Origin of the sequence: Rahnella sp. JUb53, assembly GCF_004346065.1 — a bacterium.
Lineage (GTDB): Bacteria > Pseudomonadota > Gammaproteobacteria > Enterobacterales > Enterobacteriaceae > Rahnella > Rahnella variigena.
Window position 1 is genome coordinate 1 of the sequence record NZ_SLYT01000011.1, and the last position, 161627, is coordinate 161627.

Below are 161627 nucleotides of genomic sequence, written 5' to 3' on the forward strand. Positions count from 1 at the left end.
ACTTTAACGATACCGCGCTCTACACGACCGGTAACAACTGTACCACGACCGGAGATGGAGAATACGTCTTCGATTGGCAGCAGGAATGGCTTATCAATAGCACGCTCTGGCAATGGAATGTAGCTGTCCAGTGCTTCTGCCAGTTCGATGATTTTCGCTTCCCAAGTTGCATCGCCTTCCAGTGCTTTCAGCGCTGAACCTTTGATGACCGGGATGTCGTCGCCTGGGAATTCGTAAGCAGACAGAAGTTCACGAACTTCCATTTCTACCAGTTCCAGCAGCTCTTCATCATCAACCATGTCGCATTTGTTCATGAACACGATCATGTATGGAACGCCAACCTGGCGACCCAGCAGGATGTGCTCACGAGTCTGAGGCATAGGGCCGTCAGTTGCAGCAACAACCAGGATAGCGCCGTCCATCTGAGCAGCACCGGTGATCATGTTTTTCACGTAGTCGGCGTGCCCTGGGCAGTCAACGTGCGCGTAGTGACGAGTCGGGGTGTCATATTCAACGTGGGAAGTGTTGATGGTGATACCACGAGCTTTTTCTTCTGGTGCGTTATCGATCTGGTCGAATGCGCGTGCAGAACCGCCGTAGGTTTTAGCCAGAACGGTGGTGATTGCTGCAGTCAGGGTAGTTTTACCGTGGTCGACGTGGCCGATAGTACCAACGTTAACGTGCGGTTTGTTACGTTCAAATTTTTCTTTAGACACGGCTATATTCCTTACTCTTGTGCTCTCCCTTCATAGAGAGAGCACGGGATCATTGTGTTTAAAACTGTGGCTTATTTGCCACGAGCTTCAATAACGGCCAGGGCCACGTTATTTGGCGCATCATCATACTTCAGGAATTCCATGGAGTAAGATGCACGGCCTTTGGTCAGTGAACGCAGCTGAGTCGCATAACCAAACATTTCGGAAAGCGGAACTTCAGCATGAATCACAACGCCAGTAGCGTTAGATTCTTGGCCTTTCAGCATACCACGACGACGGCTAAGGTCACCGATGACGTCACCAGTGTTCTCTTCCGGAGTCTCTACTTCAACCTTCATGATCGGCTCAAGCAGAACTGGTTTCGCTTTCTTAAAGCCATCTTTGAAGGCGATAGAAGCGGCCAGTTTAAACGCCAGCTCGGAGGAGTCGACGTCATGGTAAGAACCGAAGTGCAGACGCACGCCCAGATCTACTACCGGGTAACCGGCCAGTGGACCAGACTTCAGCTGTTCCTGGATGCCTTTGTCAATCGCGCCGATGAATTCACCAGGAATTACACCGCCTTTGATTTCGTTGACAAACTCATATCCTTTCGGATTTGTGCCAGGTTCTAATGGGTACATGTCGATCACAACGTGACCATACTGACCGCGACCACCAGACTGCTTAGCGTGTTTACCTTCAACATCGGTAACTTTAGCGCGGATAGCTTCACGGTATGCAACCTGCGGCTTACCGACGTTAGCTTCAACGTTAAATTCACGACGCATACGGTCAACCAGGATATCCAGGTGAAGCTCACCCATACCTGCGATGATTGTCTGACCAGACTCTTCATCAGTCCAAACGCGGAATGATGGGTCTTCTTTCGCCAGACGGCCCAGAGCCAGACCCATTTTTTCCTGGTCAGCTTTGGTTTTTGGTTCTACCGCAACGGAGATTACCGGCTCAGGGAATTCCATGCGTTCCAGGATAATCACGTTATCTGGATCACACAGGGTATCACCTGTAGTCACGTCTTTCAGACCGATCGCTGCAGCGATATCGCCTGCACGAACTTCTTTAATTTCTTCACGCTTGTTAGCGTGCATCTGAACGATACGACCCAGACGTTCACGCTGAGATTTCACTGGGTTAAATACAGTGTCACCTGAATTGACGAGACCGGAATAAACACGGAAGAACGTCAAGTTACCCACGAATGGGTCAGTAGCGATTTTGAACGCCAGAGCAGAGAACGGCTCTGAATCGTCAGAATGGCGAACTGCCGGAGTGTCTTTACCGTCATCCAACAGACCGTTGATAGCTTCAACGTCAGTTGGTGCTGGCAGATACTCAACAACAGCATCCAGCATTGCCTGTACGCCTTTGTTTTTAAACGCAGAACCACAGGTAACCAGGATGATTTCGTTGTTCAGAACGCGCTTACGCAGAGAAGTTTTGATCTCTTCTTCAGTCAGCTCTTCGCCACCAAAGAATTTCTCCATCAGCTCATCAGAGCCTTCAGCAGCGGCCTCAACCAGTTTCTGACGCCATTCTTCAGCCAGTTCTTGCATGTTTGCAGGGATTTCTTCGTATTCGAAGGTAACGCCCTGATCAGCTTCGTTCCAGTTGATAGCTTTCATCTTCACCAGGTCAACAACACCGGTGAATTTCTCTTCCGCGCCGATTGCCAGTTGCAGTGGCACCGGAGTTGCGCCCAGACGTTTTTCAATCTGATCAACAACTTTCAGGAAGTTAGCACCCATACGGTCCATTTTGTTAACGAACGCGATACGAGGAACTTTATATTTGTTTGCCTGACGCCATACGGTCTCAGACTGTGGCTGAACACCACCAACAGCACAGTAAACCATTACCGCGCCATCAAGAACACGCATGGAACGTTCAACTTCGATGGTGAAGTCAACGTGCCCTGGGGTGTCGATGATGTTGATGTGGTGTGGTTCGAACTGCTTAGCCATACCTGACCAGAAACAGGTGGTCGCAGCGGACGTGATGGTAATACCACGTTCCTGCTCCTGCTCCATCCAGTCCATGGTGGCTGCGCCATCATGCACTTCACCGATTTTGTGGTTTACACCGGTGTAGAACAGAACACGTTCGGTAGTGGTTGTCTTACCGGCGTCGATGTGAGCACTGATACCAATGTTACGGTAGCGCTCAATGGGTGTTTTACGAGCCATTTGATTCCTCTATAACTAGGACGTTCAAGTTCAGTTAACCCAAGCGGGTTGGCTTCTTGAAGCGCCCGCTTGGTTAGCATAACTACTGCGAAGTGATTACCAGCGGTAGTGCGCGAACGCCTTGTTGGCTTCAGCCATACGGTGAACGTCTTCACGTTTCTTAACTGCAGTACCTTTGTTCTCTGCAGCATCAGAAAGTTCGTTCGCCAGGCGGAGAGCCATGGATTTATCACCGCGTTTACGAGCAGCTTCAACGATCCAACGCATTGCCAGAGCATTACGACGAACCGGACGGACTTCAACTGGAACCTGATAAGTAGAACCACCTACGCGGCGGGACTTAACTTCGACAGTCGGACGAACGTTGTCCAGAGCGACTTCGAAAGCTTCCAGGTGGCCTTTACCGCTACGTTGAGCCAGGGTCTCAAGAGCAGTGTAGACGATTGCTTCTGCAGTAGATTTTTTACCATCTACCATCAGAATGTTGACGAATTTTGCCAGCAGTTCGGATCCGAACTTAGGATCTGGCAGGATTTTACGTTGACCAATGACGCGACGACGTGGCATGGAAATACTCCGTTGTTAATTCAGGATTGTCCAAAACTCTAAGAGTTTATTTTGACAGTAAAGTGAAAATGTTTGGCCTTACTTAACGGAGAACCATTAAGACTTCGGCTTTTTAACGCCGTATTTTGAACGAGATTGCTTACGATCCTTAACGCCTGAACAGTCCAGTGCGCCACGGACGGTGTGATAACGCACACCTGGCAAGTCTTTTACACGACCGCCACGGATCAGGATCACGGAGTGTTCCTGCAGGTTATGACCTTCACCGCCGATGTAGGAGGTAACTTCAAAACCGTTAGTCAAACGCACACGGCATACTTTACGCAGTGCGGAGTTTGGTTTTTTAGGGGTGGTAGTATATACACGAGTACATACGCCACGTTTCTGCGGGCAAGCTTCCAGCGCTGGAACGTTGCTTTTAGCAACCTTCGTAGAGCGTGGTTTGCGTACCAGCTGATTAATTGTTGCCATTAAAAAGCTCCTGGATTTTGGTTCATAAACTACTTTGTAAACGCGTGATAAATCGCCCCATAAAAAGCATTAGCTAATATGGGGACGCAGAATTTTAGGGCTGACCTAAGAGGGTGTCAAGAAATATACAGCAGATCAGTGAATCACCATGCTGTTTGCTGGGTGTGTTTCTCAGTCAGCGCGACGAATCCAGTATAGTCGATCAATGTAATTTTGTGTGAAATTTGACCAACCAATCCTCTGGCCGCCAGATCCTCGCTGAGGACATAAATCGACTGAACATGCTGGCTGAGCAGATTACATGCCTCACTGCCATCAAGCGCAGCCAGTACGCCATCCTGCATCAGCAAAAGTGCATCTTCCTGAGCGACCAGCTTAACAATCAATGAGAAATCACATTGTTGCGGGGAACGGGCAAGAGTAAAAAGCATGGAATTTCCTGATTTAAAACGTCATCACCACATCAAAACTGGCCAGTCGTCCGCGAATTTCACTCGCAGACAACGGCTCGACATCCAGCACCCATTCATGTCCCGCAGATAAACCACGTGACTTCAGCGAGTCTTCACAGACAAAGCACTGATCGACGTCGTAAAGTGATAACACACCGAATGTGGCAATATAATTACGGGCGAGAATTTTTTCGGGTTGTTGTGCCGGCATGAGCTGAAAAACACCGTCAGCCATAAAAAACACGCCGATATCCTCGGTCAGAGCTGACGTAGCCAGCAGCGCATCAAGGCCTTCTCTTCCCGCTGACGTGCCGTGCGGTCCCTGAGTGAACACGAACGCTATCTTTTTCATTGCCTGTCCCTGCTATAACCCATCAGAACTGCACCATGCGATCACAAGTCAGCGACGCTTCAGCGAGGCTGCCCAACCCTGTCAGGGCAAAGCCGGCTTGTAAATTCGTCTGGCCGTGTCCCTGATTGTGGGCTTCTGTTTCATCGATGACACCGCGACGTAAAGCCGCAGCCACGCAAACATTGAGAGCAACCTGATGGTCTGCCGCCATACGTTGCCAGGATCTGACCAGATCAAATTCATCCGACGCAGGTGCCGAAAGCATATTACCGTTGAGAACGCCCTCACGATAAAAAAACACGCTATCCAGTTGATGGCCACTACCAATCAATGCCAGTGCGAACTGATACGCCGCACTGGCTTGTTGTGTTCCGTAAGCAGGACCGGTTACCAGGAGGCAATAACGCAGTTTCAACGCTCGTTCCCCACCAGATCCCCGCTTTTAAACTGGCGGATATACAGGTAAACGGTATGCTTTGAAATATTCAGGCGGTCAGCCACCTGATTGATGGCATCTTTGATATCAAAAATACCCTTTTCATAAAGATTCAGCACAACCTGTCGGTTCTTCGCGTTATTAGAAACACTGCGGTCAGCGTTCACTTCTTCGATGGTGAATTCCAGCGTTTGCGCTACCAGGTCATCCACAGATGAGGCGAAGTTTACGGAAGAGGCCACTTCCTGAGTTTCAGGTGGCATAAAGGTCTGAATAATTTGCGAGAAAGGTACGTCGAGATTCATGTTGATGCACAGCAGACCAATGACGCGTTGCTCACGGTTGCGAATAGCGATGGTGACTGACTTCATCAGCACACCACTTTTCGCACGGGTGAAGTAGGCTTTGGACACATTGCTGTCCGCACCGGTCATGTCATGCAACATGCGCAGGGCTAAATCGGTAATCGGTGAGCCGATCTTACGGCCGGTATGCTCACCATTTGCAATACGGACCGCTGAACATTTCAGGTCTTCCAGTGAATGCAGAACAATTTCGCAATGCTCACCGATCAGCATCGCAAGCCCGTCCACCACGGCCTCGTATGAAGACAAAATCTCATGATCGACCTGGCTGAACGGACGTTGGTCCAGCAAATCCAGTTCACCGGTTTCGCCAGTTATAAGCGAATTAGACATTGAAGCTACCACCCTCTCTATCGCGCCTTCCAACGGGAGTCAGGACGCATTATTCATCATTCCACGGTCGTTACTGTATCAAAGACACAGAAAAAACGGCCTTGCGATTATATGGATCTGTGACGTTATGCCGGGGAAACAAAAGCGTCAAGTTATCATCATAGAGTAACCTCAATAAAATGAAGGGCGGCCTGTAAGAAAAGTTTCAGGCGAAAAAAAACCGCCGCATTTAGCGACGGTTTTCTGCAACAGCTCAACAGCAACTTAGTTTGCTTTTGGTGCCGCTTCAGCTTCAGCAGGTTTTTCAGCTGCTTTCGGGTCAGCCTTAGGTGCCGCTTTCACATCCAGCAGTTCAACATCGAACACCAGAGTAGAGTTAGCCGGGATCCCCGGGACGCCAGTTTTGCCGTAAGCCAGTGCCGGTGGAATGACCAGCTTGATTTTGCCGCCTTTCTTAATGTGTTTCAGGCCTTCGGTCCAGCCCGGGATAACACCATCAAGACGGAAAGACAGCGGCTCGCCACGGGTATAAGAGTTATCAAACTCAGTACCGTCGGTCAGAGTCCCTTTGTAGTTCACTACAACGGTGTCGCTGTCTTTTGGCGCTGCGCCAGCACCTGGTTTTTCAACCTGATACAGCAGGCCTGATTCAGTCTTCTTCACGCCTTTTTCTTTGGCGAAATCAGCACGGAATTTGTCGCCTTTGTCAGCGTTAGCTTTAGCGTCCTGCTCCATCTTAGCCTGCGCAGATGCTTTCACACGGCCTTCGAAGGTTTGCAGAGTCTTCTCGATTTCCTGATCAGACAGTTTGCTTTTGTTAGCAAACGCATCCTGAACACCGGCGATCAGCTGGTCTTTATCCAGTTTGATGCCCAGTTTTTCTTGTTCTTTCAGGGAGTTGTCCATGTAGCGACCCAGTGATGCGCCGAGAGCATAAGCGGCCTGCTCGTCATCACTTTTGAACTTGGTCGTGTCTGTTGCTGCCGGAGCAGCTGCAGCAGGGGCAGCGGCTGGCGCAGGTGCAGCAGCGGCCGGTGCTGTGGCTTCAGCAGCCATAACCTGGGTGGCATTCAGGGCGATCGCCATGGTAGTTGCCAGCAGAGTTACTTTAAACAGTGATTTCATCCATTTCTCCAGGACCAGAAGCATATGACCTCTGGTAATAATTACGAAAGTTCGGCGGTTACTATAACTGTCCGTCTCACGACAAAACAATCTCTATACACGCCATTAGCGTCATATTCAGACCTTTTTTACATCAATTAGTTTCGTCTGCTCATGAAGAGTCAAAGATAAAGCGCCGCAGAGGTCAGGTAATTAAGCAGGTTTACGGGTAGAATCGCCGGTCTACAATAGAGTATGGGGTTCCGGTCAGTGCTCAACCTGATCAACTTGAGCCGCACAATGAGGTAATGATTATGGACTCAAACACCGTTGAACAACGTCTGGAGATGCTGGAAAACAAGCTGGCTTTTCAGGAAATCACGATTGAAGAACTGAATTTGATCGTCACTCAGCATCAGCTGGAAATGAGCAGATTGCACGATCACCTGCGCCTGCTGACAGACAAACTCCGCGCCAGCCAGCCATCAATGATTGCCGATCAGTCGGAAGAAACGCCTCCGCCGCATTATTGATACTGTTTCTGACGCAACAAAAAGGCGCCTTTCCGGCGCCTTTCGTTTTTATCGCTTTGCTTGCAAAGTGATCAGTGGCAACCGCAGCCGCCGTTACCGCCACAGCCGCCTTTTTTACCGTGATCATGACCGTGGTCGTGATCATGGTCGTGGCCGTGACCACCGCAGCAGCCTTCACCGTGTTCATGGTCGTGACCATGATCGTGGCCGTGTTCGCCGTGAACGTGGCCGTGAGCCAGTTCTTCTTCAGTTGCATCACGGATTGCCACCACTTCGACGTGGAAGTTCAGATCCTGACCTGCCAGCATGTGGTTGCCGTCGACAACAACGTGGTCGCCGTCAACTTCAGTGATTTCTACAGGAACCGGACCCTGATCTGTGTCAGCCAGGAAACGCATACCGACTTCCAGCTCATCAACACCCATGAACACGTCTTTAGGCACGCGCTGAACCAGATTTTCGTCGTAGTTGCCGTAAGCGTCGTTCGCGCCAACATGCACATCAAAAACGTCACCAATGGCATGACCATCCAGCGCAGTTTCCAGACCGGAGATCAGGGAACCATGGCCATGCAGGTAATCCAACGGCGCGCTCACCGGAGATTCATCAACCAACACACCGTCTTCTGTACGTACCTGATATGCCACGCTGATGACCAGGTCTTTTGCTACTTTCATGATAACTCCTACCGTTGGAAACTCAATTTGTTGTCTGCGGGCGTTTCATAACACACGCAACTTCGCTTAAGGCTAATTCAGTGACGGCCACTTTTCGATGAGATCATCCTGAAAAGTGCGACCGGATAAATTTGGCGAAGAGTGTAGCGGAAATCCGCGTCTCTGTACTACCAGCATAAAAAAACACGAGCAAGAACGCTACTTCGGATCGAAAATACCAATCACCTGCTCTTCCGGCCGTAGCGTCTTGCTGACCTGTGCATCCGTCTGACGCTGATGGTGCCCGCATTTCATACACTCGACCACTTCGACCTGATCTTCCTGCCATAAAGCCAGCGTATCCATCGCCTTACATTTCGGACATACCGCACCAGCGATAAACCGTTTACGGGTTGTAGCCATGTTACTTCTCCTGAAATCTGCGACATTGCGTCCGGTCATTTTTCATTCAGACGGCAACATTATTTTTTCGCCAGCCGGACTATTCGTCATCGTCCCAGCCATCAAGCTGACGACGTTCGTTGTGCATTTCGCTCTGGAAGATATCCTCCAGTTCGCGCCGCGCTTCTTTCACACGGGAAATCTGCGCCACATCGCCGCGGTTTTGCGGCACCAGTTCACGTAGCATCCGCATATCAAGACGACGGAAATGTTGTTGGGCGCGGTACGCACTGTGCGGATGCATGCCCAGCGTGACCAGCGCCTTTTTGCCTAATTCCAGCGCACTGGAAAACGTCTCGCGGGAAAAATTCGCCACACCGGCCTGCAACAGTTCATGCGCTTCAACACGGCCACGGGCGCGCGCCAGAATATTCAGATGAGGAAAATGCTGCTGACACAAATGCACGATGGTCATGGTGTCCGCAGGCTCATCACACGTAATCACAATCGATTTGGCCTTTTCAGCACCAGAAGCCCTGAGCAGTTCCAGTTCGGTCGCATCGCCGTAATACACTTTATAACCGTAAGTCCGCATCAGCCCGACGGCGCTGATATCACGCTCAAGCACTGTGATACGCATTTTATTGGCCATCAGCAAACGTCCGATCACCTGTCCGAAACGTCCGAACCCGACAATAATCACCTGCGGTTCGTCATCCTGCACAAAATGCTTTTCATCACTTTCTTCGCCGTCGTTGTAACGTCGTACCAGGATGCGGTCGACCCACTGCATCAGCAACGGCGTGGTCATCATTGATATCGTCACCACGACCAGCAACAGCGAAAGCTGCGACGAGGAAATCACTTTCTGCGCGCCAGCCGCCGAAAACAGCACGAAAGCAAATTCGCCGCCCTGACTGAGCACGGCAGAAAACTGCAAGCGTACCGATGTGCGCAGACCAAATATGCGGGAAAGCCCGTACAGCACCGCGCCTTTGACCGTCACCAGAATCATCACGCCTGCCAGCACCAGCAAAATATGCGTATACAGCACGCCCAGATTCAGCGCCATGCCGACAGAAATAAAGAACAGCCCGAGCAGTAAACCCTTAAATGGCTCGATAGCGATTTCCAGTTCGTGCTGATATTCGCTTTCAGCCAGTAAAATCCCGGCGATAAACGTTCCGAGCGCCATCGAAAAGCCCAGCGTATCCATAAACAGCGCCGAACCAAGCACCACCAGCAGCGCGGCGGCGGTAAACACTTCACGCACGCCGGAAGCCACAATCAGCCGGAAAATCGGCCGCAGCAGATAGCGTCCGCCAATCAGCATGCCGCCAAAGGCCAGCACTTTCAGGCCGATCATCTCCCAGTTATTGCTGCCTTCCGAACCGCCCGCCAGAATCGGGATCAGCGCCAGCGCCGGGATCACCGCGATATCCTGGAACAGCAGCACGGCGAAACCCAGCTGACCGCCTTCGTTACGCGTCATGCCTTTGTCGCGCATCAGTTGTAATGCCATCGCCGTGGATGACATCGCCAGCCCGATACCGCCAATCACCGCGGCTTGCCAGGAAAACTTCGTCAGATACAACAAACCGCCGAGCACCAGTGCAGTCAGGATCACCTGCCCGGCGCCGACACCAAAGATTTGCCGCCGCAGCGCCCACAGTTTTCCGGGGTTCAATTCCAGCCCGATGATAAACATCAGGAAAACCACGCCCAGTTCGGAGAAGTGCAGAATTTCATCCACGTCGCGGATAAAGCCTAAGCCCCACGGACCGATGGCAATACCGGCCAGCAAATAACCCAGCACTGCGCCAATGCCTAAACGCTGTGCCACCGGCACCGCCACTACGGCAGCGAACAAAAACAGCAGGATCGCCATGGGAATATTGGAAACGTCCATCAGGCAATTCCCCCCTGCGGTAACGGCGATTTCAGCCATTCGCCGTAAGCTTCGGCATGGCTTTGCAGCACATCCGGTTTCTGACGGCGCGCCCAGTAAATGATAATGGGCGTCATCCAGTGCATATGGCACATAGCAGACGTCAGCTCAAACGGACGCATAATGTCGGACATCGGATAACGGTTATAACCGCCCGCCCGGTACGCACCTTCCGGTTCACCCGTGGTGACCACCGAACGCCAGTACTTGCCGTTAAGCGCATTACCGCCTGCCCCGCTGGCAAAACCACGCGCCAGCACGCGATCCATCCACTCTTTCAACAACGCCGGACAACTGTAGGTATAAAGAGGATGCTGAAAAACAATCACCTTATGATCGCGCAGCAATTGCTGCTCACGATGAATATCGATAAAAAAATCAGGATAGTGGGCGTACAAATCATGCACGGTGACATGTTCAAGCTGTTGAGCTTGTTGCAGTAAAACGCGGTTGGCGACCGAATCGGGCGATTCCGGATGGGCATACAGCAGCAAAACCTTTGGTGGCTGCGACATCAATACCTCCAAAGCGTCGTCAGGGTGCGGTTTTTCCGTTACCATGCTTCGCAAAGACAAAATGGGACGCGATACGTCTTGTTTAGATCATTATCATGACAATTTAACATACTCTCAACACGGCGCTTTATGATTGTTTTCTCCTCCTTACAAATCCGACGCGGCACCAATGTGCTGCTGGACAACGCGTCTGCGACCATCAATCCCGGCCAGAAAGTCGGGCTGGTGGGCAAAAATGGCTGCGGTAAATCCACCCTGATTTCCCTGTTAAAAGGTGAAATGAGCGCCGATGCTGGCAACCTGACGTTTCCGTCTAACTGGGCGCTGGCCTGGGTGAATCAGGAAACGCCTGCGCTGGACGAACCGGCGATAGAGTATGTTATCGACGGCGACCGCGAATTCCGCCAGCTGGAAGCACAATTACAACAAGCCAACGAGCGGGATGACGGCCATGCCATCGCCACGCTGCACGGTAAGCTCGACGCCATTAACGCCTGGACTATTCCTGCGCGCGCGGCCAGCCTGCTCAGCGGGTTGGGCTTTACCCAGAATCAGTTACAGCAGCCGGTGAAATCCTTCTCCGGTGGCTGGCGTATGCGCCTGAACCTGGCGCAGGCGCTGATTTGCCGTTCTGATTTACTGCTGCTCGACGAACCGACCAACCACCTGGATTTGGACGCGGTCATCTGGCTGGAAAAATGGCTGAAAGGCTACACCGGCACGCTGGTGCTGATTTCCCATGACCGGGATTTCCTCGATCCGATCGTCGATAAAATTATGCACATCGAACAGCAGTCGCTGAACGAATACACCGGTAACTACTCGTCCTTCGAGCGCCAGCGTGCGACCAAACTGTCGCAACAGCAGGCATTGTTTGAAAGTCAGCAGGAAAAAGTGGCGCATCTGCAAAGCTACATCGACCGGTTCCGTGCACAGGCGACTAAGGCCAAGCAGGCGCAAAGCCGTATCAAAATGCTGGAGCGTATGGAGCTGATTGCGCCGGCACACGTCGACAATCCTTTTCATTTTAGCTTCCGTTCGCCGGAAAGTTTGCCCGATCCGCTGCTGCGCATGGAAAAAGTCAGCGCCGGTTATGGTGACACCACCATTCTGGAGTCGATCAAACTGAATCTGGTGCCGGGATCGCGTATCGGCTTACTGGGCCGTAACGGTGCCGGTAAATCGACGCTGATCAAACTGCTCGCAGGCACCATGCCACCGCTTCAGGGCGATATCGGCCTGGCGAAAGGCGTTAAGCTTGGTTACTTCGCCCAGCATCAGCTGGAGTTTTTGCGTGCTGAAGATTCACCGTTGCAACATCTGGTGCGTCTGGCGAACAAAGAAACCGAACAGCAACTGCGCGATTATCTCGGCGGATTTGGTTTCCACGGCGATAAAGTGACAGATCCGACCGGGCGTTTCTCCGGCGGTGAAAAAGCGCGTCTGGTGCTGGCCCTGATTGTCTGGCAACGCCCTAACCTGCTGCTTCTCGATGAACCGACCAACCACCTGGATCTCGATATGCGTCAGGCGCTGACCGAAGCGCTGATCGACTTCGAAGGCGCGATGGTTGTCGTCTCGCATGACCGTCACTTACTGCGTTCTACCACCGACGATTTGTATCTGGTTCACGGCGGCAAAGTGGAACAGTTCGACGGCGATCTGGAAGATTACCAGCAATGGCTGGTGGACATTCAGCGTCAGGAAAGCCAGCAGGATGCACCGGCCAAAGACGGCGGCGTAAACAGTGCGCAGTCGCGTAAAGACCAGAAACGTCGCGAAGCCGATTTCCGTAATCAGACCCAGCCGCTGCGTAAGCAAATCACCAAACTCGAAACCCAGATGGAAAAACTGAGTACCGAGCTGGCGGCTATCGAAGAGCGTCTGGCTGATTCCGCGATTTACGACAACAACCGTAAAGCCGAACTGACGGAATGTCTGCAACAGCAGACCAAAGTCAAAGGCGCGCTGGAAGAAACCGAAATGACCTGGCTCGATGCACAGGAACAACTGGAAGACATGTCGAAGGCGTTTGATCTCGACTAGAAGATCCTCCCTGAAATCGCCATCGTCCGTAACAGGCATGGCGGTTTATCTCTCCCCGCTGGGTTCACTGGCAGTCATGCGTGTTGCGCGTTAAAATCCTTTCATCTTTTCGATTGTGCAATCGATAACCGCCCAAAGTTAAAAGGATTATGACGTGACGGACATCTCTTCTTCGCAACCTTTGCCCGAACCTGTTTTATCATCCCAGCTCGCCACCGACCTGACCTCCGACGCCGGTGAATCTACCCCCGCTATCAGTGCAGAAGAACAACAAAAAATTGAAGAGATTGCGGCGCAGATCGACATTACTGATCCGGTGCTCTCGATTGCCTATGGTGCAAAAACCCTGAATGCCATGTCGCGCTTTAACGAATCGCTGATGCAGGAAGTGCGCGCCAAAGACACGGGCGAAGTGGGTGCCCAACTGACCGACCTGCTGAGCAAGGTAAAAGGCATTGACCTGACAGTGTTCGACCAGAAAAAAAGCCTGCTGGCCTCTGTCCCGCTACTCGGCAAACTGTTTAACAAGGTCGAGCGGACGTTACTGGAATACCAGACGCTGGCCGGACAGGTGGATACGCTTTCCGAAAAATTGCAGAACACCATCACCGAACTGCTGCGCAATATCGCCACGCTGGAACAGCTTTTTATCCGCAACCGTGATTACTTCAAAGACATCAGCCTGCACATTCTGGCGGGCAAAAAGAAGATCGCGCAAATTCAGTCCGACGTGATCCCGGCGGCACAGGCGCGGGTGCAGGCTTCCGGCGATGCGATGGAAGCCCAGAATGTGCGGGATCTGGTCGAAGGTGTTCAGCGTTTCGAACGCCGCCTGAGCGACCTGATGCTGACGCGCACGCTGTCCATCCAGACCGCACCGCAAATTCGTCTGATGCAAAGCAACAGCCAGTCGCTGGCTGAGAAGATTCAGAGCAGCATTCTGACCACCATTCCGGTGTGGAAAAGCCAGATCGTGCTGGCGCTGTCGCTCAATTCCCAGCGTCAGGCGGCCAGACTGCAAAAAGATGTCGCCGACACCACCAATGCCATGCTGCGCCGCAATGCTGAGTTGTTGCAGACCGGTAGCATCGAAACCGCCACCGAAGTGGAACGTTCGATTGTGGACGTGGAAACATTACGGGATGTTCAAGGCCGTTTGCTGAGCACACTGGAAGACACCATGCAGATCGCCAGCAATGCCCGCACCCGCCGCGCGGAAGTGGAAAAAGAACTGGGCGCAATGGAGCAGGAACTGCGCAGCAAACTGGCATCGATTGCAGCGGAAAATAGCTCACAGAATAAAGTGACCGCGCAGTCATGAGGGCAATCAATCACAACACGGACATACTCAGCACCACCTATCATCAGTCACGGGGCGCGCAGATATTCCTCCATTTTCTGCTGTTGATAGCTGCCATTGCCTATGGAAAAGCGACCGCCAGCGGGTATCTCAACGTGGCGGACAGCGTTGTCAGGAAAGATCTGAGCGGCGCCTCTTCCGTTCTGGTGTGGATGTCCTTCATCCTGTTATTTCATACGTTTCTCTATGACCGCCTGAGCCTGTACTACAGCGTGATCATTGGCGCGATCTGGGCCTTCACGGGCGATGCCCTGGCGATCCCTTTCTGGATGGCCACTGCGGCACTGCTGCTCAGCTTAATCACGCAGTACCGTTTCCCTCTGACCGGGATGCTGCTGCCCTGGCTCATCGGCCTGATTTCCTATGCCGAATTTTACAGCTTCGCGCCTTATGCTGTTTTCTATGTGGCCTTTGTCATCGTGATGATCGGTTCCGTGATCCATCTGCGCAAAATCGAAAAACGCGGCGCCGTGCCTTCCCCTGCGCCGGTGGACAACATTCAGCCCGTGCCGTTACGCCGCCGGGAACCGGTAAAAACGGAAAGCACACCGGTGGACACGCCGCGCGAAGACGCCTGGACGGAGGATAAACCGGTCAGAAAATCCACATCCTATATTCCCGACAGGCCGTTTGACCAGGACATTACGCAGCTGGAAAACAAATCTGAGCTGAGCGACTTCCCGCAGGAAATCCGCAGCGAGATCGCCGAAATCGTCTCGTCAGCGCGCCGTATACAAAAATGTATGCAGGAAGATCCGAAAGATGTCACACCGGCCACCCGCTTCTTCCAGCGGTATTTACCTGCCGTGAATACCTTCATCGACAAAGATCTGAATTTACGCCGCCAGCAGGCCGGGGATGCACCAACCAGTGCCCGGACGCTGCAAACCCTGAAAGACATCCGCAGCATGTTTGATCAGCAGCACCAGCGGCTGCTGGAAAACGATCAGCTTGAGCTGGATACCGAAATGGGTGTGCTGGATAATCTGATGAAAACCGACGGCTTCAAATAATCTGCCGCTGAAAGTCAAAAGCCCGCCCGGAATAAACCCGGCGGGCTTTTTTGTCAGTGCCGGATCGACTTAGTGCCAGATCAGCAACACACAGGCGGCGGTCAGAATCCCCATCGCGATATTGAAGGTGTACCACGCACGCTTGCTGCGCAGCAGACGGCCAATGACGGTACCGAACCCGAGCCAGATAATCCCGGAAACCAGATTCACCAGAAACATGCCGAGGCTGATACCGGCAATCGAATGGTTGTAAGCCGCACCCGCCAGACTGAAACTCGCTACTGCGCCCAGCCCCATCAGCCACGCTTTCGGGTTGAGGAATTGCAGCAACCAGCCCTGATACATGCGGATGGGTTTCGGTGGCGGTGCGCCAGTTTCCAGTGTTTCATAGGCCGACGTCGCAATTTTCCACGCCAGCCACAGCAGATACAGGCTACCGGCAATTTTGAGGAAAAGGTGTAACGCGGGATAAACCGTGATCAGGCCGCCAACGCCGAAGGCCACCAGCAGCAAAATACTCTGCATGCCGAGCATAATGCCGATCATCAGCCAGATTGAGCGGAAGAAACCAAAGTTAGCGCCAGATGTTGTTAACAACATATTGTTCGGGCCTGGGGTGATTGCAGCGACCCATAAAAATCCGAGCATCGAAAAAAATAAACCAAGTTCCATTTAATTTGGGTACTCCGACCCGAAAGATGTGCGATAGCATTGAAGCTAACAGCGTGATATTGATCGCACAAGAGCCTCTTAAGAGAAATTTATTCATCTTATGGTTGAATCCTTTCGTCCCCTGCGCGGGGCCAGTAATCCTCACATCCAGACGTTGTTACCACGGCTGGTGCGCCGCCATGCAAAACTCAAACCTCACTGGCAAAGACTCGATACGCCGGACGGAGATTTTCTCGATTTAGCCTGGAGCGAAGACCCGGAACAGGCGCGTCATAAACCGCGCATGATCTTGTTTCACGGACTTGAAGGCAGTTTCTACAGCCCTTACGCCCATGGCTTATTGCAGGCGTGGAAAGACAAAGGCTGGCTCGGCGTCGTGATGCATTTTCGCGGATGCAGCGGCGAACCGAATAAACTTCAGCGGATTTATCATTCCGGTGAAACCGAAGATGCGCGTTTTTTCATTCGCTGGCTCAATGAAACCTATGGCGAAGTGCCGACCGGCGCGGTGGGCGTATCCCTCGGCGGAAATATGCTGGCCTGTTATCTCGGGCAGGAAGGCGAAAACTGTACGCTTAAAGCGGCGGTTGTGGTGTCTGCGCCACTGATGCTTGAGCCGTGCGCTTACCGGCTGGAGCGCGGTTCATCGCGCATTTATCAGCGATACCTTCTCGATCAGCTCAAAGGCAATGCTTCGCGCAAACTGGCGAAATATCCGGGCACGTTGCCGGTGACGCTGGCGCAGCTGAAATCCATGCGCCGCATTCGTGAATTTGACGATGCCATCACTTCAAAGGCGCACGGGTTTACCGACGCGCTGGATTATTACCGCCGTTGCAGCGGTCTGCCGTTGCTGTCCCAGGTCAGAACGCCGCTGCTGATTATCCATGCCAAAGACGACCCGTTTATGACGCCGGAAGTGATCCCGAAAGCAGAGGATTTGCCGGCTTGCGTGGAATATCAGTTAACTGAACATGGCGGGCATGTCGGCTTTGTTTCCGGCAGCTTACGTCATCCGCAAATGTGGCTGGAACAGCGCATTCCGGCCTGGATCGCCCCGTTTTTAGAAACAAAGACAGAAACAAAGACAGAAACAAAGACAAAGGAACCAACAAAGTGATTATTCCCTGGCAGGAACTGGACGCCGAACTGCTCACCAGCGTGGTGGAATCCTTCGTATTGCGCGAAGGCACCGATTACGGCGAGCAGGAGCGTTCTCTGGAACAGAAAGTCGACGACGTAAAACGTCAGCTGAAAAGTGGCGAGATCGTACTGGTCTGGTCAGAACTGCATGAAACGCTGAACATTATGCCGCGCGGTCAGTTCCGCGCCGGACAGGAAGAAAACCCGCAGGACTGGTAAACACGATCATAAAATGGATTTGGACAGCCTGTCCCTCAGCGAATAATTATGGTAACAATGGGATTAATTATGCGCTTTGTTTCCGCCTGCCCTGAATGATCAGAAGGGCAATATGGCGTGACGTTTAAGGAGTAAGCCCGACTATGTCAGCAAAACATCCTGTTATAGCAGTTACCGGCTCCAGCGGAGCAGGCACCACCACCACCAGCCTGGCATTTCGTAAAATATTTCAGCAGCTTGGCCTGCGTGCCGCTGAGCTGGAAGGCGACAGCTTTCACCATTTCACCCGCCCTGAAATGGATGCGGCAATCCGCAAAGCCCGTGACCTCGGGCGTCACATCAGCTATTTCGGACCGGAAGCCAACGACTTTGGTCTGCTGGAAAAAAGTTTTATCGAATACGGTAAAACCGGTACCGGTCGTTCGCGCAAGTATCTGCATACTTATGACGAAGCGGTTCCCTACAATCAGGTGCCGGGCACCTTTACGCCGTGGCAGGCGCTGCCGGAACCGACTGACATTTTGTTCTACGAAGGGCTGCACGGCGGCGTTGTCGCAGACAAAATTGACGTTGCCGCGCAGGTCGATTTACTGGTCGGCGTGGTGCCCATCGTTAACCTTGAATGGATCCAGAAACTGGTGCGCGATACCGGCGAGCGCGGACATTCCCGCGAAGCGGTGATGGATTCCGTGGTGCGTTCGATGGATGACTACATCAGTTACATCACGCCGCAGTTCTCGCGCACGCACATCAATTTCCAGCGCGTACCGACTATCGATACCTCCAACCCGTTTGCCGCTAAAGCCATTCCTTCACTGGATGAAAGCTTTGTGGTGATCCACTTCCAGGGGCTGGATGACATTGATTTCCCGTATCTGCTGGCGATGTTGCAGGGTTCGTTTATCTCGCACATCAAAACGCTGGTGGTGCCGGGCGGAAAAATGGGGCTGGCGATGGAGCTGATTATGGCGCCGCTGGTGCAGCGCCTGATGGAAGGGAAAAAGATCGAGTAACGGACTCAGGCGTCGTTCATCAGCAACTGACGGATAAACCCGACATGCAGCGCGACGCCAGTCTGTAACGCCTCTTCATCGAGACGAAAACGCGGATTATGTACGCCGTAAGTCGCGCCAATTTTTTCATTCCCGCTGCCAATAAACAGAAAACACCCCGGCACTTTTTGCTGGTAGGAAGAGAAATCCTCTCCGCCAAACAGCGGCTGAGTAACTTCGCGCAGCGCCTGCGGTCCCAGCGTTTTTTCAATCACCTGACGCGCTATCGCACAGGCCTCAGGATGGTTGTCACCGTTCACATAGCCGCGTGTCCAGCGCAGTTCGTATGTTGCGCCATGCGCCGCCGTGATCCCCGAAATGATCTGCTCCATCACCTGCGGCACCTGTTCGCGCACGTTGCTGTGATGCGTCCGCAGCGTTCCGGCGAGCTTCACCCGCTCCGGGATCACGTTATAACTTTCGCCCGTCTGGAAGGTTGCGATAGTCAGCACCGGCACCTGAAGCGGATCAATACGGCGCGCCACAACGTTTTGCAGTGCGGTGACAACTTCCGCGCCGATCACCACCGGATCAATACACAAATGCGGCATAGAACCGTGGCCGCCTTTGCCGGTAATGGTGATGTCGAAGTTATCTGTGGACGCGCAGAACACGCCCTCTTTCAGCCCCACTTCACCGGTCGGAGAATTAGGCATCACGTGCAGGCCGAAGATTTTCTCCACGCCATTCAGCACGCCTAAATCCACCAGTTCCTGCGCCCCGCCCGGTGGCACTTCTTCAGCATGCTGGAAGATAAACCGCACAGAACCATGCAACTCAGACTGACATTGAGTCAGCACTTTTGCCGCACCCAGCAACATTGCGGTGTGAGCATCATGACCACAGGCGTGCATCACGCCGGGGACCGTTGAGCAGAAAGGTTCATCGTTCTCTTCCTGAATCGGCAGGGCATCGATATCCGCCCGCAGCGCATATACCGGCCCCGGATGCGCCCCTTTCAGATCGGCAATCACGCTGTTGGGCGTCAGATGTGTCAGGGTCAGACCGCCGAAACTTTCCAGTTGCTGAGTAATGTACGCCGCCGTTTTATGCTCCTGAAAAGAGAGTTCAGGATGGGCATGAATATGTCTGCGCCAGCGCAGGACGTCCGCTTTGACTTCAGCCAGCATTGCTTCGAAATTAAAAGTCATCACTCTTCTCCTCAGTTAAGCCACATCGCGCATTGGCGCACGAGGTTTTATTGCCAGCGGCAGGATAGCCAGACCGGCCACCACCATCGCCAGCGCCAGAAATACAAACGTAGAAAGGTAACCGTGGCTGGCGGTGATGAGATATCCCATCGCAATCGGCGCCACAAATCCGCCGAGAGTCCCGCCGGTATTAATGATCCCCATCGCCGCGCCCATGACGTCAGAAGGCAGGCGTTTCATCGGCAGCGTAAAGACGGTCACAAAGGACGCCATCAGGAAAACGTAGCCGAGGAACAGGAACAACCCGGCCGTAACCGCCGATGCCGACGTAAACACCAGCCAGATACACAACGCACTGAGCAGTGCGCAGCAGAAAATCACTTTCGGCTCTTTGCCCTGCATATAACGTCCGACCAGCCAGCCGGTTGCCAGTGAAGAAATCCAGATACCCAGCCCGCCGGTGGCGACCACCATGCCGGATACGTCGAGTGACATACCGCGCTGCTGGACCAGATATTTCGGCAACCACGCCATCAGGCCGTAAGACGGAATGTTGATGCAGAAAATTGAGACAAACAGCAGCAGGACAATCGGGTTTTTCAGCAACTCCCGATAACCGGTTTTCGCGCCGGTACGGGCTTGCGCTTCCGGCGGATTGGGCACAAAAATCACAATCGCTACGGCGATGGCAAAAGCCAGCAATCCGAGAATGGAGAACGATCCGCGCCAGCCAAGATGATCCAGGCTGTAAACCGCAATCAGCGGTCCGGCAGTCATCGCCAGTCCGGCGGAAGACAGCAAAATCGACTGCGCAAAGGTTCGCTTCTCAACTGCGAAATTGGACACCACGGCTTTGGCGCAGGACGCAGGATAGCCGGAATGGCCGACGCCGGAGAGAAACCGGAACGTGACCAGCAATCCCAGGCTGAGGCCCAGCGTTCCGAAACACAGCGCGAAGCCGCCCAGCAAGAACAGCGACATGCCGAGCACTTTTTTGTAGCCGAACCGGTCATTCAGCCAGCCCGCGGGGATCTGAAACAGCGAATAGGCCAGGAAGAAAATGCCGGTGATATACCCCAGCTGTTCAGGTTGCAGATTAAATTCGCGCTCGATGGGCAGCAGCGCAAAGCCCATCACTGTTTTATCGATATACACCACGGCATAACCGACAAATAGCAGGAAGATCATCAGGGAACGACTTTTCATAGCGGATATCCCTTTTTGTTATCACCACGTCAGATTTTCTCACTGCCGGATGAATCGTAAAATGCGACATGCATCACGTAATCAACTGAATAACAACATATTATTTTTCGCGATCCTGACGCTATCAGCTTTACAGCGTGACCATAAGATGCAATTTTTGGGCGGGTGATGCTTTTTACTGATAGGGATCGTGATGCGCTATTTGCCGAAATTGCAGCAACTGAAGGTTTTCCAGCAGGTTATCCGCAGCGGCAGTATTCGCGGCGCGGCGCGGGCGTTGAATCAGTCACAACCGGCGGTCAGCAGAACATTGCGTGAACTGGAACAAACGCTCGATACGCAGCTGATCGTGCGTGGCAATCAGGGGATGACGCTGACCGAAACGGGGCGGGCATTTGCACAGCGTATGCAATTTATCCTCGAAGAGCTTGAGCGCGCCGCCGATGAAATTCGCCAGATCGAACAATATTCGCAGGGCTCCGTCGCCATTGGATTTTCATCGCTGCTGGCGCTGACGGTTTTTCCCGGATTGGCAGGAGAATTTAAGACGCAGTTTCCGCAGTCCAAACTGCTGATCAAAGAAGGGCAACTTTCCACGTTATTACCTGCACTGCGCGAAGGGAAACTGGATTTCGCGGTCGGTACCGCCGGGCCGGGATTTCCGCTGGAAGATCTGGTACGTGAGCCACTGTTCAGCGCACCTTTCTGCGTTATCGCCCGGCGTGGACATCCGCTGGCAGGCTCCACAACTCTGGAGGAATTACAGGATGCGCGCTGGCTGTTGCCCGAAACGGATATGGGGTATTACCAGCAAATCAGGGTATCGATGGGAGGATTTCATCAGCCGGCAGCGGAAATGCCGGTGCATACAGATTCGGTGGTGTGCGGGCTAAATATGGTGTTGCAGTCTGATTATCTGACCATTGTGGCGCGCGCGATGAAAGCGCCGTTCGGATTGCAGGACAGGCTGAGTGTGCTCAATATCGATACCCTGCCGCAGGCAGAATACTGTGTGCTTTACTCGCAAAAATCGCCGCTGACGTTTGCCGCGCGGCGATTTTTGGATTTATTGCGCAGCCAGTGCCACGCCTATGACTGGTCGTAACTTATTCGACGCTGATCACTTCAAAGCTGTGCGTGATGGTCGCCGCTTTGCCGAGCATCAGGGACACAGAGCAGTACTTTTCCGCAGACAGGCTAACGGCACGTTCGACAATCTTATCGGTGAGATCTTTACCGGTGACGATAAAATGCAGATTGATGTGCGTGAACAGGCGCGGCGCTTCTTCGCGGCGTTGTGAGGTCAGCTTGACTTCACAATCACGCACGTCATTACGGCCTTTTTGCAAAATAGACACCACATCAATCGCGCTGCAACCGCCTGCGGACATCAGCAGCATTTCCATCGGGCTGGGTGCTTTATCGCCCGCATTACCATCCATAGAAATCTGGTGGCCTGACGCTGACTCGCCTAAAAACGTCAGCCCTTCTACCCATTTTACGCGTGCGTGCATGAACTATTCTCCCGGTGAATAAACTCGTCGAATTCCGCTCCCAGAGTACCCTTTCACCTAAAATCTGGCAACGTAACCCGATCGCCATCATGCTGAAGCGAGACAACAGAAGACAGCATTGCAAACCTGTGCTACAAACAAAGCCGAAACATACTTTCCAGTGAATTGCGGTGACGGTTTTCGCGGTTTAAGAACAGAACCCACGGTGATAACGGCAATAATCAGGCTGTTTCACCCCGACACCCGCTTGCAGCATTTCTGGGGAGTTATATGCTGAAAGGGCGCTTTTTTTATGAAGTGCCGTACAGGGAACTCTGAGCCCTGTGATTTTGGGCAGCGATAACAACAGAGGATAATAGCAAATGGTTCTCGGCAAGCCACAAACAGACCCGACTCTTGAATGGTTCCTGTCTCACTGTCATATACATAAGTATCCTTCTAAAAGTACGCTGATTCACCAGGGTGAAAAAGCCGAAACGCTTTACTACATCGTGAAAGGGTCAGTTGCTGTCCTTATCAAGGATGAAGAAGGCAAAGAAATGATACTGTCCTACCTTAACCAAGGTGACTTCATCGGCGAGCTGGGACTCTTCGAAGAAGGTCAGGAACGTAGTGCGTGGGTTCGTGCAAAAACTGCCTGTGAAGTGGCTGAAATTTCTTATAAAAAATTCCGCCAGCTGATTCAGGTTAACCCGGATATTCTGATGCGTCTTTCCGCGCAGATGGCAAACCGTCTGCAAGTGACGTCAGAGAAAGTCGGCAACCTGGCCTTCCTCGACGTAACAGGGCGTATCGCTCAAACTCTCCTTAATCTGGCTAAACAGCCTGATGCGATGACCCATCCGGACGGGATGCAAATCAAGATCACCCGTCAGGAAATCGGCCAAATCGTCGGTTGTTCACGTGAAACAGTCGGACGTATTCTCAAAATGCTTGAAGATCAAAGTCTGATCTCGGCACACGGTAAAACGATTGTCGTTTACGGCACACGTTAATCCCTTAAAAATCGGCGCGGCAGAACACTGTCGCGCCTTTTTTATGGGCTAAGCTTTATCCATGACGCTATGGCGAAGACTGTTTTACCATCCGGAAGTTAACTACGCGCTGCGCCAGACGCTGGTGTTGTGCCTGCCCGTTGGTATCTGCTGGTTGTTCGGCAATCTGCAAATGGGGCTGCTGTTCTCTCTTTGTCCTGCCTGCTGCAACGTCGCGGGCCTCGATACTCCGCATAAACGCTTTTTCAAACGCCTGATAATTGGCGGAACACTGTTTGCCGTGAGCAGTATTCTGCTGCAAGTCATGCTGGAAAACTGGCACATTCCCCTGCCGCTCATCATGCTGTCGCTGGCCTTGCTGTTAGGCGTGACCGGTGAAATCAGCCCGCTGCATGCACGTCTGTTGCCCGGTGCACTGGTCGCGACCATCTTCACGCTGAGCATGGTTGGCTTGCGTCCGATGTGGCAGGCACCGGTGCTTTTCGCCGCCGGCACGGCCTGGTACGGATTGTTTAACTGGGCGTGGTTTCGTATTTCGGAAGAACAGCCGATGCGCGAAACGCTCAGTCAGCTCTATCTGCAACTCGCGGATTACTTCGAAGCTAAATACAGCCTGCTGACGCAACACACCGATCCTGAAACCGCGTTACCCCCGTTGCTGACGCGACAGCAGCAGGTCATCGACCTGATTGCCCTGCTCTATCAGCAACTGCACATGCTGCCGCAACACGGCCATCATCATCACCATAAAAGACTGTTTCAACGTTTTCAGGTCGCGCTTGATTTGCAGGAGCACATCACGGTGAGCCTGCATCAGCCGGAAGAAGTGCAGAAGCTGGTGGAAGAAAGCCACGCCGAAGCGGTTATCCGCCGTAATGCGCAGGTGATTTCCGCCCGCCTGCGGGTCATCGCCGACGACATTCTTTATCACCGTTTATCCGCGCGGTTTACGATGGCCAACGAGCTGGCCGCGCTGGAGAAAATCGCCGCGCGCAATCCTGAGAACCCGGTCGGCCAGTTTTGCTACTACCACTTCAGCCGCATTGCGCGCCTGCTGCGGACACAGCGCCCGTTGTACAAACGTGACCTGATGAACACTCAGCCGCGTTTACCCTTCTGGCCTGCGCTGAAAAGCTATCTTTCCTTCAAATCTGTCGCCCTGCGCAATGCCGCCCGTCTGGGGATCATTCTGGCGATTGGCAGCAGCCTGGGCCTGTTCTTTAATCTGCCCAAGCCTTACTGGATTTTGCTGACCATCATGCTGGTCAGCCAGAACGGTTATAACGCCACACGCGTGCGTATCCAGCACCGTGCGCTGGGCACGCTGGCCGGATTGCTGATTGCCGCCGGATTGCTGAAGCTGGAATTACCCGAAGGCATCACGCTGATGTGTATGCTGATCGTCACGCTGGTGTCGTATACGGTGCTGCGTAAAAACTACGGGCTGGCGATGGTCGGCATGACCGTGACGGCGGTATATACCCTGCAACTGCTGGCGATGAACGGCGTGCATTTTCTGGTACCGCGACTGGTGGATACGCTGATCGGCTGCGCGCTGGCGTTCGGCGGGACCATCTGGCTGTGGCCGCAATGGCAGAGCGGATTACTGCGTCAGAACGCGCACCAGGCGCTGGAAACCTATCAGGATGCTATCCGCTTACTGCTTGAAGAAAACCCGGATACCTCGAAGCTTGCCTACACCCGTATGCAGGTCAATCAGGCGCACAACAAGCTTTTCACGTCACTGAATCAGGCCATGCAGGAGCCCGGCTTTAACTCGCATTATCTGGCGGATATGCGCTTGTGGGTGACGCACAGCCAGTTCATTGTCGAGCACATCAACGCGATGACCATCCTCGCCCGCGAGCATTACATGCTGCCGGAGAAACTGGCGACGGAGTATTTACAGACCTGTGAAATTGCGTTGCAGAGTTGTCAGCAGCGACTGCTTTATGACGGACCGGGCAATGAGAACACGCTGATCAATGCACCGGAACTGCATCCTGATATGCCACTGACCGAGATGGAACGCCATCTGCGGCGTGTGATTTCACATCTCAGCGTGATGCATACTATTTCGTCACTGGCGTGGAAGCAGAGGCCACATCATGGGATCTGGCTGACGCGGAAGGCGTGAACGTGAAGGGGATTGCCCCTTTTAAATCCCCTTTTTACTGGCTTACAGCCAGACTGCTTTTTAAAGCTAATCGGAGAATATTTCGGTTTCTCAAGTACGGGGATCACTTAACGCGCTGCGCCGAAACCGCCCAAAGGAGGAAAGTGCTTTTCCTCCTTTGGATTCCTCCTCGCTTTTTCAACACGCGCTCCGCTTGCTGGCTATGTTTCAGCAACTGCGGTGACAGGCTGGAAATCTTACCGCTGCGCGGTTCCCTCTCTCGGTCCTGAAGCCCTGGGTCTTCAGGCCGCTCCGTTCGGCAAGATTTCTGATTCGCCCGCGAGATCTTAAATTCAACAGCAGACTGTTTTTATCTTTTAGATAAGTTGACTGGCGTGCTCAAAAATGGCACCGAATGAACGGTTCGAGACCAGAGGCTCGAAGCCTGAAATTCGGGAATCGCGTAGCGATGACATTTTGCGCCACTCACTAATACACCAGAACATGTCCGTCATGCCTGCGGCAGCGCGCAGTAAAAAAGCGAGGGGAGTGCAGAGGGGAAAAGCCTTTCCCCTCTGCTCGGTTTCGGCGCACAAGGCCTTGTGATAACCGTTATTGAAAAACCGAAATTTACTCAGTCGGTTTTAACCAGCGGGGGGGGAAGCATTCAGCCTGCAACCTTTGCTACGGCTTTCTCAAATCTTTCCATCCCTTCGCTGATATCAGCGAAATCAATCACCAGTGAGGGCGCAAACCGCATGACGTTCGGTCCGGCGACCAGCATCATCAGGCCGAATTCGGCGGCGGCGGCATGGAATTCGCCTGCACGATTTTTAAACTCGTCGGAAAGCTCAGCGCCGATCAACAAACCCTGACCGCGGAACTCGCTGAAGATGTGATATTTCTGATTAATGGCCTCCAGCGCGCTGATAAATTTCTCGCGACGCTCGTTGATACCGGCCAGCACGTCTGGCGTATTGATGATATCCAGTGCGGCTTCAGCGACGGCGCAGGCCAGCGGGTTACCGCCGTAAGTGGTGCCGTGTTTGCCCGGTTCCATCACCGAGGCCACTTCTTCGGTTGCCAGCATGGCGGAAACCGGGAAGCCGCCGCCCAGCGCTTTGGCGGTGGTCAGGATATCCGGCGTCACGCCGTAATGCATATAGCTGAACAACTTACCGCTGCGCCCCATGCCGCTTTGTACTTCGTCCAGCACCAGCAGCGCATTATGTTTATCGCAAAGCTCGCGCAGCCCTTGCAGGAACTCTTTAGTAGCCGGTGTGACTCCGCCTTCACCCTGAACGGGTTCGACAACGATCGCACAGGTGTGATCGTCGATGACCGCTTTTACCGCGTCCAGATCGTTAAACGGCACGTGGACAATGTCGGCCGGTTTCGGGCCGAAGCCGTCGGAATATTTTGGCTGACCGCCGACAGAAACGGTAAACAATGTGCGGCCATGGAAAGCGTTATGGAAAGCAATGATCTTACTTTTGTACGGGCTGTGGCGATGGGAAGCGTAATAACGCGCCAGTTTAAAAGCAGCTTCATTGGCTTCAGCGCCGGAGTTGGCAAAAAATACGCGGTCTGCAAAGGTCGCGTCGATCAGCTTCTGAGCCAGGCGCAGTGCAGGTTCGTTGGTAAACACGTTGCTGACATGCCACAGGGTTTCGCCCTGTTCGTGTAACGCTTTTACCAGTGCCGGATGGCAATGCCCGAGCGCCGTCACCGCGATACCACCGGCGAAATCAACGTATTCGGTGCCCTGCTGATCCCAGACACGACTGCCTTTACCTTTAACAGGAATAAATTTCGCTGGTGAATAAACCGGCAAAATCACTTTGTCGAACGTACCCCGATCTACCGCTGATTTTTCTGCCATAACCCTTCGCCCTTACTGATATTGATGTGAAAATATAATCATAAAATATGCATAAAAAATCAGATACAGGCAAACAGAAATCGCACCTGATGGGTAAGTAATTTTTGCAGCGATGTTAACGAGGAATTAAACGGTTAGATTTTAAGGAAATTATCCAGAAGCTGATGCCCCTGCTCGCTCAGAATGCTTTCCGGATGGAACTGCACCCCGTGAAGCGGCAAGGTTTTGTGCATGATGCCCATGATTTCGTCGCGCTCGCCGTCGCGGTCTGTCCAGGCGGTGACGTCAAAACAGTCCGGCAGCGTTTCGGGCGCAACCACCAGCGAATGGTAGCGGGTGACAGTCAGCGGATTATTCAGTCCGGTAAATACGCTCTGACCGGTATGTCGCACCGGCGATGTTTTACCGTGGATAGCCTGACGCGCCCGCACGATTTTCGCGCCGAACGCCTGCGCCATAGCCTGATGCCCGAGGCATACGCCAAGGATCGGCAAACGGGTAGAGAAATGCGTGATGGCTTGCAGGGAAATACCCGCCTGATCCGGTGTGCAGGGGCCGGGAGAAATCACCAGATGCGACGGAGCAAGTTGCTCTATATCGGTCAGCGTCAGCTGATCGTTACGCAGCACTTTCACCTCAGCGCCCAGCTCGCAAAAATATTGATAAAGGTTGTAGGTGAAGGAGTCGTAGTTGTCGATCAGCAGCAGCATAGCGTTCCCGGTAAAAGTCGAAAATTTACCGGGCAATTCTACGCATTTTTCAGCACAGGCTTCAGTATTTTGTCGCTCTGATCTTGCGCATCAATGTTCGTCATCGATTTCACTGATCACTTCATTGAAGATGGCGACCAGATCGGTTTCATCACCAAACACCGCCGTTTTATTGGCGGACAGCCAGCGTTCACGGCTGATGCTGGACCAGTCGATGTCATACCCGGCGTGGATAACCAGCTGCTCGACAAAAATTCTCAGCACCCGCCCGTTGCCCTCGCGAAAAGGATGCAACAAATTCAGGCCGGTATAATAGTGAGCCAGCCGCTCGGCAAGCTTATCAAGCGGTAAACCGACCAGAAACTCCTCTTCCTCAAGCTCCTGCATCAGGGCGTTGCCTTCATTTTCGATATAGCCGAAATGGCAGAACTGGGTATCGTCCTTGTAGATGTCAATCTCACGAAACTCCCCTGCCCATGGATAAATATCCTGAAACAGCGACAGGTGAATGGCGCACAGATGTGGCAAGCCCATAACCGCCGGGCCGAGTGGCATCGCCGCCGCCCGTAACGCCGTAAAGGCCAGTTCAGCCTGTTGCAGCCGGTGAGCTTCACGGATATCGAGAGAGTTTTTCAGGACATTGATGCCGGGATAATAATAAGGATCCGCACCGTCCACGAGTTTATCGTTCATAGTGCCCCCTCAGTTCGGCCAGACGTTGTGCAATTTTCTCGTTATCCAGAGACACGACTTCCACCTCCAGGCCATCCAGCGCGCTGCTGGCCTGAAAATTCTGCCGCTGACGTTCGCGAAAGAGTTTTTCCTGCTGTCTGAGTGTCAGTTTCTTCGCCATATTTCCTCCCTGGTTACCGCCATTCGGGCGCATACCTTGTGGGATTAAGTATAGACAGAGAAAAAAGGGCGCCAGCGTTAGCGCCCTAAACTCGGATTATTCAACAGCGATCGGCGTCTCGTTCACGTCCGTTTTATGCGTGTCCTGCAGCGTTTTCACCCGTTCCTCAAGCTGCTTCACTGCCTGCGCATCGGGCAGAAGTGAATATTTCAGCTCAAACACCGTGCTCTGGCCAGGCTGCAACTGTTTTACGCGCCCTTGTTTACGCTCGATGGTCACCGGATACGCATAGTTGGTGCCCGGTTCGATGCCTGTCACGTAACCTTGTTTCAGGGTGTCGGTGTTTTTCCACAGCGTCAGTAACGGCAACTGATGGGTATCAAATTCAATGGATGCCCCTTTGTTCCCCGCTTTGTTCACCACACCGGCAATGGTTTTGCCCTGCGCATCTGCCAGCGGCACCATATTAAAGACCATCTCATCAAATCCTTTGGTCGGTCCGGCGTAAGTCTGCCAGTCAGCTAACCCTTTTTTGGCGTAATCATTGAACGGTGAAATTGATTTCAGAGGCGCGATGAAACGGGCGCCCGCTTCGAGGATCGGCTGACCGAAGTTACTGTGATAAATAATCTGGTAGTCGTGCGGATAATCCGACAGGTTTGTCAGGGTGTCGTGGATAGTCCAGGAATGGCTGCCGGGCACGTAACGCAGCTCGGTCCAGGTTTCCAGCCTGGCTTTCTTAAAGGTGTCTTCTTTCAGCAAGCCTCGCACGGTGATTTCATACGGGGCTTTGTCGGCAATCTCAACCTCCACTTTCGAGGCTGGCGTATTGCCCGCCCGTCCGTGCAACGTATAAATCATGCCGTCAGCGGTCACCGGATGTCCGGTCCATTCAAAGCCGCAGCGCACCATCATTTCATTGAAACCTTCCAGCCAGCCCACACCGTTACGGCTTTCAAGGTTGATATACGCCGGATTGACAACTTCCTGCACCGGTGAATCCCAGCCTAAGCGGATGTTATCGCCGGTGACGTGCAGCAAATCCATCCCCCGCGTCGGGCTGAGCGCAATTGTCAGCCCCTTGCTGGTAATGGTGATGACTTTTGCCCCTTCCTGTTTACCCCCGTGCAACACTTTCTGTTCGATGCTGAAATCCGGACCTGCGATATTCAGCTTTTTACTGTCTGTCTTCCAGTTTCCCAGTTCAGTACCGGCTTCAGCATCCGTCAGCACAATGGTTTGTGCGGCAGCTTGCCACGAAAAAAGCCCCATGACGATCCCGGTAACGAGTAATTTTTTCACAATAACTCCTTTTTGCTGAATTGATTTAGCCCAAAAGCAATTCAGCCTACAAACCCGGGCAGGCTAAAAACGTGACAGCCTTCAAGTTGAGCGGTTTTAATACTGAACCGCAGGCAGTAACGTGCCGGACTCCGCAAAAAGCCATGCGTTAAGGAAAAAATTGCAGATGAAAATGAGAACTCAGACAGGACTAAACGCACAAAAGCTGATCCGTTTCAGCTTTTGTACGTAAGCAGAACAGTGATTACTTTTTCCTTCCGCCAATAATCGAGCCGAGAACGCCACGCAGGATCTGACGCCCTAAATCGCGCGCCATGCTTTTGGCTGCGACCTGTACCACGCCGTCGCGTTTACCCCCGCGCGGACCGGTACTGCCAAACAGGATTTCATTCAGGCCGCCCAGCAGCCCGCCGCCGGAAGACGTTGGTTCTGCCGGTTTCTGCGTGCCCGTTTGTTGCGGCGCAGCGACGGTGCCAAAGCCTTGCGCAGTGATTTTCTCGTAAGCGGATTCGCGGTCAATGCTGTCTTCATAGCGGCCATACAGCGGAGACTGATTAATCGCTTTGTTGCGCTCATCGTCGCCAAACATGCCCATTTTGGATTCCGGGGCGATCACCATCGCACGCTGCACCACCTCCGGACGTCCCTTTTCATCGAGGAATGACACCAGCGCTTCGCCAACGCCCAGCTCGGTAATGGCCGTTTCAGCATCGAAAGCTGGATTCGCCCGCAGAGTTTGCGCTGCCGCTTTCACTGCTTTTTGATCACGCGGCGTGAAAGCGCGCAGGGCGTGCTGCACGCGGTTGCCCAGCTGCCCGAGCACGCTGTCGGGAATATCCAGCGGATTCTGCGTGACAAAATAAATCCCCACGCCTTTGGAGCGGATCAGGCGCACCACCTGCTCGATTTTAGTCAGCAAAGCCTGCGGCGCATCGATAAACAATAAATGCGCTTCATCGAAGAAGAACACCAGTTTCGGCTGTTCCGGGTCACCGACTTCCGGCAGCTGCTCAAACAGTTCTGCCAGCAGCCACAACAGGAAAACAGAATAGAGCTTCGGCTGGTTGATGAGCTTATCAGCGGCCAGTAAATTAATAATGCCGTGGCCGTTTTTATCGGTTTTCATCAGGTCGTTGATATCCAGCATCGGCTCACCGAAGAACTGGTTGGCACCCTGACCTTCCAGCGTCAGCAGACCGCGCTGGATGGCACCAATGGAGGCAGAGGAAATATTGCCGTACTGCGTCTGGAATTGTTTCGCGTTATCACCGGTAAACTGCACCATGGCACGCAAATCTTTCATGTCGAGCAACAACAGGCCATTGTCGTCGGCAATCTTAAACACCAGTTGTAATACGCCGCTTTGCACCTCATTGAGATCAAGTAACCGCGCCAGCAGCAACGGCCCCAGATCAGAAATCGTCGCACGGATAGGGTGGCCTTTTTCTCCGAAAATATCCCACGGAATAATGCTGCACGCTTGCGGTTGCCAGTCCGTCACACCGATATTATTTAGCCGCGCGGTGAGTTTTTCCGACAGCACGCCTTCTGCGCCAATACCGGATAAATCCCCTTTCACATCCGCCAGGAATACCGGAATGCCGATGCGGGAAAACTGCTCGGCCATTCTCTGCAACGTGACCGTTTTGCCGGTACCGGTCGCGCCGGTAATCAGTCCGTGGCGGTTGGCCAGCGCGGGGAGGATCACCAGATCCTGCACCGGTTTACCTTCATTCATGGCTTTTGCAATCAGACGGGCTTCACTCATTTCATTTTCCTTGAAAGTGGACGCAGGGCGTTCCTTAAAACCTATTAGTCAGCGGGATGGGCGTCAAGAAAGGGGCGTCAAATGGGCAAGAAAAAGCCCCCGGCTGGCGGAGGCTTGATCTTGTACTACAGAAAGGAACGGAAAGGCTGAGAAATTAAGGCAGCACTTTCGCAGACAAAATCACAATCGGCGTGGTCGGCACGTTCTGGTAAGGCCCGACGTTGTCCGTTTTCACCTGTGACATTTTATCTACCACGTCCATGCCTTTGATGACTTTACCGAATACGGCATAGCCGAAATCACGCTGACCGTGATCCAGGAAGGCGTTATCCGCTACGTTGATGAAGAACTGGCTGGTTGCGCTGTCTTTGTCAGCAGTACGCGCCATCGCGACAGTACCACGCAGGTTACGCAGACCGTTGTCGGCTTCGTTCTTGATCGGCTCTTTCGTCGCTTTCTGCTGCATATCAGCAGTAAAACCGCCGCCCTGAACCATAAAGCCCGGGATCACGCGGTGGAAAATGGTGTTGTTGTAATATCCGCTCTGGGCGTAATCAACGAAATTCTTCACAGAAACCGGTGCTTTAGCACTGTCGAGTTCCAGTTCGATATTCCCTGCTGAAGTGGTCAGCATGACGTGGGTTTGACCAGCAGCAAAAGCCGGCGTTATTGCAGTCAGGGAGAGCAGCGCAGTTAAGGCCACCAAAGTACGTTTAAACATGACAATTCCTTTCTTGAAAGTACAAACAACAGATCCCACTGATTCTAAAGAGCCTTTACGCTCAGCGCCAGACCTTTACGGTTATTTACGCTTCATAGCAACTTTTTCAGATATTTCAAATTGTTACTATCGATTTCTCAGCGGTTAGCTGTTGAAATTAACGGGATAATCTTTATCAAGATGGATCGTCGTTTTCGCAGGCTGAGTTTCGGCTATCACTGAGCCCTGCCGGATGGAATAGCGCACAGGGACTTGTCTGCGTAACGCATCAAATCCGCTTTCTGCTGGCAGGATCACCAGACTGGCGGCGTTGCCACTTTCCAGGCCATAACCGTCCAGATTCATGGTGCGCGCACTGTAAGTCGTAATCAGCTTCAGCCCGTCATCAATTTGCTGATAACCCATCAGCTGGCAAACATGCAGCCCCATATGCAGCACCTGCAACATACTGGCAGTGCCCAGCGGATACCACGGGTCAAACACATCGTCATGACCAAAACAGACGTTTATACCGGCATCCAGCATCTCTTTGACGCGCGTAATGCCGCGGCGTTTCGGATAGGTATCAAACCGTCCCTGCAGATGAATATTCACCAGCGGATTGGCGACAAAGTTAATCCCCGACATCTTCAGCAGGCGGAATAAGCGCGAGGTGTAAGCGCCGTTGTAGGAATGCATCGCCGTCGTGTGGCTGGCGGTGACGCGTGCGCCCATGTTTTCCCGCAGCGCGAGTGCCGCGACGGTTTCGACAAAACGCGATTGTTCATCGTCAATTTCATCGCAATGCACATCGATAAGCGCATGATATTTTTTCGCCAGCGCGAAAGTTTTGTGCAGAGATTCCACGCCGTATTCGCGGGTGAATTCAAAATGCGGGATAGCGCCGACCACGTCCGCACCCAGCTTCAGCGCCTCTTCCAGCAAAGCTTCGCCGTTCGGGTAAGACATAATGCCTTCCTGCGGGAACGCCACAATTTGCAGCGTCACCCACGGCGCAACTTCGGCTTTCACTTCGAGCATGGCTTTCAGCGCGGTGAGCGTCGGGTCGGAAACATCAACATGTGTACGCACATGCTGAATGCCGTTGGCGATTTGCCATTTCAGCGTCTGCCATGCGCGCTGTTTGACGTCCTCATGCGACAACAACGCCTTGCGTTCCGCCCAGCGTTCAATGCCTTCAAATAATGTACCGGACTGATTCCACGCTGGCTGACCGGCGGTCTGCGTAGTATCGAGATGAATATGCGGCTCGATAAAAGGAGGTATTGCCAGCCCGCCTTCCGCGTCCAGGATATGTTCGCCGTAATCGGCATTATCCAGCTGCGAAGTGATATGGCGAATGACACCGTCATCGATATCTATCTGCCACAACCCTTCGCGGTCCGGCAGGCGTACATTTTTAATAGTACGCAAAGGAGTTTTGGTCACGCGTTACCTCATCGTTTTAGAAAGACTTCATCATCAGTGATGTTATAGCCAATCTTAGAACAATAGCCTGAAAGTGTTTATAAATCGAAAGGTTACATAAAAACCCAATGAAATCAGTCAAATACCCCCTAAGGAGTATATTGGTAGCGGCTTGATTTGCATCAATACCCCCTGTTACGCGCGCGTTATGTTTAGCCTCAGAAAATCAAAATTGAGGCAATTATGAGCAAAGTCAGACTCGCGATTATTGGCAACGGCATGGTCGGCCATCGCTTTATCGAAGACTTACTGGATAAAGCAGAACCGGGTCAGTTCGACATCACGGTACTATGTGAAGAGCCGCGCGTGGCCTATGACCGCGTCCATCTTTCCTCCTATTTTTCACATCATACCGCCGAAGAACTGTCACTGGTTCGTGAAGGGTTTTACGAAAAGCACAACGTGAATGTGCTGATTGGCGAACGCGCCATTACGCTCAACCGCCAGGAAAAAGTTATTCATTCCAGCAGCGGCCGGACGGTGTATTACGACAAACTGATTATCGCGACCGGTTCCTATCCGTGGGTTCCGCCGATCACCGGCTCTGACGGTCAGGATTGCTTTGTTTACCGCACCATTGAAGATTTACACGCGATTGAATCCTGCGCCCGTCGCAGCAAACGCGGTGCTGTGGTCGGCGGTGGTTTGCTTGGCCTCGAAGCCGCCGGCGCGCTGAAAAACCTCGGCGTTGAAACGCATGTAGTTGAATTTGCACCCGGTCTGATGGCCGAACAGCTCGATGTCATGGGCGGCAGCCAGCTGCGCCAGAAAATCGAAAGCATGGGTGTGCAGGTTCATACCGCCAAAAATACCAAACAGATTGTTCAGGGCGGTACGTCTGCCCGTAAGACGATGGAATTCGCCGACGGCACTTTCCTCGAAGTCGATTTCATCGTGTTCTCTACCGGTATCCGCCCGCAGGATAAACTGGCGCGCCAGTGTGATTTAGACATCGCTCCGCGCGGCGGCATCGTGATTAACGATCAGTGCCAGACCAGCGATCCGGACGTGTACGCTATCGGCGAATGTGCGTCGTGGAATCAGCGTACCTTCGGTCTGGTGGCGCCGGGCTATAAAATGGCGCAGGTCACCGCCGACCATTTACTCGGTCGCGATAACGCCTTCACCGGCGCAGACATGAGCGCCAAACTGAAACTGTTAGGCGTAGATGTGGCCGGTATCGGCGATGCGCACGCACGCACACCGGGCGCACGCAGCTACGTTTACCTCGATGAAAGCAAGGCGCTCTATAAACGTCTGGTGGTCAGCGAAGACAATAAAACACTGCTCGGCGCGGTGCTGGTGGGCGATACCAGCGATTACGGCAATCTGCTGCAACTGGTGCTGAATAGCATTCCGTTGCCGGAAAACCCGGACGCGCTGATCTTACCTGCTCACGCAGGCAGCGGCGGCGGCGCGGTTATTGGTACCGATGCCTTGCCGGAAAGCGCGCAAATTTGCTCCTGCTTTGACGTCACTAAAGGCGACATCATCAAAGCCGTTCAGGGCGGTTGTCATACCGTGGCGGCACTGAAATCAGCAACCAAAGCCGGTACCGGCTGCGGCGGCTGTATTCCGCTGGTGACGCAGGTGCTGAATGCTGAACTGAGCAAGCAGGGCATCGAAGTTAACCATCATCTGTGCGAGCACTTCGCCTATTCACGTCAGGAGCTATACCACCTGATCCGCGTGGAAGGCATCCGTTCGTTCGATGATTTGCTGAATAAATACGGCAAAGGCTACGGCTGCGAAGTCTGTAAACCGACCGTCGGCTCGCTGCTGGCATCGTGCTGGAACGATTACGTGCTCAAGCCACAGCACACGCCGTTGCAGGACACCAATGATGTGTTCCTCGCCAACATGCAAAAAGACGGCACCTATTCCGTGATCCCACGCTCGCCGGGCGGTGAAATCACGCCGCAAGGGTTGCAGGCGATTGGCGAAATCGCAGCTGAATATAATCTTTACACCAAGATCACCGGCTCGCAGCGCATCGGCATGTTCGGCGCGCAGAAAGATGATTTACCGGCCATCTGGCAGAAACTGATTAATGCAGGATTCGAAACGGGTCAGGCCTACGCCAAAGCGTTGCGTATGGCGAAAACCTGCGTCGGCAGCACCTGGTGCCGTTACGGCGTGGGCGACAGCCTCGGTTTCGGCATCAGCCTGGAAAACCGCTACAAAGGCATCCGTACGCCGCACAAAATGAAGTTCGGCGTGTCCGGCTGTACCCGCGAATGTTCTGAAGCGCAGGGTAAGGATGTCGGGATTATCGCGACGGAAAACGGCTGGAACCTGTACGTCTGCGGTAACGGCGGCATGAAACCTCGTCATGGCGATTTACTGGCCGCCGATCTGGATAACGATACCCTGTTGCGTTACCTCGACCGCTTCATGATGTTCTACATCCGCACCGCCGATAAGTTGCAACGTACGTCAGTCTGGATGGATAACCTCGAAGGCGGCATCGACTACCTGCGTAAAGTCATCATCGATAACAAACTGGGGCTTAACGATCAGCTGGAAGCCGAACTGTCGCGCCTGCGGGGATCCGCGGTTTGCGAGTGGCAGGAAACACTGAATGACCCGGCGGCGCAAACCCGCTTTACCCACTTTATCAACAGCAGCCAGCGCGACCCGAATGTGCAGTTCGTCGGTGAACGTCAGCAGCATCGTCCGGCGCGTCCGAACGAGCGTATTCCGGTGACACAAATCGCTGACGGGGAGGAAGTATTATGAGCCAGTGGTTAACGCTTTGTTCTGTCGATCAGATCCTGCCAGGTTGCGGCGTTTGCGCACTGGTGGACGATCAGCAAATCGCGCTGTTCCGTCCGTATGCCGACGAGCAGATTTTTGCGCTGTCGAATATCGACCCGTTCGCGCAGGCCAGCGTGCTGTCACGCGGGATTATCGCCGAACATCAGGGCGAACTCTGGGTCGCCAGTCCGCTGAAAAAACAACATTTTCGCCTGACAGATGGCCTTTGTATGGAAGATGAAGCGTATTCAATTTCCGCCTACGACGTGCGTATCCGCGACGGCAATGTTGAACTGAATACCGCCAGTCTTCAGGCGCAAACCAGCTAAACTCCGCGCTTTCCACGCCGCCTCCGGGCGGCGTTGTTCATATTTAAAAGAATGTCGTTAAAAGAACGCCGTATCAAAACGCGCCATCTCAGAGAAGATTATCTATGGATTACCTGCCCCTTTTTTGTCAGTTAAAAAACAGAGCCTGTTTGCTGGTCGGTGCCGGTGACGTGGCTGAACGTAAAGCGCGCCTGCTGCTGGATGCCGGTGCAAAACTGACGGTTAACGCCCTCACCTTCACGTCGCAGTTTCAGATCTGGGCTGAGGAAGGCAAAGTCCGGCTGCTGAAAGGCGAATTTTCCCCGTTGCTGGTCGATGAAAAATGGCTGGTGATCGCCGCCACCGATTCAGACTTAGTGAATCAGGAAGTCAGCGAGGCCGCTGAACATCGCCGCGTATTCTGTAATGTGGTCGATGCCCCTGAAAGCGCCAGCGTAATCATGCCGTCGATCATCGACCGTTCACCGCTGATGATCGCGGTGTCTTCCGGCGGCAATGCCCCGGTGCTGGCGCGTTTGCTGCGTGAACGCCTGGAATCCATTTTGCCGCAACATCTGGGCAAACTGGCACAGGTGGCGGGCGGATTGCGGGCTCGCGTGAAAGCACACTTTACCAATGCCTCTGAGCGCCGCCGCTGGTGGGAAAAGCTGTTCAATCATCATCGTCTGGCGCAGTCGCTGGCGAATAATGACGAGGCACAAAGCGGGCAATATCTCGAAGAACTGTTCAGCGAACCGGTCGATAAACACGGCGAAGTCATTCTGGTCGGTGCCGGGCCGGGCGATGCCGGATTGCTGACACTTAAAGGTTTGCAGCAGATGCAACTGGCCGATGTGGTGGTTTACGACCGGCTGGTTTCCGACGGCGTGATGAATCTGATACGTCGTGACGCCGAGCGAATTTTTGTCGGCAAACGCGCAGGGCATCATTGTGTGCCGCAGGAACGTATCAACGAAATCCTGCTGGAACAGGCGCAAATGGGCAAACGCGTTGTCCGGCTAAAAGGCGGCGATCCCTTTATCTTTGGCCGTGGCGGCGAAGAACTGGAAGCACTGAAAGCCGCGGGTATCGCATTTTCCGTGGTACCGGGTATCACGGCGGCATCCGGGTGCTCTGCCTATAGCGGCATTCCGCTGACCCATCGCGATCACGCGCAAAGCGTGCGGCTCATCACCGGTCATGCAAAGCAGGATGGCGTTTTAGACTGGGCCTGTCTGGCTCAGGGTCAGCAAACGCTGGTGTTTTATATGGGGCTGACCCAGGCCTCTGAGATCCAGCGCCGTCTGCTGGAAAACGGGTTGCCAGCAGAAACGCCTGTGGCACTGGTCGAAAACGGCACCAGTCAGACGCAGCGCGTGGTCACCGGCACTCTCACTGAGCTCGGTAATCTGGCGACACAGGTACAGAGCCCGAGTTTGATTATTGTAGGTACCGTAGTGAGTTTGCGTCAGAAACTGAACTGGTTTGCCAGCGAAAACCGTTTGTAACGCCCTTCTGCTCAAGAAATCTCCATTTATTTTATTAATCAATTCAGAGAAGTGAAGTCAGATTCACTTCTCGCCCTCCACTTATAAGATAAATCTTATAACAGAATATAATTCCTGTTATCTCACCATTCGCGATCACAATTCAAAATAATCACCCCACTCAAATGGAATATTCAGAATCTTCACCTTAAACTTTAATTACGCCAACTGTGGCGTAATCTCCCGTGGAGGGTCAAATCATGCGCCATACCATTCATGTTGGTCATGTTAACAAGGTTGCCCTGGCAATCTTAGTCGCCCTGTCACTGGCTGCCTGTAGCGGCAGTGGCGGCGGCGGTTCTTCTCATACGGCAAAAACATCCACGACCGGATCGGCAACAACCGGCGATGGAACGACTTCAGGCAGTGACGGAACCACTACCGCAGGAACCGGCACCAGTACAGGGACAGGAACCACCACTACAGGTGATGGCACCACTACTGCGGGGAATGGAAGCGGAACGGGTACCGGAACAGGCACAGGAACGGGTACTGGCACCGGAACAGGGACCGGAACAACGCCATCAACAACCCTCGCGACGGGCACCATCCTGAGCAGTGCGGGCGGTGCGGTGAGCGGTGTAGGGACGCAAGTCAGCAGCATCGCAACTCAGACGCCAGTCAGTAATATTCCTGTCGCCGGTACCGGCGTCGTGACCATCATCGACAGCACCGGTAAAGCCGTAACTGCCGTCGGCAGCGGCGTGCAAAACGGTGTCGGACAACTCGGCACCAATCCGAATGCAATAGGCACCACTGTCGCCGGTGTACCTGTTGCCGTGGCTGATTTAGGCACCGGCGTTTCCGGACTGGGTACTTCTCTGGCAGCAAACACCACCGGAACACCTGCCAGTGGCGTGACATCAGCCGCAGGCGGGCTGGTAGATAATGTCGGGAAAGTGGTCACCACCACGGGCAACGGATTAGCCGCGAATGTGCAGACCGGCTCACTTTCCAATGTAACCACTGCCGCCACCGGCATCGTCACCCCCGTTGTCGCCAAGGTTCAGGGCACTACCCAGACCGTGGGCGGCGCCACCGGACTGGGCGCACCGGTTAACGGCTTGCTGAATCAGGTCGGCACCACCGTGAGTGGCGCAGGTACACAACTTTCCACCAGCACGCCAGCACTGGCCGGTCTGGGGACAACGGTGACGGATACCGGACAGGCCGTTTCTAAAACCGGCACGATCCTGGTTCCGGCGAGCAGCACCACCACGACAACGGCCAGTAATTCCGGCAGCATCTCAGCCGGAGCAGGAGCATCGGCTTCACAATCAGGAGGATTACTTGCTGGCGTGGGCACCACCGTCGGCGGCCTCACAGGAGGACTGGGTCTGAAAGTCAAAACAACCCCATAAGTCTGTCGTTGTAAATCTTTAGCTGTAAATCTGTCGTTGTTATCTTCAGCTGTAAAAAAGCCCGCTCTCTGGTTTTCTGCGCAGAGCGGGCTTGATTCACCGGGTTCCAACATTTGCCTGTGCGTTCAAAGGAATATTTATGAGAATAAAATCCTGCATGGTGGCTTTATTGGGTTCTGCCATTGGTTACAGTTCGGCAGATATGTTTCCCACTTTGATCGACCCGAATAACCCGGCCAAACTGGCTGAGCCCATTTCCCAGCCTCCGGCCAAAACGCAAAAAATCGCCTTACCTTCACACTCCTTACCGGCAAAAGATTCCGCCCCCAAGCTGACACCTCAGACACTGATTGAGATAAAACACATTCAGTTTATCGGCGGCACTCGATATCCGCTGGATTCTCTGGTTGCGCCCTTCGCGTCCTTTGTGGGCAAAAAGGTGCCGCTGTCGGCATTACTGTCCGCCACTGATTCCATCACGCAACGCTATCACCGCGACGGTTTTATTCTCTCTTACGCCTATATTCCGGCCGATAACTTTAAAAACGGCACCCTCAACGTCGGGCTGGTTGAAGGATATATTTCCGGAACCCAAATCCACAGCGACAATCAGCAGGTTGGCCGCTGGCTGAGCAAATTATCGCAGCACATCATGGCGGAGAAACCGCTGACGCAGGACACCTTCGAGCGCTACACGATTCTGATGCAACGCACACCGGACACTAAAGTCAGCGCGACGGCCAATAATCCGAACAACATTTACGGTGCTACCACGCTGAATGTAGATGCGGTGCGGCAGCGAAACTGGAATATCGCCACCGCCGTGGATACCCGCAAAGGTGACAGTTCTGCGGTGGTGAACGCCACGCTGAGCGGCCTGAGCACCTACGGCGAACAACTGGGTATTGCGACACTCATCCCGCTGGAAAGTGATACCCGCAAAACCTATGCCGGTCTGAACTATCAGCAATATCTCGGTGATGATGGATTGCTGATGCAGCTTAAAGGCAGCTATTACCAGCAGAAAGACAAGGATTACAACACCATCCTGTTCCTGCCTAACGGCATCACTGTGGATTCACAGGATAAGCAAACGCAATACAACGGTGGCGTGGTATTCAGTTACCCGTTACAACTGACGCGGAAAAAACAGTGGACAGTCAGCGGCGGTCTGGATTATCTCGACAAGAAATATGAGTACGATTTACTGGCAAGACTTGGCAATCAAAAACTGCAATTACCGCAGGTAAGCCAGCGGATACGCTATCCGACAGCCGAGCTTTCCCTGACCGGATATCGTGAATACGATCAGGCTTACTGGAACACGACGTTTAACGTTCGTCAGGGAATTGACGGACTCGGCGCAACCAATTCGACACCCAACGCCGATCTGACCTTTACCCGCTGGAAATTTAACGGTGACTCGGCGTATCTGTTTGATAAAAAATGGCGGCTCAGCGCGTCGGTTGAAGGTGACTGGTCGGACAATGATTTGCCGGAGCCTGAGCGGGTGAATTTTGGTGCCCTGCATTACGGGCGTGGCTATCCGGACAGCGATGCGCAGGGGGATTATGGCGTCGGCGGACAGGTGGAAATGCGCTATATCCATAGCCTGGAACAGGGAGTGTGGCTGAAAACCATTCAGCCTTACGCCGTGGTGGATGCGGCGCATACGGGTTTCAATCAGCAGGGGTTACCGAAGCAAAATCTGTCGTCTTACGCCATCGGTGTGATGTTTGGCGATAACCGTCATTACACATTATCCGTGGAAGCCGCCCGCCCGATTGGCGACACGCCGCTCGACAGCACATCCCGCGACTGGCGTTATAACGCGACATTTACCTATAACTTCAGTTCCGGTTCATGATGCGCTGAAAATAAAAAACCACGTCCGGGGACGTGGTTTTTTGCTTTGATGCCAGACCAGAATTATTCGTAGCTGACAAAACCAATAGCTTCATAGGCTTTCTTCAGCGTCACACTGGCACGGGCGCGGGCCTTTTCAGCGCCCTCTTTCATCACCTGTTGCAGATAAGCTTCGTCGCCGCGGAAACGGTTAAAACGCTCCTGCACCTCGGTCAGCATGCCTGAAACAGCTTCGGCCACTGCGCCTTTCAGATGACCATACATCTGGCCTTCAAATTCCGCTTCCAGCTCAGGGATCGCTTTGCCGGTGACACCGGAAAGAATATCCAGCAGGTTAGAAACGCCCGGCTTGTTCTTAATGTCGTAACGGATGACTGGCGGCTCTTCAGAGTCGGTCATCGCGCTTTTGATTTTCTTGGTCACCGCTTTCGGATCTTCCAGCAGGCCGATAACGTTTTTACGGTTGTCATCAGACTTGGACATCTTCTTGGTCGGTTCCTGCAGGGACATCACGCGGGCACCAGACTTCGGAATAAATGGCTCAGGTACAGTAAACACATCGCCATACAGCGCGTTGAAACGGGCGGCGATATCGCGGCTCAGTTCCAGATGTTGTTTCTGGTCTTCACCCACCGGCACCTGATTGGTCTGGTACAGCAGAATATCGGCGGCCATCAGCACCGGATAGTCGAACAGACCGGCAGTAATACTTTCGCTGTTAGAAGTCTCGTAACGCGCAGACTTGTCTTTAAACTGCGTCATACGGCCCAGCTCACCGAAATAGGTGTAGCAGTTCAGCGCCCAGCTCAGCTGACTGTGTTCAGGAACGTGAGACTGCACGAAGATGGTACTTTTCTTCGGATCAATGCCGACCGCCAGATACAGCGCCAGCGTGTCGAGTGTCGCTTTGCGCAGTTTTTCCGGGTCCTGACGCACGGTGATCGCGTGCAAATCGACGATGCAGTAAATGCATTCGTAATCGTCCTGCATTTTGACCCATTGACGCAGCGCACCCATGTAGTTGCCAATGGTCAATTCGCCGGAGGGCTGTGCGCCACTAAATACGATGGGTTTACTCATTTTATGCTTCCTGATCTTTTAAAGATGACAGCCCTAATATGGGCAAAAGGTCGGCAAAATTATCCAGCACACGATCGGGTTTGGTCAGCGCGATAGTTTCACCGTAGTTATAGCCATAAGTCATGCCGACACACGGGCAGCCTGCGGCCTGTGCAGCATGGATATCATTGCGGGAATCGCCCACGAATACCATTTCACTGGCGCGCAATCCGAGCAAGGCTAACGTCATGTAGACGGGTGCCGGATGCGGTTTTTTCGCCACGACATCGTCACCGCCAATCACCACGGTGAAATAGCTGTCGATACCCAGAGATTGCAGTAATGGCGCGATGAAAGGCGTCGGTTTGTTAGTCACCAGCCCCATCGGAATTCCGGCTGCGGCCAGAGCGGCCAGCGTCTCTTTGACTTGGGGGTACAAACGGCTGCCGCCCGCGGCAGTATCGGCATAATAGTGATCGAATTTATCGCGCACTTTCTGCAGAAACTGCGGTGATAAATCGCCTTCGGCCCAGCGCACGGCGCGCTCAACCATGATATCGGCACCGTTACCAATCCAGGTGCTCAGGCGTTCAACGCCTGCGGCAGGCAAATTAAAATCTTGCAGCGCCCTGTCCAGCGCGTCAGAAAGACCGGGTGCGCTGTCAACCAGCGTGCCGTCGAGATCAAAACCTAAACCGAGGGCTTTCAGTGGCTCAGTCATGGGTGGCCTTAGCCAGCTCGCTGCGCATGTGGTCGATAACGGTTCGGTAATCCGGCTGATTAAAGATGGCTGAACCGGCCACGAACATATCCGCACCCGCCGCAGCGATTTCACCGATATTTTCGGCTTTCACACCGCCGTCAACTTCCAGACGAATGTCATAACCGCTGGCATCGATGATTTTACGTACCTGACGCAGTTTATCGAGCGTGCCCGGAATAAACGACTGACCGCCAAAGCCCGGGTTCACCGACATCAGCAGGATCACATCGAGTTTATCCATCACGTACTCGAGATAACTCAGCGAAGTCGCAGGGTTAAATACCAGACCCGCTTTACAGCCATGGCTTTTAATCAGTTGCAGCGAACGGTCAACGTGTTCTGATGCTTCCGGATGGAAGGTGATGTAAGTCGCACCGGCCTCGGCAAAATCCGGAATAATACGATCTACCGGCTTAACCATCAGATGAACATCGATCGGCGCCGTAATGCCGTAGTTGCGCAGCGCTTTCAAAACCGCCGGCCCCATCGTCAGATTAGGTACGTAGTGGTTATCCATGACATCAAAATGGACAACATCTCCGCCAGCTTCCAGTGCTTTGGCAGTGTCTTCACCCAGACGGGCAAAGTCAGCCGACAGAATGGACGGTGCAATCAAAAACTGTTTCATCCGCTTCTCCAAACGATAGGGTTATCCGTCACTCACCGCTGAACGGCAATCACCGGTAGAGCGCTAAAAGTTCATTCACCAGGCTGCGTTTTGCAACTTTACTGCTGATGGTACGCCGTGCCGAAACACGGTGCAGAACCGCCTGTGCGTACCATTCCAGCGTTTGTGGTGTTTCGTGGTTGGAAATCAGCACCGGCACATCATTCTCATGGGAAAGCTGATACGCCAGCCGCGCCAGATTGCGCTGATCATCCATACTAAAACTGTTGGTGTGGTAAGCCGTAAAATTTGCAGTCGCAGAAAGCGGGGCATACGGAGGATCGCAATACACCACCGAGCCAACCTGTGCTTTCAGCAAAGTGTCCTGATAATGCTCACACACAAATACTGCATTTTTTGCTTTTTCAGCAAACCAGTAGAGTTCTTCTTCCGGGAAATACGGCTTTTTATAACGGCCGAAAGGCACGTTAAATGCCCCACTGAGATTGTAACGGCACAGACCGTTGTAACAATGGCGGTTGAGATAGAGGAAAAGCACTGAACGACGATAAGGGTCGCTGCTGGCATTAAACTCAGCCCTCAGGACGTAAAAACGCTCTGACTCATTAAACTCTGGCGTGAAAAGCACACGGGCATCACGCACAAATTCATCAGTGCGTGTCTTCACAATGTTGTAGAGGTTGATCAGGTCGTTGTTGATGTCCGCCAGAATATAAGCGTCATACTCGGTATTTAAAAATACCGAGCCCGCGCCAACAAAAGGCTCAATCAGACAATCTCCCGCCGGAAGATGACGTTTGATGTCATCAATCAGCGGGTATTTGCCGCCAGCCCACTTCAAAAACGCGCGGTTCTTCTTCATGCCGTCAGTTAGCTACTTATACAATTCACAGCCGCGGATTGTATCCTGTTTTTAGACAGCAAATCGCGTTGAGATCAGTTTCATTTTTTCAGGTCTTGCTGTACCTGATGTACAGGTTTGACCCACGGTTTTTTCGCCTGAACTTCCGCAGGCAAGCTGGAAATGGCACGTTTGGCTTCTGCAGAAGAAGCATAGTTACCACTGACCAGCACAAACCACGGCTTCCCGTCGCGGGCTGTCTGATATACCAGATAATTTTTCAGACCTTGCTGTTTAGCAAAGGCGTTCAGTGAGTTCGATTGAGAAGCACCGCTTAATTGCAGGGTAAAGTGCGTACCCGGCGCTGACTTGATGGCCGCTGAACTGCCTGACGACGCGACAGAAGATGACGCTGACGGAGCCGCTGTTGCCGATGATTTGGAAGCCTGCGGTTTCGCTGCATGTGCAGTCTGGCTGGTCGCAGCAGGTTTGTGCTCTGCCGGTTTCGCCGTGTGTGAAGTCTGTGGATTACGAACAACCGGAGCCGGGCGGATATGCGAGGCGGATGGTTGAGCACCGGCCGCTGCCTGAGTGCGGGCAGAACCGTTCACGGTCGCCGGGGCGGTTGGCAAAGAGGTCAGTGACTGTGCAGCAGGATTCATTCCACCCTGCGCGGCATTATCCACCTGATTTTGCTGAGAAGATAACGCATCACTCATATCGCCAGGCAAATCGACCCGCTCTTTCGCCTGACCATTATCCGGAACGGGCTGGGCTTCCGTTGGTGTGGAGGAAACCGGCGGTAAGCCGATACTCTTCGGTTGCTGGCCATCAGCAGGTTGCTGACCGTTAACGGCTTGCGCCGTATTGGCCTGAGCCTGGGCAGAAGGCTGAGCAGGCGCTGCTGCATCGTTACCGGCAAGACTAATGTCTTTCGGTCCGTTGTTCTGCTGGGCTGGCTGATTGGATGTTGGCGACTTCATGGCGGAGCCGATGCCGACAATCAGCAATACCAGCACCACAATACCGATGCCGATCATCACGTACTGACGGGAAACAGCAACTTTGGGAATGGAAGGAGACGGTTTGCGGGCGCGCGGCGGGCGGCGATCGCTGGTGTCTGGTTTGAGATCGTCTTCCGGTGTTAAATCATCCATCTAAAACCTCCAACCCGGCTAAAAGCCTAAACTGGCTTTACGCGGAGCAACTATCCTGACTAAAAAATAAAGCTTTGCTGGCATGGGTGAAATCGGTCGTTATCTGGCCAAAATTATGGCCACATTCTTAACGGCAATCTTCAATCGAAGCCAGCACCATTTCATGTGATACGCCGGAGCGTACTTCAGACTGACCAATGGCTTTTGGTAAAACCAGACGCAACTCGCCAGCCAGCACTTTCTTATCACGCATCATGTGCGGCAGATAAGACGGGGCGTCCATCACTTCGGGACCGGTTACCGGTAAACCCGCACGAGTCAGTAACGCTTTCACCCGGGCAATATCACCCAGACTGAATTGCCCAAGACGATGAGCCGTATAACAGGCCATCACCATCCCGGCCGCCACAGCCTCGCCGTGCAACCAGTTGCCATAACCCATTTCTGCTTCAATAGCATGGCCGTAAGTATGGCCCAGATTCAGCAAGGCGCGCAGTCCGTTTTCACGTTCATCGGCTGCCACCACCTCGGCTTTCAGCTCGCAGCAACGACGGATGCAGTAAGCCAGCGCGTTCATATCCAGCGCCAGCAGAGCGTCCATGTTGTCTTCAAGCCAGGTAAAGAAGTCGGCATCCAAAATAATGCCGTATTTGATGACTTCCGCGAGACCCGATGACATTTCACGGGCAGGCAGAGTTCTCAGACAGTCGAGATCAACCACCACCGACGCAGGCTGATAAAACGCGCCGATCATGTTTTTTCCGAGGGGATGGTTTACCGCTGTTTTGCCGCCAACAGAGGAATCGACCTGAGATAGCAGCGTGGTTGGCACCTGAACAAAGCGTACACCACGTTGATAACTGGCTGCGGCGAAGCCGGTTAAATCACCGACAACGCCGCCGCCAAGGGCGACAAGCGTGGTATCACGTCCGTGCGGCTTTTCAAGCAGCGCGGAAAACACGTCATTTAGAACAGCCAGGGATTTGTATTGTTCACCATCAGGCAAAATCACCTGATCAACACGAACGCCTGCCTGCTCCAGCACTGAACGGATTGCGTCCAGATAGAGAGGGGCGAGGGTTTCATTGGTCACTATCATGACCTGATCGCCTGCCTTTACCGGCATAAAAGAAGCCGGATCGTGGAACAATCCGGCAGCAATCGTAATGGGGTAGCTACGCTCCCCTAACGTTACGGTAATCCTCTCCATGTCGTGCTCTGTGACCTTCTTTAACTGACACCCTCAGGCAATGATGGAAACCAATAATCAGTTACTTTCCAGCATGTTAATAATCTGGTTAGCAACGACTTTGGCACTTTGATCATCGGTACGAATAGTGACGTCGGCAATCTCTTCATACAAAGGATTGCGCTCTCTCGCCAGTGCTTCAAGCACTTCACGTGGCGGAGCACTCACTTGTAATAATGGACGTTTTTTGTCGCGTTGTGTACGCGCCAGTTGTTTTTCGATGGTAGTTTCAAGATAGACGACAACGCCACGCGCTGACAAACGGTTACGGGTTTCACGTGATTTCACGGAACCGCCACCTGTCGCCAGAACAATGCCTTGTTTTTCGGTCAGTTCGTTGATCACTTTTTCTTCGCGGTCGCGGAATCCGTCTTCGCCTTCTAAATCAAATACCCAGCCCACATCAGCTCCGGTACGTCGCTCAATTTCGTGATCGGAGTCGAAAAACTCCATATTGAGTTGCTGAGCTAACTGTCGACCAATAGTGCTTTTGCCGGCACCCATAGGCCCAACCAGAAAGATATTGCGTTTCTCTGCCATGTTTTTCGGTATTACTAAGACAATTCGTTGATGATAACCCGCCCCGCCAATCAAATTAGCGGCGGGACCTAAACTGAAACCTCATGAGCGATATAGTGCGAGATCAGAAAAAAATTATCTCAACACTCTTGGTAGTTTGGCAACCGAATAAATCACTTTGCACGCCGCAGGAGGGAAACCGTACGTTTTTATCGGCGTGTCTGTCGTAATAAAAAGATCACGGTGCTCAATTCGGTAACCCTTGTAAGCTAAATCGACGGCAGCGTCAAACGCAGAAGCCTCTTGCGACACAAAAAGTTGCATGTGCTCAACGTTATTGTGCAATTTACGTTAAGTCAGAATACCCGTTTATCGCGTGTGGATTAGGGTCGGAGTGATAAAAATCACCAACTCACGCCGCTGTTCACTTGTGTACTGATGTTTAAACAAGGAACCGACCACCGGCATGTCGCCCAGCAACGGCACTTTTGTATCTGTTTTTTGATTTTTACGCTGAAATATCCCGCCAAGCACAATGGTTTCCCCATCCTTCACCGTCACCTGAGTTTTAATTTCCTGCTTGTCGATAGCCAGTGCCTCGCCTTCTGACTGTTTTATACTTCTTCCCGGCATGTTCTGGCTTATCTGTAAGGCCATCTGAATGCGCCCGTCGCGTAAGATCTTCGGCGTCACTTCCATCCCGAGCACGGCTTCTTTAAATTCAATGGATGTGCTGCCACTGGCGCCGCTCGAAACCTGATAAGGAATTTCGGTCCCCTGCTTGATACTGGCGGTTTGCATATGCGCCGTCATCAGTCGCGGGCTGGCAATAATATCCACCTTATCTTCCTGCTCAAGGGCGGTCAGTTCCAGTTCCAGGATCCGCCCGCTGATGTGCGCCAGATTGAAGCCCGCCGTAAATATCGGATTCTCAACCGGCATTCCCATACTGAAATTGTTCATACGCACGGCTTTCGTGATCGGCTCATCACCGGTAAAACCCCATTGCACGCCTAACTCCCGCAAGCTCTCACTGTTCATCGTCACGATATGTGCCGCCAGTTGTACCTGCTGTAGCGGGAAATCCATTTCTTTTATCCACGGCGCAACAACGTCCAGCGCCTCCTGCGTATCCCGTAATAAAAGCGTATTGGTTCGGGTATCGGCCGACGCATTGCCTTTCACCGAAAGCAAAGACCCTTTTTGGGTATTCAGACTCTGCGCAGTATCTTTGGCATCCGCATACCGCAGCGGCACGGTCATGCTGATTATCGGGCTGTTCAGCGCCCGTTGCCCGGCGGCATCTTCCTGCTGCTGTCGCTGAATCAGCGGATCAACCACCGGAGACACGAGTAAAACATTGCCCTGCAACTCGCTGGTGAGGTGACTCATTTTCAGGATGATGTCGAGCGCCTGCTGCCACGGCACCTCTTTAAGCTTCACGCTGATTTCGCCGTCCACACCCGGTGCAGTGACCAGATTGAGTTGCCGCGAATCCGCCAGTGCCTGCAAGACCAGGCCGACAGGCGATGACGGAAACTCCAGAGAAATAAGCGCCGGGGCAGCTTTCACCGGACTGAGGCACAGGCAAAGCAGAATAAGAGCCAGTTTATGATTGATGTATTTCATTATTTTCCTTTCCATGGAGAATCGTTTTTCTTACTTAAACGCAGAGTTCTTACCCAAGCGCAGAGTCTGGCGCAGCAAACCGCACCGTGGCTCGCTGAGACTGAGCTCCGCCTGCGAGGCGTTCAGTGTTTCAACCGTCCATGCGGGCGTTCCCACCTGATTACCGGCCTCGACTTTTGTCCAGCGGCCATCTGGCGATAACAGCCAGCCCGATTTCCGGCCATCCGCCTGTGAAATGCCGCTCAGGATCCAACCCGACATCGCAGAATCGTCCGGACATGTTGAGGAAGCCAGACGTGAAAAAGGGTCGCGCGCGGCCACAGCACCGGGTGAGTTGAAAGCCAAACCGCCGGTACCGGTCGTTTGCGTTAGCAGAATCGATGCTTTTAAACCGGAGGCAGTCATCCTGATATCCGGCTCACTGAACGCGGGATGTTCCGGACGTTGCAGCAAGGCATGAAGAAAATGTGTCAGGCCGGAAAAAGTCAGCTGCAAATCCAGCGTCCCCTGTTCTTCTGTTTTCGGCTGCTGGGCTGGCGACCAGCGAAGCAACTCTGCTCCGGCGTCTTTCAGCGGCTGAGCAAATTGTTGCGCTAGCGGCAAACTCTCTTGCACAAGAACTGCGTTATTTTGGATTTCCTGCTTCAGGGTGTTCAGCGGAGGTAAACGCAACAAATCCCTCTGAGACTGAAAAACGGTGCGCTGTGCGACCGCAATATCCCGTGTCAGTGCATCCTGTTGCTGCCACAATCCACGAAATGCGAAGACGTAAAGCAACAGCATCAGAACCAGCACGCCAGCGGTCAGAGTCAGGCCTCTCTGCCAGGCCCGTTTTTCCATCAGCGGCTCGAGGCGTTCTGAAAAAAGCCTCATCATGGCGCTTTCCCTTGTTCAGGCGCGGGACTGGCGGAACGGAATTGTGTCTTTATCACGAAGCTCAGTATCCGGTCAGGTTGTTGCTGAACATCAGAAAGGCTGACGTTGCCAAACAACCCGCTGGCCGCCAGCACGTCCCGGAAAGACAAAATATCGTGATAAAAGTGGCCCTCTCCCTTCAGCGTCAGAGCTTGCTGATGCTCCGTCATTTCAGTCAGGCTCACGTCTTGCGGGATCTGCGCAGCCACTAATTCCAGTAACTGAAGATAATCCTGACTTCGCTTCAGTTGCTGAAGAGCAGCCAGACGCTGCGCATTCAGCGTTTTTACCCGTTCCGTTGCCGCGTTCACCTCCAGCAGCTGGCGCGATAACACCTGAACAGAGGTATTCAGCGCAGATAAATGCAGTTGCCGCAGTGCCCGCTCCTGAACGAGAAAGGTGGTCAGTGTCAGAAAAGTCATCGTGATAATCGCCGGAAAACTGATAAACATTTTCAGCCAGTAACGGCTCCGGCGCTGCAGGCGAAGTTTCCGCCAGGGCAATAAATTCACCTGCAGCATCAGTGATCGCCCTGCCGCAATGCCAGCCCAACTGCGGGTGCGAAATCCCCCGGATTGACGGGCAACGGCGCGGATAACTGCGCAATAGCACTGAGGGGCGACCAGCATTGCATTGCCGGAAGTGGAGACGCTCCGCTGAAAAAGCATTCGCTGTGGCACAACGCCGCCGCGCGGTATTGCTGGCGGATGCGTTCTGACAGCGGCAGATCTTCAGGTGCGTCATCAGACAAACCAAACTGAAATGGCAAACTGTGGGGCGAGGCCCAGAGGAATCCGTCATCAAGCCGATGAACCAGCAATGCGTCACCCGGAAGGCCGGCAGCAAAAGCCGCCACCTGAAGTGCGCAGGGGGTCAGTTCGATGGCATCCGGATAAAGCTGCGCCTGAGACAGACATTCCATCCATTGCTGAATTTCCTGTTGTCTGGCTGCGGTGACCACCACCTGATTGTCGCCGTGCGGATCAGCGCGGTAATCCATCACCAGATGTTCCATGCCCAGCGGAAACTGTTTCGCTGCATGCGCAAAGATAAACGCACTGCGGGCCGGATCGCGCAAACGGGGATCCGGCGCCGCCATGCGTTGTTGCATAATCCGTTGTGCCGGAAGGGTAATTCGCAGAGAAAATGTCGTCGGGAGGGTTTTTCGCCAGCACGATAAAATGGCGATCAGCGGCGCGGTCTCATGTAATATCCCCTCCCGCAATGTGAAGGAAGGCAGCGGATGCTGCCACCAGTGACGTAATTGCCAGCCATTCCGCCGCCGCTGAACGGCGATCGCACGGGCAAAACCGGCTTGAATATCCAGACCTACCTGCCATGCTTGTAGTCTCATTTTCGCCCAATCTCCATATTGTCAGGTAAATAAAAGAACGTATCCATGTTGCTGGCTTGCCTTTATACTACCGCGCGGTTGTTTATAAACTGCCCAATTGACACTTAATGGGAAATCTCAGGTGAAGTTCGTAAAGTATTTATTGATTCTTGCAGTGTGTTGCATTTTGCTGGGAGCCGCCTCGATCTTCGGATTGTATAAATATATCGAGCCTCAGTTACCCGATGTCGCCACGCTCAAAGACGTGCGCCTGCAAACACCCATGCAGGTTTTCAGTGCTGATGGCGATTTGATCGCCCAATACGGCGAAAAACGTCGTATCCCGCTGAAACTCGACCAAATCCCACCGGAAATGGTGCATGCGTTTATCGCGACCGAAGACAGTCGTTTCTATGAACACCACGGCGTGGATCCTATCGGTATTTTCCGTGCGGCTTCCGTTGCGCTGGTGTCCGGCCATGCCTCACAGGGCGCGAGTACCATTACTCAGCAGCTGGCACGTAACTTCTTCTTAAGTCCTGAACGCACGCTGACCCGTAAAATTAAGGAAGCGTTTTTGGCCATCCGCATTGAGCAGATGATGTCCAAAGATGAAATCCTCGAGCTGTATCTCAACAAGATTTATCTCGGTTACCGTGCCTATGGCGTGGGTGCCGCTGCCCAGGTTTATTTCGGTAAAGATGTCAGCCAGCTGACACTGAGTGAAATGGCAGTGATCGCCGGTCTGCCTAAAGCACCGTCAACCTTTAACCCGTTGTATTCCCATGACCGTTCTCTGGCACGTCGTAACACCGTACTGGCCCGTATGCTGGATGAGAAATACATCACGCAGGCGCAGTACGATCAGGCTCGCGCTGAGCCGCTGGTGGCGAATTATCATGCCCCGCACATTGAGTTCTCTGCGCCGTACCTGACAGAAATGGTGCGTCAGGAAATGGTGAAACGTTATGGCGATAACGCTTATAACGATGGCTACATGGTTTACACCACCATTACCAGGAAAACGCAGCTTGCCGCGCAGGAAGCCTTGCGTACCAACGTTCTCAACTACGATATGCGTCACGGCTATCGCGGTCCGTCTAATGAATTGTGGAAAGTCGGCGAACCGGCGTGGGATCAGGACAAAATTGTTCAGTCACTGAAAACGCTGCCAGTGTATGGCCCGCTGTTCCCTGCGGTTATTACCGCAACAGATGATGCACAGGCGACGGCGACCATGTCGAACCGCGCGGTAATCAGTCTGCCGTTCAGCGGCATGCGCTGGGCGCGCCCTTACCGTAATGATAATGCTCAGGGGCCGACGCCGAAAAAAGTGTCTGACGTGGTTCGCCCTGGCCAGCAAATTTGGGTTCGTAAAGTGGGCGATGTCTGGTGGCTGGCGCAGGTTCCGGACGTCAACTCAGCTATCGTTTCGCTTAATCCAAACGACGGCGCGATTGAAGCACTGGTCGGCGGCTTTGACTTTAACCAGAGTAAATTCAACCGTGCCAATCAGGCGGTGCGTCAGCTCGGTTCAAACATCAAACCGTTCCTGTATACCGCAGCAATGGACAAAGGCCTGACGCTGGCGACCATTCTGAATGACATGCCGATTACCCGCTGGGATGCCGGTGCCGGTACAGACTGGCGTCCGAAGAATTCACCGCCAACGTATTACGGTCCGATCCGCTTACGCCGGGGTCTGGGTGAGTCTAAAAACGTGGTGATGGTGCGTGCGATGCGTGCGATGGGTGTGGATTACGCAGCAGAATACCTGCAACGTTTCGGCTTCCCGGCTTCTAACATTGTGCATTCCGAATCGCTGGCGCTGGGCTCGGCTTCTTTCACCCCGTTACAAGTTGTGCGCGGTTACGCCACCCTGACCAACGGCGGCTATCTGGTTGACCCGTATTTCATCACCAAAATCGTGGATGAATCCGGTCAGGTTCAGTTTGAAGCGAAACCCAAAATTGCCTGCCGCACCTGTAATATTCCGGTGATTTATGGCGATACGCAGAAATCAGCGGTGCTGTCCGATGACAACGTAGAAAACGTGGCGACATCGACCACCGGCAATAATACCAGCGTACCGACTCCGCAACTTGAGCAGGTCCCGCCTAACTCACCGCAGGTTGACGCCGCGCAGCAATACGCGCCGCACGTGATCAGCACACCGCTTTCATTCCTGATAAGCGATGCACTGAACTCCAATATTTTCGGTGAACCCGGCTGGATGGGAACCGGCTGGCGTGCAGGGCGTGACCTTAAGCGCCACGACATTGGCGGTAAAACCGGTACAACCAACAGCTCGAAAGATGCGTGGTTCTCAGGTTATGGCCCGAATGTTGTCACCTCGGTCTGGATTGGTTTTGACGATCACCGTCGTGATCTGGGTCGTTCAACGGCTTCAGGCGTGATCCCTGATCAGATTTCCGGTGCAGAAGGCGGCGCGAAGAGTGCTCAGCCAGCCTGGGATGATTACATGAAAGCCGTGCTGGACGGCGTGCCGGAACAGCCACAAACACCACCACCAGGCGTGGTGACGGTCACTATCGATAAGAGTTCCGGTAAGTTGTCTGATGGCGGCGGTAACAGTCGTCCGGAATACTTCATCGACGGGACTCAGCCGACAGAACATGCCGTGCATGAAGTCGGGACCACCATCATGGATAACGGTCAGGAACATGAACTGTTCTGATGCGTAAGCTGTAAAGCAAAAAGCCGGTCTGCATCAAGCATGACCGGCTTTTTTAATGGGATTTTATCGGGGAATTCAGCGGGCGTTGCGCGTCAGAAAATCATGCGCAAGGAACAGAGCGCTGACGTTACGGGCTTCGCAAAAATCAGGGTGTTGCAGCAATTCCATCATCCGTGAAACCGGCCAGCGGGTTTGCGGCAACGGTTCCGGCTCATCGCCTTCCAGACTTTTCAGGTAAAGATCTTTGGCAATGACGATATTCATGCGGCTGGAAAAATACGAAGGTGCCATAGTCAGTTTGGCCAGCACATCAAAATGCCGGGCACCAAAGCCGACTTCTTCCATGAGTTCGCGGTTAGCCGCTTCCAGAATACTCTCGCCGGGATCAATCAGCCCTTTAGGAAAACCCAGTTCATAGCTTTCAATGCCGACAGCATATTCGTGGATTAACACCAGCTCATTATCAATGACAGGAATAATCATCACCGCTTCGCGATCTGAGGGCCGCATACGTTCGTAAACACGCTCTGCGCCATTGCTGAACGTCAGATCAACGGATTCAATGGTGAACAGACGCGAACGGGCTACGGTTTCCACCTTAGTGATTTTCGGTTTTTGCAGGTGTTGTGTCATTTCATCCCCAACTTATTATTCACCTGACCAGAGGTGTTCTAATGGGTTCGTTTTTCTGTTTAAAGACCGCTATCAATGAGCATTGTGCGTTATTGAGAGCCAGAATCGCAATCTTTACTGCAAACCGGTTCAGAACGCACTCATTTTTTGCACAGAAAGCCCCTAAAAAATCAGCAAAAAAAGCGTACAAAGCATCCGAACACTCACGCTGGTCACATTTTTGCTGTAACAAAAACATTGAGACATCAAAATAGGATTATACCGATACCAGACAGTTCTTAAATGCAGGTATCCTCTAGCGTGGTATTTTTGTGCATAATATTCACCCAAAGAATAATAAAATTCCTACCTAAAAGGCACACGCGCGCAGAATGTGCATTCCATTTATGTATAATACTTTCACAGAGTTGACGTAAGTCACCCACGTCTGAACGGGGATCGGATGAGCACAGTAGTCGTGACATTGGTGTTGTTGTGTATCGCAATCATTGCCACAGCGTCTTATTTTTGGCTTGTATTGCGCCGCCGCCAACGCGACGAATCTGTCGTGCGTTTTTCCGCACCAAGCCAGCGCAAACTTTCACAAAAAGAACGCGATGCCGTAGAACGCTATCTTCGCCAGTATGAAGGCCTCGGGCAGACGCCGATCACCCACCGTAATAATCTGATTATCCTGCAAGATAAACTGACGCTGACCACTAAAAGCGAAAATGTTTACAGCCTTAAGCGTGCAATCACCCGTTATGGCGTGGCGAGTGAAGATCCCAACAAATGGCGTTATTTCCTGGATGCGACTGAAATTCACCTGCCGCCTTTCTGGGAGCAGTACATCGCTCAGGAAAACGAAGTCGAGCTGATCAAAACGCAGACCCTGCCGCTGGTGATTTCACTCAACGGCCACACTCTGGCGGATCATGTCTACGAAGGTCCGGTGCCGGTTTCAGCGGTAATCCCTTCTCAGCCGCAGAACGCATCAATCCGCCATGAAGAAAGTGAACATATTGAACTGGTGAAAGTGCGCAGCGAAACCCGCGAGGAACGCGCCCTGACCCGTTCGAACGGCGTCAAAGAAGCGCTGGCCGTTTCGGGCATTCTCCTGCTGCTGTTCATCACGTTGCAAAGCCCGGTGATCTTTCTCCCCTGGATCCTGATGGTTGCCGCAGCGCTGGCGGGCTGGGTTATCTGGCGGGTGGTGTCTGAACGCTTTGGTAAAAACCGTAAAGAAATCCACTGCCTGCGGGGTTTACCTAAACGCTGGGGATTGTTTGGTGAGTCCAAGCAAGGTGATATCAGCAATATTTCTCTCGGTGCTATCGACCTGATATATCCGCCACACTGGCAACCTTATATTGGCCGCGACCTGGGTCAGCCGACGGATGTCGAAGTGTATATGAACAGTCAGGTTGTCCGTCAGGGCAGCATTTTGTCATTGCATGATGAGGTCAAAAAATTCCCGCTCCAGCTTTGGGGAAAAAATCTTGTACTGGCTACCAGCGCATTTCTTCTGCTGCTGGCATTACTGGTTTATGTCCCTCTTGGCCTGCCACTGAAGCTCAGCATTGCCTGGCTACAGGGCGCGCAAAGTACGCAGGTTAACAGCGTTCAGGATCTGGAAAAAACTACGCTGCGCGTTGGCGATACCCTGAAAGTTCAGGGGACAGGCATGTGTTATGTGCCACCGTCAGCTACCCGTACCGCCTCCGGTTACATGCCTTTCGATTGTTCTGCCATCTACTGGAATAATGCGACGCCGCTGCCTGTCCCGCAGTCAGAAATCATTGAAGCCGCGACGGCGTTGCAGACGACGGTTAATAATCAGATGCATCCCGGCGAAAGCCCCGAGCAAAATATCAACCCGCAACTGGCTACCGCGATTGAGAAATCCGGCATGATCCTGCTGGATGACTTTGCAGATATCGTACTGAAAACAGAAGCGTTATGCGGAAACAGCAATGATTGCGTGCGGCTGAAAAACGCGCTGGTGAATCTGGGGAACTCAAGTAACTGGAATTCACTGGTTAAACGGGCGAAAGCGGGCTCATTGCAGGGTATCAACGTGCTGTTGCGACCGATCAGTGCGCAGTCGCTGAGCGAGCTGGTGAATAACGCTACGTCGTCGTTCTTCATGCAGGAAACCCGTCGTGCGGCTGACAGCCTCAACAGCCCGCCACCAGGTGGTTTCTTAATCAGCAATGATGAAGGCCGTGATTTGATTGAAATGCCAGCTCCGCCGGTCGGGTTGTACGCCAATCCGCCACAGGATCAGTGGAAGCAACTGCAACATTTATCTACCCTGCTGCTTCACACCCCGTTCAGTGCGCAGGGAGTGATCACCAGTATCAGCGTAGATGCCAACGGTACCCGTCATATTTCATTGCACAGCGAGCCGGACATCTCGACGCTGTGGCGTTATCTCGGTACCAGCGTGTTGCTGTTCCTGTTGTTCGGAATTCTGCTGGTGAACAGCGTGTTGTTTATCCGCCGCTTTATAAAAGATAAGCGCCGCATCGACGATATCCAGCAACATTACAATTCGTGTTTTCACCCCACGCTGACGCCCGTGATGGCACATAACCCTGGCTGAAAACCGCAGGGTGGCTCTGCGCCGCCCTGTGAGATTGTGCTACCCTGAAGCCCTTCCCTGCTTTCATTTTTTCTCTCCTGCGGCGCACGGCCCCACTTCAGCCGCCAGGACATGGAGTTTTCATGCCCCCTGATTTTAACTGGAATTCCATTGATACCGTTTTACTCGACATGGACGGCACATTGCTGGATCTGGCGTTCGACAGTCAGTTCTGGTTGCAGGATGTACCGTTAGCACTGAGCCAGCAGCGGTCTATTTCGCTTGAAAATGCCCGGCAGATTATTCATGAGGAATATCTGGCGGTGCAGCACACCATGAACTGGTATTGCTTTGATTACTGGAGCGAGCGGCTGGACATGGATATCTATCAGATGACCACGAATATCGGCAAAAATGCGCGATTGCGTGACGATACGCTGCCTTTTCTGACGCATCTCCGTGAAAGCGGTCGTCAGACTATTTTGCTGACCAACGCACATCCACACAGCCTGTCCGTTAAAATTGAGCATACCGGTTTAGATCAGCACCTTGATTTATTACTTTCCACCCACACATTTGGATATCCGAAGGAAGATCAGCGGTTGTGGTCTGCAGTCCAAAAGCAAACAGGCTTTGATCCTGAACGGACTTTATTTGTCGATGACGGTGAACCGATCCTGAATGCGGCAAAAACCTTCGGTATCCGCTATTGTCTGGGTATAGAAAATCCGGATTCGACCATGGCAGATAAGTCATTTCAGGACCATCCCTCCATTAATGACTTCCGTAGCCTGTTGCCTTCGATTCACCCCGTAACAGGCCCGGCTAAATAATTCCGGTAGCGTCAGGGGAGAAAGATGAAAGGTAAAAAGGACGACGACGATAACGCAGTACGTCTCGATAAATGGCTGTGGGCAGCTCGTTTTTATAAGACCCGCGCGCTGGCACGAGAGATGATTGATGGCGGCAAAGTGCATTACAACGGCCAGCGGGGGAAACCCAGCAAGCTAATGGAACTGAATGCCGAAATAACGCTGCGTCAGGGTAATGACACCAAAACGATCACCGTTCTGGGGCTGACCACTCAGCGCCGCAGCGCGGAAGAAGCACAGAAACTGTATCAGGAAACCGACGCAAGCATTGCCAGCCGGGAGAAAATCTCCGAGGCCCGCAAAATGAATGCAATGCCGCATCCGGACAGACGCCCGGATAAAAAGGAACGGCGGACCCTGATCAAATTCAAATATGGCGATTCAGAATAAATCGCCACAAAGAGAGAAAATTATGTCTAATCACGACCAACTGCATCGCTACCTGTTCAATCATCACGCCGTTCGCGGCGAACTGGTCTCGCTCAAAGAAACCTTCCGGGAGATTGTTGCCGGCCACGACTATCCGGCAGAAGTGCGTAATCTGCTGGGCGAAATGTTAGTGGCGACCAGCCTGCTGACCGCGACCCTGAAATTCGACGGCGATATTACCGTGCAGTTGCAGGGCGATGGCCCGCTGAAACTGGCCGTGATTAACGGGAATAACAAACAGGAACTGCGCGGTATTGCGCGTCTGCAAGGTGACATTACCGAAGGCAGTTCTCTGAAAGAGATGATTGGTAACGGCTACATGGTGATCACCATTTCTCCGACCGTCGGCGAACGCTATCAGGGCGTGGTCGGTCTGGAAGGTGAAAACCTGGCGGAATGCCTGGAAAACTACTTCATGCAATCCGAGCAATTGCCAACCCGCATCTTCATCCGTACCGGTGAAGTTGAAGGCCAGCCTGCTGCAGGCGGCATGTTGTTGCAGGTTCTGCCCGCTGAAGATACCGATCCTGAAGAATTCAGTCATCTGGCGCAGCTGACCACCACCATCAAAGCGGAAGAGCTGCTGAACCTTCCGGCTAACGAAGTGCTTTACCGCCTGTATCATCAGGAAGAAGTCACGCTCTACGAACCGCAGGAAGTCTGTTTCCGTTGTACCTGCTCGCGTGAGCGCTGTGCAGGCGCGCTGCTGACGCTGCCAGATGAAGATATTCTCGAAATGCTGGAAGCGGATGGCAAAATCGAAATGCACTGCGATTATTGCGGCGCAGACTACGAGTTTGACGCGATGGACATGGCGACGCTAAAAGCGGGAGGAGATGTTCACTCCGGAGATGATCAGGTTCACTGATCGTTAACAGTTTAAAATTGAGGGACTTTTCGCCGAAGAGTCCCTTTTTTGTTTCTTTTACATAACCTTTTTGCATACCTTTCGAGTTTTTCATCACAATTCTGGAAAAACATTTACACCTCCCGTTATTCTTTGAGACTTGTCGCGGTTAAAACGCGATAAATACCTACAATAACAACTGATTTATCCCTACCGAGGGATTCAAAGTTCAGTGAGGAGCAGGGAAATGCCTACGACTATCGGGATCACCGCCGAAAAACTCGCCCTTTATGGGATCCATCAGAATAGCGAAATCGTCTATAACCCTGATTACGAAACCCTTTTTAATGAAGAGACGGCGCCGGGTCTCGAAGGCTTTGAGCGCGGGCAAGTGACAGAACTGGGTGCAGTCAATGTCGATACCGGTATCTTCACCGGTCGTTCGCCGAAAGATAAATACATCGTCCGCGATGACACCACCCGCGATACGCTGTGGTGGTCTGATCAGGGCAAAGGCAAAAATGATAACAAGCCGATGTCACAGGAAACCTGGACGTCACTGAAGGCTCTGGTGAGCAAACAGTTGTCCGGCAAACGTCTGTTTATCATTGATGCTTTCTGCGGCGCAAACGCCGATTCCCGTCTGAAAGTCCGCTTTATTACCGAAGTCGCCTGGCAGGCGCATTTCGTCAAAAACATGTTTATCCGCCCGACCGAAAGCGAGCTGGAAAATTTCGAACCGGATTTCATCGTCATAAACGGCGCGAAATGTACCAATCCTGACTGGCAGAAACAGGGGCTGAATTCAGAAAACTTCATTGCCTTCAACCTGACCGAGCGTATCCAGCTGATCGGCGGTTCGTGGTATGGCGGCGAAATGAAGAAAGGCATGTTCGCCGTCATGAATTATCTGCTGCCATTACAGGGCATTGCTTCCATGCACTGTTCGGCTAACGTCGGCGAAAAAGGCGATGTTGCGGTGTTCTTCGGGCTTTCCGGCACGGGTAAAACGACGTTGTCGACGGATCCGAAGCGCAAACTTATCGGCGACGATGAACATGGCTGGGACGATGATGGTGTCTTCAATTTTGAAGGCGGTTGCTATGCCAAAACCATCAAACTTAGCAAAGAAGCCGAACCGGAAATCTTCAAAGCCATCAAACGCGACGCGTTACTGGAAAACGTGATGGTCAGTGAAGATGGCAAAATCGATTTTGATGACGGCAGCAAAACCGAGAACACCCGCGTTTCATACCCGATTTACCACATTGAAAATATCGTCAAGCCGGTTTCCAAAGCCGGACACGCCAGCAAAGTGATTTTCCTGACTGCTGATGCGTTTGGTGTCCTGCCACCGGTTTCGCGCCTGACGGCATCGCAGACGCAATATCATTTCCTGTCCGGTTTTACGGCCAAACTGGCGGGCACTGAGCGTGGCGTCAATGAACCAACGCCGACATTCTCCGCCTGCTTCGGTGCCGCATTCCTGATGCTGCACCCGACGAAATACGCAGAAGTATTAGTGAAACGTATGGAAGCGGCGGGCGCACAGGCTTATCTGGTGAATACTGGCTGGAACGGCACCGGCAAACGCATCTCGCTGAAGAACACCCGCGCAATCATCAATGCTATTTTAGATGGCACCATTGATGATGCCGAAACGTTCACTCTGCCGATGTTTGACCTGGCCGTTCCGACTGCGTTACCGGGCGTCGACACCCATATTTTGGATCCACGCAATACCTACGCCAGCCGTGAGCAGTGGCAGGAAAAAGCAGAGCATCTCGCGCAATTGTTTATCGATAACTTTGATAAATATACCGACAACACGGCAGGTGCCGCGTTGGTCAGCGCCGGACCGAAGCGGTAATTTGGCAATAATCTCTCATCAGGCGCGGGCTTCCGCGCCTTTTTTATTGCAACCGGCCCGGCAGCATTTCAGAATGACAGCATTGCTGTCAGAGGAACCTCATATGGCGACGATTACCGTTCGCAATCTCGATGACGATGTGAAGGAACTGCTGCGTATCGCGGCGGCCAAAAAAGGCCACTCGATGGAAGAAGAAGCACGTCTCATCCTGAAACAGGTGCTCACTCCCGCCCAGCCTGACTTTGGCCTCGGTAGCCAGCTCCGCCAGCGTTTTTCATCCGTGATCGCTGAGCCACTGGAACTGCCACCCAAATGATCATTCTTAATACCTCCGTCATTTTTGAGATGATCAATCCCAGGCCACAAAAGATCGTTCTGCAATGGCTGGACGCGCAGGATGCCACACAGCTGTACCTGACCAGCCTGAGCGTAGCGGCATTTTTCACCTGGGCAGATAATCTGCCGGAGAACCAGCCGAAAGCCGCGCTTTCCGAAGCCTTGCTGGAAATGTTGAATCAGGATTTTGCCGGTCGATTACTGTCGTTTGATGCGGCAAGCGCGCTGCATTACCCGCGGATCATGACCTTGTCAGAAGCTGCCAATGTAGTGATGTCCGAGCAGGACAGACTACTGGCGGCTATTTGCCTGAATCATCAGGCGACTCTGGCGACCGATCATGGCGAAGCGTTTGCGCATACAGGTGTCGTATTGGTTAATCCGTGGGATACGGGGAACACGCCGAGATGGCGGGAAGAAGCGGCAGAGTATTATGTGATGAGCAGGAAGAGCTGAATTATGGATTGCCTTCCAAACTGGCCTTAGGTCAAGACCGTGGGCTGCCGCCCACACCGGCCTTAGGTCTAAACCATGAGCTGCCTTCCAAACTGGCCTTAGGTCAAGACCGTGAGCTGCCGCCCACACCGGCCTTAGGTCAAAACCGTGAGCTGCCGCCCACACCGGCCTTAAGGGTGGCTTATCGCCACCACCCTTAAGAATCCCCGGCTCTTTTACTGCGCGCTTCGCTCGCTGGCTATGTTTCATCAGCCGCAGCGACAGGCTGGAAATCTTGCCGCATTGCGGTGCCTTCACTCGGTCCTGAAGCCTCTGGTCTTCAGGCCGCTTCGTTCAGCAAGATTTCTGAATCGCCCGCAGCATTTTAAAAAGATAAAAAAGTGAGGTTGTAAAGTATAAACCTGAGGCCGGTTCCAAAATACCACCGGAGGAGAGGCGCAAAACCGTGCGTCTTTTTGCGCGGGTTGTAGCCCGAACGGAGGGCACCGCGCAGCGGCGGAATTTTGCGGCTATCGCATCGCTACCTGAAACATAGCCAGCGAGCGAAGCGGGGAGTAAAAAGCGGGGAGAGATCCAAGAGAGGGAAAGCACTTCCCTCTCTTGGGCGGTTTCGGCGCAACGCGATAAGTGTTCACCGCAATTGAGAAACCGAAATTGCCGCCTGTCCAACTAAAACGGGATTATTAATTCCCCCCTTAATCAAACTGGTTTCTGCTGAACCGCCACCGCTTTCAGCATCTCCACCGGTAACGGCAGATACGCCCGGATCCGTAATCCCCCGCGGTCACTCTTGCCGATATCCAGCGTCCCTGAATGGGCATCAACGATACGCTGAATGATCGCCAGACCGAGGCCGGTTCCGCTGGTGGTTCGGGCGCTTTCACCGCGCACAAATGGCTGGAAGAGATGTTTGAGCTGGTCCGGCGCAATGCCCGGGCCATCATCTTCAACCTGGAACCATGCACGCTGAAGTTCACGACCGCTGCTGACTTTAATCCAGCCATCGCCGTAACGGGCGGCGTTGACCACCATATTCACAACAGCACGCTTGATGGAAAGCGGATGCGCATTCACCAGTAATTCGCCGTCGGCCAGATCTGAATCTATTTCGCGCTCGTAGCCGCTTTCTGTCGCAATCACTTCGCCCAAAATACCGTTAAGATCGGTGATCTCTGTCGGCATTTCCTGGCCAGTGCGGAGATAGTCGATGAACTGCTCGATAATGGCGTTGCACTCTTCGATGTCTTTGTTGATCGACTCGGCAAGATAACCGTCACCGTCGCTCATCATTTCAGTCGCCAGACGAATGCGTGTCAGCGGAGTGCGTAAATCGTGACTCACACCTGCCATCAGTAAGGTACGGTCATCGGCCAGCAGTTTGACACCGGCTGCCATCTGGTTAAATGCACGCGTCACTGACCGCACTTCCGACGCACCGTATTCACGTAATGGCGGCGGAATAATGCCTTTCCCGACCTGTAATGCCGCGTGCTCCAGTTCGACCAGGGGTCGGTTCTGAATACGGATAAACAGCCACGCGCCACCAATCGCCAGCAACATAATCGCTAACGTATAACGGAACAGCGGAGAGAAATCGCCCTGATGGATTTCAGTAAGCGGAACGCGTACCCAGATATCAGGCGACAACCAGGTTTTCAGCCACACAACCGGGGTATTTTTATTCACCTCGACGCGGACATCGGTAGGCCCACCAAGCTGCTGCGCCATCTGCTGACTGAGGAATTCGTAATGCTGCGCCCAGCGCAGACCACTCTCCTCGGCTGCAGAGTTGGTATAAAGAGAAATGCCCAGTTCGCGGTAAATTTCGCGACGAAACGCCGGTGGAACAGCCAGCAACGTGCCATCTTCCAGCTGCAGCCGGTCGGTCATCAGCATACGCACTTCGTATGCCAGAACCTTATTAAACTGCTGCAGGCTGGGAAGAATGGCGAAGTTAAGCACCACCAGATAGGTCGTCACCAGGCTGACGAACAGCAAGGTGACGATTAATAACAGTGTTCGGGCAAACGAGCTACGCGGTGAAAAGCGTATTCGCTTCATGCCTTACTGCCGTCCGGCACAAATACGTAGCCCAGACCCCATACGGTCTGAATGTAACGCGGATGCGCCGGATCTTCTTCTACCATGCGACGCAGACGGGAAATCTGCACATCGATAGAACGTTCCATCGCACTGTATTCACGACCACGTGCAAGATTCATCAGCTTGTCACGGGACAGCGGCTCACGTGGATGACTCACCAGTGCTTTCAGCACGGCGAACTCACCGCTGGTCAGCGGCATAGGCTCGTCTTCACGGAACATTTCGCGGGTACCAAGGTTCAGTTTGAACTTGCCAAATGAAATGACCGCTTCCTCCTGAGAAGGCGCACCCGGCAATTCGTTAGCCTGACGACGCAACACAGCGCGGATACGGGCCAGCAGTTCACGCGGGTTAAACGGTTTTGGAATATAGTCGTCGGCACCAATTTCCAGACCTACGATACGGTCAACTTCTTCGCCTTTAGCGGTGACCATGATGATCGGCATCGGGTTACTTTGACTGCGCAGACGACGGCAGATAGACAAGCCATCTTCGCCCGGCAGCATCAGATCGAGAACCATCAGATGGAATGACTCACGAGTCAGCAGGCGATCCATTTGTTCGGCATTGGCAACGCTACGCACCTGGAAGCCCTGTTCAGTCAGATAACGTTCCAAAAGTGCGCGAAGGCGCATGTCATCATCGACCACCAGAATCTTGTGATTTTCTTGCATTTAAATCTCCCAAAGGCGTGAATGCCTGAAGCTTGTATTGTCAGAAAAGTCAGCTAAAACAGACAGCGTTTAATGGTATATATTCTAGCCGAAATTGTAACAATGATTATGGATTTCCTAATTTATCAACAATATCAGAGGAATCTTCTGCAAGCGAAGGTTGGTTTGTTACGGTTTGTCCCGCTCTGCAAAATCTGTTCGTCCTTTTTTTGGTCATTATATGAACACTCCTGCTGCAAGTATCAAAAAAATGATCATCTCAATATGCGAGCGGGAAGAAATTTCTGGTGATTATACTTATTCGTTTACTTAATAATAAAACGATAAGAATAATATTTTCTTTGGAAAATAGAACATTTACACGCCAAAGAATAATTTGAATGAATTATATAAATGATAATGATCATTGGTAGTGATGTGTCAAACTAAAAACTCAGTATCATTCAAACAGGATGGCTACCATCTACTATTCAAGGTATAAAACACTTGGTAGAATCCGGCATCTAAAGGTGATGAATTCAATTTATTGAATCAGATATAATTATCTTTAGCTTAACCTCCAATTTTTATTTCTGAATGGACGCAAAAAATGAAAACCAAGTTCAAGCTCTTAGCGGGCGGGATATTTTTGGCTATGGCAGCAAATAGCTATGCGATCGATGGTGCTATTAATTTCACAGGTGCAATTGTTGAAGAAGCCTGTGAGATTAATGGTGGTGAAGAACTCAATATACCGTTAGGGACTTATTCAGCAGCACAATTCCAGGAAATTGGTGACCTCTCGCCAAAAATCCCTTTCACCCTGCCACTTGATAACTGCCCTGTCGTTTCAGAGACCAACCTTACCCCTCACTTCCGGATATGGCTGGAGTCAGATACCGTTGCTGACACCACTGATCTGATTGCGCTTGGCAATGATTATGGTGACGCAATGGCGGATGGCGTAGGCATCAGAATTGAAGATGCGGCAACAAATAACATCATGAAAATTAACGCGCTGCCTGACATCATCTACCCAATTCCGGGTAAGGTCATGAATGTGAATCTTCTCGCATACTATGAATCGTTCAAGTTGCCTGGCGATATCACTGCCGGTGCGGCCGACGCCCGTGTGAAAGTTACTCTCGATTACAGATAAGCACCTTTAATCTTGCCCTGCAAAAGGTCAACTTTGCAGGGCATTTTATTAAGGGCTCATTCAATTACCGCATGAATATATTGCTACTGTAAGGATTCAAATTCGCATGGGTAGAAAAAATCCATATATATTATTTTTAATTATAATTTCATTATTCACGTCACAAATAACCTATGCTGGCGGAATTGTTGTGGGGCGCACCCGCGTTATTTATGACGCAGATAAAAGGGAAGCTACGCTTTCCGTTAAGAATAATGCTGAAAGCAACCCTTTCCTCATACAGTCCTGGGTTGATGCGGGGGGAGAAAAAACACGCGGTCCTTTTATCATCACTCCACCGCTATTTCGCCTGAATGCTCAACAGGAAAGTAACCTGCGTATTTCCTATACCGGCAGCGTCCTCCCGACAGACAGAGAGTCCGTTTTCTATATCAATGTTAAAGCGATTCCTTCAACGCCTAAAAATACAAAAAACGAACTTAAACTGGTCGTCAATACGCGGATAAAGCTCTTTTACCGGCCAACAAAACTGCCCGGAAAATCGTTTGAAGCACCGAAGGCGCTCACTTTCGCCAGAAACAACGGTCATCTCGTTATTAAAAATCCGAGCCCCTATCACGTGGTTTTCAGCTCACTCAGCATTGGCTCTACTTTCTTAAAAGATGTGGCAATGATTGCGCCTTTGAGCCAGATGGACGTTGTACTTCCACCGGGCACCTCAGGAAGCAGTGTGAAATGGGATGCGATTAATGACTATGGCGGAACAACAGCACGCTATGAACAGCCTTTATAACCAGACAAATAAAGCCACACCATAACTCACAGCCATTGCCAAATTATGGCACTCAGAAGTACGAGAAAACTATGCTCACGGATGAAAAATTTTTACACACGAGCTTGACTGAGGACGTTAAAAAGAACTCAGCGCCGCTCGTGCTTAAACTGGGTAGCCTGCTGGCCAGTACGGCTATTGGATTACTCGCCGCTCAGGCAGCGCATGCAGAAGATGTCTATTTCGACCCTCTGTTTATCGAGCGTAAAGCCGGTGACGTTGGGGATGTCGACCTTTCTTTGTTCCAGAGTAATGATCAGGCGCAGCTGCCTGGTAACTATGACACAGCGCTGTATGTGAATAAAAAATTAAAATTACGGCATTCAATCAGCTACTTATCCCGATCAGATGGCACACTTGAACCGCAGATAACGCCCGATATCTTGCGGGCACTGGGCGTCAATGTTGATGCTTTTCCGGCATTAAAAAGTCTTCAGCCAGATGCGCCACTGGGTTCGCTTGCACAATATATCCCTGCCGCAGACGTCAAATTTGATTTCTACCTCATGCAGCTTAATTTCAGCATTCCGCAAGCAGCGATCCTTCAGAAAGCAGAAGACTATATTGACCCGGCAAAATGGGATGACGGCGCCCCTTCTCTTTTCTCCAATTATTCCTATTCAGGCGGCCAGCGGAGTTATCGAAATGGCAACGATGACTCCAGCCAGTACCTGAATCTGCAAAATGGCTTAAACGTTGGCCCCTGGCGCGTTCGCAATTACACCACTTACAGCGACAGTGGAGATGAGAAAAAATGGGACACGATCTCGACCTACGTGGAAAGGGACATAAAATCCATCAAGTCAAAGTTACTGCTTGGTGAAAACTCAACCTCCGGGGAAATCCTCAGCAGTGTTCCGTTCTCCGGTGTTCAGCTTTTTTCTGACGATAATATGCTACCTAACAGCCAGCGCGGTTTCGCCCCTACCATACGAGGGGTTGCAAACTCCAATGCTGAAGTCACTATCCGGCAAAATGATCACATTATTTATCAGTCCTTTGTCCCTCCGGGCGCCTTTGAGATTAACGATCTTTATCCCTCATCCTACAGCGGAAATCTTGAGATAACGGTGAAAGAAGCTGACGGAACTGAACGCCGGTTTAATCAGCCTTTTTCGGCTATTCCGGTTATGCAACGCCCTGGTCGGTTGAAATACAGCGCAACAGCAGGTGTTTACCGCGCGACAGATAACAATGAGAAAGAGCCAACCTTTGCTCAGGGTACGGCTATCTATGGGCTTTCAAACACCATTACGTCCTACGGAGGCTCAGTGATATCTGAAGATTACCTCTCAGGACTCATCGGTGTGGGTTATAACCTCCAGTGGCTGGGCGGCATTTCAGCTGATGTTACCCATGCCCGTTCCACACTGGATAATAATCAGACCACCTCAGGCCAGTCGTACCGCGTTCAGTATTCGAAAAACATTGAAATGACCGACACGGATTTCAGTCTGGCGAGCTATCGGTACTCAAGTGCCGGGTATTACGATTTTGATGAATCCACACAATATCTTGATGGCGACAATGCTCTGGAACTTGACTACCACAAACGCAGTAAAATCCAGTTCAATATCAATCAGACATTGTGGGAAGGGGCGAGCCTGTATCTGTCAGGATATGAACAGGACTACTGGAACAATGGCGGCAAGGAGAAGAACCTCTCCGTCGGCTTAAACAACAGTCTCTTCGGTGTCAGCTATAACCTGAGCTATTCCTACAGCCAGCTGCAAGGTGAAGATAACGATCAACAGATATCCCTGAACCTCCGTATTCCGCTAAGCCGTTGGTTGCCACAAAGTTGGGGTACATACAATGTCTCCCATGAGAAAGGCGAAGGAACGCGCCATCAGGTTGGGTTAAGCGGAACCGCACTTGACGATCGCCGTCTCAGCTATTCAGTTCAGCAAAGTTATACCGATCAGAACAATGAGAGCGGGAGCAACCTTTACTCAACCTACCGCTCCTCCTTTGGCAATCTCAACGCAGGTTACAACTACAGCAGAGATTCTCAGCAACTCAGTTACGGCATTGCAGGCGGTATCGTGGCGCATTCCCGGGGAGCCACGCTGTCTCAACCGCTCGGTGATTCCTTTGCATTGATAGATACCAATGGCGCCAGCGGAGCACGTCTGCAAAATCTGCCGGGTGTCAGAACTGACTGGCGTGGTTTTGCTGTCGTCCCGTACCTGACTGCGTATAACGAAAACCGTATCGCAATGGACACCACCACCCTGCCTGACGACGTAGATATCGAAAATACCTCAGCCATTGTGATCCCAAATTCCGGCGCTATGGTAACGGCACATTTTGATGCCCGTGTGGGAGCCCGAGTTCTGGTGACACTGGTTCGACCAAATGGTGCCACAGTGCCTTTTGGTGCCATGGCGGCAACTGAAAAACAAAGCAATATCGTGGATGAAGGCGGTGTCGTTTACCTGTCGGGTATCCCGTTAGAAAAACAGGTTTTACTTCATGTGAAATGGGGGAATGAAGCCTCTCAGCAATGTCAGGCTCAATTCAACATCTCTGCCTCAATCTCTCAGGTGAATTCGCTGACGGCTCCGTGTATTTAAGGATAATTCATGCACACAACAAAACAGGTTTTGCGCAACCTGACATCGTTCATAAAGCTTACCCTGCTGGGGATGGCCATCAATAGTTTTTCATCCCTTGCACAAGCGGGATCAGCGATATGCTCGCCGGAGGATGGCGCAGGCGCGAATTATGACAATTTTCTTCAGGAAGATATTCCCGCGTCGGATAACGAGAGAGGGAAAAAGTATGAAAAAAGCATGAATGGTGGGATGCAAAATTACACCATCAGTTGCAATTGTACCGACAGTGATGCCAACAGCAGCGGCGGGGTTTTACTGATGTACACCGTAAAAACCGCCTTGCCTAAGGGAACTGAGCCGGGATATTACAAAATTAACGATCACATTGATGTCAAGGCAATGCTCGATCTGCCTCCGGCAACAGGTATCGCTGTACCGACAACAAAAACACTCGGTGATGCCACACATCACACCGATGCAAATAATAATGGCGTTTGTGCTCAGCAAAGTACCCGTGCAAGCCTGAATGTTGGCTCTCAAGGCTCATTAACTTTTTATATCAGCACACCTTTTATCGGTGAACTGGATATTCCAAGAACAGAGATTGCCCAGATATATTTGTCCTCAGGCACGGCCATAGTGACCGCCCCTCCGCTTGGCCCGCCTGTTGCCCGCGTCTATATCAGCGGAAAACTGACCGTACCGCAAAGCTGTGAAATCAATAAGGGTGAAACGATCACGGTCAATTTCGGTGCTATTGCCGCCAGTAAATTTATCACCCTAAATCAGCCACCTAAGGGCCATATTCCCACAATATTTAACATTACGTATGACTGCACAGCAAATGGATTGCCTCAGATACCAACCGGCACACAGCTTGCCATGCTGTTGAAAGGTGACGATCTGGCTGATCAATATACGCTAATAGCGAGACGCCGACCTTCTGACAATCTACCCGATATTGGAATTCGCGTTGAAAATGCCGCCGGTACAGCGATACCTTTTGAATCAGGAAACTTACCCATGAATCAAAATGGTATAGGGAATATCTCAATGACGGCTTACCCGATTAATCTGATTGGGGGCAGTCTGGATACCGGTGAATTCAGTGGCATGGCGACCTTGAAAATAGATATCCGATAAGCCCGCCACGTTGTTCAGTTCACAATCTCAATACTGATTAACCGGCTGTCCGCGCGGCCATGATCATCTACCGCGCGGATACGGTATTGCCCGTTATTGATAGGCTGCCAGTCAATGGCGGTTTTACTGGCAGAGCTTCCCAGGTAGATATCATCGACAAACCAGTACACCGTTTTACTGTCCGCATCGGTCACCGCATTAAATGAAATCCGGTCACGCCCCTGCTGGGACTGACGCAGCGTATACGTGGTGTTTTTCAGCGGTGACGTGATGCGCGGCGGATTACCACTCACGTCCACGCCCTCATCTTTGCAGTGATTCACCGGCGGCTTGCGCTTCGGTAATCCGGCCTGCGCAAAGACATTCGCCAGGTCCGATGGCCAGAACTCAAATACTTCCGTACGGGTTTCGTCTTCCTCATACGGAGGGCAGGCGACTTCACCGGTCAGTTTATCGAGACGTACAGGACGGTAAACAGTATCCACTTTGATCGGCGACTTACCGGGAATAAACCAGGTTTTGCCTTTTTGCTGGCACCATGGCGTCGGTAAATTCCCGCTGGCGAGGCAGATATCCACCCGTTTCAGCCCTTTAGGGAAGGGTCTTTTGGGCTCCTGTAATGCAGGATAGCTGGCGGTAATGCTGTCGATAATATTGAAGAACAACGGTGCGGCAGCATCGGCACCGACAAAAACGTTATTGCCTTTACTGTCGAAATTACCTTCCCAGACCACCAGGACATAAGGGCCGAAAATCCCGACGCTCCACGCATCGCGAAAGCCCCACGAGGTACCGGTTTTCCAGTAAACCGGCAGCGAAGACGGAGCCTGAGCCAGCGTATCCCCCGGACGGCGGTGCTGACGCAGCATATCAAGCGTCATGAAACTGGCTTCTTCACTGAGCAAACGCACGGGCGTTGTCTGTTGCGCATCAGTTTTCTGCATCCGAAGCGGCTGCAACACGCCGCGGTTTGCCAGTAACGCATACAGTTTTGCCAGCTCCTGCATCGTCACTTCTCCGCCGCCCAGCACCAGCGACAGACCGTAATGGTTTTCACTGGCCATATCCGCCACGCCGGAAAGCCGGAGGAACTGATAAAACGTCGGCTGGCGCAGCTGCGATGCGACATACACGGCGGGAATATTACGGCTGAAGTTCAGGGCATCGGTTGCGGTCACCGGACCGAGAAAACGGCGGTCGAAATTTTCCGGCGCATAAGCACCAAAGGCAGAAGGCACATCTTTCAGGATAGTCATCGGATGCAACACACCCTGCTCCATCCCCAGCGCGTAAATAAACGGTTTGAGCGCCGAGCCCGGTGAGCGTTTTGCGTTGGTGCCGTTTACCTGTCCCTGAATATCGCGGTTGTAGTAATCGGCTGATCCCACCAGCGATCGCACCCCCATGTCACGGGTATCGACCAGCAAAACGGCGGCGTTGTGAATACCGCGACTTTCGTTACGGGTGATAAACGCATTGACCTGCCGCTCAATCAGCCGCTGCAAGCCGGCGTCAATCGTGGTGTCCGTCCGGGTATCTGTACCGGCAAGCTGCTGATTCTGCTGACGCAGTTGTTCGATAAAATGCGGTGCAATATAGGGCATCTGCTCCGGCTGACGCAGCGCCAGCGGCAATCTGAACAAGGAGATCTGGCTGCTGTCAGTTTCATAATGTGCCTGCCAGCGCTGGAAAAGCCGGTTACGCGCCTGCGTCAGCGCCGCGCCCAAGACACCGGTCTTAGGGTCAATACGATAACTCGGTGATTGTGGCAAAACCGCCAGCGTCAGCGCTTCGGGTAACGTCAGGTCTTTCGGCGCTTTGTTGAAATAGATCAGACTGGCTGCGCCGATACTCTCAATGTTACGGCCATAAGGCGCGGCGTTCAGATAGGCTTCGAGAATGTCGTGTTTGGAGTAACTCAGTTCAAGCTGCACCGCACGCAGAACCTGCATGATTTTGCCCGACGGCGTGCGGGTATTCAGATGCCAGTGCATACGCGCCAGTTGCATGGTGATGGTCGAACCGCCCTGCATTTTGCCGCCTGTCACATAACTGCGCCAGAAGCCACGCATCAGGCTGAACGGATTGAAGCCAGGATTGTAGTAAAAACTGCGATCTTCATGCAGCAGAAGCCCTTTCACCGCCAGCGGAGAAACCTGTTCCAGCGGCGTCCACAGCCGGTAACGATCATCGTTAGCCAGCGTGATGCGCATCAGGATGCCCTGCCGGTCGTAATAGGCGGAGGAAAAAGGTTGTCCCTGAGAAAGTGGCGGATGGGGCCAGAGCCGGCATGCCAGTACGATCAGCGCCAGTAAAAAAACGGCCATTGCGATATTTTGCAGCAGCCGTTTCGTGGATTTAGAAAACGCGGAAAAGGAGATCATCTTGCTACTCAGAACAGGTTACGCCCCGCCGTTAACGACGGGGCGACTGCATTTTGTTATTTTTTAGCAACAGCGGCTTCGTCAGCCGGCACGACCACCAGTTTTTTATCACTGACGGAAAGCGCCTGAACGTCGCGGTCATACATCGCTTCACCGTAAGCTGGCGGGATCACGAAACTGCCGGTGTTGGTGGCTTTAATCTGATACACAAACTCCTGCACATCGGTAGTGGCGCTGCCGTAGATCACCACTCGGTCTTCACGAATATCGCTGTAATCCGGCGCCCATGTTGAACCCGATGCCGCCAGCGGTGACTGCCACGATGCCGACGCTTCTGCATCACTGTTTTCATCACTGCTGTCAGATTCCGGTTCCGGTGGCGTTTGCTGAACCACTTCAAAACCGCCCGGCAACAAATCGACAATCGCCAGATTGTCCTGTCCTTCCTGCGAGTTAGCGCGGACTTTCAGATGCACATTGATCTTCTGCCCCAGCGTCACCTGCGTGACCGCATTGCCTTTTTCATCCGTGTAATCGCGGGTGATTTCCAGACCACGTGAAATGGCTTTCTTCGGCGCGGACAGGTCATAACCGGCCTGTGTCACCACGTACCAGGCGGGCGCATCATTACCGTTTTCAATACGAAGCGCCTGTGCATCAGCGGTGAAATTCGCTTTAGCAAACAGTCCCTGAACCTGTGAAATCTGCTGCGGTTGCACATTTTTGGTTTTGCTTAACTGGGTGATTTTCAGCGCATCCGGTGCCTTTGCCTGCGCCGCCACCTGCGCGGAATAACTCTCCAGCGCCAGAATGCTCATCGCAGAGGAATACGTCGTATAACGCTCCTCTTTCAGCGCTTTGACCATATTCTCCAGCACCTGCGGCGGAATAGCGGAGACTTTTTCCGGGAAGTGACGGGTGATCAGATACAGCCGCGTCGCGTCCTGAACCAGCGGATCAAAGTAACTTTGCGTCCACCAGGCTTTGTCATACGCCTTGCTCAGTTGCTTCCAGGTTGGCTGCAACAGCGTATTCGCTTCATCATCCATTTTCAGCAGACGATAAGACGACGCCAGATACATCGCACTCAGATCGGTCTTCCAGGTGTCCGGATAACGCTGCTGCAAGGTGTCTTGTACCGAGGCCAGCGAACTGGTGGTGATTTCACCCTGACGCGTCAGCAGATACACCGCCCATGCGCGCAGACGAAGCGTATATAAATCATCATTCTGATTCGCTGCCAGTTCGCGCAGTGCCGAATTGGCCTCTTCCAGCATACCGGCTGGCAATGCAACGCCCGCGGCTTTGGCTTCCAGCAGATATTGCACCACGTAAGGCGTGACGAACGGATCGGTTTGCGGCGACGAACGCCACAGGCCAATCGCGCCGCTGTCATTCTGACGTGAACGTAGTACCGCCAGCATATCTTTCAGCTGCTTACTGCTTTCTGCCTGACTCTTTATGCCTTTCATCTCAGGATGAAGGGTACCGAGGATCAGCGGCACCGAGCGGCTGACAATCTGTTCAGAACAGTAATAAGGATAATCAGCCAGATACTGTGAAAGCCCGCGGGTCAGCACCAGCGGCGAGTTAGACACTGCTGCTGTACGCACCGCGTAGGCGTCAAACATCTGACGCAGATTATCGACGTTCTGACTGCTGCCGCTCATGCGTCCCATCACTGACTGCGTGCGGAACGGCATTGCCGGACGCACTGAGGTACTGATGGTCCGGCGGCTGACCTTATCGCCATACGTTGCGTCAAACACCAGCGGCGCATCGCCCGGCAAGGCTTTGGCGCGCAGACGGAAGTTAATCACACCTTCACGTTTTTCGGCCAGCGACAGGCTCTGTTCAGCTTTACCCACCACTTCCAGCTGTGGCGGCACGGTCAGGTGAATCGCAACCGGAATGCTTTTGCCGTTCAGCCCTTCAAGGTTATTGCTGACTCCCACGCTGACGTCAAACTCATCACCTGGTGCCACCATTGACGGCACGTTCGGCGTCATGATGAAGTTGTCGCGCACCGTCGCAGACGTCTGCGCTTTGCCGATTTTGTCCGGCGTCACGGAAATCGCCATCACGCGGATTTTACCGTTGAAGTAATCCGGTACCTGATAATCGAACTGCTTCTTGCCGTTGACTTCGGTAATCCCTGACCAGTAAGCCACAGGCTTATCACGCTTGCGTTTGAACGGATTGACGTTCAGATCCAGCCCTTCACCCGCGTCACCGCCCGGGGCAGCCGCAAGCTGCATCAGTTTGCTGAACTCCGGCAGAATAAGATCCAGGATTTGCGAGCTTTCCACGCCCAGCTCACGTTTGCGGAAGAAGTATTCCAGCGGATCTTTCAGGCGATAACGCGCCACCTGCAAAATCCCCTCATCGACAGCAAACAGCGCCACCTGTTGCGGGCCGTCAGTTGTCACCGTCATGGCCAGATTTTCGCCCGGTTTAATCACTTCAGGCGCTTCGATTTCAAGAGTATTCTGGCGCGCTTTAGTGCTGATTTTGAACGGCATCACACCGTAGCTCAGCGGGCTCATAAAGATTTCATCGGAATTCACATCACGTACAAACTGCACGTTGATGTATCCGTTCCCTTCCATACCCGCAGGCACGCGGATTTTCTGCACAGAACTGGTGGTGTCAGTATGGAACCACTGCCAGCTGTAGACTTTGTCTTTCTCGATGGTGATCAGCCCGCTGCCGGTGTAAGGCGCGTTAATCGCCACTTCGATTTCATCACCCGGCTGGTATTCCGCCTGATTGAGTTTCAGTTTCAGCTCGGCATTTCTGTCCAGCGAACGGCTCAGGTTGGCGTTACCGGCCACGGTGTAGCCAATACGGTTCAGCACGTTGCCTTTGGCATCTTCCACCACCAGCACGAAATCACCCGGTTTATCCGTCGCCAGCGTCAGGTCATTGCCCTGCGGCGTCAGCGTCAGAGGCTGTTCCGACAGCTGTACTTCTTTCATTTTCGACTGATATTTGTAAACGCCGGAATCCTGTTTGGTCAGCACAGAGATATATTTCTGCTCGACGAGCGCGACTTTCAGATCCGGTAACGCCATCTTATTCAGCGAAGGATCGACCGCAATCACGTTCAGGTGACGGACCGCGTTATGGTTGATGTACCCCAAATCGCCGTCAGCTTTTACCCCAATCAGATAGTCATAAGGTGACACCAGCACCCGCGCCGTTGCGGCCACCGAACGCCCGCCACCGGCCACGAACGCCTCGGAAAGCAGTTGCAGCTGATAGGTCGCGTCAGCGTAAGATTTCAGATCCAGCGGAATAGTCGCCGTGCCTTTTTCATCGGTTGTGCGGTCTTCCAGTTCCGTTTCGAAACCGTCGCTGTTCTGGCGGTTCTCGTAGAATGCGTAATCCGGGAACTGATCGAAGCTTGGATACATCGGGCGCAGCGTCAGTTTCGAGGTCACACGGCGGTCCTGCGCTGGCGTCCCAAACAGGTTCTGCACGTCGATATTGGCCTGCAGTTCTGACGGTTTCACCCAGCCTTGTTTACGCTCCGGCGTCAGTTGCAGTTTCACCTTCAGCTGATCCGGCTCGAATTCTTTGACGTTGACCGAGGTATGCCCCAGTAACGTGGAAGACTCGTTGTCTTTGCCGATCAGATACAAATAGACGTTCCATTCACCGGTCGGAGAATTATCGTCAGTGGTATAACTCAGCTCATTGAAACCGCTGGCACCCAGCGTCAGCGGGATGGTGCTCATCAGCTTGTCGCGCGGATCGTGAATTTCCGCACGTACCGGCACACCGGCCAGACCGTTACTCCAGTCGGCGGCGCGGGTGATCAGACCGATATTGAAGGTATCGCCCGGACGATAAACGCCGCGATCGGAAAACAGATAACTGCTCAGCGTGCGCGGGTCATTCGGGGTAATTTCGCCGTCGACATCAAAACGGGAGAAATCGAGGCCGCGGTCATTATTTCTGTCAGCAGGCAGGAAAGACACATCGCCTTCTTTTTCGACCAGGAACATCACCGGCTGGCGCTCACTGGTATAGACGTCCAGCGCAGGGAAACGCACGTGGCCGTCGGCACCGGTGATTTGGGTCAGCAACGTCACACCGTTTTTGGCGATGACAGAGACTTTCGCATTCGCTACCGGCGTGCCGCTGTGAATCGACTGCACAAATACGTCACGGGTTTTATCCTGCGAACGCTTGGCAATAATCCCCAGATCGGTGACCACCACAAAGCGCGAATCCCCAACCGGCGCTTCATCCCCGCTCTGATCTTCGTCCTGATAGATATTGCCGTCATCATCCGCTTCGGGTTTCACTTCTTTCTTCTTCGGATCCCATTCCGACAGCGTCAGCAGAAAAACGCCGCGATGTGATGTCGGATCGGTGGACAGATAACGCGAGAGGTCGACGCCCTGATAATTCACTTCACCCGGTTTGTCGTTGTTTACCGCGGTCTGATACTTAAAGTGCTCGGTAAAATACTCGTCATTGAGTCGGTTAAATTCCGCCGAAGAATACTGGCGACTTTTGAACGACACGATGTGTTGCAGCTGGCCTGGGATCACCCGTTTGATATCCAGACGCATGCCCGGCACGTTGCGTGCCGCGACGCTGATTTGCTTGTCACCGTTGACCGACAGCAGTGAACCTTGCGACATAAATTGCAGGGATTTTGGATAATCAGGCACCGCGACGATGCGGTACACTTTTTCCGGCATTTTGTAGCCACCGGAAGAAGTCAGAATGTTGTCGATTTCCACCAGCATGGTGCGGTGCGCTGGCGCATCAAAGCGGAAACTAAACTGTGGCTGATAATCACTTTCGGCGTCGTTCAGCTGAATGTTCAGCGGCGTGGACTGCGCGAGAACGTTATTTTCCACGCTGTCGGCTTCCCAGCTGGCGTAATCATCCGGGCCTTTGGCTTCCTCCTGATCGTTGGGATTGTGCTGTGGCAGTAACCAGACTTTGACCGCCTGGCGGATATCTTTGTCTTTGACCGCATCGCTGAAGCCGACGATCAGCGCACGCTGACCTTTCGCGCCGTCGGCATCCACCACCTGCGCGCTGGCTTCGTTAACCACCAGGCTGTAAAGCGTCGGCACAGACACCACGCCATTTCTGGCCTGTGTGGTCGGTGCAGAAGTGACGGACGCTTTCACGCCTTCGCCAATGGTCACCCGCACGGAACCGCCGTGATCGAGCGATTTCAGCGGTTCGGAATGTACCCAGGCGTTGAGTTTCTTCTGGTCGTAGACCACGGAATAATTGAGATTCGACTCAGTTTTGGCTTTGCCTTCGATCAGGCCAAGCGAAATCTGTTTTTCAAAACTGGTGACATCCACCGGCGCGTTGAACTTAACGTTAAAAATCGCGCTGCGTTTTTGCGGGTCCTGCGGATCCTGATAGTACTCGGCCTGTCCCAGCTGATAACCGAACGCCGGAGCAGTGAATTCATAACGGGTTTTCGCCAGCTTGATTTGCGGCGCGAGCAGCACGTCAGGCGAGAAATTCACTTCATATTGTGTGCCCATCGGCAGCGGGTTTTTCGGGGTGAAGACTAAGGTGTAGCCGCTCTTCCATTTCCACTCACCTTCGGTGGCCGGTTTCAGGGCTATCCCTTTTTCGACCACTTTGCCCACGTCGGTAATTGGCGCGACAGAGTTACGGAAATTGAAAATCACCTGCTGCGGTGCAGGTTTTTGCGCCGCGTAATTGATGGCTTCGGGGCCGCTGACACGCACGCTGGTATCCTGATAAACCATCGGTGCCGGTTCGATCGGCTGCGGCCGGTTGAGCCACCAGTGCCAGCCGTAAACGCCCGCACCCGCGGCGCACAGCAAAACCAGAATCGCCAGACTGATGGCTTTGGGGTACTTATCTACTCCGCCTTCAAGACGCGCAAAACCACGCTTAAGCCAGCCGGACATTGCCGTCCACCAGACAGGCGCACGCCAGTCGATATTGCCGACAATCGGTTTAAAAATGCGGCCCAGCAGACCCAATACAAAGGCCAGCACGCGCAGGATGCCTTTTATCAATGTAAAAGGCAGACGAAGTAAGAATTTTAATAAATCCATTTGTACCTGTACCCCAATCCCTGTAGACGGTTAAACGCGAGAGATATTTTTATTTAATTCATTATATTACGTGAAATATCTGAAGGTAAAAAAACGTAAGAAGCAGCACAGAAGGATAATAGCTCTCTGGCTAAAAAGCCATCATATAAAGCGTAGCAGTGAGTCAGACTTTTCGGTCAATTTGTGCGCTGTCAGGAAAGCGATTGTGTGAAACAATGGCGGCAGATTTCTGTGCAGGAAAACAGTGAGAAAGTGACAGGTAATATGAAAACGAAACTGATTACCCGTGAAGGCTACGACAAGCTCAAAACTGAGCTGGATTTCCTGTGGCGTGAAGAGCGCCCGGAAGTGACCAAAAAAGTGACCTGGGCCGCGAGCCTGGGCGATCGCAGTGAGAATGCCGATTATCAGTACAACAAGAAACGGCTGCGCGAAATCGACCGCCGTATCCGCTATCTGACCAAATGTCTGGAGCAGCTGCGCATCGTCGATTATTCGCCGCAGCAGGACGGCAAAGTGTTCTTCGGCGCCTGGGTGGAAGTCGAAAACGACGACGGCGACATCAAGCGTTTTCGCATTGTCGGCTATGACGAAATTTTTGGCCGTAAAGACTACATTTCTATCGATTCTCCGATGGCACGCGCCCTGCTGAAAAAAGAAGTCGGCGACAGTCTGGTGGTGACCACGCCAGCCGGCGACGCGACCTGGTACGTCAATGAGATTGACTACGGGAAATGATCAGCTAACTCTCAAAACGCGCAGGCGGTCGGCCTGATGACTGGCATTTTTGGTCTTCAAACCGTATAACTGTGCCCTGCTTTTTTAACGAATAAAACTGATACCAGACCTATGAATGATCAACTGAGCCGCATTATCGCAAGTGAATTGCAGGTTCGCCCGGAGCAGGTTGCTTCCGTGGTGCGTCTGCTGGATGAAGGTAATACCGTGCCGTTTATTGCGCGGTATCGTAAGGAAGTCACCGGTGGGTTGGATGATACCCAACTGCGTCAGTTGGACACCCGTCTGGGTTATTTGCGTGAGCTGGAAGACCGCCGTCAGACTATCCTCAAGTCCATCGAAGAACAGGGCAAACTGAGCGACGATTTAGCGAAATCTATTAAAACCACGCTGAGCAAAACCGAGCTGGAAGACCTGTATCTGCCGTTCAAACCGAAGCGCCGCACGCGCGGGCAAATCGCTATCGAAGCGGGGCTGGAACCGCTGGCAGAGTTGTTGTGGAACGATCCGCAAAACGAACCTGAAACCGCCGCCGCGACGTTTATTGATGCGGATAAAGGCGTCGCCGACACCAAAGCAGCGCTGGATGGCGCACGCTACATTCTGATGGAGCGTTTCGCTGAAGATGCGTCGCTGCTGGCGAAAGTTCGTGATTACCTGTGGAAAAACGCCCATCTGACCTCCCGCATGGTCGAGGGTAAAGAGCAGGAAGGCGCAAAATTCCGCGATTACTTCGATCACCACGAACCCATTTCTCAGGTGCCTTCCCACCGTGCGCTGGCGATGTTCCGTGGCCGCAACGAAGGTATCCTGCAGCTGGCGCTGAATGCCGATCCCCAGCATGACGAGCCGCCGAAAGAAAGTTATGCCGAACAAATTATCATCGACCATCTGGGTCTGCGCCTGAACAACGCGCCTGCCGACGTCTGGCGCCGTGCCGTGGTCAACTGGACATGGCGCATTAAAGTGCTGCTGCACCTCGAAACTGAGCTGATGGGCACCGTGCGCGAACGCGCTGAAGATGAAGCGATTAACGTATTCGCCCGCAACATGCATGATTTGCTGATGGCTGCGCCAGCGGGTATGCGCGCAACCATGGGTCTGGATCCGGGTTTACGTACCGGTGTTAAAGTCGCCGTTGTGGATAACACCGGCAAACTGGTGGATATCGATACCGTTTATCCCCACACCGGCCAGGCTGCAAAAGCCGCGCAACAGGTTGCCGCGCTGTGCATCAAACATAATGTCGAACTGGTCGCTATCGGTAACGGTACCGCTTCCCGCGAAACCGAGCGTTTCTTCCTCGAGCTGCAAAAACAGTTCCCGGCGGTCAAAGCGCAGAAAGTGATCGTCAGTGAAGCCGGTGCGTCGGTGTATTCCGCTTCAGAACTGGCGGCGCTGGAATTCCCGGATCTGGATGTTTCGATTCGTGGTGCCGTTTCCATTGCGCGTCGTCTGCAAGATCCGCTGGCTGAACTGGTGAAAATCGACCCGAAATCCATCGGTGTCGGCCAGTATCAGCATGACGTCAGCCAGTCTCAGCTGGCGAAAAAACTCGATACCGTCGTCGAAGACTGCGTGAACGCCGTGGGTGTGGATCTGAATACTGCGTCCGTTCCGCTGCTGACCCGCGTGGCCGGTCTGACGCGCATGATGGCGCAGAATATCGTTAACTGGCGCGACGAAAACGGTCAGTTCCGTAACCGCGAACAGCTGCTGAAAGTCAGCCGTCTGGGGCCAAAAGCCTTCGAGCAGTGTGCAGGCTTCCTGCGTATCAACCACGGCGACAACCCGCTTGATGCCTCAACGGTTCACCCGGAAACCTATCCGGTGGTCGAACGCATTCTGGCAGCGACGCAACTGGCGCTGAAAGAACTGATGGGCGATTCGAATGTGCTGCGCGGCCTGAAAGCCAGTGAATTCACTGACGAACAGTTCGGCGTACCGACTGTTACTGACATCATCAAGGAGCTGGAAAAGCCGGGGCACGATCCGCGTCCTGAGTTTAAAACCGCGACCTTTGCCGATGGCGTGGAAACCATGAACGACCTGATGCCGGGCATGATCCTTGAAGGTTCTGTCACCAACGTCACCAACTTCGGGGCATTCGTGGATATCGGCGTACATCAGGATGGTCTGGTTCACATCTCATCACTGGCGAATAAATTCGTTGAAGATCCGCATACCGTGGTGAAAGCCGGCGATATCGTCAAAGTCAAAGTGATGGAAGTCGATCTGCAACGTAAACGTATCGCGCTGACTATGCGTCTGGATGAGCAACCGGGCGAAGCACCGGCACGCCGTTCTTCCGCGCCAGCGTCAGATTCGCGTGACAATCAGAAACGCCATACACCAAACAAACCTGCGGGCCGCAATGCCGCACCGGCGGGCAATAATGCGATGGCCGATGCTCTGGCTGCCGCTCTCGGCAAAAAACGTTAAATTCTCGCTTTTCCTGCAAAACGGAAGCCGCTGATATTCAGCGGCTTTTTTTATGTGTCTTTTTTCGACACTTTTTAAAGTCTCTCCTATTGAATCAATCACTGAGGTAAATCAATAAATCCTCACTGTTGCAGGCTTAGGATAGCGACGCGGTGGAGATTCCCGTGAAGAGGCCCCCCTCTTTTATTTTGTCTCCACACGCGTACTAATTATGATAACTATTCTCGTTTGTACTTCTTTGCGTATTCAATACGCCGTCGGCCTCAGGCTGGCAATTTCGCACCAGGGACAATTTCTGAGCAATATTTCACGAGCAGTGAAATCACCGGGCACGGAAGCGCGGCGTCACCTTTGTGACGCTGCCCCCAAAATGCCTGAACGCTTCGCGAGGAACTATGCAACTTCAATCAAAATGTGCTTATAAAATCACCGGCTTTTCTCATGAAATCAGCCCGGCCTATCGCCAGAAACTGCTGTCTCTCGGCATGCTTCCGGGATCATTCTTTAACATCATCCGCGTGGCACCGATGGGCGACCCGGTGCAGATAGAAACCCGCCGCACCAGTCTGGTCGTGCGCAAAAAAGACCTCGACCTGCTCAAGCTTGAGCTTCTGGCCTGACCTTTCTGATGGATTTCTGAAAGTTGGTTTCTGAAAGATTGTTTAGCGCGGCTCTGTTGAGTCTTCCGCGTTTTTTCCTTTCTCACACGTAGATCTGAACGTATGAAAGCACTGACTATTGGCCTGATTGGTAATCCCAACTCAGGTAAAACGACCCTTTTCAACCAGTTAACAGGTTCGCGACAACGCGTTGGTAACTGGGCTGGCGTCACCGTCGAACGTAAAGAAGGCCAGTTCGCTACCGCAGATCACCAGATTACGCTGGTCGATTTGCCCGGCACCTATTCACTGACCACCATCTCCGAACAAACCTCGCTCGATGAGCAAATCGCCTGTCATTACATTCTGAGCGGCGACGCAGATCTGATGATTAACGTCGTGGATGCCTCAAACCTTGAGCGCAACTTATACCTGACACTGCAACTGCTTGAGCTCGGCGTGCCCTGCATTGTCGCGCTGAACATGCTCGACATCGCCAAAATTCAGAACATCAATATTGATATCCCCGCGCTGTCTGCGCGCCTGGGCTGCCCGGTTGTTGCCCTGATTTCTACCCGCGCCAGCGGGATCAAAGAACTGAAAGCGGCCATCGATGAATTGCCACAAGTGACCGCGCTGGAACGTGTGAAATATCATCCGGTGCTGCAACAGGAAGTGGAAGTGCTGGCCGCTGAAATGCCGCAAGATATGGCGCTGCAACAGCGTCGCTGGCTGGCGCTGCAAATCCTCGAAGGGGATATTTACAGCCAGACGCACGCAGGTAACGCACAGGCTTTACTGCCGCAGGTGAAAGCCCGTCTGGTGGAGCAAAAGCTGGAAGATCCTGCACTGCTGATTGCCGATGCGCGCTATCAGAGCATTGCGTCACTGTGCGCGGACGTCAGTAACTCGCACCTCACCGCGCCCAACAAGCTGACGCAGGTGCTGGACCGCGTGATCCTCAACCGTTTCCTCGGCGTACCGATCTTCCTGCTGGTGATGTATCTGATGTTCGTGCTGGCGATTAACATCGGCGGCGCGCTGCAACCGATTTTCGATATCGGCTCGGCAGCAATTTTCATTCAGGGTATGCAATGGGTGGGCTTCACCCTGCACTTCCCGCAGTGGCTGACCATTTTCCTCGCTCAAGGCGTGGGCGGCGGTATCAATACGGTTCTGCCGCTGGTGCCGCAAATCGGCATGATGTATCTGTTCCTCTCCTTCCTTGAAGACTCCGGTTACATGGCCCGCGCCGCGTTCGTGATGGACAGGCTGATGCAATCGCTGGGGCTGCCGGGTAAATCATTTGTGCCGCTGATTGTTGGCTTTGGCTGTAACGTGCCGTCCATTATGGGTGCCCGTACGCTGGATGCCCCGCGTGAACGCCTGATCACCGTGATGATGGCGCCGTTTATGTCATGTGGCGCACGTCTGGCAATTTTCGCGGTGTTTTCTGCGGCATTCTTCGGGCAAAGCGGTGCATCCATCGTGTTCTCGTTGTATCTGCTCGGTATTGTGGTCGCTATCCTGACCGGCCTGCTGCTGAAATACACTATTATGCGCGGTGAAGCTTCGCCGTTTGTGATGGAACTGCCGGTGTATCACGTGCCACATCTGAAAAGTTTGCTGCTACAAACCTGGCAGCGTCTGAAAGGGTTCGTGCTGCGCGCCGGTAAAGTGATCGTGATTGCGAGTATTTTCATCGGCGCACTGAACAGCTTCTCTTTCAGCGGTCAGGCGGTGGATAACATCAATGATTCGGCACTGGCCTCGGTCAGTAAAGTACTGACACCGGTGCTGGCGCCGATGGGCGTACATTCTGACAACTGGCAGGCGACCGTGGGTCTGGTCACCGGCGCGATGGCGAAAGAAGTGGTGGTCGGTACGCTGAACACGCTGTACACCGCCGAACATATCCACAATGAGGAGTTCGACGCTGCCAGTTTCAATCTGTTCGATGAGCTGGGCGGCGCAGTGCAGGAAACCTGGCAGGGTCTTAAAGACACCTTCAGCATCAGCGTGCTGTCGAACCCGATCGAAGCCAGCAAAGGTGACGGCGAAATGGGCGTCAGCTCCATGGGCGTCATGAGCACCAAATTCGGTACCGCCATTTCGGCTTACAGTTACCTGATTTTCGTGCTGCTTTACGTGCCTTGCGTCTCGGTGATGGGGGCGATTGCCCGTGAAACCAGCCGCAGCTGGATGACGTTCTCCATCTTCTGGGGGCTGAACGTCGCCTACTCGCTGGCAACCCTGTTCTATCAGGTGGCCACTTTCAGCAATCATCCGGCGTACAGTGCGGGCGTCATCTTCATCGTGTTACTGTTCAACGCTATCGTCCTCACCTGCCTGCGTAAGGCACGCAGCCGGGTCAGCCTCCATTTGCAGCCGCGTAATATCGCGGCCTGTTGCGAACCGGCTACCGGCAGCGACTGCCACTAGGAGATAACATGACTACGCTGATTCAGGTTCGCGACTCTCTCGCACTGGCTGGCCGGGCAGATGCCCGCCAGCTCAGCCAGCAGCTAAAGGCCCCGCAGCCGCTGGTGCAGGCCATGCTCGAACGGCTGGTGGCGATGCGAAAAGCAGAAACGGTGGAAGCGGATGACAGCTGTCTGAGCGGCAGCTGTAAAAGTTGCGCTGACGGCAAAAAGTGCCTGACAGTGTCTTACACCCTGATCCCCTGAACCCGGCTTTTCCGCCTTTCCTGAATAGTCGCCCGGCGGCTATTCAGCTATCATCTCAGACCGCAACGGCCTAAAACGCGCCGCAGGAGCCTGTATGATCGACAGTGAAATCACCTTCCGCAAACTCGAAATTTTCCTCGCTTACATGGAAAAGCAAAACATCACCCGCGCAGCCGAACAACTCGGTCTGAGCAGCGTGAGCGTGCATCGCGCCCTGCATTCTCTGGAAGAAGGTTTGCGCTGTCCGCTGTTTATCCATCGCGGGCGCAATCTGCTGCCGTTGCCCGCAGCTGAAGCGTTACTGGAACATGCCACGCAGGTGATTGAACAGATGGAACATGGGATCCAGGCCACGCAGCGCGCCGCCGGTTTTGGGGATAAACGCCTGAAAGTCGGCACGTTGTATTCGCTGACCCTGGAAACTATTCCGCGACTGATTATGGGGCTGAAACTGCGCAGACCCGAGCTTGAACTGGAGCTGGTGATGGGGTCTAACAGTGATTTGCTGCAAAAGCTGGAAGACGGCCTGCTCGATGCGATTCTGATTTCGACCAGTGATTCGAGCGTGGACGCACAGCGCTACGATCAGTTGCCGCTGTTTCAGGATGATATTTTTCTCGCCGCCCCCGCCAGCGCAGAACTGGCGTCGGAAGGCACGGCGGATTTACGCGATTACAAACAGAAGAAATTCGTTTCACTGGCAGAAGGGTTTGCGACTTACCACGGCTTTCAGGAAGCCTTTCAGATCGCCGGTTTTGAGCCGGACATTGTCACACGGGTAAACGATATTTTTTCGATGCTGAGTCTGGTGCAGGCGGGCGTCGGATACACGCTCATTCCCGGCAGGATGAAAGGCGTGTATGAAAATACGGTGAAATTACTGCCACTGGCCGAAACCTATCAGATGCGCCAGACCATTTCGCTGGTCTTCCCGCACAGCCGCGAGCACGATCCCAACCTCCTCGCCCTCGCCGCTGAAAGCCGGATGTATGCGCTAGCGAGCAGAAAGCGCTGACAGACGGTTATGTGCTGTCTGTTTAGCGACCGGCTTTCCCACTATTAAGCCCTCAATAGAAATATCTTCATCAAGGGCATCCCAATGCAAACCATAAGCACTGATTTCATAATCCTGACGCTGCGCGGGTGTTGCATTCAGCAGGACCGGGAACTGCGTCAGCGGTACCTCCAGGACTTGCCCATCTTCAAGAGTGACCCACATCGTACTATCATCGAACCGAACACTTTTAGGCGAAATATTCATTCCATGCTCCTTGAAAGACTGTCTGATAAACGTTTGTTAGCGTTATGATTTCCCTGACTTCTCTGGAAGAAAAACCTGTCTGACGACACATGGCAACAGGTACAAGCCAAAGTTTGGCTTCTTTCTGACCGGATCTTACATGAATATGATGAGGCTCAGGCGGGTTTCCCTCATTGGAATAAAAGAAAAAACGATAAATTTTAAAGCGCAGAATAACTGGCATGTCGGTGACTTCCCTGTGTGAACGATTCGGTAAAAACAAAAAACCTTTCACTCAGGAAAGGCTTTTATTCCGTAGCATCACCAACCTATCATGCCTTTAATCAGCGTTCGTTTTCCCGTAACCGCGCTGCGAGACGTCCCGCAACATGCATACCTGACTGGCATAAAGACAGCGCTTCGCCCTGTTCCATCGCACGGCGGGTCAGGCCGGTAAGCACCGCGCCCGGCGGCATTTCAATTGCCAGTCGCACATCGCGCTGGTAGGCCGCGACCATGGCATCACGCCAGTTCACGGTACGCGCCATGTTCATCGCCAGATCGTCCGCGATTTTTTCCGCCTGCCAGTAAACGCGACCCGTTGTTCCGCTGAGATAACCGCAGGTCGGACGGGAAATGTGAATCTGTTTAAACGCCTCACCCAGTTTCGCCGCAGGTTCATCGAGCAGTGCGCAATGTGATGGCACGCTGACCGCCAGCTGATGCGTTTTCTGCGCTCCCAGCCCTTTCGCCAGTTGCATGACCTGCGCCATAGCGGCATCACTACCCGCAATCACCAGCTGGTCTTCGGCGTTAATATTCGCCAGATACACCGGCGATGTGGCGCTGTTGACCTGCGCGACCAGATCTTCCACCTGCATCTGACGCAACCCGGTGATCGCTGAAAGGCCAAAGCCTTGCGGATAGGCCTGTTGCATCAGTTCCCCGCGCAGCGCGACCAGCCATACGGCATCATCAAAGTCGAGCGCACCGGCAATCACCGCTGCCGGAAACGCACCAATTGACAGCCCGCTGCAAAAATCGGCCTCAACGCCTTCGGCCTGACACTGTTTCGCCCAGACCACACCGGCAATCAGCAAACACAGTTGTACGGCACGGGTGGAACGTAAGGCATCGGCAGTATCAAGCAGCAGAACATCTTCGCCCAGCGCGATGCTGGCCTGTTCAATGAGGGAATGTGTGAGCGGGTTATCCGGCAGACGATGCAGCATTTGCGGCACCTGCGGGCCCTGTCCGGGGAAAGTAAATAGGATTTTCATCGTGCTCCTTGCTTCTTGTGGCCGGGTTCAGTCTCCCGGCAATTGCCACGGGTCGCGCACCAGCAACGGGCCGGACGCCGTTTTCAGCATGATGTCACCGCCACGCAGCCATTCGCTGAGGGCAAATCCGCCCTGTGGCGTATTGATCTGAACATCGGCGCGGCAGGGAAGCCGCTGAAGCTGGTCGTAAAAATCGGAAAACTGAGAAGGATCCCGCGGCATGTCGCAGCGCACCAGTAAATCAAGATCGCTGTCAGCGTGCATGACCGGCAGGTCACTGACCAGCGCGTAGGCGCAACTGCCCGTCACGCCCCACGGGAAAGGCAGCTTCAGACTGCATAACGTAATCAGCGCCTGCACCGGTTGCTGTGACACAAACGGCGAATGCAGTAATGCATTCACGTCGCTGACCAGAGATTCGGGCGTGACGACCCGCACCACCGCCGCCGGATCTATCCAGGCGGCGGCACGCTGAATACGGCTCATGCCACGAATGCCCACAGGAACTGCGCCGTCAGCCCGCTTATCGCGACGCACCACCAGCGGCAGCGACGTACGCCAGCCGGTGTTTACCCACGCGGGTAACGTGTCGTCGCTTTGCAGTGCTGAACGGTCGCTAATCCAGACAAAATCATGGGCACGCGGGTCACACATATTCCAACCTTTCTGATTAGTGAAGTGCGGCTGTCAGAGAGATAAACAGCGGCAATGTCACGATACATAATACGGAACTGATCAGCAGTGACGCTTCTGCATCCGGAGACTGAACCCCGAAACGGTTACCGAACACGATACCGAAGAAACCAGCAGACAACGCAATCATCAGGATCGCCGTCACAGCCACCTGACCGCTCAGGCCAAATGCCAGAACCAGGCCCCAGGCAATAAACGGCTGGATCAGGTTTTTCGCCACGCAAGACAACAGCACCGGACCGTTAATTTTCAGTTTACGCGCTGACAGGATAACACCGGTCAGGAACAGCGCAGACGCGGTAGCTGACAGACCCAGCGGTTTGATCGATGCCAGGAAAATTTCCGGCATTTTAATGCCAATCGCCGACAGGATCACACCCAGCAACGGTGCCCAGACGATCGGTTTTTTCACTGAACGCCACATCAGAACCGGCAGCAGTGCCAGAGAAGACCCCTGATTTTCACCACTGAGACGCGCTTTTTCACGTTCAAGGATCAGCAGACAGAACGGCGTCATCAGCACGGAACCGCAGGCGATAGATACCGCGACGGACAGTGAAGTCGACGGCGCATCACCCATCACGCTGCTCAGAATCGGCAAACCAAGCGCCGCATAGTTCGGCAGTGCGACAGTCAGCGTCAGAACCGCCGCATCCTGCGGAGACTTTTTAAAGACTTTGGTACAAATAAAGTAAATCGCCGCGTAGGTTATCCACATCGCCAGCACCAGCACCAGAATCAGCGGTGACTGTTCAACAATGCCCGCCCACGGGGTCTGTACGGTTGCTGCAAACAGCGCAGCGGGTAAAGCGAAATCCATCACGAAAATATTAAGTAAAGAGACATTCTGGTTATCCACCATTTTCGCTTTCCCGGCGTAAAAACCGAGGATCATGATGACGAAAATAGGGGCAAGCGCGTGCAATATTACGTAAGTCATAGCGTTTTTCCTGAGGCAAAAAATGAATGCTCAGTCGGCGCCGGTGCGATGGTTTTTTTAGTATGACAGTCCAGTTGCAGACAACAGCAGGCCCTCGCCCGGACGGTATGTCAGGGCGGGAACCCGCAATGCGGCTGCGTCACGCTGTTTGCAGGTGCGTTACCGGTTGAGACTGAAAGTTTTAACGAATTACCATTCCTGACGCATCAGCTGGCGAACGCGCTGCGAACTTGCGCGGTTTTCCGCACCCAGACGGTTGCTGAGGCTAACGCCTTCTTTGCGTGCGTCCTGGATGTTTTGCCAGACAACGTTTTGCACGTTGCTGATGTCGTCGGGTGTTGCCTTGTCCGGATCAGCGATGTCGAGTAATTGCGACAGCAGGCCCAGCGTGGCGTAGTTTTCGATGTCATAAGCCATCGGCGGAATGGTGGCGGCCAGTTTTTCCAGCGCGTCCACAGAACGTAAGGTGATACGTGCGGCGGATTCTTTACCCATCGCGTGGATCATCACGCCGTTGTTTTTGAAGGCAATCAGTTTGTTGGCCTGATAACCGTGCGCCAGAAACGCACCGGACATCGCTTTACCGACAATCAGCCCGACCACCGGATGCCCGGCCAGACGTGCTTTGGCGTACGCCCCTGCGGCACCGGCCAGCGCCTGATGGATACCGAATGCTTCTTCGCGACGACCGTATGCCTGACTTGGCACATCAATCACAGCCACGATGGCGCGTTTGGTGGTGGCATTAGCGTCGGCATCAATGACGTCGTTGACTACTTTTGCCAGATTCCAGCCTTCGAGCAGGCCGACTTCGCCGCCCGCAGCACGCGGATACTGGTTATTTTTATCCGGTACCACGGCGATGAAACGCACGGGCTGGTCATTCAGTTTGCCGTCAGCCGCTTTCACGGAAGGGCAAAGACCGGTCACCGGAGTGGCGTCTTTGGTCAGTTCAGCGAACCAGTAATCACCCCGGCTGGCTGCATTATTTGCTACGTTGCTCATGCGCGATCCTCCCGGTTAAACAAGGCTTCCGTCACTACACGGCTGGCCTGCTGCGCGGTGTCAAAACCGGTCAGTTTTGGCAGGTAATAATCATAATTATCAGAACGATGTGTCGCAGGTACGCCCGCCTTAATAAAGGCCAGTACGCTGTCTTTCACTTCATTCAGGGAATCTTTCACCAGCGCATCAACAAACCCGCTGTGATAGCGCACTTCGCCACCGGTCATGCTCCAGATAAACGGACGGTCGCGGGAATCGTATTCATCGATACCGGCTTCCTGTTCAATAACCTGCGGACCATTCAGACCCAGACGGGCTTCGCGGGTGACAATCAGATAGCTGCACAGCGCAGCGGCGATCGACATCCCGCCAAAGCAACCGACAGTACCGGCAACCACGCCAATCACCGGCGTATAGCGGCGTAAATCTACGATTGCGGCGTGAATATCCGCGATCGCCGCCAGACCCAGATTGGCTTCCTGCAAACGCACACCGCCGGTTTCGAGCAGCAGAACGGCCTGCGTCGGAATACCGTTGCGGTTATCTTCTGCGGCCAGTTCCAGCGCCGCGGCCATTTTGGCACCGGACACTTCGCCCATGCTGCCGCCCTGGAAACTGCCTTCAATCGCCACAACCACGGCGGGCTGACCGTTAATCTGGCCTTTCGCGACCACCATGCCATCATCGGCTTGCGGCACGATGCCCTGCGGTTCCAGCCATGGCGACATCACGCGTTCGAACGGCCCGAGCAGTTCGCGGAAAGTGCCGTCGTCCAGCAGTTTGCGGGCGCGCTGACGGGCGCTCAGTTCGATAAAGCTCTGATCAGTATCAGTTGGCATTTTCAGCCTCCTCAAAGACCTGTTCGATACGCAGACGGGCAACCCCTGGTGTGGCGCCAAAATCATTAATGTCCAGACGGCCTGCCGGTAATTCACGCAGCGCGCTCAGACGGTTAAAAAAGTTCTGCCACAAGGTATGGCTGCCGTCGACCGATGTGGTGACGATAATTTTCAGCGCACTGGCTGTGTCGGGTTCATACAGCGCTTCTAAATCGCCGGAACCTACCACGCCGGCTTCGGCGCGGCCTGCCAGCGGTTTAGCCGCCGGGTAGTTAAATTCAAAACGTTCCATAACACCTCTTTGTACTGATGTTAGTTAATTCGTATCCGGTTCAGACCACGCTCACGCGGTCGAGGAACAGCGTCGCAGCCAGTAAATCAGCGGCACCGCCGGGCGATGTGTTGTCCGTTAGCATCCGGTGTTCGAGATGGCGCAACCGTTGTTTGCCCGCCATCGTGCTGGTGCCACCGGCTTCCAGTACCGCCTGCGCGCCCTGATGCATGGCTTCGAGCGCCGGTAAACCGCCGCGTGACAGCACGCAGGTGTCGGCAAGCGTGGTCATCACCGCCAGCAAGGCATCGACCTGTGCTTCGCTTTCGCTGGCGCCGCGCGTCCGGCTGTGATGAAGCTGCGGCAGTGCCCGGTCGATAATGTGCGGGAAACCACGTTGTGCTTCTTCACGGGCACCCGGCACCTGATAACGCTGCACGGCGTGGGAACCTTTACTGAATTTTTTCGGGCTGAAAGCATCGGGTAACGCTGCAATTTTCGCGGCGCGCTGCGCAATACTTTGCGACAGCAAACGTTCCGGTTGCATGGCAACGGCGCTGACCAGCAGCCCCATCGCCCAGATAGCGCCCCGGTGAGTATTCACTCCGCCGGTTTCCGCCATCATTTGTGCTTCACCAGCACGACCTAAGCGCCCCACTTCCTGACGCAGGGCGATATCCGCCGGGCGCTGCCAGCTGTGTAAAGCCAGCAAATAGAAAGTGGAGGTCAGGCTGCGTGCCGAACGCACCATCAGATCCAACGTTAAATCCTGATGTGCGCCGGAACTCCGGCTGTCTACCAGCCCCGGTTTCGGGCTAAGCCGCGCTTCGTCGATCAGCGCCTGCGTCGCCGTTTCAGCCAGCCTTTCGGCCAGTTCTTCCGCTGTCAGTACAGCGCCAATCGTTAAAGTCTGCGGCATCAGGATCACCAGCTACGGAATTTGGCTGGCGGGTTATACAAACCGCCGGACCAGTCAACCAGTTCGCTCACGCTGCCTGCCGCCAGTAAAGAACGGGTGGCGTCGGTGCGACGAATGCCCATGTCTTCAGGGAAGACCACCAGTTCCTGACGGCGCAGGTCGGCGACGCGTTTGGCGTCAACGCCCAGACCGATGTCAGTGATACCGGCCACCGCAGCGACCATTGCGCGGCGTTCTTCCAGAGAGCGGGCGCGGTGCAGGTAAGCAATCCCCTCTTCGGTCAGCACGTGGGTCACGTCGTCGCCGTAAATCATCACAGGTGCCAGCGGCATACCGGATTCTTTACCCACATCGACGGCTTCGAGTTTCTCAACGAACGTCGGTTTGCCCCCGGCCTGAAAGGTTTCCACCATCTGTACGACCAGTTTTTTACCGCGTGCCATCGGATCCGGCTCTTCAATCATGTCGAGCCAGGCTGGCGTGGAGTGACGACGACCGTGCGGGTCATGGCCCATGTTAGGCGCGCCACCGAAACCGGCCAGACGACCGCGGGTCACCGTTGAGGAGTTCGCCAGACCATCGACCTGCAAGGTGGAACCGATGAACATGTCGACCGCGTACTGGCCTGCCATCTGGCAGAACGCACGGTTGGAACGCATGGAGCCGTCGGAACCAGTGAAGAACACGTCCGGACGGGCGCGAATGTACTCTTCCATCCCCATTTCGCCGCCGAAGCAGTGAACGGTTTCCACCCAGCCGCTTTCGATAGCCGGGATCAGCGTCGGGTGCGGATTCAGCGTCCAGTGTTTACAGATTTTGCCGCGCAGACCGAGCTGTTCGCCGTACGTCGGCAGCAAAAGTTCGATGGCTGCGGTGTTAAAACCGATACCGTGGTTCAGGGACTGCACGTTGTGTTTGGCGTAAATACCCTTAATCGCCATCATCGCCATCAGCACGTGAACCGGTTTAATCAGGCGCGGGTCACGGGTGAACAGCGGTTCGATAAAGAACGGCTTGTCGGCGACGACCACGAAATCAATCCAGTCGCCGGGAATATCGACGCGCGGCAGGTCGGTGTCTTCTTCGACCAGTTCATTCACCTGCGCAATCACGATGCCGTTTTTAAAGGCAGCGGCTTCGACCAGCGCCGGCGTATCTTCAGTGCTTGCGCCGGTATACAGATTGCCTTTGCGATCCGCTTTGAAGCCGGCGATCAATGCGATGTTCGGCACCAGATCGACATAAAGACGGGAATACAGCTCGATGTACGTGTGGATCGCGCCGATTTCCATCTGACCGTCTTCAAGCAGTTGCGCGATACGCAGGCTTTGCGGGCCGGAGAAAGCGAAATCAAGCTTGCGGGCGATACCGCGTTCGAAGAGATCCAGATGTTCAGAACGGCTGACGCTCGGCATGATCATATGCAAATCATGCAGCTTTTCAGGGTTCACTTTTGCCAGCGAACGGGAAAGAAAGTCAGCTTGTTTTTGGTTGTTACCTTCCATCACCACGCGGTCACCAGAGGCGATCAGCGTTTCGAGGATAGGGATGATTTTGTCTGTGGGTAAAACTTTACCCTCTGCCACGGAACGGACACTGTCGATACGCCGTTGTTTTTCGCTGCGGCGGGTGTCCCATACTTTCGTGGTCTGCGGATGTTGCGGCATGCCAAACCTCCCTGGGTTGAGCTTGCTGAATCTTTCCCGGCGTGATGAAACAAAAAGGACGGTGGGAAGTTCAGTCAAGTGGCGGTTGCATCACAATTGACCTGTTTAATTAGCGTGTTAAGTGTAGGAAGCGGTGAGATAACCATCAATTAAGGGCGCTGACACTTCGTTACCCTGAGAGTAACGATTGAGGAGAATTCTTTAAAAACAGTTTGATACAGAACAAGGAATGAGAGGAAGTGCGCAAAAACAGGCGAAAAAAAGGGATGCACCAGGCATCCCCTTTTCGCAGATTCAGAGAATTACTTGAACACTTCTGCGGTAGCAGTGATTTTCTTTTTCTCCTGCGCGGCGATGACGACGTAGTATTTCCCGCCTTTTTCATCAGCCAGTTTGGACAGCTCATCTTTAGCATCCATTGGCGCAGTGTATTCATTGCTGGTCGTTACCACGCCCAGGCTGGTGTAACCCTTATCTTTGGCTTCTTCTTTGGTGATCATCTCAGCGGCCATTGCGTTCACAGAGAACAAACCTGCCAGAACAGCTGCAATAATAATTTTATTTGATTTCATGACATTACCTCTAATTGGATGAATAATTTTGAAAGAAAGCAGTCAAGATATGAACGGCAGGTGAATCTGTGCTGGCACGAACCTTCCTGGTCAACCACCAGATTTCTCCCCAGAGACACAAACGGGCGATGGAAACTCTTCCCCCTCTCACCTCCGGCATCTATCGGCTTAAGTATTAATCACCTTCGGGAATTATCCAGAAATTAGTAAAAAATATTTACATTGATTTTCATTCTGACATCAGGAACTGACCGGCAAGTTCACAAAAAGCGTCCGGGTGAGAAATAAACGGCGCATGTGCTGCTTTTTCAATGACTTCTGAACGGGAATCCGGCAGTAACACATCCAGCAACGGCACGACTTTTCGTGGCACCAGCCCGTCCAGCGCGCCGTAAATACGCAATATTGGCAACGTCAGCTGCGTCATCGGCTGGCGTAAATCGGCCGTGCGCAAAATCTCCAGCCCGCCGTTGAGCACATCAGCCGGTGGCATCGGCAGATTCAGGACAATCGATTTAAGCAATCGGGCATCCTGACGCGCGCTGTCGCTGCCGAGTGTCTGCAACGCCAGAAAACGCTCGACCGTGCGCTGGAAATCTTCACTCATCTGATGCTGAAAACCCTGCAGCACATCTGGGCGGATCCCCGGCCAGTCTTCGTGCGCGGTAAAGCAAGGCGAAGATGCCACGGTAATCAGTTTTTCCACGCGCTGCGGCGCGCTCAGCGCAATCTGGCTGGCGACCAGACCGCCCAGCGACCAGCCCATCAGCGAGGCCTTTGGCGGCATGACCGCCAGAACCGTTTCCGCCATCTCTTCCAGCGTCATCGCCCCGAAACCTTCACTGCGGCCATAGCCCGGCAGGTCGATCAGATGCAGACAAAATTGCGGCGCAAGTCGCTCTGCCGTGTAACGCCAGACTTCGGCATTCAGCCCCCATCCGTGAAGCAGCACAAGATGGCGATCTCCTTCGCCGATTGTCTCCTGATAAAGCGTATTCATAGCGTATTGTCCGTGTCTGTCTGAATGGCTAAAGGAACCCGCCACTATGCTAACAATTGCCGGCCGCTGTTGGCTATGCCAGTGTCCGCTGCATCTTACGATTCAGGGCATTTGCAGCCTGTGTATGAAACATCTGCCGGTCGCTCCGCCGCATTGCCTGCGCTGCGGATTGCCCTCCAGCGGCGGTGAGGCTGATTGCGGGCGGTGTTTATTAAAACCGCCGCCGTGGGACGCGATGATCTTCGCCAGTCCCTATGAAATGCCGGTGAGCGGGCTGGTGTTGCGGTTCAAATTCTCCGGGCAACCGGAGCTCGACACCGCACTCACCCGCTTGCTGTTGCTGCGCTGGCAGGAACGCTACCGGAGGCGCAATCTGCCCAGACCCGAAGTGCTGCTCAGCGTGCCGCTGCATCAGAAACGCTACTTCTCACGCGGTTATAATCAGAGTGAATTGCTGGCAAAACCACTGGCACGCTGGCTGCATTGTGAATACCTGCCCAATGCCCTGAGCCGCGACCGGCAGACGACGTCACAACAAAGCCTGACCGAGCGGGAAAGAAAGTGGAATCTGCGTAAAGCTTTCACCTGCCATATCAATCTGCGAGATAAGCACGTGATGCTGCTGGATGATGTGGTGACGACCGGCAGCACAGTGCGTGAAATCAGTAAAATACTGCGCAATCAGGGCGTTGCTTCACTGCAAATCGCCTGTATCTGCCGGACGTTGCAGACATAGGCACGTGCTGCTAACACTCTGGCAACGTGAAGGGTGACGGGTAAAATGAAAGGGCGTATTATAACCAACTAGAGTAGTCAACTATTGAGCGAATGTTATGATCCTTATTACCGATGCTGCCCAAGAGCACTTTGCCAAATTGCTGGCAAGCCAGGAAGAAGGCACCCAAATCCGCGTATTCGTGATCAATCCCGGTACGCCGACCGCAGAATGCGGTGTCTCTTATTGCCCGCCGGACGCCGTTGAAGCGACGGATACCGAACTGAAGTTCGAGAAACTGTCCGCTTTCGTCGATGAATTAAGCGCACCTTATCTGCAGGATGCGGTGATCGACTTCGTTACCGATCAGCTCGGTTCTCAGCTGACGCTGAAAGCACCGAACGCCAAAATGCGTAAAGTCTCTGACGATGCGCCGCTGATGGAACGTGTTGAATATCAGCTGCAATCGCAGATTAACCCGCAGTTAGCCAGCCACGGCGGCCGTGTTTCCCTGATGGAAATCACTGACGACGGTATCGCTGTTCTGCAATTCGGCGGCGGCTGTAACGGCTGTTCAATGATTGATGTCACCCTGAAAGATGGCATCGAGAAAGAACTGCTGCAAAACTTCCCTGAGCTGAAAGGCGTTCGTGACCTGACCGAACACCAGCGCGGTGAACACTCGTTCTACTGATAGGTTAACGCCATTCCAGTATCACAATACTTTAGGGTTCAGCACCGCTGAGCCCTTTTTATTGCCTGCAATTTCCCCCTTCCTGTTGTGCCCGTAATGGCACAACCAGACTCGCTTTCAGCACGCACAGATTGCGCATAAAACAGAGGCAGGGGAAAAGGAATCGTGTATTACAACACGTCTCAGACCTGCTTTCTCAAGCGAGAGCCAGGCCGGACACACACACTTCCCCGGATGTCATTTCTAAGGAAATCACTGTCTGTCCGGAGTCTGTTATGAAAAAAACCTTACGCGTTTTAGTCCCTCTCGCAGGTCTGTTCGCCCTGATGCCGCTGGCTTCTCATGCGGCATCAGGACAGTCGAACGTTTCCTGTTCCTACAGCCATACCCTCGGTGACGATGCCATTCTGATGTTTGGTATGCCTAATCACGCGATGCTCCACGACTTCTTCGGTAATACCAGCACCGATGCCTATTCCACCTACGACACGCTGCAGGCGAAGCCTGAAACCACCTGCGACAACAAGGCAGATTCTACCGCCTATTGGGCACCCACCATGAAACTGCCTTCAGGCGAAGTCGTAAAACCGTCGTATCAGAAAACCTACTATCAGGCCAATTCGGTTGAAAAGTATCCGCTGACGCCTTTCCCGAAAGGGCTGCAATTGCTGGCAGGGGATCACGTGGGCACCGCACCCAATCCGCACGTCAGCTTCTTGTGTGCCAATGGGAACGGCTACACAAACACCGCCGATCAGGTCTGTGGTTTGCGCTCAGGCGGGGATGCCGTGCAGTTCAACATCGGCATTAACTTCCCCAACTGCTGGGACGGTGTTCATCTGAAACCTGAGAAGGGTGTGGCGAACGCCACATATGACTCAAACAATGTCTGTCCTGCGGCTTTTCCGGTGAAAATACCTAAGGTCAACATGAACATTGCCTACGTGTTGCCGCAGATCACCTCACTGGATACCAGCAAAATACAGCTTTCGCTGGACCCTGAAATGGTCGGTGATCAACGCATCGAGAAGTGGGGCAGCATTTACACCGCCCATGGTGATTTTGTGAATGGCTGGCCTGAACAGTCAGCGAAATACATGACCGACTTGTGTATGAATCTGGCTTTCGATTGCAGTAACACCATCCCTTACAGCTACGAGCCGGCACTGGAAGACACGGTCGTCAGCAGTACCAACAGCAGCACCAATTACGGCAGCAGCACATTGCTGACCGCCAGCGACAACTGGAAAAACGGCGGTCATGCCAGTAATCCGGAAAGCCTGGTTCTGTTTAAGTTTAAAATTCCTGCACTGCCGGAAGCCATCCCGGCCTCTGAAGAGGGATTATTCGTCTACCGTCTGCGGGTGTTTGGTGGCAATGCCGCTTCCAGCGCCACCGGCAAGCTGAATGTCTACAGCACAACCACGGACTGGGATGGCAAAACAGTGAACTGGGATAACCATCCGGCAACTGATTACCAGTCAGCTGGCACCATCTCGATGAATAATAACCGTCAGTATCGCGACGCTATCGTGGATACGGCTGTTCGCCAGGCGCTGGCAGAAGGCAAAACGGAAGTCGCTTTCTACCTCGGCGGTGATCAGAACGGCGGGACGTACACCTTCGATTCCACCGAAACCAACCATCCACCGTTGCTGATCGTGAAAGGCTACAAGGCGGCAACAGAGAATTAATCACAGCGGCCTGAGGAAACTCAGGCCCTTTTCTGCCTCCTGGATTACCCTTTTCGCCGTTTGCTCAAATCGGCCAGCAGCGCATCAATATGCTCATCGCCAAACATTTCCTCCAGCGTTCGCGTCAGTTTGCGCCGCCAGTTAGGGTATTCGGTATTCGTGCCCGGCACATTAACCGGCAAATCCATATCCAGCCAGTCTTCCGGTTGCAGGCCGAGCAATGCGCTGGCGCTCGCCGCCAGATAACGCTGCAGCCCGCCATTTAGCACCGGCGTCATCGGCATGTTTGCTGCCGTTTTGCCGATCGATTTCGGCACGCACCCTGTCCGATGTAACGCATCCAGCAATCCCTGCTTGCTGTGTTCACGCTCCCCGCGCAATTTCTCCAGCACCTGCGGATCAGGATAAACACCCAGCGACGCACCAAGCGTTAAATCGCCACCTTCCCAGTAACCGCGCAACGTCGGCAGGTCATGCGTGGTGACCGTTGCCATCGCCTGCGAAACATAATCCTCCGGTGGCCGGTAAACGTAGTTTTTATCGTGTTCGAAATACAACACCTTGTAGGAATACACGCCGCTGTCACGCAGGCTGGCGACAATCTCTTTCGGCACTGTACCGAGATCTTCGCCAATCACCATGCACTGATGCCGCTGACTTTCCAGCGCCAGCACGCCGAGTAAATCTTCCAGCGGATAACGGACATACGCGCCATTCCCCGCCTCCTGATCCGCCGGTATCCACCACAAACGCAGCAGCCCCATCACGTGATCGATACGCAGCGCCCCGCACTCCGCCATATTTGCCCGCAGCAAATCAATAAACGGCTGATAGGCACGGACTTTCATTTCGTGCGGATCAATGGGCGGAAGTCCCCAGTTTTGCCCCTGTGGGCCAAGAATATCCGGCGGCGCGCCAATGGTCGCTTTCAGGCAATACAGCGCCGGATCCGACCAGGTTTCCGCGCCGCCTTGCGCTACGCCGACCGCCAGATCACGGTACATGCCGATCGGCATCTCCAGTTCCACACTGCGCTGATAACATTCTGAAAACTGCGTATGCGCCAGCCATTGCTGCCACTGATAGAACTCAACTTCACTGGCATAACGCTCACTGAATTCGCGTACATCCGCGCTTTGGGCATCGCGATAGGCTTGCGGCCACACCGGCCAGCCCCACTGGCCTAAATCCAGATCCCGCAGATGCACATGCAGCGCGTCGAATAGCGCCTGTTGCCGCAAACTGTCGCCGCCGAGTTCCACGAAACGGCGGAAATCCTGCTTACGCAGGCTGTCTTGCGGCAGTTCACAAAACAGCGGCCAGGCCAGTTTCAGCGCGGCGGATTTCAGCGCCATGACCTGCGGATAATCCACAAACTCCGTACTGCGTGCCTGCAATAACGCGTCACGCGTCTCTCTGGAATGCCACCAGTTTTGTGCCTCGCGACTGGCGGCGAATTCCTCCACGGCGTTCACATCGATGTAGGTCAGGTTCAGCCAGCGGCGGGACGACGGACTGTACGGGCTGGCACTTTGCGGATTCGCCGGATACAGCGAATGAATGGGATTCAGCCCGACAAACGCCCCGCCACGTTTTCCGACTTCTTCGACCATTTTTTTCAGGTCACCGAAATCACCCACGCCCCAGTTATTTTCCGAACGCAGGGTATAAAGCTGCACCGTCGCGCCCCACAGTTTTTTGCCCGCCCGCAACGCCTGCGGCTCATAGCAACGCGGCGGCGCGACGATAATCCGGCAAGGCCAGACATTGCCGTTTTGCGATAACGTCAGCTGGTGATAACCGGCAGGCAGCGCTGCGCCGAGGTTCAGCGCCTGACCCGCCGGGATGTCGCCATGCGTCTGACTGCCGTTTTCCTGCGTCAGTTGCCATTGAAATGCGCCACTGCCTTCCGGCATCAGCAGCACTTTTTTGCCTTGTGTAAATACTTTTACCGGCGGCACGGGCGTGATTTCCGGCACGTCAGCCGGGTCCCGCCCCATCGCCGCGAGCAAAGCCGCCCGCGTGTCATCGGATACTGTTTCGACGTCATCCGTCATATTGATGAAACTGTCTACAATCCCTGCCCGGCGCGCGGCTGCAACGAGTTGCTTATCTTCCATGTCTGCTCCTATCGTTTGGCCTGCCAGATGCGTTGCTGATAATCACGGATGGAGCGGTCGGCGCTGAACATGCCGACGCGCGCCGTATTCAGTAACGTGCGGCGCGTCCATTCATCGGTATTCCGGAACAGCGTATCGACCTGTTTCTGTGCTTCGCAATAGGCCGCAAAATCGGCCAGCACCAGATACGGATCACCGCCGTCGAGCAGGCTGTTGAGCATCAGATCGAAGGCTTTCTTGTCTCCATTGGCATAAAAGCCGCTGGCCAGTTCGTCGAGAATGGCTTTGAGATGTTTGTCCTTTTTCACCAGCGCTTTCGGCTTGTAGCCTTTTTTCAGCTGCGCTTTTACTTCATCGACGGTCAGGCCAAAGATAAAGATGTTGTCCTCGCCGACTTGTTCGGCAATTTCGACGTTGGCACCATCCAGCGTGCCGACGGTCAGCGCACCGTTGAGCGCCAGTTTCATATTGCCGGTACCGGAAGCTTCTTTGCCTGCGGTAGAAATCTGCTCGGAGACATCCGCCGCCGGGATCATCAGTTCAGCCACCGACACGCAATAATCCGGGATGAATACCACTTTGATACGATCGGCGACGATCGGATCGTTGTTGATCTTCTCTGCCACCTGATTGATCGCATAGATGATATTTTTGGCGAGGTAATAGCCGGGCGCGGCTTTTGCACCGAACAGGAAAACACGCGGCACGATGTCGAGTTTCGGGTTATCGCGGATCTGGCGGTACAGTGAAAGAATGTGCAGAAGATTGAGATGCTGACGTTTGTACTCGTGCAGACGTTTGATCTGCACATCGAAAATCGCGTCAGGATTGAGCCGGATCCCCATGCGCTGCCAGACGTATTCCGCCAGCCGCACTTTATTGTCGTGCTTGATTTTGCGGTACTGCTTGCAGAATTTTTTGTCTTTGACGCCGGCTTCCAGACCTTTCAGCAAATCCAGATTGTTCACCCAGCCGTCGGTTTTCAGGCGCTCATCAATCAGCGCGGACAGCGCCGGATTGCACTGTTTCAGCCAGCGGCGCGGCGTAATGCCGTTGGTCACGTTGTGGAATTTCTGCGGCCAAAGCTGGTGATATTCCGGGAACAGATCTTTGACCACCAGATCCGAATGCAGCGCCGCCACGCCGTTAACCGCAAAACCGGCAACCACGCAGAGGTTTGCCATGCGCACCTGTTTGTCGTGATGCACGGCAAGCTTCGCCCAGACAGCCTCATCGCCCGGCCATTCTTTGCTGACCCGTTTCTTAAAGTTGGCGTTGATTTGTTTAATGATCTGGAAATGGCGCGGCAGCAGGCTGCGCACCAGACGCTCGTCCCAGGTTTCCAGCGCTTCCGGCATCAGCGTGTGGTTGGTGTACGCAAACGTACGGCTGGTGATGTGCCATGCGTCATCCCAGCTCAGCTGATGCTCATCGAGCAGCACGCGCAGCATTTCAGGAATGGCAATGGTCGGGTGCGTATCGTTAAGCTGGATGACTTCATAATCCGGCAGTTCGCTGATTTTGCGGCCAAGGAAATGGTGACGACGCAGGATATCGGCCACCGAGCAAGCGCACTGGAAATATTGCTGCATCAGGCGCAGGCGTTTACCGGCCTGATGGTTGTCATTCGGGTATAACACTTTGGTGAGTTTGGCGGCGTCGACGCCTTGTTGTTCCGCTTTCAGAAACTCGCCGTCATTAAACTTTTCGAGATCAAACGGATGCGGATGCGTGGCTTCCCATAAGCGCAGCGGCTGCGTGATGCCATTGCGATAGCCCATCACCGGCAAATCCCAGGCTTCGCCACGCAGCGTAAATTCCGGTTCCCAGCGCGAAACACCCTGCTCATTTTTCACGACTTTACCGCCGACGCCGACGCTGACCGCCAGCGAACTGTTATGGCGAAACCATGGATATTCGCTGCGGTGCCAGTCGTCCGGCGACTCTTTCTGTTTGCCGTCAACAAAACGCTGCCGGAATAAACCGTACTGATAGTTCAGGCCATAACCGATACCGGGCTGCCCGACCGAGGCCATCGCATCCAGATAACAGGCTGCCAGCCGTCCCAGTCCGCCGTTGCCCAGCGCCGGATCGATTTCCTCTTCCAGCAAATCAGTCAGATTGATATCAAACGGCTGCAGCGCTGTGGCGATTTTTTCGTACCAGCCGAGGTTAATCAGATTGTTACCGGTAAGACGCCCGACCAGAAATTCCATCGAGATGTAGTTAACGTGGCGGGTAATTTTTTTGCTTTTGCTGCTGACGGTATCATTTTGCGGAGGAAGCTGTTCGGCGACGGCAGCACTGACTGCGTGCCACCACTGATGCTGAGTCATATCTGAAGCTGAAGTGAGTCCGAACGCTTGCCACTGGCGGGTGAGCGCCGCCAAAAAAATATCCTGCTTGAACGTGATCTTCGACATAGGGCAGTCTCTTTTCTGTCTGAGGGGACGGAATGCTTCCGTGAGAAAAAGTGTGATCGCGATATCTATGTATAAACCCTATGTCGAAAAAATGCTCACTTCTCTTTGTTTCTAAAACCGTTGGTTATTTCTGCCCGTAATACGCATCCGGCCCATGCTTTCGGCTGAAATGTTTTTGCAGCAGGTAATCATCCATCGGAGTTTGGTTACGGCGGATGGAACCGGTGATCCACGCCATTTTCGCGACTTCTTCAAGTACCACGGCGTTGTGTACTGCCTGTTCCGGCGTGGTTCCCCAGCAGAACGGACCATGCTGGGCGACCAGAATGCCGGGCATATGCAGCGGGTCGGTACCGGTCAGCGCAGCGGCGATCACTTTGCCAGTTTCAAGTTCATATTCCCCGTTCACTTCGTGGCGCGACAACGGCCGCGTGCAGGGAATGGCTCCGGCAAAATAATCCGCGTGCGTGGTGCCGAGCGGAGGAATCGCCACTCCGGCCTGCGCCCATGACGTCGCATAAGTCGAATGGGTATGCACGATGCCACCAAGCTGCGGGAAACGGGCGTAAAGTTCGAGATGCGTGGCGGTGTCGGAGGACGGTTTGTAATGCCCTTCCACAACCTCGCCTTGCAGGTTCAGCACTACCATGTCGCTGACCTGCATTGTCTCGTATTCCACGCCGCTCGGTTTGATGACCACCAGCCCGCGCTCGCGGTCAATGCCGCTGACATTTCCCCATGTGAACGTCACCAGACCAAAAGCCGGCAGCGCCATGTTGGCTTCAAATACACGTTGTTTCAGTGCGTCCGTCATGCCATTTCCTCCATGTTCAGCCCGGCTTTCTGCATTTTATCTACCACCCAGGCGCGGGCGTTGCGCACTTCCTGCATCGGGTCGGCGGCAGTTTCGCTCCACATTTCGATCAGATACGGCCCGCGATAGCCGCTTTTTTGCAGGGTTTCAAAGCAGCGCTCAAACTCCACCACGCCGCTGCCGAACGGCACGTTTTTGAATACGCCGGGCTGCGTGTCTTTAATATGCACGGCGACGATGTGCCCTGCGCCGCTCGCCAGTTCCATCTGCACGTCGTTGTCCCACGCCGATAAATTGCCAATGTCAGGATAAAGCTGGAACCACGGATTGTTCAGGTAATGCGTGTAGCCAAGCGCTTTGCTGATCGAGTTCATCAGCGGGTAATCCATGATTTCCATCGCCAGCGTCACCTGCGCGCGACTGGCCATTTCGACGGACTCCTGCAAGCCATCGCGAAAACGCTCGCGGGTATGGTCGTTGGCCTGCTGGTACCAGACGTCATAACCGGCGAGCTGGATCACGCGGATGCCCAAATCCTGTGCCAGCACGATGGCTTTACGCATGATTTCCAGCCCGTGATTGCGGGTTTCATCGTCTTCTGCGCCGAGCGGGAACCGCCGGTGTGCGCTCAGGCACATCGACGGAATACGGATGCCGGTACGCGAAATCGCATCGACGACTTGCAAACGCTGCTCACGTGACCAGTCAAGCCGCGCCAGCCGGTGGTCGGTTTCATCCACCGACATCTCAACGAAATCGAAGCCCAGCTCTTTCGCCATGGTCAGGCGCGCCAGCCAGTCTTCGCCCGCAGGCAGGGCTTTTTCATAGATACCGAGGGGAACGGCTTTGTGCATCATCTGATGTTCCTTAGCCCCAGAGCTGGCGGATGGATTTTTTGAACTGACGCGCCGCATCAACCGGATCTTTGGCATCGCGGATACTGCGCCCGGCAATAAATACGTGAACCGGAATGTTTTTAAACAGCGGCAAATCTTCCAGCGCCAGACCGCCTGTGATCGTCACTTTAAAGCCCATGCCGGAAAGGCGTTTGATTGCGGTGATATCGGCATCGCTCCATGCCACACCGGCGGCCTGTGCGTCACGGCTGCGGTGATAAACCACCTGCTGGATACCGGCGTCATGCCATTCCTGCGCCTGTTCCCACGTCCAGTAGCCGGTCAGTTCAATCTGCACATCACCGTTGAATTCCTTCGCCACTTCCAGCGCGCCTTTGGTGGTGTTGATGTCGGCGCAGCAAATCACCGTTACCCAGTCGGCATTGGCTTCAAAACACATGCGCGAGAGTATTTTTCCGGCGTCAGCGATTTTGGCATCGGCCAGCACGATTTTTTCCGGATACAGCGCTTTCAGGTCACGCACCGCGCGCACACCTTCTGCGACACACAAAATGGTGCCGACTTCGATAATGTCGACTTCACTGGCGATCAGGCGCGTGGTTTTGTAGGCGTCGTCCATCGACTGGTTATCCAGCGCCACCTGCAACATCGGTAATGAATGAGTCATAGTGAATTCCTTCTCTGATAACGAATTAGTGAACCGCCGTGGCGGAGGTCAGGTCGATCAAATCCAGCACCTGTTGCGCGGTGGTGCAGGCGCGCAGGCGGTCAAAATTGGCTTCATCATCAAACAGGTTCACCACCTGCATGATGCCCACTTCCTGATGTGCATTGGCATCCACCGCTGCCAGCGTAATGAGGATATCCACCGGATCGTTATCCTCATGATTGAACACCAGCGGCGTTTTCAGTGTCACCAGCGCAAAACCGGTTTTGAGAACACCTTCTTCCGGGCGGCCATGCGGCATCGCCAGACCCGGCGCAATCACGAAATACGGCCCGAACTGTTTCACGCCATCCAGAATCGCCTGGTAATAACGCGGCTCGACCACACCGGCTTCCACCAGCATATCGACGCCAATTTTCACGGCGTCCTGCCAGGTTTCTGCTTCTGCTTGAAGGCGAATCGAGTTGTTTTCAGCCAGCGAATCTCGCAGTTTCATACATCGCTCCTTACTTTTTCAGGTCAGCGGAAAAGTGCGCGTTAATTACTTCCATCACTTTCGGACCGAAGTCTGCCGCCGACAGCATGTTGCGCACGCCGACCACGTATTTGTTGCCACTGACGGTGATTTCATCCGCCACGTGTGTGGAGGCGACAATAATGTCGGCGCCGCTCAGCTCAGATTTGTATTCCCCCACTGCGCAGCTGTTCATGGTGTGATCCACGCCTTCCTGGGTCAGGAACTGGCCGATTTTCATCTTCATGATCATCGAACTGCCCTGCCCGCAACCGCATACCGCCAGAATTCGTACTGTCATGAGAACCTCTTTGTTTGCTGATACATCATTTATGAGAAGTCATTAGTGAGAAACGGACTGATTAAGTGTTTGTTTTTCAGCATCTTCTTCAGCGCGCAAGGTGCGACCGGCGAAGAACATGTAAAGCAATGCGATGACCGCAATGATCCCCATAAAGGCCATGCCGAGGCTGAAGAAGCCCTGCATCATTGGTGGTGCCAGAATTGACCAGTCGGCCATGCCCATCCAGGCGCTCAGACCGGTGAGTTTGATGGCCCAGACGCAGCCGAAGATTTCGATCATCCCCATCACCAGACAGATTTTTAGCGCCGCACGCCAGCCACCGAAGTGGTTGGCAAACACGCCGATGGTGGCGTTTGAGAAGAACATCGGGATGAAGCCGGGAATGATCATGATGGAAGAGCCCATGCCAAACAGAATGGCGACGGCAATCAGCTGGCCGATGGTGCCCCACATAAAGCCCCAGACCACGGCGTTCGGCGCAAAGCTGTAGATAGCCGCACAGTCGATGGCCAGAACGGCACCGGGAATTAAGCGCTGGGAGATGCCGTTAAAGGCTTCCGTCAACTCAGCGACGAACATGCGCACGCCCTGAATGATGATGAAAATCGCCACCGCAAACATCAGACCGGTTTGCAGGATGTAAATCGTCCAGTGAGTTTTTCCGGCCATCTGTTGCAGGGTATCGAGGCCAAAGGAGCACAGAATAATGCCGAAGAATACGGTCATCACGATGGCCGTAGAGACGATATTGTCGTGGAAGATATTCAGCCAGCCCGGCAATTTAAGGTTTTCAACGCTGTCTTCTTTTTTACCGAGATAGGGCGCGACCTTACAGGCAATCCACGAGGCAAATTGCTGCTGATGACCAATCGAGAAGCCGCTGTTTTCGGTCACGGCCTGCGTCGGTTTGTACATCATGTTCGAGGTGATGCCCCAGTACAATGACACCAGAATTGCGGTTGACCAGATGGTCGTCCACATCGGGTAGCCCATGATGAAGAAGAACACCGCAATCAGCCCCGCCTGCTGAAACATAATGTGGCCGGTCAGCATGATGGTGCGAATGCCGGTAATGCGGCGGAACACCACCATCAGAATATTCAGCGCCAGCGCGATCAGCACCGCGTATCCGACCCAGCTGTAGGCCTCGCCCATGCGCTCAACCGTGGCCATCATCGACGCATAGGTGTCTGATATTGCGCCGTTAATGCCATACACTTCTGAAAGTTTTGCCACCACCGGTTTGAAGGTACCGGTCAGAATGCCGGATCCTGCCTGCAGTAACATAAAGCCGATAATGGTTTTGATGGTGCCCTTGATGATCACCGTCGCACTCTTCCTGAGCAGGATGTAACCGAGCATGGTCACAAGCCCCAACAGCAACGGCGCGTTGGTCATAACCTGATTAAAAAATACGGTGAAGATGGTGTAGAGGAATTCCATAAGACTCTCCGTCTGACCTTGTTTGATCTCTTCAGCACGTTTGTATAGCAAACTCCGCGCTAAACAGTGAGGGACAGGTGCACTCTAATGCTCACATCGAATCAGATAAAGATTCATAATGATTATTTGTGAGCAGTCTCGCAAGATATCGTCATGACGTGTCATTGCCACCGCAATGAAAATTCTTATATTTACTATGCATTTCAATACTATAATCATTTTGAAAAAAACGGATATCTCGCTAAATCCTTACATCTTCATCCAATCCCGTCGCTATTCCCGCTGAGAAACACATCCTGAAAACCATTGTCATGATGAGTTTTCGATGATAACTTTCTCACAAACAAATCACATATAATCATTAAATGATTTATTGTGACTCTATTTCAAAGCCAACTCAGATGAGGGAATACCATGAGCAAAGTAGAAACGATCAGCCGCGAGTCCTGGATCCTCAGCACTTTTCCGGAATGGGGCACCTGGTTAAACGAAGAAATCGAGCAGGAAAAAGTCGCGCCGGGCACCTTCGCCATGTGGTGGCTGGGCTGTACGGGGATCTGGCTGAAGTCTGAGGGCGGCGCCAATATCTGCGTCGATTTATGGTGCGGCGTGGGCAAGCAGAATCACAGCAGTCCGCTGATGAAAACCGGCCACCAGATGCAGCGCATGGCCGGTGTGAAGAAGCTCCAGCCGAATCTGCGCACCACGCCGTTCGTTCTCGATCCCTTTGCGATCAGGGAGATCGACGCGGTGTTGTCCACCCACGATCATAACGATCATATCGATGTGAACGTGGCCGCCGCTGTCATGCAAAACTGTTCTTCTGAAGTCCCGTTCATCGGCCCGCAAACCTGCGTGGATTTGTGGATGAGCTGGGGCGTGCCTGCCAGCCGCTGTATCGTGATGACGCCGGGCAAAGTGGTGCGGATCAAAGACGTGGAAATTCACGCACTGGATTCCTTCGACCGCACGGTGCTGATCACCCTGCCCGCAGACCAGAAAGCCGCCGGCGTATTGCCGGATATGATGGATCAGCGTGCGGTGAATTATCTGTTCAAAACGCCGGGCGGAAACCTGTATCACAGCGGCGATTCGCACTATTCCAACTATTACGCCAAGCACGGCAACGAGTATCAGATTGACGTGGCCCTCGGCTCTTATGGCGAGAACCCGCGCGGCGTGACCGACAAAATGACCAGCGTGGATATGCTGCGCATGGCGGAATCCCTGAACACCAAAGTCGTGATTCCGTTCCATCACGATATCTGGTCGAATTTCCAGGCCGATCCGCAGGAAATCCGTGTGCTGTGGGAGATGAAAAAAGATCGCCTGAAATACGGCTTCAAACCGTTTATCTGGCAGGTTGGCGGTAAATTCACCTATCCGGATGATAAGGATAATTTCGAATATCATTATCCGCGTGGCTTTGAAGACTGCTTTACGACAGAAACCGACCTGCCGTTTAAATCCTTCTTATAAATACCCGTCATACTTCAAGTTGCAGATGCGTTGACTGCGCTCACTCCCCCCGGTCACTTAGTTAACTAAGCTCCCGGGGCTTCCTGAGATTGTCGCCTTGCTGCAACTCGAATTATTTTGGGTATTGATTGAGGTCGATTAATTTGCGCCTTCATAAACAATGCATTTCGCATTACTGCTCGTTTATAATCATGGAATAATCATTTAACGATTTTGCCCGGAGCCACCATGACTGAGCCACAACGCCACAATGCTATTCTCGATCTGCTGCAACGTCAGGGGCAGATTTCCGTCGCTGATGTGATTGATCAGTTTGATATTTCACCCGCTACGGCGCGTCGTGACATCACCAAACTCAACGAACTGGGCAAACTGCGTAAAGTGCGTAACGGTGCGGAAGCCGTGAATCAGCCGCGTCAGAACTGGACGCCGTTGAACATCCATCAGACGCACAATCTCAACGAGAAAATGCGCATCGCCAAAGCGGCTGCCGGACTGTGCCAGCCGGGTGAAAGTGTGGTGATTAACTGCGGGTCGACGGCGTTTTTGCTGGGGCGCGAAATGTGCGGAAAAGATATTCAGGTCATCACCAATTATCTGCCGCTGGCCAATTATCTGATCGAGCAGGAACACGACAGCGTGGTGATCATGGGCGGTCAGTACAATAAAAGTCAGTCAATTACCTTAGCGCCACAGGACGGCGACGCCAGCCTGTATGCCGGGCACTGGATGTTCACCAGCGGCGCAGGACTGACCACTGACGGCCTGTATAAAACCGACATGCTGACGGCGATGGCCGAGCAGAAGATGCTGAATTATGTCGGAAAACTGGCGGCACTGGTCGACAGCAGCAAAATCGGCCAACGTGCAGGTATGCTGTTCAGCCGCACCGAGCAAATCGATGTGCTGATCACCGGCAAAGAAGCCAACAGTGAAATCATCGAACAATTACGCCAGAAAGGTGTGCAGGTGATCCTCGTTTAATGCTTAACCCTGCTTTTCGTCTGGTCTTAGTCGCGCAATTATTGGGTAGAATAGCGGCATAACCTTTTATGAGGCACGACCAGAATGGAACAATTTGAAGCAATCAGCGTTGAACAAGCGCATTCCCGCCTGACCTCAGGCGACGCCGTGATGGTCGATATCCGCGACCCGCAAAGCTTCAGCGCAGCACATGCCCCGGGCGCTTATCACCTGAGCAACGACAGCCTGCCCGCCTTTATTCAGCAGGCCGATGCCAAAACGCCGGTACTGGTGATGTGCTATCACGGCATCAGCAGCCGTGGCGCCGCGCAATTCCTGATTTCTCAGGGTTTCGAGTCGGTGTACAGCGTTGACGGCGGTTTCGAAGCCTGGTCAAAAACCTTCCCGCAAGATATCGAAGCCTGATCCCACCTTTAATTGCCTCCGGCGCAGGCTATAGCCTTTATAAACCGGGTCTTTATAAACCGGGGCGTTTTAGCCCAGGTCTTTATAACCAGGCTAATGAGTTTGCGCCGAAAATGTTCTTAAGCTGAAAAAGCTACCTTTCTCCAGTGTTGATATAATTTCCGCCTACTATCGACAGGATTCCAAGATGAAACATCTGAACACTTCACGTTCTTTAGGGATGCGTACGCTCGCCGTTCATGGCGGACAGCAGCCCGATGCCCTGACCGGCGCGATTGCGACACCTATCACCGCCGCATCGGCATTTTCGTACCCGGACTTTGACAGCGGCGCACGTCGTTTCAGCGGTGAAGAGCCCGGCTATATCTACAGCCGTTTCGCCAATCCGACGGTGGCCGTTTTCGAACAGAAACTGGCGGCACTCGAAGGCGCAGAAACCGCCGTGGCCTGCGCAAGTGGCATGGCGGCGATCAGCGCCACATTGTTTGCCCTGCTGGTTCCCGGCGATGAAATCATTCATATCGGCACGCTGTACGGCGGCACCGAAGGTGTGGTGCGCAACCTGTTGCCGCGCTATGGCATCAAACCGGTTCACGTCACGAATGTGAACGAACTGGAAGCGGCATTCACCAAAAATACCAAAGTGGTACTGGTGGAAACACCGGCTAACCCGGGGCTGGATATCGCCGATCTGGCAGAAATTGCCCGCCTTGCCAAAGCCACCGGTGCAGTCAGTGTGGCGGATAATACCTTTGCCACGCCGTACCTGACGCGCCCGCTGGAACTGGGCATTGATATCGTTCTGCATTCCGCGACCAAATACATCGGCGGTCATGGCGATGCGACCGGCGGCGTGGTGGCCGGTTCTGCGGCGTTGATCACGCCAATCCGTACCCTGGGCCTGAAACAGTTCGGCGGAAATCTGAGTCCGTTCGAAGCCAGTTTGCTGATCCGCGGCCTGAAAACCTTGCCACTGCGCGTCGAGGCCAGCTCTCTGAGCGCGCAGGCAGTCGCGGAATTCCTCGACGGGCACAGCGCAGTAGACACCGTGTTTTATCCGGGACTGAAACAGCATCCGGGTCACGCTACGGCATCTAAACAAATGAAACTGTTTGGCGGGATTATGGCCATTGAGCTGAAAGGCGGGCTGAACGCGGCACGAACTTTCCTCGATAAGCTGAGCATCATCACGCAGGCGGTTTCTCTGGGAGACACCGATTCGCTGGCCTGCCATCCGGCGTCCACCACGCACAGTGCCGTCGCGCCGGAAATCCGCCGTCAGAGCGGTATTACCGACGGACTGGTGCGCATCAGTATCGGTATTGAAGACACCGAAGACCTGATTGCGGACCTGCAACAGGCGCTGGAAGGGTTGTAAAAGACTCGGAAATCGCGCTGAGCATCACATCTCCTGCATGCTAAAGTGTAATTATTATGGCGATATTGAGCATATATCGCCATAATACTTTCAGTTTACACTTCACATTGGCTGCTACTATGCCCCGTAAAACGTCACCTTTGCTCCCGGCAACTGAATCGCTATTAACTGAATTTGGCGATCGTCTTCGTCTGGCGAGGCTGCGCCGCAAACTGACGGCAGCGCAGGTCGCAGAACGCGCAGGTATGGTTCCCATGACATTGCGCAATCTTGAACGCGGCAACACAGGCGTCACTCTCGGTGCGTGTCTGGCGGTAATGCAGGTTCTGGGCGTAGAACAAGATCTCAATTTGTTGCTCAAAGATGATCCGTTCGGCCGCCAGTTACAGGACGCCACATTAATTCCCCGTAAACCCATCTCACGCAATTCCCGTTCAAAACGGACGCCCTCATCTGCGCCCTCAGAGAGTCCTCCTTTAAAATCTGAGGAAACGGATACCGAAAGTGACTGGGCCAGGGATGATTTTTTAAGTGCCGGTTCATTAGCGTCACTGCTTCAGGAGGGTGAAGATACCGGTAAAAAAACCCCTAAAAGGACGAAGAAATGACGGTAAGGATTGCCGTATATGCCGACTGGAACCCCCTCCCTGCAGCTTTGCGCATCGGTTATCTCAATGTGCATCAGGCCGCAGGTCGTGAAATTTTTGCCTTTGAATATGATCAGGCTGCGCTGGAGCATCCTGATTTTGCCAATCTTCAGCTTGATCCACGGATAGGTTTATTCACTGGCCCGCAATATCCGGCACAAGGGCAGGATATTTTTGGTGCCTTCGCGGATACCAGTCCGGATCGCTGGGGACGGTTGTTGATGAAAAGACGGCTGGAACGGGAAAAACGCGCAGGCGTGGCCCCTGCAACTCAACGTCTGCATGAATCTGATTGCCTGCTGGGCGTTCATGACAATTTTCGTATCGGCGCGCTGCGGTTTCGGCTCAATGATGAAGGCAATTTTCTGGATGACCGTCATGATGTCGCGGCTCCTCCTTTCATTCAGATTCGCGAACTCGAAGCCGCCAGCCGGGCGCTGGAAAAGGACAGTGAAAATCAGGATGCCGCGGGTGATGAATGGTTACGTTTACTGATTGCACCGGGCGGATCGCTTGGCGGCGCCCGACCGAAAGCCAGCGTCAGCGCACCAGATGGTCATCTTTGGATAGCAAAATTCCCCAGCATTAATGACGAATATGATATCGGCGCCTGGGAACTGGTGGTCAATACGCTGGCAAAAGCTTGTGGTCTGAATGTGCCTGAAAGCCTTGCCCGCCGCTATGCCAATCCTCACCACTGTTTTTTAGTGAAGCGTTTTGACCGGACGGCAGAGGGTCAGCGTAAACATTTTGCCTCGGCCATGACACTGACCGGCCACCAGGATGGCGATGACGCCTCTTGCGGTGTCAGCTACCTTGAGCTGGCAGCGGTACTTATTAATCAGGGCGCACAACCCAATCAGGATTTACGCGAACTCTGGTCGCGCATCGTTTTCAACTTACTGGTATCCAATACCGACGATTATCTGCGTAATCACGGCTTTCTGCTGGAACCGGGAAAAGGATGGCGTCTTGCACCGGCCTACGACATGAATCCGGTGGCACAAAGCACAGGACTGAAACTGAATATCAGCGAATCTGATAATGCGATGGATCTCGATTTAGCGCTTTCCGTCGCGCCAGTTTTTCGCATTTCAGACAGCGATGCGCAGGATATCATCTGGCGCTGCCGGCAAATCGTCAGGCAGTGGCCAACAATTGCCAGCAAAATTGGCCTCTCTGCACGCGAGCAAAGTGCGATGTCGTCAGCATTTAGGTTAGCATGACACTGTTAACCAGACGCCTGCTGACAGATAATCGGGCGATACCGTTATCGCCTGTCTACATAACAATGAATTACAGCAGTCAAACAATTAGGGAAACCGCTTAACGCTATGGTGCGCATTCTAAATCTGAACAATCCCCGCCTCGCTCAGGCGTTTGTCGATTACATGGCAACGCAGGGTTTTACACTGACCATAAAACTTGAAAGTCAGGAAGTTCAGCTCTGGCTGGAAGACGAATCCCGTCTGGAAGAGGCCGAAAAACAGGTCGCGTTGTTTGTCCGCGATCCGCTGCACCCGCGTTATCAGGAAGCCAGCTGGAAAACCGGAAAAGCGCAGCCGCATTTAAAAATGTCGCACACCCCGTTTCTTAAAAGTCTGCGCTCCCGCGCGGGTCCGCTGACCATCGGCATGATTGTGTTATGTCTGGCGGTGTTTATCCTGCAACAAATGGTGGGTGACGAATTAGTGATGAGCTGGCTGGCGTGGCCGGACAGTTCGCGCGTCTTCCAGGTGTGGCGCTGGTTCACGCCTGCCCTGATGAATTTCTCGTTTATCGCGTTACTGATTAACCTCGCCTGGTGGTGGTATCTGGCCAGCCAGATTGAGATGCATCTGGGCAGCGGAAAATTATTCACTGTCACACTGATTTCTGCCTTAATCAGCGGCTGGGGCCAGTCGATGGTCAGCGGCGTCTGGTTTGGCGGACTGTCGGGCGTGGTGTATGCGCTGATGGGTTACGCCTGGCTGACCGGGCAACTGAAACCGGAAAGCCGCTTGTACGTGCCCGGCGGATTGCTGGTTATTTCTCTGATCTTTATGTTCATCGGTTATGCCACAGGTGGCGCAGCCGTGGCTAATGCCGCACACGCCTTTGGCCTGGGTCTGGGTCTGGTGATGGCATTTGTTGATACGCGCACTCCGCGCAACAAAAAAAGTAAGTAGGGGCTCCGGGTGAAACAAACACAACGCCATGATGCGATTATCGATTTAGTCCGCCAGCAGGGTTATGTCAGTACCGAAGAGCTGGTGGAGCATTTTGCAGTCAGCCCGCAAACTATTCGCCGTGATCTCAATGACCTGGCAGAACAGAATAAAATTCACCGTCACCACGGCGGTGCGGCATTACCGTCGAGTTCAGTGAATGCGGCGTATAACGACCGTAAAGTGATGTGGTCAGAAGCGAAAGCGCGGATTGCCGCGCGCGTTGCCAGCCAGATCCCCGACGGTTCGACTTTATTTATCGATATCGGCACCACGCCGGAAGCCGTGGCACATGCGCTGCTGAATCATAAAGACCTGCGTATCGTCACCAATAATCTGAATGTCGCCACGCTGTACAGTGCGAAAGATGACTGCCGTCTGTTCCTTGCCGGCGGCGAAGTTCGCGCCCGTGATGGCGGGATCATGGGTGAAGCGACGCTCGATTTCATCTCTCAGTTCCGCCTCGATTACGGCATTCTCGGCATCAGCGGCATTGATATGGACGGCTCATTGCTCGAATTCGATTATCACGAAGCGCGAACCAAACGTGCGATTATCGAAAATTCACGCTGCGTCATGCTGGTCACTGACCATTCTAAATTTGGCCGTAACGCCATGGTAAACCTCGGTAAAATGGATTTAATCCACTACATGTTTACCGACAAACAGCCGCCGGACAGCGTAAAAAGCATTATCGATAAATACGACGTTCATCTCGAACTCTGCTGATTGTTGTTTTTTGAGGAGCGCGAATGCCGTGCTCCTGGTTTTCTTCTCCCTCCTCTTTTCTCTTTCAAACGAACAATTTCGAAAAATTCCACGTCTCACCGCGTTCGGTTTCGTTCCCTCTTTGCCTTTATGCTCGAAACCGACACAAAAATGTTACCTTCATCACGCATAATTGTTTTTATTTGGTTAACGCTTGGCTTGTTTGTCGATTCTCGATTACAATCATGAGCGAAAACGAACATAAAAGAGCTATTGCGAACATCTGGAGGAAGATGACGTGGAAACCAAAGACTTGATCGTAATTGGTGGCGGTATTAATGGTACCGGCATCGCAGTAGATGCAGCTGGCCGCGGGCTGTCTGTTCTGCTGCTTGAAGCGCAAGACTTGGCCTGCGCGACCTCTTCGGCCAGTTCGAAACTGATCCACGGTGGCCTGCGCTATCTGGAACATTACGAATTCCGTCTGGTCAGCGAAGCGCTGGCTGAACGTGAAGTGCTGTTGAAAATGGCGCCGCATATTGCTTTCCCGATGCGTTTCCGTTTACCGCATCAGCCGCATTTGCGTCCGGCCTGGATGATCCGCGCCGGACTGTTCCTGTACGACCATCTGGGCAAACGCACCAGCCTGCCGGCCAGTAAGGGCCTGAAATTCGGCAGTGAATCCGTGCTGAAACCCGAACTGACCAAAGGTTTTGAATATTCAGACTGCTGGGTGGATGACGCGCGTTTAGTGGTCGTCAACGCTCAGGAAGTGGAAGAGCGTGGCGGCGAAGTCCGTACCCGCACCCGGGTGACCCGCGCATGGCGTGAAGACGGCATGTGGATGGTGGAAGCCGAAGATATCGACACCGGCAAAACCTATACCTGGCGCGCCAAAGGTCTGGTGAATGCTACCGGTCCGTGGGTAAAACACTTCTTCGACGACGGCCTGAAGCTGAAATCGCCTTACGGTATTCGTCTGATCAAAGGCAGCCATATTGTGGTGCCACGTGCGCACAATCAGCCGCAGGCTTACATTCTGCAAAACGAAGATCACCGTATTGTGTTTGTGATCCCGTGGATGGATGAATTCTCGATCATCGGCACCACCGACGTGGAATATCATGGCGATCCGAAAGACGTGAAAATCGACGATAAAGAAATCGGTTATCTGCTGAAAGTGTATAACGACCACTTTAAGAAACAGCTGACCACCGAAGACATCGTCTGGACTTATTCCGGCGTGCGTCCGCTGTGTGATGACGAATCTGATTCACCGCAAGCCGTGACCCGCGATTACACGCTCGACGTTCACGATCAGGACGGCAAAGCGCCGCTGCTTTCTGTATTTGGGGGCAAGCTGACCACCTACCGTAAACTGGCGGAACACGCGCTGGAAAAACTGGTGAAGTACTATCCGAAAGCCGGTCCGGCGTGGACCAAAACGGCCGTATTGCCGGGCGGGAAACTGAACGGTGACCGTGATACCTACAGCGCCAATCTGCGCACCCGCTTCAAATGGTTACCGGAATCACTGGCACGCCGGTATGCACGGACTTACGGCAGCCAGACGGAGCTGTTCCTGAATGACGCGACCAGCCTGGAATCGCTGGGCGAAGATTTCGGTCACGGATTCTACGAAGCGGAACTGCGTTATCTGGTGGAAAAAGAGTGGGTTTCACAGCTTGATGATGCTATCTGGCGTCGTACAAAACTCGGTATGTGGCTGGATAAAACTCAGCAACAACGCGTCGCCGAATGGCTGGAAACACACAAACAGCAGAAGAAACATTTGTCGCTGGCATCTTAAATTAGTTAGCTCCTCCCCCTGCGAAGGGGGAGGAGCTGAAAGTCCCACCTTTATTCCCGCTCTACAACTTCACCGGCTTGATATTCCAGATCTCATCGGCGTATTCCTGAATGGTACGATCCGAAGAGAAATAGCCCATGTTGGCGATGTTATGCAACGTGCGGCGCGTCCACTCTTCCGGCAGTTTATACAGCTCATCGACTTTATCCTGCGTATCGACATAACTGCGGTAATCCGCCAGCACCTGATAGTGATCGCCAAGATTGACCAGCGTATCGAACAGGTTGGTGTAGCGCTTCGGCTCGGTCGGGCTGAAGACACCGGTGGCGATTTGCGTCAGCACCTGATGCAGTTCAGCGTCCTGCTCGAAATAGGTATGCGGGTTGTAACCTTTCTGGCGCAGTTCCTCGACCTGCGGCGTGGTGTTGCCGAAGATAAAGATATTGTCCTCACCCACATGTTCGAGCATTTCGACGTTGGCACCGTCCAGCGTACCGATAGTCAGCGCGCCGTTCAGGGCAAATTTCATGTTACTGGTACCAGACGCTTCAGTACCCGCCAGCGAGATCTGCTCGGAAAGATCGGCCGCCGGAATGATCAGCTGTGCCAGACTGACGCTGTAGTTAGGGATGAAGACGATCTTCAGTTTGTTGCCGATACGCGGATCACTGTTGATCACCGTCGCCACGTCGTTGATCAGCCGGATGATCTGTTTGGCGGCGTAATAGGCCGATGCCGCTTTACCGGCGAAAATCACCGTGCGTGGTACCCACCCGGCGTCCGGCTCTTCCAGAATACGGTTATAACGGGTGATGACGTGCAGCACGTTCATCAGCTGACGTTTGTATTCATGGATGCGTTTGATCTGCACGTCGAACAGGCTTTTCGGATCCACCACAATGTTCAGTTTCTGGGCGATATACAGCGCCAGCCGCTTTTTATTGTCCAGCTTGGCCTTGCGGATCGCCTGCAGGAAACTCAGGTAATCCAGATTCTGTTTCAGTTCCGCCAGTTGGCTGAGATCAGAACGCCAGGTCTGGCCGATGGCGTCATCAATCACCGCCGACAGCGGTTTGTTGGCCAGTGCCAGCCAGCGGCGCGGCGTCACGCCATTGGTTTTATTGCAGAAACGATCCGGATAAACGCGGGCAAAATCAGCAAACAGCGACTGCACCATCAGCTCGGAATGCAGCTCGGACACGCCGTTGACTTTGTGGCTGGCGATGACCGCAAGCCATGCCATCCGCACTTTGCGGCCATTCCCTTCATCGATTATCGAAACGCGTGACAGCAGGCCGTTATCGTTGGGAATTTTCTCCGCCACTTCTTTGAGGAAGTGATCGTTAATCTGGAAAATAATCTCCAGATGACGCGGCAGGATCTTGCCGATCATGTCTACCGGCCAGGTTTCCAGCGCTTCGCTCATCAGCGTGTGGTTGGTGTAAGAGAACACACGACACACCGTCTCCCACGCGTCTTTCCATTCGAATTTATGCTCATCGATAAGCAGACGCATCAGCTCAGGGATCGACAGCACCGGGTGCGTGTCATTGAGGTGAATAGCAATTTTATCGGCCAGATTGTCGTAAGTATGGTGCGTGGTGTAATGGCGGTTGAGGATGTCCTGCACGGTCGCCGACACCAGGAAATATTCCTGGCGTAACCGCAGCTCGCGGCCGGAATAGGTCGAGTCATCGGGATACAGAACGCGCGACACGTTTTCGGAATGGTTTTTATCTTCCACCGCCGCAAAGTAATCGCCCTGATTAAATTTACCCAGATTGATTTCGTTACTGGCCTGCGCGCCCCACAACCGCAGGGTATTGGTGGCATCAGTGTCATAACCCGGAATCACCTGATCGTAGGCGCAGGCGATGACTTCTTCGGTTTCCAGCCAGCGGGTTTTGACGCCCTCGTGCTGCACACGTCCGCCAAAACGCACTTTATAGCGGGTGTTATAACGCTGGAATTCCCACGGATTTCCGTATTCCAGCCAGTAATCTGGCGCTTCTTTTTGCTCACCGTTGATGATGCTTTGCGCGAACATGCCATATTCGTAGCGGATACCGTAACCGCGTCCCGGCAGCGCCAGCGTGGCCAGCGAATCGAGGAAGCACGCCGCCAGCCGTCCGAGGCCGCCGTTGCCTAAACCCGGGTCATTTTCTTCGCCGATCAGTTCTTCGAGATCAAAGCCCATTTCATCGAGCGCGCTTTTCAGATCGTCGTAAATCCCCATCGCCAGCAACGCATTGGAAAGGGTTCGTCCAATCAGAAACTCCATCGACAGGTAATAAACCTGCCGGACGTCCTGTGAAGTTTGCGCACGGTTAGAACGCAGCCAGCGTTCCACCATACGATCGCGAACCGCAAACAGCGTGGCGTTCAGCCAGTCATGTTGCGTCGCAATGGACGGATCTTTGCCGATAATAAACATCAGTTTATAAGCAATCGAATGCTTTAGCGCTTCGACACTGACTGTCGGTGAGTTGTAATTAAACGGTGAAGTCATAACGTTACATTCCCGATCAAGTTAGCTGCGTTCAGGGGTCAGGACATCAGGCGGTTATACAGGGTGAGATATTCCTGTGCAGCCACCTTCCAGCCAAAATCAATACCCATGGCGTGTTGTTGTACGTGTCGCCAGTGCTTAGGACGGCTCCACAAAACAAATGCGCGGCGGATCGCATTTCCGAGCGATTTCCCCGTTGCTTCTTCAAACACAAAACCACTGGCAGTTCCGTCGGCCAGATTTTCCAGCGCACAATCGACCACCGTGTCGGCCAGCCCGCCGGTACGACGTACCAGCGGCAAGGTGCCATATTTGAGTCCGTAAAGTTGGGTTAATCCGCACGGCTCGAAACGGCTCGGCACCATGATGACGTCCGCGCCGCCGATGATGCGGTGGGAAAACGCTTCGTGATAACCGAGCTGCACGCCGACCTGCCCCGGATTGTCCGCCGCTGCCGCCAGGAATGCCTGTTGCAACACTGCGTCACCCGCGCCTAACAGCGCCAGCTGTCCGCCGCGTTCGAGTAAATCCGGCAAGGCTTCAAGCACCAGATCCAGTCCTTTCTGGCTGGTCAGGCGGCTGACGACTGCAAACACCAGACGCGAATCATCCACATCCAGCCCCATCGCCCGTTGCAGATAGGCTTTGTTGACCGCTTTGGATCGCAAATCATCAGCGTCGTAACGCGCCGACAGCAGCACGTCGTCGCGCGGCTGCCAGATGGCTTCATCAACGCCGTTAAGAATACCGGTCAGGCGCCCCTGCATTTCACGCTCCAGCAGCAGCGATTCCATGCCGTAACCAAACTCCGGCCGGGTAATTTCTTTGGCGTAGGTCGGGCTGACAGTGGTCACGTGATCGGAATAGAACAGACCGGCTTTCAGGAAAGAAATCTGGCCGTAGAATTCCAGCCCGTGCATCTGGAAGAATTCGCGCGGGATATAAAGTTCATCGAGATGATGCGCGAAGAACAGCCCCTGAAACGCCAGATTATGCACCGTAAACACGGTACGTACCGGCGCGTTACGGGCGCGGATATAGGCGGAACACAGCCCGGCGTGCCAGTCGTGAGAATGGACGATATCCGGCTTCCAGTGCGGGTCAAAATTCAGTGCCAGCTCGCAGGCCATCCAGCTCAGCAACGCAAAGCGCAGATGGTTATCCGGGTAGGCAAAAGACGATTGATCGTGATACGGACTGCCGGGGCGATCGTACAAACCGGGCACATCAATCACATAAATACCCACGCCATCAAAGTAACCCAGTGAAAGGGTGACATGCCCGGCAAAGGTCGCCAGCGTGCCGATGACCTGCGTTTCTCCCAGTCCTTTTTTGACATCAGGAAAACCTGGAATGAGCACGCGGACATCTGCGCCCTCCGCAATCTGAGCGGCGGGCAGTGCACCGGCGACGTCAGCAAGGCCGCCCGTTTTTAACAGCGGAAACAGCTCGGAACAAACATGTAAAACCTGCATTCGCGCTCCTGATTATCCCGGTCATCCCGGCAATACCGGGATGACGAAAAGTCGTGCTTTCTAATATCTGTTTATAGTTTCGCCAGCATCGCGCGCGTGACCAGCACCACGCCGCCTTCGGAACGATAGAACCGGCGGCTGTCTTCATCCGCGTTCTCGCCAATCACCATGCCTTCGGGGATCTGACAGGCGCGGTCGATGACGCATTTACGTAAGCGGCATGAACGCCCCACGTTCACATCCGGCAAAATAATCGTCGAATCAATGTTGCAGAAAGAGTTAACGCGTACCCGCGGGAACAGCACCGAATGCACCACCACTGAACCGGAGACAATCACGCCGCCAGCCACCAGCGAGTTCATGGTCATGCCGTGGCTGCCTGAGCGATCCTGCACAAATTTGGCCGGTGGTAATGGCTCCATGTGCGTGCGGATCGGCCAGTCGCGATCGTACATATCCAGCTCCGGCGTGACTGACGCCAGATCCAGATTAGCGCGCCAGTAGGCATCGAGCGTGCCGACATCACGCCAGTACGGCGGCGCGTCATCGTTTTGCGTTACGCAGGAAAGTCCGAACGGATGCGCACGGGCAACGCCCTGACGGGTCAGTTTCGGGATCAGGTCTTTGCCGAAATCATGGCTGGATTCCTCACTGGCCATGTCTTCTTCGAGCATACGAAACAGATAGTCCGCATTAAAAATGTAGATGCCCATGCTCGCCAGCGCCATATCGGGATTGCCGGGCATCGCTGGCGGGTCTTTCGGTTTTTCGACGAAACTGGTGATGTGATAATCCTCAGTGACGCCGATAACACCAAACTCGCTGGCCTCAGCTCGGGGCACTTCCAGGCAGGCGACGGTACATTCACCGCCCTTCTGCACGTGGTCGATCAGCATCCGCGAGTAGTCCATTTTGTAGATATGATCGCCCGCCAGGATCACCACAAATTCGGCGTTATAGCGGCGGATAATATCCAGATTCTGATACACCGCATCGGCGGTGCCTTTGTACCAGTGCTCGGTGCTGTGGCGTTGCTGCGCGGGCAGTAAATCCACGAACTCGTTCATTTCTTCATTGAAGAAAGACCATCCGCGCTGAATATGCTGAACCAGCGTATGCGACTGATATTGCGTAATGACACCGATGCGGCGAATGCCGGAGTTCAGGCAATTCGACAGGGCAAAATCAATGATGCGGAATTTCCCGCCAAAGTGGACGGCGGGTTTTGCCCGGGTTGCGGTCAAATCTTTCAGTCTTGAACCACGTCCCCCGGCAAGGATTAACGCCACGGATTTCAGCGGCAACTGTCGTGCCAGCATGACCGGGTCCCGGTTGTCTAATGTCGCCATATCTGACTCCTTTGTTTTTATAATGACCGGCTCTGTGGAGTGAAATCTTGTAGGACACAGAGGGTTTTTGCTGCTGCCCGCCATTGCGAGCCTTCCATGACACGCCGGGGTTCCTCATCAAAAAGCACGCTGTTGAACGGCGCAACCGGCTGCCAGTTTCCCGGCGGCAGTTGCAAATCAACCTCGTGCAGCGAAGCATTGACGATAAGCAACCAGCGCTGAGACAGACAGATTTGCAGCCATTGCTGCGGCCCCTGTTCCCAGTCGCCGGGGCTCATCGGTTGCCCCTGTTGATTCAGCCATTGCACATCTTCACTGCCTTCCTGCCACCAGCGGTTTTGCGTCAGTGCCGGAATTTTCCGGCGCAACGCAATCAGCGCAGAGGTATAGGCCGTCAGGCTTTCATCGGCATTTTCCCAGTCGAGCCAGGTCAGAGGATTGTCCTGACAATAGGCGTTGTTGTTGCCCGACTGGCTGTTACCCTGCTCGTCACCGGCCAGCAACATCGGCGTGCCCTGTGACAGAAACAGCGTCGCCAGCAAAGCACGCTGACTGAGACGGCGCTGTTGCAGAACGTGTGCAGACGCCTCCAGCCCTTCTTCGCCGTGGTTTTGGCTGAAATTTTCGTTGTGGCCGTCGCGGTTTTCTTCACCGTTAGCCTGGTTGTGTTTCTGGTTAAAACTCACGAGATCGCGCAGCGTGAAACCGTCGTGTGCCGTCAGCATATTTACGCTGGCCCAGGGTTCGCGCTGTGCGGGATTGAATTTGTCGGCGGAGGCCGCCAGACGTCCGGCAAACTGGCCGAGAGAAATATCGCCGTGCAGCCAGAACTGACGCATATCGTCGCGCCAGATATCGCTCCATTCAGCAAACGGGGGCGGGAAATTGCCGAGCTGATAGCCGCCGGTGCCGATATCCCAGGGCTCTGCAATCAGTTTGACCTGCGAGAGAACGACATCCTGCTTAATGGCGTTGAACAGCGGCGATTGCGGGCTGAACTCCGGCGTTCTGCCAAGAACGGTGGCTAAATCAAAACGGAAGCCATCGACGTGACACTCACGCACCCAGTAATTCAGACAGTCGAGAGTCCAGGCGATGACTTCATCATCCATCAGACGCAGCGTGTTGCCGCAGCCGGTCATGTTGTTGTCGGAACCGTCTTCGTTAAGCCAGTAATAACTGGCATTGTCGATGCCCCTAAACGAGATAAATGGCCCGTCGATATCCAGTTCAGCACTGTGATTGAACACCACGTCGAGGATCACTTCGATACCGGCCTGATGCAGGGCTTTAACCGCCGATTTAAACTCATTCAGCGCTGACACACCGCCCTGTCCGCTGGCATAACGCGGGTCCACGGCGCACGGCGCCAGCACGTTGTAGCCCCAGTAATTACTCAGCCCCAGTTTTTGCAAACGCGGCTCATCGGCATGGTGTTGAACCGGCAAAAGCTCAATCGCCGTCACGCCCAGATGCTGTAAATATTCGAGCATGACCGGATGCGCCAGTCCGGCATAGGTGCCGCGAACCGCCGCCGGAATACGTGGGTGCTGACGGGTCAGACCGCGTACATGCGCCTCGTAAATCACCGTTTCGCCCCAGGGTTTTGCGGGCGGTTTATCATCGCCCCAGTCGAAATTCCCGGCGACGACGACAGATTTCGGCGCGACCACGGCGCTGTCTTTATCGTCCGGTGCGTCAGTGCCGCCGGTAAAGCGCACATTGTCATGCAGCACACCGTCAACGGCCCGTGCACTGGGATCAATCAGCACTTTTTTTGGGTTAAAACGATGGCCATTTTTCGGGTCAAACGGCCCGTAAACGCGGTAACCGTAACGCTGTCCGGCTTTGGCGTCGGGCAGAAAACCGTGCCACAGATTGCCGGTGCGCCCCGGTAAAGGCAGATGCTGCTCGCTGCCGGTCTCATCAAAAAGACATAATTCCACTTTCTCCGCATGCGCGGAGTACAGGCAAAAATTGACGCCGTTATCTCTGAGATGCGCACCAAAAGGCGCGGGCTGACCAGCCGCGAGCTGTTTCATTACGCCTCCCTTCGCAAATAGACCGTCGCCAGCGGCGGGATCGTTACGCTGATGGAATGTTCACGCTGATGATGACCGGTGTTTTCGCTGTAAACGTCGCAGCCGTTGCCGACATTGCTGCCACGGTAGAAATGCGAATCGGTGTTAAGAATTTCACGGTAACGGCCAGGGCGGCTAATGCCGATGCGATAGTGCTCACGTGGCACCGGCGTGAAATTGCTGATAACGATGATTTCACCGCCGTTTTCATCGCGACGCGCGAAGGCGAAAATAGAGTTTTCATGGTCATCAACCACCAGCCATTCAAAGCCACGCGGGTTGTAATCCAGTTCATACAGCGGTGCGTTGGCCTGATACGTCAGATTCAGGTCGCGCACCAGATGCTGCACGCCGCTGTGCCAGCCGGTCGCGTCGTCCAGCAGATGCCAGTCGAGGCTGGCGTCGAAATTCCACTCGCGCCCCTGCGCAAATTCACCGCCCATAAACAGCAGTTTTTTGCCCGGATGTGCCCACATAAAGCCGTAATAAGCGCGCAGGTTGGCAAACTTCTGCCAGACGTCGCCGGGCATTTTATCCAGCAGGGATTTTTTACCGTGTACCACTTCATCGTGCGAAAGCGGCAGCATGAAGTTCTCGCTGTAGGCGTAAAGTACGCCGAACGTCATGAGATTGTGGTGGTATTTGCGGTGAACCGGATCGAGCTGCATATACGTCAGCGAGTCGTGCATCCAGCCCAGATTCCATTTGTAATGGAAGCCCAGTCCGTTAGCATCCGGCGGCATGGTGACGCCCGGATAATCAGTCGATTCTTCGGCCAGCGTCACTGCGCCGCCGAGTTCCTTGCCAATCGTATGGTTGGTGTATTTCAGGAAAGAAATGGCTTCGAGGTTTTCGCGGCCACCGTAATAATTGGGGATCCACTCGCCCGCTTTACGGCTGTAATCGCGGTAAATCATCGACGCCACGGCATCTACGCGCAGACCGTCAATGCCGAAGCGTTCAATCCAGTAAAAACCATTTCCGGCCAGATAGTTACGGACTTCGTGGCGGCCATAGTTATAAATCAGCGTGTTCCAGTCCTGATGATAACCTTCACGCGGATCGGCATATTCGTACAGCGCGGTGCCGTCGAACTGCGCCAGCCCGTAGGTATCGCTCGGGAAATGCCCCGGCACCCAGTCGAGGATCACATTCAGACCGGCGTTATGCGCGGCATCGATAAAGGCTTTGAACTCCATCGGCGTGCCGAAACGACGGGTCGGCGCGTACATACCCAGCGGCTGATAACCCCAGCTACCATCGAACGGATGCTCGTTGACCGGCATCAGTTCGATATGCGTGAAGCCCATCCATTTAGCGTAGGACACTAACTGCTCGGCCAGCTCGCCATAGCTGAGCCAGAAATTATCATCGGTATGACGACGCCAGGAACCCAGATGCACTTCATAGACAGAAACGGGCTGATTCAGCGCATTCGCTTTCTTTCTGCTTTCTGAATGCGGCACAACATCCGGTAATTTACGCACGCACGAGGCGGTGTCCGGACGCATCTGCGCCTCAAAGGCATAAGGATCGGCACGCAGACTGACATTGCCACGGCAGTCGATAATTTCGAATTTATACAGCTGACCTTCGCGGACGGCAGGAATGAATAATTCCCAGATGCCGTTTTCACGGCGCTGACGCATCGGGTGACGGCGGCCATCCCAGAAGTTGAATTCACCCACCACGGAAATCCGCGTGGCGTTCGGTGCCCAGACCGCGAAACTGACGCCTTCGACATCGTCCAGCGTTTGCGGATGCGCACCGAGTTTCTCATACGGCCGCAGATGCGTACCTTCTGCCAGCAGCCAGATATCCAGCTCCTGCAACAACGTGCCGAACCGGTACGGGTCGTCAATCACATGGCGATCCTCGCCCCAGCGGACTTCCAGCTTGTAACGGAACGCATTTTTACGACGTGGGATCAGGCCGACAAAGAAACCGCGCTCGTCATAACGGCGCAGTTCTGCCACCTGCTTGCCTTTTTCTACATCAATAACCCAGACCTGATCGGCATCCGGCAACAGGGCACGTACTTCCAGCCCGGCAGCGACAGAATGCATTCCCAAAAGAGAAAAAGGATCAGCGTAGTGGCCAGATATAATTTGATTAATGACGTGCTGATCGGGAAGTACAGACATGCATTTCGTCCTATGATTAATTAAATCAATAAATCAAATAAAATCATTCAGATATTCAATACGACCGTAAGTTAAGTGTGCTCCCCTTTTTATCGTTGCATTGTGATCTGGCGGTACTTCAGTTTTGCCAAAAAATGCGCCAGTGCGCCTGTGTTCACAATTTCCAAATAAGTCTCTAATTCCGCTTCTCAAAAAGGCAGAGCTCTTCTACTAAGCATAGACAAAGATTAAAAAAGGCAGGGCGTTAAGGAGTTCAAAAATGGACAAATTTTTGAAAAAGAAAAATACAGTAAAAAGCGCTGCGGACGGGGAGAGAAACGGCGGAAGTTATTGAAGGCTGAAATAAAAACGGGACACCGTGCTGGTGTCCCGCGGGGGAAATATTTACAAAGAAAACAGGGCAGTTTTCACCTTACAAAAGGATGCGCAGCATACGGCGTAAAGGTTCTGCCGCGCCCCACAGCAGCTGGTCACCGACGGTGAACGCAGACAGATATTGCGGCCCCATATTCAGTTTACGCAGACGGCCAACCGGCGTGTTCATGGTGCCGGTTACCGCCGCTGGGGTCAGTTCGCGCATCGACAGTTCACGGTCATTCGGGATCACGCGAACCCAATCATTGTGCGATGCCAGCATCTGTTCGATTTCTGGAATCGACACGTCTTTTCTCAGCTTCAGGGTGAATGCCTGGCTGTGGCAGCGCAGCGCGCCGATACGGACACACAGGCCATCCACCGGAATAATGCTGGAAGTGCCGAGAATTTTGTTGGTTTCCGCCTGACCTTTCCATTCTTCTTTGGTCTGGCCGTTATCGAGCTGTTTATCGATCCACGGGATCAGACCGCCTGCCAGCGGAACACCGAAGTTATCGGTCGGCAATGTGCCGCTGCGGGTCAGCGCAGTGACGTTACGTTCGATATCCAGAATGGCCGATGCCGGGTTTTCCAGCTCTTTCGCCACGCTGTTATGCAGCATGCCCATCTGGGTCAGCAGTTCACGCATGTGACGCGCACCGCCGCCGGATGCCGCCTGATAGGTGGCGACAGATGCCCATTCGATCAGGTCATTGGCGAACAGGCCGCCGAGCGACATCAGCATCAGGCTGACGGTACAGTTACCGCCCACAAAGGTTTTGATGCCTTTGTCGATACCCTGATGGATCACGGCGCTGTTGACCGGGTCGAGGATGATTATCGCGTCATCTTCCATTCTCAGAGAGGAAGCTGCGTCAATCCAGTAGCCGGACCAACCGATTTCACGCAGCTTAGGATAGATTTCATTGGTATAATCGCCGCCCTGACAGGTGATAATAATGTCCAGCGCACTCAGTGCGTCCAGATCATAGGCATCCTGCAAGGTCCCAGACTGACCCGTGAAAGAAGGCGCGGCCTGACCGTGCTGAGAGGTGGAGAAGAATACCGGACGGATAGCGTCGAAATCGCGTTCTTCAATCATGCGTTGCATGAGTACAGAACCAACCATTCCACGCCAGCCAACGAAACCTACATTTTTCATAATATCTGTCCTGCCCTGAGGGTGATAACTGCTTAAAACAGCCTGAACGCGCGTTTGCACCAAGCGAGTGCCTGTTTTGATGCACTGTGCCCCGTTAACGCGCGGGTCTACCACCTTACAAAATGTAGTAGAAGTGGCAAGTGAATTTAATCAATAGTGCAGCCTTTAATAGCAGCGCACCTTATAACAGGCATTTTTTCTGAGGTAGTTATGACCGAAATGATTTCAGCAACCATTTTGCTGTTTTTAATTATGGATCCGCTGGGCAACTTACCGATTTTTATGTCGGTCTTAAAACATCTCGACCCGAAACGTCGCCGGGTGGTGCTGATCCGCGAAATGCTGATCGCGCTTATCCTGATGCTGATTTTCCTGTTCGCCGGTGAAAAAATCCTGTCGTTCCTGAATCTGCGCACAGAAACTGTGTCGATTTCCGGCGGGATCATTCTGTTCCTGATTGCCATCAAAATGATTTTCCCGTCGGAAGAGAAAAGCAGCAGCGGCCTGCCTGCCGGTGAAGAACCCTTCCTCGTGCCGATGGCGATCCCGCTGGTGGCCGGTCCGTCGATTCTCGCCACGCTGATGCTGCTTTCGCACCAGTATCCGAATCAGATGAGCCACTTAACGCTGGCCCTGTTCATCGCCTGGGGCCTGTCGATGGCCATTCTTCTGCTGTCGAATTTGTTCCTGCGACTGCTCGGCGACAAAGGCGTCAGCGCCCTCGAACGCCTGATGGGCCTGATTCTGGTCATGCTCTCGACGCAGATGTTCCTCGATGGGATCAGGGCGTATTTGAAGATTTAGCGACAGCAGAAACGAAAAAGGCGAGCCACATGGCTCGCCTTTTTCGTTTCTGACGAGAAAAACCTCGCGTTGAACTCTTACCCTGTGAGAGTATTATCCTGCCATCTTGAGTCATGGAATGAGTCATATGGAATATCTGGAGTTTATCGAAACCCCGACTTTTAGCCGCAAATGCAAAGAGCTGCTGACTGAGGAGGAATATCGCCAGTTTCAGGAATACCTCACGCATTATCCCGATGCAGGGGCTTTGATCGTCGGGACGGGCGGTTGCAGAAAAGTCCGCTGGGGGAACCATCGTCGGGGGAAAAGTGCAGGTGTGCGGGCGATTTATTATTACCTGTGCGCTGATGGTCAGATTTACATGCTGCTGGTTTATCCCAAGAGTGAGAAAGATTCTCTGACGGAAAGCGAAAAATCGATTTTGAAAAACATTGTACGAAGTCTGTCGTGACACAGGAGATAGACCATGACGAAAGAATTCTTTGAAGAATTGCGACAATCCGCTGAAGAAATGGTCGCGATCCGTAAAGGTGAGATGGCACCTGCACATATCACGCGTATTTCCATGCCTGAAGTAAAACAAATTCGCACAAAAGCAGGTGTTAAACAGGATGAGTTCGCCCGGCTGCTTGGTGTTTCTCCCTCGCTGGTGCAGGCATGGGAACAACAAAAGCGTTTGCCAAATGGCGCAGCATTGAAGCTGTTGAAAATGCTGGAACTGAATCCGCAAATTATCCAGACGCTTAAAACAATTTAAAATGATGTAAAAAAGGCGAGCCACATGGCTCGCCTTTTTTATGCTAACAATCTGTCGTCAGACGACCATCGACAGCAACAGGCATCCGCCCAGACCACACAGGGAGATGATGGTTTCCAGCACCGACCAGGATTTGAAGGTTTCGACAATGCTCAGGTTGAAGTACTCCTTGAACAGCCAGAAACCCGGATCGTTGACGTGTGAGAAAATCACGCTGCCGGAACCAACGGCGATCACCATCAGTTCAGGACTGACACCAGTCGTCGCGATCAGTGGCGCAGCAATGCCGCCCGCGGTAATCGCAGCAACGGTGGCAGAACCCAGTGCGATACGCAGCACGGCGGCAATTGACCACGCCAGCAGGATTGGCGACAGGTTGCTGCCGTGCATCAGGGCGGCGATGTATTTTTCAATCCCGCTGTCCACCAGTACCTGTTTGAACGCACCGCCACCGCCGATGATTAACAACATCATGGCGATGATTTTGATGGAATCGCTGACGGTTGCCATCACTTCATCCATCTTACGACCACGGTTCAGGCCGAAGGTGAAGATAGCGATGAGTACCGCAATCAGCGTGGCCATTACCGGATCGCCGAAGAACTCAGCGTAAGCCAGTACCGGATGGCCTTTCGGCAAGATCATTTCGCAGACGGCGCGGAATGCCATCAGAATAACCGGCACCAGGGACGTCGCGACGCTGACACCAAAGCCCGGCATCTCTTCTTCCGTGAAGGTTTTCGGGTTAAACAGGCCTTCCGGAACCGGTTTGTCGATCCCTTTCAGGAAACGCGCATAAACCGGACCCGCCAGAATGACCGTCGGCACCGCCAGCAGTGAGCCATACAACAGGGTTTTGCCCATATCCGCATGGAAAATCGTGGCAATCGCTGTCGGGCCAGGGTGCGGAGGCAGGAAACCGTGCGTTACGGACAATGCAGCCGCCATCGGCACACCGACATACAGCAGTGGCAGACGCGCCGCCGCCGCCACGGTAAATACCAGTGGCAGCATCAGCACGAAGCCAACTTCATAGAACAGCGCAAAACCGACGATGAAACCGGTCAGTACAATCGCCCACTGAATGTGTTCACGGCCAAACTTTTCGATAAGCGTGGTCGCGATGCGCTGCGCACCGCCGCAATCCGCCAGCATTTTACCGAGCATGGCACCGAAGCCCATGATCAGCGCCAGACTGCCGAGCGTGCCGCCTACCCCGTTTTTGATCGACGTGATGACTTTGTCGACCGGCATTCCCTGCATGATACCCACCGCCAGCGCGACCAGGATCAGTGCAATGAAGCCATTAAGCTTAAATCGGATCATAAGTAACAACAGCAGTGCGACACCCACCGCTACAATAACTAATGGCATATTCTTTCCCCTCATGCTGTCACTGCGGTATGGCTAAAAACCGGGTGACGCATTGTTTTTAATTTTCAACATGTTGTAGGAATTAACAGTGCAACGGGTACAGACCGCGACCGCTAAAACAGCAGTGCATTCCTTTGTGATATTAGTCACATCTCCATTTGTTACCGGTATCATGATACCGGTAACATGCTAATATTAGGACTCACTACGCAGTCAAAATGTTCATTTTGGGATAGAGATCATACTTATGGCAGGACAAAGCATCATTCTGATGGGCGTGTCAGGCAGCGGTAAATCCACCGTCGGCGCGGCACTGGCCCGTGAAATTAACGCGAAATTTATCGACGGCGATGATCTTCATCCCCGCGCCAATATTCAGAAAATGGCCAGCGGTACGCCACTCAACGACGACGATCGTGCGCCGTGGTTATTGCGCCTGAATGACGCGGCTTACAGCCTGCGCCATAAAAATGAAACCGGCATTATTGTCTGTTCTGCGCTGAAACGCCGCTACCGCGACGCGCTGCGTAAAGACAACGAAGGCATGGTGTTCATCTACATGAAAGGCAGTTTTGACGTGATTGCCGACCGCCTGAAAGCCCGCGCCGGACACTTTATGCCGACCGATTTACTGCGCAGCCAGTTCGATGCGCTCGAAGAACCGGGCGAAGACGAACCGGATGTGTTGCGCGTGAATATCGATCATAAATTCGAGGGTGTGGTGGATCGTTGTATTGCAGCTTTGAAGACGGTACAGAAGTAAGACTTTAAAAAAGCCACAGGTGAGCCGCCGGTGGCGCAGCCAATTTGGATTCGGATGGAGCGCAGGCCCCGGAGCGTACACGTAGTACGTGAGGAGGACGAGCACCACCCGGATTCAAAGTGGCAAGTAAACCAGGCTCATGCAAATCAGATACTTCCACCCGCAGATATCGTAAACCCCACATCCACCATCCTCGGCACCACTTCTTCGCCGCGTAATCTCGCCAGCAGGCGTTCGGCGGAAATCTGCCCCATTCTTTCGCGCGGCGTGAGTACGCTGGCCAGCGGCGGTTCCATTGCCTGCCCCATGTTGTGACCGTGGAAACCGGCAATCGCCATTTGTGACGGGATTTTCAGCCCCTGACGCTGACATTCAAAAAATGCGCCCGCCGCCAGGTCATCGTTGGTGCAGAAAATACTGTCGATTTTCGGCCAGTCTTTTTGCGCCTGACGCAGTAATTCCGCGCCCGCGCTGTAACTCGAGGAGCGGCTGGTCATCACGCTGTAAGGCTCCAGCCCGGATTCGCGCATCGCCTGCTCGTAACCTTGCTGTTTGATAATCGTACGTTCATCCTGACGTGCGCCGAAATACACCACATGCCGATGGCCACGGGCGATAATTTGCTGGGTCATTTGTCGGGCGGCTTCGAAGTTGTTAAATCCGACCGCCAGATCGACGCACGGCGACACGCAATCCATCATTTCCACCACCGGAATACCGGCCACTTCAATCATCTTCAGCGTTCGTGCCGTGTGATGGCGTTCGGACAAAATCAGCCCGTCGATATTGTAGGAAAGCAGTGAGGTCAGACGCTGTTCTTCGCGCTCCTGGCTGTAGCCGTAGTGCGCCAGCATGGTCTGGTAGCCGTGAATATCGGTCACGCTTTCGATGCCGCGCAGCACTTCCGCGAACACCTGGTTGGTCAGCGACGGCAGCAGCACGCCGATGGCGCGGCTTTTCGCATTGGAAAGAATATCCGGTGCGCGGTTGGGGATGTAACCCAGCTCGTCGAGCGCCGCAGAAATCTTTTCCTGCAACGCACCGGAAACCTGTTCAGGATTGCGCAAATAACGGCTGACCGTCATTTTGGTGACGCCCACCTTGTCGGCAACATCCTGGAGTACGGGTCTTTTTTTCTTGATATTCATCAATGAGATGGTGCCGCTGAAAAGGTTAAGGGATCAGAGCGTGATGTTAGCAAACAATCGCGCAGGCGGATATCCGTTGCTGCGCGACATGAGAGGTTTGTCAGGAAGGTAACGAAAGCTGGCCGCGAACCGGTGCGCTGAGACTGGCGGAGAACTGGCCGGTCAGTAACGCCATCGCACGTTGTGCCAGTGTTTCCAGCGGATAGGCAATTGCCGGAACGGCAGAAACACCCGGCGGCAGCGTGCTGTCGAGGCTGAATACCATCACATTTTCAGGCACGGCACGCCCGTGCTGTGCAAGCTGACGGAGTGCATCCTGCGCGGTGGCATCGTCCGGCACCAGCAGCGCGTTGAACGGCACGTTTTGCGCCAGCAGTTGCGACAATGCCTGTCCGCCGCTGTGTACCAGCCGCCGGTCATAAGGCAGCAGGAATTTCTCCAGCGCGAGGTGATATCCCTGCAAAATTTGCCCGGCAGTTTCATGACTCTCCGGATTGATCAGCGCAATCTGCCTGCGCCCTTGTTTGAGCACATACTGGCAGGCGGTTTCAGCCGCAAAGCTGCGGTCAAAATGAATACTGCGCGCTGAATCCGCGTCCAGACAGTCAATGGTGATGACGTTTTCAGGCAATACCGGCAACGCAAATCGCGCGCCAATCACAATCATTGCATCGCACAGACCGCGCCCGATTTCGTCCACGGAATGCGTAAGGCTTGCTGCGTCGGTGGCAAACCGCAGCAGCAAATACTTCTGATTCAGCCGCAGCTCTTTTTCCAGCGCGTGCAGATAACCGGTGGACTGGTTAATGTTTTCCGTCGCACAAATCACGCCGATACAGCCGGTAGATTGCGTGGACAGCGACTGCGCAATCACGCTCGGTTTATATTGCAGCGTTTCCACCGCCTGCATTACGGCCAGGCGGCTTTCCTCTTTGACACCGCGGCTGCCACTCAAAACACGGGACACCGTCGCTTTCGACACCTTCGCCAGCCGCGAAACGTCGTTAATGTTTGCCATGTCTTTCCTTGTGTTAATCGAAGCCGTTGTTTTTAGACACCGCAGCGAACCATTCGCCGCTTTTCTTCACTGTGCGTTTTTGGGTTTCCAGATCCAGCTGGATGAAACCATACCGGTTTTTATAGGCATTCATCCATGACCAGCAGTCAATAAATGTCCACATATGGTAGCCGAGACAGCCGCTGCCTTCCTGCAACGCCCGGTGCAGCCATTTCAGATGCCCGCTGACAAACTCAATGCGGTAATCATCGTCAATCCGGCCATCCTTTTCGAAGCGCAGTTCATGCTCCACGCCCATGCCGTTTTCAGAAATGAAACAGCGCGGATTGCCGTAGTTTTCACGCAGATTGGTGAGGATGTCGTAAATGCCCTGCTCGTAGATTTCCCAGCCACGGTGCGGGTTCATTTTACGTCCCGGCATCACGTAGTTATCGAAAAACCATTCCGGCATAAACGGACTTTCCGGATTGACCATACTGTCGCGGCACTGAATACGGCGCGGCTGGTAATAGTTGATGCCGAGTAAATCTACCACGCCCTGTTGCAGCAGTTCTTTATCGCCCTGCTGACAGGCCGGAAGCTGATCGTGTTTTTTCAGCAATTCCACCAGTTCCTGCGGATATTCACCGCGCAGCGCCGGATCGAGGAAACTGCGGTTAAACATCAGATCCGCAATATTGGCGGCTTTCAGATCTGCCGGATTTTGCGAGCGCGGATACGATGGCGTGAGGTTGAGGATGATACCGATTTCACCACCGGTGTTGCGGGCACGATAGGCTTTCACCGCCAGAGAATGCGCCAGCATGGTGTGATACGCCACCGTGGCGGCACGTTTGAAATCCACCACGTTCGGGTAATGGAAGTCATACAGATAGCCGCCTTCCACCGGCACCACCGGTTCGTTGAAGGTGAACCAGTGCTTCACACGGTCGCCGAATAATTCAAAACAGGTATCGGCATAGTTGGCGTAAGCCTGCACGACGTCGCGGTTTTCCCAGCCGCCGATTTCCTGCATCGCCATCGGCATATCAAAGTGGAACAGATTGATAAACGGCTGTACGCCCTGCGCCAGCATTTCGTCGATCACCTGATTATAAAACGTGACCGCTTCCTGATTCACTTCGCCGCGTCCGTTGGGGATCAAACGCGCCCAGGAAATCGACGTGCGAAACGTGTTGTGGTTCAGCTGTTTCAGCAACGCGATGTCTTCGCGCCAGTTTTTATAAAACGTCGAGGTATCCTGCGGACCCACGTCGTTATGAAAACGCGTCGGCTGCTGTGAATACCAGTGATCCCACACCGTCGCGCTTTTGCCGTGGCTCAGGGTTTCACCTTCCGTCTGCGGCGCTGAACTGGCACTGCCCCACCAGAATTCTTTTGGAAATGCGTATTTCATTGTCATCCTCGCTGTCCGTTAGCTTTACGTTTTTAACTGAATTATTTGACTGTTTAGCTGCTTGCCGGCACGGCATTGCCCGCCGTTTGTGCCGTGGCTTTTTCCGCTTCCTGTTTCAGCAACGTACGTTCATAGGCTTTCAGGAACGGGTAGTACATTACGGCTGATAACACCATACAGAACAGGCACATAATTACCGGACTGAATGCCCAGTTTGCGGCCCATGACGCACCAATGGGCGCAGGCGTTGTCCAGGGTGTGAGCGAGACCACTTGCGCGACCCAGCCCAGTTTGGTGGCGGTATACGCAAAAATTGCGTTCAGCATCGGCACCAGTGTGAACGGCAGGAAGAACACCGGATTCATGATAATCGGCGTACCGAACAGGATCGGTTCGTTGATGTTGAAGAAGCTCGGCACCACGCCCATTTTACCAATGGTGCGCAGATGCACGGCCTTGCTGCACAGCAGCAGGATCGCCAGCGGCAGGGTCGAGCCGACGCCGCCAATCAGCAGATAGTGATCCCAGAATCCTTGCAGATAGATATGTGGCAGCGGCTCGCCGTTCTGTAACGCCGTCTGGTTCAGCGCCAGATTGGTCATCCAGAACGGGTTCATGATGCCGGTCACAATCAGCGCACCGTGAATGCCTGCAAACCACAGCACCTGACAGATAAACACCGAAATCAAAATCGCAGGCAGGGAATCCGAGGCGGACACCAGCGGTGCCAGCAAATGCATTATGGCTTCAGGAATAATCATGCCAGTGGTGGACTGAATAAACAGATTCAGCGGATGCAGCGTAGCGACGATCACCACCACCGGAATGAGAATTTCAAACGAACGCGCCACGCCGGTTGGCACTTCTTTCGGCAGACGGATAGTAATGTTGCGGCGTTTGAGCAGCGCATACACTTCAGCGGCATAAATCGCCGTCAGGATCGCAGTGAAGATACCTTCGCCGGAGAAATACTGCGTCGAGATTTGTTTGTCATGATACGGCGCCGCCACCAGCAGGAACGCCATAAACGCCAGCAAGCCGGTCATGATCGGGTCGAGTTTATAGTGTTTACCGAGACTTGCGCCGATGCCCACCGAGATGAAAAATGTCATCACGCCCATGCTCAGATACCAGGGCAGCATCAGCTGCTCGCGGTATTTCAGCGACAAATCCAGCCAGCCGCGCGCGAAACCCCAGGTGGTGTCCGGCGAGAAAGGCGGGAAGATAAACACCAGCATGAATGAGCCGATAATCATGAAAGGCAACGCCGCGATAAACCCGTCACGAATGGCGATCACATGCCGCTGCTGACCGACGCTCCCCGCCAGTGGCGTGATGTGTTTTTCGATGACGTTAACCATCGCCTGATAAAGGCCACTCATACGCGGCTTCCTTCCTGTGCGATCAGGCCGTAAGCGAAGTCGAGCACGTTGTCGCCGCGCTGCATGCCGTAATCCATCATGTTGATGGTTTCGACCGGAATATTAAATTCTGCGGCTCTTTTGGATAAATCAGCCTGCATGTAACGCACCTGCGGCCCGAGCAGCACGACCTGATAGTCGCGGAATTTTTCGTCAAATTCGCTGGCACCGAACGCGTCGATCTGCACTTCTTCGCCGCGCTCTGCCGCCACTTCTTTCATTTTGCGCACTAACAAACTGGTCGACATCCCCGCCGAACAACAAAGCATGATTCTTTTCATTTTGCTTCACTCCCAGATGATTTATGTTCTGCCCGTTTCTGCTTGCTGAAGGTATTTGAGGCGTTATGGAAACCGGTTTCCACGGTTTCCGCAGAAATGTGCGAGCCTGTTCATAAAATTTCACGGAGATTGTCCGGCGATGTGAAATGTTTCACATTTTGAGCAAATGTCATTCGCGCAGGAAAAAAGTGTGGCTACGGGGAAAACGAATAACAATTATCACCGCAGCATGAGATGACGTATCAATAAAATATTTTACGTTGCCATAAATAAAAACTAAATCCGATTAATATCATTCCCTGTGTTCAGTTAAAAATTGATATTGAATGATTTTATCCATTGAAGATTAATGAATACATTGTCCGGCATTCACCCCCTGTTTTTTTGAGGAATGCCCGATGCCGGCGTTTAAATACAGTCAAATAACCCGTTTTATTCTGCTGGCATGTTGTCTGCCCAATATTGCCGTCATGAGCGCCAGCGCGGCAAATTACACCTTGCCGCTGTTACTCACGAACAATCAAAAGCTGACCTTATCCACGAAGGATAACGAAAACATTGTTGCTGATAACCCTTTGATAAAATATGGCATACTGGTAAATAATGGCGCAGAACTGACTTTACTGGCTAACCAGTTTAACGCCACGGGTAGCCAGCTTGGCTCCTCCCTTACTGCACAAAACGGCGGTATTATTAATATCGGAAAAGATTCTGTTATTAATCACAACAGCACCCTGACCGGTATTTCGCATGCCATCACAGTTCAGGATGAAAACAGCGTATTAAATATTAATGAAGCAACGATAAACTCCAACAGTGCCGCCGTGGTGATAAATGATAATGCCACGGCAAATATGCTCAACACCACTATTAATTCCAATAATGCGGATAATGCCGTTGAAGTCAATACGGGTGCAACGCTGAATGCCACCGGATTAACCGTGAATCACCTGAGTGGAATGCCCAGCAGTTCAGCAATCGCTATCAGCAATGCCGATGCCACATTGATTAATACTTTACTTTTCTCTCAGGTTCGTCACGGAATAAATATTGACGGATCCGCCGATCGCTTTTCGAATGTCACTTACGATGGCGGAACCATCACAACAGAAAGTGATCAGAGCAACGCAGTAATACTGTCGTTCGGTAATTTACAAATGAAGAATGTCGATATCAAAACCGCCGGACAATATGGGACCGGCATGATGCTGGAAAACGGCAGTGTGGCGCAGATAAGCGGTGGGTCTATCACCGCACTGGCGAACGTAACTGACGGCATAATATTCATTGGCCCCAGCGACCTGACTCTGACTGACGGGCTGCAGATCTCCACGCCAGGCAGTGCCTCGGTTGGTCTTTCACTGCAAGCCGACCCTATGACCGCCGATCAGGTGCAAAAACTTCGCATTGATAATTCGACCATCAACAGCGGTAATGTCGGGATCAGTAAGATTTACAACGGTAACTCGCAAGTGATCATCGGCAACGCGGCCCGCATTTTAGGGATTAACGCAGCGATGACCTTTGCCGATAACGGTGCCAGCACGGTGAATGTCAGCGGTAAAAGCCAGATTATCGGCAATATTATCAATGCGACGACGGCGAAAACCGATGTCACGCTGGATGACTCCGTGCTGACCGGCGCGGTGCAAGATCTCTCCTCACTGACGCTGAATAACCAGTCGGTGTGGAATCTGACTGGCGATTCCGTCCTCGGTAATTTATCGATGGATAACAGTCTGCTGAACTTCACTCAACCGCAGCAGGGAGCCTTCCACACACTTACCACCAGCACGCTTTCCGGCAACGGTTCGCTGAATTTCAACACGCAACTGGGCAGCGATAATTCTCCCACCGATTTACTGCATGTTCAGGGTAACGCCAGCGGACAATTTGGCGTACTGGTGCGCAATGTCGGGGGCAGCGGTGCGCTGACAACAGGCGACGGGATCCGTCTGGTGCAGGTGGATGGCGATGACACATCGTCACTGAAATTGCTGAGAAAAGTCAGTGCCGGGGCATACGATTATTATCTCTATAAAGGCGGCAGTACGTCGCCAAAAGACTGGTATCTGCGCACTTATCTGGAGCCGGTGCCGCCGCCGGAACCGGTGCCTGATCCTGATCCGGCACCAGAACCTACACCGCAACCGACACCGACACCGACACCGATACCTAAACCGGTGATCGCCTACCGGACGGATGTCGTGGGTTACATTGCCGCGCCCTTCCTTAACCGGCAGTACGGCTTTAGCTCAATGGGGTCTTATCACGAACGTACCGGCGACAGCGTCAAACGCGCTCAGGATGGCACATGGGCCCGCATCGGCGGGGCGCATGATAATTATGATGTGGGTCGTTTCAGTTTTGACAGCGACATTCGTTATATCCAGATCGGCAAGGATTTGTATCAGGATGAGACACCGCGCGGGAATAATGTGCATGCCGGGGTAATGATTTCGCTGGGGGATCAGAAAACCAACAGCTCGGACAGCGCCCGCGGGCTGGTGGGTGAATCCACCGATACCGGAGATGTGTCTACCGATGCTTACGGCATTGGCGGTTATTACACCGTGAAGACCGGCAGCGGCGCGTATCTGGATTTCGTCGGGCAAGTCACCGATTACCACACCGAATTCCAGAGTGAAACGCAGGCTAAACAGGACGGCTACGGCGTGGCGTTTTCAGCCGAAGGCGGCATCCCGTTGGCGATAACCCAAAGCTGGAGACTCGAACCTCAGACGCAGGTGATCTATCAGTATCTGCACATGAAAGGATTCAGTGACGGGATAGCCTCGGTGGAAAAAACCACTGACAGCAGCGTGCAGGCACGGGCCGGTGTGCGACTTTCCCATCTGCCGCAGGTGGATCAGCCGAACATTACGCCGTACCTGAACCTTGATGCCGTATCGACATTCACCGATGCCCCCGCTGTCACTATCGCCAGTACCCGTATTTCGCCTGACTTCACGCAAAGTACCTGGAAAGCGGGCGGTGGGATCACTGCGACGCTGAGCAAAAATGCCGCCTTTTATGCCAGTGCCAATTATCTGCGGGGTTTTGACGGTAAACAGGAAGGTTATCAGGGCAATATCGGTATTAACGTCAGCTTTAAATAGAGAATTCAGGACGCAAAAAAGGCGATGCCATTGCATCGCCTTACGCTTTTGACTTGCCTGTTATCAGACCGGCGGCAGGTCAAACAGCAGGATTTCACTGTCTTCGTCTGCGTGAACCGACAGCGCCGTTTCATCCCAGATCGCCAGCGCATCGCTCGCCCCGGCTTTCTGGCCGTTAACGGAAACCGTGCCTTTCACCACCTGGATCCACACGCGGCGTTCAGCCTGAATCTGATAAACAGACTGTTCGTCTTTTTTCAGCGCCCAGCGGGACAATTCCATATCCTGGAACACTTTCAGCGAACCTTCACGGGCATCCGGAGAAAGCACCAGCTGGCGACCCTGCGGCGCATCGAACATGCGTTGTTCATAACGCGGTTCCAGCCCTTTCTGATTTGGAACAATCCAGATCTGATACAGGTGCAGTTTACGGTCGCTGTTACCGTTGTATTCGGAATGCGTCACACCGGTACCGGCGCTCATAATCTGAAACTCACCGGCCTGGATTTGTTCTTTATTGCCCATGCTGTCCTGATGTTCCACGGTGCCGTCGAGCACGTAGGTCAGAATTTCCATGTCTTTATGCGGATGCTTACCAAAACCCTGCCCCGCATCGATGAAATCTTCATTGATTACCCGCAGCGCGGAGAATCCCATAAAGTTCGCATCGTAATAATCGGCAAAAGAGAAGGTATGCCAACTTTCCAGCCAGCCGTGACTTGCGTGACCGCGTTCTTGTGCTTTGCGTAAGTAAATCATGTTCAACTCTCCTCAATGTTTTCTCTAGTCTAGTCAACGGCTGAGAATAAGAAAGCGTAAAAACTTCACTCCTCTGTTCAAAAAATATGAACAAATGCCGGCGACGCATTCCAAAGGATTTGAAGAAAATTAAGTCAAATTGTTCTTCCGAAAGTTGCTTAATGACGCATCCGTACAATACTCAAATATTGAATATATTCAGGAAAATCCCTGTGACGTCTGTTTTCCGGAAATCATCATGATTAACCGCCGCGAGTTGATCGCGGGAATAACTGGCGGAGTGGTCTCTGCCGGATTATTTAAATCCGTTGAAATTAATTCGGATAATATAATTAGCGCCAGCAACATTATGGCGTTAAGGCAACTCTCTGCGCCGGCAGACCGCACCTGCGCCGTGGTGTTGGGATATCACTTTGCCGGGGATGGCGCGCCAAAACTGGTTTACTGGGATGCCGGTAGCGAGAAAACAGCCAATCAGGGCACCGTCATTTCTTCGCTTAAATCTGCTAAAGGCCGCTGGCTGCAATTACATAACGGCGTCATGGACTTTCGTCAGTTCGGCATATTTAACGGACAGAACGCGGCAGATGCGGCACTGAATGCGATGGTCAGTGATCCGCTTATTCACCGGATTGAAGCCCATACCTCGCTGAACTTCATATCACGCCACCGCTTTAATCGCTCGAATATCACCCTTGATTTTAATAACCACACAGTGACCGCGTCGGGGCTGGAAATACTGGCTGACCCCAAAAATAATTACCTTGCCGCTATTTTTTCTTTCACAGGTCTGGCTGAAGAGCAAACTACGGTATCCGTTCTCAGGAAGCCTTTGCCTTTATTATCAGAAATCTATCCGGTAGACGACAGCAACTTATATCCTGTCGGCCAGTGGTATTGCCTGGAATCTGACAGGATGACCGGCCACTGGGAACGCAAAATACAACGACTGGTGCAGGTGACAGAACAGATTGATGAAACACATATCCGGCTTAATTACAGAAGCGGCTGGGTGCTGGAGGAACAAAGTCATCTGCACTGGCGAAAAGTCACGCCGGTGGAAAATGTCTGTATCCGGAATATGCAATATGTCGAAGAGGGGCAGCTGGCTAATAACAGTTCCCAGCCCGTCGCGCTGGTATATGCCATTTATTGCGATGTCATTAACGTTCACGCGCAGGGCACCTTCTGGTCGGTTATTTTCCGCCGCTGGAATACCTTCTTTCGCACAGAACAATGTTCGCTGACCAACCCGCCTTCGGTTTCCTGGGGCGGCGCAGGGTATCTGACCCAACAAATTTACTGTCAGTACGGCGTGATTAGCGACTGTACAACGTCTAATGCCCGACATCTTAACGATCTGACCGCCAGCTCTTCCTGCGTGGTAAAGAACTGTCACAGCAACGGTGACAGCTCCGGTGCTTTCGTGACACACGGCCAGTATGAACATGATCTGCACTTCACAGCCAACCCCGGCATCCTTACGCTGGCCAATTCCGGCAAAGCCTGGGGTCAGTCGGCAGCACGGATTGTCATCAACCAACACCGCTGTTCCATACTGACCGCAGACACGCATGTCACGGATCTGACCTTAACGGATGTCTGTATTTACCGGAATGGGGAACAGGATAATCTCGGTATATTGCGCCTCAACTGTGACGGCCTGACGGTGCAAAACTGCAGTGTCAGCGGCGAGCTGACGTTACTGCAAAACAGCCGGCGCAGTATCAAAATGAACGTGTTTGAAAACTGCGGATTTGTGCTGGATCCGCGTCATGATTCCACGATCAGTAATCTGGCTCCGGACGACCCGTATATTATTTCTCATGCGGCGGCTGAAGCCCGAAATTCTATTAATGGTCGTTCGCTGGTCTATTTTTCCCATTGCCAGTTCAAAGGAACGGATAAAGATGTTTCGCTGTTAATTAAAAATAAAGATATTAACTTTAACGCCTGCCGCCTTGAAAATGTGTCCCTTATTTTAACCGCAGAGGGACCGCAGAAAATCGTGATTAATGGCGATTCCACGCTGGCCGGCGATCACATGTCCCGGCCTTTACTTTCGCGCACCGGCGACCATGCCGTGACCTGGCGGTTAGGGCCATTGCAAAGTGAAGTGACGGGTGACGAGCAGCTTCATATTGAGGTCGCCAGCGGTATTAATCATTATCAGGCACATCACGTGACATTCACGCACGGCAGGCGGTTATTTTCAGATAAGGCATTCTCCCGCCCCTCTTATTTTATCGAACAGAATAACATCCTGATAAATACCACCTCTGTTGTGCCAGCCAGTACAGGGCCGCATATTGTGGTTGAAAACACGGAGGTATAACAAAATAAAGTGGCTCACCCCTGAGCCTCATTAGGAATCTTCCATGAAAACGTTCAATTCTGTATCCGCGCTGAAGAATCATAAAATACGTCTGGATCATAATGTCTTCGTTAATGGTTATTTTCAGGCCGGTGACGGCGGCGGCGGTCATTATCACTGGGACAAAAACTGCGTTCTGCCCGCGAATAACGGTACGGTGATCAGTTCTGACCATTCGGCCAATGGTCGCTGGCGTCTTATCCATCAGGGTGTCGGCGATTTCCGCAATTTCGGCATTCTTAATGCTGATCAACCTGCTGACGATGCGCTGGATGCATTAGTGAATGATCCGCAAATCAGCCAGATTCTGGCGTTTACGGATTTGCTCTTTCAGCGCCGCCATCATTTCACACGTTCTGACATCACCCTGGATTTCCAGAACAACCGCGTTTTCACCACCGGCATTGCCAGCGCACCGGTCAATGACCCGTTTGCCGCCGTGCTGTTTTTCCAGGGCACTGTCACCGGCACGCCTGTCACCTTCACGCTGACTGAAACGTTGCAGGAACAGACGGATATTTTCCCGGTCGCGGATTCGTCACTGTTCAGCGTGGGCGACTGGTACGCGGTACAGGTTACGCCGGTGAAAGGCGCGGCGGAACGCGAGCTGCAAAAGCTGGTGGAAATCATTGCCATTCCTGACAGCACGCATATTCAGATTGGCTATTACAACGGCTGGGAACTGCTGGCTGGCAGGGTGATCAGCTGGCAAAAAGTCGAGCCGGTTGAATTCATTACTGTTAAAAATATGCAGTTCTCCGGCGCGGGAGATGACCAGATCACCGGCAGCCATCCGGTGGCGTTTGAATACGCGGTATATGCCAACGTCGCGGGGATCCACTCAACGGGTTCTTTCTGGCCGGTGGTGATGCGCCGCTGGAATACCCATTATCTGACGCAGCAATGCTCTCTCACCAATCCGCCGAATACGGCCTTTGGCGGTGCCGGATACCTGACACAGCAAATCTATTGTCTGTACGGCCATGTCAGTGATTGCAGCGTGGCAAATGCACGGCATTTAAATGATTTCACGGCGTCGGCGTATTGCCTGGTCGAAAATTGTCATGCCAGCGGACAAAGCGCGGAAAAAGGCCCGTTCGTCACCCACGGTCAGTACGAACACGATCTCACTTATACCGGCAACTCCGGCCTGATGACCTTTGCCAATTCCGGCGTCACCTGGGGAGGCAGCGCCAAACGTATCAATGTGCGTAAGCACGTCTGCCCGTGGTTTGTCGCCCGCTCCGGCGTGAGTGAACTGACGCTGGAAGATCTGGTGGTGATCACCAACGAGACTATCCCGCAGTCCGGGATGTTGTGGGTCAATGCCGACGGTTTGCAGATGGCCGGCTGCACCGCCGATGGCCCGCTGATTATCAGTCAGGCCTCGCAACGCGCTGCGCGCCCGAACGTCATTCGTCAGTGCCAGTTTTCCCTGCCGGAGGACGGTGCGCCGGTGGTGCAAAGCAACGTGACGGCTGCGATCACCTTTACCGATACGGTGTTCAACGCCATCAGCGGACACGCATTCGACAGCACCGCACCGGTAAATTTTGTGCGCTGTACGTTTAACGCCGCCACACAGTCTGCGCCGCTGATCCTGAAATCTTCCACCCTGTCGGTTCAGGCTTCGCAATTTAATCAGGTCGGCTTCACGCTCTCCGGCACTGCGCCAAAGCAAATCGATATTCTTTCCTCAACCCTGACCCAGGCGACGTTCGATTTCACCGACGTCACTGCACAACCCGCCAGCTCACTGATGTTCCTCAATAACCGCTTATCCGGCAGCACCGTCATCGCCCAACCACCCGCCGGAGATCGGGTGATATGGCAGCAGAATATGATCCTTGCCTGACGGCTAATAGCCTGAGGAACTGAGGAGTTTTTCGAAATAGTTTGAATTATGAGTAAGGTTTAGAGGAAATTTTTTCGAAATAGTTTGAGTTGTGGGCAGGCGGCCAGCAAGCGAATCCCCGGTCACATACACAAGTATGTGACCGGGGTGAGCGAGCGCAGCCAACGCATCCACAGCTCAAAATATGAAGAAAAAAAAGCCAGCGCTTAAGGCTGGCTAAGTAATACTGGAAGCAATGTGAGCAATGTCGTGCATTCATGGGGACCCGTTTGACCTTGGTGTGAGGCCATCCCCGGAACGCATGGCAATAATAATCATTATCATTCGCACTTGTAAAGCATTTTTTTTCACCAAACATTCAATTGACAGTTTTCCTATTCCTGATAAATGTAGAGGATATTCAAACAGTAACCACAAAAAGAGGAGTGTCGCCATGAGCGAAATAGTCATTCGTCACGCTGAAGCCGCAGATGCAGAGGCGCTTCAGCACCTATACGCTCAGGTTCCTGTTTACAGCGACACACTACAACTTCCTTATCCGCCCTCCACGCTATGGGAAGACCGGCTTGCTAACGCCGCGCCCGGCCGGTTCGCGCTGGTGGCGTGCATCGACGGCAAACTGGTCGGCAATCTGACCTTAATGGTCGAGCAGCCGTGGCGACGCCGCCATGTGGCAACGTTCGGGATTGGTGTGGATACGCAATTTCAGGGGCGAGGCGTCGGCAGCAAGCTTATCCAAGCTGCCCTTGAGTTATGCGACAAATGGCTGCACGTGATCCGCGTCGAGCTGACGGTGTATGCCGATAACGAGGCTGCTATCGGGCTGTACAAAAAGTTCGGTTTCAGCATTGAAGGCCTCAGCCCGTGCTACGCCATGCGTGACGGCGAGCTGGTGGATACGCTGCATATGGGCCGCATCCGTGGCCTCCGGCAGGCGGTTTAATCGGTACTGACAGAGGCGCTGGTTTCCGGCGAGGGCTGGCGTAACAGCAACCGCAGACCCAGCGCCATCGCGATACATACCAGCAAGGCCGAGCCGGGATAGATCGCATCAATCCCGGCCTGCGCCATCAGCACACCGGCCAGCGGGCCGGTAATTCCCAGAGATAAATCCAGAAACGCCGAATAGGTCGCCAGCGCGCTGCCCTGATTTTCCTGCGGCAATTTCTTCACCGCCACCACGCCCAGCGCCGGATACACCAGCGAGAATCCCACGCCGGTAATAAACGCTCCGGCCATCGCAGCCCACGCGGTTGGGGCGAAAAACACCATCATCAGCCCGGCGATTTCCACCACAAAACAGGCCAGCGCAACCTGCAATCCGCCAAAACGCGTAATACTGTTGGGCAGTAACAGCCGCATGCCGACAAACGCCACGCTGAAGAAGGTCAGCGAGAACGCCGCGCCCGACCAGCCTTTGGCGGCATAAAACAGGGTGATGAAGGTGGCGATCACACCAAAGCCGGTGGACGCCAGCGCCAGCATCATGCCGTACGGCATGATCTTGCCCAGCACCTGACGGAACGGAATTTGCGTGGACGCCGTGCCGGTTACCGGCGGTTTGCGCCATGCGGTGATTAACGCCGCCAGTGCCACTAGAATGATGCAGGCCGACAGCAGCGTCAGGCCGCCGAGACTAAAAATCAGCACGCCGAGCGGTGCGCCAATGGCCATCGCGCCATACGTCACCACGCCGCTCCACGAAATCACTTTGCCGATATGCAGCGAACCTACCACGCTGATGCCCCACAGCGTCGAGCCGGTTCCGGCAAAACTTTGCCCTGCGCCCAGTAATATCCGTCCGGCGCACAACAACGCCAGGCTGACCGCCGGTGACGCATCAAATCCCAGCGCCAGCAGATAAAACACGCCGCTGAGCAGACAACCGCTCAGCCCGAACATCACCACCCTCTTCGGCCCGATTTTATCGGCATAACGTCCGGCATACGGACGGCTCAGCAGCGTGGCGAAATATTGCAGGCTGATCACCAGCCCGGCCCAGAACGCGCTGTAACCAAGATGTTCGTGGACGTAACCCGGCAAAATCGCCAGCGGCAGGCCGATGGTCAGATAGTTGGCAAAGTTGAACACCAGAATGGAGAGAATTCGCAGCGTGGTCTTGGACGGGCTGACCGCAGTAAGGTCGGGCGAAGCAGGTTCAGGCATGGAAATTCGTGTCTCACGAAGAAGGTTCAGGCATGTTGCGAAGCCGTAAATGAGTCTTTGACTTTATTAGCAATTGATGACTTTCGCAACAAATTGAACCGCTGTTTTATTCAGGCTTTCCCGTACTGCCATCAAAGTGACACATCACTGTCATGCGCCCTGATTATGGTCGGGAGACTTCAACCGGAGGACATCCTATGTTCAGCATGGATACCCTGTTTCAGGATCTCGACCCGCAGCACAAAACTCCTTCCTGGCAACGCCGTCTGTTAAAAATCTTATTCCGCGAAAAAGAATTTCACCGCTTTGCCAGTCAGTATCAGCACCTGAAAGGGATTGATATGGCCGAGCAGGTGCTGGAGCATTTTACTATTCGCTGTGAACTGACGGAACGTGACCGCGAGCAAATCCCGAGTTACGGGCCGGTGGTGATTGTCGCCAACCATCCGATTGGTACGCTCGACGGTCTGGCGCTGCTGCACGCGGTGGCGTCGGTGCGTCCGGATGTCAAAGTGGTGGCGAACCAGCTGTTGTCGCTGGTGTCCTCGCTGGGCAGTTTGATGATCCCGGTGGACAATATGGGCAACCGCACGCGGCGCAATCAGGTGACACAGATGCAGGAACACCTGGAGAATCAGGGCGTGCTGATTGTGTTCCCGGCGGGTGAAGTCTCCCGCATGAGTTCCAAAGGCGTGCGCGACGGCAAATGGCACACCGGTTTTCTGCGTCTGGCGGCCAAAGCCCGTGCGCCGGTGGTGCCGGTACATATCAGCGGCAGCAACAGCGCGCTGTTTTATCTCACGTCGATGATTTACCGCCCGCTCAGTACGCTATTGCTGGTGCATGAAATGTTCGGCCAGCGCGGCAACAGCCTGACGCTGAAAATTGGCTCACGCATTCCGTACTCCAGCTGGCACGACGGACAAATGCAGGCGGGCGATCTGGCGGCGCGTTTTCGTAAACATCTTTACCGCCTCGGCGCAGGTAAACCGGGGCTGTTCCACACTGAAACGTCAATTGCCCGTGCGGAAGATCGCGCCGTACTGAAACATGCACTGGAAGCCAGTGAAGTGCTGGGCAAAACGCCGGACGGCAAAATGATTTATCTCTATCGTCGTCACGGCGAGGATTACGTCCCCGTTCTGCGCGAGCTGGGGCGTCTGCGGGAAATTGCGTTCCGCGCTGTCGGTGAAGGCAGCGGTCGCCGCCGTGATCTCGATGGCTACGACGATGATTATTATCATCTGGTGTTATGGGATCCGCAGGCGCTGGAAATCGTCGGCGCTTACCGGTTTATCCCGACCGCCGATCAGGTCGCCAGCAAAGGACTGGACGGGATCTACAGCCAGAGTCTGTTCCAGTACGGCCATCAGATGGACCCGATTCTGGCGCAGGGCATCGAACTCGGACGCAGCTTTATTCAGCCCGCTTACTGGGGCAAACGCGGGCTGGATTACCTGTGGCTGGGCATTGGCGCGTATCTGGCGAAATATCCGCAGACGCGTTATCTGTTTGGTCCGGTGTCGATTTCCGGCGGAATGCCGCTGCCCGCCCGCGATTTGCTGGTAGCGTTTTATCGCCTGTATTTTGCGCCGGCGTTACCGCTGGCGACCTCGCGCCGCCCGTATCCGGCTTCGCTGCCCGATGTGCTGGCACAGTTTTGCGGCGACGATTATCAGGAAGATTTGCTACGTCTGAAGCGCTTACTGACCAATCTCGGATGCAGTATTCCGGCGCTGTATAAGCAGTATTCAGAACTATGTGAAAGCGGCGGCGTGCAGTTCATTGATTTCGGCAGCGACCCCGAATTCAACAACTGTATTGATGGTCTGGTGCTGGTGGATCTCAGCCAGCTAAAACCGGCAAAGTACGAACGGTATATTGCTGTGCATCACTGATTCAGCTGGCTGAACACCAGAAACGGGGCCTGCTGACCCCGTTGCTTAAAGAACGAAAATCTTACTTCGACTGATTCACATCAACCACGGAAATGGTGTAAATCACGACGTTATTCAGCGGCGATTCACCCCTGGCGTCTTTGGCTTTTTCCAGCGTCGCCGGTGGGATCACCACGGTAATCTGCCCCCCTTTGCGGATCAGTTTCACACTGTCGCGCAGCACCGGCGGCATAGTCGCCACGCGGAAAATTTCGTTGGCATTATCGATCTTTGGTGCATCCACGACGGTGCCATCGACCAGTACCCCCTGGTAGTTCACCTGTACGGTATCGGTGTCTTTCAGCGCAGCGCCTTCCCCTTTATTGTCAATGAAATACAGCAGACCCTGCCTGGTCTTTTTGACGCCTTCGCGTTTGGCAAACGCATCGACATAGGCCTTATCTTCCGCCTGTTTCTTCTCGTTTTGCGCCTGCGTCAGCACTTTAACCTGCTCATCAAACGCGGACATGGTCGCCCGGATATCTTCGTCGGTCATTTTCCCCTGATGGGCGAACGTATCGGCGATACCCGCCAGCAGGATGTTTTTATTCAGCGTGATATGCAGGCTTTTCTGATTAGCGAGCTGCTCTTCGATAAAGTGCGCCAGCATGACACCGCTGGCATACGCGCGTTTCTGCTCTTCACTGTCGGGCATCTGCGCCGGTGCCGGGGCTATTCCGGCGGCGTTAATGCTTTCGGCGGTGACCTCTTCCGGGATGATATTTTTTGCCGGTTCCGGTGCCGGAGGCGTGATGTCTGCCGGAGCGGTTGGCAACGTCGCTTCAACAGCCGGTGCTTGGGTGGCTACTGGCTCAGGCGTCTGTTCTGGTGCGGGAACAGGTGCAGGTGCGGGAACAGGTTCTGGATCTACGGCGGGTGCCGGAGCAGGAGCCACAACCGGTGCCGTCGCTGATGGCGTCACTGGCGCCGCGGCCGGTTCAGTTGCGCTGGCAGATAGCGTCATTCCTGACATCATCAGGGCACTGAACAGGTAAATTCCTTTTTTGCGGGAGAGAGACATAAGGTTCCTTGAAAGAGTTAAGTTTTACAAAACGGATAATATTGCATAACACTTGTTATACAATAATCTTCAGGATCGAATGTTTTTAAAATTACGTGGCGGCATTCTATATTTAACATTGAAAATATAAAGTCTTTAATATGTAAATTTTCATATAAAAGTAAACCAATACACTGATTTATCTTCGTTAAACATTATTAACCGCCAGGATCTCATTTCTATTTATAGGAATTTTCCCGCTCTGCGAATTTTCCACGATAATGGTCGGCCATCGCCATTTTCAGCAGCAGATCATGACCCATGTAATTACGCCCGTTGAAAGTATTTTGTAAAACGACGACCGCGTTTTTATGTTTCTTGCCGAAGCTGAAATGGCGCAGTAATGAAAAAAAACTGCAGCACTCAGGCTGCAGTTTTTCAGAGGGCGGGAAGGAAGATTAACGCTCCCTGAGCGCTTCGTTCATTTTGTTGAGAGGCTTCAGCAGATAATCAAGAATGCTTTTGTTGCCGGTTTTGATATCCACCGTCGCGATCATGCCGGGGAAAATATAAAACTTTTCGTGGTGTTTGTTTTCCAGATAATTGGCGCTGGTTTTGATATTCACCCGGTAATAGTAAACATCACGGCGCACTTCATCCTGGATCGTGTCCGGAGAAATGGTGGTCACTTCGCCGTCGAAACTGCCGTAGATGGAATAGTCATAGGCGGTAATCTTCACTTTGGCTTTTTGCCCCGGATGAATAAAGGCCACATCCCGCGGGGAAATCTGCGCTTCCACCAGCATCTGATCGTCGATCGGAACCAGCGTCATCAGCTTGCCATTCGGCGGGATCACGCCGCCGACGGTATTAACGTCGATATTCTTCACAATCCCTTTGACCGGCGAGAAGAATTCCAGACGATTCAGTGAGTCTTTACGCCCTAAAATCACCGAGCGCTGCGCTTCAATCTCGGCGTTGGCTTTTGCCAGCTCTTCACCGGCGCGCACGTGATACTGCGTTTCTAGATCGGTCGCCTTGCTTTCCATTTCATTAATCTGGCGTTGCAGACGCAGCACTTCCACGTCACTGGCCGCGCCCTGTTTGACCAGCGGCACGGTCATCGACAGCTCACGACGGATCAGCGTCACGCCCTGTTTCAGGCCAGTTAACTGCTTTTCCAGACTGTTGCGGCTGGAGTTGTACAGTTCGGTTTCTGATTTCACCAGCTCCGGCTCGTCATCCAGCTCTTGCGGAAACACCAGCGGCGTGTTGTTGATCTGCGCCGTCAAACGCGCCGCCGTCGCCAGCGCGGCATGTAAACGCGCCACGCTTTCCTGGACGCCGGATTCGGTTTTGGTCCGGTCGAGCTGCGCCAGACGCTGCCCGCGTTCCACCACTTCGCCTTCCTGCACGTCGATGCTGTGAACAATCCCGCCTTCCAGCGACTGCACGATCTGCTCGTGAGAGGAAGGAATGACTTTACCGGTGCCGGTGGTGACTTCATCCAGGGTGTAGAAATTCGCCCACAGGAAAAAACACAGCAGCATCAGCGATAAGGCCCACACCAGAAGGGTGGAGCGTGGCAGCGCTTTTTCCGCCTGCTGGCGCTGGAATGATGTGCGTCCGTTCATCATGATGCCTCCTGTTTAACCGGCGGTTTCACGGGCTGTTGCGCCGCTGCTGGTGCCTGTCCTTTTTGCCTGAAATGCTTGTTGAGGATTTCGTCTTTGTTACCGTCGAGAGAAATCCGTCCGTTATCCATGACGATGATGCGATCCACCAGCTGTAACAGCGCCAGACGGTGCGTGGCGACGACCAGCGTTTTGTCTTTTGCCCAGCCGGAGAGCTGATTGATCAGATTCCATTCAGAAATCTCATCCAGCCATGCGGTCGGTTCATCGAGCAACAAAACCTGCGGCTGGGTGATGATATTACGCGCCAGCAACAGTGCCTGACGCTGACCGCCGGAAAGTCCGACACCGCCTTCATGAATGAGGAAATTCAGACCGTTCTCTTTTTGCTGCACAAACGTCAGCGCACCGCTGATGACCAGCGCCTGATGAATTTCTTCGTCAGTGGCCTGTGGGCGTCCCATAGTGATGTTATCGCGCACCGACCCGAAGAACAGGCTGGCATTCTGGTTATGCAGCGCGACGTCACGGCGTAAATCCGCCGGATCAATCTGTTTAATATTGACGTTATCGAGCACCACCTGCCCTTGCTGAACCTGCTGCATACCCGCCAGCACCTGCAACAGCGTCGATTTGCCCGCACCGTTTTTGCCCAGCACGGCGATTTTCTCACCCGGTTTGATGTGCAGTTTTGCAATGGTCAGATTGGCGACTTTCTCTTCCTCATCGTAATAAAACACCGCGTCATGCAGCGCGTAGTCGCCGGTGATTTGCGCCTTGTGGACCATCTTCTGACCGTCTTCCTGATCAATCGGGCGCTGCATCAGTTCATCCAGCCCTTTACGCGCGACTTTCGCCTGCTGCCAGCGGGAAAGTACGCCGGAAATCTGCGCCAGCGGCGCAATGGTACGAGAAGCCAGAATTGTGGTACCCACCAGCGCACCGGTAGTCATATCGCCGCTCATCACCAGATAACACCCGACCAGCAGCACCACGGCGTATACGATGGACTGCACTTCCTGCGTCCAGGTCATCAGCATGCTGGTCAGAAAACGCTGACGCATACTGATATCCGCCGACACTTCATTGCAGTGATTCCACTGGTTCTGAAAACGTTGTTCGGCGCGCATGAGTTTGATGTCTTCCAGAGATTCCACCGCTTCCACCAGCGAGGCATTACGCACCGCCGATTCGCGCATCCCTTCACTGGCCAGTTTCGCCAGCGGTTTCTGGATCAGTAATCCGGGGATCAGCAACAGCGGCAGCGCCAGTAACACGACAAACACCAGCGGACCGCCAATCATCCACAAAATCACCGTGAACAGCAGGAAGAACGGCAGGTCGGCCATCACGCTGATGGTAGTCGAGGTGATCAGTTCACGTACCGATTCCAGCTCGCGGATTTGCGAAATAAAGGAGCCGGTGGATTTGGAACGGGCACCGTTTTTAATGCGCAGTGCGCGGCCAAAAACGCGGTCGGAAATACGCAAATCGGCGCGCTTACCCACTACGTCCGAAATATGGACGCGCACCATGCGCATCACAAATTCAAAGGTGATCGCCAGCATCACACCGGCAAATAACACCCACAGTGTCGGGATAGATTGCGACGGCACCACGCGGTCATACACCTGCATGGAAAACAGCATGCCCGCCAGCGCCAGCACGTTGGCAATCATCGAGGCCAGCATGATGTCGCTGTAACGACGCCAGTCTTTCAGTGCCAGATCCCAAAACCAGTTTTTCTTGTACGGTTTGATGTAGTTATCAACGCGCGCATCAGGAATGGTATGCAGCGGTCGCAGCAGCGTGATGCTCTGCGCCCGCTCAGAAAGTTGTTCAGACGTGAGGGTGGTTTCCAGCCCGTTATCTTCAGTAAATTGCACGGCGCACTGGCCGCTGGCGTCCAGATGTGTCACCACACCCAGCCGGCCGTTATCGAGCGTGACCACAAACGGCACACTGACCGGATCCAGATCACGCGGATGCAAATCACGCGTCACGCGCCCCAGCCCGAGTTTTTTGGCCATTTCATCAAGCACGACGTCAGCCGGTGAACCCATTTCCCACGCGATGGTGGCTTTAACGTGTTCTTCTGAATAATCCAGACGGTAGTGTTTCGCGATATCGAGCATGGCTTTCAGCCAGGCGGTGTAGCCTTTATCTAACATGGTCTCTTTTTTCATCTTCATTCTTCCCTAATTCATTCTTCCTTCACGCTCATTCCGGAACATGAACAGGCCATCCGCAGAAGCGGAACAGGGTAATTCCCTGCTCCGCTCTGCGACTGATTAACCGACAATCAGCTGATGGTTCGCCAGCAACGTCGCCAGATCGGTATGCACGTTATTCAGCGTGGCGATGGTCGTCATCGACTGCGCTGAACCACTGCCATCCATATCCACCTTGATGACGGTATTGTTGCCTTCTGTGGTCACCGACAGGTAATCGGTGATGTTGCCCGCCGAGGCATCGAGCGTCGCCACGCCATTGACGTAGCTGGCCGAGCCCGTGCCGGTGTAACCGCCGGACTGCAACAGCTCGCTCAGATCCAGACGGTCTGAGTTCGCCGTGCCTTCCCATGTGCCGACCGTAAAGCCGTTGATGGTATCCGAGCCGTTACCGCCGGTGGCGTCAGCGCTGTCCAGCAACTTGTACAGCAGCGTGTCGTGCCCGCCGTTGCCTAAGTTGAAGGTATCGTTGCCGCCGCGCCCTTCGAACACGTTATCGCCCGCACTGCCGGTGAACACATCGTCATAGTTCGATCCGGCAATCCCTTCGATATCCCTGAAGGTTGACGTGTTGAACCCGGTGTTCTGCGCGTTACTGCTGCTCAGATCCACCGTGACGCCGCTGGTGGCATTGCGGAAATCGACGATGTCCTGACCGCCGGTGGCGCTCCATGTCGCATGGTCTGACGTGGTGCTCCAGCCGCCGGAGCCGTTGTACACATAGGTGCCGCTTTCCGCGATAAATGTATCGTTGTAGCCGGTACCGGTGATCGTCCCGCTGTTACCGCCGGTTGCCGCATCTGCGGTTAACGAGTAGCTGCTGGTGCCATCGCCTGCGGTCAGGTCATTCCAGGTCGCATTGGATGACACGCCGTTGATGTTACGTACCAGCACTGCCGAATAGGTTTCATTCGGATCCAGCCCGTAGAAATTCACCAGCGCCGAGGCATCGTTAATACCGATACCTGACTGGGCGTTGATGATCTGTGAGGCCACCAGTTCACCGGCAGAGTTATAAAGCTGCACGGTGTTGCCGTAGAACACGTTCATCCCTTCGCCGTCGAGAATGCGCAGGTGGATCGCCGTGCCGTCAGCAATCGTGCTGTTGTTAGCGATGTACACCACTTTGCCGTTAGCCTGCGATACCAGCAGATCCTGCGTCCCGTTCCAGTCGTAATCGAGGGTCGCAATCCCCGTTACGTTGACCAGCGATGACGCCAGGGCGCTGTTTGTCCAGCCTTTGCCGGTGCCGTCGTTCAGATACAACGTGGCGCTCTGGTTGGTGCCATAGGTGCTGAACTTGATGATGTCCATATCACCGTCACCGTCCCAGTCCACAGCGGCTGACAGATAACCGGCTGACGCTGCGTTCGTGGTCGATGTTTCCACCGCCGTTGGCGTAGTCAGCAACGTTCCCTGCCCGCTGTTGTAGTAAATCGCGCCACCATAGTTGTACGTTCCGTTCGGATTCAGGCCGGAGGAAATATACAAGTCCATCAGGCCGTCGCCGTTGAAATCCGCCCAGGTCATAGACACGGCCGTGGTGGTGTTCGCGGCATTAGGCACAAACACGTTGGCGATGCTCTGCGTTTCCGACAATGTGCCGGTCCCGTTATTGTTCACCACCGTCAGGGCATACACGCCGTTGCGGTTGGTGTGCTGAACGATATCCACGGTACCGTCGTTATTGATATCCACACCGGAGATTTCACGATAAGAAACTCCGGCAAGGCCCGCCGCACCGTTGGTGCCGTCTGGGGTCACCACGCCATTGTTGTTGACCAGATAAGTACGGGAGTCACCGCCCGCATCGCCGTAAGCCAGATCAACCCAGCCATCACCGGTTTTGTCGTAAGCAATCACGCCGCCGTACCAGATCAGCGTGCCGATCGCCTGCTGCCCGTAGGTATAAGTGCCGTCCGTGTTCGCCGTCCATTTGCCCTGAATATAGCCACCGTAGTTGGTTTCCGTTGCATAAATGTCTGACGTGCCGTTACGGTCGGTATCCGCCAGCGTGTAGCTCACCACGATATTGCCGCGTGAGTTGGTCAGCGTGGTGCCGGTATAACTGTTCAGGCCAGAACTGGTGTAATCGGAAATACCGGTGACAATGTTCCACAAACCGCTGCTGTTCAGGCTGAAAGCCATGGCATTGGTCGATGTGGCACCCGCAGTGGTCGCCCAGCTGGTGTCCACCGCCGTTTCTGCATAAATCACTATCGCGCTGGTGCTGATGCCGGCATCGTTACCGTTACCTGCGCTGCTTCTGACCTGCGCGGTCACGTCATAACTTGCCAGTCCGAGCGCGCCCGGCACCTGCAGATACCAGGTGTTGTTCAGCGGATCGACCACCACGGCGCCGCCGGTTTCCGACGTGTAGGTCACGCCGTTCACCACCACCTGCACATACATCCCTTCGCCCAGTGCTTCGGACAAGGTACCGCTGATGATCGGCGTCGTATCCTGCGAAGATTCCGGCGTCACGGTGGCAATCGTGGTCGGAATCGACGTATCTACCGTCAGGGTGAAATCAGTGGACGACGTGGTGTTCCCCGCCAGATCCTGCGATTTCGCCACATAGATATACGTGCCGTCCGCCAGCGCTGAATCGGAGAAGGTCCACGCCAGACCGACCACCGTGGCGACGCCAACATACACGCCGTTACGGTAGATTTTCAGCACTTCGCCATCGGCCAGCGCCTTGCTCAGCGTGCCGCTGAGCGTCGGTGCGGTTTCATCGGTGTACGTGCCGGAACCGAACGAACCCGTGCGGTCGCCTTCGTCATCGGAATACTGAACGATGGTCGCCACGGCTTCAGGGTTCAGCGTGTCAATAACCACGGTCTGGCTGCCGATGGTGCCGATGTTGCCCGCCTGATCGATAACCCGAACCTGCACGTTGTAATTGCCGTCCGCCAGCACGGTGCCGGTTGCGTCATAGCTCCAGCCCAGACCGTTGACCACCACGTCAGACCAGGTTTTACCGCCGTCGAGGCTGATTTGCGCCCTTTCATCGGTGGCGAGTGCCGCGCTCAGTGAACCGGTCATCGTCAGCGTATTGTCGCTGGTGATGAAGTCACTGGCGGAATCGCCGGTATCATTGCTGATCGCTTCAATGGTGATGATTTGCGTCGGCGCGGTGGTGTCAATCGTCACCACCTGCTGCGCGGTCTGACCGACGTTCCCGGCCTGATCCACCACGCGAACCTGATACAGCGTCTGCCCGTCAGTCAGCGTGCGGCCATCAACGTAAGTCCAGGTGCTGCCCTGAAGCGTCACGGTGGTCCAGGTTGCGCCGTTATCGATGCTGATCTGCACCACTTCACCCGGACTCAGTTCCGCGCCAATTGACCCTTTGACCGTCAGCGAGGTATCGCTGGTGACAAAATCGCTGGCAGAAGAACCGGTGTCCGTCGTGATGCTGTCGATGGTCACGGTTTTGCTGCTGTCCGGCGCAGTGGTATCGACGGTAACCACTTTCGAGGTCACGTTACCGACGTTACCCGCCGCATCGACCACGCGGACGTTGTAGGTGTAATCACCGTCAGTCAGCGTGCGGCCATCGGTAAATGTCCAGCCGGTGCCGATCGTCGTCGCGTTCGCCCACGTCAGACCGCCGTCGACACTCACCTGCACCACTTCGTCGGCAGCCAGCGTTGCGCCAAGCGAACCGGTGACGGTCAGCGAGGTGTCACTGGTTACGAAGTCAGTGCTGCTCAGACCGGTATCCGTGCTGATGGCATCAACGCTGACCGTTTTGCTGCTGTCCGGTGCGGTAGTATCAATCGTGACCACCTGACTGGCGGTCGCGCCGACGTTACCGGCCAGATCCACCACCCGCATCTGGTAGTTGTAATCCCCGTCGGTCAGCGTGCGCCCGTCGATGTACGTCCAGGTCAGGCCGCTGATACTGACGTCATTCCAGGTCGTGCCACCGTCGAGGCTGATTTGTGCGTACTCATCCGCCCCCAGCGCCGCACCGAGCGTGCCGCGCAGGTTGATGGTGGTGTCGCTGGTGATAAAGTCGCTGCTGCTCAGGCCGGTATCCTGCGAAATCGCATCGATACTGATGGTCTGGCTGGCGTCCGGTGCCACGGTGTCAATCACCACCGTCTGCGACGCCGTTGATCCGACGTTACCCGCCGCGTCAATCACCCGCACGTTATAGGTGTAACTGCCATCCGCCAGCGCGCTTCCCTGCGCGTAGCTCCAGGTGGTTCCGGTCACGGTCAGCGTGGTCCAGGTCACCCCGCCATCCAGGCTGATTTGCGCGGACTCGTTGTTACCCAGAGCCGCAGACAACGCGCCTTTGAGCGTGATGGTGTTATCGCTGGTCACGAAATCGCTGGTGCTGCGACCGGTGTCATCGCTGACCGAATCAATGCTGATGGTCATCGATGGCGCGGTGGTATCGACCGCAATGTCGTGGCTGGCCGAACCGCTGTTACCGATGCTGTTGGTGACCGATGCCGTGATGCTGTAATTCTCACCATCCGCCAGCGCGTTCACGGCATTGGCGCTCAGGTTCAGCGTCCAGGTCTGATCGTTTGCCACCTGCGTGGTGTACGTCACGCCGTTCAGGGTCACGGTCACGGTCGAACCGGCCGCTGCGGTTGAGGTACCGGTAATGGCCAGCGGACCACTGTGTTCCGCCGCGCTGACCACATCGTCCTGCGCGAAGGTGTTGATGGTGATTTCAGGTACGGCACCGCTGAGGCTGACAGAAGAATCTGTCGCCGCCGGATTACCCGCCACATCTTTCACGGATGCAGTGACGGTATAACTGCCGTCTGCCGCGCCGTTGAAATCCGCCGCAGGCACATTCACGCTCCACGTGCCGCCGGTAGTGACGGTGGCGTGGTATTCGCGATTGTTAAAGGTCACGGTGACAATCTGTCCCGCTTCCGCCGACGTGGTGCCGCTGATGGTCTGACCCGCCAGCTGCTCGGTTGTGTTGATGATGTCATCACCGGCGATGGTGCTGATGGTCAGCGTTGGCGCAACCGTATCGACAATCACTGAGGTATTGGCAGATGCCGGATTCCCCGCCACGTCGGTGGTGCTGGCGGTGACCGTCAGCGTGCCGTCTTTCAGGGCGGCCACGTCGTCCGCCGGAACATTCACCGACCAGGTGCCGTTGGTATTCACGGTGGTGGTGTAGGTTTCATTGTTGAGCGTCACGCTGACCGTCTGACCCGACTGCGCGGTAGACGTACCGCTGAGCGTCAGCGGCTGGCCCAGTTCGGCGGCATTCAGCATGCCATCGGCAGTGACCGGATTGATCAGCAGCGCAGGCGCGGTAGCATCAACCACCACGTTGTGCGTCGTGCTGGCCGTATTGCCCGCCGCATCGCTGGCACTGGCGCTCACGGTGTAATTACCGTCCGCAATTGCCGCCAGATCGGTTGACGGAACGCTCAGCGTCCATGCGCCGTTCGCGCCGACTTCTGCGGTATAACTTTTCCCGTTCAGCACCACAGTCACTTCAGTACCCGTCGCCAGCATGTCGCTGCCACCGGAAATCGTCAGGCTGGTGCCCTTTTCCGCCGCGTTGATAATGTCGTCCTGCGCAATCGTGTCGATGCTCAGGCTGACCGCACTGGCATTCACGGTGATCAGGTGATCGCTGCTGCCGGTGTTCCCCGCACTGTCGGTGATGCTGACAGAAATCGTGTTCTCGCCGGAGGCCAGCCCCTTAATCACACTTGCCGGAACGCCGACACTCCAGTTACCGCTGGCATCCACCACCGTGGAATAAGTGACTCCGCCAATCACCAGCGTGACCAGGTTGCCCGGCTGGGTGCCGGTGCTGCCGCCGCTGATCACCTGTGCCTGCGAGTGTTCCGCCGCGTTGATCACGTCGTCGCCCGCCACCGTATTCACGCTGACGACCGGCGCAGTGATATCCACCAGCACCGAACCGCTGACAGAAGAGCTGTTGCCCGCCACGTCTTTCACCGTGGCATTCACAGAGTACGTGCCGTCGGTCAGCG

General features: G+C 53.7%; 133 protein-coding genes. 54 read left to right on the forward strand and 79 right to left on the reverse strand.

The features are described from left to right. The 9 genes from EC840_RS20935 to fkpA form a co-directional block, all read right to left on the reverse strand. The coding region (locus EC840_RS20935) for an elongation factor Tu (RefSeq protein ID WP_132966914.1) at positions 1 to 716 on the reverse strand (716 nt) is incomplete at its 3' end. A gap of 71 nt (positions 717 to 787) precedes the next feature. Next, complete coding sequence (gene fusA, locus EC840_RS20945; RefSeq protein ID WP_013573669.1) at positions 788 to 2902, reverse strand: elongation factor G; 2115 nt, start codon at positions 2900 to 2902, stop codon at positions 788 to 790. Positions 2903 to 2998: 96 nt separating this feature from the next. Further along, complete coding sequence (rpsG, locus tag EC840_RS20950; protein WP_005969574.1) at positions 2999 to 3469, reverse strand: 30S ribosomal protein S7; 471 nt, start codon at positions 3467 to 3469, stop codon at positions 2999 to 3001. A gap of 96 nt (positions 3470 to 3565) precedes the next feature. Then, on the reverse strand, positions 3566 to 3940 hold the full coding sequence (gene rpsL / locus EC840_RS20955; protein ID WP_013573668.1) for a 30S ribosomal protein S12: 375 nt from the start codon (positions 3938 to 3940) through the stop codon (positions 3566 to 3568). A 143-nt stretch (positions 3941 to 4083) separates the two neighbouring features. Further along, positions 4084 to 4371, reverse strand: coding sequence for a sulfurtransferase complex subunit TusB (gene tusB, locus EC840_RS20960; protein ID WP_112288593.1), 288 nt, complete (start codon positions 4369 to 4371; stop codon positions 4084 to 4086). Positions 4372 to 4384: 13 nt separating this feature from the next. After that, on the reverse strand, positions 4385 to 4744 hold the full coding sequence (tusC, locus tag EC840_RS20965) for a sulfurtransferase complex subunit TusC (protein WP_113877162.1): 360 nt from the start codon (positions 4742 to 4744) through the stop codon (positions 4385 to 4387). Positions 4745 to 4766: 22 nt separating this feature from the next. After that, positions 4767 to 5153: a sulfurtransferase complex subunit TusD gene (gene tusD / locus EC840_RS20970; RefSeq protein WP_232829862.1), complete on the reverse strand. Its 387-nt coding sequence runs from the start codon at positions 5151 to 5153 to the stop codon at positions 4767 to 4769. Positions 5154 to 5155: 2 nt separating this feature from the next. Beyond that, positions 5156 to 5878, reverse strand: coding sequence for a transcriptional regulator (locus EC840_RS20975; RefSeq protein ID WP_165353118.1), 723 nt, complete (start codon positions 5876 to 5878; stop codon positions 5156 to 5158). Positions 5879 to 6142: 264 nt separating this feature from the next. Next, complete coding sequence (fkpA, locus tag EC840_RS20980; protein WP_112288597.1) at positions 6143 to 7003, reverse strand: FKBP-type peptidyl-prolyl cis-trans isomerase; 861 nt, start codon at positions 7001 to 7003, stop codon at positions 6143 to 6145. A gap of 293 nt (positions 7004 to 7296) precedes the next feature. On the opposite strand from fkpA, the gene EC840_RS20985 reads away from it, so the two are divergent. Beyond that, positions 7297 to 7515, forward strand: coding sequence for a protein SlyX (locus EC840_RS20985; protein ID WP_112288598.1), 219 nt, complete (start codon positions 7297 to 7299; stop codon positions 7513 to 7515). Between the two features lie 71 nt (positions 7516 to 7586). On the opposite strand, the gene slyD is transcribed toward EC840_RS20985, so the two are convergent. The 4 genes from slyD to kefG form a co-directional block, all read right to left on the reverse strand. Further along, the gene (gene slyD, locus EC840_RS20990) at positions 7587 to 8192 is read right to left on the reverse strand and encodes a peptidylprolyl isomerase (protein ID WP_132966916.1); all 606 of its coding nucleotides are present in this window, start codon (positions 8190 to 8192) and stop codon (positions 7587 to 7589) included. Positions 8193 to 8390: 198 nt separating this feature from the next. Further along, positions 8391 to 8594 (reverse strand): YheV family putative zinc ribbon protein, encoded by a 204-nt coding sequence (locus EC840_RS20995; protein WP_132966918.1) that lies wholly within the window; start codon positions 8592 to 8594, stop codon positions 8391 to 8393. 79 nt (positions 8595 to 8673) lie between these two features. Beyond that, the gene (gene kefB / locus EC840_RS21000; protein ID WP_112288601.1) at positions 8674 to 10482 is read right to left on the reverse strand and encodes a glutathione-regulated potassium-efflux system protein KefB; all 1809 of its coding nucleotides are present in this window, start codon (positions 10480 to 10482) and stop codon (positions 8674 to 8676) included. Beyond that, the gene (kefG, locus tag EC840_RS21005) at positions 10482 to 11036 is read right to left on the reverse strand and encodes a glutathione-regulated potassium-efflux system ancillary protein KefG (RefSeq protein WP_112288602.1); all 555 of its coding nucleotides are present in this window, start codon (positions 11034 to 11036) and stop codon (positions 10482 to 10484) included. The genes kefB and kefG overlap by 1 nt, the downstream gene beginning before the upstream one ends. Before the next feature lie 129 nt (positions 11037 to 11165). Here kefG and EC840_RS21010 point away from each other — a divergent pair, with 129 nt between their 5' ends. The 3 genes from EC840_RS21010 to EC840_RS21020 all read left to right on the forward strand — a co-directional run bounded on the left by EC840_RS21010 (position 11166) and on the right by EC840_RS21020 (position 15455). Next, positions 11166 to 13082 (forward strand): ABC transporter ATP-binding protein, encoded by a 1917-nt coding sequence (locus EC840_RS21010; RefSeq protein ID WP_132966920.1) that lies wholly within the window; start codon positions 11166 to 11168, stop codon positions 13080 to 13082. A 220-nt stretch (positions 13083 to 13302) separates the two neighbouring features. Then, positions 13303 to 14403 carry a toxic anion resistance protein gene (locus EC840_RS21015; protein WP_240783328.1) on the forward strand — a complete coding sequence of 367 codons (1101 nt, stop codon included), beginning with the start codon at positions 13303 to 13305 and terminating at the stop codon, positions 14401 to 14403. Beyond that, positions 14400 to 15455, forward strand: coding sequence for a 5-bromo-4-chloroindolyl phosphate hydrolysis family protein (locus tag EC840_RS21020; protein ID WP_129637639.1), 1056 nt, complete (start codon positions 14400 to 14402; stop codon positions 15453 to 15455). Before EC840_RS21015 ends, EC840_RS21020 begins: the two co-directional genes overlap by 4 nt. 69 nt (positions 15456 to 15524) lie before the next feature. Here EC840_RS21020 and EC840_RS21025 read toward each other — a convergent pair whose 3' ends face one another. Next, entirely contained in the window at positions 15525 to 16127 is a 603-nt protein-coding gene (locus EC840_RS21025) for a LysE family translocator (RefSeq protein ID WP_132966922.1), read from the reverse strand. A 100-nt stretch (positions 16128 to 16227) separates the two neighbouring features. Between EC840_RS21025 and EC840_RS21030 the strand changes: the two genes are divergently transcribed. The 3 genes from EC840_RS21030 to EC840_RS21040 all read left to right on the forward strand — a co-directional run bounded on the left by EC840_RS21030 (position 16228) and on the right by EC840_RS21040 (position 18502). Next, complete coding sequence (locus EC840_RS21030; RefSeq protein WP_132966923.1) at positions 16228 to 17247, forward strand: hydrolase; 1020 nt, start codon at positions 16228 to 16230, stop codon at positions 17245 to 17247. Continuing rightward, positions 17244 to 17489, forward strand: coding sequence for a YheU family protein (locus EC840_RS21035; protein WP_112288607.1), 246 nt, complete (start codon positions 17244 to 17246; stop codon positions 17487 to 17489). Before EC840_RS21030 ends, EC840_RS21035 begins: the two co-directional genes overlap by 4 nt. 143 nt (positions 17490 to 17632) lie before the next feature. Beyond that, positions 17633 to 18502: a phosphoribulokinase gene (locus EC840_RS21040; protein WP_112288608.1), complete on the forward strand. Its 870-nt coding sequence runs from the start codon at positions 17633 to 17635 to the stop codon at positions 18500 to 18502. Between the two features lie 5 nt (positions 18503 to 18507). Here the strand turns inward: EC840_RS21040 and EC840_RS21045 are convergent, their stop codons facing one another. Both EC840_RS21045 and EC840_RS21050 read right to left on the reverse strand, forming a co-directional pair. Continuing rightward, complete coding sequence (locus EC840_RS21045; protein ID WP_132966925.1) at positions 18508 to 19692, reverse strand: amidohydrolase; 1185 nt, start codon at positions 19690 to 19692, stop codon at positions 18508 to 18510. Between the two features lie 15 nt (positions 19693 to 19707). Further along, positions 19708 to 20898, reverse strand: coding sequence for an MFS transporter (locus EC840_RS21050; protein WP_120162586.1), 1191 nt, complete (start codon positions 20896 to 20898; stop codon positions 19708 to 19710). A gap of 193 nt (positions 20899 to 21091) precedes the next feature. Here EC840_RS21050 and EC840_RS21055 point away from each other — a divergent pair, with 193 nt between their 5' ends. Further along, positions 21092 to 22003 (forward strand): LysR substrate-binding domain-containing protein, encoded by a 912-nt coding sequence (locus EC840_RS21055; RefSeq protein WP_129637642.1) that lies wholly within the window; start codon positions 21092 to 21094, stop codon positions 22001 to 22003. Position 22004: 1 nt separating this feature from the next. Here the strand turns inward: EC840_RS21055 and EC840_RS21060 are convergent, their stop codons facing one another. Next, positions 22005 to 22412, reverse strand: a complete 408-nt coding sequence (locus EC840_RS21060; RefSeq protein WP_112288612.1) for an OsmC family protein — start codon at positions 22410 to 22412, stop codon at positions 22005 to 22007. A 362-nt stretch (positions 22413 to 22774) separates the two neighbouring features. Between EC840_RS21060 and crp the strand changes: the two genes are divergently transcribed. Both crp and EC840_RS21070 read left to right on the forward strand, forming a co-directional pair. Beyond that, the gene (gene crp / locus EC840_RS21065) at positions 22775 to 23407 is read left to right on the forward strand and encodes a cAMP-activated global transcriptional regulator CRP (protein ID WP_013573634.1); all 633 of its coding nucleotides are present in this window, start codon (positions 22775 to 22777) and stop codon (positions 23405 to 23407) included. A gap of 61 nt (positions 23408 to 23468) precedes the next feature. Continuing rightward, the gene (locus EC840_RS21070; RefSeq protein ID WP_113877168.1) at positions 23469 to 25544 is read left to right on the forward strand and encodes a YccS/YhfK family putative transporter; all 2076 of its coding nucleotides are present in this window, start codon (positions 23469 to 23471) and stop codon (positions 25542 to 25544) included. A gap of 646 nt (positions 25545 to 26190) precedes the next feature. Here EC840_RS21070 and EC840_RS21075 read toward each other — a convergent pair. The 8 genes from EC840_RS21075 to EC840_RS21110 all read right to left on the reverse strand — a co-directional run bounded on the left by EC840_RS21075 (position 26191) and on the right by EC840_RS21110 (position 34187). After that, on the reverse strand, positions 26191 to 27405 hold the full coding sequence (locus EC840_RS21075) for an aspartate aminotransferase family protein (protein ID WP_132966927.1): 1215 nt from the start codon (positions 27403 to 27405) through the stop codon (positions 26191 to 26193). Positions 27406 to 27539: 134 nt separating this feature from the next. Further along, positions 27540 to 28115, reverse strand: a complete 576-nt coding sequence (locus EC840_RS21080; protein WP_132966929.1) for an aminodeoxychorismate synthase component II — start codon at positions 28113 to 28115, stop codon at positions 27540 to 27542. 90 nt (positions 28116 to 28205) lie between these two features. Continuing rightward, on the reverse strand, positions 28206 to 28808 hold the full coding sequence (locus EC840_RS21085) for a putative adenosine monophosphate-protein transferase Fic (RefSeq protein ID WP_113877171.1): 603 nt from the start codon (positions 28806 to 28808) through the stop codon (positions 28206 to 28208). Beyond that, complete coding sequence (locus tag EC840_RS21090; RefSeq protein ID WP_112288617.1) at positions 28798 to 28968, reverse strand: YhfG family protein; 171 nt, start codon at positions 28966 to 28968, stop codon at positions 28798 to 28800. The genes EC840_RS21085 and EC840_RS21090 overlap by 11 nt, the downstream gene beginning before the upstream one ends. A gap of 96 nt (positions 28969 to 29064) precedes the next feature. Further along, positions 29065 to 30270, reverse strand: a complete 1206-nt coding sequence (locus EC840_RS21095; RefSeq protein WP_132966931.1) for an aldose 1-epimerase family protein — start codon at positions 30268 to 30270, stop codon at positions 29065 to 29067. Between the two features lie 244 nt (positions 30271 to 30514). Continuing rightward, positions 30515 to 32038: a helicase HerA-like domain-containing protein gene (locus EC840_RS21100; RefSeq protein WP_132966933.1), complete on the reverse strand. Its 1524-nt coding sequence runs from the start codon at positions 32036 to 32038 to the stop codon at positions 30515 to 30517. 154 nt (positions 32039 to 32192) lie between these two features. Beyond that, entirely contained in the window at positions 32193 to 32759 is a 567-nt protein-coding gene (gene ppiA, locus EC840_RS21105) for a peptidylprolyl isomerase A (RefSeq protein ID WP_112288623.1), read from the reverse strand. A gap of 144 nt (positions 32760 to 32903) precedes the next feature. Next, positions 32904 to 34187, reverse strand: coding sequence for a cytosine deaminase (locus EC840_RS21110; protein ID WP_113877175.1), 1284 nt, complete (start codon positions 34185 to 34187; stop codon positions 32904 to 32906). Between the two features lie 222 nt (positions 34188 to 34409). On the opposite strand from EC840_RS21110, the gene nirB reads away from it, so the two are divergent. The 5 genes from nirB (at position 34410) to EC840_RS21135 (ending at position 42066) form a co-directional block, all read left to right on the forward strand. Next, positions 34410 to 36965, forward strand: coding sequence for a nitrite reductase large subunit NirB (gene nirB / locus EC840_RS21115; RefSeq protein WP_132966934.1), 2556 nt, complete (start codon positions 34410 to 34412; stop codon positions 36963 to 36965). Beyond that, on the forward strand, positions 36962 to 37312 hold the full coding sequence (gene nirD / locus EC840_RS21120; RefSeq protein ID WP_129637650.1) for a nitrite reductase small subunit NirD: 351 nt from the start codon (positions 36962 to 36964) through the stop codon (positions 37310 to 37312). Before nirB ends, nirD begins: the two co-directional genes overlap by 4 nt. Positions 37313 to 37416: 104 nt before the next feature. Further along, on the forward strand, positions 37417 to 38799 hold the full coding sequence (gene cysG / locus EC840_RS21125) for a siroheme synthase CysG (RefSeq protein WP_129637651.1): 1383 nt from the start codon (positions 37417 to 37419) through the stop codon (positions 38797 to 38799). Positions 38800 to 39038: 239 nt separating this feature from the next. After that, positions 39039 to 40199, forward strand: a complete 1161-nt coding sequence (locus EC840_RS21130; RefSeq protein WP_129637652.1) for a collagen-like triple helix repeat-containing protein — start codon at positions 39039 to 39041, stop codon at positions 40197 to 40199. A 139-nt stretch (positions 40200 to 40338) separates the two neighbouring features. After that, positions 40339 to 42066 carry a POTRA domain-containing protein gene (locus EC840_RS21135; RefSeq protein WP_132966936.1) on the forward strand — a complete coding sequence of 576 codons (1728 nt, stop codon included), beginning with the start codon at positions 40339 to 40341 and terminating at the stop codon, positions 42064 to 42066. Positions 42067 to 42128: 62 nt separating this feature from the next. Here the strand turns inward: EC840_RS21135 and trpS are convergent, their stop codons facing one another. The 11 genes from trpS to pilM form a co-directional block, all read right to left on the reverse strand. Continuing rightward, entirely contained in the window at positions 42129 to 43145 is a 1017-nt protein-coding gene (gene trpS, locus EC840_RS21140) for a tryptophan--tRNA ligase (RefSeq protein ID WP_132966938.1), read from the reverse strand. A 1-nt stretch (position 43146) separates the two neighbouring features. Then, the gene (locus tag EC840_RS21145) at positions 43147 to 43845 is read right to left on the reverse strand and encodes a phosphoglycolate phosphatase (RefSeq protein ID WP_129637654.1); all 699 of its coding nucleotides are present in this window, start codon (positions 43843 to 43845) and stop codon (positions 43147 to 43149) included. Next, entirely contained in the window at positions 43838 to 44515 is a 678-nt protein-coding gene (rpe, locus tag EC840_RS21150; RefSeq protein ID WP_132966941.1) for a ribulose-phosphate 3-epimerase, read from the reverse strand. Before rpe ends, EC840_RS21145 begins: the two co-directional genes overlap by 8 nt. Before the next feature lie 49 nt (positions 44516 to 44564). Next, positions 44565 to 45377 (reverse strand): adenine-specific DNA-methyltransferase, encoded by an 813-nt coding sequence (gene dam, locus EC840_RS21155; RefSeq protein WP_113877183.1) that lies wholly within the window; start codon positions 45375 to 45377, stop codon positions 44565 to 44567. Positions 45378 to 45457: 80 nt separating this feature from the next. After that, on the reverse strand, positions 45458 to 46513 hold the full coding sequence (locus EC840_RS21160; RefSeq protein ID WP_112288634.1) for an SPOR domain-containing protein: 1056 nt from the start codon (positions 46511 to 46513) through the stop codon (positions 45458 to 45460). Between the two features lie 127 nt (positions 46514 to 46640). Then, a complete protein-coding gene (gene aroB / locus EC840_RS21165; protein ID WP_112288635.1) occupies positions 46641 to 47723 on the reverse strand; it encodes a 3-dehydroquinate synthase in 1083 nt (360 codons plus the stop codon). 57 nt (positions 47724 to 47780) lie between these two features. Beyond that, a complete protein-coding gene (aroK, locus tag EC840_RS21170; protein ID WP_014333540.1) occupies positions 47781 to 48302 on the reverse strand; it encodes a shikimate kinase AroK in 522 nt (173 codons plus the stop codon). 348 nt (positions 48303 to 48650) lie between these two features. Then, on the reverse strand, positions 48651 to 49910 hold the full coding sequence (hofQ, locus tag EC840_RS21175) for a DNA uptake porin HofQ (RefSeq protein WP_112288636.1): 1260 nt from the start codon (positions 49908 to 49910) through the stop codon (positions 48651 to 48653). Positions 49911 to 49940: 30 nt separating this feature from the next. Next, a complete protein-coding gene (locus tag EC840_RS21180; RefSeq protein ID WP_132966943.1) occupies positions 49941 to 50786 on the reverse strand; it encodes a pilus assembly protein PilO in 846 nt (281 codons plus the stop codon). After that, complete coding sequence (locus tag EC840_RS21185) at positions 50783 to 51346, reverse strand: PilN domain-containing protein (RefSeq protein WP_132966944.1); 564 nt, start codon at positions 51344 to 51346, stop codon at positions 50783 to 50785. The genes EC840_RS21180 and EC840_RS21185 overlap by 4 nt, the downstream gene beginning before the upstream one ends. Further along, on the reverse strand, positions 51346 to 52179 hold the full coding sequence (gene pilM / locus EC840_RS21190; protein ID WP_132966946.1) for a pilus assembly protein PilM: 834 nt from the start codon (positions 52177 to 52179) through the stop codon (positions 51346 to 51348). The genes EC840_RS21185 and pilM overlap by 1 nt, the downstream gene beginning before the upstream one ends. A 121-nt stretch (positions 52180 to 52300) precedes the next feature. Here pilM and mrcA point away from each other — a divergent pair, with 121 nt between their 5' ends. Continuing rightward, a complete protein-coding gene (mrcA, locus tag EC840_RS21195; RefSeq protein ID WP_112288640.1) occupies positions 52301 to 54856 on the forward strand; it encodes a peptidoglycan glycosyltransferase/peptidoglycan DD-transpeptidase MrcA in 2556 nt (851 codons plus the stop codon). A 75-nt stretch (positions 54857 to 54931) separates the two neighbouring features. On the opposite strand, the gene nudE is transcribed toward mrcA, so the two are convergent. After that, on the reverse strand, positions 54932 to 55489 hold the full coding sequence (nudE, locus tag EC840_RS21200; RefSeq protein ID WP_112288641.1) for an ADP compounds hydrolase NudE: 558 nt from the start codon (positions 55487 to 55489) through the stop codon (positions 54932 to 54934). A gap of 442 nt (positions 55490 to 55931) precedes the next feature. Here nudE and EC840_RS21205 point away from each other — a divergent pair, with 442 nt between their 5' ends. The 7 genes from EC840_RS21205 to EC840_RS21235 all read left to right on the forward strand — a co-directional run bounded on the left by EC840_RS21205 (position 55932) and on the right by EC840_RS21235 (position 62862). Further along, the gene (locus EC840_RS21205) at positions 55932 to 58073 is read left to right on the forward strand and encodes an intracellular growth attenuator family protein (RefSeq protein ID WP_181955535.1); all 2142 of its coding nucleotides are present in this window, start codon (positions 55932 to 55934) and stop codon (positions 58071 to 58073) included. Positions 58074 to 58195: 122 nt separating this feature from the next. Beyond that, positions 58196 to 58885 (forward strand): GMP/IMP nucleotidase, encoded by a 690-nt coding sequence (yrfG, locus tag EC840_RS21210; RefSeq protein ID WP_112288643.1) that lies wholly within the window; start codon positions 58196 to 58198, stop codon positions 58883 to 58885. A 24-nt stretch (positions 58886 to 58909) separates the two neighbouring features. Further along, the gene (hslR, locus tag EC840_RS21215; protein ID WP_129637659.1) at positions 58910 to 59314 is read left to right on the forward strand and encodes a ribosome-associated heat shock protein Hsp15; all 405 of its coding nucleotides are present in this window, start codon (positions 58910 to 58912) and stop codon (positions 59312 to 59314) included. 22 nt (positions 59315 to 59336) lie between these two features. Continuing rightward, positions 59337 to 60221, forward strand: coding sequence for an Hsp33 family molecular chaperone HslO (gene hslO, locus EC840_RS21220; protein WP_095923811.1), 885 nt, complete (start codon positions 59337 to 59339; stop codon positions 60219 to 60221). A gap of 226 nt (positions 60222 to 60447) precedes the next feature. Further along, positions 60448 to 62070: a phosphoenolpyruvate carboxykinase (ATP) gene (gene pckA, locus EC840_RS21225; protein ID WP_132966949.1), complete on the forward strand. Its 1623-nt coding sequence runs from the start codon at positions 60448 to 60450 to the stop codon at positions 62068 to 62070. A gap of 103 nt (positions 62071 to 62173) precedes the next feature. After that, a complete protein-coding gene (locus EC840_RS21230; protein ID WP_132966951.1) occupies positions 62174 to 62386 on the forward strand; it encodes a plasmid stabilization protein in 213 nt (70 codons plus the stop codon). After that, complete coding sequence (locus EC840_RS21235; protein ID WP_132966954.1) at positions 62383 to 62862, forward strand: PIN domain-containing protein; 480 nt, start codon at positions 62383 to 62385, stop codon at positions 62860 to 62862. Before EC840_RS21230 ends, EC840_RS21235 begins: the two co-directional genes overlap by 4 nt. A gap of 699 nt (positions 62863 to 63561) precedes the next feature. Here EC840_RS21235 and envZ read toward each other — a convergent pair. Further along, positions 63562 to 64923, reverse strand: a complete 1362-nt coding sequence (envZ, locus tag EC840_RS21240; RefSeq protein WP_112288648.1) for a two-component system sensor histidine kinase EnvZ — start codon at positions 64921 to 64923, stop codon at positions 63562 to 63564. Next, positions 64920 to 65639, reverse strand: coding sequence for a two-component system response regulator OmpR (ompR, locus tag EC840_RS21245; RefSeq protein WP_009635740.1), 720 nt, complete (start codon positions 65637 to 65639; stop codon positions 64920 to 64922). The genes envZ and ompR overlap by 4 nt, the downstream gene beginning before the upstream one ends. 589 nt (positions 65640 to 66228) lie before the next feature. Between ompR and EC840_RS21250 the strand changes: the two genes are divergently transcribed. From EC840_RS21250 to EC840_RS21265, 4 genes are all read left to right on the forward strand, one after another. Next, a complete protein-coding gene (locus EC840_RS21250; protein ID WP_132966956.1) occupies positions 66229 to 66777 on the forward strand; it encodes a fimbrial protein in 549 nt (182 codons plus the stop codon). 106 nt (positions 66778 to 66883) lie between these two features. Beyond that, on the forward strand, positions 66884 to 67570 hold the full coding sequence (locus tag EC840_RS21255; protein ID WP_132966958.1) for a molecular chaperone: 687 nt from the start codon (positions 66884 to 66886) through the stop codon (positions 67568 to 67570). A 140-nt stretch (positions 67571 to 67710) separates the two neighbouring features. Continuing rightward, positions 67711 to 70185, forward strand: coding sequence for a fimbria/pilus outer membrane usher protein (locus EC840_RS21260; RefSeq protein WP_243701109.1), 2475 nt, complete (start codon positions 67711 to 67713; stop codon positions 70183 to 70185). A gap of 9 nt (positions 70186 to 70194) precedes the next feature. Further along, complete coding sequence (locus tag EC840_RS21265; RefSeq protein WP_132966962.1) at positions 70195 to 71310, forward strand: fimbrial protein; 1116 nt, start codon at positions 70195 to 70197, stop codon at positions 71308 to 71310. Between the two features lie 14 nt (positions 71311 to 71324). Here EC840_RS21265 and pbpC read toward each other — a convergent pair whose 3' ends face one another. Together pbpC and EC840_RS21275 are read right to left on the reverse strand one after the other, a co-directional pair. Beyond that, positions 71325 to 73694, reverse strand: a complete 2370-nt coding sequence (gene pbpC, locus EC840_RS21270) for a penicillin-binding protein 1C (protein ID WP_132966964.1) — start codon at positions 73692 to 73694, stop codon at positions 71325 to 71327. A gap of 56 nt (positions 73695 to 73750) precedes the next feature. Further along, complete coding sequence (locus EC840_RS21275; RefSeq protein ID WP_132966966.1) at positions 73751 to 79768, reverse strand: MG2 domain-containing protein; 6018 nt, start codon at positions 79766 to 79768, stop codon at positions 73751 to 73753. Positions 79769 to 80032: 264 nt separating this feature from the next. On the opposite strand from EC840_RS21275, the gene greB reads away from it, so the two are divergent. The 6 genes from greB (at position 80033) to EC840_RS21305 (ending at position 87249) form a co-directional block, all read left to right on the forward strand. Continuing rightward, a complete protein-coding gene (greB, locus tag EC840_RS21280) occupies positions 80033 to 80506 on the forward strand; it encodes a transcription elongation factor GreB (RefSeq protein ID WP_113877248.1) in 474 nt (157 codons plus the stop codon). 111 nt (positions 80507 to 80617) lie between these two features. Further along, positions 80618 to 82948 carry a Tex family protein gene (locus tag EC840_RS21285; RefSeq protein ID WP_132966968.1) on the forward strand — a complete coding sequence of 777 codons (2331 nt, stop codon included), beginning with the start codon at positions 80618 to 80620 and terminating at the stop codon, positions 82946 to 82948. A 395-nt stretch (positions 82949 to 83343) separates the two neighbouring features. After that, complete coding sequence (gene feoA, locus EC840_RS21290) at positions 83344 to 83568, forward strand: ferrous iron transporter A (RefSeq protein ID WP_112288655.1); 225 nt, start codon at positions 83344 to 83346, stop codon at positions 83566 to 83568. A gap of 102 nt (positions 83569 to 83670) precedes the next feature. After that, positions 83671 to 85989, forward strand: coding sequence for a Fe(2+) transporter permease subunit FeoB (feoB, locus tag EC840_RS21295; protein ID WP_113877200.1), 2319 nt, complete (start codon positions 83671 to 83673; stop codon positions 85987 to 85989). Positions 85990 to 85997: 8 nt separating this feature from the next. Continuing rightward, positions 85998 to 86234 carry a FeoC-like transcriptional regulator gene (locus tag EC840_RS21300; RefSeq protein WP_112288657.1) on the forward strand — a complete coding sequence of 79 codons (237 nt, stop codon included), beginning with the start codon at positions 85998 to 86000 and terminating at the stop codon, positions 86232 to 86234. Between the two features lie 94 nt (positions 86235 to 86328). Then, on the forward strand, positions 86329 to 87249 hold the full coding sequence (locus EC840_RS21305) for a LysR family transcriptional regulator (RefSeq protein ID WP_129637668.1): 921 nt from the start codon (positions 86329 to 86331) through the stop codon (positions 87247 to 87249). Here EC840_RS21305 and EC840_RS21310 read toward each other — a convergent pair. The 12 genes from EC840_RS21310 to bioH all read right to left on the reverse strand — a co-directional run bounded on the left by EC840_RS21310 (position 87229) and on the right by bioH (position 96660). Further along, entirely contained in the window at positions 87229 to 87495 is a 267-nt protein-coding gene (locus tag EC840_RS21310) for a DUF2442 domain-containing protein (RefSeq protein ID WP_113877202.1), read from the reverse strand. The two genes, EC840_RS21305 and EC840_RS21310, sit on opposite strands and share 21 nt — an antisense overlap. Further along, positions 87479 to 87718 (reverse strand): DUF4160 domain-containing protein, encoded by a 240-nt coding sequence (locus tag EC840_RS21315; RefSeq protein WP_132966970.1) that lies wholly within the window; start codon positions 87716 to 87718, stop codon positions 87479 to 87481. Before EC840_RS21315 ends, EC840_RS21310 begins: the two co-directional genes overlap by 17 nt. A gap of 100 nt (positions 87719 to 87818) precedes the next feature. Continuing rightward, positions 87819 to 88754: a malonate decarboxylase subunit epsilon gene (mdcH, locus tag EC840_RS21320; RefSeq protein ID WP_132966972.1), complete on the reverse strand. Its 936-nt coding sequence runs from the start codon at positions 88752 to 88754 to the stop codon at positions 87819 to 87821. A gap of 27 nt (positions 88755 to 88781) precedes the next feature. Next, positions 88782 to 89408, reverse strand: coding sequence for a malonate decarboxylase holo-ACP synthase (locus EC840_RS21325; RefSeq protein ID WP_132966974.1), 627 nt, complete (start codon positions 89406 to 89408; stop codon positions 88782 to 88784). A 16-nt stretch (positions 89409 to 89424) separates the two neighbouring features. After that, entirely contained in the window at positions 89425 to 90387 is a 963-nt protein-coding gene (locus EC840_RS21330; RefSeq protein ID WP_095923831.1) for an AEC family transporter, read from the reverse strand. A 189-nt stretch (positions 90388 to 90576) separates the two neighbouring features. After that, positions 90577 to 91392: a biotin-independent malonate decarboxylase subunit gamma gene (gene mdcE, locus EC840_RS21335; protein WP_113877205.1), complete on the reverse strand. Its 816-nt coding sequence runs from the start codon at positions 91390 to 91392 to the stop codon at positions 90577 to 90579. Beyond that, positions 91389 to 92231, reverse strand: coding sequence for a biotin-independent malonate decarboxylase subunit beta (locus EC840_RS21340; protein WP_132966976.1), 843 nt, complete (start codon positions 92229 to 92231; stop codon positions 91389 to 91391). Before EC840_RS21340 ends, mdcE begins: the two co-directional genes overlap by 4 nt. Next, the gene (locus EC840_RS21345; protein WP_112288665.1) at positions 92221 to 92523 is read right to left on the reverse strand and encodes a malonate decarboxylase subunit delta; all 303 of its coding nucleotides are present in this window, start codon (positions 92521 to 92523) and stop codon (positions 92221 to 92223) included. Before EC840_RS21345 ends, EC840_RS21340 begins: the two co-directional genes overlap by 11 nt. Before the next feature lie 40 nt (positions 92524 to 92563). Then, positions 92564 to 93421: a triphosphoribosyl-dephospho-CoA synthase gene (locus EC840_RS21350; protein ID WP_132966978.1), complete on the reverse strand. Its 858-nt coding sequence runs from the start codon at positions 93419 to 93421 to the stop codon at positions 92564 to 92566. A gap of 5 nt (positions 93422 to 93426) precedes the next feature. Further along, complete coding sequence (gene mdcA, locus EC840_RS21355; RefSeq protein ID WP_113877208.1) at positions 93427 to 95088, reverse strand: malonate decarboxylase subunit alpha; 1662 nt, start codon at positions 95086 to 95088, stop codon at positions 93427 to 93429. 302 nt (positions 95089 to 95390) lie between these two features. Further along, complete coding sequence (locus EC840_RS21360; protein WP_112288668.1) at positions 95391 to 95660, reverse strand: YdgH/BhsA/McbA-like domain containing protein; 270 nt, start codon at positions 95658 to 95660, stop codon at positions 95391 to 95393. A gap of 229 nt (positions 95661 to 95889) precedes the next feature. Then, on the reverse strand, positions 95890 to 96660 hold the full coding sequence (bioH, locus tag EC840_RS21365; protein ID WP_132966981.1) for a pimeloyl-ACP methyl ester esterase BioH: 771 nt from the start codon (positions 96658 to 96660) through the stop codon (positions 95890 to 95892). 46 nt (positions 96661 to 96706) lie between these two features. Between bioH and gntX the strand changes: the two genes are divergently transcribed. The 3 genes from gntX (at position 96707) to EC840_RS21380 (ending at position 99763) form a co-directional block, all read left to right on the forward strand. Beyond that, complete coding sequence (gene gntX, locus EC840_RS21370; protein WP_132966983.1) at positions 96707 to 97396, forward strand: DNA utilization protein GntX; 690 nt, start codon at positions 96707 to 96709, stop codon at positions 97394 to 97396. Between the two features lie 97 nt (positions 97397 to 97493). Continuing rightward, on the forward strand, positions 97494 to 98069 hold the full coding sequence (gene nfuA, locus EC840_RS21375) for a Fe-S biogenesis protein NfuA (RefSeq protein ID WP_112288671.1): 576 nt from the start codon (positions 97494 to 97496) through the stop codon (positions 98067 to 98069). A 275-nt stretch (positions 98070 to 98344) separates the two neighbouring features. Beyond that, entirely contained in the window at positions 98345 to 99763 is a 1419-nt protein-coding gene (locus EC840_RS21380) for a DUF1996 domain-containing protein (RefSeq protein ID WP_112288672.1), read from the forward strand. A gap of 44 nt (positions 99764 to 99807) precedes the next feature. Here the strand turns inward: EC840_RS21380 and malQ are convergent, their stop codons facing one another. From malQ to ulaA, 8 genes are all read right to left on the reverse strand, one after another. After that, positions 99808 to 101883, reverse strand: a complete 2076-nt coding sequence (malQ, locus tag EC840_RS21385) for a 4-alpha-glucanotransferase (RefSeq protein WP_132966985.1) — start codon at positions 101881 to 101883, stop codon at positions 99808 to 99810. An 8-nt stretch (positions 101884 to 101891) separates the two neighbouring features. After that, a complete protein-coding gene (gene malP / locus EC840_RS21390) occupies positions 101892 to 104306 on the reverse strand; it encodes a maltodextrin phosphorylase (RefSeq protein ID WP_132966987.1) in 2415 nt (804 codons plus the stop codon). Positions 104307 to 104430: 124 nt separating this feature from the next. Next, the gene (locus EC840_RS21395; protein WP_129637675.1) at positions 104431 to 105120 is read right to left on the reverse strand and encodes an L-ribulose-5-phosphate 4-epimerase; all 690 of its coding nucleotides are present in this window, start codon (positions 105118 to 105120) and stop codon (positions 104431 to 104433) included. After that, positions 105117 to 105977: an L-ribulose-5-phosphate 3-epimerase gene (locus EC840_RS21400; protein WP_120162635.1), complete on the reverse strand. Its 861-nt coding sequence runs from the start codon at positions 105975 to 105977 to the stop codon at positions 105117 to 105119. Before EC840_RS21400 ends, EC840_RS21395 begins: the two co-directional genes overlap by 4 nt. Before the next feature lie 10 nt (positions 105978 to 105987). Continuing rightward, positions 105988 to 106644, reverse strand: coding sequence for a 3-keto-L-gulonate-6-phosphate decarboxylase UlaD (locus EC840_RS21405; RefSeq protein ID WP_132966989.1), 657 nt, complete (start codon positions 106642 to 106644; stop codon positions 105988 to 105990). Positions 106645 to 106669: 25 nt separating this feature from the next. Then, complete coding sequence (gene ulaC, locus EC840_RS21410) at positions 106670 to 107140, reverse strand: PTS ascorbate transporter subunit IIA (protein WP_129637677.1); 471 nt, start codon at positions 107138 to 107140, stop codon at positions 106670 to 106672. 10 nt (positions 107141 to 107150) lie between these two features. After that, complete coding sequence (gene ulaB, locus EC840_RS21415; RefSeq protein WP_013573565.1) at positions 107151 to 107459, reverse strand: PTS ascorbate transporter subunit IIB; 309 nt, start codon at positions 107457 to 107459, stop codon at positions 107151 to 107153. A gap of 42 nt (positions 107460 to 107501) precedes the next feature. Then, on the reverse strand, positions 107502 to 108905 hold the full coding sequence (ulaA, locus tag EC840_RS21420; protein ID WP_112291912.1) for a PTS ascorbate transporter subunit IIC: 1404 nt from the start codon (positions 108903 to 108905) through the stop codon (positions 107502 to 107504). Positions 108906 to 109319: 414 nt separating this feature from the next. Between ulaA and ulaG the strand changes: the two genes are divergently transcribed. The 9 genes from ulaG (at position 109320) to glpD (ending at position 118523) form a co-directional block, all read left to right on the forward strand. After that, positions 109320 to 110384: an L-ascorbate 6-phosphate lactonase gene (gene ulaG / locus EC840_RS21425; RefSeq protein ID WP_132966991.1), complete on the forward strand. Its 1065-nt coding sequence runs from the start codon at positions 109320 to 109322 to the stop codon at positions 110382 to 110384. Positions 110385 to 110612: 228 nt separating this feature from the next. Further along, a complete protein-coding gene (gene ulaR, locus EC840_RS21430) occupies positions 110613 to 111368 on the forward strand; it encodes an HTH-type transcriptional regulator UlaR (protein ID WP_113877221.1) in 756 nt (251 codons plus the stop codon). Between the two features lie 84 nt (positions 111369 to 111452). Continuing rightward, positions 111453 to 111773, forward strand: coding sequence for a thiosulfate sulfurtransferase GlpE (gene glpE, locus EC840_RS21435; protein ID WP_113877222.1), 321 nt, complete (start codon positions 111453 to 111455; stop codon positions 111771 to 111773). A 187-nt stretch (positions 111774 to 111960) separates the two neighbouring features. Then, a complete protein-coding gene (locus EC840_RS21440; RefSeq protein WP_132966993.1) occupies positions 111961 to 113151 on the forward strand; it encodes a PLP-dependent aspartate aminotransferase family protein in 1191 nt (396 codons plus the stop codon). A gap of 119 nt (positions 113152 to 113270) precedes the next feature. Further along, positions 113271 to 113759 carry a helix-turn-helix transcriptional regulator gene (locus EC840_RS21445; RefSeq protein WP_132967020.1) on the forward strand — a complete coding sequence of 163 codons (489 nt, stop codon included), beginning with the start codon at positions 113271 to 113273 and terminating at the stop codon, positions 113757 to 113759. After that, positions 113756 to 115024, forward strand: a complete 1269-nt coding sequence (locus tag EC840_RS21450) for a HipA domain-containing protein (protein ID WP_132966995.1) — start codon at positions 113756 to 113758, stop codon at positions 115022 to 115024. Before EC840_RS21445 ends, EC840_RS21450 begins: the two co-directional genes overlap by 4 nt. 108 nt (positions 115025 to 115132) lie before the next feature. Continuing rightward, a complete protein-coding gene (gene glpG / locus EC840_RS21455) occupies positions 115133 to 115966 on the forward strand; it encodes a rhomboid family intramembrane serine protease GlpG (protein ID WP_112291924.1) in 834 nt (277 codons plus the stop codon). 9 nt (positions 115967 to 115975) lie between these two features. Continuing rightward, the gene (locus EC840_RS21460; protein WP_112291926.1) at positions 115976 to 116734 is read left to right on the forward strand and encodes a DeoR/GlpR family transcriptional regulator; all 759 of its coding nucleotides are present in this window, start codon (positions 115976 to 115978) and stop codon (positions 116732 to 116734) included. Positions 116735 to 117011: 277 nt separating this feature from the next. Further along, positions 117012 to 118523: a glycerol-3-phosphate dehydrogenase gene (gene glpD / locus EC840_RS21465; protein WP_112291928.1), complete on the forward strand. Its 1512-nt coding sequence runs from the start codon at positions 117012 to 117014 to the stop codon at positions 118521 to 118523. 61 nt (positions 118524 to 118584) lie between these two features. Here glpD and glgP read toward each other — a convergent pair whose 3' ends face one another. From glgP to asd, 6 genes are all read right to left on the reverse strand, one after another. Then, on the reverse strand, positions 118585 to 121032 hold the full coding sequence (glgP, locus tag EC840_RS21470; protein ID WP_113877225.1) for a glycogen phosphorylase: 2448 nt from the start codon (positions 121030 to 121032) through the stop codon (positions 118585 to 118587). Positions 121033 to 121070: 38 nt separating this feature from the next. Next, positions 121071 to 122507 carry a glycogen synthase GlgA gene (gene glgA / locus EC840_RS21475; protein ID WP_112289190.1) on the reverse strand — a complete coding sequence of 479 codons (1437 nt, stop codon included), beginning with the start codon at positions 122505 to 122507 and terminating at the stop codon, positions 121071 to 121073. Between the two features lie 71 nt (positions 122508 to 122578). Beyond that, a complete protein-coding gene (glgC, locus tag EC840_RS21480; protein ID WP_113877226.1) occupies positions 122579 to 123856 on the reverse strand; it encodes a glucose-1-phosphate adenylyltransferase in 1278 nt (425 codons plus the stop codon). A gap of 17 nt (positions 123857 to 123873) precedes the next feature. Beyond that, the gene (glgX, locus tag EC840_RS21485; protein ID WP_132966997.1) at positions 123874 to 125898 is read right to left on the reverse strand and encodes a glycogen debranching protein GlgX; all 2025 of its coding nucleotides are present in this window, start codon (positions 125896 to 125898) and stop codon (positions 123874 to 123876) included. Next, the gene (gene glgB, locus EC840_RS21490) at positions 125898 to 128081 is read right to left on the reverse strand and encodes a 1,4-alpha-glucan branching protein GlgB (RefSeq protein ID WP_129637681.1); all 2184 of its coding nucleotides are present in this window, start codon (positions 128079 to 128081) and stop codon (positions 125898 to 125900) included. The genes glgX and glgB overlap by 1 nt, the downstream gene beginning before the upstream one ends. Before the next feature lie 412 nt (positions 128082 to 128493). After that, complete coding sequence (gene asd, locus EC840_RS21495) at positions 128494 to 129597, reverse strand: aspartate-semialdehyde dehydrogenase (RefSeq protein WP_132966999.1); 1104 nt, start codon at positions 129595 to 129597, stop codon at positions 128494 to 128496. A gap of 210 nt (positions 129598 to 129807) precedes the next feature. Between asd and EC840_RS21500 the strand changes: the two genes are divergently transcribed. From EC840_RS21500 to nadS, 3 genes are all read left to right on the forward strand, one after another. Further along, positions 129808 to 130401: a YhgN family NAAT transporter gene (locus tag EC840_RS21500; RefSeq protein WP_095923864.1), complete on the forward strand. Its 594-nt coding sequence runs from the start codon at positions 129808 to 129810 to the stop codon at positions 130399 to 130401. Positions 130402 to 130528: 127 nt separating this feature from the next. Then, complete coding sequence (locus EC840_RS21505) at positions 130529 to 130852, forward strand: hypothetical protein (RefSeq protein WP_112289195.1); 324 nt, start codon at positions 130529 to 130531, stop codon at positions 130850 to 130852. A gap of 15 nt (positions 130853 to 130867) precedes the next feature. Further along, entirely contained in the window at positions 130868 to 131158 is a 291-nt protein-coding gene (nadS, locus tag EC840_RS21510; protein WP_129637682.1) for a NadS family protein, read from the forward strand. 57 nt (positions 131159 to 131215) lie between these two features. Here nadS and gntT read toward each other — a convergent pair whose 3' ends face one another. Then, on the reverse strand, positions 131216 to 132532 hold the full coding sequence (gene gntT, locus EC840_RS21515; RefSeq protein ID WP_112289197.1) for a gluconate transporter: 1317 nt from the start codon (positions 132530 to 132532) through the stop codon (positions 131216 to 131218). 247 nt (positions 132533 to 132779) lie between these two features. Here gntT and EC840_RS21520 point away from each other — a divergent pair, with 247 nt between their 5' ends. Then, on the forward strand, positions 132780 to 133295 hold the full coding sequence (locus EC840_RS21520) for a gluconokinase (protein WP_113877232.1): 516 nt from the start codon (positions 132780 to 132782) through the stop codon (positions 133293 to 133295). 146 nt (positions 133296 to 133441) lie between these two features. Here EC840_RS21520 and gntR read toward each other — a convergent pair whose 3' ends face one another. The 5 genes from gntR to EC840_RS21545 form a co-directional block, all read right to left on the reverse strand. Continuing rightward, positions 133442 to 134437, reverse strand: coding sequence for a gluconate operon transcriptional repressor GntR (gene gntR / locus EC840_RS21525; RefSeq protein ID WP_112289207.1), 996 nt, complete (start codon positions 134435 to 134437; stop codon positions 133442 to 133444). 106 nt (positions 134438 to 134543) lie between these two features. Next, the gene (locus EC840_RS21530; RefSeq protein WP_132967001.1) at positions 134544 to 135461 is read right to left on the reverse strand and encodes a LacI family DNA-binding transcriptional regulator; all 918 of its coding nucleotides are present in this window, start codon (positions 135459 to 135461) and stop codon (positions 134544 to 134546) included. Positions 135462 to 135474: 13 nt separating this feature from the next. Further along, positions 135475 to 136857 (reverse strand): glycoside hydrolase family 1 protein, encoded by a 1383-nt coding sequence (locus EC840_RS21535; protein WP_129637684.1) that lies wholly within the window; start codon positions 136855 to 136857, stop codon positions 135475 to 135477. A gap of 53 nt (positions 136858 to 136910) precedes the next feature. Further along, positions 136911 to 138239 (reverse strand): PTS sugar transporter subunit IIC, encoded by a 1329-nt coding sequence (locus EC840_RS21540; protein ID WP_112289201.1) that lies wholly within the window; start codon positions 138237 to 138239, stop codon positions 136911 to 136913. Beyond that, positions 138236 to 138559 (reverse strand): PTS sugar transporter subunit IIB, encoded by a 324-nt coding sequence (locus EC840_RS21545; protein ID WP_112289202.1) that lies wholly within the window; start codon positions 138557 to 138559, stop codon positions 138236 to 138238. The genes EC840_RS21540 and EC840_RS21545 overlap by 4 nt, the downstream gene beginning before the upstream one ends. Before the next feature lie 398 nt (positions 138560 to 138957). Between EC840_RS21545 and EC840_RS21550 the strand changes: the two genes are divergently transcribed. Continuing rightward, on the forward strand, positions 138958 to 141678 hold the full coding sequence (locus EC840_RS21550) for an autotransporter outer membrane beta-barrel domain-containing protein (protein WP_132967002.1): 2721 nt from the start codon (positions 138958 to 138960) through the stop codon (positions 141676 to 141678). A 63-nt stretch (positions 141679 to 141741) separates the two neighbouring features. Here EC840_RS21550 and EC840_RS21555 read toward each other — a convergent pair whose 3' ends face one another. Next, positions 141742 to 142437 (reverse strand): pirin family protein, encoded by a 696-nt coding sequence (locus EC840_RS21555; RefSeq protein ID WP_132967004.1) that lies wholly within the window; start codon positions 142435 to 142437, stop codon positions 141742 to 141744. Positions 142438 to 142675: 238 nt separating this feature from the next. On the opposite strand from EC840_RS21555, the gene EC840_RS21560 reads away from it, so the two are divergent. From EC840_RS21560 to EC840_RS21570, 3 genes are all read left to right on the forward strand, one after another. Then, positions 142676 to 144772 carry a hypothetical protein gene (locus EC840_RS21560; protein WP_132967006.1) on the forward strand — a complete coding sequence of 699 codons (2097 nt, stop codon included), beginning with the start codon at positions 142676 to 142678 and terminating at the stop codon, positions 144770 to 144772. A gap of 43 nt (positions 144773 to 144815) precedes the next feature. Further along, positions 144816 to 146666, forward strand: a complete 1851-nt coding sequence (locus EC840_RS21565; RefSeq protein ID WP_129637687.1) for a hypothetical protein — start codon at positions 144816 to 144818, stop codon at positions 146664 to 146666. 433 nt (positions 146667 to 147099) lie between these two features. Further along, positions 147100 to 147609: a GNAT family N-acetyltransferase gene (locus tag EC840_RS21570; RefSeq protein ID WP_132967008.1), complete on the forward strand. Its 510-nt coding sequence runs from the start codon at positions 147100 to 147102 to the stop codon at positions 147607 to 147609. On the opposite strand, the gene EC840_RS21575 is transcribed toward EC840_RS21570, so the two are convergent. Continuing rightward, the gene (locus EC840_RS21575; RefSeq protein WP_132967010.1) at positions 147606 to 148832 is read right to left on the reverse strand and encodes an MFS transporter; all 1227 of its coding nucleotides are present in this window, start codon (positions 148830 to 148832) and stop codon (positions 147606 to 147608) included. The two genes, EC840_RS21570 and EC840_RS21575, sit on opposite strands and share 4 nt — an antisense overlap. 197 nt (positions 148833 to 149029) lie before the next feature. Between EC840_RS21575 and EC840_RS21580 the strand changes: the two genes are divergently transcribed. Then, positions 149030 to 150730 (forward strand): GNAT family N-acyltransferase, encoded by a 1701-nt coding sequence (locus tag EC840_RS21580; RefSeq protein ID WP_132967012.1) that lies wholly within the window; start codon positions 149030 to 149032, stop codon positions 150728 to 150730. Positions 150731 to 150791: 61 nt separating this feature from the next. Here the strand turns inward: EC840_RS21580 and EC840_RS21585 are convergent, their stop codons facing one another. The 4 genes from EC840_RS21585 to EC840_RS21600 all read right to left on the reverse strand — a co-directional run bounded on the left by EC840_RS21585 (position 150792) and on the right by EC840_RS21600 (position 161604). Further along, complete coding sequence (locus tag EC840_RS21585; RefSeq protein ID WP_132967014.1) at positions 150792 to 151790, reverse strand: FKBP-type peptidyl-prolyl cis-trans isomerase N-terminal domain-containing protein; 999 nt, start codon at positions 151788 to 151790, stop codon at positions 150792 to 150794. A 437-nt stretch (positions 151791 to 152227) separates the two neighbouring features. Then, positions 152228 to 153403 (reverse strand): HlyD family type I secretion periplasmic adaptor subunit, encoded by a 1176-nt coding sequence (locus EC840_RS21590; protein WP_113877249.1) that lies wholly within the window; start codon positions 153401 to 153403, stop codon positions 152228 to 152230. Then, positions 153403 to 155589 carry a type I secretion system permease/ATPase gene (locus EC840_RS21595; protein ID WP_240783269.1) on the reverse strand — a complete coding sequence of 729 codons (2187 nt, stop codon included), beginning with the start codon at positions 155587 to 155589 and terminating at the stop codon, positions 153403 to 153405. Before EC840_RS21595 ends, EC840_RS21590 begins: the two co-directional genes overlap by 1 nt. Positions 155590 to 155694: 105 nt before the next feature. Further along, a complete protein-coding gene (locus EC840_RS21600) occupies positions 155695 to 161604 on the reverse strand; it encodes an Ig-like domain-containing protein (RefSeq protein ID WP_243701110.1) in 5910 nt (1969 codons plus the stop codon). Positions 161605 to 161627: the final 23 nt, after the last annotated feature.

Excerpts from the sequence above, each read along its gene's own strand:
- fusA (WP_013573669.1), bottom strand. The coding sequence starts at position 2,902 with ATGGCTCGTAAAACACCCATTGAGCGCTACCGTAACATTGGTATCAGT.
- rpsG (WP_005969574.1), bottom strand. The coding sequence starts at position 3,469 with ATGCCACGTCGTCGCGTCATTGGTCAACGTAAAATCCTGCCAGATCCT.
- rpsL (WP_013573668.1), bottom strand. The coding sequence starts at position 3,940 with ATGGCAACAATTAATCAGCTGGTACGCAAACCACGCTCTACGAAGGTT.
- tusB (WP_112288593.1), bottom strand. The coding sequence starts at position 4,371 with ATGCTTTTTACTCTTGCCCGTTCCCCGCAACAATGTGATTTCTCATTG.
- tusC (WP_113877162.1), bottom strand. The coding sequence starts at position 4,744 with ATGAAAAAGATAGCGTTCGTGTTCACTCAGGGACCGCACGGCACGTCA.
- EC840_RS20975 (WP_165353118.1), bottom strand. The coding sequence starts at position 5,878 with ATGTCTAATTCGCTTATAACTGGCGAAACCGGTGAACTGGATTTGCTG.
- fkpA (WP_112288597.1), bottom strand. The coding sequence starts at position 7,003 with ATGAAATCACTGTTTAAAGTAACTCTGCTGGCAACTACCATGGCGATC.
- EC840_RS20985 (WP_112288598.1), top strand. The coding sequence starts at position 7,297 with ATGGACTCAAACACCGTTGAACAACGTCTGGAGATGCTGGAAAACAAG.
- slyD (WP_132966916.1), bottom strand. The coding sequence starts at position 8,192 with ATGAAAGTAGCAAAAGACCTGGTCATCAGCGTGGCATATCAGGTACGT.
- EC840_RS20995 (WP_132966918.1), bottom strand. The coding sequence starts at position 8,594 with ATGGCTACAACCCGTAAACGGTTTATCGCTGGTGCGGTATGTCCGAAA.
- kefB (WP_112288601.1), bottom strand. The coding sequence starts at position 10,482 with ATGGACGTTTCCAATATTCCCATGGCGATCCTGCTGTTTTTGTTCGCT.
- kefG (WP_112288602.1), bottom strand. The coding sequence starts at position 11,036 with ATGTCGCAGCCACCAAAGGTTTTGCTGCTGTATGCCCATCCGGAATCG.
- EC840_RS21010 (WP_132966920.1), top strand. The coding sequence starts at position 11,166 with ATGATTGTTTTCTCCTCCTTACAAATCCGACGCGGCACCAATGTGCTG.
- EC840_RS21020 (WP_129637639.1), top strand. The coding sequence starts at position 14,400 with ATGAGGGCAATCAATCACAACACGGACATACTCAGCACCACCTATCAT.
- EC840_RS21025 (WP_132966922.1), bottom strand. The coding sequence starts at position 16,127 with ATGGAACTTGGTTTATTTTTTTCGATGCTCGGATTTTTATGGGTCGCT.
- EC840_RS21030 (WP_132966923.1), top strand. The coding sequence starts at position 16,228 with ATGGTTGAATCCTTTCGTCCCCTGCGCGGGGCCAGTAATCCTCACATC.
- EC840_RS21040 (WP_112288608.1), top strand. The coding sequence starts at position 17,633 with ATGTCAGCAAAACATCCTGTTATAGCAGTTACCGGCTCCAGCGGAGCA.
- EC840_RS21045 (WP_132966925.1), bottom strand. The coding sequence starts at position 19,692 with ATGACTTTTAATTTCGAAGCAATGCTGGCTGAAGTCAAAGCGGACGTC.
- EC840_RS21050 (WP_120162586.1), bottom strand. The coding sequence starts at position 20,898 with ATGAAAAGTCGTTCCCTGATGATCTTCCTGCTATTTGTCGGTTATGCC.
- EC840_RS21055 (WP_129637642.1), top strand. The coding sequence starts at position 21,092 with ATGCGCTATTTGCCGAAATTGCAGCAACTGAAGGTTTTCCAGCAGGTT.
- EC840_RS21060 (WP_112288612.1), bottom strand. The coding sequence starts at position 22,412 with ATGCACGCACGCGTAAAATGGGTAGAAGGGCTGACGTTTTTAGGCGAG.
- crp (WP_013573634.1), top strand. The coding sequence starts at position 22,775 with ATGGTTCTCGGCAAGCCACAAACAGACCCGACTCTTGAATGGTTCCTG.
- EC840_RS21070 (WP_113877168.1), top strand. The coding sequence starts at position 23,469 with ATGACGCTATGGCGAAGACTGTTTTACCATCCGGAAGTTAACTACGCG.
- EC840_RS21075 (WP_132966927.1), bottom strand. The coding sequence starts at position 27,405 with ATGGCAGAAAAATCAGCGGTAGATCGGGGTACGTTCGACAAAGTGATT.
- EC840_RS21080 (WP_132966929.1), bottom strand. The coding sequence starts at position 28,115 with ATGCTGCTGCTGATCGACAACTACGACTCCTTCACCTACAACCTTTAT.
- EC840_RS21085 (WP_113877171.1), bottom strand. The coding sequence starts at position 28,808 with ATGAACGATAAACTCGTGGACGGTGCGGATCCTTATTATTATCCCGGC.
- EC840_RS21090 (WP_112288617.1), bottom strand. The coding sequence starts at position 28,968 with ATGGCGAAGAAACTGACACTCAGACAGCAGGAAAAACTCTTTCGCGAA.
- EC840_RS21100 (WP_132966933.1), bottom strand. The coding sequence starts at position 32,038 with ATGAGTGAAGCCCGTCTGATTGCAAAAGCCATGAATGAAGGTAAACCG.
- ppiA (WP_112288623.1), bottom strand. The coding sequence starts at position 32,759 with ATGTTTAAACGTACTTTGGTGGCCTTAACTGCGCTGCTCTCCCTGACT.
- nirB (WP_132966934.1), top strand. The coding sequence starts at position 34,410 with ATGAGCAAAGTCAGACTCGCGATTATTGGCAACGGCATGGTCGGCCAT.
- nirD (WP_129637650.1), top strand. The coding sequence starts at position 36,962 with ATGAGCCAGTGGTTAACGCTTTGTTCTGTCGATCAGATCCTGCCAGGT.
- cysG (WP_129637651.1), top strand. The coding sequence starts at position 37,417 with ATGGATTACCTGCCCCTTTTTTGTCAGTTAAAAAACAGAGCCTGTTTG.
- EC840_RS21130 (WP_129637652.1), top strand. The coding sequence starts at position 39,039 with ATGCGCCATACCATTCATGTTGGTCATGTTAACAAGGTTGCCCTGGCA.
- EC840_RS21135 (WP_132966936.1), top strand. The coding sequence starts at position 40,339 with ATGAGAATAAAATCCTGCATGGTGGCTTTATTGGGTTCTGCCATTGGT.
- trpS (WP_132966938.1), bottom strand. The coding sequence starts at position 43,145 with ATGAGTAAACCCATCGTATTTAGTGGCGCACAGCCCTCCGGCGAATTG.
- EC840_RS21145 (WP_129637654.1), bottom strand. The coding sequence starts at position 43,845 with ATGACTGAGCCACTGAAAGCCCTCGGTTTAGGTTTTGATCTCGACGGC.
- rpe (WP_132966941.1), bottom strand. The coding sequence starts at position 44,515 with ATGAAACAGTTTTTGATTGCACCGTCCATTCTGTCGGCTGACTTTGCC.
- dam (WP_113877183.1), bottom strand. The coding sequence starts at position 45,377 with ATGAAGAAGAACCGCGCGTTTTTGAAGTGGGCTGGCGGCAAATACCCG.
- EC840_RS21160 (WP_112288634.1), bottom strand. The coding sequence starts at position 46,513 with ATGGATGATTTAACACCGGAAGACGATCTCAAACCAGACACCAGCGAT.
- aroB (WP_112288635.1), bottom strand. The coding sequence starts at position 47,723 with ATGGAGAGGATTACCGTAACGTTAGGGGAGCGTAGCTACCCCATTACG.
- aroK (WP_014333540.1), bottom strand. The coding sequence starts at position 48,302 with ATGGCAGAGAAACGCAATATCTTTCTGGTTGGGCCTATGGGTGCCGGC.
- hofQ (WP_112288636.1), bottom strand. The coding sequence starts at position 49,910 with ATGAAATACATCAATCATAAACTGGCTCTTATTCTGCTTTGCCTGTGC.
- EC840_RS21180 (WP_132966943.1), bottom strand. The coding sequence starts at position 50,786 with ATGATGAGGCTTTTTTCAGAACGCCTCGAGCCGCTGATGGAAAAACGG.
- EC840_RS21185 (WP_132966944.1), bottom strand. The coding sequence starts at position 51,346 with ATGCTGCAGGTGAATTTATTGCCCTGGCGGAAACTTCGCCTGCAGCGC.
- pilM (WP_132966946.1), bottom strand. The coding sequence starts at position 52,179 with ATGAGACTACAAGCATGGCAGGTAGGTCTGGATATTCAAGCCGGTTTT.
- nudE (WP_112288641.1), bottom strand. The coding sequence starts at position 55,489 with ATGACACAACACCTGCAAAAACCGAAAATCACTAAGGTGGAAACCGTA.
- EC840_RS21205 (WP_181955535.1), top strand. The coding sequence starts at position 55,932 with ATGAGCACAGTAGTCGTGACATTGGTGTTGTTGTGTATCGCAATCATT.
- yrfG (WP_112288643.1), top strand. The coding sequence starts at position 58,196 with ATGCCCCCTGATTTTAACTGGAATTCCATTGATACCGTTTTACTCGAC.
- hslR (WP_129637659.1), top strand. The coding sequence starts at position 58,910 with ATGAAAGGTAAAAAGGACGACGACGATAACGCAGTACGTCTCGATAAA.
- hslO (WP_095923811.1), top strand. The coding sequence starts at position 59,337 with ATGTCTAATCACGACCAACTGCATCGCTACCTGTTCAATCATCACGCC.
- pckA (WP_132966949.1), top strand. The coding sequence starts at position 60,448 with ATGCCTACGACTATCGGGATCACCGCCGAAAAACTCGCCCTTTATGGG.
- EC840_RS21230 (WP_132966951.1), top strand. The coding sequence starts at position 62,174 with ATGGCGACGATTACCGTTCGCAATCTCGATGACGATGTGAAGGAACTG.
- EC840_RS21235 (WP_132966954.1), top strand. The coding sequence starts at position 62,383 with ATGATCATTCTTAATACCTCCGTCATTTTTGAGATGATCAATCCCAGG.
- envZ (WP_112288648.1), bottom strand. The coding sequence starts at position 64,923 with ATGAAGCGAATACGCTTTTCACCGCGTAGCTCGTTTGCCCGAACACTG.
- ompR (WP_009635740.1), bottom strand. The coding sequence starts at position 65,639 with ATGCAAGAAAATCACAAGATTCTGGTGGTCGATGATGACATGCGCCTT.
- EC840_RS21250 (WP_132966956.1), top strand. The coding sequence starts at position 66,229 with ATGAAAACCAAGTTCAAGCTCTTAGCGGGCGGGATATTTTTGGCTATG.
- EC840_RS21255 (WP_132966958.1), top strand. The coding sequence starts at position 66,884 with ATGGGTAGAAAAAATCCATATATATTATTTTTAATTATAATTTCATTA.
- EC840_RS21265 (WP_132966962.1), top strand. The coding sequence starts at position 70,195 with ATGCACACAACAAAACAGGTTTTGCGCAACCTGACATCGTTCATAAAG.
- pbpC (WP_132966964.1), bottom strand. The coding sequence starts at position 73,694 with ATGATCTCCTTTTCCGCGTTTTCTAAATCCACGAAACGGCTGCTGCAA.
- EC840_RS21275 (WP_132966966.1), bottom strand. The coding sequence starts at position 79,768 with ATGGATTTATTAAAATTCTTACTTCGTCTGCCTTTTACATTGATAAAA.
- greB (WP_113877248.1), top strand. The coding sequence starts at position 80,033 with ATGAAAACGAAACTGATTACCCGTGAAGGCTACGACAAGCTCAAAACT.
- EC840_RS21285 (WP_132966968.1), top strand. The coding sequence starts at position 80,618 with ATGAATGATCAACTGAGCCGCATTATCGCAAGTGAATTGCAGGTTCGC.
- feoA (WP_112288655.1), top strand. The coding sequence starts at position 83,344 with ATGCAACTTCAATCAAAATGTGCTTATAAAATCACCGGCTTTTCTCAT.
- feoB (WP_113877200.1), top strand. The coding sequence starts at position 83,671 with ATGAAAGCACTGACTATTGGCCTGATTGGTAATCCCAACTCAGGTAAA.
- EC840_RS21300 (WP_112288657.1), top strand. The coding sequence starts at position 85,998 with ATGACTACGCTGATTCAGGTTCGCGACTCTCTCGCACTGGCTGGCCGG.
- EC840_RS21305 (WP_129637668.1), top strand. The coding sequence starts at position 86,329 with ATGATCGACAGTGAAATCACCTTCCGCAAACTCGAAATTTTCCTCGCT.
- EC840_RS21310 (WP_113877202.1), bottom strand. The coding sequence starts at position 87,495 with ATGAATATTTCGCCTAAAAGTGTTCGGTTCGATGATAGTACGATGTGG.
- EC840_RS21315 (WP_132966970.1), bottom strand. The coding sequence starts at position 87,718 with ATGCCAGTTATTCTGCGCTTTAAAATTTATCGTTTTTTCTTTTATTCC.
- mdcH (WP_132966972.1), bottom strand. The coding sequence starts at position 88,754 with ATGAAAATCCTATTTACTTTCCCCGGACAGGGCCCGCAGGTGCCGCAA.
- EC840_RS21325 (WP_132966974.1), bottom strand. The coding sequence starts at position 89,408 with ATGTGTGACCCGCGTGCCCATGATTTTGTCTGGATTAGCGACCGTTCA.
- EC840_RS21330 (WP_095923831.1), bottom strand. The coding sequence starts at position 90,387 with ATGACTTACGTAATATTGCACGCGCTTGCCCCTATTTTCGTCATCATG.
- mdcE (WP_113877205.1), bottom strand. The coding sequence starts at position 91,392 with ATGAGCAACGTAGCAAATAATGCAGCCAGCCGGGGTGATTACTGGTTC.
- EC840_RS21340 (WP_132966976.1), bottom strand. The coding sequence starts at position 92,231 with ATGCCAACTGATACTGATCAGAGCTTTATCGAACTGAGCGCCCGTCAG.
- EC840_RS21345 (WP_112288665.1), bottom strand. The coding sequence starts at position 92,523 with ATGGAACGTTTTGAATTTAACTACCCGGCGGCTAAACCGCTGGCAGGC.
- EC840_RS21350 (WP_132966978.1), bottom strand. The coding sequence starts at position 93,421 with ATGCCGCAGACTTTAACGATTGGCGCTGTACTGACAGCGGAAGAACTG.
- mdcA (WP_113877208.1), bottom strand. The coding sequence starts at position 95,088 with ATGCCGCAACATCCGCAGACCACGAAAGTATGGGACACCCGCCGCAGC.
- EC840_RS21360 (WP_112288668.1), bottom strand. The coding sequence starts at position 95,660 with ATGAAATCAAATAAAATTATTATTGCAGCTGTTCTGGCAGGTTTGTTC.
- bioH (WP_132966981.1), bottom strand. The coding sequence starts at position 96,660 with ATGAATACGCTTTATCAGGAGACAATCGGCGAAGGAGATCGCCATCTT.
- gntX (WP_132966983.1), top strand. The coding sequence starts at position 96,707 with ATGCTAACAATTGCCGGCCGCTGTTGGCTATGCCAGTGTCCGCTGCAT.
- nfuA (WP_112288671.1), top strand. The coding sequence starts at position 97,494 with ATGATCCTTATTACCGATGCTGCCCAAGAGCACTTTGCCAAATTGCTG.
- EC840_RS21380 (WP_112288672.1), top strand. The coding sequence starts at position 98,345 with ATGAAAAAAACCTTACGCGTTTTAGTCCCTCTCGCAGGTCTGTTCGCC.
- malQ (WP_132966985.1), bottom strand. The coding sequence starts at position 101,883 with ATGGAAGATAAGCAACTCGTTGCAGCCGCGCGCCGGGCAGGGATTGTA.
- malP (WP_132966987.1), bottom strand. The coding sequence starts at position 104,306 with ATGTCGAAGATCACGTTCAAGCAGGATATTTTTTTGGCGGCGCTCACC.
- EC840_RS21395 (WP_129637675.1), bottom strand. The coding sequence starts at position 105,120 with ATGACGGACGCACTGAAACAACGTGTATTTGAAGCCAACATGGCGCTG.
- EC840_RS21400 (WP_120162635.1), bottom strand. The coding sequence starts at position 105,977 with ATGATGCACAAAGCCGTTCCCCTCGGTATCTATGAAAAAGCCCTGCCT.
- EC840_RS21405 (WP_132966989.1), bottom strand. The coding sequence starts at position 106,644 with ATGACTCATTCATTACCGATGTTGCAGGTGGCGCTGGATAACCAGTCG.
- ulaC (WP_129637677.1), bottom strand. The coding sequence starts at position 107,140 with ATGAAACTGCGAGATTCGCTGGCTGAAAACAACTCGATTCGCCTTCAA.
- ulaB (WP_013573565.1), bottom strand. The coding sequence starts at position 107,459 with ATGACAGTACGAATTCTGGCGGTATGCGGTTGCGGGCAGGGCAGTTCG.
- ulaA (WP_112291912.1), bottom strand. The coding sequence starts at position 108,905 with ATGGAATTCCTCTACACCATCTTCACCGTATTTTTTAATCAGGTTATG.
- ulaG (WP_132966991.1), top strand. The coding sequence starts at position 109,320 with ATGAGCAAAGTAGAAACGATCAGCCGCGAGTCCTGGATCCTCAGCACT.
- ulaR (WP_113877221.1), top strand. The coding sequence starts at position 110,613 with ATGACTGAGCCACAACGCCACAATGCTATTCTCGATCTGCTGCAACGT.
- glpE (WP_113877222.1), top strand. The coding sequence starts at position 111,453 with ATGGAACAATTTGAAGCAATCAGCGTTGAACAAGCGCATTCCCGCCTG.
- EC840_RS21440 (WP_132966993.1), top strand. The coding sequence starts at position 111,961 with ATGAAACATCTGAACACTTCACGTTCTTTAGGGATGCGTACGCTCGCC.
- EC840_RS21445 (WP_132967020.1), top strand. The coding sequence starts at position 113,271 with ATGCCCCGTAAAACGTCACCTTTGCTCCCGGCAACTGAATCGCTATTA.
- EC840_RS21450 (WP_132966995.1), top strand. The coding sequence starts at position 113,756 with ATGACGGTAAGGATTGCCGTATATGCCGACTGGAACCCCCTCCCTGCA.
- glpG (WP_112291924.1), top strand. The coding sequence starts at position 115,133 with ATGGTGCGCATTCTAAATCTGAACAATCCCCGCCTCGCTCAGGCGTTT.
- glgP (WP_113877225.1), bottom strand. The coding sequence starts at position 121,032 with ATGACTTCACCGTTTAATTACAACTCACCGACAGTCAGTGTCGAAGCG.
- glgA (WP_112289190.1), bottom strand. The coding sequence starts at position 122,507 with ATGCAGGTTTTACATGTTTGTTCCGAGCTGTTTCCGCTGTTAAAAACG.
- glgC (WP_113877226.1), bottom strand. The coding sequence starts at position 123,856 with ATGGCGACATTAGACAACCGGGACCCGGTCATGCTGGCACGACAGTTG.
- glgX (WP_132966997.1), bottom strand. The coding sequence starts at position 125,898 with ATGAAACAGCTCGCGGCTGGTCAGCCCGCGCCTTTTGGTGCGCATCTC.
- glgB (WP_129637681.1), bottom strand. The coding sequence starts at position 128,081 with ATGTCTGTACTTCCCGATCAGCACGTCATTAATCAAATTATATCTGGC.
- asd (WP_132966999.1), bottom strand. The coding sequence starts at position 129,597 with ATGAAAAATGTAGGTTTCGTTGGCTGGCGTGGAATGGTTGGTTCTGTA.
- EC840_RS21500 (WP_095923864.1), top strand. The coding sequence starts at position 129,808 with ATGACCGAAATGATTTCAGCAACCATTTTGCTGTTTTTAATTATGGAT.
- EC840_RS21505 (WP_112289195.1), top strand. The coding sequence starts at position 130,529 with ATGGAATATCTGGAGTTTATCGAAACCCCGACTTTTAGCCGCAAATGC.
- nadS (WP_129637682.1), top strand. The coding sequence starts at position 130,868 with ATGACGAAAGAATTCTTTGAAGAATTGCGACAATCCGCTGAAGAAATG.
- gntT (WP_112289197.1), bottom strand. The coding sequence starts at position 132,532 with ATGCCATTAGTTATTGTAGCGGTGGGTGTCGCACTGCTGTTGTTACTT.
- EC840_RS21520 (WP_113877232.1), top strand. The coding sequence starts at position 132,780 with ATGGCAGGACAAAGCATCATTCTGATGGGCGTGTCAGGCAGCGGTAAA.
- EC840_RS21530 (WP_132967001.1), bottom strand. The coding sequence starts at position 135,461 with ATGGCAAACATTAACGACGTTTCGCGGCTGGCGAAGGTGTCGAAAGCG.
- EC840_RS21535 (WP_129637684.1), bottom strand. The coding sequence starts at position 136,857 with ATGAAATACGCATTTCCAAAAGAATTCTGGTGGGGCAGTGCCAGTTCA.
- EC840_RS21540 (WP_112289201.1), bottom strand. The coding sequence starts at position 138,239 with ATGAGTGGCCTTTATCAGGCGATGGTTAACGTCATCGAAAAACACATC.
- EC840_RS21545 (WP_112289202.1), bottom strand. The coding sequence starts at position 138,559 with ATGAAAAGAATCATGCTTTGTTGTTCGGCGGGGATGTCGACCAGTTTG.
- EC840_RS21550 (WP_132967002.1), top strand. The coding sequence starts at position 138,958 with ATGCCGGCGTTTAAATACAGTCAAATAACCCGTTTTATTCTGCTGGCA.
- EC840_RS21555 (WP_132967004.1), bottom strand. The coding sequence starts at position 142,437 with ATGATTTACTTACGCAAAGCACAAGAACGCGGTCACGCAAGTCACGGC.
- EC840_RS21560 (WP_132967006.1), top strand. The coding sequence starts at position 142,676 with ATGATTAACCGCCGCGAGTTGATCGCGGGAATAACTGGCGGAGTGGTC.
- EC840_RS21565 (WP_129637687.1), top strand. The coding sequence starts at position 144,816 with ATGAAAACGTTCAATTCTGTATCCGCGCTGAAGAATCATAAAATACGT.
- EC840_RS21570 (WP_132967008.1), top strand. The coding sequence starts at position 147,100 with ATGAGCGAAATAGTCATTCGTCACGCTGAAGCCGCAGATGCAGAGGCG.
- EC840_RS21575 (WP_132967010.1), bottom strand. The coding sequence starts at position 148,832 with ATGCCTGAACCTGCTTCGCCCGACCTTACTGCGGTCAGCCCGTCCAAG.
- EC840_RS21580 (WP_132967012.1), top strand. The coding sequence starts at position 149,030 with ATGTTCAGCATGGATACCCTGTTTCAGGATCTCGACCCGCAGCACAAA.
- EC840_RS21585 (WP_132967014.1), bottom strand. The coding sequence starts at position 151,790 with ATGTCTCTCTCCCGCAAAAAAGGAATTTACCTGTTCAGTGCCCTGATG.
- EC840_RS21590 (WP_113877249.1), bottom strand. The coding sequence starts at position 153,403 with ATGAACGGACGCACATCATTCCAGCGCCAGCAGGCGGAAAAAGCGCTG.
- EC840_RS21595 (WP_240783269.1), bottom strand. The coding sequence starts at position 155,589 with ATGAAAAAAGAGACCATGTTAGATAAAGGCTACACCGCCTGGCTGAAA.